A 230,686-nucleotide genomic window follows, 5' to 3' on the forward strand; every position below is an offset into this window, starting at 1 on the left:
AGCAGACCAAATTGTGCAATTTGCCAGACAGCATGGATTGGAAATCCGTTTCCATACCTTAGTGTGGCATAACCAGACCGGAGATTGGATGTTTAAGGACAAAAATGGACAGCCGATGACGCCGACTGCTGAGAATAAAAAGCTTTTGCTGGACCGCCTGGAGACGCATATTCGCGCCGTTGCGGCCCGGTATAAAAATGTCATTACCGATTGGGATGTGGTAAATGAGGTCATTGATCCTGATCAGCCAGACGGCATGCGCCGTAGCAAGTGGTATCAGATTACAGGAACCGATTATATTGAAAAAGCGTTCCGTGTCACGAGGGAAGTGGCGGGGCCAAACGCGCGGTTGTTCATTAACGATTACAATACCCATGAACCGAAGAAACGGGATTTTCTGTACAATCTGGTGCGTGATTTGCTTGCCAAAGGTGTACCGATTGATGGCGTAGGTCACCAATCGCATATCCGCCTGGAGTTCCCTACTATTGCCGAAATCGAGCAATCCATCGAAAAGTTTGCTTCACTCGGGCTGGATAATCAGATCACAGAGCTGGATATGGGCCTCTACTCTAATGATACGGATCGCTACGAAACGATCCCGGACGTCCTGCTGATCCGGCAGGCTCATCGTTATCAGGCGCTGTTCGATATGTTTACAAGACAGCAGGAGCATCTCAGCAATGTGACCATTTGGGGAACAGATGATGGCAATACGTGGCTCAGTACATTCCCGATTGCCCGGCTGGATAAGCCGCTGCTGTTTGATGAACGGTTAAAGGCCAAATATGCATATTGGGCGCTGGTTGATCCATCCAAAGTGCCGTCGCTGCCAGTAGGGAGTAATGAATAAATGATTTGAGACAGAGGAGTAGAAGACTAAGATTTTACTTCATTTAAACACAATAGGCAGGCTGTCTTTACATGCTCGGACATGTAGGGACAGCCTGCTTTGTATCGTAAAGGAAAAAGCAGTTTTATTCCAAATTGGCGTGTTGACCATACATGGATTCGGAAGTCAGCTTGCGCAGCTTCATCGTTCTGAGTACCAACGCATCGCCATACAGCAGCAGGGTTTGTTCAAACAGTGAGCCCATGGGCTGAATGGTTTGGTAATTCTTGTTGGATGGGTCCTTGGGTGCGCCGGGCAGCTTAACGATGATATCGGCCAGTTTGCCGATGGTGGACTCGGGGGAGGTGGTAAGGAGCGCCAGTGAGGCCCCGAGTTTTTTCGCTTTGTCTGCCATGGAGGCTAGGCTTTTAGTTTCACCAGAGCCTGAACCGATAATCAGCAGATCTCCCTCGCTTAAACCAGGGGTTACGGTTTCCCCAACGACGTAAGCTTGAATTCCCATATGCATCAGCCGCATGGCCAGCGAGCGAATCATGAACCCTGAGCGCCCCGCTCCTGCTACGAATACCTTATTCGCAGCAGCGATGGAGTGGATCAGCTGTTCCGATTCGGTATCGCTGATTAGCTGTGGAACGAATTGCAGCTCCTTGATTACCTCGGATAAATATTGAGAGGTCTCCATTAGGATTAACCTTGTTTAATGAGCTGCTGCATTTGCGAGGCTACAGCCTTTTTGTCGTCTTCGCCAGTGATACCGCCGCCTACGATAACCAGATCCGGTTGAGCTTTTACCACTTCAGCCAATGTACTCAGCTTGATGCCGCCAGCTACGGCTGTTTTGGAGTTTTTTACGACTTTTTTGACGGTTTGCAATGCTTCGAACGGACTTTGTCCTTCCGCTTGCAGATCGTAGCCTGTGTGCACACAGATGTAGTCAACGCCTAAAGCATCAATTTCTTTCGCACGTTGCTCCAGGTTTTTAACACCGATCATGTCCACCAGGATTTTTTTGCCGCCTTGTTTCTTAGCTTCTTCTACAGCACCTTTGATCGTTGCATCTTCAGCTACAGCCAAAATCGTCACAATATCGGCACCAGCCTCGGAAGCTTTCAGCACTTCATATCCCCCTGCGTCCATAACTTTCAGGTCAGCCAGCACTTTTAGATTGGGAAATGCTTCTTTCATTGCTTTTACAGCGTGAAGTCCTTCATTGATGACAATCGGCGTACCGATTTCTACGATATCAATATACGATTCCACTTCTTTTACCAATGCAATACCTTGTGGGATATCTACCAAGTCTAAAGCCAATTGAAGTTCCATGTTATTAACTTCACTCCTTAAGTGAATTGTATTTGGATGAACAGGTACATGCTTTGTTGAGTCGTACTCTATACTTTGCTTTCGTGCACAGGTTTGATTGTAAGGCCCCGGTATTCGGTTGAAAAGTACGCACTAATTCGTAACGTAGTTACCCTGACGATACTATAGATCATAAAAACCACCCATAAGAGAGCCCACCTTTTGTCTTCTTTAGCATTATTTCAATAATGAAAATCCTCTATTCGTGACTCGTAAATATACATATCCATGTCAGATTGCAAAAATATGAATGTACCGATGATTAAATTGACTTCAAGTTAGGCTTTGACTATATTTGTAATATACTGGCATGTAAAAATGGGGCTAATAGCATAACTACCCTGAAGAATAGCCACAAGGCTAGGGGTGACCGTAATTTTCAGGATAGGGAGGCGGGGTTTAGTGGAAGAGGTCCTGAATCAAAGGGGAGCTATTTATTTGTTGTCGGACAGCCACGCGCTTGATAAAGCTTGCGAGTTATTTAGAATCAGCTACACGCATAATGATTGGGATGAAGCGAACAAGGTTGCGGATTATTTGCATTCGTTGGCTGAAAGCCTGTATCACACCCAACTGAGAAATGCTGCGGACGGCAAGTATGAGACATTGGACACCAAACACCCGCTGGTGTTTTATTATGCTTACAGTTATCTAGCGAAATCGATTTATTATCAGAATATAGGCCAGTATGAGGAAGCCAGAGATTATATTATGAAGTATAGCGAAATGGGCTGGTTTATGGGGCTGGATCAAAGCGGTCACGAAGAAGTAGAGAGATTCCGTTTTCTCGCCAAGGCCAATTTATATATGATTGATTTACTTTTGGGGAAGAAGGAACTTTTACCGGAATATGTTCAGTTTCTTCACAACAATGACGAGGAGCTACTACCAGGATTGGTTGGTATTACTGAAGCAGCTAACTTGAACGATTGGGAGATTGATGAACTGCTGAACGAGTTTGCCGATGATATTGAGATATTTGAAGGTTATGAAGATAGAGCCAACCGCGTATATTATTTGAAACTGGTCAACCAATTAGCTATTTACTATTTGAAAAAGAAGCAGTATATCGTTGCATTGAATTATATCCTTGTTTCTCTGCAATTCTCTATTGGGGTAGAAGCCGATGCCGATTTTAGAACACTGGTTGCACTATTCGAAACTTACCGAGATTTGGCAACACCGTCCCAGCAAGAGCAATACCAAACCATTTTATTAAGGGGGCTTCATAATGAAAAAGGCATTAAGCTCGATAACTATGGTCTTAGCGTTTCTTAGTGTTGCTCTTCCGATAGGAAATACATTGGGAGATTTAGACTCCGTGCATCCTTCGAATCATGGTGTTTTTTCTTTTACAGCTTGATTTCAGACTTCGATCGTCATACCCAGTAGGGATTGTGTAAATAAGGGGAGCGCACTTTTTCGCCATTTGCGGATCAGTGCGCTCCCCTTTCTCATGCAAAGTAACGATGTTATTTATTTTACAATATAGGAAGTCAGGTTATCGGCCAGATGTTGCATCGTTTCGCTCGCCTTTTGCATACGCTCCATGACTTCGGTGAAAGAGCCTACCAGAGTCGCCTGCTCTTGAGAAGAAGAAACAATTTGCTCTATTTCCTGCTCCATCTGACGAATGGAGTTCTGTACATCCTTAAGGGCTCCCTCGATATCGACCGTCGCTTTTTTGGACTCTACGGACAGCTTGCGTACTTCTTGAGCAACGATACCGAAGCCTGCTCCTGCTTCTCCGACACGTGCGGCTTCGATCGCAGCATTCAATCCAAGCAGGTTGGTTTGATCGGAAATTTCTTTGATAAATACAGCAACCTGATTAATTTTACCCGAGTTTTGTACAGCAATTTGGGTGTTCTTCAAAATGTGTTCACTGGTAGCCTGTAGCTCCTCCGAATGCGCTGTTACATGCTGCACCATCTCAATGAGTTGCTCGGTAATGGAGAGGTTTTCGGATACGATTTGATCCAGTTGATTTTTGTTGGTCAAATTATAGGAGGCGGCAAACGCTGCGATGACGTCCCCTTTATCGTCAAACACAGGAATACTGATCATATCAAGAGGATATCCCAGGACTTCAGCCGGAATGTGGGTCAAGCTGGCCTCATGTCCATTTTTAAGCATGGCAAAATTTTTGTAGTCCTCCAGCAGCTCCGAGCCTGTTTCAAAGCCGAGGTCCATACCCTCTGATTGGGTGTAAGCAAGAACGTGAGTGCGGTCGAAGAGAGCAAGGGTTACTTTCTCACGCATAACCTGTTGTATGTAGGGAATGGCTACAATTAATGCATCTATTGTATTCAAGTGGACTGCCTACCTTTCTTTACTAAATATATTTTTTATAGTCTTATATAATTGTCGGTCTGAAGACGGATAAAAGTTATAAAGGTATCGAAAATTTAAAGGGGATATGAGAGCTTCAATAAAAAAGGCATATCGTTTCCATTACGAAACGATATGCCTTCATATTTAATCTAAACGTGTCAGTGTGTGTAAAAGTGGTTCACTTGCCGCGTTGCTCGAACAATTGTGCGATTTCCACAATAACCTTGGTGGCAAGCACCATGTTGTCCACTGACACATACTCATACTTACCGTGATAGTTCTCCCCACCTGTGAAAATATTCGGTGTAGGCAGTCCCATGTAAGACAGCTGTGAACCGTCTGTGCCTCCACGAATCGGCTTGATAATGGGTTCAATATTCAGCTTCGTCATTGCTTCATGAGCGATATCGACGATATGCTTGACAGGCTCAATTTTCTCTTTCATGTTGTAATACTGGTCTCTCAGCTCCAGCGTAATACGGTTGTCTCCATAGGCAGCCTGGAGCTCTTTTACGATATTTGTCAAATAAGCTTTCCGGTTCTCAAAGCTCTCACGATCAAAATCGCGGATAATATAGTATAGTTTGGCTTGTTCTGCTGTGCCAGTAGACTCCAACAGATGATAGAAGCCATCGTACCCGTCTGTATATTCCGGGGCTTCATTCACAGGTAATCTACTGTGCAGTTCCATAGCGATTTTGGCAGCGTGGATCATTTTGTTTTTAGCCGTACCGGGATGTACATTTACACCATGAATGGTAATATGAGCAGCCGCGGCGTTGAAGCTCTCATACTCCAGCTCTCCGAGCGGTCCGCCGTCTACCGTATAAGCATATTCAGCGCCAAAAGCGGCTACATCAAAGCGTTCAGGTCCTCTTCCAATCTCTTCATCCGGTGTAAAAGCAACGCGAATTTTGCCATGTTGAATTTCGGGATGATCAATCAGATAGTGGATTGCTGTCATGATCTCTGCGATGCCGGCTTTGTTGTCTGCACCGAGCAGGGTGGTGCCATCTGTTGTGATCAGGGTGTGGCCTTTATATTGAGTCAATTCGGGAAACTCACGTGGAGAAAGGACTACACCAAGTGAGGCATTCAGCGTGATATCGCCCCCATCATAGTTCTCCGTCAACTGTGGCTTTACTCCTGCGCCAGTTAGTTCAGTAGCCGTATCGAGGTGTGCCAGAAAACCAATGACGGGCACTTCTTTATCCGTATTGGAGGGAAGGGTTGCCATCACATAACCATGATCATCAATGGTTACGTCTGTCATACCGATGGCTTTCAGTTCGTCTACCAGGAGGTTGCCCAATGTGAGCTGTCCGGGTGTGGTGGGGCATGTGTGGCTGCTTTCGTCGGATTGGGTATCTACCTGTACATATGTAGTCAGGCGGTCAATCAGTTCCTGTTTCATGTGGTTATCCTCCTTGGGTCATTTCCATTATGGTACGTATTTTATCATGATTAGGCTTATGATATGAAAAAAATGGTTTAACCTTTCAGAATGAAAGGTTGTTTGTAGCACATATAGAGAGATGTTAATCTATGAGTCTTTTAAATTGTGTCTTATTACTGAGTCACTTAACGTTACGTTCATAGATTGGAAGCATAGAATACATTATCAAACGCAAGGGAGGTGAAGACTATGGCGATCCTTTTACCTTCGCAATTCTACAATCTTGCTGCTGGTGTGGGTAAGTCCTTCTTTGAAAATCTGAGAGGCGGTAATAATGCTACGATTACTGTGAATAATACAGGTGCCAATCCGGTTGATCTTGTGGTTACCCGTGTCAATGCTCCTGTGATCACTTATGTAATCCCAGCGGGCAACAGCCTTACGTTAGAAGTTGCTTTGCTGCTGGTAGCTGCTCTTCAGGCGACTCCAGTTGGAGCAGTAACAGGTACTATCCAAATTGCTACCGCTGATTTTTAATCTGTAACGACTTGACCCTCTAACTCTAGCTTTGCCGAAAGGCAAGGTTAGAGTTTTTTTATTGTTTGAAATTTTCTGAAACTTTTTTCAGGTTGTGCCGATATATACATATGACATCGCAAATAACACATCGAAAAGGAGTACCCTGTATGAGCTTTAGCAATCCGGTTTTACGTGATGACATCTTTTTACGTGAAGATGAAAGAGAAGCTAGCGAACAACGTATGACCATCGGAGGAACGGTGAACAAAACGTTACTTCTGCTGGTCCTACTTATCGTTTCTAGCAGTATTACCTGGTATATGACCTACCAAGGAACCGTAGAGGTGCTATCGTTGCTGACGGCAGGCTTTATTGGGATGGCAGGCGTAGCACTTGCGATATCCTTTTTTCCAAAAACGGCTCCATTGCTTTCTCCTGTATATGCGATTCTGAGTGGCTTTGCTTTGGGTGGCGTTTCCGCTTTTATGGAGTATGAGTACCCTGGAATTGTAGTTAATGCCATTTTGCTGACTGTGGGTATCTTATTCTTGATGCTCTTTATGTATACACAACGAATCATCAAGGTGACACGTGGCTTTATCTCATTTGTTGTCCTCTGTACGATGGCTATTTTTCTGGTGACGTTGGTTGATTTTATTTTGAATTTTTTCGGTATGAATGTTCCGTATATCCATGAAACGGGCTGGGTGGGTATTGGCATTAGTTTATTTATCGTCATCATTGCCGCTTTGAATCTGCTCGTAGATTTTAATTTCATTGAGGAACAAGCTGATCAAGGCGCACCCAAATATATGGAATGGTATGGTGCTTTTGCATTGCTGGTAACGTTAGTGTGGCTATATGTACGAATATTGGATCTGTTAGCTAAGCTTAGCAATAGGGACTAAGGTCTGCGACTATTGCATATGGTTTAAGTAGGATGAGAAGAGAAGGGCGGCTGAATGTCGTCCTTTTTTGTATGAAAAAGGCGGTTTAAAAAATGCATTTTACGTTAAATACATAGAAGTTGGGTAAAACATAGAGGATAGATAGGTGAGGAGTGAGGTATATGTATCAAGTGGTGCTGGTGAGGCATGGAGAAAGCGTGTATAACCGACAAAACTTGTTCACAGGCTGGACGGATGTTGATCTGACTGAACAGGGAACTCATGAGGCCATCGAGGCAGGACGTATCCTCAAGGAGGCTGGGTATACGTTTGATTTGGCATTTGCTTCTGTGCTAAAACGTTCTATCCGCACGTTGTATCATATCTTGGATGAGCTGGATCATCTGTGGATACCCGTGCAGAAGTCATGGAAGCTGAATGAACGCCACTATGGTGCTCTTCAGGGGCTCAGCAAGCTGGATTCCGCCGTGCAATACGGCGAGGAGCAGGTTCATATTTGGCGGCGTAGTTTGACGGTGCGACCACCCATGTTGGATGAGCAGGATGAACGGAGTCCACATCGGGAAGAGCGTTATCGCCATATTAAGCCGGAGGAGCTGCCGCTCGGGGAAAGCCTAGAAGACACTGTGCATCGGGTTGGTGAGTTTTGGAAGCAACGGATCGTGCCGTTGATTCTCAAAAAGGACCGGGTTATCATTTCCGCACACGGTAATACTTTACGAGCCTTGATCAAGTACATGGAGAATTTGGACGAAACTGCACTGCTGGATTTGAACATCCCGACAGGTATCCCACTGGTGTATGAGCTGGATGAGCATATCGATCCTATACGGCGCTTCTATCTTGGGGATCCGAGTCATGTAGAGGCAAAAAAACAGGCTGTGGCCAACCAGAGCAAGGTGACGGAGTGATTATTCATATACAAAGAGGACAGGGCGCTTCCTTGCATCCTGTCCTCTTTGAGTTGATATACATTAAGCGTTCGCGGTATCCTCTGTTTCCAGGCTGTCTTCCTCGGTAGGAAGTGCCCATACCGATACACTGCCGGCACGAACCGGAAATACGCCGTAGCCGTCCTGTTCGATCTTCACGTCATGATTGTGATGCCCAGTCAAATCGGTCCATTTTTCTCCTGCATGTTGTTTACCCACGAACATGCGCTTTTCCCCGTCATTTGCGTTGGTGATCACCACAGCACATCCAGAGCCGTGCAGCTCAGGAATGCCCTGACGAACCCATCCAATCGTATGGGGATCATCAAAATAATCTTTTTGCTCACCATAAGCTTTGTGGTACCGAGCATATAGGAGCGGGTCTAGCTCAGCTTGCTTGCCTTTCACAGGCGTTTGTCCCTGGATACCGTAGTAATCCCCGTAGAATACGCAGGGATAACCATCTTTGCGCAGTAGGATGAGTGCATAGGCACTGGGCTTAAACCAGTCCTCCACCCAGGATTCGAGCGCTTCATGCGGCTGGGAATCATGATTATCGACAAAAGTAACCGAGTTCAGGGGATGGGTATGAACCAGCGTATCCTCGAAAATGGTGCTTAAATCGAAATCCTTACCACCCAAGGAAGCGCTATGTAGTTTGTAGTGGAGGGATACGTCAAACAGGTCGATTTTATAATCGATGGTATCCAGAAACTTTTGACACGATTCCAGATCCGGTTTCCAGAACTCGCCTACCATATAAAAATCCTGCCCACGCTTTTTAATCATTTCTGTAGCAAACTCTCGTACAAATTCATGATTAATATGCTTGATTGCATCCAGACGGAATCCGTTGCATTGTAGAGTATCCACCAGCCACTTGCCCCAGCGGATCATTTCCTTACGCACATCCTGATGATTATAGTCAATATTGGCGAACATTAAATAATCATAATTGCCGAATTCATCATCTACATTATCACTCCAGTTTTTATTTTTACCTAAAATACGATAGATTCCTGTCCGGTCCTGACTTGCATCGTAATCCGTTCCGTTAAAATGTTCGAAGTTCCATTGAAATGTGGAATACTTCCCTTGCCGGCCGGGGAATGTAAATTTAGTCCAGCCTTCGATATCAAAGGGCTCGGAAATGACCTCATTACGATTATCCGGGTTGACCTCGACGACCTTGAATACTTCGGTTTCATCTGCACCTGCCTTATGGTTCATGACCAGATCGACATAGACGGCTACGCCGTGGCGAACGCAGGATGCGACAGCTTCCAGCAGATCTTCCCTGGTTCCGTATTTGGTGCGTACTGCACCTTTTTGGTCAAATTCGCCCAGATCGTAAAGGTCATAGACGCCGTAACCCGTATCCTCAGGAGATTGGCCTTTGGTGACAGGTGGAATCCATATCGCGTCAATTCCTTTGGCTTTTAGTTCCGGTGCCAGGCGGGCAAGCTTTTTCCAGTGAGAACCGTCAGCTGCGACATTCCACTCGAAAAATTGCATCATCGTATGGTTCCTTTTCATGTGCGTCCCTCCTTCATATATAACAAGTTACCCACCAAGTGAGGGGGGCTAAACGTCTGATGGTCAATATGATGTTGATGAAGAACATGGATCGCTATATAACGTATGCTAAATCATTAAAATTTGTTATACCTTGAGTGATGACAACGACTCGATGGCTAGAAAAGGAAACGTGAAAACGGTAAAATGAATCTAACTTAGCTATAGTTCGGATTTCGGGCAAACCATAAGCTCGAACAAGAAAGGGAAGGAGGGATGAACGTGACAGATCCGCAGCAGAATAAGGATGAAGCGAGAGAACCGCTGATGAAAAAATGTACGTATTGTCAGGAGATAAAACCATTAACAGACTTTCAGCGCAGAACCGGTCGCCGGGCGGGGCCTTATTCCCGGCGTGGTCCTTGTCGTTCCTGTCGGGGGTTAGTCCCGCAAGAACGGGCGGTTACGTCCGCTCCTTCCCATGAGGAAATGAAGCCCTTGGCTGCTCCTGTGGAGCGGCATAGCTCCGAAGCAGGTACGACTGCGTACGGTCTGGAAGCGTCCGCACAGCCTTCTAATGATTCTCAACGCCCCCGTAGGAAGCCCGTCACGGACAAAGCGCGTGAGCGCCATCGGCAACGGGTTCGTCATTTGCTTAGCAGGCTGAAGCCTGCGGATACCCGTGCGTTGCGGCTTAATCGCAATGGCATGATTCGACTAAGAGGCAAAACCGACCAAGGGAGACGCTGGCATCAGGAGATTGAGCTTGATTTGGCGATGACTCTGGTCAGAGAACGCATGGCGGTGATTGTAAATCCGTACACGGTCCGCAGACTTTATAGCAACAAGGAATTCCGCCAATATGTGCTTAAACGTGACCGTTATACGTGCTTTTTTTGCGGTGGCTATGGCGACACGATTGATCATTTACTTCCACGGGCTAAAGGTGGACACACCACGCCAGTAAATTGCGTATGCGCCTGCAACGAGTGCAATCAAGTTAAAGCAGCCCGTGATGTAGAGGAATTTATCGAGTCTGGCGTGTCACTGCCGATTCCGGATGATTTTGAACCTTCTGGTGCTTCCGATGCTTCTGAGGACACCTTACGCACCTAGGACGATTTGCTGGGGAATCGGCTACATTCCCTTAATACAGCTCTACTTCAAAGCCAGATTCCTTCCAGGCTGTTGTTCCGCCTTCAATAAAGGCCACATTGGTAAAGCCCATCTGTTGCAGTATATAAGCTGCCAATGCAGCTTGTCCGCCTGCCCCACAGGTGGTGATAATTGGGCGGTTGCGGTCACGTAAGCGTTCATCACGCAAATCTTGTGGAACGTCCAGGTCAGCGCGGATGGGTAGCATACCCAGTGAAATATTGGCGCTACCGCGAATTAGGCCGCAAGCACCTGCATCATGAGAATCCTGTACGTCGATAACGAATGTATCTGGATTGGATTCAATTCGCTGACGTGCCTCCTGTGAAGTAATGCCCTGAACGTGCTGCCTCGCTTCTTGAACCATATCTGCAAATGTTTTAGCCATCGTTCAACCCTCCGTAGGAATATGTTTTGTATTGGTTTTCATATTAATGAACAGAAACTCACTCTCTCTATTACCCAGCTCTAGTATAAAATGCCCCTTTTTTTAAGGTAAACTTAGACAAAAATCGTGCTTATTCTAATTTTTATCTAAAATAACAATAAAAAATTTGCAGAAATTTGTGCAAATTTAAAATTTCTTCGACGATTGGGTTGTGAAAGGTGTAATATAGAGGTATAGGGTTCCGTTTCGGCCTGTTGTAGTCACGAGGGAGCGCTTCGTGAGATATTCCGCAGCAGTAACAACAACAGAATAACGTCCAAGCAATATACAATTGGCATCTGCGATCATCAGTCTTGCCCTTTAGGGTATAGGCCGGTTTAAGCTGTGCTTCTTGCATGTTTAAGGGCGAATTCATTGAACGTTTTATTGCTAGAGTTTATGATGCAGGTTACGAGAAAGGAATGGACTTCTATTTTCACAGTAAAGGAGGACGTTCACGCATGTCTGAAAACCAACAAGAGGTGGCCGTAACACAAGAAGCTACCAAAGAGTCTCGGGATGTATTGGACCAATTGATGAAACCGGAGGTTCAGCAATCGCTGACCGTACTGGTAGAGAATCTGCCAAAGTTGACTGAGATGGTTACTTTGATGACCGATGCTTATGATGTAGCCCGCAGTCTGGCAACTGACCCTGTCTTTATCGGAGATATGAAAAACTCCATGGGAGAGTTTGTGAAGCCTGTTACAGATTCGGCTAAAGGATTGGCTTCTGCTGCAATTGAAGCAAATGACCGTGTACAAACTACGGACGGCAGTGTAGGTCTGTTTGGCCTGCTCAAAATGCTTAAAGATCCTAATGTACAAAAAACGCTGCGTTTCAGCCAGGCTTTCCTGGATATTCTGAATGAGCGCCAACGCGAAAGCAAATAATTACCTGATCGAGAACGGAGGATGGACATGTCGAAGCAAATTTTGATCTTGGGCGGCGGATACGGCGGATTGCTGGCCGCTCTTACAGCACGCCAGCATATGGACGCTAGCCAAGCAACCATTACAGTGGTAAACCGCTTTGCGTCGCACCAAATTATTACGGAACTGCACCGTTTGGCGGCAGGTACGATTGCCGAAAAAGCTGTGGCGCTTCCTTTGGAAAAACTGCTGCGTAACAAAGATATTATCCTGAAAGTGGATACTGTTTCCGAAATCAAACCGGACGATAAGAAAGTAACTCTGGCCAGTGGTGCTACGTTGAGCTATGACGCTCTCGTTATTTCCCTGGGCAGTGAAACGGCATACTTCGGTATTCCGGGGCTGCAAGAGCATAGCTTCACACTGAAATCAGTGGCAGAAGCTAATCGCATCCGTGCACATGTGGAAGCTCGTCTGGATGCTTACAAGCAATCCGGTAACAAAGCGGACGCTACCATTGTTATCGGTGGCGGCGGTCTGACTGGCGTTGAGCTGGTGGGCGAATATGCTGACAAACTGCCTGCAGTTTGCCGTGAAAAAGGCATCAACTACGAAGATATCAACTTGTATTGCGTAGAAGCTGGACCATCTATTTTGGCAGGCTTCCCTCAACCACTGGTTGATCGTGCAGTAACAAGCCTTGAAAAACGTGGCGTTCAAATCGTAGCAGGTGTTCCGATTACAGAAATGAAAGCTGACGAAGTTCTCTTGAAAGACGGACGTTCGATCAAAACGAACACACTGATCTGGACAGGCGGCGTACAAGGTAATGCACTGGTTGGCGCATCCGGTATCGAAGTAAACCGTGGTCGTGCAACTGTGAATGGCGCACTGCAATCGACTTCCCACGAAGACATCTTCCTCGCTGGCGACAGCGCAGTAGTGTTCCCAGGTGAAGGCGAGCGTCCGTACCCTCCAACTGCACAGTTGGCTTGGCAAATGGGTGAATTAGTTGGTTACAACATCTTCGCTTATTTCAACGGAGCGAAAATGGAACGCTTTACGCCAGTGTTCTCCGGTACACTGGGCAGCTTGGGAAGAACAGACGCGATCGGTACTGTAGGCGCGAATGGCACCCAACTGAAAGGCGCTGTAGCTACTTTGATGAAAGAAGGCAGTAACATCCGTTACTTGTCCCACATCAAAGGACTTTTTGCATTGGCCTATTAATATTTATATGGTTTATTAAAAGAGAGCGCTGTTCAGCGCTCTCTTTTTTTCATTCTTCGACACTAGCAATGCTTACGCATTTCACAAATAGTCTTAATTCACTTCATCTGGGCTAACTCTTCCACCTGTGCAGGAGGGAGCGCGCCTTCAAATATACTCAGCTCATCTATAGATCCTTTGAACGCAGGGTCCCACCAATTGACCCCTAGGCTGAATGTTCCAGATTTAGAGGTAAAGACATCCGGGAACTTTGAGCCGGTAAATTGAATTTTGCCATTCACATACACCTCTAATACCCCACGATCTACAGTGAAGGCCAGATGTGTCCATTCATTGGCTTTGATCTTCAGGCCCGTACTGCCAGTATACCAAGTTGAGCTGCCGGACCAGACCATCGTATTATCCTTCTCGGGTCCTCTGGGCAGAAGGCTAACCCAGTGGTTGTTATCCATAGCTCCAAAAAAAGTTGGTGTATGCACAGTCAATTCGCTGGGCTTCACCCACAGTGACACAGAATAGGCTGAGCTGGATATGAGTCCTTCAGGCAGAGCAATACCTGACTGTCCATCAAGGACTACAGCTTGGCCCCTTACGCCTTCAGCGTAGGATACACTTCCTCCCTGACGATCGATCCGGTCACCAATAACCTTACCATTGGCAAAAGCATCATTCTGATCCTTTAGGTTATTTTCAAATGGGTATGAAGCGGTCAATGTTGCCTTCTCATAAGGAGCTACCGTAATGTTAAAAGTTTTGTCCCGACTGCTGTCTCCTTTGGTGATGGAAGCCGTCAAAGCAGCGGATACAGCCTTTTCACCGATCCCGGGGCGCTTGACTTCACCAGTATCAGAAATGACGCTTGGGTTTGAAGTTTTCCAGGTAATCGCGGATTGCCGACTGCCTTCCTTCGGAAGCGTCAGATTAGCCGTCACCCGGCTCGTATCGCCAAGATCTAATTCACGATACACACTGTCAACGACTGTCATATCCGGCATATCAGGGAACTTACTGCCCCAGGCCATTTCGCCTTTATTCGATAGAACTGTAAACGCCAAAATATATTGATTCGTTACTTGGTCCCATTGTCTCAGGAATACTCCATCAAACACAGTGCCATCCAGTGTTAGTCGGATATTCGCATCCCCCGACTTGTGCCATGTTCCTTGCACATCGCCTTTAATCGTATGATCTGCTTTCAGCTGAATGAACTGCGTATTTTTGATTGTCGCCGAAGAATCACTACCATGGTTAATATATTGATAATCGCCAATGAATTGTTTCTCATCCAGCTTTGTAAGCGTCTCGCCACCGTAACGGTAAGGAGCTACCACAGGCCAGTCATCCTGATTCATGAACATTTGATGTACACGCAGCTCGTGAGTCTCCCCCTGCTGAGGGAATCGGGTATGAAAGACAACAAACATTTGTCCGGTAGCAGGATCGGTGTACACCGAGTTATGCCCAGGAGATACATAGCCGTAGCCCACACCTGTACCTGGATCGCCTATTTGGCTATCGAACAAGAAGTTACCCATTAATTTGTTGCCATAGGCTGCATTTTTGGTGTTTGCTGGCAGAACAGCATTCTGCCCTTTGGCATCCTTATAAGGTCCCGTCGGACTCTTGGAACGGAATAATCTCATGTTATATCCACCGTCAGCTGCAAGTCCGCCATAGGTTACATACAGATAGTAGTAACCCGTTTTTGAGTTGTATTCAATATACGGACCTTCTCCGGACTCACCGTATCCACCTGCAATCTTGGTGCCAAAATAACGATCAATCAACCGGCCATCCTCCGTCGTTCCATCTTGGCCTGGATAGATCGGTTTGCCAGTTGCTTTATCCAGCTCCAGCAAAAAAATGCCTCCAGACCATGACCCATACGTCATCCATAAGCGCCCGTCTGTATCATAAAAGACTGCTGCATCGATTGCATTCGGGAACACCCGATTCGCATAAGAACCGTCGGCATTAAACCATCCTGCTCTGGGCCCCTTCAGCTTGCCTTCATTAATGAGTTGTGGAATCGGCGTATTTGTCCACTTTTTATCTACTTTGCTATTTTTATCGAATGCAGTCTCCTTCGTAAAACCAGTGTTCACAATGGTATCCACATATTGATAGGGTCCCTCAATGTTGGGGGCAACGGCAATGCCGATCGCGGAGCGTATATAGGTGGAGGAGGCACTATAATAAATCATGTAGGCCCCTTTTGTGCCATCCTTATTGACATAATGCTCATTCCAAAATACATCGGGCGCCCATACCGAGAATCCTCCTTTGCTGTCCGCATCATTCTCACCCGCCCAAGCGAAAGATCCGGCCAGATTCTTCGATAAATCCCCGTAAAGGGTATTCCCAGGCGTAGTGTAACCGTTTGCAAAAGAAGTCCAGTTTGTGAGATCTTTTGATTTCGCTGCGGCGATATGCGACCCAAACACATAATAAGTGTCACCGTCTTTGACAATCGAAGGATCGTGAACCGATACATTAGAGAAGGTCGGCACATCCTGCTTCTTGTTTTGGTTCGGCTCCGCTGCTGCGGCGTCCAGTGTACCTAATGGTACGGCTGCAATTGCCAATAATAAAGTCATTGTTAATGCAATGCTCGACCTGGCTCTACGTTTAAGCAATCTTCTCATCGTATACATTTACCCCTTTCTAAAGTGGAATACAGTGATATATTCTGCTTTCATTGCTAAAATTCCTTTATATTTATAAATATAATTAATGTATTTATGAATTACATAGTTGTAGGGAAGATGGCATAATCTATAATTAGGTATATATTATAAATTATGGTTGACGGTATGCATTTGTGGAGGTACGTTATATATGAATAAAACAGTTATGTTTGTTGTGAGCTGTTTATGAAAAAGGAGGGTATTATGAAAATCAGGTTGCTTGTATGCCTTGTGATTTTATTTAGCGTTGCTACTGTACACTCGAATTCGACATCAGCCCAAGCTCAGACCCCTATACACCTGAAGGTAAATGATCATTACATTTTATACACCTATCCTGCCTCACCTTTTGTGGATGCGAAGGGCAGACTGCTTATACCGCTCCAAGCGGCTGAAGATATACTGGGCGGCAAAGTAACTTATAATGCAGCGAACAAAACGGCTTCTGTTGATTTGCTAGGCCGTAATGTAACGACTACGATCGGATCACCCGAAATATCGGTTAACGGTGAGCCGGTGACAATGGACACAGTCCCCATCATGAAAAGCAACGCGATGTTTTTACCAGTTTCCATTTTGTTGAAAGATACAGATGCGCAGATGGAGTGGGATTCGAAGCGCGGTTTATTGAAGCTAAGACATGATAGCTTTACGGAAAGTCCAATTCTTATGAGGTTCAAGGGACAAGACTTGGCCCAAGTCATTGATGCAAATGCATTTGATCTTACTTCCTTTGACTGGGATCAAAAGCAGGGCGTATTGAATATTCATGCTACGTATAAGAGTGACTTATCGCCCGTTTTCAAGAAAATTGACTTCAATCCTATGATTGTGTATAGCAAAGGGACCTATAGTGTAGATCCTTATTCTAAACCCGGTTCATTTCACAAAGTCAAAATAACCAGCGCAGGTCATTTGGTTTATACAAAAAATATCGGTACAACTAATGCGGATAGTGATTATATAAAATATATTACTTCTGTAGGCAGGCTGATTAACTAACTGCTCAGATTTCTAAAAAATAAAGTTATGAAAAATAAGACAGGGGAGCTATTTCCCCTGTCTTATTTTTCTAACGAGAAGGTCTATTTTTTTAAAGCTCTCTTATTTATAGTAGTTACTCAACTTAGTAGTTGAATGTTGCCAGTGTGCTATTGTTTTCGTTCGAATGAACAACACCTTTTACACGTGATACATTTTTATTTCTAATGTCTGAAATAATATCTTCTTGGATTCTATTCTTTTGGTAGTAGGTTAGACTGTTCCAATCATCTGTTTTAACATAAGCATCCACTGTGACTTCACTAGAGTCGCCCTTTACGCTAAAGTCTATGGAAACATTGTTATATTTACGATCAAAGTCGTTGAGCAAGACCCTTTTGATCTCGCTCAGATCAATTTTGGAGGATAGTTTTTCTATATCCACATTCCCTTTACTATCGGAGTCAAAGGTTGCAAGTTTGTTTCCGTTACTTGAGTTTTTAACGGTTCCTTCAATATCAGCATCTTTAAAGGTCTTTAAAATATCCTCCGAAATATCTTCTAGGTAAGATTTTTGTCTGCTACTCGAAATATCGTTCCATCTACTTTCTGTCAACTCAATAGTCACAGTAATATCGTTTTTATCACCTTTCAGAGTAATATCTGCATTGGCGTTATTTGTGTCGCGATAGTCTCTGTTCAATTGACGTTCAAGATCTTTCAAAGTATCGGTGCTACTTTTGCTAGCTGTATCTTTCAGCGTCTGATTGTCTTTTTGCAACTGAGCAATGGTAGCGTCTTTCGTCGTGTTCGCTGCTTTGGCTGTGTTCAGTTCCTGAGTCAGCGTCGTAATCTGGTTGTTCAGTGCTGTAACCGTAGACTGATCAATAGGAACGCCGTTATCAGCAATGACTACGCGTTTGTTTGTGCCATCCCATGTTACTTTTTTATCCAAAGCTGTACCTGCCAGCTTCAGCGGGATATACGTCACGCCATCCAGCAGAAATGGTTCTGTTTTAGCATCCGAGGCAACCTCGGTTCCGTTATAGATAATTTTAATATTGTTATATACTGCTTGGATCGGCTTAGTTACTTGTGCAGCATATGTAGATTGGCTGAACAGAGCCCCGGAGATGGCCAAGGCCGACACGGCAGTGATGATGACAGGTTTCTTCATGGACTTCAATGATTTCATTCGTTGGTCTACCCCTTTATTTAAGAATTATAGCTTGATACATAGACTAGAGTAACATTAATACATACAAAATCCAACAGGTTGGAAGGGTTGTTATTGGTTGTGCTTATATTAGTTAGACGCAAAAGCGACTGTAAAAGTTGCCCTGTTTGCGTAAATATTTTTCCAAAAGTAACCGAACAAAATAAAACAAGTCCGCTGTACAAGACAGCGAGACTTGTTTGGAGTACAGTGCGTTAGGGTATCAAAAGTTGGATTACTTGTGGTCCTTCAGTTTGCCTGCTGTTTCCTGAAGATGACCTTTGGCTTTATCCAATTTACCTTCAGCTTGAAGGGACTTATTATCCGTGGCGTTCCCGATTTGGTCCTTGATTTCGCCTTTAGCTTTATTGACATTACCTTTGATTTTATCGCTAATTCCGTTATCCTTCATGGTATAGCCCTCCTCATATAATCAAACTTTCATTCAGCATGCTGTAGTTAGTCATTACCCGAGCGGGGGTAATACGAAACGTGAGGCTGTAGATCACAGACAGGGGCATAATGTTGGAGACAGGGTCAATTAGATCGTGAAATAAGGGGTGAGCGTGTGCTCAAAATTTTATTGTTTATTCTCGTTATTCAACTTATTTATGTATCGGCCTACACACTGCGCATGATTTTGACGCTGAAAGGACAGAAGTACATTGCTGCACTCATCAGCACCGTGGAAGTTACAGTTTATGTGTTGGGCTTGAATGTCGTGCTTAAGTATCTGGATCAAGTGGCAAGTCTTGCGGTATACGCTATAGGCTACGCAGTGGGGATTCTTATTGGAGCGTGGATTGAGGAAAAAATAGCGCTCGGTTATGTCACCGTGAAGGTGATCAGCAATGAGATCAATGGAGGAATTGCCAATGCGCTGCGAGACAAAGGGTACGGCGTTACAGCCTGGCTGGGCAGTGGACGTGATGGAGAACGCCTCGTAATGGAGATTTTGGCCAAGCGTAAAAACCAGAATAAGCTGTATCAGTCTATCCTGGAGCTGGATCCCAAGGCTTTTGTCATTACGGTGGAGCCAAAGCAATTTCATGGTGGTTTCTGGACCAAGGCTATCCGCAAATAAGAATTTTGGTAAAATACGCATATTTTCCGTAGGTTGGAGCATATTAATACCCGCACAGGACGGAATTAACAGTATGCCGACAGGGGATGTTCCCCTATAACAACCAAGGGGGGATATAGATGTACAGACGCCAGGCCCCGGAAATCATTCCAGAGGAAAATACGGCTATTTGGTCGTGTACCAACGAGGGTTGCAACGGATGGATGAGAACGGATTTTACCTTTTTGAGCGAGCCGGCTTGTCCACTTTGCCAAGCCACGATGGGACAGGAAATGCGAATGCTGCCGATTCTCAATCGGACGGGCAATTCCTTTGTCGCCCAGCGCTCTTAATTGAGGGGTAAGCCCGTGATTACGCTGCAAAGTTTATAAACGTCAAAAGCCGCTCAAGCGACATGCTGAGCGGCTTTTGGTTGTGGAATATTCACGGATCATGACCTCTCAAGGGGCTGCACGGAATCACGATATACAATATGACCCTGTACGAGGACTCGACCAAAACGACTGCCGGGATGGCTTATTTTTTTCATTATTGAATCCACCGCCGTACGTGCCATTTGCTCAATGTCTACTCCGACCGTGGTCAGTTGCGGAACAATAAGCGTGGCGTATACATCGTTATCAAAGCCGACCACAGAGCAGTCCTCGGGTACGCGGTATCCCAGACCAATCAGCTGGTGCACCAGATTGTGAGCGACCTGATCGCAGTTGCATACAAAGGCGGTCGGTAGTAGCTGAGGCAGAGCCATTTCAACATAGGACCCTTCGTCGTCCCGGTCGCTGAGTACCCACTCGTTACGGAGGGGCAACCTGTGCTCCAGCAAGGATTTATAGTAGCCGAGGAAACGGTCCTGAATACTGCTGGTGGAATAGATATTTCCCACATAAGCAATATCCCGGTGTCCCTGGGCGATCAAATAATTGGTTAGCTCGTAGGCTCCGTAAAAATTATCCGTCACCACAGAATCGATATCGGCATGCTCATCATAAAAGTCGAGAAACATTTTAGGTTGGTCCATGGTTTGTACCAGCTCAATATATGGCTTGCTCACTTGTCCCAGAAGAATGAAGCCGTCCACCTTACGGTCGTAATAGATACGTGGCAGATTAAGCTGCTCTTCGTCCTCGCGATGGAGGATGTGAAGGATACCGTAGTAGCCGTATGGCTCCAGTGCCCGTGAAATTTGCTGGTAAATATGCAAATAAAACGATTGGCCAGGACCAGTAAAACGTTCAGGGATAACAACACCAATGTTATAGGTGAGCCCCTCTTTCATGGACTTGGCAACGGTATTAAAACGATAACCCATTTCGCCCGCGAGTGTTTTAATACGTTCTTTGAGTTCCTCGCTAACCCCATCCTTGTCATTGAGCGCCTTCGACACGGTCACGCTGCTTATTCCCAGCTTATCTGCAATATCCCGCATCGTTACGTTGCTCTTCATTCCTGTTCCGCCTTCCAATTTTAAAAAGATAAGCATTTTGCCTACATTCAGATAACGATTGCAAAATGCTGGGGTGAATATGAATAGCTTATCCGCTTGTAGAAATTCAATTAGCTTAGCGGTGCAGCTGCTCTGTAAAGATACAAGGATTGGCAGCATAGCTGCCCATAGAACAACGATTAGCCTGCGGGTAACAGTTGTTCTATGGATAGTATACATGGTTCCGCAAGCATGATAAAGCTTACGGCTTAGATCCGCTGGGAAGGACGGTTGCTTGCTTGCAATAGCGCTTCATTGCGATGGATCAGCTCACGGCGGACAGCGGCGCTGCCAAGAGAACGCAATGGGTCGGATGGTGTATTGAAAGTATAGTCCTCCAGACGGGCAATCGTGGTCGTCGCCACGTGGATACGGGTATCACTGGACGCATAGTATATGAAGACTTCATCCCGTTCATTAACGACTGCTCCATTGCAGAAAATAACATTCGAAACATCACCCACGCGTTCCTCATCATAAGGAGCCAGAAAATGCCCGCCAGGCTTGGCAATGACGCGCGTAGGGTCTTCCAGACTGGTGGCAAAGGTATACAGCACATATCGCAGCCCGGCGGCTGTATTGCGTACCCCGTGAGCGATATGAATCCAGCCGCGACTCGTTTTGATCGGAGCAGGACCTTGCCCGTTCTTGACTTCGTATACCGTATGATAGTAGCGCTCGTCAATGACAGTCTCATGTTCAATCACGGGCTGTGTAATATCTTTGCAGAGACCGAACGCGATGCCTCCGCCTGAACCGGTGGAAATAAACCCATCTTGGGGACGAGTATAGAAGGCATATTGACCGTCCACAAATTCGGGGTGCAGGACAACGTTGCGTTGCTGCGGAGACTGGGTAGTGATGTTGGGAAGCCGGGTCCATGTGCGGAGATCACGAGTGCGGACCAGTCCAGCCTGAGCGACAGCGCTGGAGGTATCGTGGGCTGGCGCGTCAGGGTCCTTTTTCTCCGAGCAATAAATACCGTAAATCCAGCCGTCCTCATGCTTCACCAGCCGCATATCGTACATATTGGTTTCATCCGGGTCGATATCATCCCATACTAAGGGAGCGTCAATGAACCGAAACTGATCAATGCCGTTATCGCTCTCTGCCAAGGCAAAAAACGACTTTCGATCCAGTCCCTCGGTGCGTGAAACAAGAATGTATTTTCCTTCATGATAGATCGCTCCAGGATTCAATGCCGCATTCACACCCAGTCGTTCCATGAAAAAGGGGTTGGTTTGTGCATCCAGGTCAAACCGCCAGTGAATGGGAACATGATGGCGTGTGAGCACCGGATAGAGGTAGCGTTCATAGATACCATTGTAAAAGGAGGTTTTAACCTCATTGGGGCGCGTAATCAGTTCTTCTTGCTGCAACAGCAGCTCATTGTATTTGCTATGAATCATTGTTTTTCCATCCTTTCCAGCATTTCAATGCAAAATCGGCTGTTATGATATGGGCACTTCCAAGGACCTGCAATCTCTCTCGCATCAGGCTTACCATCGGCTTGAACTGACCAGAACCATTCGCCTCCGGCGCGCGGATCGATGATATATTGCCGGGTATAGGTCCATAGATTTCGCACAATGTGCAAAAATCGTTCATCCTGTGTCCGCTGAAACGCATTGTAAAAACCAACCATTGCTTCGGCCTGTACCCACCAGATACGTGAAGTGTCTACCCGCTCTCCCTCCCGCTCGTTGATGAGCGATCCGTCTGGCTGAATAGCCCGCTCAGCTACCGCGCCGGCAATATCCAACACCATGTTCACATACTCGGATGGATGATAACCCAGTACATTCATTGCGTCCTCCATCAACCAGCTGGCTTCGATGTCGTGACCATATGAGGTCAGATCGATCAGTGAGCGCCATTCGCGATCGAAGAACACTCCCAAGCGCCGGGCGGAAGCATCGTAAACACGATGGTATAAAATGTCCAGCACGTTCTTCAGTGCATCCCGAACCTCTTCGTTTGGGTAGGCACGTAGCAATTGGGTATACGCTTCCAAAACATGAATATGCGTATTCATGGTAATATGCGCGGTAACTCCATTTTCGCTGAGTAGCTCATTAGGCTGCGCGTTCCACGAACGATCATATTGTTCACCGTATGCCTGTAGAGCAGGATCATACCCCTTTTGTTCCACCAGATGAAACAGTTCCATTGCCAGTGGCAATGCATTCAGGTCATCCGTAGCTCGTGCATATTCTGCCAGCGCATAGATGGCAAATGCCTGCGCATATACATGCTTGCACGTATCCACCGGCTGCCCCGTGTAGTTCACCATCCAGTACATTCCTCCATGTAACGGGTCAAGCAGGTGATCTTGCAGAAATGTAAAGGCATGTCGTGCCGCGTCTGCATAGGCGCGTTCCCCAGTTACACGGGCTGCTGCTGAGAAAGACCAAAGTAGTCGCGCAGTGGCGATGCCACCTTTGTCCGCTTGTTTATGGATGTGCAGATCCACGTCTACCTCTCCATAAAATCCGCCATGCGCTTCATCTTTCAAGCCTAACCAGAATGGGAGTATGTGTTCCTTCCATTCCTGTCTAATTTCGTGTACTAGTGTTTCCAAGAGACAAAGCCTCCTTCGGAAAATTATTTATTAGTTTATCGTTAACCTTACAGAAGTATCATATCTAGGTGTTTATAAACTGTCAACCATGCTAGATTCGTGTTTTTTACAAGAAGAGGACCACGATATTTTACAAAAAAATATTGTAATTGACACAGTAAGCGCTAACATAATAAAATGATTTTGTTAGTTTAACGATAACCTTATTAAAAACAACAGGAGGGGTCGTCTCATGAAGTTGTCCAAGGTTTTGATGTCATTACTATCCGTGCTTTTGATAGCGGGGCTGTTTACTGGCTGTAGCTCAAAGAGGGATACGCCAGCTGTCGGTTCTGATCCGAAGGGTCCGGAAGGGGAAATTACGGTGATCACACAGCGGACAGATATTGTGGATACCGTATTTCAGGATTACGCCAAGGAATTTAACAAACTTTATCCGAACGTGAAGGTCAATTTTCAGGCATTGGCCGATTATGATGGTCAAATTAAAATTCGGATGGGAACCCGGGATTACGGAGATGTGTTGCTGATTCCTGGCAGCATTCCGATTGAGGAGCTTCCTAATTTTTTTGAGCCACTAGGTACTTATGACGAGATGAGAAACAAGTATACCGGCATTGAAGAACGTACAGTGGATGGTAACAGCTACGGTATTCCGATTGCGATGGTTTACTCTGGCGTGATTTATAACAAAAAAGTGTTCAAGGAAGCAGGAATCACACAAATTCCTAAAACACCGGATCAATTCCTGAAAGCGTTACAGCAAATTAAGGACAAAACCAAGGCAGTACCGCTGTTTACGAACTATGCCTCTGGTTGGGCACTGACCCAGTGGGAGTCTAGCCTGGCGACAGTAGCGGGTACGAAGGAATACGTGAATGTGACACAACCGAATTCGGATGATAATTTCACGAAGGGTCAGCCCCACTATGAGCTGTACAAGGTCCTGTACGATGCGGCTAAAAATGGTCTGATTGAAAAAGATCCAACGACTACGGATTGGGAGACCTCCAAGGCGGATCTTGCACAAGGCAAAATCGGTACGATGGTGCTTGGCTCTTGGGCGATTGATCAGATCAAAAGCGTAGCTTCTAACAAGGATGATATCGGTTTTATGCCTTTCCCGACGAATGCCTCCAAGGTACTTGTACCGCTGGCAGGTGACTTTAACCTCGCTATTAACGTAAACAGTGAAAATAAAGAGGCGGCCCGTGCCTGGGTGGATTGGTTTACCGAAAAGTCCAACTATGCCGTAGAGCAGGCAGGCAGCATTAGTCCGCTGAAGGGTGCCGCAATGCCTGCCATTTTGAAGCAGTACGAGAATGAGGGCGTTGCTTTTGAAGCGCTGACTCCGTCTCCGAAGGGGCAGGAAGGAATTGTCGATAAAATCGATAAAATGGGAGAAATCGGCTTGTGGCAGCCTGATTTCAAGAAACGCATTATTGAGGCAGCGGTGGGTAATCGCCCGGAATCGTACGACACCATTATGAAGGATCTCAACGATGCATGGGTGAAGGCGCGTGCTGAAGTGGCAGCCAAGGAAGCAAAATAGCCATCTGAACTGACCATAAGAAGAGATTGACGTGGCAGTTGATGGACGGATAGCCAGGAGGTGCAGCATGTTTAAATTTTCGAATCTCAGCTACTCCAAACAAAGATTAGCGATTATTGTTGCCTTTTCATTTATTCCGCTGGCGCTGCTGGTCACTTTTGCGTACTTGCCGGTGATCAATATGTTTAAATACAGCTTTTCGGACTGGAATGGTTATAGTAAGCGTCTGGAATATGTGGGCTTTGAAAACTATATCAAAATCTTTACCGACCCCGAGTATTTCTCGGTGTTTAAGGTCAGTTTGTATTACTTTGTAGCTACGTTTGTACAGATGGGTTTGGCCCTTTATTTTGCAACCATTCTCAGCTTTCAAACCTGGTTTAAAAATTTCTTTAAAGGCATTTTGTTCTTTCCCTCCCTGATGAACGGGGTGGCGATTGGTTTTATTTTTCTATTCTTTTTTAAGCCAGACGGTACCCTTGATACACTGCTTCAGGCAGTGGGGTTGGGTTCGTATGTCAAGCTGTGGCTGGGTAACCCGGAGATTATTAATATTTCGCTGGCTGGTACGTCGATCTGGAGATACATGGGCTTTAACTTTATTGTGTTTCTAGGTGCGATTTCTTCCATATCCAGTGATCTGTACGAAGCAGCCGATATTGATGGAGCCAACCGCTGGCATCAGTTCCGCTCTATCATTTTGCCGACCATCAAGCGAATTTTGCAGCTGAACCTGATCTTGGCGATTAGTGGCGCGATCAGTGCATTCGATATTCCTTACATTATGACTGGTGGCTCCAACGGCAGTAAGACGTTCGTCATTCAAACGATTGATGTCGCATTCAAATACAGCAAGGTTGGTTTAGCCTCAGCGATGGCGGTTGTTTTGCTGCTGATCGTAATTGCTGTTACGCTGCTTCAGCGGTTGCTGATTCGGGGGGAGGAGGACTAACTATGTATAAGCTGAAAAGAATACTGGCAAACAGCATCAAATACGCCGCGCTATTGCTAGGTGCGTTCATTGCTCTACTGCCCATTGTTGTGATTTTGTTTGCATCTTTGAAGACGAAGGCTGAATATGCGGCAACCAGTCCTCTGACTCCCCCCGTGAACTGGCTGAACTGGGCAAACTACGCCAAGGCCTTTGTGGATGGAAATATGCTAACCGGATTTTTGAACACAGCCTTTATTTTGCTGATTTCCATCATCGGGGCTACGTTGACCGGTTCCATGATCGCGTATATTTTGAATCGCTTTAAATTTAAAGGTAAAAGTCTCATGCTGGGTGCGTTCTTGCTCGCCACGCTTATTCCGGGGGTGACGACACAGGTATCGACATTCCAGATCATTAACAAGCTAGAACTATTTAACACACCTTGGGCAGCCATTTTACTGTATTTGGGAACCGATATAATCGCGGTGTATATTTTCCTTCAGTTTCTGGATTCCATCGCGGTGGCGCTGGATGAGTCAGCCATGCTGGATGGGGCATCCTATCTAACCATCTACTGGCGCATTATTTTGCCGCTGCTGAAGCCTGCCATTGTGACGGTAATCATCATCAAGGGTGTTAATATTTACAATGATTTTTACACTCCGTTCCTGTATATGCCCAAAACAAGCCTTCAGGTGATATCGACGGCACTGTTTAAGTTTAAAGGGCCATACGGTTCGCAATGGGAAGTCATTAGCGCAGGCATCATCATTGCGATTATTCCGACGCTGGTTGCATTTTTATCATTACAAAAGTATATCTATAACGGGTTTGCACAGGGTTCAGTCAAATAGAAAGATCAAAAAAATAAAGTGTTTAGGTGAGAGGAGAGTCAAGTATGAGTAAATTGAATGTGGATTTGGATGTAGGTAACGTACGAATTGTAGGAGACAGCTTGTCGAAAATGCCTTGGCAGGATAAGCCGGAAGGCAGTGAGGCTCCAGTATGGAGGCATACTGAGAATCCGGTCATTGGACGAAATCCGGTGCCTGGCATTGCCCGTATTTTCAACAGTGCCGTAGCTCCGTATGAAGGACGGTTTGTAGGGATATTCCGTGCTGAAACGATTAATGGACGCCCGCATTTGCATCTCGGCTGGAGTGAAGACGGGCTGGCTTGGGACATTGAGACAGAGCGTCTGCATATGGTCGATGAGGAAGGAAATGAATATCAGCCTAATTATGCTTACGATCCGCGTCTGGTTCGAGTGGAAGACACGTATTATATCATCTGGTGTACAGATTTCTATGGTGCAGCGCTGGGAATCGCACAAACGAAGGATTTCAAAAGCTTTGTGCGCTTGGAAAATCCGTTCTTGCCGTTTAATCGCAATGGAGTGCTTTTGCCTCGCAAGCTAAATGGAAACTTTATGTTGCTATCCCGTCCGAGCGACAGTGGTCATACGCCGTTTGGTGATATTTTCCTGAGTGAAAGCCCTGACTTGGTATATTGGGGTAAGCACCGTCATGTAATGAGCAAGGGTGGTCAGGGCTGGTGGCAATCGGTGAAGATTGGTGGCGGACCAGCACCGATTGAGACGACAGAGGGCTGGCTGATGTTCTATCACGGGGTGACAGGCACATGCAATGGACTGGTATACAGCATGGGAGTAGCTGTTCTTGATCTGGATGATCCTTCCAAAGTTAAATATCGTTCCTCCAACTTCGTGTTGACCCCAGAGGAATGGTACGAAGAGCGGGGATTTGTGCCAAATGTGGTGTTCCCGTGTGCTACACTGCATGATGCGGACACCGGAAGAATTGCGATTTATTATGGAGCTGCTGATACGTATGTAGGTATCGCATACACGACAGTATCTGACATTATAAAGTATGTCATCGCAACGGATGAAGTAGTTGCAGATGACCGTGAGTCAGGCCGGATGTAGGAGGAATTTTACATGCCGGAGGATATGTCTTTACAGCAGCTACAGTCATACATGGGAAGTAATCCAAAGCCGCAGGATTTTGACATATACTGGGAACGGGCGCTACAGGAGCTGGAACGACAGTCGCTAGAATATACACTGGAGCCTGCCGATTTTGTCTCTCCGCTGGTGGAGTGTTACCATCTGTATTTTACTGGAGTGGGCGGAGCGAGGGTTCATGGGAAGCTGGCTCGTCCCAAGCATCTTACGGAACAAGGTCCAGCCCTGGCTATGTTTCATGGGTATTCCTGCGACAGTGGCGACTGGTTCGACAAGGTGAGTTATGCAGCACACGGATTCACTGTGCTAGCTATGGACTGCCGAGGGCAAGGTGGGCTGTCTGAGGACAATTTGCAGGTTCAGGGAACGACGGTTCGCGGCCATATTATTCGCGGAATTGACGACCCGGACCCGGATCGGTTGTATTACCGCAACGTATTTTTGGATACGGTACAGACGGTGCGCATTCTAATGTCTATGGAGCAGGTTGACCCTGAACGGATCGGTGCATTTGGCTGCTCCCAAGGCGGGGCGCTGACGGTTGCTTGCGCTGCATTGGAGCCTCGTGTCCGTGTGGCGGTACCGGTATATCCGTTCCTGTCAGATTATAAAAGAGCCTGGGCGTTGGATGCAACGACATCGGCCTATGAGGAACTGGTTTATTATTTTCGCTGGTTTGATCCCAATCATGTACGTGAGAGCGAAGTGTTTCACCGCTTAGGCTACATCGACATTCAACATTTAGCAGACCGTATTCGAGGACGGGTGCTATTCGTGACAGGGCTATCGGATGTGATTTGCCCACCTTCCACACAGTTTGCGGTGTACAATAAAATCGTATCGGACAAGGAATTGCTTGTGTATCACGAATACGGTCATGAGTATTTACCCTATCTGTCAGATCGTGCCATGAGCGAATTTTTGCGGCTGTAGGGGTTGAACTTAACCAGAGGCTCCTTTATAGTAATAGCTATAACCTTCGCGAAGCGTAATAAATGAATGCCCCATTTGTATAACCTCAATAATATGGTTTGAGGGTCTCTACCAGGAACCGATAAATCCTGATTACAAAAAGTGTACGTCTTGTACATTTCTTGTGGTCAGGATTTTTTTGCGTGATGCGAGGGATTTACATGATAGCAAAGGAGCTAATGTAATGAACTTCAAAGTAGTTATTTTAACCATTGCGACCTTTACGGTAGGTCTGGTGGAGTTGATTATCGGTGGCGTGCTGCCCCAGATTGCACAGGATTTGAATGTCTCTGTAAGCACGGCAGGACAGCTTATCATGATCTATGCGCTTGTGTACGCTATTGCCGGGCCGACTTTGTTGGCGTTGACCGCCAAAATCGAACGAAAGCGACTGTATTTGTGGTCGATGTTTATCTTTATTCTGGGAAGTCTGCTGGCTTTCTGGAGTCCGAACTATGCTGTGTTGTTTATATCTCGTATCATTACTGCAGCCAGTGGATCATTGATCGTGACATTGTCACTAACCATTGCGGTTAAAGTGGTGTCCAAAGCTTATCAAGCCCGCGTTCTCGGTGTAATCTCCATGGGGGTCAGTTCCTCCATTGTGCTAGGCATTCCAGCCGGGGTGCTGATTGGAAATGCGCTTGGCTGGCGGGTGCTATTCCTGATCATTGCCTTGTTGACCGTAGTTTCTATGATCATTATGCACTTGTTTATGGAGCGGATTCCAACAGAGCATGTTGTGCCTATGCGTGAGCAGTTGAAGTCCTTGAAAAATGTTAAAGTAATCAGCGCCCATCTGGTAACAACGCTGACACTGGCGGGACACTACACGTTATATGCTTATTTCACTCCGTTTTTGGAAAACCTGATGGGCTTGAACGCCTCGTGGGTGAGTGTGGCCTATTTTGTCTTTGGGCTGGCGGCAGTGAGTGGAGGTTTTATTGGCGGCTCTTTGGCAGACCGATTCGGCACAGCGAAAAGCATTCTCATCGTCGTGGGTGTGTTTATTGCCGTGATGTTCCTGCTGCCGTTCTCGATTCACTCGGTGTATATGTTTGCGCCGCTTCTGATCATCTGGGGGATTCTGAGTTGGGCCTTGTCGCCCCCGATGCAAAGTTATCTTATTGAAAATGCACCCGAATCGGGTAGTATTCAGCAAAGCTTTAATTTCTCCGCACTCCAGGTCGGGATCGCTCTCGGTTCTGCCTTGGGAGGGGTAGTGATTGAGAATAGCGAGTCTGTTGCCACAAACGCTTGGGTAGGCGGGACATTTGTGATTGTTGCTTTTGTCTGCGGCGTTTTTTCGATTACCAGAGCGGGGACATCGCAGACAGTCAGAGGACACCACTCTGTTTCTTAGGTGGGAGGTCATTGTCCTCTTTTATAAAACGAGAAAACATGTTATACTACTTCCAATTATGAAGAAGGGGGTGAGGTAGGTGAATCACGAGATGCTGAACAACCGTATTAGCCAGCTGCCGATTGCTATGGCTGGCATTGTTCATGCTTTTCCATACAACGGGAGAAGTCTGTCCAATTTTAATCATACGGTTGTAAACATCGCGAGAAGACGCCTACCTTAACTCCAACGGATTGCTATATCTTCCGAAGAGTCGCGGGGTTGCTCCTGCGGCTCTTTTTGTGTTACCTGGGTAAGGGTCTTCCTAAATAAAGGAGAGCCTGAACATGTATATTGTAAACGGTCAACAATTGAAAAAATACCACGCTGCCAATCTGATTTTAGATGGAGCAACGTTTGATATCCATAAGGGAGAAAAGGTGGGGCTTATCGGTCGCAACGGAAGCGGCAAAACCACCCTATTACGCCTAATTGCGCGTTTGTCCCGCCCAGATGAAGGGCAGCTCGTCATCGCCAAGGATACGAAAATCGGCTATTTGCCGCAAATCCCGGCAGAGTTTGAAAGCTTCACCGTATACGAAACGCTGGCTTACGCCTATCGTGAACTGAAGGATTGCCGCAATCAGATGACCACACTGGAACGGGAAATGTCAGATCCGGTTGTGGCAGCGAATCCCGAGCTGTTAGAGAAGCTGTTGCAAACGTATGCTTCTCTACAGGAGCGGTTTGAGCGTAACGGCGGCTATGAAATGGATGCCAGTATGGATCAGATAGCGGATGGGCTAGGTATTCCCAAAGCTATGTATACGCGCAACTTCGGGTCACTTTCAGGCGGAGAAAAAACCAAAATAGCGCTGGCATCACAGCTCATTGGACGACCAGATCTACTGTTGCTGGATGAGCCGACCAACCATTTGGATTTGAAAGGATTGGAATGGCTGGAGCAATTTTTGCAGGGCTACGCAGGTGCGTGTGTGGTTATATCCCATGATCGCTATTTTCTGGATCGAGTTGCCGGCAAGATGATCGAACTGGAGGATGGCGAGGCCTTTACGTACTATACGAATTACAGCGGCTACGTTAAGGAGAAGGAAGAACGTCTGCTGCTGCAATTTGAGGATTATAAGGAGCAGCAAAAGCGGATCAAAAAGATGAGAGAGACCATTCGCCGTTTGGAAGAGTGGGGACGCAATGGCGATAATGAAAAGTTTTTCAAAAAGGCAGCCTCAATCCGCAAGGCGCTGGAACGAATGGAGCTGGTGAAGCGACCTGTACTGGACCCTCAAGGTGCGGAGTTTCACCTAAAGTTGGAGGATCGTTCCGGTCGCAGGGTGCTTCAATTCGAGGACATCACCAAAGCCTATGGAGAACGTCAAATATTAAACGGGGCAACAGGCAGCCTGGAATTTGGTGAAAAGGTAGCCTTGCTAGGCGATAACGGTGCAGGCAAAACGACGCTGCTCAAGCTGTTGCTTGGTCAGGAAAGCGCAGATACAGGCACGGTCCAATGGGGCGCGCGCGTCGAGTACGGATATTTGGCGCAACAAGAGAGAGAACGGGATAGCCGGGCAACGGTGCTTGCTTATTTCAAGGAGGAAGCAGGACTGGAAGAAGGCGAGGCGCGCGGGCAGCTGGCGAAGTATTTATTTTACGGCGCCGATGTGTTTAAGCCTGTGAGCATGCTGTCCGGTGGAGAGTGGTCCCGCTTAAGGCTGGCGCTGCTGGTCATGAAAAAGCCGAATTTGCTGGTGCTGGATGAGCCGACTAACCATTTGGACATCGACTCTCGCGAGGCCTTGGAGGAAGCGCTGGACACCTACACGGGAACGGTGCTGGCAATTTCCCATGACCGCTACTTTGTGAACAAGCTGGCTGGGCGCGTGTGGGAGCTGGAGAACGGGAAGCTGTCCTTTTATCTGGGCGGCTTCGATGAATACCGCGCGAAGAAGCGGGAGCTGGAAAACGCTCGCTTGCAACGTGGGACGGATGCAGGGGGACGATCGGCATCTGCAAGTAGAGCCGCATCTGGTGGCGGCTCAGGCTCGGCTCTAGCTACGCATGCTGGCGCAGCGAGCAATGATGCGGGAATGGCTTCGCGGACAGGAGCGACCACCGGAGCCGATGCGAGCCGTGCTCGCTCCGGGTCGGCAGGTCGCTTGGGGGCGCCCGATGCCCGGGGTGGGGCACACGGAGCGAAGCCATCCCACTCGCCCGCTGCGTCCAGCGAGCGCTTGGAGCGGGCGATTGCCGCCAAGGAAGCAGAATTGGCGGCGACAGATGCCGAGCTGGAGCTGCTCGGTACTGGTAGTGACACGGCACGCATGGCGGAGCTGTGGGACGTGCGTGAGCAGCTGCAAGCGGAGCTGGACACGTTGCTCGGCGAGTGGATTGAACTAGAGTAAGTGATAGGCTGGTTGCTGAAGATAGGCAAACGTATATTTTATAAAGGATAGCCCTGAGGTAGTACGCCTACTGAGGGGCTATTTTTGTATGGTAAAGAGAATGAGAGATTGGAAAAAGAATAACCATATATTAAAATAAATTGGTATTAATGATTTTTTATATTTTTATTTTACATATAAAGTAATTCGTTTACATTTCGCAACATATGATACTTTCTAATTTGTGCACGCGATGTTAACCAATATTAAATGGGCTTATCCATATTAATATCATGCCTATCAATTATACGATGGAGGGAACGATATGTCGGACTTCTTGCTGGAGGTCAATCAGGTAACAAAAAAAATGGGGAAAAGAAATTTATTAAATAATATTTCATTCAAGCTTCAGAAAGGGAAGATTTATGGATTCATCGGACCCAATGGAGCGGGCAAAACAACAATGATGCGTATTATGACTGGATTAATGAAGCCAACCAGCGGCTCTGTACAGATAGCTTCATATAATGTACATACGGACCGGGAAAAAGCGCTGTCCAAGGTGGGGGCCATTATTGAATCTCCAGTCTTTTTTGATTATATGACAGGCAGGCAGGTTTTACGTAATTTATCACGGCTGCACTCTGAAATTGCATCCTCAGATCGGGAGGCACATATCGAAGAGTTGCTTACAAAGGTGAGATTAGAAACGCGGGGCGACGACAAGGTAAAAACCTATTCGCTTGGAATGAAGCAAAGACTAGGTATTGCACAGTCCATGCTGGGTACTCCGGAGCTTTTGTTGTTGGATGAACCGTCTAATGGTCTTGATCCCATGGGGATGAGAGAACTGCGTGATATTGTGCTTGGTTTGCGTAACTCGGCCAATTATGCCTTTTTTATCTCCAGTCATCTGCTGGACGAATTGCAACAGATGTGCGATGAACTTATCGTAATTAAAGAGGGCAGGCTAGTTTGGCAGGGGCCTACTGATCAGCTGATAAAGGAAGGCCAACGTCTGGAGGATGCCTTTATGGGGTTAATGGGATTATGAAGCGATTGATACACAGTGAATTCGAACGATTGTGGAAGCGAAAGTGGTTCTGGCTTATGGTTTTATGCACACCTGTGCTAGCCTATTCGACAGGATTATACTATTTGCGTACTCGGAATGTTCCAATAGAGGTGCTACACCAGAATTTTATCGTCACCAGTCTGCAGGAGAATTTATATTTATTTTGCAACAGTGCTGTGGCTGCTTTAGCTGCTGCTGTGTTTACTGAGGAATTTCAAAGTGGACGGCTGCGGCTATTATTCATGCGTCGATTTACCCGTGGTCAGATTTTTTGGAGCAAGCTGCTGGTTTTGAATGTTTCTATCTTACTTCTTCTCATTATATATGCCTTATCCTCACAGGTGATCGCTGAAGTATGGAAATTTTCATATGATTTAAGTGATATAGGTCTGTCTGGAGTTCGATTGCTGCGCATCCTTGAATACTATGGCTGGGCATTTGCTTCTCTATTAGCTATAAGTTCCTTGTATTGCTTTTTTGCTATGTATAGCAAGAGTGTTACATATGCTATTGGTATTTGCATGGTATACAATTTGGCTTCTCTGTTATTTGATCCGCTGTATCTAAAATTGGCATCCTTTGTTTCTCATGTTCCATACCTATATGATGTGGTCACATTTATGATTATTCCATATCTGCAGCATACGGGATTGAATAATTCTTTAATCGGAAGTTTATCTGTGAACGGGGCCATCATTACCGTTGTAAGTGTATATCTTGTCTTGTTTACATGGGGGGCATATCGCCGCTTTGTAGCCGATGATTATTTGTGTTAGGGGGATTGCTTGATGCTGGGAATTTGGCACAGTGAAATGGAACGAATTTGGAAGCGGAAGTCCACTTATTCGTTGTACGTAGCCTATATATTAATAATTGTAGCGATTATATGGAGTTATAAAATGACGGGAACAAAGATCTTCCGTTTTGGTGAAGGAACCATGCTCGTCAACAATTTAAACCTGCCATGGCTGATGATGAGTGAGGTTGCTTTATTTCTAACTCTGGCGATGTTGCCTATCCTGTATGTAGATCAGTTAAGTGGTGATCTTTATTCAGGGGCGTATAGGCTCTACATGTTGCGCCCGTACCGTCGTTTGCAGTTTTGGCTTGCCAAGATGCTCGCACTATCGGTCACGACGGTCATTTTCGTTGGGACAGGTTTGTTTATAAGCGTGATTGCAGGATGGTTTCTTTTCCCGCATAGCTCTACTTTCTTAAAATATGGTGCATCAACACCTTCTACCTCATCTGATGCCATAACCTACATACTCGCATTTTATCTCATACTGTTTATCGTTTGTTTGGTGAAGCTCATGTTGAGCAGTGCCGTATGCTTATTTATATCTCGACCCCTGTTTGCTTATTTATCAATTCTGGTTTTATCTGCATTTCTCTTTAAATTGTCTAGACCGCTCATTATGTTAATGGACCCGTTTCGGGAAATATTACTTGCTCTAAGGGTCCAAAATTCATTTGAATTTTGGGTGTGTACAGGGGGAATGTCGGTGGTGTGCATTATTATTAGTTGTGTACGGTGGCAAAAACGAATTTTTTAACATAGATTTTGCAGTTGACACTATACAATTAGAAAAGATCCAAGCGACCGTTTGAAGGTTAGCTGGATCTTTTTTTATACGAACGGTGTTGGACTTCGTGGCGGTAATTGCTTCCACTGTATCGTTTCTTTTCTGCAAGGGACGGGTATTAATTGTCTAGTCCCGCATAGATTGACATAGGGGAAAAGGAGGTATGAGCATGTGGAATGGGGTCAAAAGACTGTCTGCACTAGCGTCGATTCTGCTGCTAGCGATCATTGTAAGCGCATGCAGTAAGGGCGATGCTTCAGGCAAGGTGCAAATTGAGTTTTTCCAAAACAAGCCGGAGGCCAAGGATTCGTTCGATAAGCTGATCGCTCAATTCAATCAGGAACATCCCGGTATTGAAGTGACACAGGTCAATCCGCCAGAGGCAGAAACGGTGTTATTGACCCGGGTTGTCAAAAACGATGTACCTGACATTGTGGGACTTGGGGCCACGGATACCTACTCCATTTTGGCACAGAGCGGTATTTTTACGGATCTCGCGAATACAGAATTGCCACGTACGGTGGACCCGATTTACCTCAAAATGCTTAAGGATGTGACTGGGGTCGATCCCGTGTATGGAATTCCTTATGCTGCGAATGCGAATGGTGTGATGTATAACAAGACACTTTTTAAGGAAATGGGATTACAGGTGCCCAAAACGTGGGATGAACTGATTGCAACGGCGCAAAAGATCAAGGCTGCTGGTAAAATCCCATTTTATTTTACATATAAAGATGATTGGCAAACGAACCTTCCTTTTAATGCATTGGGTCCGAATTTGGTGGGCATTGATTTTTTTTTGCAACGGCGTGAGAATCAGGTCACCTTTCAGGACAAGTACCGCGAGGTTGCGGAAAAGCAGCTGGAGCTGCTGAAATACGGACATAGTGATAACTTCGGCAAAAACTATGCTGACGGGAACCGTGCTTTCGCTAACGGGCAGGGACTGATGTACATTCAGGGCTCGTGGGCTATATCTGAAATTCGCAAAGCCAACCCGAAAGTGGAACTCGGATTTTTCCCGTTCCCTACAGGGAATGACGCAAAGGCGGTCAAGCTAGTGTCTGGAATAGATACGCTATTAGCTGTTTCGGAAAGCACCCCGCATAAAAAGGAAGCTGAAGAGTTCATTGCCTTCCTATTGAAGCCAGAGAACAGCAAGCAATACATTACGGAACAAACGTTGTTTTCAGCGGTGAAGGGAGTCACACAGGATGACCCGAGTGTGGCAGAGTTGTTGCCGTATTTTAAATCAGGCCGTGTCATTGATTTTGCCGATCATTATATTCCCAAAGCAGTCCAATTGAATTCTATTGTGCAGGCTTTCCTGCAAAATGGAGATATCGACGCCTATCTAGCCAAGCTCGACCGTGAGTGGAATAAGGTAGCTAACCGCCGATAGGGGAGGAGGATGAGACATGAATAAGCGACTGACGACTTTTTACTGGATGACGGTGCCGGCGGTGCTATTGTTTTTTGTATTTTTGACCTTACCTGCCTTGCAGGGTTTTTATTATTCGCTTACCAATTGGAACGGATTCGGGCATCAGTATCACTTTGTCGGATTTAAGAACTATATTAATTTGTTTCAGGACGACAATGTGGGCAATGCTTACTGGTTTACTTTCAAATTTGCGATTGTGGTTACCATTGCGATTAATATTCTCAGCTTGTTGATTGCCATGGGGCTGAACGCTAAAATACGTTTCCGTAATTTCTTTCGAGGAATTTATTTTTTGCCTAATATTTTGAGCGTATTAATTGTAGGTTACATATTTAATTACCTGTTCTCGAACGTGTTTACGATTTGGGGACAAAATCTGGGCATCAGTTCACTATCGACCAACATCTTGGGTAGCGAGCAGTTGGCTTGGGTGGGGGTGGTCATTGTAGCCGTATGGCAGGGCATTGCCTTTAATACGATCCTCTATCTGGCAGGGCTGCAAACAATTCCGACCAGTCTGTATGAGGCATCCAACCTGGACGGTGCAGGTAAATGGCGTGAATTCTGGAGCATTACCTTTCCGTTGATTGCTCCATTTTTTACGATCAATATGGTATTGGCGATGAAAAATTCCCTAATGGTATTCGATCAGATCGTGGCCTTGACGAACGGCGGACCGGGACGGGCCACGCAGTCGATTTCTCATCTGATATACACCGGAGGCTTTAGAGGAGGAGAATTTGCCTATCAGTCAGCTAACTCTGTGATTTACTTTATTGTGATCGCGATCATTTCCATCTTACAGCTGCGATTCCTCCAAAGAAGGGAGATGGATAACTGATGAAAACAAGCAGACGTACCAACTGGCCTGTGCTGATTCTGGTAGCGTTGGGGACAATATTTATCCTGTTTCCCCTCTATATGACGGTGACGATTGCACTCAAAAATCCCGAGCAGATGGCGCATTCCGCCTTTGCCTTTCCGACCGAGCTGCATTGGGAAAATTTTAGTCGTGCAGTGGAAATGACCCATTTTTTCAGTGCTTTTCAGAATAGTGTGATGGTGACAACATCGACGGTCATACTCACTTTGCTCACCAACTCGATGGTTGCTTATGCCATTGCTCGCAATATGCAGCGGCGTTTTTTCAAAGGATTATATTTTTACTTTGTCAGCGCCATGTTTATTCCGTTCCCGATCATCATGCTGCCGATTGTAAAGCTGGCCTCGGGGCTGCATATGACCAATCTGTTGGGCCTCATTGTGCTGCATACGGTGTATGGATTGGCGTTTAATGTCTTCGTGTATGTCGGTTATATTCGGTCGATTCCAGTGGCATTGGAAGAGGCAGCCACGGTAGATGGTGCGACGACATGGGGGACATTTTGGCGTATTATATTTCCGCTGATGGCGCCGATTAGTGCTACAGTGGGGATTCTCACTTGTTTGTCCACATATAATGACTTTTTGCTGCCGCTCATTATTATCAGCGATGCGGAGCAATATACATTGCCGCTCGTCCAGTATGTGTTCCAGGGACAGTTCAATACTGACTTTAATCTGGCCTTTGCCTCGTACTTGATGGCCTTGCTGCCGATGATTATTGTCTATCTGATTGCACAAAAATGGATTATTAATGGTGTTACGCAAGGTTCTGTAAAATAAGATGAGAATACAACAGCTTCAAGCAGCAGGCTGTGCCTTACTAGGCGAATAAAAAGGGGGTTCCTATACTGTGAATCACACAGGTATAGAGAACCCTCCTTTTATAGCATGGTTATTTAGATGCTTGGCTGTTGCTAGTCAGTGGCTGCAAGGGTACGCTCGTCTCTGCTTCAGGTTCGTCCGTTGTATAGTAGAACATATAAATAGAAGCTTCCTTTCCCTTGAAGTTCTTGTAGACATCGACTGCCTTATTATTGCCGTCTCCGGCGAAGTTGGCTGTGATCGGCTTGCCAATCATCCGTTCTTTCCCCAGACCAATATGCGTCTGGTTGATCCCTCCAAAGTGAGTATCCTCACTTTCGGTTTCTACGAATAAATCTGCTCCTTGTTTGTAGTAGGTCCACTTCACAGGATAGCCGCCGATTTGCGTCGTTATCGTCTGCTTTTGCTCAGAAATATCAGTCAAATGCTGCGGCGTTTTGTCATCCGAATGAGTCGTAACCTTGTATTTGCCTGTAAAAGTAATGGGAGTATCTCGGGTAATCGCAAGATGGGCCGGCCGTTCAAAACGGATCGTATTCAGATCGTGGTCCTGATCTGGTGAAGACCAACGATTACCCTCTAACGTTGTGCCGTTCACAGAAAGAAAATATTTTTGATAAGGCAACATGGCGAATTTCTTTTCGCTTCTGATCGTGACACGGATTTGTGTCGGTGTGACAATCATTTGTTCCAGCATGAAATTCGGATTACCGTTCTCCAAGGGGGTATTCAGCACACTTTTAATCGTCCCGCTCTCCATTTTCTTCTTGCTTAGCTGCAGGTCAAAGTTTAGGGGTTCATGTATACTTTTCTCCGTTTGTGCATATTGCAGTTTAAAAGTAGTCTGCCCTTCTGGTATATCCCCTTTAGTAAAATACTGCTGGGCTGTGTATTCTCCGTCCTCACCGGGTGTACCAAATGTCCCTCCAGATTGGGGGTTCACAGGCTTCCCATCTTTGTAGGCAATAATTTGCGGATTGTCCCATTCTTTTGGTATGGAGGAATCGAAGGTAATTGCTGATGACAGCATCAGCTTGTCCTTACCTTGTTCGAATACCTGTACCTTCATATCTTGTAGACCGTTACGATCTAGCCTGAAAGTCTGTTTCTGAGGCGATGTGATATCGAGCGGCAAATCCAATTCCTGAACGCTGGTAAGCTCAATATGATCCACGGTCAGCCGCACGTTTTCTGTTTCTTGCTGCGGTGTCCAATCGCTTTCAAAGTAGCCGTTATAGCGTTGGTTTTTCTCATCCCATTGTTGGAAGCTATACTCCCCTTCACTACTTTTTCCCACAGCATTTTTAAGCGATACCCCTTTGACATTCCAAAACTCGTTGTCTGCGCGTTTTCCAACCTCCAGGCTGTACAGAATTACAGTCCGGTTCTCATCGACAATAGCGGTATGCAACGTCAGCTTTATTCCGTCTTTGGTGACAGACTGTTCTAATGGCTGTCCCAGGTCTTGAGCTAATGCTGTCTCAATTCCACTTCTTCCGTGCAGCAGATTGCCCCAATTATAATGAATGGCAGCATAGACGGGAACGGCAACGAGAAGTGCGCTCAGGGAGGCAGCGATGGCTATTTTGCGCCAATTTCTATGTTGGTGTGGAGTGAATGAATCCGAAACGCCGGTTGGCGTAAGGGCAGTATGGCCTGCCTGTTCCATCCGATTCCACATCTCATCGAAGTTAGGATGCGCCAATTCCGAATCTTCATTTAACTTGCGCTTCAATGCCTTTTCTACGTTGTTCATAGTTCTCTCCTTCCAGCTTGGGAATCTGTGCATCAGCCCCCCGCAGTATTTGCTCCATTAACTTTAGTCCTTTGTGTGTCCTGGATTTGACGGTTCCCAGCGGGATTTCCAGCAGTTTCGATATTTCCGCTAGCGTGAAATCATGCATATAGCGAAGTGTCAGCACAGCACGGATTTTGGCCGGAAGGCGGTTCATGTAAATGGCCCATTCCTCAGCCGACTCGCGTTCCTCCACCTGCCTGTCCACAGGCTTGCCTTCTGTTCCAGTAAAGAGATGGGGATTAGCCGCTACCTTTAAATGCAGGCTTTTTCGGCGTTTAAGATGGTTCAGACAATGATTGACCGTAACTTTCATGATCCAGGCTTTTAGTTGCTCGATATGCTCGCGATTGCTGTGAAACAGAGTAATAAACACTTCCTGCGTTAAATCCTCTGCATCCGAGGCATTATGGACCATGTAATAGCAGGTTCGGTATACATCCCGTTGATATAGATCAAACAACTCTCGATTACTTTGCAATGATGGCTCTCCTTTCTCGTGCAGTTTACCTATATAACAACTGGAGTCCTCAAAAGGTTCATTTGGTTGTGAAAAATAGATCGTCCGCTTCGAATGTGTCCACTTTTTCTCCAATGTACCACACAAAAAAAGAAGCCTGTAAATCTCAAAACTGCAGATTTACAGGCTTCTTATATGTTTCATTGCTAGCCCCTACGGGATGAGCACTCCTTCGGGGCAAAAACACGCTAACGGATAGCTTGCGGGCATAATCCCGCTTAATCAGCTAGCCGTACAATCGTTCTACCCTGTGAGCGGGCTGCCAGGATGTCTTCGAGCGCGCTTGGCAGGTCAGCCAAGCCAATTTCGCGCTCAACGAGCTGCTCCAGCTGCTCCGGCTTCCAGTCACTGCTGAGCTGCTTCCAGATCGCTACGCGGGTGTCATAGGGGCAAAAGACAGAGTCTATGCCTAGCAGATTTACACCGCGCAAAATAAACGGCAGCACCGTCGTAGGCAGCTTGGTGCCTGCTGTCAGGCCGCTCACGGCAACAGAGCCGTTGTAGGCGATCTGGCTAAGCAGCGAAGCGAGCGGCTTTCCGCCTACAGGGTCTACAGCCGCTTGCCAAAGCTGCTTGCCTAGCGGTCGGATGCTCTCGGCACCGTCGTAGACCTCCTCACGCGAAATAACCTCGGCTGCTCCGAGCGTCTTGAGGTAATCATGCGATTCGGCTTTGCCACTGCTGGCTACGACATGGTAGCCCCTCTTGTGCAGCAAGGCAATGGCTGCACCGCCTACGCCACCCGTTGCTCCGGTGACGAGTACCTTGCCCTTCTCCGGTGCAACGCCGTTTTGCTCTAGCCGATATAACGACAGGGCTGCGGTAAATCCGGCTGTCCCGAAAATCATCGCCTCTCTCAGCGTGAGTCCGTCTGGAAGCGGAACTACCCAGTCCGCAGGCACACGCGCGTATTGGCTGAATCCTCCGAATTGAGACACACCCAGCCCGTAGCCTGTAACGAGTACCGCTTGTCCCTCGCTAAAGCGGCTATCCTCCGAGGAGACGACAGTTCCCGAGCAATCTATGCCGGGTACGAATGGATAGGCTTTGACAATATTGCCATCCTTGCGGGCGGCAAGCCCGTCTTTATAGTTGATACTGGAATAAGCGACACGAATCAATACCTCTCCAGCAGGTAAACTGCCAGTTTCCAAAGAACGAACCTCTGCTTGAACTTCACCGTCCTGCGTCTGATCGACGACAAGGGCATGAAATGACTGAGTCATCTGTAAAAGCCTCCTTTATTACCGTTTAAGCTTATGAATGGTCTATATATTCCATCTCTAATATACAAATTATGCTTATGCAGCATACAACAATCTGCACAGCCTGTCAGCGGCAATGCTCACAAGCTCTTAATCTATTATACCCTTTAGCTTAGAATTACGTCGAAAATACCGGATTATGGATATATTCTTGCAACAATCTATTTCAATAAAGTTCGATAATCAATTATAAAGAGAGTGATAAATGAATTCTTACGCATTTTTCAAATCATTTTACGTAAACGGGATGTATTTTCAGAATGACTGTGCTAACATACCCTTTGATCGTTAAATATTCTATGAAGAAAGGTGAATGAATGACAACCAGAGCACTAAAAAATGGTTCGGTATTGTCCGAAGCCAAGGAACTGAATTTGTTCCGTTTGACATGGCCTATTTTCCTTGAATTGTTCCTGTTTATGCTAATGGGAAGCGTCGATACATTCATGCTCAGCTCTGTATCTGATAATGCAGTGTCGGGTGTGGGCGCATCCAATCAAATTATTTCAATCGCTATCCTTGTACTGGAGGTTATCGGCAACGGCGCTGCTATCGTCGTAGCTCAATATATCGGTTCTAAGAAACTAGTCGAAGCGGCCCAGGTGACGGGTACGGCCATTACTCTGAATTTAATGGTAGGTCTTTTGCTAAGCGTCATTTTTCTTGTGTTTGGTACTCATATGTTGCAATGGCTGAATGTCCAGGGTGATATTCTGACTTACGCGGAATCCTATATGAGTATCGTCGGGGGGGCCATTTTCCTTCAGGCATTGATTAACTCGCTGGCGGCGACCATTCGTACGCACGGTTTTACCAAAGAAACGATGTATGTATCGGTTTTTATGAACGTGATCCACGTGGTCGGCAACTATGTTTTGATTTTGGGACATTGGGGAATGCCTGCACTCGGTGTAGAGGGTGCTGCTATTTCTACAGTAGGTAGCCGCTTTATTTGTCTCTTGATCTTCTTCTGGCTGATGTACCGGGTAACTGAGGTCCGTGTCGAGTGGAAATATTACGTCCATTTATCCAAAAAATTTATCTCAAAAATATTGCGTATTGGTGTACCATCCGCGCTGGAGTCCATCATGTATCAGTCGTGTCAGCTCATATTCACACTGTACGTGACCTATCTGGGCGCAGAAGCAATGGCGACACGTCAATATGCCAATAATATTTCGAGCTATATTTATTTGTTCAGTATGGCAGTTGGTATGGGAACAGCTATCGTAGTGGGAAGACTCGTGGGAGCCAGAGAGAAGGATACGGCTTATAAACGTGTATTGAGCAGTGTGAAATGGGCGCTGCTCGTGACTGTGATCATTGATGCGATAGTTATCTTTTTCCGTGTACCCCTGCTCGGTTTGTTTACGGAAAACCCTGAGATTATTCGTTTGGGTGCACAGGTTATTTTACTTAGCATTCTGCTGGAAACTGGCCGGACGACGAATATCGTCATTATTAACTCGTTGCGTGCTGCTGGAGATGCCAAGTTCCCGGTCTTTATGGGCCTGATCTCCATGGTCTGCATGAGCTTGCCGCTGGGTTATCTGCTGGTATTCAAGCTGGATATGGGACTGGCTGGTGTATGGCTGGCGATTGCTGCTGATGAATGGACTCGTGCTGTCATCATGTATGCCCGCTGGAGAAGCCGGTTATGGGAGAAGCATTCGCTGGTCGAGCACGATACACCAGATCAGCCTGCAACGCCTGTTCCGGCGCTCTAATCCAAGTAATAATTCGGGTTAGCTAGAATCTAGCTTTTCGATAGAGTTGTATACGTGGAGGTAGTTCAAGAGAACATCTTGAGCTGCCTCTTTTTGCTGCATAGAGAGGAAATAGCAGAGAACCAGAAACTGTATATGAAAAAAACGCGCAGTGGCGCCACAGGTAAGTTTTAAGCTCAGAATATATCATAATAGTATTTATAAATAGAAGTATGGTAAATTTACTAAAAGAAAGATATACTTTTGTTGCACTAACGCAGTACATGAAAGACAAGGAGTGTACCGATGAAGAAGCCGACGATTGAAGATGTTGCCCAGAAGGCGGGAGTGTCTAAAAGCACAGTCTCGCAATTTCTGAACAAACGATATAAATATATGAGCGACCAAACCAAAGACCGGATCGCTGAGGTTATTCAAGAGCTGAACTATCAGCCTAACGGGCTAGCCCGCAGCTTGAAGCAAAACCGGACGTTTATGGTGGGAGTCATTGTAGCCAACATTGATTATACGCTGTCGATTCAGTCTATCCGTGCGATTGAGGAGGAATTGCAGCGCTTTGGCATTCAGGTGATCATTTGCAACGCCGATGAAAACCCTGACAAGGAAAGTCAGTATATTGAGATGCTCAAGGCCCGTCAAGTGGACGGCCTAATCATCTTCCCGACAGGAAAGCATGCAGACATTTACAACCAGCTCATTCGTGAAAAATATCCATTGGTGTTTTTGGACCGCTTGGTGGACGGTGTCAATACACGTAGCCTGCTGTTGGATAACGAAATGGCGATTAAGCTGGCGATTCAGGAACTTGTGGCTCACAAGCATGAACGAATTGCACTGATTACCTTGCCCCTTGGCTTGAATCGGATTACTCCACGAGTGGAGCGGCTCAGCGGATATAAGAAGGCGCTGGAGGAGCATGGCTTGCCATTTCGTGAAGAATATATGCACAGCGTGCCGAGAGAAGAAATCCAGCAGACGCTGAAGGAGCTGTTCCAACTGCCGGAGCCGCCGACTGCACTGTTGGCCGGGAATGATATCGTGTTGGCTGAGGTGTTAAAGTATGTGAATGCTCGCCGTATACGTATTCCGGCAGAGCTATCCATTATCGGGATTGACGATGCGGAGTTTGCTCATATTTACAATCCGCCGATTACGACCATTACACAACCGATTGCGGATATGGGGAAACAGGCCGCAAAAACGTTGCTGTCCAGCATTGAGGAAGGCGGCGAGTCGGTACCGATTATTTACCGATTTGTGCCGGATATCAATCGAGGAGAATCTGTCAAAACGCTGTAGATGAGCACCATGCCACATATTATAAAAATAGCCCGTATTCCTTTGTGTGACCTGAGTATGCGCATGCTGCTCAGGTCACACAAATGTGAATACGGGCTATTGGAAGTTAAGGCTGACTTGGATGCGGCCTTGTTGAGCTTGCGCTCGTAGCGGTGAAGGTTATGCGGGGAATGAGCCCAGACTAATTCGTGCTGGCGCTGAGCAAAAAAGCTTCCAATTCGGCTCGTGTCGGATAGCCGTCCATGTCTCCAGCGGACATGACAGCCAGCGCACCAAGTGCATTACCACGCTTGACCGCTTCAGCCAGGGGTAATCCCTCCAGCAGCGCGCTGATCACACCTGCGGCAAAGCCGTCACCTGCGCCGACAGTATCCACGACATGATCTACGCGGAAACGCTTGACATATCCCTCTGCATCTGCGGATTTGTAATAGGCGCCTTCGGTTCCCAGCTTGATGATCACCAGCGAGGTGCCGCGATCGAGGTAGAACGAAGCGATATCTTCAGGCGAAGTATAGCCTGTTAGTATTTTACCCTCATGGATGCCTGGCAGCAGCCAATCGCAACCCTCGGATGCTTCGTTAATCGCCTCCACCATCGTTTGTGTGTCAGGCCATAACTTGGGTCTGAGGTTAGGATCGAAGGATACGGTTTTGCCTGCCTTTTTCATAAACTGCTTCGCATGTCGGGCGAAGTCGCGGCATTCAGGGGAAAGTGCGACAGAAATACCTGTAAAGTGTAGGTGGCGAGCCCCGGCAAAATAAGCTTCGTTAAAATCAGCAATGCTTAGTGTGGAAGCGGCGGAATGCCTGCGAAAATATTCGACCTCAGGGTCGCCGCTGGTAACTTTGGATTTAATCAGCATCCCGGTAGAGTGGTCTTTGGTAAACATGACATTTTGGGTGTCAATCTTCTCCTGACGCAGTGCATCGGCAATGAACTTGCCGAACGCATCCTCGCCGAGCTTGGTCACGAGTCCAGCTCGTAGCCCCAAACGCGACAAACCGGCCGAAACATTCGTCTCCGCCCCGGCCAGCGCTTTGGTAAATGAACGCACCTCATCCAGAGAGCCTGCTTCATTGGCGTAAAACATAGCCATGGGTTCTCCAAAGGTAACAGCATCCAATGTTGCGGTCATTTGAATTCCTCCTTATGTTTAGTAAACTAAATCTGTAAGCGTATGCACCGCTTGAATAAAATGAAATTATCACATAAATCGGTTTTTCACAATGAGTAAGTTGATATATTTGCTAAAAACTTTTTGGGCAATGTAGATAAAAAAATATGATTTTGTTTATCAAAAGGTAAAAATCGTGTAAAAATCCGCGAATATTAAGGATTTTTCTAGGGATGATGAAGTTTTGGGTTGACACACTCTTAGATAATAATTACAATTCTAGCTAAGAAGTAGAGTTAGAAACCGCTTTTATAACAATTCCGTTGATAAAAAAGTTTATCTAAACAGGAGGAATGTTTTTATGGAAATGCGTTATTCAACTCATCCCGAACATGCCAAGCATTTTACGACTGAAGAGTTGCGTCAGCACTATCTGATCCAGGAGCTTTTTGTACCTGAGGAAGTAAAGCTGGTCTATACGCATGAAGATCGTGTCATTATCGGGGGCATTCATCCCGTGAATAAATCTGTTGCACTGGAAGGTAGCGATCAAATCAAAGCGGAAACTTTCCTGGAACGCCGTGAACTGGGTGTTTTTAATGTCGGCGGTAGCGGTACGGTCAAGGTGGATGGTGAAACTTACGAGCTGGCCACAAAAGACTGTCTCTACGTAGGTAAAGGTGCTAAGAAGTTGATCTTTGAAAGCGATTCCAGCGAAAAGCCTGCGAAGTTTTATATCGTTTCAGCCTTGGCTCATACCACGTATCCAACGACGAAGCAGTCTTTTGCCGATGTGCCGTCTGAAAGTCTGGGTTCGCAAGAAACAGCCAATAACCGTACGTTACGTCGCTTTATCCATGACGAAGGCATTCAAAGCTGCCAGCTGGTTATGGGGATGACCACGTTGGAGAACGGCAGTGTGTGGAACTCCATGCCGACACATGTTCATGACCGTCGCATGGAAGTGTATTTCTATTTTGAACTGGACGAAAACGCCAGAATGTTCCACCTGATGGGTGAGCCGAACGAAACACGCCATCTGGTCATGAAAAATGATGAAGCCGTTATTTCTCCGCCTTGGTCTATCCATTGCGGTGCAGCTACAGGCAGCTATACCTTCATTTGGGGCATGGCCGGTGAAAATAAAACATACAAGGACATGGATCAGGTAGCCATGAGCGAGTTGCGTTAATCAGTGCATTGGAACGTAGACCTGCAAGCGGCTGAGGAACCATGGTCATCCCATTCGTGGAAAGGATCAGGAACATGACGAAAAAGAAAGTTTTGGAACATATTACTTCGGTTGGTGTTGTCGCAGTCATTCGGGGAAACACAGCGGAGGAAGCGTATCAAATGTCCAAAGCCTGTATTGAAGGCGGCTTGGATAATATTGAGCTTACGTTTACCACGCCAGATGCGGATCAGGTCATTCGAAGATTGAGAGACGAATTTAAGGATCGGGCCGTTATTGGTGCAGGAACTGTACTGGAGTCACTGACGGCAAGAATTGCTATTCTGGCCGGAGCAGAATTTGTCGTAAGTCCTTCTTTTGAAGAAGAAACAGCGAAGCTATGCAATTTGTATGCGATTCCTTATATGCCTGGCTGCATGACGCTGAATGAGATCAAGGAAGCCATGAAATTGGGTAGTGATGTTGTGAAGTTGTTCCCGGGCAATACGATGGGGGCGGACTTTGTTAAGGCCGTGAGAGGGCCAATGCCTCACGTGCAGATTATGCCAACGGGTGGCGTTGACCTGGATAATATGGAAACCTGGCTGCGTAACGGCTGTGTGGCCGTGGGAATTGGAGGCAATTTGACGGCTCCAGCCAAGGAAGGTCGCTACGACTTGATCACCGAAAATGCAGCACGTTATGTGGCTAAATACAAAGAAGTACGTGCAGCGTTGTAGGCTTCAGAAAATATAGGTATTTATACTAATTTGTGATGGAGGCGTAGGCATGGGTCTGAACGATTTTTCATTGGATTTTTTCAGTCTAAAAGGTAAAACAGCGATTGTAACAGGGGGCAACAGTGGATTAGGTCAAGGATATTCCGTAGCTTTGGCCAAGGCAGGCGCAAACCTGTTCATTGTAGCTAACAATGATGATTATGAAGAAACAAGACGTCTGCTGGAGCCAACGGGTGTGAAGTTTGCTTTTCACCAGGCTGACCTGACTGAAAAAGCATCCATTAAAAAACTTGTAGAAGAGTGTGTCAAGGAATTTGGCAAAATTGATATCCTTGTCAATAACGCGGGTACGATCCGCCGCGCTCCTTTGCTGGAGTATAAAGATGAAGATTGGGACGCTGTTATGGAAATCAACCTGAATGCTGTATACCATTTGAGCCAGGAAGTGGCGAAGATAATGGTAGAGCAAAAAAGCGGGAAGATTATTAATGTCGCTTCTATGCTTGCTTTCCAGGGCGGCAAGTTCGTTCCGCCATATACAGCAAGCAAGCACGCAGTAGCTGGCATAACCAAGGCATTTGCGAACGAACTGGCGGTTCATAACGTTCAGATTAATGCGATTGCCCCTGGTTATATTGCTACAGCGAACACAGCTCCAATTCGTGCGGATGAAGGTCGCAATCAAGAAATCTTATCGCGTATTCCTGCGGGTCGTTGGGGTGATCCGTCTGACCTGATGGGGGTTGTTGTTTTCCTCGCCAGTCAGGGTTCGGACTACATGAATGGTCATATCTTGGCGGTGGATGGCGGCTGGCTGGTACGTTAATCAGCGCCAATCACATCGAAGCTATGAACTGAAAGCTGCCTCAAAAGGAACTTGTCCTTTCAGGCAGCTTTTATTTGTTTGATGAACCTGTAAGCTGAATATGAAGATTTGGGGCGTTGTGTCGATCCGTCCTATGCATATGGCACGAATGCCTTTATAATTTAATGAGATAAAAATTGCCTAGGCTCCAGCCGTTACACTTGGTTGGAGCCTTTGAGCATAATACAGAATGGATTGGAGAATGGAGAGATGAGTTCACAGCAACACCAACGAGCTTTGGTATACAAATCGTTGTGGCATGCAGGTCCTTGGGTGCTTGTCGCAGGGATCATCCTGGTAGGTGCCAATCTGCGCGCCTCGATTACTTCGGTAGGACCTCTTATCGGTTTGATTAAGGATTCTTTGCATATTTCAAATACACTAAGTGGTCTGTTAACGACGTTCCCGCTGCTTGCTTTTGCACTGTTGTCGCCTTTTGTAGCCAAACTGTCGCGGCGCTTCGGGTCTTCCCTTATTATTTTTGCGGCCTTGCTGCTGTTGACCGCAGGTATTGTAGTGCGCTCGACGCTGGGGGTGACTGCATTATTTGTCGGGACTGCGATGCTGGGACTGGCTATTGCTGTGTGCAATGTTTTGCTGCCCAGTTTGATCAAAGAGGAATTTCCACGCAACAGCGGACTAATGACCGGCGTATATTCCGTATCCATGAATGTGGTCGCTGCAACAGCATCCGGTCTGAGTATACCGCTGGCTCTGAACGGAGGAATGGGCTGGCGCGGTGCTTTGGGGATTTGGGCGATTGTCGGTGTCCTAGGTATTTTACTCTGGGTGCCGCAGCTCCTTAAGGCGCGCCGAACGGCTAGTCAAGCGGTAGTATCTGCCCGAACGGTGAATGTGTATAAATCGTCTTTGGCTTGGAAGGTAACGCTGTTTATGGGGCTGCAATCTGCCCTGTTCTATGTTCCTGCTGCCTGGTTTCCCGAAATGATGAGCGGACAGGGAATGGATTCAGAGACTGCGGGATGGATGCTGTCTGTGATGCAATTCTCGCAAATGCCATTTACTTTTATTGTGCCTATTTGGGCGGCGCGAGTGAAGGATCAGCGGATATTGGTTCTGATTATGGCTGCGCTCTATTTTATAGGTCTGGGTGGATTTCTGCTCGGGGCTACACAGTGGAGTGTGATTTGGGTCATTTGTATGGGTATAGCGGGTGGTTTTGCTTTTCCGCTAGTTATGATGTTCTTTAATTTGCGGACGCGAACACCGCAGCAGGCAGCAGAGCTGTCAGGTATGGCGCAATCCTTTGGTTATTTGCTAGCAGCGACTGGGCCGACGTTGTTCGGCTATTTGCATGATGCGACACAAGGCTGGACAATTCCGCTGCTTTTACTCTTGTGCCTGAGTGTTCTGCTTATGTTTACAGGGCTGGGTGCAGCCAAGAAACGATATGTCGGAGGCGAGGTGGATGATCAGGCTGCAATTTGATGCAGATGGCTACAGTGTGGTCTATAATGCAGATCGTGTTATGTTGTTGGCTAAAGAGTTTGCGTTGTTGCGCTTTTTATACGATAACCGGAATCAGGTGTTCACCCGGGAACAACTGCTGGATCGTGTATGGCCAATGGAATATCCAGTGGAGCGTACAGTGGATGACCATATCTATAGATTGCGCAAAAAACTTAAGTCATGGAATGGGCTCCGTATCCATACGGTCAGAGGATATGGCTACAGCTTGACCCTGACTGGCATACAACCACGAAATCATCCTTCTTTGCACGATCAGGAAGTACAGGACGCCGTTCATGGACTTTTTCGAAAGTATCACCTGCTGGGGCAAGGCGATTCCATCGTAGCGCTGGCTGAACAGCAGGAGCAGATGGGTTTCCAAATGTCTGCCTATTATCAAATGTATACCCGTTTTGTACAGGCGGATGTAGCTTGGTTTTTGAAGCAAGAGGATTTTGCACCCGCAGACCGTTTGTATTGGATGTTGCTGCTTTATACGTGCACCGCAGGGGTAACGGATCAAGGGCTTGCCCTATGTGAACGTGCGCTTGCCAGCGGATTGCTGTCCAGTGATCAGGAGCGGGAATTACGTATCCTCAATATTCTGGAGGCTTATGTGGAGAATGGACAACCTGAACGCGCACAGGAAGGTCTACCACTGACCTTCAAGGTTATGGAGCGGGATGATCTTGATAAATTTGAGATGCCGGTTGCGCTCATGGAGATGTACATGCATTTGGTCGCCAATCATATGGAAAAGGCTGCCGAACTGTCTGATCGTCTGGAAGGCATGCTGGCAGAGGCTCCGTATTTGCGCGAACTGGGCCGTTATCGCTTGCTGCGCGGACTTATGCTGTTGCGTACTGGAGATGTAGACCAGGCCGAGCGGCTCATGGATGAGGGGCTGGTCACCCTTGATATGGCGAAACAGGAGCTATTAAAAATCAAAGCAATAAGTCAAATTCGTAGTTTTTTAAAGCTTTGCAGCCCGTATCCAAGGCTGGAAGAGAAGTATGCGACTCAGTATGATCAGCTTGACCGGGACAATAGTTTAACACTGCATCGTTCAGTGCTAAGGCACTGGCTGGAGCAGATCCTTTCTTAGACCTGACTTTCTTAGCTGTCTGATTTTCCTCTGATATAGGCCCGCTAGAATGTTCTTATTGCTAAAGAAGCAGATAATGAGAGCAGGGTGAGTAGAAATGAAGGAAATGAAAGAATTGCAGTCCACGCCTAGCATTTGGCGTAATGGCCATTTTCGGCGGATGTTTGCGGCACATACGGCTGCTTCCTTTGGTGATTGGTTTGATGCTATCGCCATTCAGGTGCTTGTTGCTTACCGCTGGGAAGCTGACCCGATGCTGATTGCGCTGATTCCGGTAGTTATGGCGCTACCGGGTCTGCTGTTCGGTTCCATTGCAGGCACGTTAGCCGACCGGGTACATAAGGCCCGACTGATGATCGGCTGCGATGTAGCTGTCGCCTTATTGACGCTGACGATTCTCGCCGTCCCTGGTCCGGTGTGGCTGTTGCCTTTGCTCGGCTTGCGCGCGGCGGCTGGCGTATTCCAAATGCCGTCACAGCAAGGTTTGACTCGTACAGTAGTCGCCAGTGGCGACCTATTCCGTGCAACCTCACTGAATGGCCTGGTCAATCAGGCCTCCAAAGTGGCGGGACCATTGCTGGGCGCCATGACCTTGACTGTGCTGTCCCCGCAAGCATGCATTATCCTGAATGCACTGCTGCGCCTCTGCTCCGGCCTCTTGCTATGGCCGCTGCGCGGAATCGGTCCGGCGCTGGCCAGCACAGACCAGCAAGCGGTTGCTGGTGCTGACGAGCAGCTCGGAAAGTCGACATCGGTTACAGCGCATGGGGCTGATGATGCCAAGATGCAGGGAGAGCCTGCTCACGTAGCCCGTTTTTTCAGCCAGTGGCGGGAGGGTTGGGCGTTCCTTTGGCGCAGTCGAATGCTTTTGCATACGCTCATATTCGGGCTGTTCGGCTTGATCGCCATTCTTATGATCGACTACCAGTTCCCTACGTTGCTGAGAGTGCTCGCTCCGGGCAACGAATCGCTGCTTGGCTGGTTGGTTTCCGCCATAGGTGCTGGCGCTGTTGGTTGTATGCTTGTGCTTAATCGCTTGAATCGTATAAGCGCAGGCTGGGGACTCGGTGGAGGCTATGTGCTGATTGGCGGAGCGATTGCCGCTTTAGGCTGGGCGCAGCCCGGGACAGGACTACCCGTACTGCTTACGATCGGGGCTATGCTAGGTGTGGGGAATGGTCTGTACATTATCACCCAGAATTACATATTACAAGCCAAAACCCCTGCTGATATGGTGGGGCGTGTCTTCGGTATTCAAAGTACCGTGATTGGAGCGATCATGGTCATTTCGCCGCTTACCGGGGGAGTATTGATCCGAATAGCAGGGGCAGGAACGGCTTTTGTCTGGATCGGGATGTCTGTTGGAATCCTGGGTTTGGCAGGACTTCTGCTTCAATCTGTAATTTGGCGCGAGTCTCTTGCTGATCCTCCCCCTTCGACTGAACAAAATGTCGATCTAGCGTAATCGTTTGCTTCCATTTAAGAAATTTATATTATTGTAGCATCAATATTTTTAGCATAGGAGAGATCGAGTTGACTCAAAATTATTCGTCCGCAACGCCAGTGGCACGACTGCTTGAAGGATCACGAGTGTACTTGCGTCCCATTAACGTGGAGGACACCGAGCTGTATTATAATACGTTGTTTCATCAGGAAGTGCGGAGGCTGACGGGCACACAGCGAAGCTTTACCAAAGACCAAATTGCTCGTTATATAGAAGCCAAAGGGCAGGATTCCTCAAGCCTGCTGCTGCTCATTGCACTTCAGGAAGATGATCGTGTCATCGGGGATATTGCGCTACAGGATATGGATAGCCTGAATCACAGCGCCAATATCCGTATTGCGATCAATGAGCATGGGGATCAAGGCAAAGGCTACGGCACCGAAGCGCTTGTGCTCATGCTAGGCTATGGATTCGGTATTTGTAACCTGCATCGGATTGAGCTGAATGTATTTGATTTTAATGAAAAGGCCATCCGCTGCTATGAAAAAGTAGGCTTTAAGCGTGAAGGTGTGCAGCGGGATGCTTTATTTTACAATCACCAATACCACGATTCGATTTTGATGAGTATGCTGCAGCATGAATATCGCGACAGATATGTGAAACAAGCAGAAAGTTGAATCAATACGTTTACACGGGTTTGCAGAAGAGATATAATTAAAAGATAAAGTTACTTGTTTGCGCAAGGATAACCGACAACATCAAATGAATATATGAATTACCGGAGGAGCCTGTCACCAAGGCTCCTTTATGTCTTTTTAGGGGAACCTGTGCTGTATGTCGGGTTTCCCTTTTTATTTTGCGAGTTGTTGGTCTGTTTAAGGTCAGACACATATTTTGGACGATTGTTCTGCATTTTATGATTATCCGTTTTCTTTAATGTTGTAGATGATGCGCAAATGAGGTCAAGGATTAAATAAAAGGAGGTTATTAACCTATGCAATTTATATTGTATCTTCTGTTGATTCTGTTGTTTACAAAAGTAGCCGGTCATCTATCGGTTAAGCTCGGTCAACCAGCGGTATTGGGGAAGCTGATCGCTGGTATCGTACTGGGCCCGGCAGTTTTGGGATGGGTGCAAAATGATTCGCTGATTCATGATATGTCTGAAATCGGCGTGTTGCTGTTGATGTTCATTGCCGGGCTGGAGACGGATCTGGATCAGCTTCGGCGCAACTGGAAGCCTGCGGTAGCAGTGGCGGTCGGGGGGATTATTTTGCCGTTGCTCTGTGGGTTTGCAGTCGGTGAAGCCTTTGGATTTTCAGTACATGAAGGATGGTTTTTGGGGATTGTCTTGAGCGCTACTTCCGTAAGCATTACAGTGCAGGTGCTCAAGGATATGAACAAGCTGAATACTCGAGAAGGCTCGACCATTTTAGGTGCAGCCGTACTGGATGATGTGCTTGTCGTAGTGCTGCTTGCGGTAGTGATGAGTATATTCGGCATGGGTGGGCAAACCTCGCTGGGACTTCTTGTTGGCAAGAAGCTGATCTTCTTCGTAGGGGCTATTCTGGGTGGCTGGTTTGTTGTTCCATGGATTATGAAAATACTTGCCCCCCTCAAAGTGACCGAAGCTGTGATTACTTCTGCGTTGGTCATTTGCTTCGGTTTTGCATATTTTGCAGATTTGATGGGTATGGCGGGTATTATCGGAGCTTTTGCTGCCGGGATTGCCATTTCGCAAACAAGCTTTAAGGCTGTCGTAGAAGAAAAGGTGGAGCCCATCGCTTATTCCATCTTTGTGCCAGTATTTTTTGTCAGCATTGGCTTAAATGTATCTTTTGAGGGAGTGGGGCAGCAGCTTGGGTTTGTTGTTGTTTTGACCCTGATAGCACTGGTGACGAAGTTGGTCGGAGGAGGCATCGGCGCGCGGCTGACAGGTTTTAATACCCGTTCCTCGCTTGCGATTGGTTCTGGCATGATATCTCGCGGAGAAGTTGCGCTTATTATCGCAGCCACCGGGCTGCAAACAGGTCTGCTGGCACAACAGTATTTTACATCAGTCATCATTGCCGTTATTTTGACGACTTTGGCTGCACCTCCAATTCTTAAGCTAAGTTTTAGTGACAGGAAGACTGTAAGCCGAGTTAAACAGTAGAAGATTGGACGAACCAGACATACAGTAAGACCCTTCTGATTCATTTTCCAAGCAGGATGGAAAGTGATCGAAGGGTCTTTTTATGTTGGAATGTTCGGTTCGGTCGTAGAATTAGGACTCGGATACGACGGTGAAACGTTGATTCAAATGTTGTGGTTTTTCAATTTCGTCTACTACGGCAACTGCATAATCTTCATAGCTGACATAGCTTGCACCTTTGGAATTAACCAGTAGTGTGTCTTTGCCCACTTGGTAAGAGCCTGTACGTTGGCCGAGAGCAAATTCCGCGGAAGGACTAATAAACGTCCAGTTCAGGTCGCTGGTACCGCGTAGAATTTCCAGGTTCTTTCCTTGGTTATGAGCTGTTGGATATACAAAATCAGGGAAGTCGGGAGTATCCTTGACCAAGAGTGTCTGAGATTCATCCGTAAACAAGCTGCCTGCACCACCTACGACAATCAGGCGAGTACCGGATACATTGCGGAGAGCCTCAATTAGCACGTTACCTGCATCTACATGCAGATGCTCTTGTCCGAACGGAGCGGCAAAAGCATTAACAACGGCGTCAAAACCTTTCAGATCATCTGTTTTCAGGTCAAAAACGTCTTTTTGTACTACAGCTGCACGATTATCCGTTACTTTAGCTGGGTCACGGACGATGGCGGTTACTTCATGCCCTCTGTCTAATGCTTCTTTTACGATATTACTTCCTGCTTTACCGCCTGCACCAATAACTGCAATTTTCATAATAGAATAGCCTCCTAAAAAATAATTTGGATGATTTATTGGCTTAATTCATGCGTTGTATGATGTTCATACTTGAACTTTAATATGTAACTATTATAGTTACAACATAAAATAAAAGTCAAGCTCTTCTTTGGGCAAAATAGAGTCCTCCGATTGGAAAGAGAGGAACTCGTTTAAATATAAGGTGATACTGAATGAATAAATGTAAACCATATTGAATACATGTAGACCGCAAATAAGAAAGGAAGAGTGAAACGATATGAGTAAAAAAGTACAGCTGGAGCCCGCAGCGCAAAAATTCGCAGACGATAATGCCAAGCCTCCGTTTCTGTATGATTTGGGTCCTGAAAAAGGACGTGAAACGGTCAATGAGGTTCAATCCGGTCCAGCAGATAAACCTGCCGCAGATCTGGAGGATCTGTCGATTCCAGGTGGCCCTGGCGGTGAGGTGAAGGTCAGAATTGTTCGTCCACAACAGGTGACAGGTGATCTCCCGGTCATTGTATATATCCACGGAGCAGGCTGGGTATTCGGTAATGCTCATACGCATGACCGTCTGATTCGTGAATTGGCAGTAGGCTCACAGGCAGCTGTTGTATTCCCTGAATACAGCTTGTCACCTGAAGCTAAATATCCGACGGCGATTGAGGAAATTTACGCGGTCGTTCAATGGGTGGCACAGCATGGGCGCGAGCATGGGCTGAAGCTCGATACGCTGACGATCGCCGGAGATAGTGTCGGTGGTAACATGACTGCAGCTGTAACTCTGCTGGCCAAAGAACGCAGTGGCCCTGCCATTCGGCAACAGTTGCTGTTCTATCCGGTGACGGACGCTTCTTTTGATACGGAATCGTACCATGAGTTCGCCACAGGGTATTTCCTGAGCCGTGAAGGGATGCAATGGTTCTGGGATCAATATACGACAGATCCTAACGAACGAGCGCAGATCACGGCGTCCCCGTTACGTGCCACCACGGACCAGCTCAAAGGGCTACCGCGTGCGCTGGTTATTACAGGCGAGGCCGATGTGTTGCGTGATGAAGGGGAGGCCTATGCGAACAAGCTGCGTGAAGCTGGGGTAGATGTAACCGCTGTACGCTTTCAGGGCATCATACACGATTTTGTGATGTTGAACCCATTGTCGGAAACCGCGGCTAAGCGCGGTGCGATCACGCTTGCTACCTCGTGGCTGCGCCAAGGGTTTGGGGGCTAATTGTATAGACGAGTGAAGGAATACACAGTTAGTATGTAAGGAAGCGCCTCCCAGCTCATAGCGGGAGGTGCTTCTTTTGGTTCTGTTTATATAATTCTATTTGCGTTTACCATATAGCGGTTTTCTATTCTTGCCTAACTTACCTAATTTTCCAGGTGATTTTATAAAGCTGAACTTCCCTAATTTAAAATTGGTTTTTCTTTTTTTCGCCACTAGAGTACGTCTTGACTTAGATGCACTTTGGGTACTATCTACAAGGTTTAGAGTGTAGTTTTCAAAATTGCCAACATTGATCTCCTCGAACCCCACGCTTCTACAGCCCTGGCCCTGGCAACTTGCTATCCAGCATCTTGTGAAAGCCTCTCTAGGAACATCTGTGTAGAAATCACCGCCCCACGAATTACCAAAACTGTCATGTCCGTAGACATAAAACGTTTGGTTTGCGGCTGATCCAGCTACAAGAAATGCGCGTCTACCGGGTTCTATACGGTACCACCCTCTCTTAGCATAGGTGATAGGACTACAACCAGAATCATAGTATCCAACGGCAACTGAAATAGGGTTAGACGTACTGTTACGAACATAAAAACCCATTCTATTCACTCCATTCTTTGAAAGATTAATATCAATCTATGTGAATTCTCTGAAAAAGTAATAGACATACGGACAACCAAAAAGTACAAAAAAAGAACATGAGATGATCCATGGATGTGGTTTATAAATAAAGGAATATATGGAGTGTAAAGGGATATTCTTATGGAACCGCTTCACGTTCGTCGACCAGAGTGATAATATAAAATTTGAACGAATTTGACCGCCATTCGGCCTAAGGAGGATATCCATGCCATTTCAGGGACAACGCATTTTACCTGCAGCTAAGCACATGAAGCAGTTGGAGGATATTTTGGACAGCTCTTATGAGTATGCTGTTTTTCTGGATACGCATGTAGCGCAGTTGCGCAACTTGTACCAGATGGCAAGGAGCCGCAACAAGCAGATGCTTCTGCATGCCGACCTGGTGCAGGGTTTGAAGAATGACGAGTATGCCGCTGAGTATTTGTGTCAGGAGATTAAGCCATTTGGGATTATCTCGACCCGTTCCGGGGTGATTGCAACCGCCAAAAAAAAGGGAATTCTTGCTGTACAGCGAGTGTTCCTGCTGGATACGATTGCGCTGGAAAAAAGCTACGCACTGGTGGAAAAAACGCGTCCCGATTATATTGAGGTGCTGCCTGGTGTTGTGCCACCGATGATTGCGGAGGTCAGTGAACGTACAGGGATTCCCATTTTGGCTGGCGGACTTATTCGTACCCCTGAGGATGTGGAGGCGGCGTTGGCAGCGGGAGCTACAGCAGTTACCACCTCCAATAAACAACTGTTTGAGCACTATAAGCGATAGCTTCTATTTGAATCAAGTAGGCAACATACATAAAGCAAGGAGACTGAAAAATGATGGAACAGTACATTCTTGCCTTGGATCAGGGCACAACTAGTTCGCGGGCCATCTTGTTTGATTGGCAGGGGAAAGTGGTGTACAAGGCACAACGGGAGTTTCCGCAGTATTTTCCCCAGCCGGGATGGGTAGAGCACAATGCGAATGAAATATGGAGCTCTATTTTGGCCGTCATCGCCTCTTGTCTGTCGGAATCAGGTGTGAAAGCCGGTCAAATTGCTGGAATTGGCATTACCAATCAACGGGAAACTGTGGTGGTGTGGGATAAACATACAGGCCTGCCGATATATCATGCGCTGGTATGGCAGTCACGGCAAACGGCCGGGATTTGCGAGGACTTGAAAGGCCGTGGACTTGATCAAACTTTTCATAGCAAAACAGGGCTGCTCATTGATCCCTACTTTTCGGGTACCAAAGTCAAATGGATACTCGACAACGTTGAAGGAGCGCGAGCCCAGGCGGAACGCGGAGAGCTGTTGTTCGGTACAATCGATACCTGGCTGATCTGGAGACTGTCTGGCGGTAAAGCGCATGTAACGGACTATTCCAACGCTGCTCGTACGCTAATGTACAACATTTATGAGCTGAAATGGGATGAGGAGCTGCTGGATATTCTCGGCGTTCCTGCGTCTATGCTGCCGGAGGTGAGGTCATCCTCCGAAATATATGCGAATACGGTGGATTATCATTTTTTTGGACAGGAAATTCCCATTGCCGGAGCGGCGGGCGATCAGCAAGCAGCTTTGTTCGGTCAGGGCTGCTTTGACAAAGGCATGATTAAAAATACATACGGTACGGGCTGCTTTATGCTGATGAATACCGGAGATGAACCCTGTGAATCAAAGCATGGACTGATTACGACCATTGCATGGGGGTTGAACGGTCAGGTGAAGTATGCGTTGGAGGGCAGCATTTTTGTAGCCGGGTCTGCTATTCAGTGGCTGCGTGACGGGCTGCGTATGTTCCGCGAGGCCAAGGACAGTGAAGCGTATGCGGCGCGGGTGACCTCAACGGAGGGTGTATATTTTGTCCCAGCCTTTGTAGGTCTTGGCAGCCCGTATTGGGACAGTGATGTGCGCGGCGCGACCTTTGGCTTAACACGGGGAACATCCAAGGAGCATTTTATACGAGCGGTACTGGAATCGCTGGCCTACCAGACCAAAGATGTTCTAACCGCCATGGCGAGCGACTCGGGTGTACCTGTGCGCTCATTGCGTGTAGATGGGGGCGCAGTGATGAACGAGTTCCTGATGCAGTTCCAGAGCGATATTCTCGATCTGCCTGTGGAACGACCTGCTGTGAACGAGACAACGGCACTGGGGGCGGCGTATTTGGCAGGGCTGGCAGTCGGCTTCTGGGACAGTTTGGATGAAGTCCGGGGATATGCTCAGAGTGACCGAACCTTCACTCCGACCATGAGTGAAGAAGTGCGGGCTGAACGATATGGCGGCTGGAAAAAGGCAGTCCATGCCGCGATGGCGTTCAAGTAAAGGTGGTTTTACGACAGTAGGCAGTCAGCTGACAACAGGCAGATTCCCCTTTTCATCGTGTACTGTGTATGCTACGATATAGATAAGTTAATACTCGTCAGGAGACTTGGAGAGACCATGAACCGCTCGGCATCCGCCGCAGCGATGTTCGTGGTCTTTTTTTGTATCTTTTGGTGATTCGGTGTCAGATGGCAAAGCAGACATGTACGAAATTGGAGGGATAGATGATGGGAGAACAGGGATTTGCTGCACAGGAGAGAACGGCTGTTTTGGAACGTATGGGACGTGAGCATTTTGATATTTTAATTATTGGTGGCGGCATTACAGGGGCGGGAATTGCGCTGGACGCTGCGGATCGTGGTTTGAAGACAGCTCTGGTGGAAATGCAGGATTTTGCAGCAGGCACATCCAGTCGTTCTACCAAGCTGGTGCATGGCGGTCTTCGTTATTTGAAGCAATTTGAGGTTAAGATGGTAGCCGAGGTCGGGAAGGAACGAGCTATTGTATTTGAAAATGGTCCTCACGTGACCATTCCGGAGCGTATGTTGCTTCCTTTTCACCAGGGCGGCACATTTAATGCGTTCACCACCTCGATTGGTCTGCTGGTGTATGACTTCCTCGCTGGCGTGAAGCGTAGTGAGCGCCGCCGCATGCTGGACATCCAGGCTACGCTGGAGCGCGAGCCTTTGCTGAAGAGAGAGGGACTGAAGGGAAGCGGTAGTTATGTGGAGTACCGCACAGATGATGCTCGCCTAACGATTGAGGTGATGAAGGAAGCCGTTACACGAGGGGCGCTGGCCGTGAACTATGCCAAGGCTGACAAGCTGCTGTATGACAGCGGACGAATAAGCGGCGCCAGTGTAACCGATCGGATCACGGGAAAGCCATACGAGATCAGGGCTTCGCTGGTCATTAACGCTGCCGGGCCATGGGTAGATACATTGCGGGAAATGGATCGCTCCAAAGAGGGCAAGGTGCTTCGCCTGACGAAGGGTATCCACCTGGTATTCGATGCTGGGCGCTTCCCGCTTCAACAGGCAGTGTACTTCGATACACCGGATGGACGCATGGTATTCGCGATCCCGCGTGATGGCAAAACCTATGCAGGTACGACCGATACGGTATATGAGGGGGATACGTCGCATCCCCGGATGACCGCCGAAGACCGGGCGTATGTGCTTCAAGCGATCAACGGGATGTTCCCGGATGTGAAGCTGACGGTTGCAGATGTGGAATCCAGTTGGGCAGGAGTACGCCCGCTCATTTATGAAGACGGTAAAAGCCCTTCGGAAATTTCACGTAAGGACGAAATTTGGGAATCCCGTTCAGGTCTGATCACGATTGCAGGCGGCAAGCTGACAGGCTACCGGAAAATGTCCGAACTCGTCGTGGATCGCGCGGTGCGGGGGCTGGGCCGCTTGCATGGGCAAAGCTTTCGGGCATGCCGCACGAGGCATATCCCGATTTCGGGCGGCAATGTAGGCGGTTCGGCGGGTTGGGACGCTTTCGTGAGCAAGCAAGCCGCAGCGGGTGCCGCGCTCGGTCTGTCGCCAGAAACCGCCAGAGCATGGGCTGCTCGCTATGGCTCAAATGTGGAGCGACTGTTCGCCATAGCGACACGGAGCATGAAGAACGCCACCGAGACGGAAGCGGCGTTGCCTATAGAAGTGCGTGTTCCGCTATTGTACGCGATGGAACAGGAAATGACGGTGACACCGTCTGACTTTTTCATACGTCGCACTGGAGCACTGTTCTTTCAGATTGACGAGGTGAAGCGCTGGAAGCAGGCTGTCATTGCATGGATGTCCGAGTACGCAGGCTGGAGCGCCGAGCAAGAACGCCAATATACGACTGAGCTGGATGCTTATCTGTATGAAGCTGTGACACCTGTAGAGGTAGAGGCGGAACCCAGCGCTGTTAAAGCCATCTGATACAGCGTGAGGGATGCGTATCCTTTACCGCTCCGCTTCTCTACAATCGTTTCGTTTCTCACCACTGCTTTAAGCGAAAAAGGGTCCTACAAAACAAAAGCAGCGATTCTCTATTCATAAGAGAATCGCTGCTTCATTGTATACAGATGGCTTACAGCATCAGGTGGAACAGGAATGGGGCAGCCGCCAAGGTAAAGAGAGCGGCGAGCACCATCGAGATGCTGGAAATCGTACCTGTCAACGAACTGAACTCGAACGCTTTGGAAGTACCCGTACCATGAGCACCGGTACCAAGCAATACCCCGCGTGAAACCTCATTTTCAATCCGAAACAGTTTGACAATCATCGGGCCGATAATAAGACCGCTCAATCCGGTCAGAATAACGAATACAGCCGTGACCGTCGGATTACCGCCAATCGTTTGCGATACATTCATCGCAATAGGTGTCGTAATGGAGCGAGGAATCAGGCTGCTCAGCAGCGAGGAGTCCAGGTGCATCCACTTGGCGAGCGCCATGGAGGACAGCACGGCTACGACAGATCCAGATAACACGCTAAGCACGATTTGAGCCGCGTGTTTCTTTAACACAGGGAAATATCGGTACAAAGGGACAGCAAATGCAATCGTAGCTGGCTGTAGCAGCATGGATAGAAAATGAGCGCCTGAATTATAAGAACGGTAGTTCACACCCGTCAGCGTCAAAATCAAAATGATAACCACAGGTGTAATGAGCAATGGGGACAAATACACCTTGGGCAATGTGCGGTACATGCGTTTGGCCATCCAGTAAATAGCAAGTGTTAATATAATACATAGAAGACCGGTCATGATGATTTATGCTCCTTTCGTTTGCCAAGCAGACTGGCGATCATACCTGTGCAGGCCATCACCAGGAAGGTGCCGAGCAGCACGACCAGCATAATGCTCATGCCGTCGTGTTCCAGCATCGGCCAATAATTCATAACACCAACAGCGGAGGGAATAAAGAATAATAGCAGCTCGGCCAGCAACCAGTTAGCGCCAACCTCGATCCAGCTTAGTCGAACCACGCCCGTTTGCAGCAGAATAAAGAGAATCAGCATACCGATGATACTACCGGGTACAGGCAGGTGGAGCCAGGAGACCACCGCGTTCAGGATGAGCGAAAAGGCCATCAGGACGGCGATCTGAAGGACACCGCGTATGAAGCTTTTCATATATAAAGTCTCCTATCTTCGAGATCCGTTATTTTCAAACTGTAATGAAATTTTACATCACAAGCTTTCATGAGTAAAATGCATATAAAGAATGAAGTCTATTCCGTTTGTCTATGGAAGAAGGTGTAGCTTTGGATATCCGACATTTGCAATATTTTCTGGAAGTCGCGCGGTTGCGCAGCTTTACGAAGGCAGCCCAGAGCATGTTTATTACCCAGCCGACGATCAGTAAGACGATTAAAAGCCTGGAAGAAGAATTGGGAGTTACTCTGTTCGATCGGATTGGCAAAAAAATCGAACTGACGGATGCGGGCAAGGTCATTGAGCTTCAGGCCCAAGCGATTGTGAAGTCCTTTCAGAGCCTGTCCTCGGAACTGAGTGATTTGATGAACCTGAAAAAAGGACATATCCGCATTGGTCTGCCTCCTATGGTCGGATCGAGCTTTTTTCCGCGTGTCATTGGTGAATTTCACAAGGCCTTTCCCGATGTGACGATTCAATTGTTCGAGGATGGAGCGAAGAAAGTGGAGCAGGACGTAGAAGCTGGCGCGCTGGATATCGGGGTGATTGTGCTGCCACCGGTTGGAGATATGTTCGAGACATTCCTATTTGTGGAGGAAAAGTTGAATCTGCTCGTTCATCCTACACATGCATTGGCTGAGTGCAAGGAGGTGCCGCTATCTGCGTTAGCAGAGGAGGCGTTTGTGCTGTTCCGTGAGGATTTTACGCTGCATGACCGTATCATTGCCGAATGTGTTCGTGCCGGCTTTCAGCCGCGTGTAGTCTACGAAAGCTCTCAATGGGATTTGATTAGCGAAATGGTTGCTGCCAACCTGGGAGTAGCGTTATTGCCGGAGGCGATATGCCGGGATTTGGATTCCGAACGTTTGCGTGTTCTTCCGCTGGTGGACCCTGTCATTCCTTGGCATTTGGGGATGATTTGGCGGAACGATCGGTATCTGTCCTTTGCTGCCAGAGAGTGGATATCCTTCACACAGCGATTGTTGCGGACAGAATATGGCGGAAGTCGTCGGTGAGAAGGACGGAAGTGGCTTACATCATAAAAAAGCTGCCCTGAGGGGCAGCGAAGTAGCTTGCTTTTATGAGTGTGTTTGGTTGATTGCGCGCTTGGTGTGAAGGTACTTGTCCATAATACGGTCAAGCCTGGAGGATTTGTCCAATACACGTTCATCTCTTAATCCGTGTAAGTCAGCCATGCGATTCAGTTCACGGCGTTCTTTTTCCATGAGTTTTTCCAATTGTTCGAGGTTCACAAAGCCCACCCCCCATGTCGATTGTAAGGCATGTCTCCACTAGCGGCAGAAGTTTTTTTGATAACGATGTTATTTCCATTTTACCACTTTTTATTAACATTAATCCAGCTTTCCTGACATTTAGCGACTAATAATTATGGTTTTGCCAACTTTACCCGATTGCGTCCTGACCGTTTAGCTTCATATAATGCTTCGTCTGCTTTTTCGAGTAAGTGCCTTGATGCAATGACAGGAGAACTGCCTGCTCCGATGGATACGGTTAAAGAGATTATGGTTCCGTCATTCAAGAGAAAACATTCATTTTCCACAGCTTTCCGAATCTTCTCAGCAAAGCTTGCCGCCTTTTCGGTATCACAATCTCCGAGTAAAATTGCAAATTCCTCTCCGCCCTTACGGGAGGGATATGCTCTTGTTGTAGATTCCCGGTTTAACAGAATTCCCAGTTGGCTTAAGACGGTGTCTCCGTTCAAATGGCCATACGTATCATTAATTTTTTTAAAGTGGTCAATATCTAGCATCACGAGTCCAAAGGGTTTTTTTGTAGTCTTGGAAGCATGAAGTACCTCTTCGAACAGCGCATCAAAAGCACGCGGACTGTATAACCCGGTTAAATGATCCCGGTTTGCAGCTTCTTCCAGCAGATGAATAGCCCGTTCTGTTTTTTTGATATGGGACATCATAAAATAAGTGAACAAGCCGCCAAGCATCTTAACGGTTGTGATTATTATAATAGTTTCCGAATTCGGAGGATTAGCCACAAAGAAAGTAGATAACAGCGACACAACAACAGCTCCAAGCACGGCTGACATCCATTTGCCGAGTGTTAGCTTTTTTTCTCGAATAAAGATAAGTGAAACGACTAATGTCATGAAGCAATTGACAGTAGCAGTCAAAGAAATATCCGTCCAACCTCCAGTGATGTAAATACGGTACAGGCTTATGATCAGAGTGGTCAGTAGTCCGGATACTGATCCTCCCATATAAACAGATATGATAATCGCCAATTGGCGCAGATCAACCACAAAGTGCCCACGAATCCATAAACCGGTCATCATTAACAGAATGCCAAACAGACCCAGCATTAAACCATTCATTACCCGGTGAATAAGTGCGTGGTTTTTCAGGTAACGTTCATATTTCCGGGAAAATAAATTTCCAAAGAATAAGAAGCTCGTTAATAACGCAAAATTGTTAATTAATTCTTTTAACATGTTCCTGTCCTTTTTGCTGTAATGTGAGTTGTAGTATCGTTGGGAATAAAGTAAAAGGCCTCGTTTCTATATTTCGGTAAAAAGTAGATATGAATGAATACCAATCGACCACAAACGATTCTTATGTCCCTTACGTTTCGTTGATCTACGTGGTACAGTGTAAGGACTATGACCGGAACGGGTGATCGTATGAAGGAACCAATTCACATTTCGGTGCGTCCACTTGTGGAATATGTGCATCGAAGTGGCAGCATTCAGAGCGGCTTTCGTTCGAATAGCAGTATGCAGGAAGGAACTCGCGTGCATCAGGTTATTCAGAAAGGTTACAAGGAGCATGACCGCAAAGAGGTGCATTTACGTACAGAAATTTTGTATGAGGGCGAATTGTTTATCATTGAAGGCCGCTGTGACGGATTGATTGAGCTGGATGGCGTATGGACGGTTGATGAAATTAAATCAATCTCTCAGCCCCTCGAAGATATTCAGGGGGACGGCCAGCCGGTGCACTGGGCACAAGCATTTCTGTATGCCTATATGATTGCTCGTGAGGAACAGCATCATTCCATGCAAGTTCAACTTACTTATGTACAAGCACACAGTGAAAATATTCGCCGCTTCAGACTGATGCTAGCTTTTGCAGAGCTGGAGGCTTTCGCTCAGGAAATGATTGCTGGTTATGCACCGTATGCATTCCTGCTGAGAGCACATGCGGAGAAGAGGGATACCAGTATTGCTATGTTGGAGTTTCCTTTTGACACGTATCGCTCAGGTCAACGAACTCTAGCGGGTTCGGTGTATAAGACGATTGCCGAAGGGGTTAACCTGTTTGCCAAAGCACCCACAGGTATTGGTAAAACGGTATCCACTTTGTATCCTGCGATTAAGGCGATTGGCGAAGGACTGGCTAGGCGAGTATATTATGTAACGGCTCGTACCACCACTCGGGCAGCAGCTGAAGAGGCATATGCCCGAATGCAGGCCCAAGGGCTACACATGCATGTGGTAACGTTGACGGCGAAGGATAAAATTTGCTTCAAGGATGAAAACGATTGCGATGCAGGAGCATGCAGCATGTGCGAGGGCTATTACGACCGGATTAACGGTGCGGTGTCCGATATTTTGGCGAATGAGACGTTAATGACGCGGGCGGTGATTGAGCATTATGCGCGCAAGCATAAGGTATGTCCCTTTGAATTTTCGCTAGATGTGGCGTATGCCTCAGATGGTATAATCAGTGATTATAATTATGTTTTTGATCCACGGATTTCTCTGAAAAGATTGCTGGAGGAGCACAAGCGAAAAGGTGTTGTGCTGGTGGATGAGGCGCATAATCTGGTGGAACGCGGTCGGGACATGTTTTCGGCGGAAATCCTTAAATCTCCTTTTTTGGAACTGAAGAGAGAATTTAAGTTGCTTAGCCCTGAGATTGCTGCGGCTGCGAGTGCAGTGAACGCACATATGATTACGCTGCGCAAGCTGCATGCAGATACAGGAAAAGCAGTGGAAACATCAGCACCGCAAGGGGTGCTAGAGCTGTTAGTGCCTTTTGTGGAAGCTGCTGAACGTGAACTGGTGACGGGGAGCAGTACAAGCCGCGCAAGCAGTGAGGGGACGGCCTACGCATTGCTTCTGGATACGTATTTTACCGCTCAAAATATGCTGCGAATCGCTGCTCTATACGATGAACGTTACGTTACTTATATTGAAGCGGGGCGCAGTGAGGTGAGGATCAAGCTGTTCTGCCTCGATCCTTCGCATTTGCTGGGACAGGCTGTAAAGAACTACCGCTCAACTATATATTTTTCGGCGACATTGACACCGCTTGCTTATTACCGGGACATGCTCGGAGCAAGCGAGGAAGACTATACGTTACAGGTCCCTTCCCCTTTCCATCAGGAGCAATGGGATGTACGCCTGCTGCCGCTCTCCATCCGTTATCGGGATCGTGAGCGTTCCAAAGGGGCGATTGCCGATATGCTGGCTGGATTGGTTGCTGAGCGGAAAGGGAACGTCCTTGTGTTTTTCCCGTCTTATCCGTATCTGCGTGAGGTATATGAGGAGTTCATGCTTCGGGACGTGTCTGCAGATACGTTGGTACAAAGTCCAGGTATGACCGAACCGGAGCGTGATCGGTTCCTGGACACCTTCCAGCCTGGGCAAGAGCGTACCCTGCTTGGGTTTGCCGTACTAGGGGGTGTGTTTGCTGAAGGCGTCGATTTACCGGGTGATCGCTTAAACGGGGTAGTGGTCGTCGGCGTCGGCTTGCCGCAAATTGGAGCGGAGCGGGATGTGCTGCGGGATTATTTTTCGGAACAGGGACGAAATGGTTTCAACTATGCGTATGTATATCCAGGGATGAACAAGGTTCTTCAGGCAGGTGGCAGACTTATTCGCACAGAGCATGACGAAGGGCTGCTGGTCCTGGTAGATGATCGTTTTGCCAAGGAGCCATATGCTTCTTTGCTGCCAGACGAATGGAAAAGCTACCGTTTGACGGAACAAGCAGATTTAAGGAAGGAATGGATGGACTATGAATTTTAATTTTCATAATGACTCCATACGCGGGGTGCTGCGTAGCTTTGGACATGAGGATGCCGAAGTAGATAATATAGAGACTTTTGTGACATTTGCGCGCTTGGCTAACGGTATTTTCAGGGAAATGGATACAGATTTGACCAAGTTGGGGGCTTCTCAGGGCCGGATTATTGTTCTTAGTCTGTTGCATTGCCATGCGCCGCATCGCATGACACCATCGGAGTTAGCGGAAAAAGCGGATGTCACGCGTGGAACCATGACGGGGTTGATCGACGGATTAGAGCGAGATGGCATGATTGAACGTGTGGCTCATGAGAGTGACGGACGGATGGTGACTGTCGGCTTAAAAGAGGCAGGACGAGAGCTATTAAGTAAGATAGTCCCTTATTATACGAAGCTGATTCGGTCATGCATGTCTGAGTTTACGCCACAGGATCATAAGATGATGAAGGGTTTGCTTGGAAAAATGAAAAACGGTTTTGAGCGGTCGTTGCCGAAAAGCTGAATTCCTGATGTCGGGGATAAGGAATAGGAGAGGGAAATATGTTCTTTTATACAGATGAGGTCTATGAAGGCCGTGATTTTGGCTCAATGGATGCCAGAGAAGGCGAGTGGAGAAATTGCGAGTTTACCCGTTGTCGCTTTCGGGGTGTAGAGATGAATGAGTCTCTTGTAGAAGGTTGTACCTTTGTGGACTGTGATTTTACCGGAGCCATCCTGAATGCATCTCACTACAAGGAGTCCGCTTTTACCAATTGTCTATTCACCAGCGCGAATCTGTTTGTAGTCCGGTTTGATAACTGTAAGCTGGTAGGTTCAGACTTTGCAGGGGCAAATATGGATGGGATCACGATTACGGGCGGAGACTGGTCCTATACGAACTTACGTCATGCAGATTTAAGAAAACAGGATTTGCGAAAAATACGCTTCAAGGAAGCTGATTTATCCGAATGCCATCTGGAAAAGGCAGATTTGCGGGAGGCGGATCTTACTCGGGTAAGGCTGCACAAAGCCCACCTTCAAGGAACAGACCTGCGCGGTGCGAAGATGGATGGCGTGAATTTTAAAGATTTGGACATCACCGGAGCTAAGCTAGATATCGAGCAGGCCGTAGCAGTGGCCCGCTCCTATGGAGCCAAGATAGATGGTTAAAAGCACGGAGATACAAGGGCTGTCTCGACCTGTGTTACCCCGTGCTGGAGAATTGGAGAATACTAAGTCTGAAAAATTATTCTTTATGGGATGCCGGCAGTAGCGGAATCGCTGCTGCCGGATTTTGATTTGGCAACTGATCAACTCCCACGGGATCTAGAGGCTGCTGTGGTACTGTCCAGTTGCGTGCCGTATCTGCGGCAGTTTGCTGCTCCAGCAGGCGTTTGGCCACTTCGTAGCACTCATCAATATGCCGGTTGCCAATGGTCCGCATTGCAGTAAAGCCAATCGCTGCGGCTAGTCCTTGCCCCAGTAGAGGGACAAACTTGCTAACCTGCTTGGTGGCGATGCGAATGCCCATTTTCTGCAAAATCTTCACGATGGCTTCTCGGGTGATGAGTCGTCCGATTAGCTTGCTGCCAATTGAAGTGATAAAGCCATACACCATCGACTTTGTTTCTGCATCCAGACCCTCCAACTGCTGCTCAGATAATCCGAATTTTTCATTAATGGCAGGCAGTAGCTGCATCAAAATGCCGACATCAGCAAGAACGTCAGCCCCTGGAATGGGGACCAATACAGCTCCCCCTGAAGCTGCGGCCCTTTTCGTCACCATGGATTTACACTCTTTGCGGATCTGCTCCAACTCTTCTATTGTTCGGACTGTCATATGCATCTCTCCTTCCTACGCTTCCGATTAGGACCCATGCCTCTACCCTGTTATTACACACAATTCTACCTTTTTTAAGCATGGAGCAGATAAAAAAATCCCTGATGCACGTACTATCACACATTTACTCCTGTGTAGCGATCAGGCATAATGAAGGATGGTTGCCGATAAAAGAACAAGCCTGTTTTACGGGGATAAAGGAAGGAAGAGACAGATGAGTCAGACAAACGTTTATTTTAATCATGATGGTGGAGTGGATGATCTAGTATCCCTGTTTATGCTGCTTCAGATGGAACAGGTTCATTTGACCGGAGTATCGGTTATTCCAGCAGATGGTTACCTGGAGCCGGCGACGGATGCCAGCCGTAAAATTATTGATCGTTTTGGACAAAATAAAGGGCCTGTTGAAGTCGCCAAGTCTAATTCACGCGGTAAAAATCCGTTTCCTGCCGCTTGGCGTTTACATTCCTTCTATGTAGATGCATTACCTGTGCTGAATGAATCGGGGCGAATGGAAGCACCGCTTTCATCCCTGCCAGCTCATCAGCATCTAATTGAAAAGGTACGCGGAGCTGAAGGTAAAACGCTGTTGCTATTCACTGGACCGCTAACCGATCTGGCACGGGCGCTGGATGAAGCACCGGATATTGAAGCCAAGATTGAAAAGCTGGTATGGATGGGCGGCACCTTTGAAAAAGGGAATGTGGAGGAGCCGGAGCATGACGGTACCGCAGAGTGGAATGTATTCTGGGACCCGGAAGCGGCCTATCGAGTATGGCAAAGCGGCATCACAATTGATCTGGTAGCGCTGGAAAGCACAAGCAAAGTGCCTTTAACTCCAGCCGTACGCAATCGTTGGGCTGCCGAGCGCCGATATGAAGGCGTTGATTTCCTGGGCAATTGTTACGCAGGATGTCCTCCGCTCGTGTATAGCGAGACCAACTCAACATATTACCTGTGGGATGTACTGACCACTGCATCTGTAGGACGCCCGGATATTGTCAAGAAAAAGACGGTGCATTGCAGTGTTATCGCAGAAGGCCCAAGTCAGGGCAGAACGGTGGAACAGGCGGATGGACGCCCTGTGAACCTGGTATATGATACAGACCCGGAAGCCTTCTTTACGTATATGGCGGATTTGGCCAAGCAGGCTGCTCCCAAACGTTACTAAGTCCAACTGTCCACAAACGTGTGGCATACAGTGATCATACTACCTAGTGCGTATGCATAGCTAAAACCCGTGACGCTATCTGTCACGGGTTTTATTAATTGGCCCAATATGATCGCAAGCCTACCGTTTGTTCAGGCTGACTCCTGGTATATTTTCAGGGTAAACTGGAGCGTAATCTCCGTCCCTCTACCAGGTTCGCTAATCCCTGTCATTTTACCATTCATTCGTTTCAACAGCTGTTTGGTAATCTGCCAACCCAAGCCGGGATTGTCATATGAGGGAGGGTACCCATGGTCATGCTCAAGCCACAATTTCAGCTTATTCGGAGATATACCAATTCCGGTATCCTTCACCCGTACTTCCAATTCAACCTCAGGCGCATCGGTCACAGATTGAGTGGTTGCAGATAAGATGACTGATCCTGTGCTTGTAAACTTCACTGCATTATCCACCAAATTAATCAGCATACGCCGAATTTTAGCCTCATCCCCGATAAAAATAGGCGAACTGGCAAGATTCCAATCCAGCTTCAATTCTAAATTCCGTTGCACAGCTACTTCTGTGTACAAGCTCAACACATTTTCCATCATCGTTCTCAGGTCAAATGGGTCCTCAAGATCATCAATCTGTCTGGATTCAATATTGCTATAATCCAAAATATTATTCAGCAGCATCAAAAGTGAGCGACTGCTCGACTCCATGATACTCATATATTGCTGTTGTTCTTCTGTTAACTCCGTGGTCAGCATGAGATCCGTGGCTCCCCAAATTTCAGTGAGCGAAAACCGAATTTTATTACTCAGGGAAGAAATCAAATCCAGCTTGTTCATAGAAGAGACTTCAGCATCGAACTTGTCTTTTTCCAGTTCTACCACATAACCCAGAAATACAGCCATAGCCTGAAGAGCCTTTATTTCCGTTTCTGTCAAATGGGCAGATGGCGCATCCAAAACACAAATGGTTCCGTAAGCCTGACCATCTTTCATGCGAATAGGAATTCCTGTAAATGAGTGGTTCCCAATGGTTTTAGTCACATCTAAACCACATGTATACGGGTGAGTAGACGTTTCCGAAATGGTGAGATAATCGGCGGAATGGTTCAGCACCAGACTGCAATAGCTAAGCTCAAAAGGAAGCTCCTCACCATTGCGAACCAGTACCTCTTCCCGGTTAAATGAATCTAAAATCACATTGGTAACCCCATCATTAGCGGCAATAAAAATGGTATTTACATGTAAAATATCACTCAGCACATCAATGACGTGTGCGGTAGCTTCTTGAATACTATTATAAAAACCTGTAGGTGAAGTAGTCATGTGTCTCCAATCCTGATGCAAAGTGGTGGTTATCAAAACTCTAGTAGTTTGTGTACCCCATTCCTGGTTCTCTGAAAGTGTTGTTGGAGCGTATCGTTAATTATACATGATTATTTCATTATAAACCGAGCTTTCTACTTCGATTTACCTATTCATTTGCACAAACCTTCATCTCCTAGGTCTAGTCTACAGTTTTTCTAAGAGGTATGGGGTATGCGAGTACACATTTATGAAATCATAAAATGATTTTTTTGGGTTTTTATACATTCGTTTGCAATCTCATCATATGAAAAAAGTGTAATTAAATAGGAGAATAGAACCAGTAAAATCATGTAAATATTCTATATAATAGGTTCAGAGGTGGAATTATGAATAGACTGGAAGCCCTAGATCACTTCCATAAGACCTATGGGGAAGCTGTGTTGAATCAGAAATTACATCAGGTGGCGTCTTTGTATGAGCACAGAAAAGAAGAGCTCATCTTCTCTTTTATCCATTCCTTTCAATTGATCTGCCTGCAAGCGAATTCTGCAGAAATGGCCAAAATAAGAATCGGATATATTACCTATTCTATGCGGCGCACATATCTGATGGATCGCAATTATAACTATGTCATCGAGATGTATGGTAAGGATTGGTACTTTGACCCTCAACCTTGGCATGGAACCTATGATGCAGGCTGGGCGTTCAGCTTGTTGGCAGAAATGGAGGACGAACTGAATCAGCTTCGAAAACCTTATATGAATAAGGTTATTCAGCCTGATGTCGAGCGATATGTCCTTCAGGCTGCGTGGGAATTTCATCAATACATTTTGAAATTAGCTAAAGACGCTATACAGCAGGCTGTACAACTCCCTGAATTCCAAGCATTGAAATGCGAGAACGATTTGGAAATAAGAATAGGAGAGTATAAAGGAATCAGTGAGGTGGTGTATCCAACAGCTTATGGAGTACTACATGATTCAACAGGATAATCGTATTACAGAGTATATGTTTCCAGTAGAGACAAATCGTAGACAAATGTTGGAATGGGCAGAACGCTCATTGTGTACTGATGAAGAGTCTATTTTGCAATGTTATGTATCAGGCGATGCGGACTATATTGATTTTATAGAGCAACCAGTAGCCATTGTTTCTGAGCAACTAAAGGAAATCTTTGATATATACCAAGCCGGATTACGCTGGAAGCTGATTGTTTTTGCTGATATGCAGCGTATGCAGCAAACGAGGTATTGGCTGGCTCATCCGCCTAGCCTGATGTGTTTATCACCACTTAGCGAATGTCATAGGGACGGTACACTGAAGAAAATCATTTTAGATGAATATGCAGTCGAGAATCATAAGATATTCAGGGTTCAGCATGCCAATCAGCATATCATTGTGGACCTAGATGTAGCTGAATGTATTTTGAAGTTTAATCTGGCTGGCTTGAAATTACAAAAGGTTGATACGGAGAGGCCGTCTATATAAAGGAGAGTCCGATCATGAGTGAGAGCTATGTAGTGGACGGGGCACAGATACAGTGTACCTATGGAAGTCATTCGGGCAGGTTTAGTGTTTCAGCTAACAGGGGGATTAGTATTGGTGATAAATTGCAGGGGAATATTCAGGATTTTCACCCGCAGACGCATATCCCATCTTTCGGCATGTGCCGTAGTATGCACAATCCTACAGTTTCTTCTGCTAACAAGGGCAATTCTGGAAGAATCATTCCGCAACCCTGCATACCCAGCGTGTCTATGCCTTGGTTGAATGGAAAGAAGGATGTATACGTAGATCAATCTCCGGCTCTGATGAGCTGCTCCACGAACCTATGCATGTGGTGCGGGAAAATTTCATTCACGTCAGATGGGCAGGAATAGCTACTCATTGTAGAAACATCACATGTTAAGACAAATGGGGGGAGTAAGATGGGACTGGCAGGAACTGTGCTGACTTATGGAAATATTAGAGTGAATGCGCCGTATGAAATTGTCCGTCTACTGGATGTTCAATTGACACTGAAGGTAAATGAGCACGGCAAAGTGTACATCACTGCTCTCATACCGGATGAAGATCATGCGAAATATGATGGTTTAGCGCATGATGAGGATGTGCTAGAGGTATACGAGATGGATGAAGATCGAGGCACAGTAAGCATCTTTAAAGGAATCGTCACCCATATTAGAATTGGATTCACAAATGGTGTATATCACATGTACATAGAGGCAGCCTCTTTTACATATATGCTGGATCGACAACGGAAAAATCGTTCGTTTCAAAACAGCAGCTTGACGTATTATCAATTGTTTCGGGAGCTTATAGATAGCTATCCACACGGCGATTTTATTGACCTGACAGACAGCAACCAAAAGCTCGGCGGCTTTACTATTCAGTATGGGGAGAGTGATTGGGAGTTTCTGAAAAGGATGGCCTCTCATCTGCACACTGGACTGATTGCCGAGATTACATCCGTATTTCCGCGGCTATGGTTAGGTACCTCAAAAGAACAGGTGAAAGGTGAACTGAGCAGCATTAACTTTTCCCTCCAAAAAACAAAGTCAGGCCCCCAGTATACGTATGCTGAAGTGGAGGACACGAAACGTTTTGAACTTGGAGATGTGGTCTTGTTTCGACGAAAGCATTGGGTTATTGATCAGATTCATGCAGAGATGAAGCAGGGCATTATGACATATGACTACGTTCTCGTTCCAGAAGCGGGCATTCCGAGGGAGGTTATACATAATCAGTTTATCAAAGGTGCTTCTATTGAAGGGAAAGTTATTGAATTAAATAGCGAAAACGAATCCGTTAAACTTCACTTGTCCGTAGATTCCACGCAGTCCAAAGCTGAAGGGTGCTGGTTTGCTTACCCCACTATGTATACCGGTGATGGGATCGGCTGGCATTGCATGCCCGAGCTTGGGGATCATGTCCATTTGTATTTTCCATCCAACAAAGAAAAGGAAGCTCGTGTAGTTCAATCCCTGCGTAAGAGAGACTACACAGGAGATGAAATCAGCCAGCCATCCAGAAAGCTGCTTCATACCAAATCACAAAAAGTGGCGAGATTCGATGATAAGGAATTGGCCCTCTCCACCCAGAAAGACAAGATACTTGTACGCTTAAATCCTGCATCTGGTATTCACGTGTACAGTCATCACGATCTTACCTTTCACGCCGATACAGACCTGGTGCTGCATGGCAAAAAGGTACAGATGACCGCTACTCGCGAAATATCTCTGACGTGCAAAACCAGCTATATCCGAACCGATGGAACACTTCATATCAAGGCTAGTAAGTTCATGAAAAATCAGATGCCTGATGCCGAATTGAAAGCTTATCAATCCCTGATTCAAGAATTGAAGGGGAAGGGATATCCACAATGGGTACAGGATTTGCTGCTTCAGTACAAAGCCGACTACTACAAGGCCGTGGCAGCAGGGGACAAAAAGGGGGCCAAGGAAGCAGCGGCCAAGGCCAAGCAATTGCGTCAGCAGGTGGCAGAAATAGATCGTATGCCTGCCTGGGCCAGAGCGCAAATGCATGGATACACGTCCCAATGGTGGGAAGCGCATGGCGCAAACGACAAGGCCAAGCAAAAGCAGATGCATCTTCTCGCCAACCAACTGCGTGACAACGTGCTAATCAACGAGCTGATTCGTGGTCATTCAGCCAAATCCTATCTGGATGCGAATCGGCTGGAGGAACTGTCCGGGCAATACGCAGATGCGGCCCATAAGCTGACCGTTGCCGACCAAAAGGCTATTGCTAAGGAAGCGGCCGCTCTGCGGAGTAAGTACGGGGTGAACAGTCAGCTTGCCAGAGAGAATTTGAACAAGCTTGCCAAGAAGTATCCAGACAGCTTCTCGTACAAGCTACCAACTACAGGCGATTGGGATAAAGAGCTTAACGCCGCACTGCATGCTTTTGCGAAAAAATACGGCCTGGAGAATAAGGGCTACGGTCGGGATGTACTGGCCGTATACCTGCATCAAGTAGCCAATGGTATTCTTCCATGGCCTAAGGTTAATAAGGCTGCAACGCCAGCAGCTCCAACAACGAAAACGGAACCGGGCAAGAAGACGCCGACTACTCCTGATAAACCGTCGAAAGAGGAAACGAAGCCATTAGATCCTAAGGATTATAAAGATGGATTGGTAGCGGTGAAAAAGATTGAAAGCTATATAAGTAGTAAAGGCATAAAAGGTAATCAAGCCCGGGCTCTGTACAGAGTAAACGATTATACCAATAGTAGTATCATTCAAAAGAAGCTGTCCTCGAATCGTAAAGCACCGCTTGTGTTTTTCTTTGAAGGGGATGGTTCTTATAGTTATAAACAAGAAGACCACCCGGAAGGTCGATATGGAGCAATGGTAATTGTGGTGATAGACGGCGAGATTAAGTATACAAGCAAAAATGCCAGCACACTTCCTGATTATGAGAGCAAGTATAAAACGGTTAAAGATGGAGTATATGAGTTTGTAGGCGGGTTGCATTTGAGTACTTATCCTGCTTTGCGTATTCGGAATGGTGCACCAGTTCCAGCAACCAAAGGAAGTCAAAAAAAGGAGTGCACAGCAGAAGGTGTAAATATACACCAGGGCTATAATGCTGATAAAAAGCCTAAACCAACTTCGACAGCTTGTATAACGGTTCATAAAGACGAGTATGTCAGATTTCTGAGTTCAGTAGGCGTGGTGAAGAACTCATTAAATGAAAAAGCTAATCCTGTAGAAGGATTAGCTATTCTTGATCGGAAGGATAGAACAAAGTGAAGATAATCAGAAGCATATTAGTCATTCTTTTTTTAATTATGTTGTCAGCATGTAATGCTTCTCCAAAAGACCCCACTTCCTTTTCTTCGAAAACAGTAGGTGTGACTTCAGAAGCGATAGCATCATCTAATAAAGATAATAAAACGGAGCTTGTTAAGGAGAAAAATAAGAAAGAATGGGCTGTAACGATAGAAGAAGGCAGAGAAGATCCTGAAACCTATTTAGTTCAGCTGGAAGGGACAAAAGTCGAACGGTTCTTAAATGCCAAGAAACTGATTAGTCTCCTACAGCCGAAGGAGGATAAAGAGAAATATCGAGATTCCTATGTAGATGTAGGGAGAGTTCAAGAAGATGGGGGTCAAGTCGCATTCGTATTAGATTTATTTAATGAAGCGAAATTAATAATACAGATTTATGATTTGGATTCGGGTAACAAAGTCAATGAATTTAAACTACCTTATAACCGTCCGGTAATTTCTCCTGATTTAACCAAGTATTTATATGAGGATAAAGATAGAACGTATATATATGATACGGTAACAAAACAATCAACAGCTATTCATTTAGATGGAAGTTCTATAGATATAGATGACATTCATCTAGGACAATTTTCACCAGATAGTACCCAGTTTTGTTTTACCGACAGCCAGCAGAATCTTGTCATATTTGATGTATCGAATTATAGATTCATTAAGAAAATCCATATAGATTCTGGTATGGCGATAGTCAACCAATGGACTCAGAAGAATCAATTAATCTACTCTATTGATTCCATGTCTGTAAATAAAACGTACTTGTTAAATTTAAATAATGAAGAGCGGCGCCTTTTAGGCAAGGGGATGGAACAGCCCTTAATGTCTCGAGATGGTTCGGAGGTATGGTTTGAAAAGTTAGATTCGCCATCCAACTATAAACTGAATATAAATACAGGTTTAGAAAGTAAAGTCGCATCTATCACTATAATTAATGAAAATATGGCGACACCTGTGCAGTGGTTTTACACCGCTAATGACTTTTCTAAGTATGAAAGTGAGATAAAAGTGCATCAAATTAAAGCTTCATCGACTCTGCCAAGTAAAGGCACGCAAACTTATGACGCCAAAAATTTGGTAGATAGAGATTCATCTACTGCATGGTGTGAAGGCGTGAACGGCAACGGGGAAGGAGAAACAATAGTATTAGACCTAGGCTCTTTACAAAAGGTAAATGGCATCCAAATTATTAATGGATATGCTAAATCTGAAAAAAGTTATCGGGAGAATAATAGAGTTCAACAACTAAAACTGGAATTCTCGGATGGTTCCTCTCTAGAAATGAATGATTTTAACACACGTAAAAAATTTAAGGAGCCTATTCATACCTCATTTATCAAACTTACGATTTTATCAGTTGAACGTGGAACAAAATATCAGGATACATGCATTTCTGATATACGGCTTTTCTAGCATTCTTACAAAAGGGAGATAGCCTATGAAATGGAAAGAGCCAACGTTTGGTGCAACCCCTATGTTGAAAGCTTTAACAACCGCTAATGCACGCAGAAAAGCACAGGCTTTTGATCTGGTGGCAGAACAGAAGAAACAGAAACTGAATTACCCCGAATGGGCCCAGTCCTGGCTGCGTAAATACAAAGAGGACTGGTACATCGCTCAAGCCAACGGTGATGAGGTAGGCATGCGTAAAGCGCAAAAGCTAGCAGAGGGGCTGCGAAGCAAATTACGTGAAATGGCCACATTCCCCAAGTGGGCTCAAGAGGAAATGAAAAAAGAAACAATCCGCTGGATGACTGCAGAGGCAAGCGGGAATATCAGGGAAAAGTTAGCTGCTGAGAAGGCGGGACGAGCCATTCGAGAGAAGTTGGGGCTGATTGATACTAGTATTAAAGAGCCACCAAAAGAACCAGTTACCAATAAATCAAAGGATGGTTCTAAAACTGAACAAGCACCTCCTGATAAATCAGGAAATGATAGCTTTGAAGCTGAGCTTGCTAAATTTCCGGAATCATACAGGCCAGCTCTATTAAAATTACACAAGCAGCATCCTTCTTGGCGCTTTATAGCAGAAGAAACAAATGTAGATTTTAATAGTTTTCTCAAGGCAGAAATGAAAAATGGACTGGTGTGTACGGAAGTAGACAAATATGGATATTCACCGTCTTGGAGAGACCCTAAGTTCAAATATGATAGAGGATATAACGCTGCTTCTCCTAAGGCAGTTTCATATTTTTTAGACCCGCGTAATTTTTTGACTGAGTCTCGTGTATTTCAATTTTTGTCGGGAAAGTATGATAAGAACACCCAAAATAAAGAAGCTGTTAATAAAGTGCTAAGCAAGAGCTTGGCTAATAAAGGGGATGTATTCTTAAAGGCAGGTGGCAATGAAGCGAGTGCAGTATTTTTAGCAGCAAAAGCTATGGTTGAATCAGGAGGCGGAACTTCAACTTTAGGTAAGGGACAGGTTCCGGGATATATCGGATGGTACAATATGTATGGCATTGGCGCAAACGATGGGAGTGCGCTCAAAAATGGTGCAAAAAAAGCTAAGTCAGAGAATTGGAATTCTGTCGATAGTGCAATAATTGGCGGAGGTAAATGGATTTATAGGAATTATATTAAAACAGGGCAAGATACGCTTTATAGCTTAAAGTGGAATGTAAATTCCTTTAGGAGTAACGGAACTGTTAGTAAGCAGTATGCCACGAATATTATGGATGCTTATGTAAAATCGGATCGCTTTTCCAAGGGTCTTAAAACCGTAGATGCACCTCTTACTTTTAGAATACCCGTATATAAGAATATGCCTGCAACGGCTTGTCCTGAACCTACACAGGCTTCATCAAGGTAATCAAGCTAGTATAAAATAGGCATTTTGAAAGAAGGGAAAGTGTGATTAGTGATAAGTTATTTGCACTCGTTTTAGTTGTTTTAATTCTTAGTGGTTGTGGTGTGAATAAAGAGGCTGAGGTAAAAAATATCGCTCCTAAACCATCTACATCAACTGTTGTTAGTCCTGAGATAACGGAAGGTACTAGTAAAGTTACTGTGGAGGATACTAGGAAAACTAATGTGCAAGATTCTAACACCTTAGATCAGTTTATAAAAAAAATTCAACCCCCAAATGAGCAGCTTCAAAAAGTATTAAAAGAAGATTTGGACCGTGATGGAAAGCCGGAATATGTGCTTGCTTTTGGATTAGAAAAAGGGGGGATTGACAACATATTTGTAGTCCGGGAGGATGATGGCTATCACATCATTGGTAAATTAGAGGACCCAGTTATGGTTGCACATCTTAATACAGACATGAAAATTATGAAGCTGGATCAAACAGAACAAAAATTTATAGTTGTATATTCCACTAGCGAAGTGGATGAGGCCGAAGGATTCTCTATATTTACTGTAGACCATAACCGAATTAGCAACCTGAATTACAATTATCCAGAAGCAACAGGGCAAGGGAGCAGGAAGCTAGAGGACATTAATAAAGATGGTGTTTTTGAGGATGTGAGTTACTACCGTTTTCAGGATACTCAGAAACATACAATAATAACTTATCAAAAATTCGACAGTACCGGACCCGAAAAAACAAAAGTACTATATGAAAATAAGAATAAAAAATTTGTATATCCCACGGATCCCAAAGACATTATTCAAAATTATTTGGAGGATCATTATCTTAGGAATCGCTTCTTTATACACTTGCCTGAAATGGCGGAATTTATTGCTTTGTCAGCAAGTCCAAAAAATAATTTTGAAAGTATCATAGATTTTTCCGCTATGGACTATACAGGATTAGACTTGAATGTAAAAGAGATTGCTTATGAGGCTAATCAGCGGGTGTTTTTGGTAAAGAGTAGCTCAGAAGAAGAGGAATCAAACCAAGGACTTGTATTTACGTTAGAAAAGCAGTCAGGCATGTGGAAGATTATGAATATAGAGATGAACGATAAATTGTAGAAAGCGTGATCTCCAGCATGAGTTACTTGAAGTATGTGCGAATTTGTTACGTGCTGTTATTACTCATTTCCTGTGTAGTGCTGAATGGATGCATGAAGGGACAGGATTCTCCAGCAACAGAAACAAATCATACACTTTCTCTCCAAAATGACGTTAAAACGATTTCTTATTCAAAAATGTTGGATGTGTTAGTTCAAAAACTTCGTATAGTCAACGATGAGAATAAGGATTCTGATATCAGACAAAACAAGCTTGAGGAGTTCACACAGGAACTTAATTTGTTGTTAAACGAGCCAGAAAGTGTAGAGATGAAGGATGGAGAATTAGTAGAAAAATTCGATAACAATCTCACTATCTTAACAAAATCGTTTCAGTTAAAAAGTGGGCAGCTAAACGTTAGGGTTATGAATTATAGAGCACCTAAAACGCTGACAGGTACGATCGGAGATAAATACACATTTATTCAGTGGTGGAGTTCGAAGCAACTTGTACACGCCCAGATCATTGAGGATGGCGGGCCAGAATTGACTACAGACTTTGTGGTTCGAGATTCAGACCAAGGAATACAGTTGTGTTTAGGGGGACATGTTTCCATATATCATCCAGACCCCGTATTTATTGATTTGTGGGAGTTGTCTGGACAAAAGTGGACGCAGAAAAGTATAGATGTAGGTAAGATAAAGCTCCCGGATGCGTGGGAACTGAACAAGGATACGAATGAGCCTATTATTATCGAGAATCGACAACATGATAGCATGAGTATCGAGGTTTTAGACCACGGCGATGGTTTCTTAATAAACAGTGATGATTCTGAACAAAACCTTATCATTGAGTTCTCCAAAAGTGGAGAAGTCCGTATTGATTCCGAATATAGCATCGCCTCGAATACTCATGGTGAACCGCAAAGCTATGAGCTCACTCGAGAGAAGTATTCAAAAAATGGGATCGTGATTAAATACCCTCAAATTACAAAACTCAAGGATATTGCAAAGCAAAAATCTTTAAACCAAATTCTTAAGACTGATGCTTTAGAAGGGTTACAAAACTATGCGGATTCCAATTCTGGAGTTCATGTCGAAATTGATTATGAGATCAAACGACAAAGTGAACGATTCTTGAGCGTTCAATATAAGGGTATTCGTTATGTGAAGGACGCAGCCTATCCTACTCATATGTTTTATACGACGAACCTGGATATGAAGCAGGCTTCAAGGATAGGATTGAGGGATTTGGTAAAAGTCGAGAAACCTTTTGTTGAGCTTATAAAAAGCGGGAAGATTACAGCTGTTCAGCCGGAGCAACAAGGATTAATCGGTGATTTCACAAAAGATGATTTGGTGCAATTGTTAGCAAACGCAGATGTAACCAAAGGTTCGCTTGCGGAAGTAGAAATGGAATCGTTTAGTTATCTCACAAATGATTCGTTGGGGATGAGTGTACCTATGGCTCATGTAGTAGGGGACCATGCGGAGTATGAAATTCATTTTGCACAAATTCCAGAGAATATCAGGCAGAATAAAGAACTATGGAGTGAGCTAAGTTCTGTTGAGGATCAGTCTGTTTCCACAGTTGGCGGTGAAAAATTGGATACCGACCAATATGAAATTGAAGAGTCGCAGTCTTTTCAAACTACTCTCGAAGGCTTTGGAAAAGTACGTTTTGTATCCACATATGGGTATCCAGAAGGTTTTCGTAAATTCTTTTTCTTCCTACTGGATGACCAAGGACATATTCTATATCCATTCCCCAATTTCTACGGGAACCGTGAGTGGGTTGCACGTTACGGAGGAGTAGAAGCAGTGGCCTTCAAGGATGTGAATAAGGATGGATTGAAGGATGTTATCATCATTGCCGATGTTGACAACGGGATTCATGGGCCTGGTAGAGTTGATGAATTCCCTATAGCGGATATTTATTTTCAGAAAACAAATAAAACCTTTACCACGATCCCTGCATTAGATGAGACTCTTAACGATCAGGGACATAATCAAACCATTCAAGATGTCGTTCAATATGTAAGCAAACAACGGATAAACGTAAATTAACCGATAAAAGGGAGCGGTAACATGGGATATCCAATCATCAAGTATAACGGGACGGTTTTATCTCTTAAAAACCCGAAAGTTAAAGTTGTACAGAAAATGAATGAGCATGTGAAAGTCTTTTTGACAGGTGTGTTAACGGGTGCCCAAATGGAAGAATATACAGATCATATGGAAGCAGGGGCGAAGTTAGTTGTATCTTATGTGAATGATGATCATAAACAGATTGTATTATTTCGAGGATTAGTCGCGCAGTTTAGAATCAAGTTGGTGTCCAATGTAGCCCATTTGGTCGTCGAAGCTCTATCCTATACAAGCCATCTGGATGAAGTGCTTCATAGACAAACTTTTCAAAATGTAAAGATGAAGCTGCAAGTATTGCTCGAGCATGTGCTCAAATCCTATCCCAAATCCAATTGTACGAGCCGCTTAAAAGATCAGCTTTTACAGGAATTTACGATGCAATTCGACGAAACAGACTGGTCGTTTTTGAAGCGTATAGCGTCTCGACTCGGTTGGGGACTGATACCTGATCCGATTGGAGAAAAACCTCAGTTTTATTTTGGATTACCGGATGGTGCGAATCAAGGCGAGCTGAAACAGTATAACTACTCCATGACCAGAAAAACCAAACCAGGTTCCGGCAAGGACGACAACCTTTTGTATTATAAAGTGCAAACGACAGGAGCCAAAGATGTCCTACTGCAAATTGGGGCTGAGGTTAAATTTAAAGGGAAAACTTTATACGTCCTGCAGTCTGTGGCGTTTATACGTCATAGTGCTTTGTGGCATGAGTATGTGCTGACTACAGCGGATGGAATGAAGCAGGATTTGATTGTAAATGAGAGCATTCGTGGCATCTCGTTGAAGTCCAAGGTCATTGGAATCGAGCAGGATCATGTGAAGGTTTTCTTTTACGAAATGGACAAGGTCAAGCCGAACGTAAAGGAAACCTACGCGTTTCCAACGGCTACATTTTATACATCGGAAGGAAATACAGGATGGTACTGTATGCCGGAGTTGTTTGACTTTGTAGACATTTACTTTCCGACCGCTAAAGAAAAGGACGCCATCGTAACTCATTCAATCCGCAAGAGATCCAAAGGGGGCGACTTTATTAAGGACCCGTCCACGAAGATCTTTATGACCAAGTACCGCAAAGCCATTATATTTGAGAAAAATGAAATTTTAATCACGGGGAACGACGATGAAGTAGTGATTCGACTGCTAGATGACCACGGCATCGAATTGCGGAGTAAAAAGGACATCCGTGTTAAGGCTGATGGAAACCTAGTACTCAATGCGGGTAACACCATACAAGTCACAGCCAAAGATGCCATTGGTTTAAAATGTAAAACGAGTTTGGTCGAAATGGACGGAAACATCAAAATGACTGGAGAAAAGATAAAGACGCAGTAAATAAAACCACCAAGGGAGGGGGAAAAGCATGGCTAAAGTAACTACAGGAGCAATCGTGAATGAGAAAACGCCGACCCAGGAAGATATGGTTCAAGAATGGAAACGTAAAATAAGCAAAGGCGAATATCCTTTTATTTATATAAATCAGCCTCTCGCTCAAAGTGAAAAACGGTAAATGTGTCAGGCAACGAGTAAACAAGGCTCCTTAGGAGCCTTATTTCTATGTTCATCTGTGCAACTTTCACCTAACATACAGTTACAAAGACCTATTCCGCCCAAGCTATGTACTATGACCAGAAATACTGAATTCAATGACTTTATACTTATTTTTCCTCTCGACTATATCACTCGTAAATAGGATGCACTATAATTATACTACTTCTTAATTTGGGAAAAATTAGACGTTAACATTTATAATAGCCCTTCTCAGGAAGAAGGGGTCTTGTATTTGGGAACTTCGCTGTCGATAAACCAATCTGGCCCAGAGACGTCGATTACTTCTTTGGTTTTATAACTGTAATAAATAGTAATTTTGCTGTCTTCGTGACCTTTAATGTACCCATACAGATATATTCTTGAGTGGATAGCCGGATCGTCCACAACATAATCTTTTAGTATGAAATCAGCATTATAGTGTTCTTTAATAAATTCCACGCCGATCGGAGTGGCGACGTCTACTAATTCTTTTTTCTCTTTGTCGGACAAGCTGGAACAACCTCCTAAATACATAATAATTAAAATAAGTGCCAGAATCAGTTGGATTTTTCTGTTCAAGTTACAATTCTCCTTTTCTGGTAATCACCTTTTTTCATAACTCTATAATATATTTACACAATAGACAAGGTGGGAATAACTTGACCTACATTAACGACAAAACATATTGGACCATTGCAGATAGAGTGTATGACCGGGATTTGACTGCTAAAGATGCTAAGAGCAGAATTCTTCCTGACTGGAAGATTGTTGAACCTGAAGGTGCTATGCTGCATGACACAAACGGTTCTGGATTCGATGCGACGGTATTCCATAACGAAAAAACCAATCAGGTGATCATCGGTTATAGGGGGACAGAACCTCCAGATCGGCCCAAGTGGAGCGTGGCGATGGACTGGGGGACGGACATCAGCGATGTCGTCGGAGGACGCGCAAAAACGTTGGAAGAAGTCCATCATTATTATGAAAATAATAAGGAAGAGGTGGCTAAACTCCCACCACAAGTGCAAACTGCATTTCTTCAATATGAGGAAAAGTATCAGAATAATCAATTTACACAAGCTCAAAATCTATATGATGTTGTAAAAAAAGAGTATCCTTCTGCTGAGATAACGACCACAGGCCATTCTTTAGGAGGAGCGGAGGCAGAATATGTGGCGGTGCGGAATGGACTGACATCCGTCAGTTATAATCCACCAAGCATTGTACATCTATTACCGGATGATCTTCAAAAGAAGGTAGAAAATGGCGATTTTCGAAAGACGAATGTCGCTTATGTCAACCCGAAAGATACTATTGGTTCGGGAGTTAATGATGCACAGCCACATGTGGGTGCAACCTACTTTATAGACAATGATTATAAGACAGCTAATGCAGCCAAAATCACTGTTCCTGTTTCATTACCAGTCGAAAGAGAAAATAAATGGGCCAACTTTTTTTTGGGACCCAAATGGACTCCCATTGTTTATGTCCCAATTACGTTGCCCATGATGCAGCAAGATGCAATTACCAAGTTCTATAATTCGGTATTGGGTGAAGCAACGCATAGCATGGATCATTTCACATTTGATGAAAATGGCAATATTAGCAATCCGCTGTACACCATGGATGGACAATTGGTAGAAGGAAATCCGCGGGTCCAAGCGTACGAGCAAATGCTGGCTGCGCAGGCAGAGCTCAAGCAAGTCATGGGCGATTTGGTCGAACGCTACGGTGGACAACTGGGTGCCTTCGGTCAGTTTGCTGCTAATGCCCTAGGTGTGAATTTGATGGGAGCAGGCCAACAAAATGGCCGCGCTAATGGTGGAGCTTATTTTGTAGGCAACAAAAATGGGGGTACAATTCAATTAACACCTGAAGAGCTAAAGCATGCGGCTAATCAGATGCGCTCTAGCTTGCATGGATTTTCTAGTGATACCCGTGCGTCCATTCAGTTATTTCAGGCTCATATCGGAACAAGTGAAAGTCAGTCTTTGACCCCGCTTGCGCATAGTGCTACGGCGACACTGGATCGAATTAATCGCTGGTATCAGGAATCGATTACAGAGATAGCAGAGTACATCGATCGCAAGGGTCAGGAATTTACGATGGTGGATCAATAAGAAAGAGCAGCTGGAAGAACACAACGGGAGGCGAAAGAGATGAGCAGAATATCTTTGAGCCTGGGGGATCTGCGGAGGGCTGTACAGCAGTGCGAGCAGCTAAAGCAAAGACTTCAGCATCAGGAGCAACAGATGAAAACTATATATAGTCGTCTGCAAGACTGGCGGGGTGAATCAGCTGCTGAATTAACACGCAAAATGGAGGCGTTCCTCCAAGGAACCACATTACGGATACACGAGTTGGATGAGCATAAAGAGCAGTTGAAACGTTATATTCGCAAAATGGAAGAAGCTGATCGGCGGGAAGAAAAGCGCAAACGAGCAGCACAATGGTGATTAGGCGTATATCATAGCTAACTTTATGTTGTTGTGCCAGCTACATAACTTAAAAGAACCGTACTATCGCTAGGGGACTTCTGCGGGGTACGGTTTAATGGTGTGTACATAAAAAATACATATATAGTAGAAGAAAAAATATCTCCCGAAATGCGAAAATAGCATCTTTGGAGTCTGTAGCTTGAAGTTGCTATTATTATTGAAGCATTGTTATGCTCACTACAGTTAATGTAAGTTTCATATGATCAATGGAAATAGCTACTTATTTCCTTTCGTTGTTATCGGTCCTTTGGTAGGATGGATCTAAACCGAGATTTTTGAAATCGGTAAGTGTAAAAATGTTCTAAAGCTACAAAGTTCGACATATTGTTCGCTTTTTCGCGATGTATACTATTGAATCAGGGATTTTAGTTTGCTATTTATCGTATATTTATGTATAATCTATCGTGTTGAAAGATTGATTGTACGTAATATGCTGATGAGGGTGGGTTCATGACGCTGCTCGACAGTAACGAAAGCAAGAAGCGGATGTGCCAGATTTACAATGAAGTTTCAAAGGAACTGTTCGGCTTCGGGACCACGCTGTTGCGGGCCACCGTTGAGAACAACATTGTTACCTTTGTAGCGAAGCACCGGCGTTCTCCACGCTCGGCGGCATTGGAAGTGGAAGCCCCCGGCTTGAAGCTGGAAGTGGATTTCCGAATGTCCATGCTGTACAAGAAGAGACTTCGCGAGAAGCTGATTGAGGATATGGAGCTCGATATAGAAGCTTTACTGCGCGATTATGATTCAGCAACGCAGTGGGCCATTACGAACATCATACTGAAAGAATCCTAATAAAATTGGATATTCGGCTTTTCGCTTCGGATCTATCTGAGGGGAGAACCTGTTATAACGCGCAGCGGGATCAACTTATTCTTTGTTTACGAAGAAAAGTATTCTTGTTTTACAAGAGTACTTTTCTTTTTTGTGTCATAAGGTGTGCAGAATAAAAAACAGGGGGAGTTTCATATGAAAAAGTGGTTTAAAGGATTTATGGCTGTGACCTTGGCATCTGTGGTACTGGCAGGTTGCGGCAGCAATGCTACTGGTGGTCAGGCAGATGGAAAAGATGGCTCAGCTGATGGGAAAAAGAAACTAGTTATTTCCACATGGGGCTTCTCCGAGGACTTTTTTAATAAAGAAGTGTACGCGCCTTTTGAAAAGGAGCATAACGTTGATATTGTTGTAGAAATCGGAAATAATGCGGAGCGATTGAACAAAATCAGTCAAGGCAGCACGGATGTCGATCTGATTTATCTGTCTGATTATTATGCCCAACAGGGGATTCAACAAGGGCTATTCGAGAAGTTGGATCGCAGTAAAGTGCCGAACTTGAACCAAATTTATGATATTGCCAAAGCACCGCTGGGTGAGGAATATGGACCTGCTTATACAGTTGGACGCCTCGGTATTGCCTATAATCCGGAGCTGGTGAAAAAAGATGTGAATTCCTGGGCTGATCTGTGGGGCACTGAATTCAAAGGAAACGTGACTCTGCCGAATATTACGGCAACGGCTGGGCCGATGATGGTGGATGCGGCCTCCAAGGTAGCGGGCAGCAAGGAATTTAATGAAGACCAAGCCTTTGGGAAACTGAAAGAGCTGAGTCCGAATATTGTTAAGTTTTATAGTAAAACGTCTGAGTTCGTAAACATGTTTAGCCAGCAGGAAATTGCGGGCGGTCCGATTATGGAAATGTACTTCAAAGATTTGCAGGCAGCTGTGCCAGGGGCGAAATTTGTGGCTCCTAACGAGGGTGCCTACGCAGTAATGAACACAGTTAATGTAGTAAAAGGGTCTGACCAGAAGGAGCTGGCTGAGGAGTTCATCAACTGGCAGCTGAGCAAGGAAGTTCAAGAAAAATCCGCCAAAGCAAAGGTTGATTCTCCGGTGAACACACAGGTGGTACTGTCTGGTGCGGATACAGAGGGAATTACGTACGGTGCAGATGTAGTGAATAAGCTGACCAAGCTGGATATGAAATTCGTTAACGATCATATCAAGGCATGGACAGATCGCTGGAACCGGGAAGTTGCACAATAATGAAAAAGATCATATTAGATGTAGATACAGGCATTGATGATGCGTTGGGTATTTTACTTGCGGCCAAAAGTGGTCAGCTGGATATCCAAGCGATTACTACAGTATGCGGTAATGTTTCACTTAAACAAGCAACACTGAATACATGCAAAATCCTCAACCTGCTGGATAGACCGGATATTCCGGTCTATCGGGGGGCAGAGGCTCCATTAATACGCAAAGGTCTGCACGAGCACCGTGTTCATGGAGAAGACGGCATCGGAGGCGCATTGAGTGGAATAGTCCCAGCCATCTCTGCATCCGAAGGTTTCGCACCGGATATCATCATTGAGACTGTGATGGCTCACTCGGGGGAAGTAACGCTGGTTTGCACCGGACCGCTCACCAATCTGGCGTTGGCGCTGCTGAAGTGTCCCGATCTGACGGATCACGTCCATGAGGTCATTTTTATGGGCGGCGTTATTCACGGATGCGGTAATATCACACCTGTAGCGGAGTATAACATGTACGCTGATCCTGAAGCCGCACGGATCGTATTTCACGCAGGATTTGGTCGATTGATACAAGTGGGGCTGGATGTAACACGGAAGGCGCTGCTGACTGCCGATCATATTGCTCGTCTGACCCGTCCAGAGATTCGTAATTATGTAGCTGAAAGCACGGCCGTGTATACTAAGCGTTATGAAGAACGCAACGGCGTAAAAGCGTGTGCGCTTCATGACCCGCTTGCCGTAGGTGTGGCATTGAATTCGAGGATAGTTGATACGACGCTGTTATATGTCGACGTGGAAACCTCCAGTCGCATATGTGACGGACAGACGGTAGGCGATGTGCAGAACCGCCTCAATCATAGTCCCAATATGACTGTGTGCGAACAGGTGGACAGCGAAGCTTTTCTGGAACTGTTTATCCAGGTGCTGAACAAGGAATAACATTTTGATAACCGCAAGGAGCTACCCATGAAGAAAACATACTTGTATTGGCTGCTGCTGCCAGGTTTGCTCTTTCTGGCGGTGTTCATGGTCATTCCGATTGTGTTGACGATCGGTTCGACCTTCGTACAGAACAGCTCATTCACCTTAGAAGGCTATCTCCATTTCTTCAAGGACCCTTATTTTCTGAAAATATTGCTGACTACGCTGGAGGTCAGTGTCGTAACGACTCTCGTATGCGTATTGCTCGGTTTTCCGACGGCTTACTATATTTCACGAAAGGCCCCGCGTCGTAAAGGGATTTTGCTGGCGCTGGCTATCTTCCCCTTGTTGACTAGTCCGGTGGTGCGATCATTCAGCTGGATGGTCATTTTGGGTCGCAAGGGGTTATTAAACAACGTGCTAATGAGTTTAGGACTCGTGGATGAGCCGCTGAATATTTTATACACCCCGGCAGCGATGATTATTGGTCTGGTCCATTTGTTTTTGCCGCTGATGATTATTTCACTAATTGGTGTGCTTGAAAATATCGACGGTGATCTTGTCCATGCTGCTCAGAGTCTTGGAGCTTCCAGATTCAGCGCATTCTGTAAAATTGTATTCCCGCTGTCTGTTCCGGGTCTGATCATTGGAAGCATTCTTGTTTTCGTGGGCAGCCTGACCGCTTATACGACCCCAGCACTGCTGGGAGGAAAACAGCGGGTTATCGCTACATTTTTGTATCAAAATGCGATGACGCTTAACGACTGGTTTTTAGCCTCTGTTATCGCAACAATTATGATTGCTATTACATTTATCGTGGTCGGTCTCTTAAATAAGGCGGCCCATAAACTCAATCCGAAGGGGTAGGTGGATATGCGGGAGAAACATTACGGACTAGGCTTCTTTAGCCTGCTGGTCTTCATCTTTCTGCTCGGTCCGCTGTTGATCATATCGGTCACTTCTTTCGAGCCGGGCACGGTATTAAAATTTCCTCCGCAGGGCTTTTCCTTGCGCTGGTATGAAAATATTTTTGAAGTGGATTTGTTTATGTCTACGTTCAAAACGTCGATTGTCGTCTCTCTGCTGGGCAATATCTTGGCGTTGTTAATCGGTATGCCAGCCGCTTATGCACTTAGTCGGTTTTCCTTTCGCGGGAAGGATGCGCTGAATGCCTTGTTCCTTTCCCCGTTACTTATACCAGGTATTGTGCTTGGTTTTACACTGCTGCGTTATTTGATCATTGTGTACCATTTACCGGTATACGCTGGACTTTTGATCGGGCATACGGTGATTATGCTGCCGTTCATTATTAGAGTCATTGCATCCAGTTTGTCTAACTTTGATTTTGCGATTGAGGAAGCAGCGCTTAGTTTGGGAGCTGGACGGCTGGAAACCTTTTTCAAGGTGGTTCTACCCAACATCCGCTCAGGTATTATTGCGGCTATCCTGATTGCCTTTCTGGAATCATTCAACAATGTCGACATTTCCGTCTTTATGACAGGACCGGGCTTCAGCACCCTGCCTATTCAAATGCTGACTTACGTCGAGAATTACTTTGACCCGACGATTGCAGCGATCTCGGTTATGCTGATGATTTTAACGGGTATCCTGATGTTCTTGATTGAACGACTGATGGGATTGTCTTACTTCACTAAAAGGTAATGGAGGCTTCAACCTTATGGCACTGCTTACTCTGGATCGCGTTTCGGTCGCTTATGACAACCAACTGATCTTGCAGGATTTCGATTTGCAGCTCGAACGGGGGCAATTGCTCTCGTTGCTCGGACCGAGTGGTTGTGGCAAAACGACTACACTTCGTCTTATTGCAGGATTTCTCGAAGCTAAACAAGGAACATTTTTGTTTGGTGATAAGGATTATACCCGGGTTCCAGTGAATAAACGGAACTTCGGTTTTGTATTTCAAAGTTATGCGCTTTTCCCGCATTTGTCAGTTTTTGATAATGTAGCCTTTGGTTTACGCTTGCGTAAAGTAAAAGAAGATGATGTAAAACGACGCGTTATGACTATGCTGGATACGGTGAGCCTGGGGGGATTTGAAAAACGTTTCCCCGGCGAATTATCAGGCGGGCAGCGTCAACGTGTGGCGATTGCACGAGCGCTTGTAATTGAACCCGATCTGCTGTTGTTTGATGAACCTCTGAGTAACTTAGATGCTAACCTGCGTGTGAATATGCGCGTAGAAATCCGCCGTATTCAACAGGAACTGGGCATCACTACCGTATATGTATCGCACGATCAGGAGGAATGTTTTTCGATTTCTGACCAGGTTGCGATTATGAATAAGGGGAACATCGAGCAATTAGATGCTCCATCGACCATTTTTAAATATCCGACGACCGAATTTGTCGCCCGCTTTATTGGGTTTAATAATTTTCTAAGCTTTGACGAGCGCACTGAAGAAGGGGAACGTATTCGATTGAATACAAGCGACCTTTCGTTTAGCGTAGTGCGTAATCAGGGTACAGTCCAACCGGGTGCTCGCCAAGGCGCTATTCGCCCGGATGATTTGGTCATTCGAACTGAAGGCAACGAGACAGGAGAAAATGAGCTTCCCGGTGTCATTAAGGTAAGTACGTACCTAGGACGCAGCTATCAGTATGTGGTAGAGACAGCGAAAGGAAACTTTACGGCTAATCAGGAAATGGATACGCCTTACTTGAGTGGTCAACGGGTTACCCTGCATTTTCCGGCAGACAAAATGGTGCTGGTCCAATAATCAGCGGGTTCGATGAAGGAGATACATCATGCGTGCAGACAAAATGATTTTACAAGTTAAGGTGTATAACAGTTACTACAAGACGTTCGAGGAAGGCAATGTGGCTATACTTGACGGCAAGTTTATGTATATCGGTCAGCGCGGTCTGGAGTCTTTTGAGGCTGCTGAAATTGTGGAGGGGCACGGGAAATATATGATTCCCGGCCTAATCGACATCCATCTGCATATCGAAAGCACAATGGTGACACCAGCAACCTTTTCCTATGGACTCATTCGCAATGGGGTCACGACGATTGTACCAGAACCGCACGAAATGGCGAATGTTTTCGGACTGGAAGGCATTCAGGAAATGATGGAGGCCAGCAAAGATTGCGTGGCTGATATGTTTTACGGGATTCCTAGCTCTGTTCCAGCGACGCCTTTGGAAACCTCAGGGGGTGAAATTGACATCCCTGAAATTGATGCTTTGTTGCAAACAGGTGAGATGATCTGTCTGGGTGAAATTATGAATTATGTGGATGTCATTCGTGATCCGGAGAGCAAGACGAACCGCATCTTACGCCACGTTCGTGAGCACTACCCAGAGCTGATCATTGAAGGCCATACGCCGCAGTTGCTTGATCTGGATCTGCATCAGTTGATCTATGCAGGAATAGGCTCAGACCATACCCACCAAAGCATTGAGGGTATGAAGGCCAGAATGGCCGCCGGGATGTTTATTGAGATCCAGGAAAAATCCATGACCCCTGAGGTGATGGACTATCTCATTCAGGAAGACGTGGCACAACATTTTTGCTTCGTAACGGATGATGTGATGCCGGACTCTTTCGTAGAGCGAGGGCATCTGAACCACATCGTAAGTAAAGCGATCGGGATGGGAATGAAGCCTGAGGATGCGATTTATGCAGCGACGTATACTCCTGCTGCCCGGATGCGTATGCATGACCGCGGGACCATTGCGCCAGGGAAAATAGCCGACTTCGTGCTGCTATCGGATCTGGAGCAATTTGATGTAGAGCAAGTCTATAAGGACGGACTCAAGGTATTCGATAAATTCGAGGAATACCATCAGGCACCGGTAAAAAGTTGCTTTCCCGCCCACTTTTATCAAAGTGTGAAGCTCAATCCGCTTACGGAGCAGGACTTTACTGTAAAGTTGGATGTAGCTGATGGCGCACATCCATGCCGTATTATGATGGTCAAGGATGGATCTACTTTTACAAGCGAACGGATTGCACCTGCACAAGTAGAGCAGGGTGAACTGGTATGGGAACATGGTGAACATGGACTCATTGCTACGTTTGAGCGGTATGGCAAGAACGGCAACCGTGCTTACGGTTTGATCGGGGGAGATACGATTAAACGCGGGGCAGTGGCAACCACCTATTCGCACGATAACCATAACTTGTTGGTCGTGGGGCATAACAAGCAAGATATGATATTGGCCGCGAATACGGTTTTATCCAGCCAAGGGGGCTTTTGCGTAGTTGAAAATGGCAAGGTGCTGTCCCATTTACCGTTAACGGTGGGCGGAATTTTAACAGAAGGACCGCTAGAAATGGTTGCTGCCCATGTGAAGGAACTGCGTTCAGCCTTACTGTCGCTGGGCTATCGCCATTACAATCCAATCATGTCGCTCAGTACTCATTCTTTGCCAGTCAGCCCGGCTTTGAAAATTACCGATCACGGCTTGATTGATGTAAATGCAGGCAAAGTTGTATCCTTAATCGTGGAACCTTCTGAAATATAAGAATAAAAGTAGAGCTGATCCATTGCGGGTCGGCTCTTTTCATTATTCAGGCAGACAAAATTAACATCTTGTAGAGGCTTATTGTTGTAACCTATTTATGATGCGTTGGGAGTACTTGATGAATATTAATCAATTGGCAACTTCACATAATCTTCATGATTAAACTCTAATAAAGTGCTTGAAAAACACTAACATAGTGTTATAATTAAAACAGGATTTAGATTAAGTCTAAATTAATTGCTAATTATTTTTTAGTTTTACGCATGGGATTTAGAAGAAAATCAGACACTACTGCTAGCGAGTATCAAGCATCACTCAACTATACTATGAATCATAACGAGAGGGGATTTTACACATGAGTACATTAAATCATACGAACGCACCTACACAAGAGGCAATTCAAGAACTGCACAAGGCATTGAACCGACACGTGGCTACTTGGTCTGTATTGTACACAAAACTGCATTATTTCCACTGGTATGTAAAAGGACCTAAATTCTTCACACTGCATGCTAAATTCGAGGAGCTTTACAATGAAGCAACAGCTAATCTAGATACGATTGCTGAACGTTTGTTGGCTATTGGCGGCCGTCCTGCTGCGACCTTGAAGGAGCATTTGCAACTGTCAGCTATTCAGGAGTCCGCAGGCGAGCAGACAGCTGAAGATATGGTGAAGTCCGTTGTAGCCGATTTTAAAACGATTACTGTTGAACTGGCTAATGGTATGGAAGCAGCAGAAGCGGCACAGGACAAAGCGACAGAGGATCTTCTGAATGGCTTGAGAGAAGAAATGGATAAACATATCTGGATGCTTAGCGCATATCTGGGATAAGTTTCTGGGAGTGTTTTCCACGGATATGGAGATCAGGTGAACAAGATATACATCCCGTTGGTTCCGGCCTGCTACTGGAGTATAATGACAAAGAAGCATGGAAGACCACAGGCTCATAAGGAAGTGAGCTGCCGGGATGGGGTGTAGGTTATGGAAGTGAAACAACAGCTTTTGCATGAAGCGGAGCAGTTTATATATACATGTTATGAGGAGCTGGGTCGAAGCCGCGATGATGCGGAAGCCCGGCTTCTTCATATTCGTCACGACATAGAGACTACTGGAACATACGATCATACTTACGAAGAGCTGGAACACGGGGCACTTATGGCTTGGCGGAATAGCAATCGTTGTATCGGTCGATTGTTTTGGGACAAGCTATTGGTCAGGGATGCACGTGGAGCGTCAGATGCGACGCAAGTAGTTCACGAGCTACTGGAGCATATCCGTATAGGAACGAACGGCGGTAAAATTAAGCCAACGCTTACTGTATTTCGCGCCTCCCAGCCGGGACAGCCGAATATTCGTATTTGGAACCATCAACTCATTCGTTACGCTGGATATGAAACGGCTCAAGGGGTCATCGGGGATCCAATCTCGGTGGATTTCACCAATGCTTGTAGGGATATGGGGTGGCAAGGAGCGATGACTGCTTTTGATGTATTGCCGCTGGTTGTGGAAGCGGGGGGTCAGCCTCCCGAGCTCTTTGATATTCCTGAACATTTGGTGATGGAGGTGCCTATTGAGCATCCAGAACTCTCTTGTATAGCCACTCTTGGATTGCGCTGGTATGCTGTGCCTATGATTTCGGATATGACACTGGAGATTGGCGGTATCATCTATACAGCAGCTCCGTTTAACGGCTGGTATATGGGGACAGAAATCGGTGCCCGTAATTTTGCGGATACCTTCCGTTATAATATGTTGCCACAGGTGGCCAAACTGATGGGGCTGGATACGACGAGTGAAACAACGCTTTGGCGTGATCGGGCGCTAGTGGAGTTGAACATTGCTGTGCTGCATTCTTTTAAAAAAGCGGGGGTCAGCATTGTTGACCATCATACCGCAGCGGCCCAATTTAAGTTGTTTGAGGAACGGGAAGCCAAGGCTGGCCGCGCACTGACAGGTAATTGGACGTGGTTGATTCCACCATTATCCCCAGCAACCACACATATTTTTCATAGTTCTTACGATAATCGGCTTGTGAAGCCGAATTTTGGAGTTCAGGAAAAGCCGCAAGGTTGTCCTTTTCATTCTGGTTAACCTAACGGGAGACTAATTGCTGGATCAGGAATCCGGTTTATCCCCGACAACGATCAATAGGGTCGCGATCGGCCCTATAAGTAGTGAGAGCGCAAACCAGTTAAGTCTGCTCCGATTTTTGGACTGTGCCAAGCCGGCATTAATAAGGGCAAGTGTTCCCCAGCCTAAATAATAATCTTCTGGCATGGTATTCTCCTTTGTAAAAAGGTATAATATCGTACTGTGTATTGTATGAGTACATTTATAATTTCATAAGTTATATCGTAAATATAACTTTATATATCTTGGTTTGAGGAGCGAAGCTAAGTTGGAGAGAAATCAGGCAGAGCGCATTGTCGCTGAGCTTTTGGAACGGGCTGCTATAGGCGTAACAGTGAAGCTGGAGAAACGTTTTCCTGGTGGACGGCTGATTGGGGGCAAATATGCTATGCATGCTCACGCCATTACCATGTATACGGATGTTATTGAAACACAATGTTTACAGATGTTCGGCAGCGCGGATCGAGTTGAGGAGTATTTTACGGTTGTGCTTGCGCATGAGATCGGGCACGCCGCCGATACTGAATTAGAGGGTCTCTCCGATGCGATGGAGCAAGAGAACATGATCGGGACCCGGCAACGGCTTGCGCTGCAAATTGAGGAAAACGCATGGAACTATGCGCTTAGACTGGTGCCTGAAATAGAAGCATCGTTTATTTCTGCCGTAATAGACGAGTCCCTGCTTGCCTATCGAGTCCCGATTATGGAGCGGTCTGACATTGCGTAATAATGAATGATTCCAGAGCCGACAGGCTCTTTTTTTATTATTTTTAACAAACGAGGTGAACGGATAGATTCAAAGGAGCAGCTTTTTAAGCTGTGAGACGCGACCTTGAGACAATTCCAGCATTTCGGCTAATTCTTTTTGAGAGACATTAGGGTATTCCTCCATGAGCTGCTTAAGTTTATTCAGGAGCTCATTCTGATTTCTGTAGCTCCTTCTTTTCTTCGGCTGGACAGGACGTGCTTCACTCAAATGACTGGAGGGATTATCGCTCTTCAGGTTCTCAATACAACTCTTGCATATCAGATGATCTCTGAAATAGCTTAAATGATCAACGGCACCACAAAAATAACAAGAAACCCCCGTATACTTGCGAATCATCAGTCCCTCTGGTGTAATAAAAAAATCGAGAGCATCTCCAATATTAATATTCATAGAGGTGCGCAGTTCTTTGGGTAGCACAATGCGTCCCAAATGGTCTAGTGGTCGTGTCATTCCTGTATTCTTCATCATTTTTCCCCTTTCTTGGAATGCGCTTATGGTTGCTGGAATTGTATGTTATGTATGCTGGAAGTACAAAGCGCTTATATTACAGTTTGTTTTGGTATAGCTATCCTAAAAAAAGCTCCGGCATGACGAACAATTACGTCTGCCGGAGCTTGGTGCAGCCAATGAATCTAAGATGTCATGTCGAATTACTGTGGGTTGGTTGTCCAAATGCCGGCTACTTTTAATTGAACCCGTGGCGGCAGCTTCAATGCAGCTAATGTCAGATCGGCCAAATCCTGCGGCTGAAGCATGCGGTCCTCGTCACCAATATTCAATCCCGCATTTACCGCCAATTCTGTATTGACCGTGCTTGGAGTCAGCGCGGTTACCCGAATATTGGATTTGCGAACTTCCTGCATCAGTGCTTCCGTGAAGCCCATCAAAGCAAATTTGGATGCGCAATATGCCGAGCCTGTTGCAAAACCTCGTTCCCCTGCTGTGGAGGAAATGTTAATAATATTTCCGCTCTGTTGCGCCAGCATGCTTGGAAGAGCGGCGTGTGTAACATAATAGGTTCCCATCAGGTTTACGCGAATAATACGTTCCCACTCTTCGGGGTCCATATCTGCGACTGTGCCGAAGGTGGCGATGCCTGCATTGTTGATCAAAATATCGACGGCACCCAGCTCATGCTCCAGTGAAGCTACAGCAGCAGCGGCCTGTGTACGATCCGATATATCTGCAACAGCACTCACCACTTTCACACCGTATGTACTCCCCAGTGAATCCTGCAGCTTTTGTAGGTCGGTCAATGTGCGTGAGATTAACCCCAGATTAACGCCTTCCTTGGCCAAGGTCTCGGCAATTGCCTTACCAATTCCTTTGCTGGCTCCTGTAATAATGGCTGTTTTGTTTTTAAGTTCCATCCAGTCTCCTCCTTATCACTATATAACGTGGTTGTGCATCTGAGCACATGGTTACATTATACTAGGTTAAACCCCTTGAACCAAACTTCGCCTGATGAGACATTATGTAGTAGCCTCCTATTTGGAAATATCAATATCCCCTGAAGTGGTTTCGACCTTGATCACGCTCGCGGCGCCGGGAACAGATTCGGGAGTGTTTATGCTTCCAGAGTCAGAGTGGACATTATAGACACCTTTAAAATCGAGAGCCTGCTTAATATTTACATCACCGGAATCAGAATTCACTTCCAAGTTGGATACGGTGCGTTGCGTAATATTAGATTCCCCTGAGGTTAGGGATAGAAGGCCGTTACCGCTATAATCGCGGATGGTGACATCTCCTGAAGTAAGCTTTAGCTCCATATCTGCTGTAAGCTGATTGGCTATAAAGTTACCGGATGTTAGATTTGCGATCAGGTGGGTACTTCGGAGGTTTGTAATCTCGGCAGTGCCTGAGGTAGCAGTAATAGAAGTATTCTCCACGGAGGCATCTTGAAGTTTTACATTTCCTGAATGTGTATCTACCTGCAGATCAGCTAGTGTTTCCCCAGCAGGCATCTCTACAGTAATCGTTTGATCCAAATCAGGGGTAAACGAAAGGAATGACAAGGAAGGGGCCGGCTTCGATTGAATGGTAAGCTTACCGTTCTCAATTCGGGCATTATGAATCTGGTCGGCTACTTTTGTCTGAACTTCTCCGCTGATGCGTATCGTACCTTGGTCGCCAGAGCCAGGAGTGAACAAAATAGAAACATCATCAGAACTGTCCACTTTCAGGTTTTGAAGCTGACCACGTGTGAATGTCCATTTTTTATTTATAGCTGTTGTTTCTTTCATTACTTGTTGATTCCATGGAGCACCGTAGACCACCATTCCGGCTACACCGATGACAATGCACAATCCAGCTGCAATAAACCACATTTTATTCATGTTGTTAGTAAGCTCCCCTCAGGGTAGTCTGATTCCATTTCCAGTATCGCACTGTGCCCTTTACCATAAGGAGTAGGAGATAACGTACCCCAGGCAGCAGCAATAGCCCCATACCTGTTAACGTGATGGAGAAGAAGAATTTGGTCGGGTAAAAGGTGCTGTTGAGCGCATAATCAGTGACGGCGAGTAGAGGGGCTGCAACGAAACTGACCGCCACTGCGGTTAATGAAGCCCATACCGCCCATAGGGTAGCTAGAATCGGGATGGAGATCAACAAGTTGAGAAACAGCAGCCCTAAGAAAGTAAAAAGATTGCGTGCGAAGCTTCCTTGGCGAAGTGGAGGGGAAGCGTTCCAGCCTACATTGGGAACATCCAATGCTTCTCGGGCAATATCCTCTGGGTTCCCCAACTCATGGGCAATTTCAGTTTCGCTTTTTCCATTGGCCAAGCCGTAGTCAAAATGCTGGCTCAAATCACTAAGCAACTCATGGCGTACCTCTGCAGGGAGAGGAGATAGGCGCTGCTCCACCTCTGTAAGAAACTGTTTTCTATTCATCAGGATCTCCTTCCTTCAGTAGGCTTGCGACATGATGGACAAAATCATTCCATTCCCGTGTAAGTAATCTTGTATAATGGCTGCCGGTATCGGTCAGCCGGTAATATTTACGGGGCGGGCCCTCGGTCGATTCCTGTAAATACGTCGTGCAGTATCCCTCGGATACCAGACGGCGAAGCAGTGGATATAGGGCTCCCTCTGCTACTTCGATATGACGGGAGACGGCTTGAGCCAATTCGTAGCCATAGCGGTCTCTACGTCCAATTAGAACTAGAACGCATAGTTCCAGTACCCCTTTTTTGAATTGGATGTTCACATTCACGAGCGATGCTCCCTTCCTGATGTAATCATAATTCATAGGTGTCGTTCGGAATAAGGGGAAGAAACGTGTGTTTGTGCATAATTTGTCACGGGTACTAATTATAAATCAGTAGTCAGGTATAATTTAACATCATGTACTGATTAATGCAAGGTACTAAATTTTTAATAATAAAATCTTCGGGTCAAAATGGGCCGGTTTTCTTTCTTGAAGGCTTACACGAATAGCAAATCTTGTAGAATAAAGTAGTTTTATTTGGAAATTCCTCGATTTCTGGCTGGAAACACCCACAGAATGTTACTTTAATTTCATTCATTAAAATGATAGATTGTAAAGTGTTCAATAGAGCTAAAGATTACCTATTATAAAGAGGTGGATAAAGGATGGACTGGAAGCACTGGTATAGGGAATTGGAACAGGATGATGAGACTTGGGATGTGTCGGAGGAGGTTGTACTGCGTGGTGTGGTACATCTTGATTTTTGCGGGCATCCGTCGGAGGTAGAAGTCGAATTTATCGTGGGAGCCGACTCTGAAGAACAGGCACAGGCTATAGAAGAACCTACGGAACCTCAGAGAAAGACATGGGAGAAGTATATGGCATGTTCGTCAGCGATCCATCCTCAAGTATTGGAGTCCATATACCATCATTATGTAGACATCGTGGAAAAGTATCGGAAGGCATACAGCTTATGGGGAGAGGACCCTAATGAATATGCGCCTTATGTGGAGCGACCAGAGCAATTGCTGGATCGAATGCAGCTTATATCTATACTGATTTCCGACTCATCGGAAAAGGATGAACTATATTTGAATTTTAATTGTTCCTGGGATCGAGAGCATGGCTTAGGCGTACATCTGAAGCAGCTAAAAATCGAGCATATTCAAGGTTTATATACATTATATGACTTGGAATAAATAACTCCCTTCCGGTCTCTAATAGAAAGACCGAAAAGGGAATAGGATATGATGGATATAACAACGTGATTGGATACGATAAAAATATTAGTTGGATACAGACAGCACGGCTCGGGCTGCTTGAGCCGCCTGTACCATTTGCCGCAACGCGGCGACAGATTCCTCCTTGGTGCGGGTTTTCAGCCCACAGTCTGGATTAACCCAGAACAAATCTGCTGGCAGTACGCGCAAGGCACGCTGAATCATGCTTAGCATTTCTGATTCATCAGGAATGCGCGGGCTGTGGATATCGTACACGCCCAGACCGATGCCTTTGTCGTACACCTGATCCTCAAAGCTAACAATCAGTTCACCATGACTACGAGAGGTTTCAATAGAAATCACGTCGGCATCCATGTCTGAAATGGACTGGATCATATCTTGGAATTCGGAATAGCACATGTGTGTATGGATTTGGGTCGCAGGTTCAACAGTGGCCGTGGTCACAAGGAAGGCTTGAACCGCCCAATCCAGATAGGCCTGCTGTTGTTCTTTTTTCAACGGGAGCCCTTCGCGAATTGCGGGTTCATCCACCTGAATCATGCTAATACCCGCTTGTTCGAGTGCCTCTACCTCTGCCCGTAATGCCAGAGCTAATTGCAAAGCAACTTGCCTGCGTGGAATATCATTGCGTTCAAAGGACCAGTTCAAAATGGTCACAGGGCCTGTAAGCATTCCTTTAACTGGTTTGGAGGTTAACGATTGGGCAAATGCCGCCTCTTCCACAGTCATTGGTTGATCGAACGACACATCTCCGTAAATAATCGGCGGTTTAACACAGCGGGAACCGTAGGATTGCACCCATCCGTTTTGTGTAAAAGCAAAGCCTTTCAGCTTTTCGCCAAAAAACTCCACCATGTCGGTCCGTTCAAACTCCCCATGTACAAGCACATCTATGCCAATGTCCTCTTGAATATCAATCCATTCCTTGATCTGCTGCTGGATGAATGTCCGATATTGCTCGGCAGACCATTCTCCTTTGCGATAGTGCAGACGGGCCTTGCGAACCTCAGCAGTTTGCGGGAAGCTGCCGATGGTCGTCGTAGGCAGTGGGGGCAACTTCAGCCTATTTTGCTGAATTATACGGCGCTCGGCGAAAGGAACGCTGCGTGATAGTGGCTCCTTTGCCAACAGGTTGGCCAAATCGGCAGCTGTCTGTACCCTTGCCGCTGAGCTGTTGAAGCGGGCTACCGCTTCCGCACTTTGCTCAAGCTTGGCAAGTGCGGATGGATCATGCTTACCAAGTGCAGCCGTCAAGACTGCGATTTCATCCAGCTTTTCATCGGCAAAGGCTAGGGCATGCACCAGCTCTCGGTCCAGCTTGTGCTCTGCTTCCAGACTGACCGGCACATGCAGCAGACTGCACGATGGCTGCACGATAAGCTGTTCTGCATTGATTTGTTCTGCTAACTGGCCCAACAGCGCAGCCATGGCATTCAGGTCGCTGCGCCATATATTGCGCCCATCAATGACACCAGCACCCAGCGTTTTCCCTTTGGGGAAGCCATGTCGCGATATATGCTGGAGATTTTCGCCATCATCATAGACAAAATCAAGACCCAGTCCCTGGACTGGAAGTTCAGTCAGACGCTCATAATGATCTAGGCTACCAAAGTAGGTTTGCAGCATGATGTTTAAGGAGGGAGCAGCTTGGGTCAAAGCTTCATAGACCTCCTGAATAATATCCAGATCCTCTACTGGGAATGAGGTGGTCAGGACAGGTTCATCGATTTGGACCCATTGTACGCCTTCTGCTGCTAGTTCGGACAGGACTCGGGCGTATAAAGGCAGGAAGGTTCGTATAATAGAGGCCAGATCCTTACGATCATAGCCTTTGGATAAAACAACAAATGAGTAGGGACCGATGAGAACCGGTTTACCGTCAATACCTAGCTCCTGCTTTGCTTCACGATAAGCGAGTAAGGGCTTATTTTCAGTGAGCACTGGAGCCGCATTTTCCAATTCGGGAACGATGTAGTGGTAATTGGTATTCATCCATTTGGTCATTTCGCTGGCGGTAGCTCCCTTCTGCCCACGTGCCATCCCGAAATACACAGACAGAGGAACCGGACCTGTAGGACGATAGTTGAACCGTTCGGGTACGAGACCGAACATCACAGATGTATCCAGCACATGATCGTAATAGGAAAAGTCTCCGACAGGAATGCGATCAATCCCTTTGTCACGTTGCTTGCTCAGATGCTCCAGACGCAATCTTTTCATCTCACTATGCAGTTCACTTTCGTTAATACTACCCTGCCAGAAGCGCTCCAGTGCTTTCTTCCATTCCCGGTTCCCGCCGATACGCGGATATCCCAGATTACTGCTAGTCAAACCGGACAATGTAGATCGTTCGTTAATGGACATGTAGGTTTCCTCCTAAGTGGTAGCCAGTTTATTTTTACGTACCAAAAAAGGCATTCTGTCCCCAAGGCTAAAAATAAGTAGGGGAAAGAATGCCTCCGCGATTAAAATTCAAAAATACGGCGACTGCTCTTAACACCTCCCTATCTTCCGTAGGTACTGCGATGTTGTTAAAATAGGCAGGTCTCCTGACTTACGGATCATGACGTTCAGCATCCCTTCCCGGTCTGTGGACCAGTGGGTGTATGAGCAGCTGAACATTCCCCGTTTACAGTGGCGGGACCGTCCCGGATTTGCACCGGCTTCCCTTTTAAGTCTGATCTGAATAGAACAGACACCTATTTCCAAACTATGCGATTAAGGTATGACGAATAATTATGCACTCGTATACTTGTTCACCATCATAAGTGAAACTCACAGGATGTGCAATAGAAACAGTAATAGAAACTGGGGTGCAATCTGTTAGTTATATGCAAAAAAGACAAGCCCAACCCATCGTGGGGAACTTGTCTTTGGTATAGCATCTTGCTAAGTAGAACATCGCCTTTAAGCTAATGAAACGGTGTAACCTGCTTGAGTACTGGCTTTCACATCTACCAGGCGCTGATTACGGCTGCCCCGAAAGGGGAGGGTCAGATCTTTTTGCTGTTCAACAAAACGGCCATCTACAATCACGTCACACAATAGCGCCAGCTCCTGTCGCTCCTGATCCATGAGCAGATCTTCGTAAACAAAGCCTGTGTAGGCCCAGACGGTTCGGTCGGGACAAGCCGCACGGAAGTCACGTACAAATTGCGAGCATTCTGCTGCTGAGAAAAAAGGGTCTCCCCCGCAGAGAGTCAATCCGTCCAACAGCGGATTATCCATGATATCACGGATGACCTCCTGTTGACGCTCGGGCGTGAATGGCTCCCCTGCGCGAAAGTTCCACGAAGCTGGATTAAAGCAGCCGGGACAGGCATGGCGGCAACCGCTAATGAATACGACGGTGCGCAGGCCGTATCCTTCATTCAGAGATTCCGGAATATAGCCGCACAAATTCACTTATGCTTCACCCGGTCGCGAACTTCGGCTTGCTTGGCAGCATTAAAACGAACGGTATAATCACCTGTCAGATATCCGGTTACCCGACGTAAACGCTGAAAGTGCGTGTGTTCCTCATCCGTGCCGCATTGAGGACAGCTTGTCCCGATAATCCCTTCATAGCCGCATTCCGTACAACGATCCACCGGATGGTTGATGGAGAAGTAGCCAATGTTCTGATGCAGCGCGTATTGAACAATTTTAAGAAACGCCTCCGGGTTATTCCGCGCATTACCGTCCAGCTCGATGTATGAAATTGCACCCGCATTACATAGATTATGGAACGGAGCCTCCAAGCTGATTTTACGAGCAGCCGGGAGCTTGTAATACACCGGAATATGAAAGGAATTCGTGTAATATTCCCGGTCATTTACTTCAGGAATAACTCCGAAGTCACGTTGATCCAGCAATGTGAACTTGCCCGACAGCCCTTCGGCAGGTGTCGCGAACAGTGTAATATTTAGATTGTGATGTTCACTCATTCGATCACAATACACGCGCATGGAGGTGATGATTCGCTGTGCTTCACGGTATACAAAATCATCCTCTCCGTGGTGTTTTCCGTATAATGCTTTCATACACTCAGCCAGCCCGATAAATCCGATCGAAAGCGTACCGTGCTTTAGGACGCTTCCCACCTTCTCATCAGGTGCCAGTTCTTTTCCGCCTTCCCATACCCCTTCGCGCATCATAAAGTCCGAGGCTTTGGCTGGCTGGCTGGTCTGGATATGATAGCGATGGATTAGACCGTCTACTGCAATTCGCATAACCTCTTCCAGTCTCGCGTCAAAGCGGTCACGGTCAGGTGTCAGACGCTTGCCTGTGCAAATACCATATTCAATCCCGAGCCGTACCAGATTAATAGTATTAAATGAGAGATTACCCTTGCCGCTCTGGCGGTTTCTGCCGAAACGGTCAGAAATGGTACGGGTACGGCAGCCCATCGTGGCAATGATGGTATCCGGGTCATCTGCGCGGTAATAAGGCAGATTGAAGGTAGCATCCACATTCACAAAGTTGGGATACATCCGCTTGCTGGAGCATTCTACCGCTTTTATGAACAAATCGTAGTTGATATCGCCCTCTGCCTGGTTGACTCCTTTTTTACATTGGAAAATATGTTGTGGGAAAATAGGAGTTTCCCCGCTGCCCAGTCCACGAATCGTGGCTTCCAGCAACGATTGCGAAACAAGCCGACCTTCAGCAGACGTACACATCCCGTAATTCAGTGAAGTGAATGGAATTTGCCCCCCTGCCCGACTGCTCATCGTGTTCAGGTTATGAATGAGCGATTCCGCCGCCTGCCGGGTTTCTGTCTTTGTCTCTTCGCGTGCGAATGAGTATGAACGAGGGCAGACCTCTTGCAAGTGAGTATTGGCTAAATGCAGCTCGTCGTCAGACCAACGGGAGTCTAGCTCTTCCTCGAACAGCCGGAGTCCTTTGCGCAGATGCTTGCGGAAGGAACGAGCAACGTATGGAGCAAGATCCCAATCTATTTTATTGGCAGAGACACCACCAAATTGGCTATTTTGTTGAGACTGGAATATGATGGCGACCAGTGCCATAGCAGACATAATTGTTTGCGGTGTGCGTACAGAGCCATTGCCTGTATTGAAACCGTCTTGTAGCAAACGACCAAATGGGATAAAGATACAATTTGTAGTTCCGAGCGCATATTGGTCCAAATCGTGAACATATACATATCCATGGTCAATCGCGTCTGTTAATTCAGGCGGAAGCACACGCAGGCGCGCATACCATTTGGCATATTCCGAGCCAAGCTTGCTCATTTTGCCGCTGAACGATTCTCCATTTAAATTTGCATTCTCCCGCAGCATGTCCAGATCTTGTGCCCCAATGACTCGCTCACCGATGTCGTATAATTGATGTTCCTCCAGCACCTTCATCGTAAAACCCTCCATATAGTAAAAAATATATATTTTTCACAAAAACAACATATTGATGATATCTAGTGATAACCAATTGTTTCGATCTATATATTGTATATACGTAGACATTGAGAGTATGTGACTATTGTCACATTGATAGAGGCGAGAAGCAGGAAAAGGCCAGGTATAGAATAAGGGACACATCCACAGATATGCACCTTACTCTACACCTGGCCATTGTAGTTACAGTGAAATAAGTAGGTTTTCGAGTACATCGTATATGATATTGGGAAAAAAATTTTTAGAAGGTTTAGAGCAGCTTTTTCAGTTGGGACACACGGCCTTGGGAAATATCGAGCATTTCTGCATACACTTTTTGTGGCAGGTTCGGATGCTCCTGAATCAGCTTGCGGAGCTTTTTTACCATTTCACCTTGTTGCACTCTGGAATGCTTGGGCTGCCAGGTAGTGTTGGCTTGGTTCGATTTGGTATGTTCTTGAGCCTGGATGGCATCATTGCTTGTGGCATGTACATGTTCATCGTTCTTTAATAACTGGATGCAATCAGCGCAAATAAAGCTGTCCCGAAAATAAGTTAAATGATCCACTGCGCCGCAAAATTTGCAGGAGACACCCGTGTATTTCCTTAATACAAATCCTTCTTCATCTACGAAGAATTCAAGCGAATCACCGATATTGATATCCATAGTGGTGCGCATTTCCTTAGGGAGTACAATTCGCCCCAGCTGATCCAGAGGCCGTGTCATTCCGGTATTTTTCATCAGCGCTTCCTCCTTCAATGATATATCCTGATTATACCAAAAAATATCATTTTTAGCTTTATATAAGAAAAAGAAATTGTAACTTTTTTTCTCGTATGCCGCGGTTTGTATTTCATCCAATTTAGGATGTTTTCGGTATTGTTGCTGGTGTACTCCTTTTTCGTTATGATATATTAAAGCGCTTTCGTGCATAACTTTTTATCATCTTAATGAAGCTAAGGAGATGACGGATTTGAGTCATGAAACAACGGGTATCGAATATTTATTTCAAGATCCGAAGATTCAACTAGATGAGCGTGTACGGGATCTCGTGTCGCGACTAACCTTAGAGGAAAAGATCGAATCTATGCTGCAATACCAGCCGGCCATTGACCGTTTGGGAGTTGCAGCTTACAAGCACGGTACGGAAGCAGCACACGGGATAGCCTGGTTGGGGGAGGCCACTTCATTTCCTCAGCCTGTGGGTTTGGCCTGTACTTGGGATACGGAGTTAATGCGTCAGATCGGCTCTGTTATTGCAGATGAGGCGCGTGTCTACTATCGTCGTGATCCAAAATTGAACGGTCTTACCCTGTGGGCGCCTACAGTGGATATGGAGCGTGACCCAAGATGGGGAAGGAATGAGGAGGCCTACGGCGAAGACCCGTATTTGACGGGAGAATTGTCGAAGGAGTTAGTCAAAGGGATACAGGGTGATCATCCGGTATATTTGAAAGCGGTTGCGACGTTAAAACATTTTCTAGGTAACAATAATGAAGTGGACCGGGGTATTGGCTCCTCCAGCATAGACCCACGAAACCTGCGAGAATATTATCTAAGAGCATTTGAGAAGCCTTTTACGGAGGGCGGAGCCCAGTCGATGATGACTTCTTACAACTTGATTAACGGAACGCCTGCTACGTTATACCATGGTGTTAACGATATTGTCAGAGGCGAATGGGGAATGGACGGCTTTGTCGTAAGTGATGCGGGTGATGTGATGGGGATTGTAAACGACCATCAATATTACGATTCCCATACGCCGGGCGTGGCTGAATCTATTCGCGCTGGAATTGACAGCATTACCGATGATGCAGAGCTCTCCAAGCAGGCGATTCGAGAAGCTTTGGAGCAGGGCTCGCTACAAGAAGAGGACTTGGATCGGGCATTGTTCCATACGTTCCGTGTTCGTTTTCGTTTGGGGGAATTTGATCCGGCGGCAGACAATCCCTATGCCTCCATCGGGGAGGAGGCTTTAATGACAGAGCAAGCCCATGCATTGTCGTTGCGTGCGGCGAGGGAGCAGATCGTACTGCTCAAAAATGAGCAGGAACTTTTGCCATTGAACCCTGCCCAGTGTGGCAAAGTAGCGGTCATTGGTTTGCATGGCAATGAGGTGTTCCGCGACTGGTATTCCGGTACGCTACCTTACCGGGTTACACCGCTGGAGGCGATTCGTGCCAAGCTGGAAAGCGGGGGCGCGGAGGAACGTGTCGTGTACTCCAATGCCAAAGATCGTGTGACCTTGACGGCATCGACTGATGGCGCGAAGCTCATAGTTAATTCTTCTGGCGATATGCGCTTGTCCCAGGATGGAGAGCCAACGGTATTGACCATGACAGATTGGGGCTATGGCAGCGTGACGCTGCATGATGAACATCTGGGTACCTATGTGACGAGCGATGAGGAGACGCTTCGCGTGACAGCTGCTGAAGCGTATGGCTGGTATGTTAAAGAGGTCTTTGGACTGACTCCTGTAGAACAAGGAGAGCATCTGTGGACCACGTGGAATGGTAAGCCAGTGATCGCAGGAACGGAAGGCTCCTTAAAGGTGATGGAATCCGCAACTCCTGCATCTAATGTCACAGACTCCGACCGTACGACTTTCCGTATTGAGACGGTATCGGATGGCTTGGCGGAGGCGATAGCCGCTGCGCAAGCGGCAGATACAGCGATTGTATTCGTTGGAAATCACCCGCTCATTAACGGAAAGGAAGAGAATGATCGCCCAGGCCTGGAACTTGCTGCTTCCCAGCAACGACTTATCGAGGAAGTATATCGCGTCAATCCGAATACGATTGTGGTTCTGACGGGCAGCTATCCATTTGCGATTCCTTGGCTTCAAGAGCATATTCCAGCGATCGTATATACGTCTCATGCGGGACAAGAGCATGGTACAGCCATAGCGGATGTATTGTTTGGAGATTACGCACCCGCAGGGCGTCTGAACATGACCTGGGTTCAGAATGAGGATCAATTGGGTGATATCAGGGATTATGATATTATTCGTGGCGGTCGTACCTATCAATATTTTGAAGGTGAACCGTTATATCCATTTGGACACGGGCTAACGTATTCGCCATTTGAATATAGTGATCTGCATACAGACGCCCATAAGGATAACGTTAAATCTATGGCTACACTTGACGCCGCAGATACTATCCAGGTGTGGGTAGATGTGACGAATCGGGGGGAGGCTGCTGGCGAAGAGGTTGTACAACTGTATGTACGCTCTGAAGCCTCGCGCGTAAAGCGCCCGTTGAAGACACTGTGTGGATTTCAACGCATTCGCTTGGAGTCAGGTGAGACGCGAACGGTCTCTTTTACGGTTCGGGTAAAGGATTGGGCGATTTGGGATGTCACACGGGATTGTTATTGCGTTGAATCGGGTGAATATACACTGCTGGCAGGTGCCTCCTCAGCAGATATTCGATTGGAGCATCCTGTGTACGTTCGAGGTGAAGTTATTCCACCACGGCAAGCTGGACCAAGGATACGAGCTGAAAACTTTGATGATTGCTTCGACATCCTGCTGGATGAAAGCAAGGAGCAAAGGGAGGCCTGTGTACGTCCCCGTTCAGCGCAACGTTCTGGTTGGATTGCTTTTCATGGCGTAGACATGAATACGGTGAGTGTAGCCGAGTTTCAGTGCCGCGTGTCAGGCAACAGCAGTGATGCAGCCATTGAACTGCATTTGGATGGGCCAGACAGCCAAGCTGTGGCACGCATCAATGTGGGCAATACAGGAGGGGCACAAGCATGGGTGACACTCTCGGAAAAGGTACAGTCAACCTCCGGCATCCGGGATGTTTATCTGTCACTTAGTGGAGAAGTACGACTAGGTCATTTTACTTTGGGCGCTAGGGATCCAGAGGGTTCCGGCTTTCAGGCTTGAACTTACATCTGACATCACGTACAATGCATTCAACGAAGTTTCTACAGCTTAGGGGTGTCATCTCATTTGAATAGTGAAAAAAGACTACGCACCGCAACGCCCAAATGGCTTGGAATTGCGGTAAAGGCGCTTGTCTATTTGGAAAAACACGGGGAGCTTTGTGCCAGTGGCTCTATTGCCCGCTCCATTGATTGCGAAGTCACTTTGGTGCGCAGAGTGCTGACACGGCTTGTGCAGGCTGATTTGATTGCAGCACGTGAAGGGCGCGAGGGAGGTTATGTGCTTACCCGTTCGGCGGATCATATTACACTTGCTGATATATACCACGCCATTGAAATATGTGATCCCATTTTCCCGGGGATGATGCATGAACCGGAGACGAACCCTTTTTGCGGGGAGTTGGCGATCGCCGTATCTGAGATTTTAGCTGAGAGTGAACGTCGTATGCTGGAAGTATGGGAATCTCATACGCTTGCTTCGCTCGCCAAGCGTACATCACTTGTGGTGGGGAATTGCAATCATACTGAAGATAAGGATGCCAAGTCACCTTCCCCAAGGGATTAACATCTTTTGATTTAAAAGGATAATAGCCGATACGATCCTCAAGAGAGGGTTGTATCGGCTATTTCTGTGTAAAGGTCATGCCTCAAATTATATTTCATAGGAGCAAACCCGATTACGTCCTGCTTTTTTAGCTTCATATAGTGCTTTATCCGCCTGTTCCAGCAGGGCTGCTCCGGATATATCTTCTCCTGTACCAGGGAAGGTGGTCACGCCGATGGACACGGTAACTTTAAGAATAAGTCCGTCCGCTAAAACAAACTCATACTGATTTACTCCGCTAAGAATCTGATTAGCTATGCGTAGTGCTTGCCGAAAAGCACAATTCGGCAAGAGTACGGTGAATTCTTCTCCCCCGCTGCGAGTGACTACATCATTAGTACGGCACTTTTCCATTAAAATCTGTCCAAGCTGACGCAGCACTGCATCGCCTGCGGCATGTCCGTAGGTATCGTTGACTTCCTTGAAGTGATCAATATCCAACACCAGTACAGATAAGTGCTCATGACGTTGACGAGCTTGAGGGAGCTGTTCTTCCAATGAGAACTCAAGCTGTCTTCTATTGCTTAAATTAGTGAGATGGTCTGTGTAGGAGGTATGCTCCAGTCGAAGTAACAGCTCATTGGATGTGTTGATAGATTCAGCAATGAGGTACAGAAGACATCCGCCGACCATGGAAATGAAGAATTGGAGCGGATACACGTGCAGAACATCATCGAGATTTTTCAAATTTATCATAAGGGGACAGAATATAATGCCCAAAGCAAAAACATTCATCATAATCAGCTTGGGTAAACGCGACCAGGACAAATGTGACAGTACAGCACACCCCAGACCAGCGAGCAGTATAAAAATGGCGCCTACGATGGCTTGAGTGTTGATACCAAACAGCAATAGTCTGCCTAAACATATAAAAAGCGTTGCCATAAGCGCAGCTGGGGCGCCGATATAAGTTGCGGTAGCTACGATAGCCAGATGTCGAAGATCAGCGATGGTATTAAATCCTACTGGAATGGAGTAGTACATGATAACAATGCCATAGCACCCAAAAAGAGCGCCACCAATCCAATGTACCTTATGCGTTAAGGTGTGTAGACGGATTTTATACCTTTGTGAAACAAGACCGGTTATGTACAAAAAGGTGACAAGGATACAGGTATTTACAAAAAACGTACTAAACAAGATGTTAACCCTCCCGAGAGGCATATTCCTTCATTTTATCAAAAAGAACTGACATTAGGCTTAAAAAATTAAAAATTTATTCAAATTTATTACGCTGGGTTTGCTTAAAACGTTTCGATCGAGTGCTTGGTGCATAACTGGGAACAGATTGAGCATACTCCAAAGATACATTAATTAGGAAATAGGTAGTGTACTGTTGCCATTTGGAGAGGAGGTTTGCTCATGATTCGCTATCCCTATCGCAAACATAATAGAAAATCGGGTGTGGATAAGAAGAATGGAAATTCTCCGCGCTATTTAAAAATCGAGGCTTGTTTGGAAACCAACTTGCAGCAAGTTAAGGAGTTGACGTCAGATAGCCCAGACTTTCTGATTCGCCGCTTTAAAGTGGGCCTTAGGGCGGATGTCCCCGCCGCTATTGTGTTTCTAGATAGTATGGCCAAAACGGATACGGTGAATGAACTCATCATGAAATCCATGCTTAGCCGCCCATCTGCTGAGGTAGCTGTGGAGGTGGAGAGCGCAGAGGCGCTGTACACAAAAATACAGAGTCACGCGCTTGCACTTGGAGAAGTGAAGGACTGTGATGATTGGAATTCCATGATGAAGCAATTGTTAATGGGGGACACAATCATCTTATTGGAAGGCTGCGAAAAAGCCATTGCGTGCGGTACACGTGGGGGAGAGACACGCGCTGTCAGCGAGCCAACAACCCAGACAGTCGTCAGAGGACCAAAAGATGGATTTGTGGAATCTCTGTTCACGAATATTTCTCTGGTTCGGCGACGGATTAAAAGCTCTGATCTTACACTGGAAATGTTTCAAGTGGGAAGCACGTCTCTCACGAATGTGGCCATGCTATACATGAAGAATATTGCGAATCCACGTGTCGTAGAGGAGGTTCGTAAACGGATAGAAAGCATCAACATTGACGCTATATTTGAGTCCGGCATGGTTGAGGAGATGATACAAGAAAATCATTTCACACCCTTCCCAACGATCTTTAACACGGAAAGACCTGATACCATCAGCAGCAATATTATGGAGGGCCGAGTGGCGCTCATTATAGACGGAAATCCGTTTGTATTGGTGATGCCCACAGTGTTTGCTCAATTTTTCCAGAACTCTTCGGATTATGAAGAGCGTTACGATATGGCGACTGTTGTTCGGCTCATTAGATATATCAGCTTCATTATTCTTATTCTAGGGCCTTCTCTCTACATTGCTTTAACAACATATCATTATGAAATGATACCGACTCCATTGCTGATTAGCATATTAGCTCAGCGGGAATCCGTTCCTTTTCCGGCATTTCTAGAGGCGTTAATTCTGGAGATCACCTTTGAGATTTTGCGTGAGGCAGGTATCCGAATGCCGCGTGCGGGTGGCCAAACGGTATCCGTTATAGGAGCGCTTGTGCTGGGTCAAGCGGCTGTGGAAGCCGGAATTGTCACCCCGCTGCTCACGATTGTAGTAGCCCTGACGGGGATAGCCAGTTTCGCAATCCCAGCCTACAACATGGCAGTAGCCGGGAGACTGTGCCGATTTATTTTCATGATCCTGTCTGCGTTCATGGGCCTATACGGCATTACATTGGGGCTGATTGCGCTAATTGCTCATATGAACAGTCTGAGTTCCTTCGGGGTGCCCTACATGGCGCCTTTTAGTCCTTTTGTGCTGGAGAGTCAAAAGGATGCCGTATTGCGACTCCCATTCTGGATGATGAAGAAACGTCCTAAAAGCATTACGTCTAAGAACCAGAAACGAATGAAGGATGGAAGCGGAAATTCCCCTTCGGATAAAACCACGCCGATGCAGGAGGGGGGCAATCAGGGTGTATCAGGGGAAGAGGAATGAACAAAGTGCTGTAACCTTTAAGGGGAGAATAGGAGGACTGTGTTTGGTCTTGCTTCTGTTCGCTCCATTGTTATCCGGTTGCTGGGATTCTGTGGAGTTGAACCAGCGAGCCGTAGTAGCGGGAATAGGAATTGATATGGCGGGGGAGTCAGAATATGAGGTCTCCCTGCAGGTGATCGTGGCAGATGAAATCGCTGGAGCCAAAGCGAGAGGAGATACCCCTGTCGTTTTGTATCGGGAAAAGGGCAAAAGTCTGTTTCAAGCGATTCGCAAAGCTTCACAGAGGATCCCACGGACTATTTCTCTGGCGCATGCTAGATTGGTCGTCATCGGAGAAAAGCTGGCACGGCATGGAATTGGCGATACGCTGGATTTTCTGGAAAGGTATACGGAAACCCGTCTGACGATGAAAATGCTGATAGCACGCGGTGAAACTGGAAAGGATGTACTGGCAACCATGACTGCGATCGGCCGCATTCCCGCTAATGATATTTCAGGAAAGCTGGAATTATCTCAAAATTTGTACGCTGGAGATTACGCGGTGAGTGTCGATGATGTCATTCGCAGCATGTCCAGTAAAGGGAGTGGTCCTGTGCTTACGGGCGTAGAGGTGAGCGGCAATTTGGAGCAGGCCTCACGGAAGGACAATGTGGACAATGTCTTACCGGAAGCAGTTGTTCACATTAATGGGATGGGAGTATTCCAAAAAGATCGCCTTGTCCGCTGGTTGGACGATGGCCAAGCAGTTGGACTGTCTTTGATTAATAACAAAGTGAAAAGTGCGGAAACAACAATGAGTTGTGATAAGAAAGGGGAAACCGTTAGTATTGAAACCTTGTTCTCTAAAACCCATATAGACAGTCAGATGGAGCGAGGGGAGCCTGTTTTTGTAATTCATTTGAAGCAGACCGGAGCAATACAGGAAGCTGAATGTTCCATTAACCTGAAAAGTTCAGAGGTTATCAAACGATTGCAGGAGCAATGGGCAGAGGAAACGAAACGCGTCATTTTATCAACCGTCAAAGAGGTTCAGCGTACTGGCAGCGATGTGTTCGGCTTAGGTCTTGCACTTGAGAGGAGATACCCAAAACAATGGAAAAGGCTCTCTTCCGATTGGAGCCGTTATTTTGCAGAAAGCACCGTTCGTGTTCAGGTGACTTCGGTATTGAAGCATACACAGTCGCGAACCAACCCGTACTCAAGGGGAGAAGCCGACTAGTGAAATAAGGAAGGGGGGAAGGCGATGAAGAAGACACAGATAAGTTCAAAAGAAATGATCTCTCTCATGGTGCTGTTTGAATTGGGCACATCCATGATGTCTATTCCCGGAAGGGATGCGGGTAAGGATGCATGGATCGCCATCCTCATTTCCACGATTGTTGGGGCATTGCTTTTTGTATGCTATGGCAGCCTGCACCGACGTTTTCCTGATTTGCTTATGACACAATACTGCAGAGCTCTTTTGGGCAAGAAAGCAGGGAGCGCGCTTGCTTTTTTATATATCGTGTTTTTTCTCTACGGCGGAGCACGGGATCTTAGGGATACGGGGATCCTGATTGCTGACCGTACACTTCAGCATACGCCGTTGACAGTCATCTGTGGCTTAATGGTTGTACTTGTCATGTATGTGGTGTATTTGGGAATTGAGGTTGCAGGCCGGACGGCCATTATCATGTTGATTTTGCTACTGCTGCTGGGTCTCGCTACTAATATGTTGATTTTGTTGGCAGGCATTGTGGATGTGGGCAATATATTGCCCATAGCCGAGCATGGCTGGCAGCGGATATGGCAAGTAGTTTATTCGCAGGCCGTAATGCTACCGTACGGCGAGATGGTTACGTTTGCGATGATTCTTCCCACCTTAAAAAAAGGCTATCGTGCCAATGGGGTAGGGGTCTCTGCTATATTGTTTGGAGGGCTACTCCTGTCTGTTGTTACGCTGTCCAATGTGCTTGTACTAGGAGAGGACGTGTTCAAACGGGCGACTTATCCCCTGCTTACTATGATCAGCAAGGTCGAAATATCTGATTTTATCGACAGAGTCGATGTGATCGGCGTGATGAGCGTTATAATTTTTGATTTTTTCAAAATCTTCATCTTTTATTATGCCGCAGTTAAAGCGGCAGAGGATGTATTGAGAATATCCTACCATAAACTGATTCTGCCATTTGGGCTGATCATGTTAGTCTCTTGTGTATTAATGGCACTGGGTTATCAAGATCACCTTGAAACAGGCGAGTTTGTACTGAAATGGCTGTTTCCGATATTTGCCGTGTTTTTTCCACTCTTACTTCTAATTGTATCGTGGCTGAAAAAGACCCGGAATAAAAAAATAGAGGAGAATGCCCCATGAGTCATCGTCTTGCCAATAAAACATACATCAGTACCGGACAAATGCTCATTCTGATGTTCCATTTTATTCTAGGAAATGCAGTCATTATTAATATGGATAGTGAATATGAACGGAATACTTGGATTGCTCAGACTATTGCTATGCTGGTCGGAATGGTATTGTTCCGGATGTACACCTACACGGCAGAGAGATTCCCCGGCCAAATGTTGACTACCTATGCTCGTCAATTGGTAGGGAATAAGGGTGGAACGGCAATAGGGGTACTGTACATTCTGTTTTTTTTGTATTTGACCAGTAGAAATTTACGTGATGAGACTGAACTGGTTCGTGTGTCTGTACTGGAAAAAACACCGAGCCTAGTCGTGGCTTTTCTGATGATTCTCTGTGCAATCTATGTCCTCTGGCTTGGCTTTGAAGTACTGGCCCGTACGGGACAGGTGTTTTTTGTAGTAATCCTCATCGTTATGCTTTTGGGAAATACATTATTGCTTTTATCGGGCAGTGTTCATCTTGAAGAACTGATGCCCGTCATGAGTAAGGGTTTTAAACCTGTACTCATGTCAGCCCTAAGGGATCGTTTGGCTTTTCCTTTTGGTGAGCTGATTTGTTTTATGATGTTTGTCCCTTCTGTAAAAAGGCCTTTACAGATCACCAAAGCTGGATATATAAGTATTTTAGCTGGAGGCACTATTTTAGTTGAAGTCGCAATATTAAATGTAACTGTGCTGGGGACCGATATAACAGAGCGTTCTATTTTTCCATTATTAAGTACATTCCAGAACGTGCAGCTTTCGGAATATGTGCAGCGTCCAGATGTTATTGTACTGATGTCCATTATTATCGGAGACTTTTTTAAAGTGGCCTTGTTTTCTTATGCAGCAGTGTTGGGGATATCGGATATATTTGGTTTACCGTACCGAAAAGTGCTCTTACCTTGCGGTATTATTGTTTTACTATGGTCACAGATAGGGGCAACAAACCTGAGTGAGCACTTTGAATTTGGACGACTGTCCCTCATCTATGTTCATCCATTATTTGTTTACGTTTTCCCTTGTTTGTTCTTTCTGATGGCCCTCTTGCGGAGAAGCAGAGGAAGAAGTGGAAACTTTGAGGAAACGTGACCATTGTGAGAAAAGGAAGCGAAGTGCGTTTCCTAATGGCTTTTTGCTCACATTTATAAGGAGCACCATAAGCATTCCAGCCAGGACGATATATTCTGATGGTCGCATCGTGCGAAAAGCCAATGAAATAGGTTCCCAAGGATGATGAATACCGAAAAGCCATTTTATTGACACACTTGTCCCAAGCATTAGCAGCATAAAAAGTATGAATATCCAAAGTGTTTTCATCAAACATCCCTCCATGAGCTGAATGTATAGCATGTATACATTGTGTTGCAAAGCGGCACAATTTATCCGATCTCATTGACTTGAAATAAATTAAGATTTATACTTATTCTAAATTAATTTTTATTGTGATTATAAGTTTGTAATAAATATAATCTGCGTTGGTTAAGGGAGATGCGGTATGAGAACTTTAAATTTAACTTCGCAGCGCCAAGCGGTATATGATGTGGTCCGTGAGGCCCACGATCATCCTACCGCTGCCGATGTTATGAATCGGTTGATGGAGCGCGGATATAATCTGGCCTATGGAACGGTCTATAATTCATTGCGTTATTTAACGGATAAGGAATTAATCCGTGAGCTGAAACTAGGAGAAGCTGCTAGTCGTTATGATGGTCGGATGGACGATCATCAGCATATTATTTGTCAGGTATGCGGCCGAGTAGATGAAGTGATGAGTGAAGTCCCACACGATTGGATTGATACGGTTGCGCATGAAACGGGATATACGATTGCCCATGCCCATGTCGTATTCGGAGGAGTGTGTAAGGAATGTCAAAGCAAGCGAATCAAGTAACGAATCGTATTAAAGTAGCTGACATGCCTAGACGGGTGAAGGGCAGTTGGACATCGATGTTGTCTAACCCGTCTACACCTGCGGTGCAGACCGTTCCTTCTAATGAACCTTTGTATTGTCCGACCACGCGTCGCATCATCCTGATCAGTTCCGTACCGGGTGTAGTCCACGGTGTGGTGCGTACGTTGTCAGATGCGTGTTTTGACGTAATGGTCTTCCATCGCTGGGAGCCTGAAGTGCAGCGTCATTTGGGGAGCGACCTCTTGATTTACGATTTGACCGCCACTGATCCACGGCGTGAATTGCTGAGTATCCGCAATAACCTTGAACATGAATATATGAAAGATACACCAGTCATGTATGTGGTTCAGGATCGGATGTCTGTACGTGCGCATGAGCTGCTTCCTTCGGAAGAGGTACTGATATGGCCACTAGCATCCAACCAAATGGTGCATGACATTGAGCGGATGATTGTGCGTCATCCGGTGATTTCCCGCCAGGCAGCGCAAACCAGTCAGCGTACGGTGTTCAAGGATATCTGGATTGACCGTGATAAAATGTTGGTATATAAGGAAGAGAATCTATTGAATCTAACCAAAACGGAATACGATTTGCTATTGAAGCTGATAGATTCTCAAGGAAAAGTGATCTCGCGCGAGCAAATGATGCATGATATCTGGGAAACCGATTTTGTCGGCGGCAGCAATGTTGTAGATGTGCATGTCAAAAGTTTGCGCAAGAAGCTGGACGATCGACCTGCGGAGCCTGAATATATAGCAACCGTAAGAGGTGTAGGATACAGATTGGCAGATTAAACGGAAAGTTATGAATATCGATAAATTCCGCCGGATGAATACCATTCGGCGGTTTGTATACGGTGCCTGAAGCTGACACTAGGTGTGACAGTTGACTTTATCAGGATACATACACTACAATCGGTAGTGTGAGGTGCTTCTTATGAAACGACTGAATTTTAAAGCTGGCGAAACCGGGCTTAACCGATTTTTCGGGCCTCTGGAAGCCAAAATCATGGATATTTTATGGTCCACTTCGGATCGGAGTATCAAAGAAGTGCAGACCGCATTGGAGGGGGATCGGGACTTTAACTTCAATACGGTAATGACCGTGATGAACCGTTTAGTGGAAAAGGGGATTTTGAGCAAAAGTATACGCGGGAGAACGTCCTTATACCGTCCTGTTTTAAGCAGAGAAGAGTTTATGGATGAGCAATCCAAAGAGCTGAGTCACGAACTGGTGGATGAATTTGGTCCGCTTGCTGTTAACCATATGATTGATGCTCTGGAAGTAGCTGATCCGATTTTGATCGAACGTTTGGAACAAAAAATTAAACAATGGAAAAAGGATATGTAGACGATGTGGAAAACACGTTCTAAATTACTGTTTACAGCAGGCGCCTTGATTTCGGGTTTTGCCCTTATGCAGATGGGGATGTACGCCGGGCAGCATGTTTTCGGCTGGAAATTGAATTTTAACGTGTTTCAAATTTGCAGAAGTTTGTTGCAGCACTACGGAATCGGCTACATGGTGGATGCGCTCAGTGGACTGGTTTTTGTAACCTTCGGTATCGCCGGAGGAGAAGCAGTCAGACAGTGCATGGCTACCAGGGCAGCTTTCCGCAGACTGCATCGAATGCGCGACCTGCCGTTGACCGAAGCACTGGGTGAGCGATATCGCGAACTCGGGACCAATCGAATTTGGGTCATTGATTATGCCAAGCCTGCTGCCTTCACCATGGGTTTATGGAAGCCGCGAATTGTATTGTCCTCTGCACTGTTGTCCGTACTGGACAAGCATGAGGAAGAAGCGGTTATATACCATGAAGCCTATCATATGAAGCATTATGATCCATTGAAGACCTGGTTCCTGCAAATGTGCGCTACACAGCTGTTTTACTTGCCGGTGCTACGTCACATTACCAACCATTATAAGACGGCCCGTGAAATCTTGGCGGACAACGAAGCGATTCATCGAGCCGGTTCACCGGTTGGAATTGGGAGCGCATTGCTCAAGCTTCTGAGTATGACACCCGCTAATGCCCGTCTGGTAAACTCCGCCGCTTGTTCCTCTTTTGCAGAAACGTCCATTAATTATCGGATCTCACGTATTCTAGACCCTCAACAAAAGCCGACCATTCAGATGCCTTGGCGTTCGATTATGTTTTCAGGCTATGTACTCGTCATGCTAACGCTTATGTTTACACTGGCGTTAATCTAGTTTGGCAATATGTATTATAGAAGGTGGCGCCTTGTGCGCTACCAGTTCTTGATATGTATAACACTACATTTTGTAGTGTTAATTATCTAATCCGTATACAACTTAAAGGAGATGAGCTTATGAATCAAACGCTTGCGAATATTGGATTGTTATTGGTACGAATTTTTACAGGAGTTATTTTTATCGTTCACGGTGCACAAAAGTTTCAGGGACTAGACGGAACCTCCGGCTTCTTCCAGAGCCTCGGACTCCCAGGCTGGATGGCCCCTGTGGTCGCTACGGTTGAGTTGGTTGGAGGGATTGCACTGGTTCTGGGTATTGGAACACGACTGGCTGGAGCAGCATTGACCATCGTAATGATCGGAGTATTGCTGACTGCAAAAAAAGGACAACCTTTTGGCTCGATTGAATTTGATCTCCTGATTTTATTTACCAGTCTTCAGCAAGCCCTTGTCGGTGGACGCTTTCTGGCGGTTGATCAGTTGTTTGGCCGTAAAAAGGCTGAAAATAGTAACGTACAGGTCTAAATATTCATATAACCGCGTCCTTAGTCTCATAGGGCGCGGTTTTTGTTTTGCTCCTTTGTGAAATTTTCTTGTAAATCATTTGCTGCTTTCAACCGATATAACTAACATTGAATGTAATACAAATATATCGCTTTTTAAGCAAAGGGGAAGAAAGATACATGGGAACAAGGCGAAAGAGAAAGACAATTTGGACACTCAGGAACAAGTTAATTTTAGGTTTTTTGCTTGTTTTGCTGATTCCGAGTTTAAGTATTTCCATTGCAACCTATAAATCATCATATAATGCTATGGAGAAACAGCTTTACAGCAGTGCAAATCAGGGGGTAACGACAGCTAACTCCGTGATTGAATATGCAATCGCCAGTAAAATTGAAGATGTGCGATATTTGGCGGAACGCCTCGACGGTTCGATGATTGATGGTCGAAATAGCCCCTTGATTGAGCCCAAGTTGATCCAATACAAGGGCTTGCACGAAGATGCTACAGATATTTTTGTCGGTACACCAGAGGGCTTGATGATCCGGGGGGTGCCTAAGGAGGATGAAGGAACATTTGACCCTCGCACACGACCATGGTACATAGAAGCGATGAAGCAGCCCGGTAAGGTTGCAATTACGCCTGTTATCATCAATTCATCGGGTATTCCTGTTGTTGTAGTATCTCAGACGCTTTCCGACCAGTCTGGAGTTATCGGGATCTCTCTGAATCTGGAAAGTGTACGTAAACTGGCCTCCATCAAAGTGGGCCAAGAGGGGTATATCATCATTTTGGATCATTCGAAGAAATTCGTGGTCCATCCTACGGCTAAAGCGGGTTCATCTCCTCAGGAGAATTCGCTTGATAAGTTGTATACTGCGCCGAGCGGGAATTTTAAATATATGCATGAAGGTCGCGAAAAATATTTGACTTATGTAACGAATGAGGATACCGGCTGGAAAATTGCAGGTACCTTCTATCAATCCGAGATTAACGATGCCACCGCTGCCATGCGTTATGTAACTATTTTCGTGCTGGCTGCCTCGTTGGTAATTGCGCTTATCGCGATTTTCCTAATTACCCGTTCTGTTCTGGTACCGATTCGTAAGCTGCAAAAATCAGCAGAACGAATCAGCGAAGGAGATTTGACGGGTGATTTGGAAACTGGAAAAACAGATGAGGTAGGCGAGCTATCTGCTCACTTTCAAACCATGGTGGATAGTTTGCGCACGATGATTCGAAGCGTACGCGAAACGACAGATCGGGTAAGTTCTTCAGCGGAAGAACTGGCTGCTGGTGCCGATCAGACGACCCAAGCTATTGAGCATGTTACTATTGCTATTCAGGAAGTAGCTGTAGGCAGCGAACGTCAGCTGCAAAGCGTCAAGCATGGCTCTGTGAGTATGGAGGGACTGGCTCAGCAAGCAGCGGATGTATCCGAGCGTATGGTGGGTGTATCTGAACATGTGAAGATGAACGCCGAGTCAGCACAGGAAGGTAGCAAGGCTGCTACGCAGGCTGTACAGAAAATGCATGATATCGACGAGACTGTTCATGATCTTGGACAAGCTATGGACTCCCTGAGTGAGCGCTCCGGTGAAATCGTGAATATTATCAGTGTTATATCTGGTATTGCCAAACAGACTAACTTGTTGGCATTGAATGCATCCATTGAGGCCGCACGCGCTGGGGATCATGGCAAAGGATTTGCCGTGGTGGCTACAGAGGTACGCAAGCTGGCTGAGGAATCTGCCAAATCGGCTACCTTGATTTCGGAGCGCATTGAAGCGATGCAGGTGGATATGAACCATGCTTTGGGCGCGATGCAACAAGCGCGGGCGCGGGTGACGGAAGGTATTGATTCGGTAACCACATCCGAGCATTCCTTTGCGGAAATCAGTCAGGCTGTCGAACGCGCGATGGGGCATATCCATGATATTACCGGAGTGACTCAGGAAATGGCACGGGGGACTGTAGGCGTCGCAGATATTATGAGCGATATTTCCCACATCTCGGACGAGGCAGCGAGCAACACCGAGTCGATCTCAGCGGCGGCTGAGCAACAGCTGGCTTCCATCGAGGAAATTGCCTCATCCACAGCAGACCTGAGCCAAATGGCAGAGGAGCTGCGCGAACTGGTTGGACGTTTCCAGGTTGAAAAAAAATCCTGAAATGATAAAAAGCGCCCGGATACCGGAGGTTATATTCCGTATCCAGGCGCTTTTTTTGATGTTTTATCATAATTTTGGTTCGCAGGGTTAGAAGTCACCGTTGAACGACTTGCGGCGATTCAGACGGAAACGGGCACCCCGTGAGCTGTTGGACGGACGCAGAGAGCTTCTCTGAAACATATTGTTCAGAATCAGTGCGAAAATGACCAGTACAGTCCCGTACAGTTCAAAACGGCTAATGGCATAGCCTTGGAAATACATTAGTACCAGCGTGGTAATCGGTACAAAATTAATAAATAGAATACCGTTTAGCGGAGACAGCTTGCGGATTCCGGCATTCCAACTCAGCAAGGCCGCTAGCCCTGGAAGCAGGATCATAAAGCTCATTTCGTATTTGACTGACCATACGTGCTGCCAATCCGGCACTGCAATCCAGTTGAAAGCAGAGGCAAAGGTCACGACTACAAAAGAAACCAGAGTTCCAAGCAGGCAGGTCAAGGTTGAATATCGAAGAGTAGACCACCCTGCAAAATGACTGCCTCCCATGGAATATACGACCCAACCGACGACACCCACGAAAATAAGCAGCAGCGCCAATAGATGTTGTCCGGCAAGCGTGAAAAAGGTCCATTTGCCGTTCGTGATAACCAGTAATGCCCCAGCCAGCGCAATCAACATGCTGATTAATGTATATTTTGGAGGCATTTTACGGGTCATGATCCACACCATCGCAATGGAGATCATCGGCATTAGCACTTCCATAATAGCAGCTACAAGGGTACCTGCTGCCCCCATCGCGTGCTGTCCCTGGAAAACGGCCATATTATAAATGGTAAATCCCATAGTTCCGAAGAACAATAACACCTTGCCCTTGCCATCAAAGCGAAATGCAGTCCGTCCCTCTTTGAGCCACAATAGCACTATTAATATGAGTGTAACCGATAAATAGCGCAAAAATGAAAAGTACAGTGGATTAATATGCTGTAATGCAATGTGCGAAACCGGAAACATCGCCCCCCAGGACATACTGGCGATCAGGCATAGTAAAGATCCGGTCATGATCTGTTTGTTCATGGTGTACAAAAGCTCCTCCTTGCCGGTCTCAGCGGACATATCTTATGGACACATCATAAAGGATAGGAAGCTGTTGGTAAAATGATTGAAAATAAACATTATGATCATTTAAAATGATGATAAGTGACAAGGCGCGTCAATTTTGGTGGTCCTTGCCCTTCACAATAAGGGGGAACAGTAGTGGATCTGAACGATTTAAACATTTTCCAGACGGTGGCTGCACATGGCAGTGTCAGCAAGGCTGCAGCCGAGCTTAGCTACGTCCAGTCCAATGTAACGGCCAGAATCAAGCTGCTGGAAAAGGAACTGCAGACGCCTTTATTTTATAGACATAAGCGGGGGATGATCCTCAATGCTGAGGGCAAGCGTCTGCTGCAATATACGAAAAGCATTTTATCGCAATTTGAGGAAATGAAGCATGCGTTTCAGAACACCTCTACACCTTCAGGGGTGCTGGAGATTGGTATCGTGGAGACTGTCATTGCCCTTCCAGCCATTTTACATGCTTACTACAGTAAGTACCCGGATGTCGAATTGTCCCTCAAGGCCGGGGTTACGGAATCACTGGTGCAGGAGGTTGCAGAAATGCGACTGGATGGAGCCTTTGTAACCGGACCAGTCAAGCATCCGCTCATTGAACAGTTTGATGTATTTCAGGAAAAGCTGGTCCTCGTATCTCAAGGAAATGACTTTTCGGTTGACGATTTTACAACTCGTCCGCTCCTGGTATATAAAAAAGGCTGCGGATATCGGGGAAGACTGGAAACCTGGCTCAAAATGGAGGGGATTATCCCCAAGCGGATCATGGAGTTTGGGACATTTGAGACGATTATCGGCAGTGTAGCGGCAGGCATTGGAATGACCGTTTTCCCCGAATCCTCGATCAGCGGGCTGGTGGCTCAAGGTCTTGTGTGCGGTCATGCCATCCCTGAGCCTTACAATGAAGTGACAACGGTGTTTATCCGCCGTAAGGAGGCCTTCGTTACCAGTACCTTGCAGTCTTTTATAGATGAGATTACCACTCAGACAGAAGCGTAGCTTTATGGCTTGGGCTCGGGTACAATGAGAGGGATTTGATCTCATTGTTCATCCTTGAAGGAGGGCTATTATGTTTACAATATATCCGGCTGCTTCCCGATTCAGCTTCGATAAGGGATGGCTGCGGGGGAGCCACAGCTTTTCATTCGCGGAGTATCAGGATGAGAACAATACAGCGTTTGGTCCTATGCGTGTCTGTAATGACGATGTCATCGCACCAGGCCGGGGCTTTGGGGCGCATCCGCACAGCGATATGGAGATTGTCTCCATTGTGCTGTATGGGGAGCTGCGTCATGAAGACAACCGTGGACATGTGGCGGTGACCCGTTTTGGAGGCATTCAGCGAATGTCAGCGGGGCACGGCATCATTCATACGGAGCACAACGCTTCGCAAACCGAGGATGTCAGTCTGCTGCAATTGTGGTTCAGTCCGCACACAAGAGGATTGCAACCTTCCTATGAGACTACAACGTTCAATACGGAACGTCTGCAAGGTCAGCTCCTGCCTGTCGTTGCTGGAAAGCGTGTACCCGGCACGGAGGGTGAAATAGCTTCAATTAATCAGGATTTAACGATTTATTTAAGCAAGCTTCAGCCCGGGGAACAAGTAGAATTTACACAGGCCGAGGGTCGGCGCGTGTTCCTGTTCGTCATCGAGGGTTCACTGCGTGTCAACGGTGGACATCTTCTCCAAGGCCGAGACTCTGCTCGCATAGAGGAGGAGCCGAAGCTATCACTGAAGGCAGAGGATTCTGTTTTTTATATGTTGATTGATTTGCCCTAAAAGGAGGTGCGCACAATGGCGCAGCAGGAAACATGGCTGATCAAGCATGCCGTCACAGGGCGAAGCTTTGCTGACAGCCGCAAGCAGCGTTTCGATTGTCGTTTGGAATCGGCGGACGGCGTGTTTCGCTTCACGCTTCAAGAGTTGCCGAGTGAGGCAGCGGAGGCGATTGTGCGTTTCAGCAAGGAGCTGAACGTATTTCGTTTTGTAACACCCGCAGATGGCGGATTCGTGGTAAAGCATTGGTATTACGTCACCCCGGAAAGTGTACAATATCATGCTCAGATCGGCGAGCTTACGTTCGAAGCCGGTTCTGAGATTGAATACCATCCCGAGGAGTATTGGGGAGATTAAATCTTCTTGATCATAAATGTTCGGATGTATAATTGATTTTTGAAGGCTCTGCATCATTGCAGGGTCTTTTTGTTATGTGTTCAAGATGGTGAGTTCATTGGATACATAATCCTTTGCAGGCTGGTACATCCTATATGTCATATTAACTGATCGGTTTATTCGTAAAGGGGGGACTAACGATGAAGAAAGGGCGCTTTCCCAAGCTGCCAAAGCTACCGTGGAGCCGGAGAGCGGTTCCAGCCGCTGAACGCAAAACACGAAATGCTCGTGTGCCCAAAGGGCTGCCTGAGTCTTCATGGCTGGAAGAGCCACTGCGCAGCAGTCTGGAAGACAATAGGGTCGCAATGCGTGATATTTTCAAGGAATGCTCTGATATCGTCTACCGAGAGCTCATGATTTCCCCTGAACGAAAAGGGTTGCTGGCATATTTCGAAGGCACGGTAAAATCAGAGGATTTGCAGGATCATATTTTGCGGCCTGTCATCTTGGGTATGATGCTCAAGGACCCTGAAGTGAACGGCAAATTGGAGCCGCTGGATGAGACTCGTATCTCCATGTCCCAGACCAAAACGATGGACGAATGGAAGCAGGTATCGGCAGCGATACTGGACGGCAATGCCGCTCTGTTCGTAGATGGAACGGCTCGTGCTTATATTTTCAGCGCCAAGGGAGGCGTTCGCCGTGGCGTGGAGGAGCCGCAGACCGAGGCTGTTATTCGTGGGCCACGTGAGGGTTTCACAGAGACGCTTCGCGTGAATACGGCACTGCTACGATTCAAGCTGAAGACCTCCAAGCTCAAGATGCACAGCATGACCCTCGGAACAGAAACTCAAACGAGCGTCGTCCTTACCTATGTTGAAGGGATCATAGATCCGAAGCTGGTGGAGGATGTTAAAAAGCGCCTCAGCGATATTAAAATTGATGGTGTTCTGGAGACTGGATATATTGAGGAACTGATTGAGGATCACCCATATTCACCGTTTCCGCAAATGGAATACACCGAACGTCCCGATACCGTCACCGCGCAATTACTGGAAGGACGGTTTGCCATTTTTGTGGACGGCACGCCTTTTGCCCTGATTGGACCAGTCACGATGTGGCAAATGATGCAAGCGAGCGAAGATTATTACGAGCGCTTCTTCATCAGTAATATGGTGCGCTGGATTCGTTTTCTTTTTCTCATCATGGCTCTCTTTCTGCCAGCATTATATGTAGCGGTGACGACCTATCATCATGATATGCTGCCGACGACACTCATATTGAGTATTGCGGCGGCTCGGGAATCCATCCCTTTTCCAGCCCTGGTGGAAGCATTGATGATGGAAATTTCCTTTGAGGCGCTGCGAGAAGCTGGGATTCGTCTCCCCAAAACGGTTGGTCAGGCCGTCAGTATCCTTGGGGCGCTCGTTATTGGTCAGGCCGCAGTACAGGCAGGAATCGTATCGGCGCCAATAGTTATTGTTGTGTCGCTCACAGGTATTGCCTCGTTTACCATACCGCGTTTTAATTTTGCCATTACGGTTCGTCTGCTGCGATTTCCAATCATGCTGATGGCTGGTTTATTTGGCTTGTTTGGCATCATTATTGCGACAACGCTGATTGCTACGCACCTAACCAAGCTAACATCGTTTGGTGTCCCTTATATGAGTGGATATAGCCCGTACAACCATATGGATCAAAAGGATATTATCGTCCGTGCACCTTGGTGGAAAATGACCAAACGTCCTTCATGGATTGGTAAGGACAACAACAAACGAGCGAAGAAAGAGATGAACGGATCGCCTAAAACCGAGGAGGGATGGTGATGAAGCCCACATCAAATACACAGCAAATACGTAAAGCAGCTGTACTTTGTTGTCTACTGCTTTGTTCTATTCTTTTGGGAGGATGTTGGGATCGCCGTGAAGTGAATGATGTGGCCTTTGTGATGGGTACCGGACTGGATAAGGAAGGCGATCAATACCGGGTAACGATGCAAATTGCTCTGCCCGGACAGCTCGGATCTTCGGGCAGCACAGGAGGAGGGGGGGGTACCAGTGGTACGAAGTCCTACTACCTGGAGTCCAAAACAGGTCCAAGCTTCCGGGGAGCAAGTACTGAGGAACAGCGAGAGGTTTCGCGAACACTGAATTATTCTCATCGACGGGTGCTGCTGCTCGGGGAGACGCTGGCACGAGAAGGGATTAGCAAAATGATGGATGTCATTGCACGTATTCCGCAGAATCGTCTGTCTTCCCTAGTTGTTATCACAAAGGGGTCAGCGATGGAAATGCTTCAGGCAGATGCTCCGATTGAGCAATATCCAGCGGAAATGGTGCGTGAGCTCAACTTTTCCTATATGAAGAAACCTCGTTCCGTTAAGCTGCTGATGAATTCCGTCCTGCTGGAAGGCATTGACCCGATAGTTCCGGTAATGTCTCTGGTGAAGAATGGGCCTGATAGTCTTAAAGACAAGAAGACAAATATTCAGGTTGATGGACTGGCTGTCTTTCGCCAAGACAGATTAACAGGGATTATTGATAACCACCTCAGTCGGTTTCTGCTGTTGGGTATGGAGCAAGCCAAAGAAACAGAAATTTTTATCCCCCCTCCCAAAGGTAGAGGCTATATATCTGTGCATCTCATCGAAAATAAAGTTCATATCGAGCCTTTTATTCGGGGGGACGAAATTCGAATGACGGTTCATATGAACTGCAATGGGAATGTGAAGGAAAATGAGACGAGCTTCGATATTTCCAGGGAGGAGAATTTGAAGTGGTTGGAGCAGCAAACGGTCGAGGAAATTAAGAGGGAGCTGGGAGAGGCTGTTCATGTGATTCAGCAAAAGTATCATTCAGACGTGCTTGGCCTGGGCCGGGCTATTATTACGAATCACCCGGATGAGTGGAAACGGATTAAACCTCAGTGGGAGCAATTGTATCCCAAGGTGGAGGTCACCATAGATCCGGTCGTGCATATTGAGAATATCGGGGCGGTCACCAAGCCATTTGGGGTCAAAAAGGAGCAAATCCAGAATGAATAAAGTTTTTCTATTACCTTTATTGCTGGCTATGATCTTCATGTATCTGATTGACCGTAAACGTATTAGCAATGCACCTGCCGTCAATCGCTGGGTCTCCCGCGTATTGTATGTCATTAGCATTGGCATCTGGATTTATGGCACATCGACGAAGAGCACTGTTTATGTGGCTACTTGGCTGACCCGCTTTATTGACATGTGGCTCCCCCCTACGTTGTAAATCGTGTAATGGATGCCTGCGGGCAAAAGGAGGATGTACCTGCATGAAACAGTTCACAACCAGACAAATTGTGCTGCTTAGTGTATTGATGGAGGTCGGTATTACCCTTATACATGCTCCGGCGCAGGCAGCAGATCACGCGAATCAGCATGCCTACTGGACCTGTGCAATTGCGGCCATCGTGCTATGCTTGCCGATCTGGGCGATGTTGAAACTCAAGCGGCGTTTCCCTGATCAGGATCTGATGGAGGCGATGGTAAGCTCTCACCCTGTGCTGGGACGTATGCTGCTTGCAGTCTATTTCATTTTATTCCTGATCATTTTTGCGCGGGATTTGAGGATTATTACCGATCTGGTGGAGGTGGTTCTTTTGCCGCTGACTCCGATTGTGATCGTATCTCTTATTGTGCTGTTGACTCTGGCATTTATGGTTAAAGGGGGGATAAGTACCCTCGTCAATATGACCGAGATTTTTGTACCGTTGTTGATTGTGACGTTGTTGACTATGCCGCTTTTTTTTGGACGTAATATGGATTTTTCGATGCTGAGACCCTATTTACATCCGGAAGTAGATGGAGTTATTAAAGGCAGTTGGCGGATGCTAGGTTATATGGCCGATATCATGATGGTTCCCTTTGTGATTTCTGGGAAGAGCTATAATGGACGTAGTGCGTGGTTGGGACATTTACTCGGAACCGCTATTCTGATCATGCTGGTGTTGCTGTCGGAGTTGGTGATTGGAGTTCCTATCTTGTCACGACTGTTTTATCCATCGTATGAACTGGTGCGTCAGTTGCAACTAACGGACTTCCTGGATCGGTTCGACTTGTTCGTGGCAGCACTGACCGTACCAGCCTTTCTTACGAAGATTGGAATTGATCTGTACGTTACCAGTTTGGCGGTAAAGCGCATGTTTGCCCATGTCTGGGGGAGTCTGATGGTTTGGCCCTTAGGTTTGTTAGGTTATGTCTGTTCGTTTATGCTGTTCTCCAACATCGTACAAATTTATGATTTCAGCCGGGAATGGACTGCGGTGATGGTCATCTTTTTTGTATTCATGCCCTTCTTGCTGTGGATGTTGCTCCGACCCAAATTTAAAGGGAGAGGTGATGATGATTCATCATCTGGCAGGGAGAGGGATAGAAGTGATCAGAAAGAAGGTCAGCAGGAAAGCCAGCAGGAAAGCGAAACAGGACACGCCCACTTATAAGATTACTGTATTTATCGAAAAAGTAATTCTTATTTGTCTTTTGCCTCTCTGATTGTATACTTGGTAGAAAGAAATACGACATCTACAAGGGAGGCAACAGCATGGCACAACGCATGGCAGGTAAGAGAGTCGCTCTTGCCGGTCCCCGTAAAGCAGAAGAAATGGCGTTGCTAGTTTTGAAGATGGGGGGCGAGCCAGTAGAACGCCCGGCCCAGGGGACTGTTTTTCTGGATGATATCGAGCTGCGCAACGCTGTTGTATCGTGGGTGAAGAACCCTCCGGACTGGTACATCTTCACGACAGGTATGGGACTGGATGCTCTGTTCGATATGGCAGAGGATATGGGCGTGGCCGAGCAGATTATAGAGTTGCTGCAATCCTCCAACATTGCAGCACGGGGCTACAAGACGGTCAATGGACTCAAAAAGCGTGGCTTTACGCCAGCAGTACGGGACGAGGACGGAAGTTTGATCGGATTGACACGGGCTTTTGCCCCATATGATCTGAAGGGGAAGGAAGTACTGTTGCAACTGCATGGAGACCCGGCCCCCCGGTTGGTAGAGTGGCTGGATGAGCAAGGCGCAGTGACCCGCCAAGTACTTCCTTATAAGCATATCCCACCTGAAGAAGCAAAATTGCAGGCGCTACTAGATGATGTTATAAACCGTACGATTGATGGCGTTACGTTCACGAGTGGTCCGCAAATTCGATTTTTGGCCCAATATGCCAGAGAGCAAAATCGACTGGAGGATTTACTGGAAGCTTTTCGTGAAGATGTCATTGCTGTATCGGTAGGCAAGGTGACTGCACAATCCATTTTGGAAGAAGGGATTGAACGAGTCGTATTTCCAACTGAAGAGCGCATGGGTGCGATGATGGTGGAGTTGGGCAAATATTTCGAACATAGCGATTCGGTGCATGGCTGTGGTCTGAAGAGCGTGAACGGTCATTTGAAATGAGCTAGAACTGATAAATGCAGTAAGCTAAAAATGAACTTATATTTACTAATACAGAGTAAAATAGAGATAAGGGCCTACGAGGTCTTTATCTTTTTTTGTTGGACATGCATCGACAAAGTTTTTTGTTATAGCGAAAATATTTATCTAATATAATGAATAAGTTTCGATGCATGATATTGAGGACAGGAGCTGAGACGTTTATGAATTCTATTTGTGTATTTGCAGGGTCCAGACCTGGACATTCATCGGTATATGTTGAGGCGGCAGGCAAGCTGGGTGAAGCTATGGCTCGCCAGCATATCCGTTTAATTTATGGAGGCTCCAGCAGAGGGCTGATGGGTAAGGTGGCGGATGGACTGTTGGCGGGTGACGGTCAGGTCACCGGCATTATGCCCACCCTGTTATTCGATGCAGAGATCATTCATCGGGGAGTTACCGAGTTTATTGAGGTAGCAAGCATGCATGAACGTAAAGCGGCGATGAGCGAGATGGCCGATGCGTTTATAGCCCTTCCGGGAGGCTTGGGAACCTTTGAGGAGCTGTTCGAGGTATTGTGCTGGGCGCAAATCGGTATACATCGCAAGCCCATTGGGCTGCTGAATGTGAATGGATATTTTGACCCGTTGGTAGAAATGGTACGTCATAGCGTGCAGGAAGGGTTTACCGGAGCTGATCATCCAGCGCTACTGAGTATATCTGCGGACCCGGATGAACTGCTGCATATGTTGAAAAATAAAGCAGATAACTTGAAATAAAGCTTTTTTCATGCTTGCACAACTGATTGAGGCAAGGTTATGATAAGACCCATAATCAAATAGCGGACAGACAAGGTGCCTTTGCGGTTGAGCAAAGGGTAACAGGGAATCGGGTGCAAGTCCCGAGCGGTCCCGCCACTGTAAGGAAGAGGGTTCTTTTAAATGGTCACTCGTACAAAACGGGGAAGACGAGAGAATCCGTTGATGCCAAGCCAGGAGACCTACCTTGATCTGTATGCACCGTTAACCTTCGCGGAGAGGATGGGTGTACGAAATCAGGAAATCAGGCACACGTTGCTTTTTCCATGTTGGTTACAGGTTTGCGTGGATATGAACGTGCAGCAGCGTTTGAAGCGTAAACAAAACAGATGGAAAACAACGGCAGATAGGAGGAAGACAAGAACTGTCTTCTTACGCTGTTTCGTCTGGTGAGAGAGATACGTACATAGGAACCCCATCCGGGCAGGATGGGGTTTTTTGAGTTAAAGGATGCCACAAATTATTGAAATAGATAGTATAGCTGCCCTGAAAAGGATGATAGGAGGAGCACGATGAGCCCATTAGGAAAATTGCTGGTGATTGGATTTGGACCAGGAGATATGGAACATATCACAAAACGGGCGTTGGATGCGCTGGCCGAAAGTGAGGTCATTATCGGCTACAATACCTACGTTGATTTGATCCGTCCGTTGTTGAACGGACAGGAGATTGTACGCACAGGGATGACAGAAGAAGTGAGCCGTGCGCAGGAGGCGGTTCGCCAAGCAGAGATGGGTAAGAAGGTAGCCGTCATTTCCAGTGGAGATGCTGGGGTCTATGGCATGGCAGGGCTGGTGTACGAAGTGCTGATGCAAAAAGGCTGGCGTCGCGAGGACGGGGTTGAGGTAGAAGTTGTGCCGGGGATCTCGGCTATTCAATCCTGTGCTTCGTTGTTGGGAGCGCCGGTTATGCATGATGCTTGCACAATCAGTCTGAGTGATCATCTGACCCCGTGGGAAACGATCGTGAAGCGTGTAGAAGCTGCGGCTTCGGCTGATTTTGTGATTGCCTTGTACAATCCGCGCAGTGGTCGGCGTACCCGCCAGATTGTGGAGACGCAGTCCATTTTGCTCCGTTACCGTGATCCGCAAACTCCAGTTGGACTGGTGAAGAGTGCTTATCGTGAACGTCAGCAGGTTATTGTAACGACGCTGGAAGATATGCTGAACCATGATATCGGGATGCTGACGACCGTAATCATCGGCAATTCCTCGACGACAGTGTATGACGGCTTAATCGTGACTCCGCGCGGCTATCAGCGTAAATACACGCTGGACGCGACCGAGCAAGTGCTCAAACCGCATCAGCGGCTTCGCACGGAAGCGGAGCCGTGGTCGCTGGGCGCGCAAGAGGATCGCGCGCTGGATACACCGCAGGGAGGCGGAGCTCTGACTGCGTCTCCCGAGCCTTCCGCGAGCAGCGCTGCGGTTGCCACGCAGGCACGCCCGCAAGCGATGGCTACCGTGCAGGCTGCGCCCGCGAAGCCAACCGGAGCGGCTCCAGCATCGCTGGCAGCAGAGGCACTAAGCCGCCTAGCTGTCGGCGGCAAGCTGCCGGGCGAAGCCAATGCTCGCTGGAGCGGGCAAGCGCCTACCGCCCAGAGCGCCGTCGGAACGGCAACGGTGGCTACGACTGGGAAGGCGTCAGGCGGCTTTGGCAAGCCTGCACTGTTTGAGGTGGGGGTTTCCCCTGGCGTGGGAAACAAGAAGTTCACTGCTCGGCAGATGGCACTGCTTGCCGAGGTAGCGGGTGATGATGGCGAGCTGGAATACACGCCAGATCATCAGATCGTGCTGCGCGTGCCGTGCGCAGACCCCGAGGAACTGGTCGGACGGCTTCGGGATGAACGATTCATTGTCATGCCGATCGGCGATGTGTTTAAGGTGAAGGCCTGCGACTTCTGCAATATGGAGAAAGATGATGCGGTGCCTGTGGCTGAGCATCTACAGGTTGTGCTTGGCGGATTACAGGCACCCAAGGAAACGAGTATTGCTTTGAATGGATGCGGCATGGCTTGCTATGGAGCGGTGCTGGAGGATATCGGCGTCGTCTATCGCAAGGGAGGATACGATCTGTTTCTCGGCGGCAAAAAATTTGGCCGTAATGCTCATGCCGCTCAGCCCGTAGCGGAAGGGATTCCGGGTGATCAGATTACAGATATCGTGGAGAACATTATTGCTGAATATAAGGAAAAGGGGCATCCGAACGAGCGTTTTCATAAATTCTTCAAACGTGTAGGCATCGTTGCGGGTTTCCGACATGAAGATGCACCAGCAACAGTAGAAGTGAACGCGGTTTGTGGTGATTAAGTGGGTTGGTAGGCTTGATGAACTGGATACAAGCATATATATAAAATAGGGCGTCATGTAGGCTATCCCTATCAATGAGGAGGAAAACACAGCAGTGGATGCAATATTGTTGGTTGGACATGGAAGTCGGGACCCAGAGGGTAATCAGGAACTACTGGAATTTGCGCAAGCGGTGGCAGATCGGGCGCCAGGTACGTGTGTAGAAACCTGTTTTCTGGAGTTGGCACGCCCAAGTATTGCCGAAGGAGTACAGGCGTGTGTGGACAAAGGGGCGACACGTGTCGTTTTTATTCCGATTATTTTGTTCGCAGCAGTGCATGCCAAAATTGATATTCCGAAGGCAATCGACCGGGCAAAGGCAAAATACCCGCAGGTGGAATTTGTATACGGACGTCCGATTGGCGTTCACGAAAAAATCGTTAGCATACTGCTAAACCGCTTGAAAGAGGCCCGCCCTGTTGCAGTTCCAGCAGGGATGAATAGCGCTGTAGAGGCATCTGCCCAGGTATCTGACGAAGAAACAGCGGTACTTGTATTAGGACGCGGAAGTAGCGATCCAGATGCGAACAGTGACTTTTTCAAAATCACCCGTATGCTGTGGGAGAAGCTTTCTTATACGTGGGTAGAAAGCAGCTTTATCGGCGTGACGCAACCCTCTTTTCCAGACGGTCTGGAGCGTTGCGTACGACTGGGTGCCAAAAAGATTATCGTGCTTCCGTATTTTCTGTTCACAGGTGTGCTGATTAAGCGCATTGGAGAAATGACTCAGGAATTCGCCGAGGCTCACCCTGCATTACAAGTGGAAATGGGCGGATATTTTGGCTTCCATCCGCAATTAGTTGAGCTGGTGCTGGAGCGAGCTAACGAAGGCTTGTTCGGCAAGGTTACGGCTAATTGCGATAACTGCCAGTTCCGTCTGGAAGCGCAGGAGCATCATCACCACGACCATGACCATGACCATGACCATGACCACGACCACGATCACCATCACGACCATGACCATCACCACCATCATGCACATGAGCATCATCATGATCACCATGAACACAGCCACGATCATACTCATGAGCATGTCCATGCTCACAGCCATAATGACCATGATCACGATCATTCACATGCGCCGTCTGTAGTGAATGTAACCGGGCAGGTGAATGGCTCATGATTTTTATGCTATGCGGAACGAGCGATGCAAGGGAATTGGCGCTGCAAATCCGTGACACCGGCTTTAACGTATTAACTTCGGTCGTAACCGAAAGCGCGGCGGCCAGCTTGTCCGAAGCAGGGCTGGACGTACGTACAGGCCGAATGACAGCCAATGAAATGGGTGCAATGATTCGGGAGAAGGGGATACAGGCCGTTGTTGATGCCAGTCATCCTTTTGCAGAGGAAGCACATGCGAATGCGATGACAGCTGCTCGCGAGTCTGGAGTTCCTTATATTCGCTACGAGCGGACGGGACTGGTGTATGACAATCATCCATTGCTCCATATTGTGTCTTCTTATGAAGAGGCCGCATTAATTACTAAGCAACTCAAGGGCTCTGTCATGCTTACGACGGGCAGTAAGACGCTCGGCACATTCACCAAGCATTTACTCGGAGACCCGGAGATTCGTCTGGTTGCACGTATGCTTCCGCGTCTGGACAATATGGAGAAGTGCGGCGAACTGGGCATGGAGCAAAAAAATATTATTGCCATGCAGGGGCCCTTTTCCCGTGAGATGAACGAAGCATTGTACAAGCACTTTGGTACGACCGTGATGGTCACCAAGGAAAGCGGACGCACGGGAGCAGTGGATGAGAAGGTTCAATCTGCTTTGGACCTGGGTATTCATGTCATTTTGATTTCCAGACCGGAAGTAGAGTTTGGTACGGTATTTGATCATTTCGACGGAGTAATTGATACATTGCGCACAGCAACAGGGAAGATTTCCATTTGAGTTGGTTCAAGTCCCTACGGGTTCAGTTAATCCATAACGACTGCTGGCATGTATCTAAAATATAGTCATCTTAAAATGCGTGTTTTAATAGAAATATCTGTTGTTTTAATACACGAGCAGTTATTTTTCCTAAACTAATTTTCAATAAGGGAGTGGGTCGATACCATGGACTTTAAAACAGACTTTAAACCGCTAACGGTACAGCCGCAGGAGATTGAGGGTAAAAGCTTCGCAATGATCACAGAAGAATTGGGAGAGCATCCATTTACAGCTGAACAATATCCTGTCGTACAGCGTGTCATTCATGCATCTGCTGATTTTGAGTTGGGCCGCAGCATGGTATTTCATCCAAAAGCCATTGAAGCCGGAATTGCAGCTATTCGCGCAGGACAGCCGGTGGTGGCAGATGTGCAGATGATTCAGGCGGGGTTGAGCAAGGATCGCATCCGTCAATTTGGCGGGGATGTTCATGTGTACATATCTGACCCGGACGTGATGGAAGAAGCCAAAAGGCTGAACACGACACGTGCCATTATTTCGATGCGCAAAGCGATTCAGGCGGGCGAAGGTGGAATCTATGCGATTGGTAATGCGCCGACAGCGTTGCTGGAGCTGATTCGTCTGGTGAAAGAAGGAGCGGCTAAGCCTGGACTGGTGATTGGTATGCCCGTAGGTTTTGTATCGGCGGCAGAATCCAAGGACGAGCTACGCAAGCTGGACATTCCGTTCATTACGAATATTGGACGCAAGGGCGGCAGCACGATTGTCGTAGCAGCATTGAATGCAATCTCCTTAATGGCTGTCCGCTAGATGCGGTTGTCCGTTTGCTGTATCATGAAATGAATTAGAGCATGATCAGCAGAAGAGGTTAAGGAGGAATTGGCATGGAAAAGGAAGCGGCGTCCGCCGACAGGCCCAAACGGATGAAAAGTGGTGAAGCTCCCGCGCCGGACAAGCCGATGCGGTCAGGCTTTACGACGGGGGCCTGTGCGGCTGCAGTAGCCAAAGGAGCGGTACAACTGCTCATTACGGGCATAGCGCCGAAGGAAGCGGTGATATCGCTGCCCGCGGGCTTCGATCATGCATTTGAACTGATCGAGCCTGTGTTGGATGCGGACGAAGCTTCCTGCACGACGATCAAGGACGGAGGCGATGACCCGGATGCCACGCATCAGGCGAGAATTAGCGCCTCTGTTAGCTGGCGCGAGGAGCCGGGCATTGAGCTGGACGGCGGCGTCGGCGTCGGGCGGGTAACGAAGCCCGGTCTGCCTGTGCCTGTCGGGCAAGCCGCGATCAATCCGGTGCCGCGCCGGATGATTACGGAGGCCGTATCTGGCGTGCTTGAGGAGCACGGATCGGCCAAGGGTGTCCGTGTCGTCATCAGTGTGCCGGACGGCGAGGAAATCGCCAAGAAAACGCTGAACGGGCGACTTGGCATTCTTGGCGGTATTTCCATACTGGGCACACGCGGTGTAGTCGTTCCGTTCTCCACGTCTGCTTATAAAGCCAGCGTGGTGCAGGCTATATCGGTCGCACAAGCGATGAACTGCGAGGAAATTGTCCTGACCACAGGCGGCAGCAGTGAAAAATATGCAATGCAAATGTATGATCAGCTGACGGAAGAAGCCTTTATTCAGATGGGCGACTTTGTCGGCTTTGCAGTCAAGCATGGCAAACGATTGGGAATGAAAAAGATTATTCTCGTCGGTATGCCCGGCAAGCTGTCGAAGGTTGCTCAGGGCGTCATGATGGTTCATTCCAAGAGCGCTCCGGTGGATTTTGGATTTTTGGCCCAGGTTGCGCGTGAGGCAGGTGTGGATGAGTCGCTTGCAACAGCAGTAGCTGAGGCGAATACAGCTACGCAGGTGGCGGATATGATGACCGAAGCGAATGCGCTGAGCTTTTTTGAAAAGTTATGTACCTATGGGTGTCAGCATTGTCTGGAGCATGCAGGTGGTGGAATCACCGTGGAAATGGTACTGGTAACGCTGAAAGGGAACGTGCTGGGGAGGGCGAGAGTCGGTGAGTAGAGTAATTCGTGTCATTGGTATCGGTGAAAATGGAGCGGCAGGTCTGTCGCAGGAGACGCTGGAACAAATCGAGCGTGCCGACCTGCTGGTTGGTGGTGAGCGCCAGCTAGCCTTTTTCGAGGCAGCCGCAGGAGAAAAACGAACATTAAAGAGCGGCTTATCCGCCGTGGTGGAAGAATTGGGACGGTTGCGTGAGCACAAGGATATTGTCGTGCTTGCGTCAGGCGATCCGCTTTTTTTTGGAATTGCAGGCTATTTGTCTGCCAAGCTGGGGGCTGAGCACCTGGATATTTTACCCCATCTCAGCTCGGTTCAACTGGCATTTGCGCGTCTTGGTGAAAGCTGGCAGGATGCGGTGCTGGAAAGTGTACATGGTCGTCCGATGACCGGACTGGCGCAGCGGATCGATGGACAGAACAAGATCGCGCTGCTGACGGATGACCGCAATCATCCCGCCGCGGTTGCCGCTTATCTGTTGCATTTTGGCATGACGGAATATGATGCCTTTGTCGGCGAGCATTTGGGAGGACCAGATGAGACGTATCGGCATTATACGCTGGAAGAGATGGCGCAGGGAACCTTCCAACCCCTGAACGTGGTTGTTTTGCGCCGCCGTAAGGGAGAAGACGTGCCGGCAATTCGCCGGGGATTTGGCTTCGAGGATGCGGAATTTCACCAGCGCAAGCCGGAAAAAGGGCTGATCACGAAGCGTGAAGTGCGCGTATTTAGCTTGTCCGAGCTGCGATTGACCGAGCGAAGCATCGTATGGGACATCGGCGCAGGCTCCGGTTCTGTAGCTGTGGAATGTGCGCGGCTGGCCAAGTACGGGCAAGTGTTTGCCATTGAGAAGAATGAAGGCGATCTGGCCAATGTGGAAGCGAACAAGGTCAAATTCCGCACTGATTTTCCAGTGATCCATGCCAAAGCGCCTGCCGGATTGGACGAGCTGCCAGACCCGGATGCCGTGTTTATCGGCGGGAGTGGAGGAGAACTGGTAGAACTGATTCGTCTGTGCGCTTCCCGTCTGCGTAAGGATGGGCGAATTGTAGTGAATGCTGCAACCATTGAGACGCTGCATGACGGTATGAAGGCGATGCAAGCCGTAGGACTCGAAACCTCGGTGACGTTACTGCAAACAGCGCGTAGCAAGCCGATTTTGAATATGACTCGTTTTGACGGACTCAATCCGATATATGTTATTACAGGGCAGCCGCCGGTAGACGTGGCTGACGGAGCAGCAGGGGAGTAGCTGGTAAATCAAGAGGGGGAGAGACAGCATGAATACGGCGGCAGTAGGAACACTTTATGGCGTAGGCGTGGGGCCGGGTGATCCCGAGCTGATCACGGTCAAGGCGTACCGGATGATTCAGGAATGTGAAGTTGTGGCATATCCGAAGAAGCGCCGGGGAGGCAAATCGTATGCTCACGAGATTGTGGAATTATACGTTAACCCGGAGGAAAAGGAGATGTTGGGACTCATTTTTCCAATGACCAAAGACCCGGTTGTACTGGAGCGGGAGTGGAACAAAACGGTAGTTGCTTGCTGGGAAGCTCTGAGTCAAGGAAAGGATGTAGCCTTTGTCACAGAGGGAGACCCTAATCTGTACAGTACCTTTATTCACTTGGCGCGTCTGATGAAGGATCTTCATCCCGAGGTGCCGATTGTATCTATTCCAGGCATCTCTTCTGTATTGGGAGCAGCGGCAGCGCTGGAATTGCCTTTGGCAGACGGAGACCAACAGGTAGGTATTATTCCGGCTACGGAGGATCGGGCAGCGATGAAGCGGGCGATTGAGAATCACGATACAGTCGTATTTATCAAGGTTGCCAAGGTACTGGATTTGATTTTGGATGTGCTGGACGAGCTCAATCTTGGCGATCGTGCCTCTGTCATTACCAAAGTCACGTCTCCTTATGAAATGGTATGGCACAACGCCCGTGAGCTGCGCGGACAGGAGCTTGAATATTTGAGTTTAATGGTGGTGAGCAAATGACGTTGGAGCCAAAGGTATATATCGTAGGAGCAGGCCCTGGTGACCCGGAGTTGATTACGGTCAAAGGCTCCCGGATTCTACGTACGGCAGATGTGGTGTTGTACACGGATTCACTAGTGAACGATGAGCTGATTGCTACGGCTAAGCCCGAGGCGCAAGTGCTTCAAAGCTCAGGCATGGATTTGGAGCGGCAGGTCGAGATTATGAGCGAGGCTGTGCAGGCTGGGCGCAGTGTAGCCCGTGTACATACAGGTGATCCGGCAGTATACGGTGCGATTTTGGAGCAAATGGTGCTGCTGAAGCAGCGCGGCGTAGCCTACGAAATCGTACCGGGCGTCAGCTCGGTCTTTGCTTCTGCGGCCGTGCTGGGTGCAGAGCTAACCGTGCCTGACTTGACGCAGACGGTCATTCTGACGCGTGCCGAAGGCCGTACACCTGTACCGGATCGTGAAAAGCTGCGTGATCTGGCATCCCATCACTGTACAGTGGCGCTGTTCCTCAGTGCAACGCTGGCGAAGAAGGTAGTCGTTGAATTTTTGGCGGCTGGCTGGAGCGAAGACACGCCTGTAGCCGTTGTGCAGCGCGCAACTTGGCCAGACCAAAAAATCGTGCGCACGACGCTTGCCCAATTGCCAGCCGATCTGCGTGCAGCAGGCATTACGATGCATGCCATGATTTTGGCAGGCTGGGCGCTCGACCCGGGGCTGGTGGACAAGGACGCACATCGTTCCAAGTTATATGACAAGTCGTTCACCCACGGCTACCGAAAGGGAGTGAAGCCTGGTGAGTAATCCATTTGCCGCTGTGGCGATCACGAAGCATGGAGTCGAGATGGTCCGCAATTTGGGAGCCAGCTTTCCGGGTACGGATGTGTATTACATGTCCAAGTTTGAGCGTGGAGACGAGCAGGAGCGTGGCATTCAATTGTTCGAAGGTTCGGTCAAACTGATTTTGCCGGATTTATTCAAACAATATAACGGTATTATTTTATTTATTTCCCTCGGTGCGGTGGTTCGTATGATTGCACCGATTTTGGTGGATAAAAAGGTAGACCCAGCCGTGGTCGTCATTGATGATCGCGGAGAACATGTCATTAGCGTACTGTCTGGGCATTTGGGCGGCGCAAATGAATTGACCCGTCATGTAGCCGCTGTACTGGGGGCACGTGCGGTAATCACGACTGCATCGGACGTGCAGGGCACGATTCCAGTGGATATGTTGGGTCGGGAATTGGGTTGGGTGGTCGATAGCTTCGACAAGGCCACGCCTGTGAGCGCCGCTGTTGTGAACGAGGAGCCCGTTGTACTCATACAAGAGACAGGCGAACGGAACTGGTGGCGTTATGACAAGCCAGTACCTGCACATATCAAGGTATATGCCTCAATGGCGGAAGCGGCACAAGAACCGTTCAACGCCGCGTTGGTCGTAAGTGACCGTTTGTTGGAGCCTGAGGAAGAGGAGAGGTTTCTTTCTAATGGCGTGCTGTATCGTCCTAAAAGCTTGGTGCTTGGCATTGGCTGCAATCGGGGAACTGCATTGGAGGAGCTGGAAGCTGGGGTGCTGAACACCTTGCAAGAGCTGCGTTTGTCTGTAAAAAGCGTACGGAATATTGCTACGATTGATCTGAAAAAGGATGAAGAGGGCTTGCTCGCCCTCTGCGCCAAATACGGCTGGGAGCTGGTGACGTACACTCCGTCAGAGCTGAACACGGTGCAGCTTCCCAATCCATCGGAAACTGTCTTCAAATACACTGGCGCCTATGGGGTCAGCGAACCATCAGCCCTGTTGTCTTCCGGTGCGGACCAATGGCTGCTGGAGAAGAAAAAAAGCGGAAATATGACGTTGTCTGTAGCGCGGGTTTCCTATGACTGACGATATGAAGCAGGCTATACAGCCAGACTCGTCTGCCACGGCACGCAGAAGTCGTATCGTTGTCGCCGGTACGGGCAGCGGCGCGGGCAAAACGACTGTGACTCTCGGGCTGATGAAGGCGTTCGCCGACAGCGGCCTGCGAGTGCAGGGATTTAAGTGCGGTCCGGATTATATTGATCCGACCTATCATACGGCCGCGACCGGAACGCCTTCCCGTAATCTCGATTCCTGGATGACCTCGCCGGATACGGTGCGTGAAACTTTTATCCGCGCATCCGAAGGCGCAGATATCTCCGTGATCGAAGGCGTCATGGGGCTATATGACGGCAAGGACCCGCTCAGCAATATTGGCTCGACCGCCGAAATCGCCATGCTGACGGATAGCCCGGTATTGCTGGTCGTCGATGTACGCAGCATGGCACGCAGTGCGGCCGCTATTGTGCTCGGCTTTCAGCGCTTGGAGCCCAAGCTGCGCATTGCGGGCGTAATCGTGAATCGCTGCGGTAGCCAAGGGCATTACGGCATTGTCAAAAGGGCAATCGAGCAGGAATGCGGCATCCCTGTGCTCGGCTGGTTAAAGCGCGATGACGGATTGGATATTCCCGAGCGTCATCTGGGCCTGGTGCCTGCTGTAGAACGCGGCGAGCTGGAGCCGCTCTTCCAACGGGCGGCAGAGCTGATTCGCGCGGGTACGGATCTGGATGCACTCCGGGCATTGGCGGATTCGGCTTCGCCGCTCAGTCTGCCCGAGCACCCATTATTTCCTCCAGATCAGCCTCCCACAGCAGGACATGAAGTCGAGACTGGGGAACGTCCCATCATTGCTGTCGCCAGAGATGCGGCGTTCAATTTCTATTACCCCGAAAATATGGATTTGCTGCGCCTTGCGGGAGCAGAGATTGTCTATTTTAGTCCGCTGGCGGGAGAACGCGTCCCTGAGCACGCCAACGGCCTATATCTGGGCGGCGGCTTTCCCGAGGAGTTTGCGGCAGATATCGCTGCCAATACGGGCTTTCTGGAAGATATCCGCACCGCCGTGAGCCGGGATATGCCTGTATTCGCCGAGTGCGGTGGTTATATGGTACTGGCCCGGACACTTACGGATTGGGCGGGTCACGCCTATCGCATGGCCGGGGTGATCCCTTCGGATGTTCGCATGCAGGAGAAGCGGGCTGCATTGGGATACCGGGAAGCAACCGCATTGCATGATTGCTTGCTGCTGGAGGCTGGAGAGACGATTCGGGGACATGAATTTCATTATTCGGTCATGAGCTATGATGAATCTGCCGCCCCCTATCCCTTTGCCTATCAAACCAAGGGGATGCGCGGACTCCAGAGTGAAGGTTATGCCAAAGGGAACCTCTTGGCAGCCTACACACACATCCATCTCGCTTCTCTACCCAAGGCAGCAGCACGCTGGGTTGAAAAATGCCGAGCTTACGACTAAAACACAAAAAAGCCGGGTCCCTATAAGGATCCGGCTGTTCTAAATATAAAGAAAATTAAATCTTACATAACATGGAAGCGTATACATTGTTTTTTTGGGCGATTCGCCTACATGAGCTTTTTCAGTTGGGAAATCCTTCCCTGACTCACGCCAAGCATGGAAGCGAGTTGTTTTTGTGAAGATGCCGGATGTTCTTCCATAAGCTCTCTCATTTTCTCCAAAATAACATCCGTGCGCTGATAAATCTTTTTCATATGCATGTTTTGCTTCAGTGGAGGTGACTGGGTTTCAGTCGCTGTGACCGGAAGCAAATCTTCCGTTTTCATCGAGGTGGTACATGCATCGCAGATAAACTGATCTTTAAAATAGGTGTTGGTATCAACCGAACCGCAAAATATACAATTAGTTGATTTGTACTTACGGAGCATGAGTGTTTGGCCTTCAATAAAAAACTCTAATGGATCGCCGATGTCAATCTCCATCGTCATGCGCAACTCTTTAGGAAGCACAATTCGTCCCAAGCTGTCCAAGGGCCGGGTCATTCCAGTCCTTTTCATTCATGCAACCTCCCCGTGTTTTAAGATTTATAGAATGTATAAGCTTTGAGGCAATTCTTATCAATTCTATAACCGCAAGCATAGATTTCTTACGAAAAGCGGCCCCTCATTGCTAATAGAGCATGGACGCACTTTTTTTCTTACGAGTATACCATAAACGGGCGGAATCGCCAGCGTTCATGTTTATAAATTTATAATTAGTTTATTCCGAGCGAACATATATGCTATAATCTTCTGCTAAAGGATTTAATAGGCCGTCTGTAGAATTATTTATATATGCCGTAGCTTGGACAACGATGGCGGTGTTATGGGAAAAAGATGAGGGCCAAAGGAATTTTTTAGAGCTTTTTGACCCCACAAACAAGAGACCGTTGGCACGGGACCCGCCTTTAAAGTCCTTATATACAAGTCAGGCAAGGAGGATTTATGATGGAAAAAAGAAAAGCATTGCTGCTAGGAGATTATTCATATCCGGAGTTTCACCCGCTACAAGGGGTGGACGAAGAGATTAGTCATATTTTACAAGATTGGATGACGGTTCAATGCAGTGAGAATCGTAAAATGCTGCTCAAGGAAAATCTAGCCTCATTCGATCTATGCATCTCGTATTGTGATAGCCGTAAGGAGGTTCTGTCTCCTCAACAAACAGCAGGACTGCTGTCCTACGTCAGCGGCGGAGGTGGACTGCTTGTGCTGCATAACGGAATCACATTGCAAGGACGTTATGAAATTGCACAGCTCATGGGAGCGCGTTTCCTGCGGCATCCGTCAGCGGAGCAGCTTTCCTTCAAGGTAACAGAGCCGGATCATCCGATTATGGAAGGGATCGAGCCGTTTGAGATTCAGGAGGAGCCGTATCGTTTTGATTTTGATCCATTCACTGAAAAAACACTGTTGATGGAATACGAGTATGAAGGTCAGTGGTGGCCAGCTGCATGGTCATTGTCCTATGGCTTGGGCAGAGTCGTCTACCTGATGCCTGGACATAATCAGCCAAGTTTCCAGCACGAGGGATACCGTAAGCTACTGCTTCAGGCTGCTAAGTGGGCCGGACGCTTTCCAGGTTAAGTATAATCATTCATTCCAACCATTGTGGGGGGAGCTGCGAACTTTATGCGGCTCCCCTTTTCAGGTTATACTATAGGTAATCACAGGTAGGGGAGGATATATTATGAGCGATTTGTTCAAAAAAGCCATCTCATTGGGGTGGGGCCTCACCGTTGTCAGCAAAGAAAAGGTGGAGAAAGCCGTCGAGGATCTTGTAAACCGTGGAGAACTTGCGCCCTCGGAATCCAAAGCGCTGGTCGATCGTCTGATCGAACGGGGAGCAGAGGAGCAGGGACAATTCAAAACCATGATCCGCGAGCAGGTTAGCCGCATTTTGCAGGAGCTGGAAGTACCTACCGAAAATGATGTCACAAGTTTGGAGCAGCGTGTGGCATTGTTGGAAAAAAAGGTAGCGGAGCTGGAAAAAGAAAAGGCGGCGCTTACGGGTTCGAGTGACGCTGAAGAAGCGAACCGGTTGGATTAAAATGGCCGTTCGCATGAAGCACGCCGGTCGTTACCGGGAAATTGCCATGGCGCTGGCGCGTCATGGCTTTGGCTATATGGTGGAAGAAATGGGACTGTTCCAGCTGCTATCCCTGCCCCGCAAGTGGCTAACGAGAGAAACCCCCGAGTCCAAAACCTTAGGTGAACGGATTCGGCTTGTGCTGGAGGACCTGGGGCCTGCATTCATCAAGCTTGGACAGTTGGCAAGTACACGTGCTGACCTGCTGCCAGAGCCTATTATTCGCGAACTGGTTAAGCTCCAGGATCAGGTACCGCCTTTTTCGCCTGACACGGCGCGTGGCATTCTGGAACAGGAGCTGGATACGTCATTAGAGGACATACTGGTTCGTTTTGACGATGATCCGCTGGCGGCTGCTTCGATCGGGCAAGTGCATCTGGGCAAGCTGCACAGCGGCGAGATGGTCGCGATTAAAATCCAGCGTCCAGGCGTTAATCGCATCATTCGGCGGGATTTGGACATTTTACGGGAACTGACCGCAATGGCAGCCAAGCGCTGGGAATGGGTGGAGCGTTATCAGCTTCGCCAGATGGTGGAAGAGCTGGGGAGATCGCTCATTCAGGAGCTGGATTACAACCATGAAGCTCGTAACACGGAAAAGATTGCGCTCCAGTTTGAGCAGGACCCACATATCTATATTCCGAGAATATACTGGGACCATACTTCCTCACGTATATTGACCATGGAGTTTCTGGACGGAACTCACTTAGGGAGTCGTGAAGAGTTATTGCGCCGTGGTTATAACTTGAAAGAACTGGCGCAGCGGCTGGTCAACAGCATGCTGCATCAAATTTTTATAGAGGGCTTTTTTCATGCCGATCCCCATCCGGGGAATTTGCTCATCCTGAATAATGGAAGCCTCGCTTATCTGGACTTTGGCATGGCGGGAAGGCTAAGCGAAGAAATGAAGAATCATCTCGCTTCTCTCATGATCGCCCTGATGCGCAAAAATACCGATGCTATGGTTCGCGCCATCGAACGACTAGGGCTGGTCGAACCGGATACTGACCTGAATGCACTGCGAGCCGATCTGGACAAAATACGCGAAGATTACGCGGACGTTCCTTTCTCACAGGTCAGCATTGGCGATGCCTTGAACGACCTGTTTGGCGCAGCACAGCGCCATCGGATTGGTTTGCCGTCAGACGTTCTGCTGCTGGGCAAGGCGCTGCTGACACTGGAAGGGGTCGTAGAGCATCTGGACCCTGATCTCAGCATTATTGCTTTGGCCGAGCCTTTTGGCAATAAGCTGCTGAAGGAACGCTTCAGCGGCCGCCGTATTCGGGGCAAGCTGTTGGGGAGTGCAACCGAGCTGATGGAGACGCTGATGGAATTGCCGAGACAGACGAGGCATCTGGCCTCAATTATCAGCAAGGGTAAGCTTAAACTGGAAGTTACTGTACCAGAGCTGGAACAGCTTTTGCGCAAGCTGGATCAGATCAGCAATCGCCTGTCATTCAGTATTGTGCTGTTAGCATTCAGCATTATTATGGTCGGGCTGATTATCGGTTCATCACTAAATCATCAGGCGACCATGCTGTGGAACGTACCTGCGATTGAAATTGGTTTTGTTGTAGCGCTCTTGATGGTTGCCTTTTTACTATATTCTATTTTTAAATCAGGAAGATTCTAGATATCGACAACAAAGGAGGCGTCATGGACACTCATAAGATAAACACTGTCTCAATGAATACTCTTCAAATTACAGATGTACCGTGGCTTCGCCTGACTACTCCTTATGGTAGGGGCACGGAATTGCCGCATTTGATATCCAATAGGGAGTATGCAGCCATCGCTGATCTGATAGAGCATCAAGGTACATTGTGGCAGGTTACCCCATGGGCGCTACTATTCTTATTGCGGAATATGCATGCCAGAAGCCCGGAGGATATCACGCTGAGTGAGTTGGATTTGTACCATACGGTTGTTCAAGCATTGGACATGGAAAATCTACAAGCAGACTCACAGAAGTCTGTAGAATCCTTGACTATGCTGCTAGAAGAAAAATATTTATGGCCGGTAGACAGCGCTCCAGAAGATGATGAAGTGGAGTGGGAAGAGGAAGAAGCACGTGGCTATGATCCGGTAGCTTTTTGGAGCTATTATGTCTATAGCTGTCGGTTACTAAAGCAAGCGCTGCCTGATTTTGAGAGTTTGCTCCAGCGCTATGCGGACTCAGAGATTGCTGAATCCCTATCAGAGCTTGTGCAGCAATTACGAAAATTTTAAATATAAGAAAACGAATCAAACAAGCTATGATCGGAAACTAATCTTTTGCTAAGGAGTGATTTTAGTGGCAAAAAAATTAACGGATATACATCGAATACGTCTCCTAAGTCTCCTTCGTGATATTGGGTTTGAACCATCAAAAGTTACTATTGAGAACAAACAAGGGGAAATGGAGGTCATTGATTTAGAGTCTCCGTTACCCAAAGGGTTGCAAGCTGTTCTGAATTCCCGAGGTAGCCTGAGCAAGGAACAGTTGCTTGAGATCGAGGAGAGTGTTAAGCAATCCAGGGAGGATTGGGATTAGATGGGGTATTTATTTGATACGAATGCAGCTATTGCCCTTCATAGACTTGATACATCCTTGGATAAAGTAATACAACAAGCAGAGAAAGATAAAGAGAATATTTTCTTTTCTGTTATAACTCAGTCCGAGTTTATAGCTGGATTGTCCACTGAAACAGACTTAGGCTCGATACCTTTTCTTGGCGGGGAATTTATTGAAGTTAATTCAGAGATCGCAATTAAAGCGGGTCGTATCAGAAGAGAGCAAAAGGATAAGTTTGCAAGAAGGCTTAAGACCCCAGATGCTCTGATTCTTGCGACAGCTATTATAAACCAATTGGTATTGGTTACGGCGGATCAGGATCTACAGTTCGCAGAATCAGAGTATGAAGTTAAGGTGATAAACTTTAGTAGGTTGGAATCTTAGAATTACGAAAATTTTAAATATAAGAAAACGAATTAGATAAAGAAAACGGGCGATATTTCAAGTAAATAGACGTTTTCATTCTGTAAACAGCCTTTTAACTCATTCGTCTCTGCGAATCCCTTGCGTTATAATGATGGACTGGATGTAACGGAAGGGGTTCGTTTGAGAGAGACGAGCTGAATGATAGGAGAGCCTTAGTGTTTGACCGCTGGACGGATGCCCAAAGCAAGATCGGGTTGCGGGTCAAAATGCTGTTCTCTGTGAATATAGGAGGCTGGAACGAAACAGTATGAATCTTAGACAACAATGGTTCGGTAATATCCGGGCTGATATACTTGCGGGCATGACCGTGGCGCTGGCATTGATACCAGAGGCGATTGCCTTCTCCATCATTGCAGGTGTCAACCCTATGGTCGGACTGTATGCCTCCATCTCGATGGCGATTGTCATTTCTTTTGCAGGTGGACGTCCGGCGATGATCTCGGCAGCAACCGGGGCTGTAGCTGTAGTGGTTGTTGGTTTGGTCAAAGATTATGGCGTGGAGTATTTGTTTGCAGCTACTATTTTGGCTGGGATCATTCAGGTACTGCTGGGTGTTTTGAGAATTGGTCGCTTTATTAGCTTTATTTCACAGCCGGTCATGACCGGGTTTGTGAATGCGCTGGCGATCCTCGTCTTTATGGCACAGCTAACCCACTTTCATGGAGCCAATTGGATCATGTACGCGATGGTAGCGGGGACATTGCTCATTGTGTATATTTTACCGAGATTTGTGAAAAGCATTCCCGCCCCGTTGACAGCAATCATCATCATGACGATCATTACGTATGTTTTTGGATTGAATGTCAAAACGGTAGGGGATATCGGTACGCTGACCAGCTCGCTGCCTTCATTCCATTTGCCGCAAATTGAGTGGTCGTGGCACACGTTGCGGATATTGCTGCCATATTCCTTTACGATGGCGCTGGTTGGACTGCTGGAATCACTGCTGACAGCCAGTATTTTGGATGAAATGACCGAAACGAAAAGCAATAAAAACCGGGAAGCCCGTGGGCAAGGGATTGCCAACTTTGTAAATGGCTTTTTTGGGGGTATGGGTGGCTGTGCCATGATCGGACAATCCGTCATTAATGTAAGCTCAGGCGGAAGAGGACGACTGTCCACTTTCACGGCGGGGGTGTTCTTGGCTTTTCTGCTGCTTGTGCTTGGCGGTGTTGTAAAGGAAGTACCTATGGGCGCATTGGTGGGAGTCATGTTCATGGTGTGTATCGGAACCGTGGATTGGAAGTCGCTCCGAAACATCGCCAAGGTTCCCAAAGCAGATACGTTTATTATGGTGGTCACGGTCATCATCGTGGTGGCCACGAACGATTTGTCCAAGGGCGTGATCGTAGGCGTACTGTTGAGTGCCCTGCATTTTGGCTGGAAAATGGCTAAAATCCGTATCAGTGCGACTGAGGATCAGGAAGCAAAGGTGTACCATGTCAGAGGGCCGATGTTTTTCGCCTCAACGACTCATTTTGTCGATCATTTTGAACCTTCGGATGATCCGGAGCGCGTTGTAGTGGACTTTAGCCATTCACATGTGTGGGATCACTCGGCGGTTACTGCCATTGGCAAGGTGCTGCAAAAATACAGAAACGCAGGTAAATCTATTACCTTACAAGGGTTAAATGAGGAAAGTCGTTTAATTGTAGAAAAGCTCGGTGGTCCTGTAGTTACAGAGCCGATCGTGTGATGAATCGTATAGCATAAAGCAAAGCCTAAAATGGAATTCATCCATTTTGGGCTTTTTTTATTTATTTCTGAAATGAAATAACAGTTTTCTTTCTTAATCATAGATAAATATGACAAATTTTCAGCAAAGTATTGACGTAATAAATGGGCAGGAATACAATCATTGTTATTAAGCATAGCAAATACATAGGAATAATTGAAAATTGAAAGGTATGTACATATGAACTTAGACTGGGAGTTTATTGTAGAAAGCTTGCCGCTATATGGAGAAGCCATGTGGCTGACGTTGAAGATTGCCTTTTTTGCTATTCTGTTTTCATTAGTCGTCGGTTTGCTGTGTAGCATAGTGCTGTATTACAGGGTGAGAGGAATTAGTGGAATTATTGTAGCCTATATCGAGCTTTCCCGAAATACGCCGCTGCTTGTACAGTTATATTTTCTGTACTACGGGTTTACCAAAATAGGTCTGCATATGAGCGAAATGACATGTGCCATTGTGGGCATGACCTTTTTGGGCGGGGGCTATATGGCTGAGGCGTTCCGTGGTGGAATCGAAGCCGTGAGTAAAACCCAAACGGAATCCGGGCTGAGTCTCGGACTGTCCAAGATACAACTGGCGAGATATGTTATTTTGCCGCAGGCATTTGCCATCAGTATTCCGTCTTTGGGAGCCAATGCAATTTTTCTTCTCAAGGAGACTTCCATTGTGGGTGCCATTGCTTTACTAGATCTGATGAATGTGGCAAAGGACCTGATCGGTATGTACTACAAAACGACAGAATCGTTGATTCTGCTGGTATTGGCATATCTCGTTCTGCTTTTACCTTTGTCGATGCTGCTGACGTGGGTGGAAAGGAAGGTGCGATATGCTGAGTTCGGGGATTAATGTGCTTTTTGAGGGTTCGAATTTTGAGCGTCTGTTAGGGGGATTGCTCGTTACGCTGGAAATTGCATTACTCTCCATTATTATCGGTACGCTGCTAGGCATTTTGATGGGTCTGCTCCGCACTTTACAATCAAGACCGATTCGATTTGTGCTGAGATTTTATTTGGAGACATTTCGCATTATTCCGATTTTAGTGTGGTTGTATGTCGTGTATTTTGGATTTACGCCTTTGCTGAATGTGAATATCAGCGGGGAACTAACGGCCGTTATCGTATTCAGTCTGTGGGGAGCAGCCGAGATTGGTGACATCGTACGTGGTGCGCTGGAATCACTGCCTAAGCATCAGGTGGAATCCGGGCAGGCATTAGGGCTAACCTATTGGCAATTATACCGTCATGTGCTCATTCCCCAAGCGGTGCGCCGAATGCTTCCGGGTTCTATTAATCTGGCGACACGGATGATCAAAACCACGTCACTCGTGGTACTGATCGGTGTAGTGGAAGTGGTCAAGGTTGGGCAGCAGATTATTGAGCTTGGTGTAATCAAAGCGCCTTCGGCATCCTTTTGGGTGTATGGCTTTATTTTTATATTGTATTTTCTCGTATGTTATCCGTTATCCAGACTTTCCAAAAGATTTGAACGCAGATGGCAAAATTAGCAGGATGGGGTGGTGTCATGGAAGAGGCTGTGGAGGTTTTATTGGAAATTCGAGGGCTGGACAAAAGCTTCGGCGACCGAAAAGTGCTGCAGCAGATTAGTCTGGACGTAAGGAAAGGGGAAGTCGTGGTCATTCTCGGTCCTTCGGGATGTGGAAAAAGCACGCTTCTTCGGTGCCTCAATGGTCTGGAGCCAGTCCAGGGCGGAGATATCCGTTATAGAGGACAGGATTTGACAGATACAAAAGTGAATTGGCGTGAGGTGCGGCAGCATATCGGAATGGTGTTCCAAAACTATGAGCTGTTTCCGCATATGACCGTCTTGGAAAATATATTGCTTGGCCCGCTTAAAGTTCAGCGGCGAAACAAGCAGGAGGCGCTTGCGCAAGCGGAGCAGCTCTTGGAGCGAGTCGGTCTGCTGGATCGCAAGGATGCGTATCCGCGACAATTATCAGGCGGGCAAAAGCAACGGATTGCGATTGTGCGCGCCCTGTGTATGAATCCTGAAATTATGCTTTTTGATGAGGTCACCGCATCCTTGGACCCGGAAATGGTCAGAGAGGTGCTGGATGTCATGCGTGAGCTGGCCCAACAGGGCATGACGATGATTATCGTGACGCATGAGATGGGGTTTGCCAAGTCGGTAGGAGATCGTATCGTTTTTATGGATCAAGGACAGATATGTGAAATGACTACACCACAGCAATTTTTTACCCAACCGGAAACAGAGCGTGCCCAGCACTTTCTGGATATATTTCAGTACGAAACGATATGAGCATTTTGCATCAATCCCATGAGCGACTTCCAATCACAATATAGAGATTGAAATGTTTCTATTGGTCTCTATATTGCACCCAGAAGCGAAAGAAACCGAATGATGCAAAATGCTGACAAATAAGGGGATGAATACAGATGAGAAAAGGAATGAAGTTCACAACGTTATTACTGGCTTTGAGCTTGCTGATTGTCGGCTTGGCAGGATGTGCAGGGGCTGGCAATACCAACGGTAGTTCAGGCTCGGCTAAATTTGCTTCAATTGAGGACATTAAAAAGAATGGCAAGATTCGAATCGGTGTATTTGCGGATAAGCCGCCTTTTGGCTACGTAGATTCAGAAGGGAAAAATCAAGGCTTTGATGTGTATATTGCGAAACGGTTTGCCAAAGACCTCTTGGGCGACGAGTCGAAGGTGGAGTTCGTTCTGGTGGATGCCGCCAGCCGGGTTGCCTATTTGGAATCCAACAAGGTAGATATCATCATGGCTAACTTTACTGTGACCGATGAACGTAAAGAAAAAGTCGATTTTGCTAACCCGTACATGAAATTATCCTTTGGCATTGTGTCACCCGACAGTGCTCCCATCACCACGATTGACCAATTGAAGGGCTCGGATCAAAAGCTGATTGTTGCCAAGGGAACGACAGCAGAGACCTATTTTACGAAAAATTATCCTGACATCAAGCTGCTCAAATTCGATCAATACACCGAAATCTTCTCGGCTCTCAAAGACAAACGCGGTGCCGCCATTGCGAACGATAATACAGAGCTGATCGCTTGGGCCAAGGCCAATCCCGGCTTTACCGTAAGCATTCCAGCCTTCGGTGGTCAAGATACGATTGCCCCTGCAGTAGCGAAGGGAAATAAGGAACTGTTGGATTGGATCAACAACGAACTGGCTACGTTGGGTAAAGAAAATTTTGTCCATCAAGCCTATAAGGACACACTGACCTCCGTTTACGGAGAAGGCTTTACGGATCAATTGGTTGTGGAGGGCGGCAAGGTTAATTAATCATCGTATAAATTGCTATTAAGTATAAAAAAGCGTTGGGCTTGCTGTCCCGACGCTTCTTTCATATGGGCAAAGGGAGATTCGCAAGTTTTTAATCGAGATAATACTTCCCCAAAATCTCTTGCATGCTCGTATATTTCATTATATAATTTTAAATGATTATGATTCTCATTATCATTATCATTTAAGTCTTTAGGCGCAGACTCCCAATGAGCCTAAGTGAATAGGATGGTGCTTTACACATGGCTAAAACGGATGTGGCTACTGCCAGAAGACAGCTCAGCAGTCCGAACAAGGTAACGCGCAGACGGGCTTTGAGAACGATCAAAGCTGCGAAGCGCGCGAAGTAACAAGCTTCAAGTTAACTGCAAATGCAATACCAGTGTCAAAATTTTTAGTCTCCTCATTTTGATATTGCACCTGCCTTCCTGATGGTGGTATACAGGAAGGCAGTTGCCTTTTTTTATTTCTTTTGTGCAAACAGCCATTCAATCATATCCTGATTTTGTAAAGCCGGAACCCAGGAGAAGTGTCCTGTAGGTTTGATAATCCCTGCTTCGTATTCAGTGAAATGAATGAGGTTTCCGTTCTGTGCTTTAATGGCAGCGACCATTTCTTGCGAGTTCTTAGGACTTACTGTCGTATCGTCTGCAGCATGGAAAGCCCAAATCGGAACGTTTTTCAACACTTCAACGTGTGCAGGGTCAACAGGGGCATACATGTTAACAGCTTTTTCATAGTTGGTCAGACCGGCAATCGGCACGCCCGCAGCGAACAGATCAAGATTTTTTTCTAACAATCTCCATGTCCCCATGGCTCCTTGAGAAATACCTACGATATAGATGCGGTTGGTGTCGATCGGATATTTTAGGGCCGTTTCACGTACCAAATCGGCAACAGCACTGTTGCGCGGTTCATCTGCCCAAATAAATTTATGCTCTAGGTCAATCGGGCTTTGAGGAGCGATGACGAAGGATGGGTGCTTGGCTTGCTGCTCAGGAGAAGCCCAAGTAACGGCCCCGGCATTCGCTAACAGGTTAACCCCGTTTCCGTCACCACGTTCGCCGTTGCCATGTAGAAACACAACCAGCGGATAGGTTTTGCCAGGTTCTACTTTAGGCTCAAACGTAAAGTAGTTCAGTTTGAAGCCGGCTTTATTTTCAAAAGTGTTTTTTTGAAAATCATCTACGATGGGTGTCACTTTATCGGTTGCTTTAACAGGCTGTGCAGTCGCTGGAACGACTGTTTTCTTCGAAGTTGCAATATCTTTCTTTTGGCTAATGTAATAGTTCAGCGGATTAATACGATTGACTGCGCTTGTCGAATCGTAAGTAAGGGTGCTTGCATTTTTATCCTGTGTATCCAGCTCGATCACGACATATTTGCCATAAGTGCTGCGGTTGGTGATGGCACCAGTATCATTGGTGTATACACCAGTCACAGTTCTGTCTGCGTATACATCATTAAGCACAGATTGAACCTGAAAACTGGAAGTGGACAGGGATGATCCGTCAATATTGGTGCTGTACTTCAGTACAACGGCAGTAACAACCTCACCCAGAGGCTGTACCTCAGTAAGCACGGTTGCCTGTGGTGCTGGAACATCGGCTGCTGCGGCAGAGCTGGAGGATGGATAAAAGATCGTAAGCAGGAGCACGAAAGATAGTAGAACAAGGGCGAAACGTCTTCTTTGCATAAGATAATCTCCTTTGGCGTTTTTATAAAGCGCTTACTATATGCTCAGGATGCTTGACTGTATGCTGTGGAACTCATACAAATCAAAAAAAGGCAAACTCCGGGTACACAAGTGTACTCGGGTTTTGCCTTTTCAGTAACAATCCCAATTGAAGGATAGCATCCTCATTGGAATCTGACAAGTGAAAGCGCTACAATTTTGGATGTTTTTATAAAAAATTTTCCTTCTCAACCGGGATACGATGGTATATAATCTCCTTAACTTAACACCGTTAACTTATATAACGACGTTAACAAGGGAGATGAAATCATGAACCAATATGATGTTATTGTCATTGGTGCTGGGCTGGGTGGTTTGTCTTGTGCAGCCAGACTTTCTGCGTTGGGTTACCGGACAGCTGTGTTTGAAAGTCATACTTTGGCTGGCGGCTTTGCTACTGAATTCACACGAAAGGGATATACCTTTGATGTCTCCTTGCACGGCGTCGGCGGACTCGAAGAAGGCAGCTTCGGTCAGATGTTAAAGGACTGCCATGTGGACCAGCAAATCGTTCCTCTCCGTAAAAAGCACCCTTACTCCATTCGCTGGGAAGGGCAGATCATTGATATCCCATCTGATGTGCAGGAGTATGTGCAACTCCTCAAAGGCATGTTTCCTGCTGAGGTAGCAGCCATTGACAAGCTATTCGCGGGCATTCGCCGTTTTGAGACAGGCTTTACCGCTTTTTCTTCCCTTACTTCCTGGCGTAAGCTGGCGGGTCTGTTCAAAGCAGGCACCTTCTTCCGCTGGACGAAAATGACCACCTGGGAGGCTGTAAGTCAGTTTGGCTTGTCTGACCGATTCACGGAGTTCTTCACTGCACTCTGGCCCTATTATGGGCTGCCCCCGAAGCGGTTGGCGGCTTTGTACTTTTTTATTCCCTGGATCGGCTATCATCTCGAGGGGACGTACTACATTCAGGGAGGTGCACAGGCCTTGTCCAATGCGCTGGTCGAAGCTATTCAATCAGCTGAAGGAGAAGTTCACCTGCGCAGTCAGGTATCTGAAATTATACTTGAACGCGGTAAAGCAGCTGGTGTACGTCTGAAAAAAGGGGATGTATATAAAGCCAACTGGGTTGTGTCTGGGATCAGTCCCCATCATACCTATGGCCGTCTGCTGGAGAGTCACAATGCCGCCCGTCGCGAGCTGGAGGCTGTAACCAGACTGGAAACTGGCACGTCTCTCACTCAACTGTACCTAGGGCTATCATGCGAGCCTCATGAGCTTGGGATCAGCGAAGAAGACTTAATCCTGTGTAACGAGCCGGATTCGGAGACGGATTATGAAGTCATGATGAGCGGCGAGTATATGAAAGGCAACTGGATGCTCACAAATTATAACGCCATGGACCCTACACTCAATGAAGCGGGAAAGGGTGTCATCGCTGTTACATTTTTGGACAGATTGGAGAACTGGCCTAGTGCACGTCCCGAATATAAAGTCAAAAAGAAAGCAGTAACACAGCAGATACTGGAATGTCTTGAACAGCTATATCCTGGTTTTAGCAGCAAAGTCGTGGTGGCAGAGTTGGGCACACCACGCACCATGCAGCGGTATACTGCTAATCCCGGCGGAGCCGTTTATGGCTATGCACAAACGGTCCGGCAGTCCGGCATAAACAGACTGAAGCGCAAATCAGCAGTGAACCGCCTGTCATTGGTAGGAGCCTGGACACAGCCTGGGGGCGGGTTTCAAGGAGCTATGAACTCGGGTATAATGGAAGCTGATCGTATCGCCGCCAAATTGAGATAGGCAGAAAGGGCAAGTATATCTACTCATGAAACATATCAAACGCCGAGAACGTGAAAGCAGTGAGATCCGCCGCAAAATCATTGAGGCCGCCCGCTCCCTCTTTTTGAACCAAGGGTATGCTGAAGTCTCCATGCGTAAAATTGCGGATCAGATCGAATATTCACCAACGACTATTTATCATTATTTCTCCAATAAGGAAGCGGTTGTTCGTGAACTGCTGTTAGAAGGGAATGCTTTGTTCCTGAAGGCTCTCCAGCAGCGCGTGGATGAAGCACAGGCAGCCGGACTGAACGCTCTGGACACACTGAAAACAGTGTCCGATGCTTATGTCCGTTTTGGCATGGCTAATCCCGAATACTACAACATCCTGTTTATCAGCAACCTTGAATCTGTAAGCTCGGTTACCCTTATAGACAGTGGGAGTTTTAAAGGGTTTGAGTTGCTTGAGGGCGGACTCAAAGCCGCTATGGAGGAAGGCTGCATCATTCAAGGAGATGAGCGCCTGATGGCTAGATCCGTATGGAGTATGCTGCACGGATTGACTTCTTTGCTCCTGAATTTTGAACTTCCTATGGCAAAATCAAATGATGAATTGATTTCATTTACTATAGATACTTTTATTCGGGGAATAAGCCGCTGATGAAACGGCTTATTTTTTTTATCCTTCTCCCCCTGTGCATGCAAGTCTGCATACGTCGATTCCAGTGTTAACGAAGTTCCAGATGTGAAAGCTGCTCAAGCACGGCTTCAATGCGACGTTTATCTTTTTTGAGCATCACGAGCTGTAAAGAAGCATGAAGCAGATTTGAGATGCTAACCCAAGCGTCTGCTTCTAGAGTGGGCAGAAGATCGCGCTGAATCATGATATCCAGCGCCTCGGTTGCAATTTTCTGATGAAGCTCGCTACCGGATAGCCATTCAATCACCTGCTCATCTGTAGGACGTGAGTAGGCGAAAAGTACTGCCCAGCCATCAACCGGATGATTGACCTTATCCCGCATCCAGTCGATGACCTGGGGGGAATGAAAATGCTGTAACTGCCCGTTAACGGTGTATCCTTCTAATTTGCCATCCTTCGCCCTATGCTGTATCAGATCATTGTAAACTTTTGTAAGCCCTTCCTGCTCGGGTAGGCAGCGGGCGGATAGATAGGCACGTGTCGAGATAAATGCGGCCCTAGCATGTGTGTTATTTGAAGCGGGAGGTCTCCATGCTTGCGCGGTATCCGTGTCCGGCTCCCATAAGGAGCGAACCCAATCAGCAGCCCCAATACCTGCGGTCTCCCCAACGAAAAATGCCCATGTAGCGAATTGGGCCGGGTTACACTGAATGCGCTGCTCCCAGGCAAGAAAAATATCCTTTGGATCATAGGCCTGGAAAGCCTGCAGTACAGCAGGATGATCTACGCCATGCATGGTGGTGTAGTGGATCAGTGTATCCAACGACCGGGCATCCTCCAGTTTCATCGTGCAGAACATATCCAACCAGCGTTGCCACAGCTGCAGCGACGGGCTATTTAGCTGAATACCATGCTCGTCTAACACGTTAGACCAGTCCCACAGCCATAGTCCGTGCAAGGTAAGCATGGTTTCTATATAGGTAGGTAGACTTTCTGCAAGCAGCGTGAACTGGTCCAACTCATGCTCATAACAGAACACTGCTGGCTCTGTTGCGGATGTCGCTCTATCAAGCAGGATCGGATCACCAGCACCGTTATAGTTCAAAATAAGATATCGTTGTTCGTCCGCTGCTGAGTCGGTATCTTCTCCATAGGATGTAAAATAGCCAATATCCTCATAATTCCAGCCAAATTCTCCTGTAATATCGTCAAGGTTAGTCGGTTCTTGTTCAAGGTCATGGCTGCCTTCATATGAATACTCTGATTCATCGACTACAACACAGTGTTGAGGGAGGCACCATAGCAGATGTAAGCTGCCACACCGCTTTAATAATTCAGACAGGGAGGCAGGCAAAGTGATCTGGAGCCGTTCCTCCAGCTCAGTCAGTTCCTCTTCGGAAATCCCCTTCGTGCATTGGTATGCCACGTCAGGCATTCCACCTTGTCTCAGACGATCAGCGATTTCCCCCAGCTTTTCTAAGGTATATGCAAAATGTACTGTCATTCGTATTCGTCCTCCTCTTACTCTACAACTCGGCAATGCTCTTTTTGCAAGAATGATAGAATTTCATCATGAAGTGCTATCGCCTTGGGTTCATAAATGATCGCCACTTCGCGTCCATATGCATAGTTGAAGCGCACATATCCGCCAAGAAGCTGGAAAAAAGCCATGCAGGTATGCTCGTTTTCGATCCATAGGTTTGTGTCAAAATGCTGTTTAAACCGCTGAGCCAACACTTGTATAGATGCTGGAGCTATATTTGGGATTGGATCGTTCGGATTGGCTGGATCGTAAGCTTCGGCCGTATCCGGGGGATTAAATAGTAGGAATGTCGCGGTTCTGTCCAGACTGACAGGTTCGAAATAACGGGGGAATGGCTCTATTTTTCTGAATTCATCCCGTAGTATATGCTCCAGCGTATCTGTAAATGGGGTTTGAACATCTAATGGCCTCATAGTAATGATTTCCGAATGTCGCGGTAGCCAAAGCAAGCCTTCGACCTGAGGGTGCACCGCTAGAAAATCACCATCTATGGAGCTGCCGATGACCACGCACTCGCTCAGCTGTTGCGCGGTGATCGGACAGTTATCATCATGCGTCCACAGTTCGTAATCTGCATAGGATTGCAAAAGTTGAGGATCAGGCGGTTCAATCACCAGCAGGCCGCAATAGGTGCCTGGCCCGTATTGGGTGAGAAATGAAGCATAGGGAGTTGGTAAAGTTATGCCATGGGTATGTTCGAAATTTGTCATTTCATCGGCAGCCACTGGCGTGTGTCGTGTGGAAACCCAATACATGAAGAATACACCTGCTTTCCGGCACTCTATCTATAGGGATGGAGCCCAAATGTAAATGAGAGATATGCTATAATCAGGAAATAAAATAGTTAAATATTAGTCTATCTCAATTATGTAAGAACTACAATTTGTGAGGGTACGAAAGGGGAACACATCGTATGACATCGGGGGTACAGGCCTACATAGATCCAATTTTTGAAGAGATTGACCAGAGATACGCTTCTGAGCAAAAGCGCATCGCGGAATTCAAGAACAAAAGCGTCCTTCACGAAGGGATTCATGAATACTTAAAAGTTACCTGTAAGAGAGATGGGGTATGGGTGGATACCTACGAACCGTTTGATTGGGATCATCGTAGACCAGACACAAAAATTCCTGGTTTTACGGAGGAAGTGACGCTCCAGCAGGTGCAGGATGAATGGATGCCAGTGTTCAAAGAACGGATAGCGGCTCTGTATAATTCGGAAGAATTTGGTCCTATGTTTTTTCGTTATCGGCTGGAATTTCATCTGGAGGTGGTCTTGGAGAATAAGGCCAGTCATTTTACATTCTCGCTGCTGAACGAAGATAAGCGGCAGCACCTGTTAGCCTCTATTGAACAGTTTCTGGAGCAGAAGCTCAATCCTGCCAGTAGAGCTATGCCAAAGGAAGAGGACGATTTTTTCTTAGTAAGGCACTTGCTTGATCCTCATTTGTACCCTGTAGACGCCCAGCGGGTGAATGAACTGCTGAATCGAATGGATGCAAAAGTGCAGGTCAGCCGCAAGCGAGAAGAAGCATGGAGGCATCAGCTGAGCAGAGGCTTAATGCATTGGGCTGAAGATGAATTTTTGGCTAAGTATACAGATCAGGAAAAAAGTTACGGGCTTGATTATACGGTGAGACCCGATATTCTTCCTTCAGATATTCCCGCCCCGGTTATGGAGATGTTCCTGCTGACCGCGATGCGAGTGGGTCTGACCGATGCCGATGCACGGCAGAAGTATTTGGAGATTGCTGCACAACTGGGCTCAGAGCAGGCTGTTCAGTGGCTTAAGAGCGGATCAGGCAGCATTCCAGCGTCATATACAAGCGAGCGTGTCACCTGCCAAGCGAATGATATTTTGCAAACACTAGAGGTTCAGATTCGTTCTGAGGAAGAAGAGAGCTACAGAGAAGCACTCGTATATCTATGTGATATATTACGGAAAGGCTTTACTAAGGAATATGGGATGAAGTTTAAAAGCAAAGTGAAAAACTATCTACCCGTACCCAAGTTGGCCAAATCTGCATTACATCGTTTCTTTGCTAATGCACTTGAATACCCTTCGCTGCTTCCGTTGCTGGCGGAATATGCCGAGACCGTGATGGAAGAATTCAAGTGGTACAACGATGTAGAGCCGGGGGAGAAGTCGGCGATGCCAGGAACCTATGCGGTGATGGGATTAGGACTTAAAGGAACGGAGTATTTTTCGCTGGTGAATCGTTATATGAAGCTGGTAGACAGTGAGCATCAGTCGGTACAGGACGGTTACGCTGCTGTATTTGCTGAGGCGCATGGACTGACACCGGATACGATCCCCGTTTGGGCGAGGATTCTTTTGGCAGGTAATGATTCCGCCAAACCACTAAAATCGGCTGGCATTGAAAGTGTAGAGCAGGCACAGGCGTTAGTAGATGTGCTTCTACAACTGGAAGACTACGAACAAGAGATGCTCGTTTATCGTATATGGGGTGGCGCGAAGAAACTAAAAAACAGCCTGAAGCAGGCTGTCCCTGAGGTAAAAGAGTTACTGGAGCCGCTTATTCCATAAAAGCATCGTATTCTTGATCATATCGCAGTCCCTGCGCAATGTGTTGAATATCTGGCTCGCTTCCACTGCGGCGTAGCACTTCAATAACATCCTGTACAGTCGATATTTCCAGCCAAGATTGCACGTGATGGTCTGGGAAACGGCCTGGATCAGTGCTTCTAGGCTGTCAAAAGTTTGTATACTCATGTTTGGTAATGCTCTCCCTTAGACGCTTGTTTATGCTGTAGCTTTTGTAATATTTTTAAAATGGCCTGGCGATTTTTAGCATCCTTAATGTATTTGGGAATGGAATGGGAAGCCGTACGCATCATACCGGATGAGGGTTTTTCTCGCAACTCGGCAGAGATATAGGAGAGCAGGTAATTCAGGTGTATCCGGTTAAGAGCCCAGACTGGTTTCCCCCGATAGTAATCAAGGAAGTACAGCTGGAGCTGGAAAATAGGATCTTTTCCATTTTGGATCACGTCCGTATGCCATTCACGTGACTGCATACGATGCACCGGAACCTGATTACGTGTCTCGCAATGCGGACAGTGTATATTCGTATTTTTATGAGCAACCGTTCGGTCATCATGGATTTCAATATTAAAATATCGCTCGCAATGGCTGCATACACCGCGTGCATAGAATTTATACGATTCTGGCTGCTGAAATGTGTAGTAACAATGAGAGCAGCGAACAACGTAATAACAGTCTTCCTTTGATTTGGAAATAGAAGCTTGACCCTGACAGCGAGGGCAGTGGACAGCTACCTGTTCTCCCCTCCAGATCACGGCGGCAAAGTCATATTTATATCCATATTCATCTTTGAAGCGTTTTTGCTCCATGTTCGTTCCTCCTTTTCGGAAAGAGCGTAAAAACGTACTTTTTATATATCATATGTTATAATATTCCTTAACAACAGAATGGCTTAGATGGGCGGTCGGCTAGTCTCCTGTAAAGGAGGTGAGGCCTGTGGAGGTTAAAGACACCTTAATGTTGATGATTCAATTTGCAACGTTGGTGATTCTGATTCTTTCCTTCCATAAAAAGAAATAGACCGCCCTCGACAAAGGCAAACGGTCTATTTCAATGATCATCCTTTGACACGGCTACCGCCCTTAAAAGCGGCTGTTGCCAAAGAGTGAGGATGTTGACGCATCTTCACTCTTTTTTAGAATATACATCTTATTCCCATTTTAACACTTGAAAAAGGCCTTTTCAATGTGCCGAAGCGTGGAAATAGGATTACGTAGTGCAAAGGAGAATGGGTATATGAGCATTTTTACAGGTTTGCAGCGTCCGCAATTCCAGGCCTACTATGATAAGGAATTTCTTATAGAGCATCGTTTTGAAAACGGTCGAGGGTTTCCGCCTTCCTATATAGATTACGTCAAAACTCTCGGCTACGGGCGGTTATGCGGCCTATGGAACATCCATATTCCTCTCGGTGATCACCCGGATTCATGGCTCCATCGTTATTATGACTGGCGTGCTTGGTTTGATGATGTACTGGAATCGGAAGAGGTTTTACAAGAAGCGGCGCTGGAGCCAGATGGTTTCCCGGAACTATTGGAGCATGCAGTTCCCTTCGCTTCCAGTGAAGGAAATGACCTGCTGGTCTGGGATGATCAATCGCCTGATGAACGGGGGGAATTCCCAATTTATGCTTTGAATCTGCGCACATGGGGCAACTTTCGGTATGCAGCCCCTGATTTGTATAGCTTCGTCGAAGCGCTGCTGGATGGGGAGCGTGTAAAGTCGGTTTTGGGAACACATCGTACACCATTCCCTTATACATTTGAACCCTTTTAGATCGTTAAAGAGCCACCCTAGTTTTCGAAGTCTAAGGTGGCTCTTTGCGTTGCTATTCTTCTAGCTTTTATGTTTGGGCTAAATATTGCTGTACCAGTTCATATCCAGCCACGCCCATTACAGCATATTGAGTATATTCTTTTAGTTCCAGGTTGCGTACATATTCATCCCCGTAATACAGATGGCCCGCGCAGTTAAAATACTTTAGCTGCTGTTGCTCCTCGGATAGAGGGCGATGATCGATAATGGGCCATACTCCCTTCGTCAGATTTTGGGTAGCGGTGAATATAACCTCAAATCGACCCCGGTAATCTGTGAAGGAGAGATAGGTGGTTTCATCCTCGTACGTTTGATTCTGACCTATGGATAGTACACCAAAGGAGAACGCCTTTTTGAATCGACCATACAGCGCGCAGATCACCTGACATACCGCAAAGCGACCGTCATGCATGGGGATAACAAAAATATCGCCTTCCTGATGTTTGATTCTTTTGAATATCATCGTCAGGCCAGCTCTTCCTGAATGATCTCTGTTTTTAGACCTTTAGCGCTGGTAATCGTAATGCTGATCGCATCGAAACCGTTTCGCTTGGCCTCTTCAAAATCACACCGTTCGCCGCTGATCAACTCCAGCTGCCCGTTCTCATCCACATCATCCGCAAACTCGTCATCCCAATCAACATTATAAAAAGCAGTCACGGTCACCTCAAAGGTATCTTCACCATCATCGTCCAGATAAGGTAGCAGGGGAGTGCGATTGTTCTGCTGTTTTTCCGTATATACTTCACACAGCAGTGCATCGTAACCATGGCGGGTTCCATCAAAAATCACGATCTGCTCACCTGTGACTGCATCTTCTGCAATAATGAGCTGGGGTGCAAACTCCGTTACAGCGATCAGCTCGTCCATGAACTCTCCATAATAAAAAATGTGGAATTTCGTATTTCCGGCCTGTGAACGGAGCTTACCTGTCCATTCCTGCTCGACCCATGCCTCCGGGTTTTCGGGTACAACCCAACCATCCAAATAAGCGGGTCCTAATTTAACATGATGTGTTTCTGTCATCCGTAGCGCCTTCCTTTCTTTTCGTTCATTATGACATGGACAGGGTCACGATTTTGTTGTCCTCGTCAACATCTACCTTCACGTTCACTCCCAGCTTGTCCTTAAACAGCTTACTGATATTGATATAGTTATCCTTTACCGCACGGCTTGAATTACCAGTGGTGCGAGTCATCCCAGCGGTGATGATGGAGCGAACATAGGTTTTGTCGAGCTTGGCTTCAGGATTGTAAGTATAAATAACCTGCTCTTGTTGATTGTAATAATGGGTTAACTCCGTATAGTCATTGGCGTTCTCATACTGTTTTTCCTCACGCACATAATCGGGATGGTCCATGGTGTAGTGGATTCCCCCGTCCAGAAAAGGATTATCCTTGGAGGGTCTGAGTTCATATTGTCCATATGCGAGTTGAAACAGGTATTCTATGCCTGAGCCCTCTGCTTGATAGTAGAGCTGACGATGATCCCCTTTTTTATCGATCGCGGTATAGCTACTGATTAAAGGCCAGGCATCATACTTTTTACCCTTTACCTCAACGGCAACCTTATAATGTACGAGCACCTTTTCATTTTGGAATAACCCAAAGCTGCTCATAATGAAATACGCAGGCACACATATAATTCCGATAATCAATATGAATATAAATATTCTTACACGCATGAGTAGAGTAATTCTCCTTTGGTTGTCGATTATGTGGACAGCTCTCGTTGGGCAGATGCGCCGAATTCCTCATGTTGCAATAATTGCTTCAGCGCATGTTGTGCAAAAGGGTGGGCTTTATGTGCGCGGAGCAGTGCAAAAGCGGCCCCCTTGACTAAGATATATGTATCACTGCAGATTATGTCCAAAGCTAAACGTAGCTCTGCTTCTGAACAAGGCATCCATGCCAAAGTTTGTAAAGCTGCGTTTTGCACATCATCATCTTCATCAGGCTTGCACAGCAGCTCGCGAATTCCTCGCATGATCATCGGCTGCTGGTTCTGATCTGCATATAGTCCGATGACCTTCAGCGCTTCTATACGAAGCAGATCCTCCTCGGATGATTGCTGCGCAAGCTGCAAAAGTAATGCGGTGGTGTCCTCTACAGGCTGGGGGATCGCTGTTAATTCGCGTAGTGATACCAACCGATCTTCATACGATAGTGTAGGGAAAATAGATAAAAATGTCTTTCCCTCATCATCGGTTTGTATGGACATATACCCTCCTTATTTCTTAGCCAGATTACTTTTGGCATTGTGTATTACCTACTCTTATGTCTGTAGTTCGATAAAGCTTCTTCCGTTCCGCCCCCCTCCAGCAGCACCATAATTGCATAGGAGATTGTATCAATCCAATCGCCAAGGGTACTAATCTGCTCTACGGTCAGCAGGTTGTTTCGCTGCAGCATACCATCAGGATACAACGCCCATGCCCGTGTATATTGGCAAATTCCCCACAGAGCGGATATAAGCTCCCGTTCTACGGACGGTTTCTCCAACTCATCTGCCAGAACCTCAATGATAGTCATGAGCTCATGAAAATTATCCTCGATCAGTTCGCCTTGAAAGGGACGAAGCATCCCTAGAAATCCGCTTTGCATTTTGGGATGCTCCAAATCAACATGAATAAAAGAATGACAGCGCAACAGCTCACGGGCTTCTTGTTTATTCATGAAGTTCCGTAATCTCTGCACGGATACCTCTGCACAGAAAGCTACCTGACAGTCCCGACAAGGCATCAATGTCAACGACCATGTCTGCTTCTTCATAGCGGAAATCAAGCTGCAAGATAATATTTTCTGTTTCTACAGGGGTTAATACATGCTCTTTGGTTTCCAGAAATGTAAACGTCACTGCATAGCGTGGAATATCTTTGACTGGAGTTTCAGGAATCACAGGTGCCTCAGCCGAAGGCTCCAGATCCGGTGATTTAGGAACCAGCACACTAGCGGGGGATAGCTCAATCGTCAGTGTAATCTGGTCTTTGGTCATATTGGCAGCCGTGATTCGGTCATAGTGAAAAGGTGGAAAATAGCCGAGCTTTTCGACAATGCTGTCTGCACCTTGAATAGAAACGGTTGGAGAGAAAGCCAGTTCCAGTCCGATGGCCCCTGTCAGTTGGTCTTCATATTCTGGATTGATACGGATAAGGACTTGTTCCGATTCTACTTTCAAAATCGTACCTATAAAATACTGTTTGCCATGGATCAGGACAACATCATGCGGAACGAACGGCAGTGCTCCTCCGGCTTGATAATGAATGAGATATTCGTTTCCTTTTTTTTCAATGTTGTGAACTTGAATTTGCATAAATTGCAGCCTCCTAGGGTTAATGGGATGACGGATTGTTTAAGTGTGACGTAAAGGGTACGGAGTCCACGATTGAAAAACATACTTCATATCCGGGGTATCCTTTTCGAGCATAAATGGGAGAATATCCATAATAGCCCTTGCTTTACTGCCAGCATAAAAGTTACGCGAGCTGTGTAACAACTTGTCTGCCTTCAACCACTGGCTCAGCTTCATCATAACGTCTTCGACGATTGTTTGGTCGATATGTTCATAAACGTCCTGACGGATCGAAACAAGCATCCCGCAATTGTTGGAAGATTGACCCATATGGTCATTGGACAAAAGAATGTACACTTCCGGCGTCGTCCCTTTGTTATAGGACGATTTGATACTAGGAGCCTCTATAACCAGCATCAAAGGAGTCATTTCATCATCGGTTACAATGCGGAGCAGCTCCTGCTTGTCCCAGCGGATCTTGCCGTGTTTGGCTTTCTTGGATTGATAGATAGACACACGGGTGTTACGGATTCCTGATATGTTCAGGAGCGTTTCAAAACAATCGAACAGGTTAGTAAAGCAGTCTTCGGCAAACAAAGTGTGTTTCTCCGATAAGGAGCCTGTCATTATGAAATTATAATGCAGGTTGTTAACCACAAGCATCCACCCTTTATTCATGAATTACCAATTATCCTACCATAATATATGACATGGTGATTGAATTCACCTTTTGCGGGATTCGTTAAAATCGTTTGGAAACCAGTTCAACTTCGCGTATACTAGGAAAGTCATATATGGAACGGCCTGAGCCGCCTTGCGGCCGTATGTTGAGTTACATGAACAGATTCAACGATAACGGATATGCTCCCTTCCTGAAAAGGGGAGAATGAGAACCGATACAAAAATGGGAATTCTGAACTATGGAACGATAGATGTCATATGGCACATGAACCTATTTTACGTGACACATATTGAATACAGATAAGGGAAGTGAATACAACTTGAAGAATTTTACAGCATTAGGCGTGGAGCAACATTGGGTAGAAGCCTTGAAAGAGCAAGGCATCTCAGCGCCAACACCTGTACAACAGGAGTCCATTCCACTGTTGATGGAAGGTCAGGATGTGATTGCCGAGGCACATACGGGCACGGGGAAGACGCTTGCGTTTTTACTGCCGATTCTACAAAAGCTGAATTTGGACAAGCGGCATCCGCAGGCGCTCGTGATTGCACCTACGCGTGAATTGGCGCTCCAGATTACAGAGGAAGCAAAATGCTTGGCTGCTGCGGAACCGAGTTTATCTCTGCTAGCTGTTTACGGAGGACAGGACGTGGAGCGTCAGCTTCGTAAACTAAAAGGTGGCGCACAACTGATTATTGGTACACCTGGGCGACTGTTGGATCATCTGAGACGTGGCACGCTTGATTTAGGCGGCATTAAAATGCTGGTTCTGGATGAGGCTGACCAAATGTTACACATGGGCTTCTTGAACGATGTGGAAACGATTCTTCAGGAGGTTCCTTACCGGAGACAAACCATGCTGTTTTCCGCTACGATGCCAGCTGGTATTCGCAAGCTGGCTCGTGTCTATATGAACGAACCCGTTGATGTCAAAGTGAAATCGGCTTCTTCCGTTCCCGTGAGCCAAATCCGTCAGGTCGTTGTGCAAACAACAGACCGTGGTAAGCAACAGGCATTGGTAGATATGCTGAATACGGATCGTCCGTATCTGGCTGTTATTTTCTGCCGTACCAAGCGCCGGGCTTCCAAACTGAATGAAGAACTCCAGGAGATGGGGTTCGAGAGCGGTGAGCTGCATGGGGACTTGTCCCAGAACAAGCGGGAGCAAGTGATGAAGGCGTTCCGTGAAGCGAAACTTCAATTGCTCGTAGCGACAGATGTAGCCGCACGCGGCCTCGATGTAGAAGGCGTCACGCATGTCTTCAACTATGACATGCCGCAGGATGCCGAAAGCTACATCCACCGCATCGGACGTACCGGTCGTGCCGGAGGCAAAGGCGTTGCGGTGACGCTCGCCACGCCAAGGGATGTTCCTGAGCTTCGGAACATCCAAAGAGTTGCTGGTGTCACATTCACCAGCAGTGAGGGCGGCGGGCAGCGTAGACCTGCTCCCGATACGCCTGAGCGGCAGGGTAGAAATGACCGCTCAGGCAGAAACGACCGCCGTTCCTTTGGCGGCAACGATGCTGGCGGCGGACGCCGCAGCGGCCGCGAACAGGCGGGTCGTCGTGACGGTGCAAGCGGCGAGCGTCGCTCCAACCGCAGTAGCAGTGAACGTGGCGGATATGACCGCAGTAGCGGCCGTTCTGTACGCGAAGGTCAAGGCCGCTCGGCGGGCCAAAGCAGCGGACGTGGCGGATATGACCGCAGCAGCGGCGGATCTGCACGCGGAGGTCAAGGCCGCTCCGCAGAGCAAAGCAGCGGACGTGGCGGATATGACCGCGACAGCGGCGGTTCTGCACGCGGAGGTCAAGGTCGTTCGGCAGGCCAAAGCAGCGGACGTAGCGGATATGACCGTAGCAGCGGCGGTTCCGCACGCGGAGGCCAAGGTGGACGCGGTGGACAAGCCAAAGGCAGTCCGCGTGGTGGTCAAGGTCAAGGAGGCCGACGCGGTCGGTCCAGATAGATAAAATGGGGGTATTCTCATAGAATGCTCCACTATGGTTATCATAATAGCCCCGGGGAGGCTCATCTTCCGGGGCTATTATAATCTTCATATATGCCGCTGTAAGAACAGCATCATAAGATAAAGAGCAACCAAAGATGCCCTGAGATAACCGAATAGCGGTCAGGACATTTTTTAAAAGATAATTTGGAGGGGTTATACATCATGCAGGAACAGGATATGGGCAAGCGTGCCATGGTCTCAGCATGGATCAGCCTGATCAGCAACATCCTCTTAACCGGCATCAAAATAATCGCAGGACTCATGTTCAACAGTAAGGTGCTGGTGGCCGATGGTGTGCATAACGCCGGGGACGTCATTGCTTCTGCAACGGCACTGGGAGCGATGAGAATATCCAGCCAGCCGCCGGATGAGGATCATCCTTATGGTCATGGCAAGGCAGAAGTAATTGGTGCTAGTGTAGTGGCGGTCATACTGTTCGGGGCAGGCATATTTATCGGCTATCATTCCATTGCCGCACTGTTCGAACCGATGCCACAGGAGCATATACTGGCATTGGTGGCCGCCATTATTTCCTTGCTCTGGAAACAGTGGCTGTATATCTACACGATTCGTATTGGCAGAGCGGCCAATAGTCAGGGTCTCATTGCGACGGCAAAAGATCACCTGGCTGATGTGTATGCCTCGGGAGCGGCTGTCTTGGGGATCGGATTAGGACTGATCGGGGAACATTGGGATATTCCGATTTTATCTTACGGCGACCCCATTGCGGGGTTCGTAGTGGCGTTGCTGGTTCTGAAATTGGCGTGGGAAATGGGTCGCGAATCCATAGATGTGCTCATGGAGAAGGCCATTGCAACCGAGGAAATCGAAAGCTACGCAGCAGCGGCACTGAGTGTAGTCGAGGTTCAGCGTATTGATCGTATCCGTGCCCGTGAGCATGGTCATTATATTATCGTTGATATCCGAGCTTCAGTGGATGCCTCTTTGACGATTCAGCAGGGACACGATATTATCCGGCTGATCAAGAGGGCCGTCATGAAGCAGGAGCCGCGGGTTTATGAGGTGCTTGTCCATTTGAATCCGTGGTATGCAGACGACCTCCATGCTGTAAAATCAACACAAAAAGACCCTGAAGATAAGGTATAACCGATACGAATAACGCCCCTAGAACATACGACGCGAATTGACAGATAACTTGCCGGAAGGGTATGCTTTTAAAAGCCGAACGATGATGAATAAAAGCGAGGTTACCCGAAAATATGCGAAAATTTTTAAAATGGCTAGGTATTTCTGTGACTGCTGCAGTCCTTTTAGTGGGCGGATATTATGCTTATTCTATATATCATTTTACGAACCAAATTTCGGTTGCTTCCGGACAGGATTCGAAATTTAAACCGCAAACCCAAACTTCAACCAATGTACAACCTGTAGAGGTATCACTCCCACCGGAATGGGATGGAACAGAAAGAGTAAATATTCTGCTGCTTGGCGGAGATTCCCGTGGAGAAGATTCAGGGCGTTCTGACTCGGTTATGGTTGCTTCTGTTGATCCGGTTACGAAAAAGGCCACCCTTATGTCGATTCTTCGTGATACGTATGTCAAGATCCCGGGTCATGGGCAAAGTCGATTGAATGCTGCCTTTTCCTACGGTGGGCCGGATTTGACCAGACAGACTGTGAGCGACCTTCTGGGCATACCGATTCAATATTATGTATATACTGATTTTAATGGTTTCATTGCACTGGTTGACTCTGTAGGTGGTATTGACCTGGATGTCGAAAAAGATATGCATTACACGTCCAAGGCAGACAAACACCAGTTTGATATTGACTTGAAAAAGGGAATGCAGCACATGGACGGTAAAACAGCCTTGCAATATGTACGTTTCCGTCATGATGCGACTTCGGATTTTACACGTACGGAGCGACAGCGCAAATTCATTACCGAACTGGGCAGTAAAATACAATCGACCTCGTCGCTCATTAAACTGCCAAGTATTTTAAATAGCATTTCTCCTTATATTGAAACGAATCTGAGTACAACGGAAATGCTGCAGTTGGCTTCATTGGGTTTTAATATCGATGCTAAAACAGTAGCGAAGCAGCAAATCCCGCCAAATGAACTGGTGCGCGGGGAAACCATCAAGGGTGCACAGGTGTTGGGTGTGGATGAGCGGAAGCTCAAGCGGTTCATACAGAATCTTTTTGATCAAGAAAACAAACCTGTGACTACGACAGTGGAGGCTGCCACCACGACAAATGATACTCCATAACCATTCAAAGCAAGCGAAGTTCGTACAATAACGTACAACTTTGTTTGCTTTTGTGTTTATTTGGGTATAACCTTGTATATTTTGTTCCAAAAATATATCGTAATTATGAAGAACGTATACTCATCTGTCTAAAGAGAAGGGGAATGTCATGTGGAAATAACTCCGGCATGGAAAGACCGGTTTAAGAAGTTTTTTCTGAACAACAAGTTTGTGTTATTCCTGTTGGTACTGCTGCTGATCGGCTTGAATATCTTAGTGCTTACCAAAATTTCATACATATTTACCCCTGTCATCGTGCTGCTGAAAACGATTATTCTCCCTGTCATTTTGTCCGGTGTATTGTACTATCTGCTCAATCCGTTGGTAGATGTACTGGAGCGGAATAAGGTAAAGCGAGTATACTCCATTGTTGTTCTGTTTTTGCTCATTATAGGGATTATCGCTATTGTGGTTACGTCGGTGGTACCTGTGATCCGTGATCAGATACAGGGCCTTATCCAAAATGTCCCTGCTTATACCGAGCAAGTCAAACAACAGTTTGAGCGACTGATTGGCAGTAACTTTGTGAACCAGTTCCAGAACACCATTCAAATAGATCCATCTGAACTGGCCTCCAAAGCTTCTGAAAAGTTATCTGGCTTTATCAATAATGCATGGACGGGGGTGGGAAGCTTTTTGGGTGTGATTACGGAAACTGTGCTTGCGATCGCTACGGTTCCGTTCATTCTGTTCTATTTGCTGAAAGATGGACACAAGCTGCCGCAGTGGATTCTAAAAATGCTTCCACCTATGTTTCGTAAAGAGACAGATCGTATCATGACCGAAATGAATCATCAGGTCAGCTCGTACATTCGTGGACAAATTATTGTTAGCTTCTGTATTGGAGTGCTGCTATATATAGGTTATCTGATTATTGGATTGGACTACTCTTTGACGCTTGCGGTCATTGCGTCTTTTACGAGCGTGGTTCCCTACTTAGGTCCTGTAATTGCCATTACACCCGCGTTAATCGTAGCTATAGTTACCTCACCGATCATGCTGCTCAAAATGGTTATCGTATGGACAGTTGTCCAGCTTATTGAGGGTAAATTTATTTCACCACAAATTATGGGCAAATCGCTTCGAGTACATCCGATTACGATTATCTTTGTTATTTTGACAGCAGGCAATTTGTTTGGTGTGGTGGGGATTGTACTGGCTGTTCCAGGTTATGCCGTCTTGAAAGTCATCGTGACCCATCTGTTTAGTTTCTTTCAAAAGCGTTCACATCTTTATGAAGCAGATAAAGTAAAGTAAAAAGCAGTCTCTATGAAAAGTAAACATGACTAATGGGCGCGTTAAATCTACTATTTTGCCCCTCTTGGTTAACTGTGGCTTTACGTGCTATACTTAATGCCTATTCTTATTCCAAAATAGAAAGGTCAGACTTTTTATGATAAAACTCAGCATTCTTGACCAATCTCCGGTATCGGAAGGCATGACGCATGCACAAGCATTACAAAAGACTGCTGAGCTTGCTATAGAGGCGGAACGTCTGGGTTATCATCGCTTCTGGGTATCCGAGCATCATGCAGCTTCTAACCTTGCAGGCTCCAGCCCCGAGGTATTGATTTCACACCTGGCTGCTCGTACCCAGACGATTCGGGTAGGGTCGGGCGGTGTGATGCTGCCCCATTACAGCGCTTATAAAGTAGCGGAAAACTTCCGGGTACTGGAGGGATTGTATCCGGGGCGCATTGATCTGGGTCTGGGGCGAGCGCCCGGAGGAATGCCGATTGCTACCAGAGCTTTGCAGGAGGGGAAAATGCGGGGCGGCATTGATCTGTACCCCGAGCAGCTGGATGATCTGCTAGCCTACTTGCACGATAGCACAGGCAGCCAGCATCGCTTCGGTTCGCTACAGGCGATGCCGCTCGTAGAGACTGTGCCGGAAATGTGGCTGCTTGGCTCCAGCGGTGATAGCGCGGGTCTGGCCGCCGAGCGTGGCGTAGGCTTTGCGTTCGCGCAGTTTATTAATGGTGAAGGCGGCACAGGTGCTATGAAGGGATATCAGGAAAACTTCCAGCCTTCCCAGCATAGTGACCAACCGCGTTCGCTTGTCTCCGTATTTGCGATCTGTGCGGATACTGAAGAGGAGGCCAATCGTTTGGCATCCAGCATGGACTTGTCCCTGGTGCTTTTGGAACAGGGAACGCGTTCCGCAGGAACACCTTCCGTCGAAAAGGCGCTTGCGTATCCGTATACGCCATATGACCGGATGCGCATTCGTGAGAATCGCAAGCGTATGGTGGTTGGTTCACCCGCACAGGTCAAGCGTCAGCTTGAGCAATTATGCAAGGACTATAATGCACAGGAGATCATGGTTGCGAGCATTATTCACGACTTCGATGCCAAAATGAAATCTATACGTCTCATGGCTGAAGCATTTGGACTGTCCTCTGTACAGGCTTAATGCGAATGGCCAGAATCAGAAGATCACAGCTTGAGGGCTGTGATCTTTTTTTGTGAGTTAACACTTGATAATGATTATCAATATCTTTATTATATAAAGATAGAATGAAGTTTTGATGAATGTCGTGCGTTAAGCCCGTGATTATATATATTGGATTAGGGAAAGGGATGATTCCAAATGTTTCGTCTGAAAACGGCAAATCTGGATATTGCTTATGAAGATCGATTGATAGTAGAAGATCTGAATGTAGAAATACCGCAAGGGAAAATTACAGCGTTGGTGGGTGCAAATGGCTCCGGTAAGTCGACCATTTTGAAAACGATGGCTCGCATCATGAATCCTAAAGGCGGTAGCGTTCTGTTGGATGGTAAATCCATTCATAAGCAATCCACCCGGGAGGTAGCCAAGCAGTTGGCTATTTTGCCGCAGAATCCGACGGCACCGGAAGGATTGACCGTGACGGAACTGGTATCATACGGACGTTTTCCCTATCAAAAAGGTTTTGGTTCCATGAAAGCGGACGATCGCAAAATGGTAGAGTGGGCCATCCAAGTAACAGGAATGAGCGAATTTCACGATCGTCCGATTGATCAGCTTTCTGGGGGGCAGCGTCAGCGTGCCTGGATTGCTATGGCGCTTGCACAAGATACGGATATATTGTTTTTGGATGAGCCGACTACATTTTTGGATATGGCGCATCAACTGGAAGTGCTGCATCTGCTAGAGTATCTGAATACTTCGGCAGAACGCACCATTGTTATGGTCGTGCACGACTTGAACCACGCAGCCCGCTATGCTCAGCATATGATTGCGATCAAAAAAGGGAAAGCGAAGGCGGTAGGAGCCCCGACGGAGGTTATGACCCCAGATGTGCTGCGTGAGGTGTTCGGGATTGAGGCGGATATTGTTACTGATCCTCGTACGGGGGTACCACTCTGTCTTCCGTATGCTTTGGCTGGTCAGCCTGCGGTAAGCCAAGCAGTAAAGGGAATGAATGTAGAAGAGAAACAAACGGTGGGTTCTGTTGCCGAGCGGCGTGATGCTAGACCACAAGTAGCAGCAAGAGGTTAGAGGGTGCGCCAAGTGGCAGCATCACGGTAAGGTTTTGTGAATATTGGCATGTCCGTCACGTTTTGGGTAAAATAGGTTGAGAACCTAAACCAAGCGACACGAAGGAGGATGCTATATGTCTGTCTATTCATATAATGCCGTAACACCAGCTAATCAGGAGGTTTCTCTGGAAACTTACACAGGTAAAGTGCTGGTTATTGCGAATACCGCTAGTAAGTGCGGACTTACCCCGCAATATGGGGATTTGCAAAAGCTTTATGACGAATATAAGGATCGGGGACTCGTTGTTTTAGGCTTCCCTTGCAACCAGTTTGGCGGTCAGGAGCCGGGCAGCAGCGAGGAAGCGGCTGAATTTTGCCAATTGAATTACGGGGTTAATTTCCCGGTATTCGCTAAAGTGGATGTGAACGGACCAGATACAGCCCCTCTGTTTGAATATCTGAAGAAGCAACAGCCTGGAGAACAGGAAGATGGTACAATTCAGTGGAATTTTACAAAATTCATTGTGAATCGGGAAGGTGTGCCTGTGGGACGCTTTGAGCCCAAGGAGTCACCGGAAGCGATGAAAACGGCCATTGAGCAGTTATTATAATAGCTTCGTGTAATTTCAAAGTATATGTGTAAACAAGGTCTGATTTCCGCTTGTCTTAGGGGAAACGGACCTTTTTTTATTCCCTACATACGCATTTGCCTAAAGATTGACGTATCGTGGGAAAGTCTGTTCCAGGAGCATAATCAAGAGGCAGGTAGGGAAAACTGAATGGAGCAAAAAAAGATTTCAGCAAACGGCTGAGTTCAGATATCCTTGCCTTTTAAAATGTGGACAAATTGTGAATATCATAAAAAGCTATTGTAATGTGAAAAATATCACACTATAATAAGCGCATGAAGTGAAATAAATCACAAGAAGTAATGAGTTATCTAAGTGAAAGTATTCACAATTATTATACATTTTATGCCCACACACCAAGGAGGAATTCAACATGAAAGTAGCAGTTATCGGATGTACACACGCAGGTACGGCAGCCATAGTCAACACAGCTAAATGTTATCCAGATGCCGAAATTACGGTCTATGAGCGTAATGACAATATTTCATTTTTATCTTGTGGTATTGCACTGTATGTAGGTGGTGTCGTCAAAGATCCGCACGGATTGTTTTATTCGTCCCCAGATCAACTGGCTGATATGGGTGTAGTGACCAAGATGCTTCATGAGGTAACGAGTGTAGATACAGCGGGCAAGACGCTGCATGCACGTAATCTCCAAACCGGTGAGGAATTTACGGATACATTTGATAAATTGATTGTGACTACTGGATCGTGGCCAATTATTCCGAAGCTGGAAGGCATTGAACTGGATCATATTTTGCTCTGCAAAAACTATAATCATTCGAATGAAATCATTGAGAAAGCCCAACATGTACAGAACATTACTGTCGTGGGAGCTGGATACATTGGTGTTGAGCTGGTAGAAGCTTTTCAAATGAACGGTAAGAACGTAACGCTGATCGACAGTGCTGATCGTATATTGAATAAGTATTTAGACCATGAGTATACAGACCGGATTGAGAATTCCCTGAGAGAACATGGCATTAAGCTGGTACTTGGCGAGACAGTAAGTCGTTTTGAGGGGACTAACGGTAAAGTAAGTAAGGTCGTGACCTCCAAAGGAGAATATGAAACAGAGCTTGTTATACTCTGTATCGGTTTCCGACCTCAAACGGATCTGCTCAAAGGTCAGGTAGATATGTTGCCTAACGGTGCGATCATTGTGGACAATTATATGCAAAGTAGCTGCCCAGACGTGTTTGCAGCAGGCGACAGTTGTGCAATTCGTTATAATCCGACTGGCAAAACAGCTTATATCCCATTGGCGACCAATGCGGTTCGTATGGGTACGCTGGTGGCGCGTAATCTGGTACAACCTACCATTGCCTACATGGGAACACAAGGAACCTCGGGTATCAAAATTTACGAAGATAATATTGCGGGAACAGGAATGACGGAAGCCGCAGCAACGGACGAGGGGATGACTGTAGAAGCTGTAACCATTGAGGACAGCTACCGTCCTGAGTTTATGCCGACTTCTGAAAAGGTGTTGCTGAAGGTTGTATATGAGCAGGAGACACGGAGAATTGTTGGGGCACAAATTATGTCGAAGGTCGATTTGACACAATCCATTAACACCCTGTCTGTAGCCATTCAAAATCATATGACCATTGATCAGTTGGCCTTTGTCGATTTCTTCTTCCAGCCGCACTATAACAAGCCTTGGAATTTCCTGAACGCGGCAGGTTTGCAGGCATTGCCTACAATATCCGAACGGAACCCAGTTACTGTATAATCCGATTTGTCTGTGACATTGTTCATAAGTTTGTCAACAATCTGAAAGCGTACGGATGAATCCTTATAGTACAATATAGAGAGCATAAGGATTAGGGGGAGAAGTAGATAATGGGTTTGTTTTATATCCTTTTTCTTGTAGTTGTCGCAGCCATCGGTCTGGGCGGAGTACTTTGGTTCTTGAAAGCCGTTGAAAAGGAAGAATATAATTAAATGTAAAGCGCATAGCAGCTCAGTAGCAGTAGATGTAATAATATAGAAAGACAGTCCTTTTTCGAGGGCTGTTTTTTTTATAGTTGAGAAAGTGATTTTTTTCACAAACAAAATCACTGATTTTAAATAAAATATGAAAGAAGAATATTTTGTTTAAAAGATATTAAAGGAGCGGGGGCAGATGGCAAGCTATAAACCGGGGCAAATTGCCGAAAAGACGGTGGAAACAGGAGTGGCCAAGGCGAACAACCCGTGGACTGTGGCGGTGGTATTGGGATTTTTGGCAGGTGCATTTATTGCACTCGGGTTTTTGCTGGATATACGCGTTATTGCAAGTGCACCTAAAGAATGGGGAAGCATTGCTACCTTTATTGGAGCTGCGGTGTTCCCTGTAGGTCTGGTGTTAGTTTTGATAGCTGGTGGGGAATTGCTGACCGGCAATATGATGGCAGTCCCTTTGGCAAGATGGGCAGGACGAATTAAGACAGGAGCCATGCTTCGTAATTTGGCAATTATTACGCTCAGTAATTTTGCAGGTGCATTATTTGTTGCATTTTTCTTTGGGCATGTTCTAGGCTTGACCGAAACGGGTCCTTACCTGGATAAAGTGGTGGATATGGCAGGACATAAGCTGCATGAAAGCTTTTTGCAGTCTTTTATATCAGGTATAGGATGTAACTGGCTCGTAGCACTTGCTGTATGGTTAGCGTACAGCACAGACTCCGTTGGTGGAAAAATTATGGGAATTTGGTTCCCGACCATGGCCTTTGTTGCTATTGGATTCCAGCACGTTGTTGCCAATATGTTTCTCATTCCGGCGGCTATATTTGCAGGTCATTTTTCGTGGGCAGAGTATGTTATGAATTTCATTCCGGTCTGGTTGGGGAATTTGGTAGGAGGCAGTCTGTTTGTGGCTGGAGCCTACTGGCTGGCCTATCTGAAAAAAACTCAAGCCAACACACATTCCGTGAATGAACCTCAAACTACTTCTTCAGTTACATCCAAGCCGTTGAGTGATCATGCATAATCACGTTACTTTATGAAGCAATAAACAAAGCAAATCCGCCATGACAGGCCCGGGGGAACGAAACCTGTCATGGCGGATTTTTTTGGGAGTGGTCCATGATTTGGCATGGAGGATGAGTGTGCTCTCGTCCATAATGCCTTGATCTCTTTTACCCTGGGTATGTAATGATGAAACAGAATGATAAAAAAATAATTATACTTTTTAAAATCCGTTTTGCTCTATGCAGCAGACGGATTTTTTTTTATATTTTGGAGAGCTACTGTGTGGTAAAATCCTTCTCTTGCCATAGGCCAAAGCTGTAGATATGATAAGAACAGTGTAATTTTTGGAAACGGTAACGGAAAGGAGCATTTAACCATGGATCATCGCAATAGCGCGCCTCTTGAGGCCACACTTCAACAAAATCTACAAAGAGGACAGCGGATGACGGAGCAGCAGAATGGTATTTTTCCGGCTGTATGCCCGTTGGATTGCCCGGATACGTGTGGGCTCCTGCTTCACAAGGAAGATGGAAAGATAGTCAAGGTGACTGGTAATCCGGATCATCCCATTACCAAAGGGGCTATATGCAACAAAGTCCGCAATATGACCGAGCGCGTATATGATCCGGATCGGGTGCTTTATCCGTTGAAGCGTGTAGGTGCCAAAGGGGAAGGGAAATTTGAACGAATTAGCTGGGAGGAAGCGGTCGATACCATTACAGGTCGGTTCAAGGAGCTGATACGTACGGATGGACCGGAATCCATACTCCCCTACAGCTTTTATGGCAATATGGGCGTATTGAGTGTGGATGGAATGGATCGTCGCTTTTTCAATGCACTGGGTTCAAGCCAGCTGGATCAGACGATTTGTAGCGTGGCTGGGAATGAAGGCTGGGCATCCGTTATGGGGTTTAAGGGCGGCACGAGCCCGGAGGATACAGAAGATGCAGAGCTCATTATTGTATGGGGTGGAAATGTCATAAGCACCAACATGCATCAGGTCGTATTGGCTGAGAAAGCACGTAAAAAAGGTGCTAAGGTGGTCGTAATTGATGTTCATCGCAACCGGACGGCGCAATGGGCGGATTGGTTCATTCCATTATATCCGGGTACGGATACGGCGCTTGCGCTGGGGGTTATGCATGTACTGTTTGATCAGGGACTGACAGACGACGAATTTTTACATCGCTATACTGTAGGTCACGAGGAACTGCGCGAGCATGTTAAGACCTATACACCAGAGCGGGTTTCGCGGATTACCGGCGTGCCGAAAGAGGATATTATCCGTTTGGCGGAAATGTACGGAAAGGCGCGAGCGGCCTATATCAATATTGGAAATGGGCTTCAGCACCATGATAATGGCGGTATGAACGTACGCGCAGTTACATGCTTGCCTGCACTCACTGGACAATGGTTGAAGCACGGCGGAGGAGCGTCGCGCTCCAATGGCGCTTATGCCAAGATTAACAGCGCCCATCTGGAGCGTCCTGATCTGCGACAGAACCCGGATGCCCGGGTGATCAACATGAACCGGATTGGAGAGGCGCTGCTACAAAAGGAACAGCCGATTAAGGCGTTATTCGTATATTGTAGTAATCCGGTAGTTGTAGCACCCGATTCGCAACGGGTAACGGAGGGATTTGAACGAGAGGATCTGTTTACGGTTGTTCATGACCTGTTCCTTACTGATACGGCCTGCTATGCAGATATTGTGCTGCCTGCTGCGTCTTCTTTTGAAGGAACAGATCTATACAAATCGTATTGGCACCACTATATCCAGATGCAGAAGCCTGTTATTGATCCGTTAGGTGAAAGCAAAAGCAATTATGAGCTATTTAGCCTGCTCGGACAGGCAATGGGCTTTGATGAAGCTGCCTTTACGGAAAGTGAAGAGGATATGATCGCAGGCGCGCTTGATAATCCAACGAACCCTTATCTCAATGGTGTAACCTTGGATGCCTTAACAAAGTTGCCTTTTGTAAAGCTCGATATGACGCCAAAGGCTACTTATTTGGAGCGTTTAACTACTCCTTCAGGCAAGATCGAGTTGTATTCGGAAAAGATGAAACAAGCAGGTCTGCCTGCATTGCCCTCCTATGTACCGCTGGTCGAAGGGTATGACGGAGAGCATCGGCCGCAAGCGGATGACCGTTTTCCATTGATGTTTGTTTCACCGCCAAACCATAATTTTTTGAATTCTACATTTGCTAATTTGCCCAAACATCAGCGCTTGGAACGGGAGCCCTTGCTGCAAATTCACCCGGAGGATGCTCAGGCAAGAGACATCGCAGATGGTGATCCGGTTACCGTCTGGAATGACAGGGGAATGTATGAATTGAAAGCCAAGGTCACCGATCTGATGCTGCCCGGCACGGTGATTAGCCAAGGATTATGGTGGAAAGGCAAAGGACGCAGACAGCGCGCCAATGCGTTAACCTCTGACCGGCTGTCGGATATGGGGCAGGGGGCTACTTTTTTCTCAACGGTGGTGAATGTGAAGCGCCAATGAGAAACTGCCTTTCATGGCGCCAGGTGCAAAAGGAGAAGTAAAACATATGAAATGGTTGGAGTCTTATCCGAAAGAAGTAAAAGTATTTCTCATTGCCAGCCTGATTAATTCCGCCGGAAGTTCCCTCATGTGGCCGCTCGTTAGCATGTATGTATTTGACGAACTGAACCGTAGTATGGAAGATGCGGGGATTGCAATTTTAGTGCAGTCTTTAGGCGGAATTTTCGGTCAAGTGCTGGGCGGAGCCCTTTATCATCGTATTGGAGCCAAGCAACTGATTGTCGGCTCACTGGCCATGAATGCGTTGGGACTTCTCTCGCTTCCATTTACCAGTGGTCATTGGGTAGCTTTTGTCATCATGATGGGCATTATCGGCTTTTTTAATGTAGTATCCGTGCCTGCGATTCAGGCTTTTGTAGGTTTTCGTTTTGCTGACCGACGTGGAGAGCTGTTTAATATCATTTATGTCGCGAACAATATTGGGGTGGCACTCGGAACGGGACTGAGCGGCGTTCTGGCCGACCTTTCCTATCAGCTCAGCTTTGTGATGAACGGGGTGACTTCTGCGGTATTTGCTGGATTCTTCTGGTCTTATCTAAGCAGGGTAGATCGGGAAGAGGGAGAAGTCCAGCTCAGCAAGTCTGTGATGAAAAAAGAAGAAATACCCGCTCGGTTGCTGTTTCGTGATACCAGGCTGTATCTCTTTGTGGGGTTAGGCTCGCTTTTTTTATGGTTCGGCAATTCGATCTGGAATACGGGAGTCTCTCCCCATATTATTGAACAGGGCTTGCCTAAAACGATGTATGGATTATTATGGACGTTGAATGGTATTCTCATTTTTGCCGCACAACCTATTATTTTCTGGATCAAACGGCTGTACGCTCATCACGCTTCTGCGCAAATGACATGGGCTGGAGGATTTTATTTGGCAGCTTATATTGTCATACTGGGCACACAGAACTATACTGGGATGATATTCGCTATGGTACTGGCGACTCTGGGAGAAATGCTGATTGCACCTGCGGTTCCAGCATTCCTGTCTGATCATGGAGGTCGGGGCGCCCCCTTTTACATTGGACTTGTGGGGGGCATTGGTGCAGCCGGACGGGTGATGGGACCTTATTTTATGGGAAAGTTGTATGATGGCGGTGGGTTACCTCCTACACTTTGGCTGGCAGCGGGCGTAGCGGTGTTGTCGATTCTATTTTTCGTCCTGCATAGCTGGTTGAATCGTTACCGTCACAATATGGGTGATTTTGACACTTCTTCCAAGATGGACGTTCCCAGTCCTTAAGTCCTAATAAAAGTTCAGTAATGAGCTGCGATTATGGTACAATAAGTGACGAATGGTTGCAGTTATTGCTTCAGGAAAGCCTTCACAGGAAGGATTGAAAGGAATTGTTTACAAGTCAACCCTTGACGATACGTCATTCGGAGATGAAGGATGCTCCTGATCTGATTGCGCTGGATGAATTGGTATGGAATGAACGCACGGCTCCTGCTTCGCTGTCATGGAAGTCGCGCGGAGAGTTTCTGCGCAATACGCCTCCAGGCTCTCAACTGGTTGCCATCGAACAGGAAGTGCTCTGCGGGTATATTGGATTTCGTCCTCCAACGCTGTTGGCTAGTAATTGTCATGTGCTCGAAATAAATATAGCTGTGCGTCCAGACTATCATCGCAAAGGTATTGGGACGGCGCTCATGAACTCCATGAAGGAGATTGCAGCTGCGGAGGGCATCCGCAAGTTAAGTTTGCGTGTACTGTCCTGTAACACGGAAGCCCTTATGTTTTATGAAAAATGCGGTTTTGCAATTGAAGGGCGGCTGCATGAGGAGTTTTATATCGCAGGCCAATTTGTGGATGATGTTCTAATGGCCTATTTCTTAAAATAGACCGGATGATACAGACAGGCAGCAACATTCGGTTGTGATGTCCAGTTCATAATCAACAACGCCGCAGACCTGATCAGGCCTGCGGCGTTGTTGTGCAGTACAAGGCTATCGAAGTTGCTTCCATTCATTCTGGAGCATACCATACACTGCGTGGTTCATATAGCCATCTGGCAGCAACTCTGCTTCGCGTACAATGCCTTCGAGCACAAAGCCCAGGCGTTCTGGAATACCGCGGCTGCGGCGGTTTGTCGTTGCACAACGGATTTCGACCCGATGCAAGTCCAACTCCATCAACGCATATTCGACGAATACGCGGCAGGCACTGGTCATGAGACCCTGTCCTTCGTAACCGTGCCCAAGCCAGTATCCGATGCTAACCGAACGGTGAGCCCAATTGATCTCATGGTAGCTGATGATGCCAGCAAGCTCGTTGTCTATCCAAATTCCAGCGGTCAGGCTACCGTTCTCTGCGGCTTGTTTCAAGGCGCCTTGCACGAACTGCTCTGTATGGCTGATTTCCGTGGTGGAGTCTACCCATGGAAGCCATTGACGCAGACGGTCACGGGACATTTCGATCAGCTCAAACAGAGGCTGCACATGCTCCTTGGTGAGCGGCCGAAGGACTGTGCGTTCGTCCAACGCATATGTAAACATGATTAATCCCCTCTTTCACTCGGAAAATCGCTAAACCAGCCAGTCTAGCATTTAATCCCATGCTACCTTATTCTGCGAGAGTCGTCAAAAGGGAGAGGAAGCTTCAAACTTTATAGGTCCCACCCGGAACCGCCCCTGCTCGTATACATATTTCAGATCCAAATCCCCTACAAATTCGCTTGGCGATACGCTACCGGATACAGTGGCATGGAGTGGGAATTGTTCGGCGTCATACATTACAACAGAGCTAAAATCGAGATGCTTTGTAAACTGGGCTGGATCATCGTAAAATACAGACGCTTTGGGGTCCATCGTGTGTGTAGTACCGTCAATCATAACAGCGATATGTACCTGGCGGTTGTGGTCACGTAGCTCCACGGAGCTGTGTACTCGCTGGGATACAGCATTTTCCGCTGATTCAACGGCATATTCCTCCATTGTCTGTACGTTAACAATATGCAACTCCTGCAATTCCACACCCGTTCCCGAGGCACGCGTGAGAATGACAACGGCTTCACGGATCCCGTCTTCGTTTACATCTCTGTAAAATAACTGTGGTGCGGTGGAAATATCCGCCGAGCCCGACCACTGGAATGTTCGGCGCTGCTGGCCGATTTCCAGTACGGCTGAATGAAAGAGCCCCTGAGACGGGCTCACGGCATATAAGCGGACAGATGAGTCTTCTGGCGCGCTGGCCAGCGGATGAGATAATGCAGTTTCGGTCACCATGCTTGAAGAAGGATGATCGGTAGTCATAACGGAAGAGGACAGTAGCATAGACAGCAGGATGACGATCAACAGCTTAAACACGGGTGGGTCTCCTTTTCCGGTAAAATAAAAGATATATACACTATAACGAATTTATTTGCCGAAAATGTTAACTCTTTTTCATAACTTGCATCTTTTTTTGCTGAAGAGAGCATCCCGATTTTCATTTTATTGAGTTATGCGGTGTGAAAGGGTATATTTAAGGGAACAGGTTGTATACAGATTATACGGAAGAAAGGTTGATTAGTGTGGAGAAGCCGATTACTCCCCCCAATTTTATTAAAAATGTTATTGAAGAGGATTTACGTACGGGTAAGGTCAAGGAGGTTGTTACACGCTTTCCACCTGAACCCAACGGATATTTGCATATTGGACATGCTAAAGCCATCTGGATCAATTTCTCGTTGGGAGATGAATTCGGAGGACGCACGAACCTGCGCTTTGATGACACCAATCCGGCGAAGGAAGACACGGAATATGTGAACTCCATTCAGGAGGACGTAAAGTGGCTTGGCTATGAATGGGAGGAGAAACATTTTGCCTCCAATTACTTTGAAGAGATGTACAAGCGTGCTATCCTGCTGATCCAAAAGGGGAAAGCCTACGTAGATGACCAAAGTGCGGACCAAATCCGTGAAACGCGCGGAACACTGACAGAACCGGGACAAAACAGCCCCTATCGGGATCGCAGTGTGGAAGACAATCTGAAGCTGTTTGAAGAGATGCGTGCAGGCAAATACCAGAATGGTGAAAAGGTGTTGCGTGCCAAGATTGATATGGCTTCGCCAAACATCAATTTGCGTGACCCGGTTATTTACCGTATTTCACACACGGCCCATCACAATACAGGCGATACCTGGTGCATCTATCCGATGTATTCCTATGCTCATCCGCTGGAAGATGCAATTGAGGGCGTAACCCATTCGCTTTGTTCGCTTGAGTTCGAAGATCAACGACCACTGTACGATTGGGTTGTAGCTGAATGCGAGATGGAAAACGTACCTCATCAATACGAATTTGGACGGCTAAATCTAGCTCAAACGGTAACCAGCAAACGTAAGCTCAAGCTTCTGGTTGATGAAAAACACGTAGACGGCTGGGATGACCCGCGGATGCCAACCATTTCCGGTTTGCGTCGTCGCGGCTATACGCCAGAGGCCATTCGCAGCTTCGTATATGAGACAGGCATTTCCAAAGCCTACGGAGTCATTGATTTGCAGGTGCTGGAGCATTTTGCACGTGAGGATTTGAAGCTTAAGGCTCCTCGTACGATGGCAGTTATAGATCCGTTGAAGGTGGTCATTACGAACTATCCTGAAGGACAAGTGGAAATGCTGGAGGCGGAGAACAATACAGAAAATCCGGAGCTTGGAACACGCCAAATTCCGTTTTCTCGTGAGATTTATATTGAGCGTGAGGATTTCATGGAGAATCCGCCGAGCAAATACTTCCGTTTGTTCCCTGGTAATGAGGTGCGTCTCAAACATGCTTACTTCATTAAATGCAACGATGTCATTAAGGATGCGGACGGTCGTGTAACGGAGATCCACTGTACCTATGATATAGAAACCAAGAGTGGATCGGGCTTTACGGGACGTAAAGTGAAAGGTACAATCCATTGGGTTGAGGCTACTCAGGCTGTTCCGGCTGAATTCCGTTTGTATGAGCCATTGATTAACGCAGAGGAACCAGAGGTGCTGGAAGAGGATGGATCGGAAAAAACATTCCTTGATCAATTAAATCCGAACTCTTTGGAAATTGCTCATGGCTATGTGGAGCGGAATATGAAAGAAGCACAATCGCAGGACAAGTTCCAATTTTTCCGTCATGGTTATTTCAGTGTAGATCCGAAGCTTTCCAAACCGGGTGAGCCTGTATTTAACCGTGTGGTATCATTGAAAAGCTCTTTCCAATTGCCTAAGCAATAAGACGTTGGAAACAGTGGGACGGATGGTTGCTTCGTGCGACCAAGTGAAAAGGAGTCTGCCAACGGCAGACTCCTTTATTTTACGCACAACCGTTCTTCAGAGCATGACCATTGACTTGGAGACACTCTATTGTCGTTGTGGTGCTTCTTCTATTGGTTTATGCTCGCCTGGTTTGTGCTCGCCGCCATGCCCTGGCTGGTAGCCGTTCTTGTACAGCATATACCACATGATAGCGAATCCCGCAGAGCCCAGCAGGGCGAAGAAGACACCTGCATGGTACATCATTTCACCGCCGAAGTTCTGGAATAGCCAACCGCCAGCAAAACCTGCTACGATACCGGATATACCACTCCAGGTCAAGGTATATACGGCCTGTCCGGATGATCGGTATGCTGCAGGAGTGAACAGGACGGTCAACTGGGTGCCTACATAGAAATATCCACCGAAGGTGACACAATGAAGTGCCTGAATGAACACGATCTGGATCGGGTCTGTAGCCAGCGCCATGAGTTCCCAACGTAAGGCAAATAGCAAACTGACGAGTGCCAAACAGCCGACCATCACGGTCATTTTTTTCCTCAAGAAGCGATCAAACAGTAAAAAGACAATAATTTCGAATACCGATGACATAAAAACGGCAAAACCAAGCATCAGCTTGGACCCACCCAGTTCGGTGATGTACAAGGACATAAAGGCGCCGTTGATTGAATTAGGAATTGATACAAGGATGCCTAACAAAATGAAGGATATGAAATATCCGTTTAATATAATACTGCCAAAGCCACGCAAATGAATGGTTGCCGTCTCCACAGTGCTTTTCAGTGGTGGAATTGCCAAAGTGCAGATCAATGCAGCTAGAAGAAGTATCGTAAAGATAGTCGATATACTGGATACTCCTGTGTGGTCAACAACGATGCCGGCAACTGCCGCAGTCACAGCCCAACCGAAGGAACCCCATATGCGAAATGAACCAAATTTCCGGTCTGTGCCCTCAATATAACTGAGAATCAGGGTATTGCTTTGGGCAAATAACGGGCTTTGAAAAAAGTAAAAGCCAATCATCGACACATAAATCATGACATACGTGTGAACATGAAATAAAGCTTGGAGCAGTAACAGTGTACCTATAATCATAAATAGTAGGATACGTCGGAGATTTCGGCTGCGGTCGCTTGTATATCCCCAGAAAGGATTCGCGAATACAGATACAAAAGGTCCGATGGCCATCAGACTCCCGATTTCCAGCTTGTCCATGCCGATATCTTGTAGATACAACGGAAAGAAGCTGGAGAAAATGACCATAGCTCCATATAGAAAAAAGTTATATAGCTTTAGGGAATATAGGGGAGTCTCTTGAATTTCTCTCTTTTGCAAGACAAGCCATTCCTTTCTTAGCCCGATAGAGAACTACGCACCGATGTCGATCTGTGGGAATGTTCTTTATTCCAATGTATCATGTGTTGAAAGGGTTAACAAACCAATAAAATTACAATTATGTAAATTTCAATTTTGTCCAAAATTCCATATGCATATTTGTGATTGTTTTTAGAAAAAAAGGAGGAGTTTTCCGTGGAAGTGACTGGTATTATCATCGCAGGAGGACGTTCCAGCCGAATGGGACAGGATAAGGCCCTGCTTGAGATTGAGGGAGCTACTATGCTTGAACGGACATTTATTACCTTACAGCAGGCGGTCCAACGGGTGGTAGTAGTCACTCGTGACGATCAAGAATATGGACTGAGCGGTATTGAGACTATATCTGATATCTATCCGGGTATGGGACCCTTGAGTGGTATTCATGCAGGCTTATCTGCATCTACTACCGAATGGGGAATAGTCGTGGCCTGTGATATGCCTTTTGTACAGCTGGAAGTGCTGCAAGCCTTGCTCGTTTTAACTGAAAAGTGGGCGGCACCCAAAGAAGTAGCGGAATCACCACTGCAAGCGGTAATTGCTTCTGTGGCTGGACGTATGCATCCTTTGCTGGGAGTGTATCATCGGAGCATACTGCCATCTGCTGAGGAACGTTTGCGGAATAAACGGCTCCGTCTCACCGAATGGTTGGAAACGTTGAATGTTCGTTATGCCACTATAGAGGACATGCCGGGAGTGACAGAGAATATGTGGCACAATGCCGTGTTCAACATGAACAAACCTCAGGATTACAAGCTTGTGTTAGAGCAGTTCCGGAAGGATTAGAAGCATTTAGAGAATATTAGGCAATGAATTTGGGGGAGTACATAACATGCTGGAAGCTATTATTCATGCCGTTTTATTGGCATTGGGATTGATTTTGCCTTTAGGGGTACAAAATGTATTTGTGTTTAATCAGGGGGCGTCCCAGTCGCGGTTTCGCAATGCCTTGCCTGCGGTCATTACAGCGGGTGTCTGTGACACCATTCTGATCACGCTTGCAGTTGGGGGAGTATCCCTCATTTTGCAGCAATTTCTATGGCTCACGAATGTGCTTTATGCGGCGGGCTGTTTTTTTTTGCTGTATATGGCTTGGACTCTTTGGAGGTCCAAGGCTGCTTCCTCGGGAGAAAGTCAGCCGATGCTGCCGAAACGCCAGATGATCTTTGCCGCTTCGGTATCGCTACTGAATCCACATGCCATACTTGACACGGTTGGTGTAATTGGAACCAGCTCCCTTCAATATAACGGCGGGGAACGTTGGGCCTTCGGTCTGGCTGCCGTGTCAGTATCGTGGATATGGTTTGTGGGTCTGGCAACGGCGGGGCGGCTTGTAGGACGTATGGATTCAGAAGGAAAGTTTGGTACTATGCTCAACAAAATATCGGCACTGATTATTTTGGGTCTGGCCATTTATATGGCGATAACTTTTATGACTAGTATGTGACCCAAGCCTTGTTAGAAGAAAAATTTCAATAAAGCGAATACCCCGCTCAAAGCAAAGGGGACACCGATCAAAAACAACATAAAGGCCAGACAGCCTGCACCATTTACACCGCCAGCAATTCGGGCGTCCCGAGGGTTGGCCGGATTGTATAATACCTTAATCTTGCTGCCAACCCGGTTGAGGCTGAGATTGGTACTATAAGGATTCCAGAATTCCACGACTTCACCTGAAGCGGTATAGAAGCGTACCTTTAATCGGCGGGTGTAGCTGGTATCTACCGGATCATCACGGTCAAAAGGAACGACATCTATGTCTACTTCGATATGCGCGTCAACGATTTGCCCTTTGGTACGGACCCAGTGGCGTTTACGATAACGGTGGCGACGGATCGTTCTGAATCCGAAATAGATGAGCAGCAGACCGATCAAGCTGAACAACGGCATGAGCAGATCGGAGCTAAAATGAAACCAGTACACATTGAAGTCAATTGAAATGATAATCTACTCCTTTAAACAAGCGATAAACAATATATCGGAAATACTTAGGAATAGTTTAATTTTTCCATAGAGAATAGGGTGGAGATGAATGGAGTATAAAAAAAAGATCCGCTTCCCCGGGAAGTGGATCTTTTTAATAGCTGTGCGGACTACTTCTTGCTCGTTTGGGACATGTCAAAATCAACATCCTCGATAAATTCGATAACCTCACCATTAGGGCTGTGGACTAATGCATTGGTGACTAGTAGAGGAGGTTCGCCAAGTGTAAGCTGATTGGGTTCCACAAAGGTTCTTGCTCCGTGGACAAGGGCTTTTTGGTATATTTCATCCACATTGTCTACGTAAAATGCGAGGTGTAATAAAGCCCCATGAGCAATATCCTGCTCGGATGCAGCCTTTTTCCCTTGGGCAGGAATGACGGCATCGTTATCAAAGATCTCGAGACAGGTTCTTTGGTCAGGTGAGATCAGCATGGAAGCTTCTTGAATCCGAAAGGATGGAAGACTCCAGTGATGTCCTCTTTTAAATCCCAGTACTTCGGTATAAAATGCAATGGTTGCTTGATAATCACGGGCTTGGATGGCCACATGAGCTAGTCCCTTCACACTCATTTCAGATCCTCCTTATATGTAAGTAAACCTTATTATATGAATAATTATGTGCTACATATATATTTAAAATAAGCTTTTTATACTATATTGGTTATGAAACCGAAGATATTTTAGATGAAAAACGTTACTTTTTAAATTCGAATCAGGAGGTACTTGATATGCAGCATCACATAGACGAGATAGACTACAAAATCATGAAATTGTTACAGCATGATGCGCGAATAACGATTTCCCAAATCAGCAAAGAAATTTCGATGTCACAACCGTCCGTTAAAGAAAGAATGACCAAGCTCGAAGAACGAGGGATTATTTCTGGATATAATGCTGTATTTAATTTACGGGAACTGAATCGAGGGACAACTACGTTTATTCTGATAAAGACAGAACATTGCCAAGAGCTGATTGATTTTTGTAAGGAGGCGAAGGAGGTTACCGATTTGTTTCGCATCAGCGGGGAATTTAATTATCTCATTAAGGTACAAAGCGCGTCTGTAGAGGAAATTGCAGAGTTTCAGGATTCACTAGTCAAGCTGGGGCCTTCCAAATCGCATATTTGTATGAAAAATATACTGGAAAACAGGGTTTTGTTGTAAGTCATCCGGCAACGCATATTTGGAACATAAATCATTCAGAAAGCTATTATTCGTAACATTAAATTAAGCAAATAATTTGGATGAAATAAAAAAAAGTGACGCTGAATTACACCAGCGTCACCGTAATTCCTTGCTTCAGACGTTCCACGTCCTGAAGCTCGATCTTGCCGGCCATGGCGTGCAGAGCTGCCGCCGTGCCGCAGGCCGCTCCCTGTCGTAGCATGGCAGGGAGCTCCAGCCCCGCCACCGCGCCGCTAACCAGCCCGGCGACCATGGCGTCACCGCTGCCGAGCGCGCTGACAATGTCCGCGTCCGGCAGGCTTACGCGGTAGCGTGCATCGCGCGTTACCGCTAGCGCCCCGCGTGCGCCGAGCGAGATGACTGCCAACTGAGCTCCGGCTTCCAGCAGCTGTGATGCCGCCGCTTCAGCGGCATCTGGGCGCGTGGCGTCGATCCCCGCGAAGCGGGCGGCCTCTTCCTCGTTAGGCTTTACGAGGTCGGGCTTCCCGCGCAGCCCCAAGCGCAGCGCTTCGCCGCTCGCGTCCAGCGCCACGCGCGCGCCGCGTTCCTTTGCCAGCGTGCACAGCTCGGCATACAGATCGGACGGGCAGCCGGGTGGCAGGCTGCCGGAGAGAACGACCCAAGCCGAATCCTCGGCAAGGGTCGCGATTTTGCGCCGCAGTGCGGCTAGTTCAAGCGGCCCAACGGTCGGGCCGCTCTCAATCAGCTCGGTCTGCGTGCGGGCAGCCGGGTCGAGCACGGTTATGGCGAGACGGGTTTCCCCGTATGCCGTTTCGATGAAATCGGCGCTTACGCCCTCCGCGCTCAACCCGTCGATGAGCAGCCGTCCGGTATGTCCAGCTACAAACCCGGTCGCCCGTACAGGCTGACCTAGCGTGCGAATGACACGAGCGGCATTCACGCCCTTGCCGCCTGGTACCGTTAAGCCCCCTTCAATGCGGTGGACGGCATTCAGTCCAAAGCCTGCAACCGTGTAGATTTTATCCACTGCTGCGTTAAGCGTTACGGTGGTAATCACAAGGCATCACTCCTTTAAGAAATCAGCTTTAAGCCCAATGCTGCGGCAAGAATCATGGCGATGAATAAAACACGCAGTACGCTTTTTTGCTCACCATACAAGAACATGCCTGTAATCGTACTGCCGACGGTTCCAATGCCTGTCCATACGGCATAAGAAGTTCCCATCGGCAAACTTTTCATGGCGAAGCTGAGCAGAGAGAAGCTAAGAATAAAGGATAAAATCATAAGTGCTAAAGCCTTCCACCCTTTACCGACCGTAACTCCCTTCATGCCGATGACTCCAAGCACTTCCGAGCAGCCCGCGATAACCAATGCAATCCAAGCCATTATGCACCACTCCCTTCCTGAGCATCACGATCGGTAACTAACTTCAAGCCGATCACACCTGCTAGCAAAAGGGCGATTAGCAGCGTTTTGGACCATTGAAACGGTTCCCCGAAAAGCAGCATTTCGCCTACGACGGTTCCCCCTGTCCCCAGTCCGGTAAATACAGCATACACCGTGCCTACAGGCAGACGCTTTGCAGCCTTCATGATTAAATAAAAGCTGGCCACCACAGCCAGCACAGTTACAGCCCAGGTGAGTTCAGAATCTGCATGCTTCAAGCCTGATACCCATACGACCTCAATCAGGCCTCCAACAAAAACGTAAATCCAACTGCGATTCATGATGAATTTCTCCTCAATTCAGTATAATTTTCAATTACGACTGCTTCACCCTTCATGAGATGAAGTTAACGTAATCCCACGCCAAAAAATAGGCCATGCAGCGTTCAGCCTTCGGTGGTAGTTGGTGCTTCCGCTGTACAGCAGCTCTACCATGATTCCATCCACCAGCGTCATGTAGGCTAAGGCCACATCCGCTGGCTTCATATGTCCAAAGGGTTCCCGATCCCGTACATTTCGGAGGCGACGAGTTAATTTTCGCTCCATTTGTTCCAGGAAAGGATTCACAATATTCAGTACCTCGTTATATAAAGATACAGGCGGAAAAAAGGAAAAACGAAGCATAAACTTGGCTGAGTTGTTGCCCTCATATTCCTGTTCCATCCAGAACAAGAAATTATGCAGTGTATGCTCCAGCGACTGTTCTTTGCGTTCCGTAAAGTATTCAAAAATACGTAAATTCTGCTCTTGAAACGCGTAACTTGCCACCTGCAAAAACAAATCCTCCTTACCCTGAAAATGCGCATATATAGACGGTTTTCGGATTCCAACCTCGGCGGCAATACTGCTCAAGGATGCTCCCTCATACCCATTGGCGGCAAATTGGAAAAGAGCGGCCTTTCGAATCTCTTCCATTCCCATTATCATCACCTACCTAACGTTCGTTAGTTTATTTTCACATGAAAAAAAGTAAGTGTCAACCCATCGACATTTCATTATGTACTCTGGATTTTTTTATTCAACATTTAAATAAAAAAGTGGGAAGAAATAAGGGGCTCATGTACAATATAATGAGGAATACCTGTTCAAATGCAGTCCATTGGAAGTGAGGTTAGTTATGAGGCGAAGCTTACTGGCCGTATTGATCGCGGCTATGGTGTTTATTATTTATTATTTTGGCTTGTTTAATTACATCGGTAAAAATGAAGGAACTGTCATCAGTATTTTCTCTACCTTGACGGTTATTTCCATAAGTCTGATTATTTTCACGGAGAATCGTAATCCTTCCACCACCATGTCATGGATTTTGCTGCTGGCGTTGTTGCCAGTCGTTGGACTTCCTCTTTATTTTTTATTTGGGCAAAATGTATTCAAGCGCCGTAAGTATGACAAAAAGGCATTGCGTGACCAACAGGCGTATGAGCGTATCGAAAAGGATGCTTTGCGGGTCAAACGAGATCTGACCTGCTTTACAGATGAGCAGCAGCAGTTAATGCGCCTGGCCCGGAGATTGGCCCGCTCCCCGATTTATTTTGCGACAGAAACCCAGATTCTGAATAATGGAGATGAAACCTTCTCCACGCTGCTCGAAGAACTGCGCAAGGCGCAGCATCATATCCATATGGAATATTACATTTTCCGCTCGGATGATATCGGTACCAGCATTCAGAAAATTTTGATTGAAAAGGCTAAAGCGGGTGTTAAGGTTCGGTTTATGTACGATGCGGTCGGTAGTATTCAGTTATCGAAGGCATTTTTGAAGGAAATGAAAGATGCAGGAGTCGAGGTTGTTGCATACGGCGGCGCTCGGATTTTGTTCTTCTCCAGCCGGGTAAACTACCGTAATCACCGTAAAATTGTAGTTATCGACGGTAATATTGGATTAATCGGTGGCCTAAATGTGGGAGATGAGTATCTCAGCCGCAATAAAGCCTACGGCTTTTGGCGTGACACACATATGATTGTGAAAGGCGAAGCTGTGCGGACGCTGCAACTTATATTTTTACAGGATTGGCTTCATATGACGGGCGAATCGGTGCTGGATAGCGAATATCTGTCTCCCGATATTGAACCGATCACGGACGGCGGCGTACAGATTATTGCCAGCGGTCCAGATAACGAGCGGAGAGTGCTTAAAAATCTGTTTTTCTCCATGATTACATCCGCTCGAAAATCCGTCTGGATTGCCACTCCTTATTTTATCCCGGATGAAGATATCCTGACTGCTTTGCGGATGGCTGCTCTATCCGGGTTGGATGTGCGTATTCTGTTCCCCGCGAAACCGGATAAATGGCTGCCTTTTCTCGCATCCCATTCGTACTTCCAATCGTTGCTAGAGGTGGGAGTCAAGGTATATGAATATGAAAAAGGGTTCCTTCACTCCAAGCTTCTCATTATTGACGGGGAAGTTGCGACTATTGGGACAGCCAATATGGATATGCGCAGCTTCCATTTGAATTTTGAAGTGAACGCTCTGTTGATTCAAACACACAGTGTGCAGCAGATGGTGAACGACTATGAGCGAGATTTGCACAATGCCAGCTTGATCGTACGTGAGGAATTCATGAAAAAGCGTCTGTTCAAACGTTTGATGGAATCGCTCGCTCGGCTGCTTTCACCACTGCTGTAATGTACAAACGATGAGCTGTGGATATGGAAGCAGATCTTAGAGTCAAAATGTAGTAAAGCCCAAAATATCCTGGAGACGGTATACAATATCTTTCCAAAATGTTGAATGATCCTCGTAGGCCGCCAGCTCCAGGCTGTATTCAGCTCCCCGGTTATTCCACAGCTTATCAAAATAGGCCGCCACCTGTCGGGTCAGCTTGCTGTCCGCCGGAGCGGCCACCCACAGTTCATTCTCCAGATTCAAATCATCCAAATTACGGGGGGTCAAATTGGTAGAGCCACCCCAAATCAAATGCTCTCCTTGTGCCTTGGCAATATAAATCAGCTTCGTATGGAATTGCTCATGGGTAGTATGATACCAACGAATTTGAATGTTTCCATCCGATTTATCGGACAACTCTTGGGCAACCGGACGATTAGGGATGCCTATTTTTTCCTGACCGAACGCGTTTTCATTGGGGTCCAGCAGCAATTGGATGTTTACGCCGCGTGCCGAGGCATCCAGCAGGCTATTCAATATTTTGCGATCAGCCAAATAAAACATGCCCATATGAATGCTGTCACCTTGCTTCGTCTGCTTAATGCCATTCAGAACGGAGGCATACACTTTGCCTTCAGTGAGATATTTGATCCGGTAGCTGTCCTTACCTGATGGGACTAGGGGCTCTGCTTGAGGTGTGTAGACAGGAAGTTGCCCTCCGCCCGAGAAGTCCAATACCGCCTGCTCTGTTTGTAAAATATCTCCGATGATCGGTCCCTTCACTTCTAGGGCAACATTGGAATGATAGGCACTTGCATCGTGAACATTACCTGTAGAAATGAGAGCAGTTTGCTCGTTGGTAACCAATTTTCGGTGATTGGCTTTGACGTTTAACAGCTTTAAATAGGAGCGAGCCGTAACGTCAGGTCCGTCACTGGCCATCAGATTGGGAATCCAGCCTGTGCCTTGCTGCCCGAACCACTGGAAAAAGGTACGCCACACCGCTGAATAGATGGGCGTGGAGTCCCGCAATGGATCTACATCGGTCTGCACGACCTGAATTCCTACTTCCTTCATATTCTCCAACAAAGGATTGGGAGCAGAATTATAGTTGGTATTGACTTCATCTGTAATGAAAAAGATAGGCATCTCAGGATGGGCTTTCTTTTTGGCGATAAGATGCTGGGCCATTTGTGCGCTGACTTCGGGGAAGTGCTGCCCTTTATGTTTATAATCGTTGAACAGAAACAGGTCAATGACGATAAATTGCTGGGCTTCATCAATGATTCCGAGCATACGATTCAAAATTTGCCCTTCATGTTGTACAGTGCTTCCATCCCCAGTAGGGTAGGTCAAATCCGTCCAAAAGTTTACCTCGTTCGTTGAATACTCCTGACTCTCATAAGAGACGAACGGAGGCAATGGTTTATGGGTTTGATACAGCATAACGGCAATCAGCCACAGGATAAGCACCAAAATGGCGATTTTAAGAGCACGGCCCTTGTACATGAATTTTCTTTGGGATTCCGGCGCAGAATGCAGCGGATTTTGTTTAGTCATACGACGATCAGCTCCTCCATTGAATGCTGCATTCCATTTTATCGTGACCGAACATGCAGATTATGATATAGATACTGTCTAATTATTACCGCAAGTCCACAGGATTGAAGCGGAATGCTGAACAGAATGAAATGAAGAACGTTTTATTAATTGAGGACATATGTCCTTTATAGGCAGGCTGACCTATACTTAAATAGATACAAAAGTCATTTATATGGGGAGAATAACGATTTATGAGAGGAATCTTGTTTGCTTTTCTGGGAGGCGCTTGTATTACGTTACAGGGGGTAGCGAATACACGGATTAGCCAGGATATCGGGACATGGCAGGCGGCTACCGTTACTCAGCTAATAGGTTTTATTTTGGCAGCATCAGTTTGGATGTTTACAAAGGATGGCCGTGTGTCTGAAATGAAACAGGTAAAGCCGATGTATCTTTGGGGTGGTGCTTTTGCGGCTATCATTATATTTAGTGAAGTCACAGCCATTCAACATATTGGGGTTACGTTCACAATCTCGGCGCTGTTGATTGCTCAGTTATGTTTAACCTTCCTGGTAGACATCAAAGGATGGTTCGGCATAGTGAAGCAGAAGATGAAGCTGCCACAATTTATAGGTATTGGTATGATGATCGCGGGTGTCATTATATTAAAACTCTAAAATAAAACTTTATTTATAGAAAAAGCTTAGAACGTAGAAAATGAAGGTGAGCTAAGCAATGAGAGAAATTCAGGATCAAGAGCAGCTAAAGTATTTTTTGCATCTGCATCAGTTAGAATCCATACTCTACGAGCCACTACATCCCTATTTGTCGCTGCATCGTTTGGAGCAAGGGGAAAAGCTCTGTTCGCAGGGGGACGCCATTGAGCATCTGTATATTCTGGTGCAGGGCAAGGTCAAAATTTTTACCAGCTCTACAGAAGGAAAGACTCTGATCCTTTGCTTCAAAACCCCGATCGAGGTCATAGGAGATGTTGAATATATTCGTAATAGTCACGTCATCAATACAGTAGAGGCAGTGTCGCCGATCTATGTGATTGGTGTTCATCATCAATGGATGAATAAGTACGGCAGAGATTATGCTCCTTTGCTGCAATTTCTATTGGATATTGTCACGCGGAAGTTTTGCCTGGACTCTGATTTCTCCAATTTCAACCTGATGTATCCGGTGGAAGTTAGGCTTGCGAGCTACCTGCTATCTGTTTCTTTTGACGAATCCAATTCTGCCTTTCATGAGGAACTACGGGCATCCAGTCTGGTGGATGTGGCGAATTTGATCGGAACCAGCTACAGACACCTCAACCGTGTCATTCGCAAGCTGATCGAAGAGGGATTGGTTGAACGGGCAAAAGGCTATATTGTCATTAAGGACAGAAAAGGTTTGAGTGAACTGGCTGGCCATAATATTTATGAATCGTTGTAATCATAGTGCTTTGAATAAGTGCAGCACAATAAAGGGACTATCAAGGGAGAGTTAAATATGTTATTAGGGCTTATATTGGCAGTTATCGCAGGTGCTTTGGTCAGTCTGCAAACGATATTCAATAATAAGGTGAATGAGCGGACAGGTTCATGGGCCACAACGACATTGGTACTGGGAACAGGGTTCTTGGCTTCCTTGCTCGGAAGTCTTATTTTTGAAGGGAAAAATACATTTGCTTTACAGCATATGCAGCTGTGGTACTGGTTCAGTGGCATGATTGGTGTCGGCGTTGTGTTCTGTCTGGTCCAAGGAATGAAGCGACTTGGCCCTACCTATGCGATCTCCATCGTATTGACGGCACAATTAGGTACAGCCTTGTTGTGGGATTCATTAGGATGGCTTGGACTAGAGAAGATTCCGTTTACCTTCAATAAGTTGATTGGTGTATTGGTCATTATCGGTGGTATTCTCGTTTTCAAATTTGGACATGGGCGTACAAAGGAACCACAAGAAAATATTACAACTATACCTGATTCGATGAAGAGCTAAAGAAGGTTGTGATGACCTTAATCCTGCTTGATTGGGGTCCCACTTTCGGAGGGGTATTTTGCATTTTGCAGAGAAGCTGCATCTTAAGCAGGTGCTGCTTTTCGATCCCATAGGCAAAGAAAAATGTTCACGGTCATGTATATATTTTTCCATCCATGATACAATGAAAATATCTTAAAATAGTGCTTTAAGGGCCTGGATATTTGATATATGAGATGATAAATAGATCGGTTACCGTGTTCGGGAACGGTCTTATTTGTGCTTCACGAACCTGATGGAATGCACAGATTGACTTTGGATGAGGTGGAACATAGATGAGTAATACAGAAAATAAAAATGGATCACCTGACGGCTCAGACAGATCCGGCTCTTTGTTGCCTGCCACGCAGACAGGTGAACGGAAAATTGAGCATGTCCGCCTTTGTCTGCAGGAAGATGTGGCTGGACACGGCATTACCAGCGGGCTGGAGCGTTATGCCTTTAAGCACTGCGCTTTGCCGGAGCTACATTTTGACGAGGTGCGTCTGGATACAACTTTTATGGGGCGCACTGTACGGACACCGCTGCTCATCAGTTCGATGACAGGCGGTAGCGCCGAGACAGGAGCGATTAATGAGCGGTTGGCAGAGACAGCAGAGAGACGTGGCTGGGCGCTCGGTGTCGGCTCCGTACGAGCTGCGGTGGAAAAAGAAGAGTTGGCTTCAACCTTTGCAGTTCGCCGTCTAGCACCTAGCATCCCGATCCTTGCCAATCTGGGCGCAGTACAGCTGAACTACGGGTTTGGTGTGGACGATTGCCAACGTGCAGTGGAAATTGCCGGAGCGGATATGTTGGTGCTGCATTTAAACGGCTTGCAGGAGATATTCCAACCTGAAGGGAATTTGGATTTTAGCAGGCTGCTTGAGCGCATTGAGGAGTTGTGTCGTCGTCTTTCGGTGCCTGTAGGCGTGAAGGAAGTAGGCTGGGGCATAGATGGTGAGACGGCATCGAGATTATATGATGCAGGCGCTGCTTTTATTGATGTCGCTGGTGCGGGCGGGACAAGCTGGAGCCAAGTGGAGAAATTTCGCAATCCTGATCCTGTGCGCCGTGCAGCGGCAGAGGCGTTCGCCGATTGGGGCAATTCGACCGCTGATTGTATCGTGGAGGTTAGAGCAGCCCAGCCTAATGGCGCTCTGATCGGTAGTGGTGGACTGAAAAACGGTGTCGATGCTGCGAAGGCACTTGCTTTGGGCGCTGACATGGCAGGCTTCGGTCGCTCTTTGCTTGGCTCGGCGGTTACCTCCAGCGAGGCGCTGGAAGCGCGATTGGAGCAAGTGGAGCTGGAATTGCGTACAGTCATGTTTGGCATCGGAGTAGCTAGGATCGAAGGTCTTAAAGAAACGACCAGACTAAGAAAGAAGGCGAACGGATGAGCGGATTCATTAAGTTGGTTCCGATGAACGCAGAGCAGTATGATCGCTTTGAGCAACGCTCGCTCGCAGATTACGCGGAAGAGAAAATCCAGGCAGGCACGTGGACGGTGGAAGAGGCACCAGAACGGGCAAAGGAGAGCTTTGCAACATATTTGCCGCAAAGGCTAGACACGCCCCATGCTCACCTGTACATGCTTGAGTATTCAGGTAGTGTGGGTCAAGGCTCCGAGGAAGCGGGATATATCTGGTTCAACATTACAGAAGGTACGCAAGGCAAAGAGGCCTTTTTGCTGGATATTCTCGTTTACGATTCATATCAGGGGCGAGGCCTGGGTACGTTGACGATGCAGGCGTTGGAACAAGAAGCTCGGAGGCTGGGTGCGGTTCGCATCGGTCTGCATGTATTTGGGCATAATGAGCGGGCTTTACATGTATATCGCAAGTCTGGTTATCGGGTTACGGATATCCAGATGAGCAAGGAAATTTAAATAAAGCTATCTAAATAGGGATGCAGCAAAATCCTAAATTCACAGCCGTATGCTTGCCGCATGTATAGGTTCTCCTATATAATGTGGGTTGGTAAACTAACAGAGGGTATAGCGCATATTTTATATAAACGGGAGTTGTTCTGATTATGGCTTTAAAAGCGGGGATCGTGGGTCTGCCGAACGTGGGCAAATCAACACTGTTTAACGCAATAACGCAGGCGGGGGCTGAATCCGCAAACTATCCATTTTGTACAATTGACCCTAATGTAGGGGTCGTTGAAGTACCGGACGAGCGACTGGATAAGCTGACTGAACTGGTAGTACCGAACAAAACGGTACCAACGGCTTTTGAATTTGTTGATATTGCAGGACTTGTACGAGGTGCCAGCAAAGGCGAGGGTTTGGGTAACAAGTTTTTGGCTCATATTCGTGAAGTAGATGCCATTGTTCATGTGGTACGCTGCTTTGAAGATGAGAATATTACTCATGTGGACGGCAAAATTGATCCGATCAGCGATATTCAGACGATTAATCTGGAATTGATTCTGGCGGATATCGAAAGTGTAGACAAGCGTATTGATCGTTCCCGTAAGAACATGAAGGGCGGCAACAAGCAGTATGCCCAAGAGGTTGAAGTACTGGAACGGATCAAGGAATCGCTGTATGCCGATAAACCTGCACGTAGCGTAGAATTGTCAGAAGACGAAAAGCTGATTATACGCGACCTTCATTTGCTCACGATGAAGCCTGTATTGTACGCGGCTAATGTCAGTGAAGATGGTGTAACGGAAGCTGACAGCAATCCATATGTGCAAAAGGTACGTGAATTTGCAGTAGCGGAAAATGCTGAAGTGGTACCGATCAGTGCCAAAGTAGAGGCTGAAATTGCTGAGCTGGAAGGCGAAGACAAGGCAATGTTCCTTGAGGAGCTAGGGCTGGCTGAGTCTGGTCTGAACCGTCTAATCAAAGCAGCTTACCGCTTGCTGGGACTGTATACGTATTTCACAGCAGGTGTGCAGGAAGTACGCGCATGGACTATTCACAAAGGAACAAAAGCACCTGGCGCTGCGGGCGTAATCCACTCGGATTTTGAACGCGGATTTATTCGCGCTGAGGTTGTATCCTACGATGACTTGGTCGCTGCTGGATCTATGAACGGGGCCAAAGAACGTGGTCAGCTTCGTTTGGAAGGCAAGGAATATGTGGTGCAGGACGGAGACGTTATGCATTTCCGTTTTAATGTTTAGGATGCATCTCGGCGTATAGCAAACAGAGTTTATATACAAACATATTAAGTAATGATATATGTTGCCTGCATGTACCAATTACGTAGTCGCTGCCTGTCCCGGGCGGCGGCTTTTTATATTTGATTCGCATTTCTTTTATTAGTTGAGAGTTTGTTATTCAACTCTTTAGCGAGATTTTGTTTATTCGACTTCAATTGATTTGCGGATTTTTGCAAAATCCTAAATTAGCAAGTATTTTATGTAGCTAATTAATCGAATAGTTGTTATAATAAAGAGCTGTAGCCAGTGAATTTAAAGCTGGTTTCATATTAATTTAACTGAAGAGGTGAATCGCTTGTTGGACCGATTGCAATCATTGGCGGACCGCTACGATAAACTGAGCGAACTGCTCTGCGATCCGGATGTGGCGAACGATAGCAAAAAACTTAGAGATTATTCCAAAGAACAGTCTGATTTACAGCCTGCTTATGAAGCATATACCGAATATAAAACTGTCGTTGAGGAGCTGGACGCTGCTAAAGCCATGCAGGCAGAAAAGCTGGACGACGAGATGCGTGAAATGGTCAAAATGGAGATTGAAGAGCTGAGTGCCCGTAAGCGGGAGCTGGACGAGAAAATTCGTATTTTGCTGCTGCCGAAGGACCCGAACGATGATAAGAACGTTATTATCGAAATTCGTGGTGCTGCCGGTGGGGACGAGGCCGCGCTGTTTGCAGCGGACTTGTACCGGATGTACACGCGTTATGCAGATACCCAAGGCTGGCGTGTAGAGCTGATGGATGCAAACATGAATGACCTTGGAGGCTTTAAAGAGGTTATTTTCATGATTAACGGACGCGGTGCATACAGCAAAATGAAATTCGAAAGTGGCGCACACCGTGTACAGCGGATTCCGACAACAGAATCTGGCGGACGTATTCATACATCTACCTCCACGGTGTCTGTGATGCCTGAGGCAGAGGAAGTGGATATCGAAATTTTAGACAAGGATATCCGCGTGGATACTTTCTGCTCCAGCGGTGCGGGCGGTCAGTCCGTTAATACAACCAAGTCGGCGGTGCGTGTAACGCATATGCCAACAGGTATTGTGGCAACCTGCCAGGACGGCAAGTCCCAAAACTCCAACAAGGAGAAGGCGCTGCAAGTTTTGCGTGCCCGTATTTCGGATATGATGCGCCAGGAAGAGGAAGCCAAATATGCAGGCGAGCGTAAGAGCAAAGTAGGTACTGGAGACCGCAGTGAGCGTATACGTACTTACAACTTCCCGCAAAGCCGTGTAACGGATCATCGCATTGGTTTAACCATGCACAAGCTGGACCAGGTGATGAACGGAGAGATCGAAGAAATCGTATCAGCGCTCACGATTGCAGAGCAGGCTGATTTGATGGAACAAGAGGTTTAAGTTTTGGGGAACGAACGCGATTGTGTGTATCGGATGCCGCCGGAACGGAACATGAGTGTCAGAGAAGCCTTAGTTGAGGCTTCTTCTTTTTTAGGAAGTTGCGGCGTGTTGGAGCCGCAGCATAATGCCCGCTTGCTGCTGGAACATGTGCTTGGGCTGGAAGGTACGAGGTTTTACGCCGCTCTGGGCGATCCGTTCCCTTCCTCCGTTAAGGAGACGTGGGAACGGTTCATCGCCCGCAAAGCTGCGGGTGAACCGGCGCAGTATATTATCGGACGGCAGGAATTTTATGGCCGCCCGTTCGCGGTTTCACCGTCGGTGCTGATTCCGCGCCCCGAGACAGAGCTGCTCGTCGAGGCGATACTCCAGCACGGCGACCGGTTGTGGCCGAGCAGTGCTCCGCATGCGCTCGATATCGGCACGGGTAGCGGCGCGATTGCCGTGACGCTGGCAGCTGAGCGGCCGCGCTGGCACGTAGCAGCGGGGGATATTTCTGCTGCTGCGCTCGAAAGGGCGTCCCAGAACGCCGCCGCAAACGGCGCAACCGTAGAATTCCGCGAGGGCGATCTACTGGTGCCGTTTGCGGGAACAGCGGTGGACATCCTCGTGTCCAACCCGCCATATATCCCGGCTGCTGACATCGCTGGCTTGCAGCCAGAGGTGCGCGACCATGAGCCGCGAATGGCGCTGGATGGCGGTCCTGACGGGCTTGGCCCGTATCGGGCAATGCTGGAGCAGCTGGGGCTCCTTCAGGCCCCACCCCGGCTAATCGGGTTTGAGCTGGGGATGGGACAGGCCAGAGACGTGGCTGGCCTGCTGGAACAGGCAGGTCATTGGAAGAACATTCTAATCATTCCTGACCTTGCGGGGATCGAGCGACATGTCCTAGGCGTCTCGGAGTAATGCTGCATTTTCTTTTTGCGAGTCTTTCCTTTAGAATAAGAGGAGTATGACCGAGAAACGGCTCAGGGGGAAATCATGCTTCAGAAATTGAAAAAAATTGATGGTCCGGTTATTTTTATTCTGGTTTTGCTCATGGCGATTAGTATCATAACGGTATACAGTGCTGGTAGGGGTCCTACGAACTTGGCAGAGCACGGCAACGATTACCAGAAGATGATCGGGTATTATATATTGGGCTTTGTAGCGATCTTGGGTTTAGCGATAGTTGATTTTCGGATATTCATTAAAAAAGCCTTGTATGTATACGGAGGCGGGATATTTCTGCTGATTCTCGGCTTTTTTGGCGGGACGGTTAATAACTCTCAAGGCTTTTTGAAAATTGGTGGCTTAAATCTCCAGCCTGCTGAGGTATTCAAGCTGGTTCTTATCATTTTTTTGGCGTATATGCTGATTAAAAAGCGCAAGAGCAAGCTGTATTTTATTCAGGATGTCCTTCCAGTTGCTCTGGTGAGCTTTGTCCCATTTGCCATGGTCATGGCACAAAATGACTTGGGTAATGCGCTCGGTTACATTGTCATCGTCATTGGTATGCTATGGATTGGTAATGTGAAGGCATCCCATGCGCTAATCGGATTTATCGTATTTGCAGTCGCCGTTGGTGGCGGGATCAAAGCGTATATTTCGTTTCATGATGAGATTGATTCCTTTATGAAAGGCATTGGACGTAGTCACTGGGTAGAGCGTTTAGACCCTTGGCTGGTACCAGAAGAAGCGACTGCGAAGGCATCTTATCATACGAAAAATGCCAAACTGGCCATAGCTTCTGGCGGGATGATGGGCAAGGGCTTTTTGCAAGGAACCTCGGTACAGTCCGGACGTGTTCCCTATACCTATGCGGATTCTATTTTTGTAGTTGTAGCAGAGGAGTTTGGGTTTGTAGGCTCATCCATTCTGCTATTGCTATATTTTATTTTGATTCATCGAATGATCCTGATTTCGCTGGAATGCCGGGATCGAGCTGGACCATATATTATTGTCGGGATTGTGTCCATGTTGCTATATCAGATTTTTGAGAACATTGGTGCGTTTCTGGGCATTATGCCACTTACGGGGATTACGCTCCCGTTCATAAGCTATGGCGGTACCTCGTTGCTTATTAACATGGCTAGTATTGGCTTAGTTATGAGCATTAAGGTGCATGGTCAGGAGCTAGAGGATGACCTGCCGCAGCCTTCCAGAGTAAGCTTGACGAAGGCGAAAAAAGCCTAGTACAGGTGGGTTGTGGCTTAATATTGATAGTTATTTGTACGAGTTGAAACGGTGCAACAAAAGAGTCCAGATTGTGAAATCTGGGCTTTTTTATATTCCTAGGTGACGATCTAGCTTGCAATAGCTTGAATTATTTTACGAGATTCATAGGTTTAGACTCTCCCAAACCGGACAGACTGATAGACATGATAGAGTTTGGGTTTGGGGGGACGAAGATGAGAAGTTGGATAAAGCAAGCTGCAATGATACTCTTTTGTATTTCAATATTAATGATGTCTTGGGAAGGTCAAAAAACAGATGCTGCGATGACCACGGGAGCAAGAGGAACTTTAGCGTCTGGAGTAACCACCACAGGGTTGAAGGTAATTCCGCACGATTCCATTCGACTGCGAATTTTAGCTAATTCAGATCGTCCAGAGGATCAGTTGGTTAAGCGCGAAATACGGGATGCCATCGTGCAGCAGATGAATGCGTGGGTGGGTGAGCTGGACAATCCACAAAGCCTAAGTCAAGCCAGAGTGTTGATTGATGCACATTTACCTGAAATTGATCGCTTGGTAGGTGAAGAACTGGCTCTTCGCGGTATAGCGTATGATCATCAGGTGGAGCTGGCAAGTGTACCTTTTCCGACGAAAATGTACGGTGGCCTTGTGTACCCAGCAGGGAATTATGAAGCACTTCGGGTTACACTGGGGCAAGGGAAAGGACAAAATTGGTGGTGTGTGCTGTTCCCGCCGTTGTGCTTTATTGATGCAGGCAGCGGTGAAGCAGCAGCACAAACTGTATCGGCAAAAACAAGTCATGAAGACAATCGAACGAACGCCGCTGACAAGGAGCCGGAAGTACGTTTTTTCCTGTGGGATGCCCTTACGGGTCTGTTGAACTGGGTGAGTGGCTTGTTTGCCTAAATGTTTCGTCAGTGCTATGGAAAAGAGAACAACGAGTGTAAGTTTCCCCATATGTTATAATGGAACTTACGATAGATATACAGAGGACAGAGCCAATTCGAACTGATTTGTTAAAGTAGGTTTTTTGGGGATCAGGGCCATGAAATGGCCTGTATGACAATAAGATATGGGATGATCTGATATGAGTGATAAAGTGAATCAAATGCATGACATGCACGTAGGTTTTGTGAAAAAAGAGAGCGTAGGGCAGGAGCAGGCGCCACAGTCTTCTCATACACACTGGTGGGATGTAAGATGTCTGGTTCCTATAGAGAGCACGACTGTATCTGCTACCTCGTCTTTTGAGGTGGAAAAAGTGGATTCTGTTGGTTCTGTGAACAACACTGACGGGGATGGTTCTGACGAACTTTCAGCTGGACAGGCTCTGATCGCAGCGGAAAAGGGCATACGCGAGGCCGCCGTACTTCTCCAGGCTGGAGAGACGGTAGCCTTCCCTACGGAAACCGTGTACGGACTGGGGGCCGATGCACGCAGCACTAAAGCGGTGGAGGCGGTATTTGCTGCCAAAGGTCGTCCTTCCGATAACCCGCTCATTGTACATATTTCCGATGCTGCTCAATTAAAAGGTATGGTAGCGGAAATTAACGATACAGCCCGAGCGCTGATGAATGCATTTTGGCCAGGACCGCTGACCCTCGTATTGCCGGTAGTGCCGCAGGCACTGTCATCGCGTGTGACAGCAGGCTTGGACACGGTCGGTGTGCGCATGCCGGATCATCCGATCGCGCTGCGCTTGATCACGGAAGCCGGTTGTCCGCTGGCTGCACCAAGCGCCAACCGCTCGGGAAGACCCAGTCCGACTCTAGCACAGCATGTGCTGGAGGACCTGAAGGGTCGCATCGGCGGTATTTTGGACGGAGGTCCCACGGGGGTGGGACTGGAGTCCACGGTAGTGCAAGTGGGTGACGACGGAACCGTCACCATTCTGCGCCCTGGCGGCGTGACGGCTGAACAGCTCGCTGCGGTTGCTCGCGCCGTCGTATTGGACCCGGCGTTGGCTGCCACACCGGGGCAGGATGTCGACAGCCTGGCGCCACGCTCGCCGGGCATGAAGTATACGCACTACGCGCCGCGAGGCCGCTTGAGCGTGGTACAAGGCCCGTCGCCTGTTGAAGTTACGGGCTGGATTCGCGACGCGCTGGCGGAGGCTGCCGCGCGCGGGGAGCGCACGGCGGTGCTCGCGTTCGACGACCATGCCGCCGGCTACGCCGGAGAACGGGTCTACACGCTGGGCAAGCTGGACGCGCTTCATGAGGCAGCGCAGCGTCTATATGGCGTGCTCCGACGCTGCGATGAAGACGGCGTCACCTACATTTTGGCGGAAGCCTGCCCGCCGAAGGGATTGGGAGACGCCGTCATGAATCGACTGCTTAAAGCGGCAGGTCATCGAATTATCCGATTGTAGCTTCTGTAAAGAATGGAGTCTCTTATTTTAATTCCTCCTCTCTCCTCGTCTCTGTTTTGGGTATTTTCAGTACCTGCTTGTACTGATTTACCCCTTGTCCGCATAACGTGTACAAGAACAGACGGATAATGGAGGGATGGAGTATGCTGGCAGCCTCTGCCGATGCTGGGCAGGTTGTAACGATTCTGATCATGGCGGTAGCGCTAGGGATGGATGCGCTGTCGCTGGGCGTAGGGATCGGTATGAAGGGGATACGCCTGCGAGACGTGCTGCGCATCAGCATTGTGATTGGTTTTTTTCACATCCTGATGCCGTTGCTGGGAATGTTCACAGGCCATTATATGAGTTCTTTATTAGGCCATGTGACGACCTATTTCGCAGGGGGATTACTCATCCTTTTGGGCGGGCATATGGTGTACAATTCCTTCAAGGGAGACGGCGTACACGTATTGGATCATCGGTCGCCTTTGGGTCTTTTGCTATTTGCACTTGGGGTGAGCATTGACTCATTTTCTGTGGGAGTGTCCCTGGGGATGTTCCAGAGTGACCTGGTGCTGACTGTTCTGGCCTTTGGTTTTTGCGGGGGAGCGATGGCGATGCTGGGGCTGTTACTGGGGCGCAAGGTCAGCCGCAATCTGGGGGATTATGGAGAGGCGGTGGGCGGTGCCGTTTTGCTGGCATTTGGCTTTATGTTTATGTTTTGATTTTAACGTAGACAGTGTAAAATAAATACAGGATTTGAGTAATCCTCTGTTTATATATTTTTTCAACATACGGGGGGTGAAGACGTTGAAGAATATCTTATTTGTATGCACAGGGAACACCTGTCGCAGTCCAATGGCTGAGGGGATGCTGCGTAAGTTGGCTGCTGAGCATGGACTGGAACTGGAAGTGCGTTCCGCTGGAGTAGCTGCGATGGACGGGGCGTCGATATCCCGGCATGCAGAGGCGGTTCTACGTGATCACGATATATCCGATCAGATCACTTCAACCCCTTTAAGCGACGGGCTTGCCGAGTGGGCACATCTGATCTTAACCTTGACGCAAGGACATAAACAGCATGTCATTCAACGGTTTCCACAAACGGCGGGCAAAGTATTTACGCTGAAGGAATATGTGGAGGACCGGGACGCAGTGCTGAATGACGTACAGGAGTTAGATGGTTTGTATGCATCACAGCAGTTGATGGCTTCACTTGGACAAGAGCTATCAGCGCAGGAACGTGAGCGAATGATTGAATTACATCAACGGATTCCGGGCTTCGATATCTCAGATCCGTTTGGCGGTTCGCGGGAGGACTACGATGTCACAGCTGCGGAAATCCGTGTAGCTTTGCATAAGTTGCTGGACAAGCTAAAGGGATCTTCCGAATAAAGTCGGTACCATTCCTCTATTTTGTACGGAATCTGTTGATTTTCGAAAGTTAATCCGTTAAGATAAGGTGGAAAAATGAGAATCCGATGTAACTGGCGACAAAAGTGGGATTAACCACGATGGAGCATCGGATATACGGCCGGTCGCCTGGGCAAAAGAGCAATTCCACATAGGTGTGGACTGCTCTTTTTTCGTATACGAGCTACAGCAGATCTTCTGTTGCCTTCTTGTTCTTCCATTTTTTCTGCTCGAAATCTGAAACATCGGCTATAATATAGTCAGATTGTGATCAGGAGAGAGTGTGTTGAACTTGGGGCATGGGACCATGCCTAGTCTCTGAGAGGCTGTTCAACCAAAGGAGGTTCCAATGGTAGAACAATTGGATCATGAGATTTCACTCGAAGCACAGACCGCTTCTGTCGTGCGGGAAATTGCAGAAGTGGCCAGTCTTAAAGCTGGTCGCCTGCTGGTTATTGGCGCAAGCACGAGTGAAGTGGCTGGAAGTCGGATCGGCACAGCAGGAGCGCTGGATGTGGCTCAGCAAGTGTTGTCTGGAGTAGAATCCGTTCGCAGAGAGTATGGCTTTGATGTGGCGTTTCAATGCTGTGAGCACTTGAACCGAGCACTGGTCGTTGAACGTTCTCTACTGGAGCGATTAGGCCTGATGGAGGTTGCGGCTGTTCCTGTTCGTACAGCAGGGGGCTCTATGGCTACCGTTGCCTATCGCTCTATGGACGATGCGTGTCTGGCGGCGAATGTGCAGGCTCATGCCGGGATAGACATCGGCGAAACGCTGATTGGCATGCATTTGCGCCCGATTGCCGTTCCGTTTCGCCCAAGCCTTCGCTGGATTGGTGAAGCACGTGTGACGGTTGCGTTCACTCGTCCTCCACTTATTGGCGGACAACGGGCAGTGTACAGTCTGGAACAAGAAGCCGGTGGAAACTGCGATTAGCATTTGGCATGACGGCATGTTTGTACTGACCTTTTTTGCATTGATGATGAGGTACCCAACAGAGGAGCAGGCATTTGCTTGTATACCCAACAATTTGACCATGGAGAGGGAGTAATCAATCATGATGGAACATCTGCGTAAAAGTGACCCGGCAGTGATGGAAGCAATGGGGCTTGAACTGAAACGGCAACGCCACAATATCGAGCTGATCGCATCTGAGAATATCGTCAGTGAAGCAGTAATGGAAGCCATGGGCTCCGTGCTTACCAATAAATATGCTGAAGGTTATCCGAACAAACGCTACTATGGTGGCTGTGAGCATGTAGATATCGTCGAAGATATTGCACGTGACCGTGCGAAAGAACTATTTGGCGCCGAGCATGCGAACGTGCAGCCTCACTCTGGAGCGCAGGCTAACATGGCGGTATATCTGGCAGCTCTTCAACCTGGAGATACTGTACTGGGTATGAATCTGGCGCATGGCGGCCACTTAACACACGGAAGCCCGGTTAATGCCTCTGGTTTGTTGTATAACTTTGCTGCTTACGGTGTACGTGAAGACAACTTCCGCATCGACTACGATGAAGTGCGCAAAGCAGCCTTTAAGCACCGCCCTCGTCTGATCGTAGCTGGTGCAAGTGCATATCCGCGTACTATCGATTTTGAAGCCTTTGCTTCCATTGCTAATGATGTAGGTGCTTTATTCATGGTGGATATGGCACATATCGCAGGTCTCGTGGCAGCAGGGATTCATCCTAGTCCGGTTCCTCATGCTCAATTTGTGACAACAACGACGCACAAAACGCTGCGTGGTCCGCGTGGGGGGCTAATTCTGACTCGCAAAGCGTGGGCGCAAGCGATTGATAAAGCTATCTTCCCTGGTACTCAAGGAGGACCACTGATGCACGTGATCGCGTCCAAAGCAGTTGCTTTGGGTGAAGCGCTCCAGCCATCATTCAAAACCTATGCGCAAAACGTAGTTCGCAACGCACAGGTGCTGGCTGAAACACTGCTGGCAGAGGGAATCAACATTGTATCCGGCGGTACGGATAATCACCTGATGCTGTTGGATACCCGCAATTTGAATATTACAGGTAAAGAAGCGGAGCATGTATTGGATTCCGTGGGTATCACGGTCAACAAAAATGCCATTCCTTTCGACCCAACGAGTCCGTTCGTTACCAGCGGCATCCGTATTGGTACACCTGCTGCAACTTCTCGTGGTATGGATGAAGAAGCTATGGTTAAAATTGGTAAAATTATTGCTGATACTCTTAAAAATCCAAAAGATGATACTGTATTGTCCAAAGCAAGCCAATCGGTGGGCGAGTTGACAGACAAGTTCCCGATCTATCCAGGAACACAATACTAATTCATCGCCATTCCTTTTAATCTTTATATGATAAGGCTGTTTTCCTTTCGTTAGCGAAGGGAGAACAGCCTTTTTTTGATTCCAGACGACTCGAAACTTACGTTTTTGGGTAATAAGCGATTAAAGTAAGGATTTATGCGCATTTTCCTTCATGATCTACGACAAAGGAGTGATTGCATTGAGCCAAAGAAAATCCGCGCAATTATTGCAGCAGCTCATATTTGTAGGACCGATGGCGTTGTTTTTCGTCTTAATTATGGTCATTCCGTTCCTGTTGGGGCTGTATTATTCCATGACGAACTGGGATGGCGTATCTGAACATGTCCGATGGCTCGGACTAGGGAATTACATTCATATTTTTAAAGATGATCCGGACTTCCGTAATGCATTTTGGTTTACGGTCCGCTTTACCGTATGTGGTGTCATTCTAACTAACCTGGTGGGCTTTTTCCTGGCCTATGCGCTTACAAAGCCGTTGCGTACCCGCAATGCACTGCGAACTGTATTTTTTATGCCTAATATGATCGGCGGCTTGCTGCTCGGCTTCATCTGGCAATTTATATTTGTACGCGGCTTTTCGGCGGTGGGAGAGGCCACAGGGCTTTCTTTTTTCAAACTGCCGTGGTTAGGTGATGGGCCGACTGCATTTTGGGGAACTGTCATTGTGTTTGTTTGGCAATACGCAGGTTATCTCATGGTTATTTACATATCCTCTCTAAATAATGTCCCGCATGCTCTTATTGAATCAGCCCAAATTGATGGTGCGAGCCGAAGACAGGTTTTGCGTCATATCGTGGTGCCGCTTATTATGCCAGCAGTGACCGTCTGCTTGTTCCTGGCGATATCCTGGTCCTTTAAAGTATTTGAGCTGAATTTGGCTTTGACAAAGGGTGGACCATTCAAGGCGACAGAGTCTGTAGCGTTGGACATATATAATGAAGCGTTTACAAATAATCGACTTGGATTGGGAACTGCTAAGGCTATGATTTTCTTCGTGGTCGTTGCGATCATTACCAGCATTCAGGTGCGCCTCACGAAGAAAAAGGAGGTCGAAATGTAATGGAAAAAACATCGAACTATCGTTTAAGCACATGGGTAGCTGAAATATTGCTTATTGTGATTGGGTTGATCTTTCTAATTCCGTTCTATTTTTTGCTCGTGAACTCGGTTAAATCTTTTGGAGACATTTTGGCTTATTCCGCTTCGTGGCCGACAACCTTCCGTTTTGAAAACTATGCTAACGCCTGGAATAAAATAAACTTTCCCACAGCACTGGGGAATTCACTGATCGTCACCATCGTCAGCAATGCGCTTTTGCTGCTGATCAGCTCGATGGCCGCCTACCAAATGGTTCGGCATGATACTCTTTTTAATCGGTTCCTGTTCGGGCTGCTTGTGGCTGCGATGGTCGTACCTTTTCAATCGATTATGTTGCCGCTTATGGAAGTGTCCAACGTATTGAGCCTGAACAACAGCATACCAGGACTGATTTTGTGCTATCTGGGTTTTGGAGCGCCTTTATCAGTTTTTCTGTTTCATGGTTTTATTAAAACGGTGCCTATTGAGGTTGAGCAAGCGGCGAGAGTAGATGGTTCCTCTCGCTACGGGGTGTTCTTTCGCATCGTTTGTCCACTGTTGCTCCCTATGTTCGTGACCGTACTTATTTTGAATACGTTATGGATCTGGAATGATTATCTGCTGCCTTCGCTCATTTTGAATGATCCTGAGCTGCGTACGATTCCGATTGCGACCTATATGCTGTTTGGTCAATATACCAAGCAATGGGACTTGGCGTTGCCCGCACTGGTGCTCGGAATCACGCCAATCGTTGTGTTTTTTCTGGTGATGCAAAAATACATCGTTTCTGGCATTGCGGCCGGAGCGGTTAAAGGCTGATGGGAGGGTTATCGGATGAAAAAGACAGTGCTGCTTGTCATCTCCCTGATGTTGCTGCTTACGTGTATGCTTGCAGGTTGTGGTAATACAAAGGCTCAACAGAGTGGGACCAAAACGATACACATTTATCAATTCAAAGTGGAGATTTCGGAACCGTTGAACAAACTGAAGGCTGAGTATGAAAGAACGCACCCTGGTATCAAGCTGGATATTCAATCTGTCGGTGGGGGTACGGACTACGGTGCTTCGTTGAAGGCTAAATTCGCCTCAGGCGACCAGCCGGACATTTTCACGAATGAGGGTTACCAGGATCGCGATACGTGGTTTGAGTATCTGGAGGATTTGTCGGATCAGCCATGGGTGAAGGACCTGGACGATTTCGCCCGTAAGCCGATGACGGTTAACGGTAAGATTTATGGACAGCCTATGAACCTGGAGGGATTTGGTTTTGTTTATAATAAGGATTTGTTCAAAAAAGCGGGTATAACCAAATTGCCTCAGACGTTAGATGAATTGGAGGAAGCAGCCAAGCGACTGAAAGCAGCAGGGATTATCCCTTTTGCTAACGGCTATGCAGAATGGTGGGTTCTGGGAAACCATTTTATCAATATCCCCTTTGCCAGACAGCCGAACCCGGAGAGTTACGTTGCGGATTTAAACCAAGGAACTGCTCGCATTCCTGGTAACCCCGTGTTCCATCAGTGGGTGAAGTTGCTTGACCTGACTTTAAAATATGGAAACCCCAATCCGCTCACGACGGACTACAATACACAAGTGACACTGTTTTCAACAGGTAAGGCCGCTATGATGCACCAGGGGAACTGGACGCAGCCGCAAATAGATGGAATTAATCCTAACTTGAATTTGGGTATTCTTCCTACGCCTATAGACAATAATTCTTCCACTGGAGACAAACTGGCTGTGGGAGTGGCCTCGAACTGGGTTGTCAACAAAAACTCGCCTGTGAAGCAGGAGGCAAAGGAATTTCTCAACTGGCTGGTCACATCAGAAACAGGTAAGCATTATATTACCAAGGAGTTTAAGTTCGTTCCTGCCTTCAAAAGTATCATGTCCAGTGACGAGACCACAGGTGATTTGGGTGCGGAAATATCACGGCACGTGAAGGAAGGCAAGATATGGAGCTGGAACTTCCAACGCTTTCCAAAGGGGCTAAATCAGGATTTAAGCAGTAGTATGCAAGCCTATATCGCAGGCGTTATTACGAAGGACGAAATGCTTCAGCAATTTCAGGGAGCGTGGGACAATCTGAAGTATAGATAAAGAATATATGCGTGGGATAGCAGAGGCTATATCTCAGGCAGGAAGTTTAGAACTGGTAGGCTTTGACGGTCAAGGACCGTCAGAGCCTTTTTAGTATGATTTCATATGACAAAAGTCACACGTAAATGGGCCTTGCCAAGTATTTTGCCTGTCATATCTTTCCCTTGACAAAAGGTTGCAGTGGCAGGTGTTAAATCAATCAAGGGAATGTTATAATAAACAGGATTTACAGGCACGCATTGCATCTGTGCTTATTTGGTTTGTACAAATAGGTTACATAGATCCTTTCGAATCAGGATGTTCGATATGCTGGTGCGGAAGAACGTGACGATAATACCGGAGGGAATATATTATGGCAAAACTGGTGGTTTGCGATCACCCTTTGATCCAACACAAACTTACATTTATCCGCGATGTACGGACCAACACGAAAGATTTCCGTGAACTGGTTGATGAAGTAGCAACTTTGATGGCTTATGAAATTACAAGAGATATTCCGCTGGAGAGCATTACGGTACAGACTCCAGTTGCTGAAACTGAAGGTAAAGTGATTTCTGGTCGTATGTTGGGCCTTATCCCGATTTTGCGTGCAGGCCTGGGTATGCTGGATGGTGTCGTAAAGCTTTTGCCTGCTGCAAAAGTAGGACATGTGGGGTTGTTCCGTGATCCTGAGACATTGCAACCCGTAGAATATTATACGAAGCTGCCTACGGATGTAACTGAACGTGAATTGATCGTAATTGATCCGATGCTTGCAACAGGCGGGTCGGCGATCGCAGCGATTGATGTGTTGAAAAAAAGAGGCTGTACTCAAATTAAAATGATGAATCTGATTGCCGCTCCTGAAGGAGTGAAAGCTGTGCAGGATGCGCATCCTGATGTAGACATTTATGTCGCTGCACTGGACGAGCGTTTGGATGATCATGGTTACATCATTCCGGGTCTTGGGGATGCGGGAGACCGCTTGTACGGGACTAAGTAGACTGCTTTTAGCGGTTCGGCACAATCTATGGACGCTAAGACAGATCATCTATCTGAATCACGGAAGATCTGGGAAGCAGACGTTTATTATGAAAAGGGGTTCAACGGAAAATGTCTAAAATTAAAGTAATGACCATTTTCGGTGTGCGTCCGGAAGCGATTAAGATGGCTCCTCTCATTTTGGAGCTTCAGCGCCATCCGGAGCATATCGAGTCCGTAGTATGCGTAACAGCTCAACATCGCCAGATGCTTGATCAGGTTCTGGAAGTTTTTAATATCCACCCTGACTATGATCTGGATGTAATGAAGGATCGCCAGACACTCAATGAAATCTCCATACGTGTACTTCAAGGTCTGGAACCCGTATTGCGTGAAGCCAAGCCTGATATCGTGTTGGTTCACGGCGATACGCTGACGACTTTCTTGGCTAGCTATGCAGCCTTTATGCAGCAAATTGAAGTAGGGCATGTGGAAGCAGGTTTGCGGACATGGAACAAGCTTTCTCCATATCCTGAAGAAATGAATCGTCAGCTCACAGGTGTGCTGTCCGATCTGCATTTTTCGCCTACTTCTTTATCTGCTGGAAATTTGCGGAAGGAAAATAAACCTGAATCGCGAATATATGTAACAGGCAATACAGTAACTGACGTGTTTCAGTATACAGTTCGCCAGGACTACGAGCATCCGGTACTGGACTGGGCTCAGGGCAAACGCCTGATTCTCATGACAGCACATCGCCGGGAATCCCAAGGGGAACCGCATCGTCAGATTTTTACTGCGGTTAAGCGGATCGCAGATGAGTTTGAGGATATTGCAATTGTTTACCCGGTTCATCCGAGTCCGGCTGTGAAGGAACCTGCATTTGAAATTTTGGGCAACCATCCGCGTATTAAGCTGATTGATCCGCTGGATGTAGTGGACCTGCACAATTTTTATCCACACACGCATCTGATTCTTACCGATTCCGGTGGTCTTCAGGAAGAAGCGCCTTCGTTCGGAGTACCTGTCCTGGTGCTGCGTGATACGACCGAAAGACCGGAAGGGATTGAAGCGGGTACCTTGGAACTGGTGGGTACAAGTGAAGAGAACGTGTACAATCGGACCAAGGCTCTTTTGACAGATTCCGCGTTGTATGAGTCTATGAGTCAGGCAGCGAATCCTTACGGTGATGGACAGGCATCTGTAAGAATTGTCAATGCGATTTTGCACCATTATGGTGTTCAAACAGAACGTCCTGAAGAATTTCACACAATGTTCACAAAAGGCGTCCGTTCGTAATAATTAATCTTTACAAGGTAAGCATACAGTTAAACTGTACGGTTACCAAGGGATACAGCATTTTTAGATGCTTTGTCGACTGATTTTTATACTTTAGGGCGCTAAAATATCTCAATTGACAAAGCATCTTATATTTAAGTAAAATGGACTGGAATTGCAGGGGTGACATGAGAAAAGTGGTCAAACCTTCCAAGCAAAACAACAACCGAAACAACACCGGAAATGCCTTTAAGGCTATAGGAATGGTGAGCGCGATCGGCATTGATTTGACGATATGCACACTGGGTGGTTTCTATGCCGGAAAATGGCTTGATACCAAACTTGGTGGCTCCGGAATTTGGATTGGCGTAAGCGTTCTCGCAGGCTTGGTTGTAGGCGCATTAAGTATTGCCCTTGTGATCGGAAAGGTATTGAGGGATAACCATGAATGAGATGACCCGTATGCAAAAAATGTTATGGATCGTGGCGCTTGGTATTATGGCTCTGTGTTTCCTGGTCTCCGCCTTCATGCCCCAACATCGTGACATTGCTCACGGAATCATTCTGGGAACGGGAGTAAGCTGTCTAAATGTGCTGTATATGGCCTACAAAATTCGACAGGTTGCGAGTGCGGCCGCCGGTGAAAGAAAGAAGAGAGTGTTTGGTATTGGCTTTGGCGTTCGATTAGGGACCTCAATTTTGGCAGTGGTGCTGGCTATAGAATTCCCGGCCTATTTCCATGAGATCGCTGTAATGGCAAGCTTGGTGACCGGACAATTCCTTCTGTTAATTATAGGCATCATATTCGCGCTTCAGGAAAAATGATAGCTCAACTGAGAAAGGGGTGAGAAAACATGTTGCATGAATCACCGATTATCCAATTGGGCGGGTTTAACATTGACTTGTCCGTCATTATTATGCTGGTTGTGACCTGCGCGATTGTATTTGGACTGGCATTTGCTGCAACGCGCAATTTGTCTGTGGACAATCCGAGCAAGTTGCAAAATTTTATGGAATGGGTCGTAGAATTCGTTCAAGGACTGATTTCCAGCACGATGGATTTGAAAAAAGGGAAGCCATTCCTCTCCTTGGGGATGACGCTGATCATGTTCATTTTCGTGGGCAATATGCTGGGTTTACCGTTCGGCATTGTGACTGAATTCGATAATGTGCAAAGTGCCCAAGTATTTGGACATGAAATCATTCCAGTCAAAGAAGCATTAGAACAAGCACAGGCGTCTCACCCGGGCGAAGCTGCCCATGTAGGTATCAGCTGGTGGAAATCACCTACCGCAGATGCAGGGGTATCCATTGGACTGGCATTGATGATCTTTGTCCTGGTTCATTTCCTGGGGATCTTCCGTAATACCAAAGCTTACTTCAAGCATTACGTTCAGCCATTTCCGTTCTTTTTGCCAATTAACTTGATTGAGCAGTTCTCAAAACTATTGACACACGGTATGCGTCTATTCGGTAATATTTTTGCCGGCGAAGTTTTGATTAGTGTTCTGCTGAAAATGACAGCACTTGGTGTGGGAGGTATGGTTGCTTCCGTATTGGGACTCGTAGTCTGGCAGGGATTCAGTATTTTTGTCGGCAGTATCCAAGCGTTCGTCTTTACGATTCTAACGTTTGTATATATTTCGCAGTCCATTGACACGCATGAAGAAGAGCATTAGACAAGCACGTTTTCCGGTTTTTAGTTAAGTTCAGGAGTACGCTTCGCGCTTAACTGCAAATACATGTAAAACACAAATACACATCACTAAGGAGGATTTTTTAAAATGGGAGTTTGGGCATATATCGCAGCTGCAATCGCAGTAGGTTTGGGCGCTTTGGGCGCAGGTATTGGTAACGGTCTGATCGTAAGTAAAACAGTTGAAGGTATTGCTCGTCAGCCTGAAGCTAAAGCAACATTGCAAACGGTAATGTTTATCGGTGTAGGTCTGGTCGAAGCCCTGCCAATCATCGGGGTCGTTCTGGCATTCATTTTCTACGCAGGTGCTTAATTGAATGGAAGCAAGGTTTGGCGGGGAAGGCACAGCCATCCGCGCCTTCTTTGTTCGTTTGAACATGAAAGACCCAGAACCGACGTTCACCGGAAAGGAGTGACTTCAATTGAGTTTAAATTGGACAAGTATCGTTTTCACTATCATTGCATTTTTGATCTTGTACTGGTTACTGACGCGCTATGCATTTGGCCCTCTCTTTTCCGTTATGGAAAAGCGGCGTCAACTCGTGTTACAGCAAATGAATGAGGCGGCACAAACACGTGAACAGGCTGTTGCTTATGTTGAGGAGCAAAAGCAGGCTCTCCAGCAGGCGCGTAAGGAAGCCTACGATATTATAGAGCAGTCAAAACAAACAGGTAACAAGCAAGCGGAACAAATTATTATTCAGGCCAAAGACGAAGCTGTCCGCCTGAAAGACGAAGCTGTTCGTGAAATCACAAGCGAGCGTAATAAGGCAGTTGCCGAATTGCGCAGCGAAGTGGGTAAAGCTTCGGTACAAATTGCTTCCAAACTGATTCAAAAGGAAATTAAGGAAGATCAAGTCCAGGGAGAGCTTGTCGACCAATACCTTAAAGAGGTAGGAGGCAAAGCATGAGCCGAGATACGGTAGTTGCCAAACGGTATGCGAAAGCTTTGTATGAAGTAGCAGAGCAGGAGCAAACCATTATGGAAACCGAACAGGAGCTACGTGCTTTTGTAGAAGCTGTATCGGGGGATGCTGAAATCCGTAAATTCATTAATTCTCCTAACATTACGGAAGCAGTCAAGCTTCAGGTTCTGGCTAGCAATTTTGAAGGCAAGTTGTCTGCGTCGCTGATTAACACGATTAAGCTGCTGATTCAGCGCAGTAGAGCAGATTTGTTCGAATCTCTCCTGGCCGGATATCTCGATATTCAGGAATACAAGCTGGGGATTGCCCATGCTAAGGTGTATTCGACTTATGCTTTAAGTGATCAGGAAAAAACAGCGGTAGCCGAGGAATTCGGAACCCGTGAACATAAAACAATCCGTGTGGAAAATATAGTGGACCCGAGTCTGCTGGGCGGATTGAAAGTGGTTATCGGCGATACACTGTACGACGGCAGTCTGGCCGGCAAGCTGGATCGTCTCGAGAAATCCTTTAACAGACGAGTATAGAAGATAGGGGTGAACACACTTGAGTATCAAACCTGAGGAAATCAGTTCATTGATTAAAAGTCAGATTGAACAATATAAAAATGATATCGAGGTCGTTGAAGTCGGCACTGTTGTTGAAGTCGGCGACGGTATTGCCCGCGTCTACGGACTGGAAAAAGTTATGGCCGGTGAATTGGTCGAATTCGACACTGGCGTATTGGGCTTGGCGCTCAATGTGGAAGAGAGCAATGTCGGTGTTGTTATTTTGGGTCAATTCTCCGACATTCGCGAAGGTGGTCAAGTAAAACGTACAGGTCAGATCATGCAAGTCCCTGTAGGCGAAGCAATGATCGGACGTGTAGTTAACCCGCTGGGACAACCGGTAGACGGTAAAGGACCGATTGCTACAACAGAATTCCGTCCGGTTGAAAGTCAGGCTCCAGGCGTTATGGCCCGTAAATCGGTACATGAGCCTATGCAGACAGGGATTAAAGCTATTGATGCGATGGTTCCGATTGGTCGTGGTCAACGTGAGCTGATTATCGGTGACCGTCAAACAGGTAAAACTTCTATCGCAATCGATGCTATTTTGAACCAAAAAGGCAACGGCATGAAATGTATTTATGTTGCTATTGGTCAAAAACAATCCACGGTTGCTCAAGTTGTTGAAACATTGCGTCGTCATGGTGCGCTGGAATACACGATTGTCGTTACGGCATCTGCTTCCGAACCATCACCATTGCTGTACATTGCTCCTTACTCTGGCTGTGCCATGGGTGAGTACTTTATGTACAAAGGCGAGCACGTCCTCGTTGTTTATGATGACTTGACTAAACAAGCGTCTGCTTACCGGGAACTTTCCCTGTTGCTGCGTCGTCCACCGGGTCGTGAAGCATATCCGGGTGACGTTTTCTACCTGCACTCTCGCTTGCTGGAACGTGCAGCGAAGCTGAATGATGAGCTCGGTGGCGGATCACTTACCGCATTGCCGTTCATCGAGACACAGGCTTCCGACGTTTCTGCGTATATTCCAACTAACGTTATTTCCATCACGGATGGACAGATCTTCCTGGAAGCTGACTTGTTCTATGCAGGGCAACGTCCGGCGATCAACGTAGGTATTTCCGTATCTCGTGTAGGTGGCTCCGCTCAGATTAAAGCGATGAAAAAGGTTGCAGGTTCCCTGCGTCTGGATCTCGCTCAATATCGTGAGCTTCAAGCGTTCTCCCAATTCGGGTCCGACTTGGATAAATCCACCAAAGCCCGTCTCGATCGCGGTGCACGCATGATGGAAATTTTGAAACAAGGTGTTAACCAACCGCTTGCTGTAGAGCAACAAGTAGTGAGCTTGTATACTGCTGTAAAAGGCTTCCTCGATGATATTCCTGTAGCGGATGTAAAACGTTTTGAAAAAGACTTCCTGTCTTTCATGGAGTCCGATCATCAGGATGTGCTTCAATCTATCCGCGACACGAAAGACTTGGTTGCTGATAATGAAGCAGCTTTGAAGGCAGCTATAGAGAAATTCAAAAAATCATTCGCCACGTCGGTTTAATACATTGGAATTTGCCTGTTTATGATGAAAGATGTCCTAAGGAAGCGTACCCTCTGGGTTGTGGCTTCCTTGGCATGTTTTACCCTCACTAACAGGCCCTTTAACATATGTCCGGCTGGATTTGAATCTTACGAAGTTAGCTTTGGCTTTGTCAAAGCTTGAAGGTGGTGAAATCATGGCAAAAGGTATGCGCGAGATTAAACGTCAGATTAAAAGTGTGCAGAGTACGAAGCAGATCACGAAAGCAATGGAAATGGTCGCTGCATCCAAGCTGAGAAAAGCTCAGGAAAAAGCGGAATCGGCTCGTCCTTACTCGGAAAAGCTTAAAGAAGTTGTGAGTAGCATTGCTTCTGGAGCGAATAACATCAAGCATCCAATGCTAGAGACGCGTCCAGTTAAAAAGACGGCTTATCTCATCATTACATCTGATCGTGGTCTGGCTGGTGGTTATAACGCCAATATTTTGCGACAGGTTACGCAGACGATTGCTGAACGTCACCGTTCACAGGATGAATTTATGATTTTCATCATTGGGCGAAAAGGACGGGATTATTTCAGACGTCGTGAATTTCCTATCGCTGAATCGGTAACAGATCTGTCAGATACACCTGCATTTGCAGATATCAAAACGATTGCTAGCAAGGCAGTACAAGGCTTTGAACTTAAAGAATTTGATGAGCTTTATCTATGCTATAACCGCTTTGTCAACGCATTGACTCAAATTCCAACAGTTGATCGTTTGTTACCTATGGCAACACCGGATTCTGCTACGACTTCATCCTCAATTAACTATGAGTATGAACCTTCACCAGAAGGTGTGCTTGAAGTATTGCTGCCGCGTTACGCAGAAACGCTCATTTACGGGGCTTTGCTGGATGGTAAAGCAAGTGAGCTGGGAGCGAAGATGACGGCAATGGGATCAGCTACGAAGAATGCTACCAAGTTGATTGGAGAGCTTTCCTTAACCTATAACCGTGCTCGTCAAGCGGCTATTACCCAGGAAATTACGGAAATTGTCGCAGGGGCTAACGCTCAGTCTTAATGCGACTTCTTGTGACTGTTTTATAACAGGGTCTACACTATTATGATAAATTGCGGGCGCAAAACAAATCAGAATGGTTCGGATTTGCGGCTGTGCAAGCTTGTAGGAGGGAAACCAAAAGATGAACAAAGGACGCGTAGTGAGCATCATGGGTCCGGTTGTCGACGTTGAGTTTGAACGTGGGCAGCTTCCGGAAATTCTGAATGCCATTCATATTGGGACTGTGCTGGAGAGCGGAGTCAAAATTGATCTGACGCTCGAAGCTTCAAAACATCTAGGTGACAACCGTGTGCGTTGTATTGCCATGTCTTCCACAGATGGTTTGGTTCGTGGAGCTGAAGCAATAGATCTGGGAGCGCCTATCTCGGTACCTGTCGGCGAAGCTACTCTTGGACGTGTATTTAACGTGCTTGGAACGCCAATTGATAATGGTGCTGATATGAGTGAAACGGCTAGAAATCCGATTCACCGTCAAGCGCCTTCTTTCGAAGAATTGACAACTCAAGCAGAGATGCTCGAAACTGGTATTAAGGTTATCGACTTGCTGGCTCCTTATGCCAAAGGTGGTAAAGTCGGATTGTTTGGTGGTGCTGGTGTAGGTAAAACAGTAACCATTCAAGAATTGATTAACAATATCGCTCAGGAGCATGGTGGTATTTCTGTATTCGCAGGTGTAGGTGAACGTACACGTGAAGGAAATGACTTGTACCATGAAATGAGAGATTCCGGCGTTATCAACAAAACAGCGATGGTGTTTGGACAAATGAACGAGCCTCCGGGTGCGCGTTTGCGTGTTGCCCTCACAGGTCTGACGATGGCTGAGTATTTCCGTGATCAAGAAGGCCGTGACGTGTTGCTCTTTATTGATAACATTTTCCGCTTTACCCAAGCAGGTTCTGAGGTTTCTGCCCTGTTGGGACGTATGCCTTCCGCAGTAGGTTACCAGCCTACGCTGGCAACTGAGATGGGTCAATTGCAAGAACGGATTACTTCTACTAAAAAAGGTTCGGTTACTTCCATTCAGGCAATCTACGTGCCTGCGGATGACTACACTGACCCGGCTCCTGCTACTACGTTTGCCCATTTGGATGCTACAACGAACCTGGAACGTAAAATTTCCGAAATGGGTATTTACCCAGCGGTTGATCCACTCGCATCAAGCTCCCGTATTTTGGCTCCAGACGTTGTGGGTGAAGAGCATTATAATGTAGCGCAAGGGGTAAAACAAATTTTGGCCCGCTACAATGAGCTTCAGGATATTATTGCGATCCTGGGTATGGACGAGTTGAGTGAAGAAGATAAAATGCTGGTAGCACGTGCCCGTAAAATCCAGCGTTTCCTTTCACAACCTTTCCATGTTGCCGAAGCATTTAACGGCTTCCCGGGTAAATATGTGCCGGTTAAAGAAACTGTACGAAGCTTCAAAGAAATTTTGGAGGGCAAGTATGACCACCTTCCAGAAGCGGCCTTCCTTTTTGTAGGAGCCATCGAAGAAGCAGTTGAAAAAGCTAAAACGTTGTAAACATACAGGCAGAGAATAGCCGAGCCTTACGAAGTGAGCTGTCTGTGGACAGCTTCCAGGAGGGATTCAAGTGAGCACGTATTTACTAGAGATTGTGACGCCGGAGCGCCTGGTCTATACGGAACAGGTAAACAGCATCAGTGTTCGCGGCTCGGAAGGCGATCTTGGGATTTTACCAGGACACCTTCCCTTGGTCACTCCCTTGAAGATTGCACCGATACGTATTAAAATCGGTGGTCAAACTGAAGTGATCGCGGTCAATGGGGGCTTTGTTGAAGTCCGCAAAGATAAAGTGGTCATTTTGGCTGAGAGTGCGGAACGTTCCGAAGATATTGATGTGGAGCGTGCCCGTGCGGCAAGGGAGCGGGCAGAACTGCGGCTCCAGAGCAAGCAGGAACAGATAGATCATCATCGGGCAGAAGTCGCTCTGCAACGGGCGCTTAACCGATTGAATGCTACAAGTATCAGAACCAATAAGAATTAATATTGGATTTTGAGTGGAATTTTAAAAGGGTTCGGCATAGTATACGGATGGAATGACAAAGAGACCACTTCATAACTTCTGCCCAAGAATGCCTGCAGAAGGTAAGTGACGCCTTTGCTTCCTTCGATCACTGTGATCGAGCCCTTTTTTAGCTGTCTTTTCCAAAAATATAGTCCTATTTCTTGTTTGATGGCTAGGTATTTAGTACCTTTTAAATTCGCGAAACAGAAGTGATTATTCACATTTTGTCGAAATAAATGTACTGGAAACAGAAATAGCACTGGCATATTAGGCGCTCGCCGAGTATTATAAAGAAGTCTGTGACGCAGATGGGAGGAATTACGGATGAACGGGAAGCAGCAGTTGGCTGAACAGTTAAGTCAATCGGCGAGTATGACCGCGCTGATCTCCATGATCGTATCGCTCGTCTGTATAGCGTTAGCTTGGTGGGCTTTGCAAAGCTTAAAGCTGGATTTGTTAATCCGGCAACCCAAAGGACCGCAGGGCAGATTGCTGCACTTGTTTCTTGCTATAATTTTGGGACAGTTGGTTTCTGGTTTCTTGTTGAACTACATCTCTTGGAGCCAGATGCTCTAGAATTTGTTTTAACATGAAGTAGGCGGGTTATATGATTTTATGACTGTGGATGTTGCAGGAATTGTCGAATAACATCGTGCCATATTGTTAACAATGGTAAACAAAAGAACCATACATGTATAACTGGCTCAATCAGTTAGAACGCAATGGTCGTCAAGTACAAAAAAACGCTTGTATACTTGTTTTAATCAGTGGTATGATGGCAGTTAGGGTATTAGTAAAATCTTGTTTTTTTATGTAATGAAAAAGCAAGGCATGAAAATAGCGGAATATGTTCTTTTTTTCAAAAATGGAAAAGAGAAATGACGCGCGGAGGGAACCATAGATGAGCAAATTTATCGTCCGCGGTGGCAACAGATTGACCGGGAGTGTCAAAGTCAGCGGAGCCAAAAACTCAGTTCTGCCGATCATCGCCGCTTCTCTGTTAGGAGAAGAAGGAGAAAGTGTTATTATGGATGCACCTCCTCTAGACGATGTGATGACCATTAACAAAGTGCTGGAGTCCTTAGGAGCAGGCGTTACATACCAAGACGAGGTCATTCGTGTTGACGCGCGGAAGATAATTTCCTGTGAAGCCCCTTACGAGTGGGTTAGGAAAATGCGCGCATCATTTTTGGTTATGGGGCCATTGCTTACACGTTTGGGACGTACAAGAATCTCGCTTCCAGGCGGATGCGCAATTGGAACAAGACCTATTGATCAGCATTTGAAGGGGTTCGAAGCGTTGGGCGCCGAGATAAGCTTGGGCCAGGGCTTTATTGAAGCTAAAAGTAACGGTCGCCTGCGCGGAGCTAAAGTTTATTTGGATGTAGCCAGCGTAGGAGCAACCGAGAATATTATGATGGCCGCTACTCTTGCTGAGGGCGTAACTACCATTGAGAATGCTGCTAAGGAACCTGAGATCGTTGATCTCGCCAACTTCCTGAATGGCATGGGAGCCAAAGTACGCGGTGCAGGCACAGGCGTAATTCGTATAGAAGGCGTCGAGAAGCTGCATGGTGTAAAACATACGGTCATTCCCGACCGGGTAGAAGCAGGTACTTATATGGTTGCTGCTGCGATCACAGGCGGGAACGTATATGTAGAAGGCGCGATATCCGATCATTTGGGACCGGTTATATCCAAGATGGAAGAAATGGGTGTAACGATTCAACCCGATGAAAATGGTATTCGTGTCATTGCGGATAAGCCGCTAAAGGCCGTTGATGTTAAAACGCTGCCTTATCCTGGGTTTCCGACCGATATGCAGTCTCAAATGATGGCACTTCAACTTGCCGCTGAAGGAACGAGCATCATTACGGAAACTGTGTTTGAAAATCGTTTCATGCATGTGGATGAATTTCATCTCATGAATGCGGAAATTAAGGTCGAAGGTCGTTCGGCGATTGTAACTGGCAATGCTAAGCTGACGGGTGCGAAAGTAACCTCGACAGATTTGCGTGCAGGTGCTGCGTTAATTCTGACTGGACTTATTGCGGAAGGTACAACGGAGGTATCTGGCGTTCATCACATCGATCGTGGTTACGTTCATTTGGCTGAGAAACTGACTGGATTGGGAGCGGATATTTACAGAGTGACTGTAGATGAATCCAAACTGGATCATTCGGCCAGCACAGAGCGCGTTGTGGCAGAAGAAACGTCAGGGAATCTGTTCAAGAAGATTCAACCTTCCCTCGCCTAACCTTTAACGTATTGGCATAAGTATTAACTTGAACCATTAGAACCAAGTCCGAAAGGACTTGGTTTTTTTGTGTTTTTGCTGCCTGTCTTTTTCATTCTTTCAGTTCTCTCAAAACGGTTCTATCAAAGTGGACGACCTCATATGATTGAGAATATCTGCTGGAGTATATGTGTACTTTAGCCGGACACTTAACCCTTTGATGGAGGTTTCAGCTTATGAAAGATTCACAGGTTCGCATCCGTATACCAATACATCATCCTAAGGAACATCGCCAGGCCTCACTTGCGAAGGAAAGCTCTGGCTCTATAGCAACTTCGTTGCAGAAAAATAAACTTATGCAACAGCAACCAGGCACAACAGGCGCATTGCCGCCTATCGCTAAGACCCATCGGCGTAACACAGCGTTGACTTCCACTATACACACTGTCGGTGCGATGCTTCCTGATGCTGAAACAGCGACCAGTAACACAGGCGACGCAAGCAGGATACAGGGAGCGCAGCCGCATCTGCGGCCTGTAGCCGGTCGAGCCCCACGTTGGGGGAGCCGCCGCCCATGGCTGCCCTTTGCCGCCATGGCAGGGGTGCTGGTGCTTGCCATGGCTGTGCCCGCACTAATGGCATGGCCTCGACAGGCAGTGCAGCCTTTGCCGTCTGGGAGCCGCACAGCCGCACCCGCGCAGCCTAATACGGCGGCAAAGAGCGAGGCGCCCGTTACGCGCCTGCCGGGTGTCCCGCCGATGCCAGCCGTACCGGCTGCTCCAGCGCGCAGCGTGCCGGCTGCGGCAGAGCCGGACGTGCGGGTGTACGTCACGTCTACTGGCCGGACGGAGACACTGCCTTTGGAGCAATACATTGTCGGCGTAGTAGCAGCTGAAATGCCGCCCAGCTTTGAGGAAGAGGCATTGAAGGCACAGGCCATTGCCGCGCGTACCTTCATTACCCGGCGTTTGTTGGCTGATGATACCAGTGGTGCCCCGGCGGGCGCAGATGTGACAGATACCGTTAAACACCAGGCTTACATCTCCAAAGCTAAACTTACTAGAGAATGGGAGCATTCTGGTAAATCCGCAGATCTGACTAAAATTCGTCAGGCTGTACGCGACACCAAGGATACAATCATGGTATATGATGGCAAACCCATTACAGCTTCTTTTTTTTCTACCAGCAACGGCTATACCGAAAATTCAGAGGATGTATGGGCGAAGGCCGTGCCCTATTTACGAAGTGTGTCCAGTCCATGGGACAAGCAGTGGGCTCCTCGTTTTACAGAAACCGTTACACTGAGTCGTCAGAGCGTGTTCGATAGATTAGGATTGAGTCGTGCTGCGGTCACTGCTTCTACTGGAGGGGGGAGTATGCCAGAGATTCGTATACTCTCCAAAACAGAAGGGCATCGCATCAAAAAGATTGAGGTGGGAGGTTCGGTCTTTACGGGACCGGAGATTCGTAACAAACTAGGGCTACGATCGGCTGAATTTACGTGGAAGACCGAAGGGGATCGGATTGCTATAACGACCTACGGTTATGGCCATGGCGTCGGTATGAGTCAGTGGGGAGCCAATGGAATGGCCAAGGAAGGACATACGGCCACTCAGATTCTTCTTCACTATTATACTGGCATTTCTTTTGCGAATGCCTCTCGTATTCTAAGTTAGTAAATTTTTCGTAACTTTGAAGTATAAAAGAGTTGCGCCCGGTAACACTGGTTACTGAGGTGATGAGCAAATGAGTGAACAAAATAAAAACCAGAACCAAAATCATGAAGATACACCCAAAACCTTTCAGGGTGGAAGTGCTTCACGGCCGTCTTCGTGGAAAAAGCTGTTGTCCAAAAGGTGGGCATACCCGGCAGCCTACATTGCCGCAGCAGCCATTATACTAACCTTAGTGTGGGTCTATCAGGATGCTAGCCATAAGTCTTTCAAACCTGACCCAGCTAGTCCATCGGTACAAAGCACAAGCGCAGTGAGTACCGATGTTAACGAACAACAACCAGAAAGTGTGGAGGTTGTTGCTCAGTCGGAAAATATAGCATGGCCGGTGGCAGATGCTAGCGCAGTGCAGGTCGTTAAGCC

The 230,686-nt window shown here is 46.9% G+C and carries 226 protein-coding genes and 4 riboswitches (2 of these 230 only partly in view); of the genes, 166 read left to right on the forward strand and 60 right to left on the reverse strand.

Annotated elements, in window-relative coordinates:
- Positions 1-853, forward strand: partial view of an endo-1,4-beta-xylanase gene (locus tag G9G57_RS01315; protein WP_113050064.1) — the 3' portion only. The gene continues 1,271 nt to the left of window position 1, outside the view; 853 of the gene's 2,124 nt are visible here — the last part of the coding sequence; the start codon falls outside the window, past its left edge; it ends in the stop codon at positions 851-853.
- A gap of 124 nt (positions 854-977) precedes the next feature.
- Here the strand turns inward: G9G57_RS01315 and hxlB are convergent, their stop codons facing one another.
- On the reverse strand, positions 978-1,535 hold the full coding sequence (hxlB, locus tag G9G57_RS01320) for a 6-phospho-3-hexuloisomerase (protein ID WP_016822682.1): 558 nt from the start codon (positions 1,533-1,535) through the stop codon (positions 978-980).
- A gap of 5 nt (positions 1,536-1,540) precedes the next feature.
- The gene (gene hxlA / locus G9G57_RS01325; protein WP_013312540.1) at positions 1,541-2,176 is read right to left on the reverse strand and encodes a 3-hexulose-6-phosphate synthase; all 636 of its coding nucleotides are present in this window, start codon (positions 2,174-2,176) and stop codon (positions 1,541-1,543) included.
- A gap of 441 nt (positions 2,177-2,617) precedes the next feature.
- Between hxlA and G9G57_RS01330 the strand changes: the two genes are divergently transcribed.
- Positions 2,618-3,493 (forward strand): hypothetical protein, encoded by an 876-nt coding sequence (locus tag G9G57_RS01330; RefSeq protein ID WP_017426141.1) that lies wholly within the window; start codon positions 2,618-2,620, stop codon positions 3,491-3,493.
- Positions 3,494-3,691: 198 nt separating this feature from the next.
- On the opposite strand, the gene G9G57_RS26145 is transcribed toward G9G57_RS01330, so the two are convergent.
- A complete protein-coding gene (locus tag G9G57_RS26145; protein ID WP_016822685.1) occupies positions 3,692-4,528 on the reverse strand; it encodes a methyl-accepting chemotaxis protein in 837 nt (278 codons plus the stop codon).
- A 199-nt stretch (positions 4,529-4,727) separates the two neighbouring features.
- On the reverse strand, positions 4,728-5,963 hold the full coding sequence (pepT, locus tag G9G57_RS01340) for a peptidase T (RefSeq protein WP_126666351.1): 1,236 nt from the start codon (positions 5,961-5,963) through the stop codon (positions 4,728-4,730).
- A 231-nt stretch (positions 5,964-6,194) separates the two neighbouring features.
- Between pepT and G9G57_RS01345 the strand changes: the two genes are divergently transcribed.
- From G9G57_RS01345 to gpmA, 3 genes are all read left to right on the forward strand, one after another.
- A complete protein-coding gene (locus tag G9G57_RS01345) occupies positions 6,195-6,482 on the forward strand; it encodes a hypothetical protein (RefSeq protein ID WP_013312533.1) in 288 nt (95 codons plus the stop codon).
- Between the two features lie 149 nt (positions 6,483-6,631).
- Entirely contained in the window at positions 6,632-7,372 is a 741-nt protein-coding gene (locus G9G57_RS01350; RefSeq protein WP_019688938.1) for a Bax inhibitor-1/YccA family protein, read from the forward strand.
- A gap of 161 nt (positions 7,373-7,533) precedes the next feature.
- Positions 7,534-8,283, forward strand: a complete 750-nt coding sequence (gpmA, locus tag G9G57_RS01355; RefSeq protein WP_016822688.1) for a 2,3-diphosphoglycerate-dependent phosphoglycerate mutase — start codon at positions 7,534-7,536, stop codon at positions 8,281-8,283.
- A gap of 63 nt (positions 8,284-8,346) precedes the next feature.
- Here the strand turns inward: gpmA and G9G57_RS01360 are convergent, their stop codons facing one another.
- Positions 8,347-9,840, reverse strand: coding sequence for an alpha-amylase (locus tag G9G57_RS01360; RefSeq protein WP_164964392.1), 1,494 nt, complete (start codon positions 9,838-9,840; stop codon positions 8,347-8,349).
- Positions 9,841-10,101: 261 nt separating this feature from the next.
- Here G9G57_RS01360 and G9G57_RS01365 point away from each other — a divergent pair, with 261 nt between their 5' ends.
- Positions 10,102-10,935 (forward strand): HNH endonuclease, encoded by an 834-nt coding sequence (locus tag G9G57_RS01365; RefSeq protein WP_164964393.1) that lies wholly within the window; start codon positions 10,102-10,104, stop codon positions 10,933-10,935.
- A gap of 31 nt (positions 10,936-10,966) precedes the next feature.
- On the opposite strand, the gene G9G57_RS01370 is transcribed toward G9G57_RS01365, so the two are convergent.
- Positions 10,967-11,362: a rhodanese-like domain-containing protein gene (locus tag G9G57_RS01370; RefSeq protein ID WP_017426145.1), complete on the reverse strand. Its 396-nt coding sequence runs from the start codon at positions 11,360-11,362 to the stop codon at positions 10,967-10,969.
- A 500-nt stretch (positions 11,363-11,862) separates the two neighbouring features.
- On the opposite strand from G9G57_RS01370, the gene G9G57_RS01375 reads away from it, so the two are divergent.
- Positions 11,863-12,294: a DUF1641 domain-containing protein gene (locus G9G57_RS01375; RefSeq protein ID WP_017426146.1), complete on the forward strand. Its 432-nt coding sequence runs from the start codon at positions 11,863-11,865 to the stop codon at positions 12,292-12,294.
- Between the two features lie 27 nt (positions 12,295-12,321).
- Positions 12,322-13,503 (forward strand): NAD(P)/FAD-dependent oxidoreductase, encoded by a 1,182-nt coding sequence (locus tag G9G57_RS01380; protein WP_013373647.1) that lies wholly within the window; start codon positions 12,322-12,324, stop codon positions 13,501-13,503.
- Positions 13,504-13,601: 98 nt separating this feature from the next.
- Here the strand turns inward: G9G57_RS01380 and G9G57_RS01385 are convergent, their stop codons facing one another.
- Entirely contained in the window at positions 13,602-16,148 is a 2,547-nt protein-coding gene (locus G9G57_RS01385; RefSeq protein ID WP_164964394.1) for a LamG-like jellyroll fold domain-containing protein, read from the reverse strand.
- A 246-nt stretch (positions 16,149-16,394) separates the two neighbouring features.
- Between G9G57_RS01385 and G9G57_RS01390 the strand changes: the two genes are divergently transcribed.
- Positions 16,395-17,192 (forward strand): copper amine oxidase N-terminal domain-containing protein, encoded by a 798-nt coding sequence (locus G9G57_RS01390; protein WP_164964395.1) that lies wholly within the window; start codon positions 16,395-16,397, stop codon positions 17,190-17,192.
- A 124-nt stretch (positions 17,193-17,316) separates the two neighbouring features.
- Here G9G57_RS01390 and G9G57_RS01395 read toward each other — a convergent pair whose 3' ends face one another.
- The gene (locus G9G57_RS01395; RefSeq protein WP_025676705.1) at positions 17,317-18,366 is read right to left on the reverse strand and encodes a stalk domain-containing protein; all 1,050 of its coding nucleotides are present in this window, start codon (positions 18,364-18,366) and stop codon (positions 17,317-17,319) included.
- A 256-nt stretch (positions 18,367-18,622) separates the two neighbouring features.
- Positions 18,623-18,799 carry a CsbD family protein gene (locus G9G57_RS01400; protein ID WP_013373642.1) on the reverse strand — a complete coding sequence of 59 codons (177 nt, stop codon included), beginning with the start codon at positions 18,797-18,799 and terminating at the stop codon, positions 18,623-18,625.
- A gap of 156 nt (positions 18,800-18,955) precedes the next feature.
- Here G9G57_RS01400 and G9G57_RS01405 point away from each other — a divergent pair, with 156 nt between their 5' ends.
- The gene (locus G9G57_RS01405; RefSeq protein ID WP_013373641.1) at positions 18,956-19,471 is read left to right on the forward strand and encodes a DUF2179 domain-containing protein; all 516 of its coding nucleotides are present in this window, start codon (positions 18,956-18,958) and stop codon (positions 19,469-19,471) included.
- Between the two features lie 119 nt (positions 19,472-19,590).
- The gene (locus tag G9G57_RS01410; protein WP_016822696.1) at positions 19,591-19,803 is read left to right on the forward strand and encodes a cold-shock protein; all 213 of its coding nucleotides are present in this window, start codon (positions 19,591-19,593) and stop codon (positions 19,801-19,803) included.
- 98 nt (positions 19,804-19,901) lie between these two features.
- Here G9G57_RS01410 and G9G57_RS01415 read toward each other — a convergent pair whose 3' ends face one another.
- From G9G57_RS01415 to G9G57_RS01425, 3 genes are all read right to left on the reverse strand, one after another.
- Complete coding sequence (locus G9G57_RS01415; protein WP_026065364.1) at positions 19,902-20,915, reverse strand: substrate-binding domain-containing protein; 1,014 nt, start codon at positions 20,913-20,915, stop codon at positions 19,902-19,904.
- A gap of 248 nt (positions 20,916-21,163) precedes the next feature.
- On the reverse strand, positions 21,164-22,363 hold the full coding sequence (locus tag G9G57_RS01420; RefSeq protein WP_164964396.1) for a glycoside hydrolase family 130 protein: 1,200 nt from the start codon (positions 22,361-22,363) through the stop codon (positions 21,164-21,166).
- Positions 22,360-23,535 (reverse strand): AGE family epimerase/isomerase, encoded by a 1,176-nt coding sequence (locus G9G57_RS01425; protein WP_113050058.1) that lies wholly within the window; start codon positions 23,533-23,535, stop codon positions 22,360-22,362. The genes G9G57_RS01420 and G9G57_RS01425 overlap by 4 nt, the downstream gene beginning before the upstream one ends.
- Before the next feature lie 232 nt (positions 23,536-23,767).
- Here G9G57_RS01425 and G9G57_RS01430 point away from each other — a divergent pair, with 232 nt between their 5' ends.
- The 14 genes from G9G57_RS01430 to G9G57_RS01495 all read left to right on the forward strand — a co-directional run bounded on the left by G9G57_RS01430 (position 23,768) and on the right by G9G57_RS01495 (position 38,494).
- Entirely contained in the window at positions 23,768-25,087 is a 1,320-nt protein-coding gene (locus G9G57_RS01430) for an ABC transporter substrate-binding protein (protein ID WP_113050057.1), read from the forward strand.
- Positions 25,088-25,154: 67 nt separating this feature from the next.
- On the forward strand, positions 25,155-26,039 hold the full coding sequence (locus tag G9G57_RS01435) for a carbohydrate ABC transporter permease (protein WP_013373635.1): 885 nt from the start codon (positions 25,155-25,157) through the stop codon (positions 26,037-26,039).
- 2 nt (positions 26,040-26,041) lie between these two features.
- Positions 26,042-26,875 (forward strand): carbohydrate ABC transporter permease, encoded by an 834-nt coding sequence (locus tag G9G57_RS01440; protein ID WP_164964397.1) that lies wholly within the window; start codon positions 26,042-26,044, stop codon positions 26,873-26,875.
- 44 nt (positions 26,876-26,919) lie between these two features.
- Positions 26,920-27,969 (forward strand): glycoside hydrolase family 130 protein, encoded by a 1,050-nt coding sequence (locus tag G9G57_RS01445; protein WP_164964398.1) that lies wholly within the window; start codon positions 26,920-26,922, stop codon positions 27,967-27,969.
- Between the two features lie 12 nt (positions 27,970-27,981).
- Positions 27,982-28,941: an acetylxylan esterase gene (locus tag G9G57_RS01450; protein WP_025366119.1), complete on the forward strand. Its 960-nt coding sequence runs from the start codon at positions 27,982-27,984 to the stop codon at positions 28,939-28,941.
- A gap of 55 nt (positions 28,942-28,996) precedes the next feature.
- Positions 28,997-29,096: riboswitch (purine riboswitch) on the forward strand.
- 68 nt (positions 29,097-29,164) lie between these two features.
- Positions 29,165-30,343: an MFS transporter gene (locus G9G57_RS01455; protein WP_025366118.1), complete on the forward strand. Its 1,179-nt coding sequence runs from the start codon at positions 29,165-29,167 to the stop codon at positions 30,341-30,343.
- A 79-nt stretch (positions 30,344-30,422) separates the two neighbouring features.
- On the forward strand, positions 30,423-30,566 hold the full coding sequence (locus G9G57_RS01460; RefSeq protein ID WP_016822706.1) for an RAxF-45 family protein: 144 nt from the start codon (positions 30,423-30,425) through the stop codon (positions 30,564-30,566).
- A 103-nt stretch (positions 30,567-30,669) separates the two neighbouring features.
- The gene (gene abc-f / locus G9G57_RS01465) at positions 30,670-32,745 is read left to right on the forward strand and encodes a ribosomal protection-like ABC-F family protein (RefSeq protein WP_164964399.1); all 2,076 of its coding nucleotides are present in this window, start codon (positions 30,670-30,672) and stop codon (positions 32,743-32,745) included.
- Positions 32,746-33,049: 304 nt separating this feature from the next.
- Entirely contained in the window at positions 33,050-33,778 is a 729-nt protein-coding gene (locus G9G57_RS01470) for an ABC transporter ATP-binding protein (protein ID WP_013373628.1), read from the forward strand.
- On the forward strand, positions 33,775-34,575 hold the full coding sequence (locus G9G57_RS01475; protein WP_016822708.1) for an ABC transporter permease: 801 nt from the start codon (positions 33,775-33,777) through the stop codon (positions 34,573-34,575). Before G9G57_RS01470 ends, G9G57_RS01475 begins: the two co-directional genes overlap by 4 nt.
- A gap of 12 nt (positions 34,576-34,587) precedes the next feature.
- Positions 34,588-35,355 (forward strand): hypothetical protein, encoded by a 768-nt coding sequence (locus G9G57_RS01480; protein WP_064961576.1) that lies wholly within the window; start codon positions 34,588-34,590, stop codon positions 35,353-35,355.
- Positions 35,356-35,554: 199 nt separating this feature from the next.
- Positions 35,555-36,787 carry an ABC transporter substrate-binding protein gene (locus G9G57_RS01485; RefSeq protein ID WP_164964470.1) on the forward strand — a complete coding sequence of 411 codons (1,233 nt, stop codon included), beginning with the start codon at positions 35,555-35,557 and terminating at the stop codon, positions 36,785-36,787.
- A gap of 16 nt (positions 36,788-36,803) precedes the next feature.
- Positions 36,804-37,670 carry a carbohydrate ABC transporter permease gene (locus G9G57_RS01490; RefSeq protein WP_016822711.1) on the forward strand — a complete coding sequence of 289 codons (867 nt, stop codon included), beginning with the start codon at positions 36,804-36,806 and terminating at the stop codon, positions 37,668-37,670.
- Complete coding sequence (locus G9G57_RS01495) at positions 37,670-38,494, forward strand: carbohydrate ABC transporter permease (RefSeq protein WP_016822712.1); 825 nt, start codon at positions 37,670-37,672, stop codon at positions 38,492-38,494. The genes G9G57_RS01490 and G9G57_RS01495 overlap by 1 nt, the downstream gene beginning before the upstream one ends.
- 112 nt (positions 38,495-38,606) lie before the next feature.
- Here G9G57_RS01495 and G9G57_RS01500 read toward each other — a convergent pair whose 3' ends face one another.
- The 3 genes from G9G57_RS01500 to G9G57_RS01510 all read right to left on the reverse strand — a co-directional run bounded on the left by G9G57_RS01500 (position 38,607) and on the right by G9G57_RS01510 (position 42,077).
- Positions 38,607-40,292, reverse strand: coding sequence for a DUF4179 domain-containing protein (locus tag G9G57_RS01500; RefSeq protein WP_045244709.1), 1,686 nt, complete (start codon positions 40,290-40,292; stop codon positions 38,607-38,609).
- Positions 40,252-40,812, reverse strand: a complete 561-nt coding sequence (locus G9G57_RS01505; protein WP_045244708.1) for an RNA polymerase sigma factor — start codon at positions 40,810-40,812, stop codon at positions 40,252-40,254. The genes G9G57_RS01500 and G9G57_RS01505 overlap by 41 nt, the downstream gene beginning before the upstream one ends.
- 257 nt (positions 40,813-41,069) lie before the next feature.
- Positions 41,070-42,077 carry an acrylyl-CoA reductase family protein gene (locus tag G9G57_RS01510; protein ID WP_017428649.1) on the reverse strand — a complete coding sequence of 336 codons (1,008 nt, stop codon included), beginning with the start codon at positions 42,075-42,077 and terminating at the stop codon, positions 41,070-41,072.
- Between the two features lie 356 nt (positions 42,078-42,433).
- Here G9G57_RS01510 and G9G57_RS01515 point away from each other — a divergent pair, with 356 nt between their 5' ends.
- On the forward strand, positions 42,434-43,843 hold the full coding sequence (locus G9G57_RS01515) for an MATE family efflux transporter (protein WP_102997468.1): 1,410 nt from the start codon (positions 42,434-42,436) through the stop codon (positions 43,841-43,843).
- A 285-nt stretch (positions 43,844-44,128) separates the two neighbouring features.
- On the forward strand, positions 44,129-45,142 hold the full coding sequence (locus tag G9G57_RS01520) for a LacI family DNA-binding transcriptional regulator (RefSeq protein WP_016822717.1): 1,014 nt from the start codon (positions 44,129-44,131) through the stop codon (positions 45,140-45,142).
- Positions 45,143-45,323: 181 nt separating this feature from the next.
- Here the strand turns inward: G9G57_RS01520 and G9G57_RS01525 are convergent, their stop codons facing one another.
- Positions 45,324-46,280, reverse strand: coding sequence for a sugar kinase (locus G9G57_RS01525; protein ID WP_102997469.1), 957 nt, complete (start codon positions 46,278-46,280; stop codon positions 45,324-45,326).
- Between the two features lie 340 nt (positions 46,281-46,620).
- Here G9G57_RS01525 and kduI point away from each other — a divergent pair, with 340 nt between their 5' ends.
- From kduI to G9G57_RS01565, 8 genes are all read left to right on the forward strand, one after another.
- Positions 46,621-47,451 carry a 5-dehydro-4-deoxy-D-glucuronate isomerase gene (gene kduI, locus G9G57_RS01530; RefSeq protein WP_017428648.1) on the forward strand — a complete coding sequence of 277 codons (831 nt, stop codon included), beginning with the start codon at positions 46,621-46,623 and terminating at the stop codon, positions 47,449-47,451.
- Positions 47,452-47,525: 74 nt separating this feature from the next.
- Positions 47,526-48,170, forward strand: coding sequence for a bifunctional 2-keto-4-hydroxyglutarate aldolase/2-keto-3-deoxy-6-phosphogluconate aldolase (locus G9G57_RS01535; protein ID WP_013373614.1), 645 nt, complete (start codon positions 47,526-47,528; stop codon positions 48,168-48,170).
- A 49-nt stretch (positions 48,171-48,219) separates the two neighbouring features.
- Positions 48,220-48,996, forward strand: a complete 777-nt coding sequence (gene kduD / locus G9G57_RS01540) for a 2-dehydro-3-deoxy-D-gluconate 5-dehydrogenase KduD (protein WP_117288802.1) — start codon at positions 48,220-48,222, stop codon at positions 48,994-48,996.
- Between the two features lie 249 nt (positions 48,997-49,245).
- A complete protein-coding gene (locus G9G57_RS01545) occupies positions 49,246-50,484 on the forward strand; it encodes a CynX/NimT family MFS transporter (protein WP_113050048.1) in 1,239 nt (412 codons plus the stop codon).
- Entirely contained in the window at positions 50,465-51,610 is a 1,146-nt protein-coding gene (locus tag G9G57_RS01550; RefSeq protein ID WP_113050047.1) for a winged helix-turn-helix domain-containing protein, read from the forward strand. The genes G9G57_RS01545 and G9G57_RS01550 overlap by 20 nt, the downstream gene beginning before the upstream one ends.
- Positions 51,611-51,707: 97 nt before the next feature.
- The gene (locus G9G57_RS01555) at positions 51,708-53,075 is read left to right on the forward strand and encodes an MFS transporter (RefSeq protein ID WP_113050046.1); all 1,368 of its coding nucleotides are present in this window, start codon (positions 51,708-51,710) and stop codon (positions 53,073-53,075) included.
- A gap of 68 nt (positions 53,076-53,143) precedes the next feature.
- The gene (locus G9G57_RS01560; RefSeq protein WP_113050045.1) at positions 53,144-53,731 is read left to right on the forward strand and encodes a GNAT family N-acetyltransferase; all 588 of its coding nucleotides are present in this window, start codon (positions 53,144-53,146) and stop codon (positions 53,729-53,731) included.
- Between the two features lie 317 nt (positions 53,732-54,048).
- Entirely contained in the window at positions 54,049-55,209 is a 1,161-nt protein-coding gene (locus G9G57_RS01565) for a cation:proton antiporter (protein WP_113050044.1), read from the forward strand.
- Positions 55,210-55,320: 111 nt separating this feature from the next.
- Here G9G57_RS01565 and G9G57_RS01570 read toward each other — a convergent pair whose 3' ends face one another.
- A complete protein-coding gene (locus G9G57_RS01570) occupies positions 55,321-55,956 on the reverse strand; it encodes an NAD(P)-dependent oxidoreductase (protein ID WP_113050043.1) in 636 nt (211 codons plus the stop codon).
- 259 nt (positions 55,957-56,215) lie between these two features.
- On the opposite strand from G9G57_RS01570, the gene G9G57_RS01575 reads away from it, so the two are divergent.
- The gene (locus tag G9G57_RS01575) at positions 56,216-57,169 is read left to right on the forward strand and encodes an alpha/beta hydrolase (RefSeq protein ID WP_117288800.1); all 954 of its coding nucleotides are present in this window, start codon (positions 56,216-56,218) and stop codon (positions 57,167-57,169) included.
- Positions 57,170-57,265: 96 nt separating this feature from the next.
- Here G9G57_RS01575 and G9G57_RS01580 read toward each other — a convergent pair whose 3' ends face one another.
- Positions 57,266-57,763 carry a DUF1036 domain-containing protein gene (locus G9G57_RS01580; RefSeq protein ID WP_016822728.1) on the reverse strand — a complete coding sequence of 166 codons (498 nt, stop codon included), beginning with the start codon at positions 57,761-57,763 and terminating at the stop codon, positions 57,266-57,268.
- A gap of 247 nt (positions 57,764-58,010) precedes the next feature.
- Here G9G57_RS01580 and G9G57_RS01585 point away from each other — a divergent pair, with 247 nt between their 5' ends.
- The 3 genes from G9G57_RS01585 (at position 58,011) to G9G57_RS01595 (ending at position 62,043) form a co-directional block, all read left to right on the forward strand.
- On the forward strand, positions 58,011-58,568 hold the full coding sequence (locus G9G57_RS01585; RefSeq protein ID WP_031462425.1) for a glycerol-3-phosphate responsive antiterminator: 558 nt from the start codon (positions 58,011-58,013) through the stop codon (positions 58,566-58,568).
- Between the two features lie 53 nt (positions 58,569-58,621).
- Complete coding sequence (glpK, locus tag G9G57_RS01590; protein ID WP_117288930.1) at positions 58,622-60,112, forward strand: glycerol kinase GlpK; 1,491 nt, start codon at positions 58,622-58,624, stop codon at positions 60,110-60,112.
- Between the two features lie 227 nt (positions 60,113-60,339).
- Positions 60,340-62,043: a glycerol-3-phosphate dehydrogenase/oxidase gene (locus G9G57_RS01595; RefSeq protein WP_049828225.1), complete on the forward strand. Its 1,704-nt coding sequence runs from the start codon at positions 60,340-60,342 to the stop codon at positions 62,041-62,043.
- A 151-nt stretch (positions 62,044-62,194) separates the two neighbouring features.
- Here G9G57_RS01595 and G9G57_RS01600 read toward each other — a convergent pair whose 3' ends face one another.
- Positions 62,195-62,872 (reverse strand): CidB/LrgB family autolysis modulator, encoded by a 678-nt coding sequence (locus tag G9G57_RS01600; RefSeq protein WP_016822732.1) that lies wholly within the window; start codon positions 62,870-62,872, stop codon positions 62,195-62,197.
- Positions 62,869-63,240 carry a CidA/LrgA family protein gene (locus G9G57_RS01605; RefSeq protein ID WP_016822733.1) on the reverse strand — a complete coding sequence of 124 codons (372 nt, stop codon included), beginning with the start codon at positions 63,238-63,240 and terminating at the stop codon, positions 62,869-62,871. The genes G9G57_RS01600 and G9G57_RS01605 overlap by 4 nt, the downstream gene beginning before the upstream one ends.
- Positions 63,241-63,371: 131 nt before the next feature.
- On the opposite strand from G9G57_RS01605, the gene cidR reads away from it, so the two are divergent.
- Positions 63,372-64,277 (forward strand): cidABC operon transcriptional activator CidR, encoded by a 906-nt coding sequence (cidR, locus tag G9G57_RS01610; RefSeq protein ID WP_025366094.1) that lies wholly within the window; start codon positions 63,372-63,374, stop codon positions 64,275-64,277.
- Between the two features lie 63 nt (positions 64,278-64,340).
- On the opposite strand, the gene G9G57_RS01615 is transcribed toward cidR, so the two are convergent.
- Positions 64,341-64,514 carry an aspartyl-phosphate phosphatase Spo0E family protein gene (locus G9G57_RS01615; protein WP_013373596.1) on the reverse strand — a complete coding sequence of 58 codons (174 nt, stop codon included), beginning with the start codon at positions 64,512-64,514 and terminating at the stop codon, positions 64,341-64,343.
- A 134-nt stretch (positions 64,515-64,648) separates the two neighbouring features.
- Positions 64,649-65,725, reverse strand: coding sequence for a diguanylate cyclase (locus tag G9G57_RS01620; protein ID WP_164964400.1), 1,077 nt, complete (start codon positions 65,723-65,725; stop codon positions 64,649-64,651).
- Positions 65,726-65,893: 168 nt separating this feature from the next.
- Here G9G57_RS01620 and G9G57_RS01625 point away from each other — a divergent pair, with 168 nt between their 5' ends.
- The 3 genes from G9G57_RS01625 to G9G57_RS01635 are packed head-to-tail and all read left to right on the forward strand — an operon-like array spanning position 65,894 to position 69,412.
- A complete protein-coding gene (locus G9G57_RS01625; RefSeq protein ID WP_164964401.1) occupies positions 65,894-68,266 on the forward strand; it encodes an ATP-dependent DNA helicase in 2,373 nt (790 codons plus the stop codon).
- Positions 68,256-68,765, forward strand: coding sequence for a MarR family winged helix-turn-helix transcriptional regulator (locus tag G9G57_RS01630; protein ID WP_016822737.1), 510 nt, complete (start codon positions 68,256-68,258; stop codon positions 68,763-68,765). Before G9G57_RS01625 ends, G9G57_RS01630 begins: the two co-directional genes overlap by 11 nt.
- A 38-nt stretch (positions 68,766-68,803) precedes the next feature.
- Complete coding sequence (locus tag G9G57_RS01635; RefSeq protein WP_019688903.1) at positions 68,804-69,412, forward strand: pentapeptide repeat-containing protein; 609 nt, start codon at positions 68,804-68,806, stop codon at positions 69,410-69,412.
- 76 nt (positions 69,413-69,488) lie between these two features.
- Here the strand turns inward: G9G57_RS01635 and G9G57_RS01640 are convergent, their stop codons facing one another.
- Positions 69,489-70,082: a hypothetical protein gene (locus tag G9G57_RS01640; protein ID WP_017428635.1), complete on the reverse strand. Its 594-nt coding sequence runs from the start codon at positions 70,080-70,082 to the stop codon at positions 69,489-69,491.
- A 214-nt stretch (positions 70,083-70,296) separates the two neighbouring features.
- On the opposite strand from G9G57_RS01640, the gene G9G57_RS01645 reads away from it, so the two are divergent.
- Positions 70,297-71,253 carry a nucleoside hydrolase gene (locus tag G9G57_RS01645; RefSeq protein WP_013373589.1) on the forward strand — a complete coding sequence of 319 codons (957 nt, stop codon included), beginning with the start codon at positions 70,297-70,299 and terminating at the stop codon, positions 71,251-71,253.
- A gap of 131 nt (positions 71,254-71,384) precedes the next feature.
- Here G9G57_RS01645 and G9G57_RS01650 read toward each other — a convergent pair whose 3' ends face one another.
- Positions 71,385-72,569, reverse strand: a complete 1,185-nt coding sequence (locus G9G57_RS01650; protein ID WP_126666462.1) for a GAF domain-containing sensor histidine kinase — start codon at positions 72,567-72,569, stop codon at positions 71,385-71,387.
- Positions 72,570-72,937: 368 nt separating this feature from the next.
- Here G9G57_RS01650 and G9G57_RS01655 point away from each other — a divergent pair, with 368 nt between their 5' ends.
- From G9G57_RS01655 to G9G57_RS01700, 10 genes are read left to right on the forward strand one after another with little or no spacing between them, the layout of a single operon-like run.
- A complete protein-coding gene (locus G9G57_RS01655) occupies positions 72,938-73,543 on the forward strand; it encodes a hypothetical protein (protein WP_126666461.1) in 606 nt (201 codons plus the stop codon).
- Positions 73,527-74,039 carry a hypothetical protein gene (locus tag G9G57_RS01660; RefSeq protein ID WP_016822743.1) on the forward strand — a complete coding sequence of 171 codons (513 nt, stop codon included), beginning with the start codon at positions 73,527-73,529 and terminating at the stop codon, positions 74,037-74,039. Before G9G57_RS01655 ends, G9G57_RS01660 begins: the two co-directional genes overlap by 17 nt.
- Before the next feature lie 14 nt (positions 74,040-74,053).
- Positions 74,054-74,431, forward strand: a complete 378-nt coding sequence (locus G9G57_RS01665) for a DUF4280 domain-containing protein (RefSeq protein WP_017428631.1) — start codon at positions 74,054-74,056, stop codon at positions 74,429-74,431.
- Between the two features lie 48 nt (positions 74,432-74,479).
- Positions 74,480-77,326, forward strand: coding sequence for a contractile injection system protein, VgrG/Pvc8 family (locus tag G9G57_RS01670; RefSeq protein WP_164964402.1), 2,847 nt, complete (start codon positions 74,480-74,482; stop codon positions 77,324-77,326).
- Positions 77,323-78,771 carry a discoidin domain-containing protein gene (locus tag G9G57_RS01675; protein ID WP_019688899.1) on the forward strand — a complete coding sequence of 483 codons (1,449 nt, stop codon included), beginning with the start codon at positions 77,323-77,325 and terminating at the stop codon, positions 78,769-78,771. Before G9G57_RS01670 ends, G9G57_RS01675 begins: the two co-directional genes overlap by 4 nt.
- Before the next feature lie 25 nt (positions 78,772-78,796).
- Complete coding sequence (locus tag G9G57_RS01680; RefSeq protein WP_019688898.1) at positions 78,797-80,170, forward strand: N-acetylglucosaminidase; 1,374 nt, start codon at positions 78,797-78,799, stop codon at positions 80,168-80,170.
- 41 nt (positions 80,171-80,211) lie between these two features.
- Positions 80,212-81,279 (forward strand): hypothetical protein, encoded by a 1,068-nt coding sequence (locus G9G57_RS01685; protein WP_019688897.1) that lies wholly within the window; start codon positions 80,212-80,214, stop codon positions 81,277-81,279.
- Between the two features lie 17 nt (positions 81,280-81,296).
- Positions 81,297-83,324: a hypothetical protein gene (locus G9G57_RS01690; RefSeq protein ID WP_019688896.1), complete on the forward strand. Its 2,028-nt coding sequence runs from the start codon at positions 81,297-81,299 to the stop codon at positions 83,322-83,324.
- A 21-nt stretch (positions 83,325-83,345) separates the two neighbouring features.
- Entirely contained in the window at positions 83,346-84,740 is a 1,395-nt protein-coding gene (locus tag G9G57_RS01695; protein WP_019688895.1) for a hypothetical protein, read from the forward strand.
- A 28-nt stretch (positions 84,741-84,768) separates the two neighbouring features.
- Positions 84,769-84,915 (forward strand): hypothetical protein, encoded by a 147-nt coding sequence (locus G9G57_RS01700; RefSeq protein ID WP_016822753.1) that lies wholly within the window; start codon positions 84,769-84,771, stop codon positions 84,913-84,915.
- Between the two features lie 251 nt (positions 84,916-85,166).
- Here the strand turns inward: G9G57_RS01700 and G9G57_RS01705 are convergent, their stop codons facing one another.
- A complete protein-coding gene (locus tag G9G57_RS01705; RefSeq protein ID WP_016822754.1) occupies positions 85,167-85,514 on the reverse strand; it encodes a hypothetical protein in 348 nt (115 codons plus the stop codon).
- An 80-nt stretch (positions 85,515-85,594) separates the two neighbouring features.
- On the opposite strand from G9G57_RS01705, the gene G9G57_RS01710 reads away from it, so the two are divergent.
- The 11 genes from G9G57_RS01710 (at position 85,595) to G9G57_RS01760 (ending at position 96,966) form a co-directional block, all read left to right on the forward strand.
- The gene (locus tag G9G57_RS01710) at positions 85,595-87,055 is read left to right on the forward strand and encodes a lipase family protein (RefSeq protein ID WP_038978173.1); all 1,461 of its coding nucleotides are present in this window, start codon (positions 85,595-85,597) and stop codon (positions 87,053-87,055) included.
- Between the two features lie 39 nt (positions 87,056-87,094).
- Positions 87,095-87,391, forward strand: coding sequence for a WXG100 family type VII secretion target (locus tag G9G57_RS01715; RefSeq protein WP_017428620.1), 297 nt, complete (start codon positions 87,095-87,097; stop codon positions 87,389-87,391).
- 492 nt (positions 87,392-87,883) lie between these two features.
- Entirely contained in the window at positions 87,884-88,228 is a 345-nt protein-coding gene (locus G9G57_RS01720) for a hypothetical protein (protein WP_013373571.1), read from the forward strand.
- Between the two features lie 174 nt (positions 88,229-88,402).
- Positions 88,403-89,476 (forward strand): ABC transporter substrate-binding protein, encoded by a 1,074-nt coding sequence (locus G9G57_RS01725; protein ID WP_016822757.1) that lies wholly within the window; start codon positions 88,403-88,405, stop codon positions 89,474-89,476.
- Positions 89,476-90,405, forward strand: a complete 930-nt coding sequence (locus tag G9G57_RS01730; protein WP_019688893.1) for a nucleoside hydrolase — start codon at positions 89,476-89,478, stop codon at positions 90,403-90,405. Before G9G57_RS01725 ends, G9G57_RS01730 begins: the two co-directional genes overlap by 1 nt.
- 27 nt (positions 90,406-90,432) lie before the next feature.
- Positions 90,433-91,254 carry an ABC transporter permease gene (locus G9G57_RS01735; RefSeq protein ID WP_019688892.1) on the forward strand — a complete coding sequence of 274 codons (822 nt, stop codon included), beginning with the start codon at positions 90,433-90,435 and terminating at the stop codon, positions 91,252-91,254.
- Between the two features lie 6 nt (positions 91,255-91,260).
- Positions 91,261-92,049, forward strand: coding sequence for an ABC transporter permease (locus tag G9G57_RS01740; protein WP_013312456.1), 789 nt, complete (start codon positions 91,261-91,263; stop codon positions 92,047-92,049).
- 16 nt (positions 92,050-92,065) lie between these two features.
- Complete coding sequence (locus G9G57_RS01745) at positions 92,066-93,124, forward strand: ABC transporter ATP-binding protein (protein WP_016822760.1); 1,059 nt, start codon at positions 92,066-92,068, stop codon at positions 93,122-93,124.
- Between the two features lie 28 nt (positions 93,125-93,152).
- Entirely contained in the window at positions 93,153-94,874 is a 1,722-nt protein-coding gene (locus G9G57_RS01750; RefSeq protein ID WP_017428615.1) for an adenine deaminase C-terminal domain-containing protein, read from the forward strand.
- Positions 94,875-95,229: 355 nt separating this feature from the next.
- The gene (locus G9G57_RS01755; protein ID WP_017428614.1) at positions 95,230-95,706 is read left to right on the forward strand and encodes a Dps family protein; all 477 of its coding nucleotides are present in this window, start codon (positions 95,230-95,232) and stop codon (positions 95,704-95,706) included.
- 150 nt (positions 95,707-95,856) lie between these two features.
- Positions 95,857-96,966 (forward strand): nitric oxide synthase oxygenase, encoded by a 1,110-nt coding sequence (locus tag G9G57_RS01760; protein ID WP_164964403.1) that lies wholly within the window; start codon positions 95,857-95,859, stop codon positions 96,964-96,966.
- Positions 96,967-96,990: 24 nt separating this feature from the next.
- On the opposite strand, the gene G9G57_RS01765 is transcribed toward G9G57_RS01760, so the two are convergent.
- Positions 96,991-97,152, reverse strand: coding sequence for a hypothetical protein (locus G9G57_RS01765; protein ID WP_017428612.1), 162 nt, complete (start codon positions 97,150-97,152; stop codon positions 96,991-96,993).
- 121 nt (positions 97,153-97,273) lie between these two features.
- Here G9G57_RS01765 and G9G57_RS01770 point away from each other — a divergent pair, with 121 nt between their 5' ends.
- Positions 97,274-97,732 carry a hypothetical protein gene (locus G9G57_RS01770; protein ID WP_017428611.1) on the forward strand — a complete coding sequence of 153 codons (459 nt, stop codon included), beginning with the start codon at positions 97,274-97,276 and terminating at the stop codon, positions 97,730-97,732.
- Between the two features lie 69 nt (positions 97,733-97,801).
- On the opposite strand, the gene G9G57_RS01775 is transcribed toward G9G57_RS01770, so the two are convergent.
- The 5 genes from G9G57_RS01775 to G9G57_RS01795 form a co-directional block, all read right to left on the reverse strand.
- Positions 97,802-98,239 carry an AbrB/MazE/SpoVT family DNA-binding domain-containing protein gene (locus tag G9G57_RS01775; protein WP_013373561.1) on the reverse strand — a complete coding sequence of 146 codons (438 nt, stop codon included), beginning with the start codon at positions 98,237-98,239 and terminating at the stop codon, positions 97,802-97,804.
- A 185-nt stretch (positions 98,240-98,424) separates the two neighbouring features.
- Positions 98,425-99,144: a 3-ketoacyl-ACP reductase gene (locus G9G57_RS01780; protein ID WP_016822765.1), complete on the reverse strand. Its 720-nt coding sequence runs from the start codon at positions 99,142-99,144 to the stop codon at positions 98,425-98,427.
- 117 nt (positions 99,145-99,261) lie between these two features.
- Positions 99,262-100,113, reverse strand: a complete 852-nt coding sequence (locus tag G9G57_RS01785; RefSeq protein ID WP_017428576.1) for a DUF4097 family beta strand repeat-containing protein — start codon at positions 100,111-100,113, stop codon at positions 99,262-99,264.
- 4 nt (positions 100,114-100,117) lie between these two features.
- On the reverse strand, positions 100,118-100,669 hold the full coding sequence (locus G9G57_RS01790) for a DUF1700 domain-containing protein (protein WP_017428577.1): 552 nt from the start codon (positions 100,667-100,669) through the stop codon (positions 100,118-100,120).
- Complete coding sequence (locus G9G57_RS01795; RefSeq protein ID WP_016822768.1) at positions 100,662-100,991, reverse strand: PadR family transcriptional regulator; 330 nt, start codon at positions 100,989-100,991, stop codon at positions 100,662-100,664. Before G9G57_RS01795 ends, G9G57_RS01790 begins: the two co-directional genes overlap by 8 nt.
- Positions 100,992-101,371: 380 nt before the next feature.
- Between G9G57_RS01795 and G9G57_RS01800 the strand changes: the two genes are divergently transcribed.
- Positions 101,372-101,905 carry a DUF6985 domain-containing protein gene (locus G9G57_RS01800; protein WP_016822769.1) on the forward strand — a complete coding sequence of 178 codons (534 nt, stop codon included), beginning with the start codon at positions 101,372-101,374 and terminating at the stop codon, positions 101,903-101,905.
- 87 nt (positions 101,906-101,992) lie between these two features.
- On the opposite strand, the gene metE is transcribed toward G9G57_RS01800, so the two are convergent.
- From metE to G9G57_RS01820, 4 genes are all read right to left on the reverse strand, one after another.
- Positions 101,993-104,311, reverse strand: a complete 2,319-nt coding sequence (gene metE / locus G9G57_RS01805; RefSeq protein WP_017428578.1) for a 5-methyltetrahydropteroyltriglutamate--homocysteine S-methyltransferase — start codon at positions 104,309-104,311, stop codon at positions 101,993-101,995.
- A gap of 158 nt (positions 104,312-104,469) precedes the next feature.
- Positions 104,470-104,665: riboswitch (cobalamin riboswitch) on the reverse strand.
- Positions 104,666-104,854: 189 nt separating this feature from the next.
- Positions 104,855-105,352 (reverse strand): anaerobic ribonucleoside-triphosphate reductase activating protein, encoded by a 498-nt coding sequence (nrdG, locus tag G9G57_RS01810; protein ID WP_016822771.1) that lies wholly within the window; start codon positions 105,350-105,352, stop codon positions 104,855-104,857.
- Positions 105,349-107,298 carry an anaerobic ribonucleoside triphosphate reductase gene (locus G9G57_RS01815; protein ID WP_040102654.1) on the reverse strand — a complete coding sequence of 650 codons (1,950 nt, stop codon included), beginning with the start codon at positions 107,296-107,298 and terminating at the stop codon, positions 105,349-105,351. The genes nrdG and G9G57_RS01815 overlap by 4 nt, the downstream gene beginning before the upstream one ends.
- A 292-nt stretch (positions 107,299-107,590) precedes the next feature.
- Positions 107,591-108,061 (reverse strand): AbrB/MazE/SpoVT family DNA-binding domain-containing protein, encoded by a 471-nt coding sequence (locus G9G57_RS01820; protein WP_017428580.1) that lies wholly within the window; start codon positions 108,059-108,061, stop codon positions 107,591-107,593.
- A gap of 232 nt (positions 108,062-108,293) precedes the next feature.
- On the opposite strand from G9G57_RS01820, the gene G9G57_RS01825 reads away from it, so the two are divergent.
- Together G9G57_RS01825 and G9G57_RS01830 are read left to right on the forward strand one after the other, a co-directional pair.
- Positions 108,294-111,215, forward strand: coding sequence for a glycoside hydrolase family 3 protein (locus tag G9G57_RS01825; RefSeq protein WP_164964404.1), 2,922 nt, complete (start codon positions 108,294-108,296; stop codon positions 111,213-111,215).
- 66 nt (positions 111,216-111,281) lie between these two features.
- Positions 111,282-111,779: an Rrf2 family transcriptional regulator gene (locus G9G57_RS01830; RefSeq protein WP_016822775.1), complete on the forward strand. Its 498-nt coding sequence runs from the start codon at positions 111,282-111,284 to the stop codon at positions 111,777-111,779.
- An 87-nt stretch (positions 111,780-111,866) separates the two neighbouring features.
- Here G9G57_RS01830 and G9G57_RS01835 read toward each other — a convergent pair whose 3' ends face one another.
- Positions 111,867-112,958, reverse strand: coding sequence for a diguanylate cyclase (locus G9G57_RS01835; protein WP_164964405.1), 1,092 nt, complete (start codon positions 112,956-112,958; stop codon positions 111,867-111,869).
- Positions 112,959-113,180: 222 nt separating this feature from the next.
- On the opposite strand from G9G57_RS01835, the gene G9G57_RS01840 reads away from it, so the two are divergent.
- The 10 genes from G9G57_RS01840 to G9G57_RS01885 all read left to right on the forward strand — a co-directional run bounded on the left by G9G57_RS01840 (position 113,181) and on the right by G9G57_RS01885 (position 124,000).
- Entirely contained in the window at positions 113,181-114,815 is a 1,635-nt protein-coding gene (locus G9G57_RS01840; RefSeq protein ID WP_016822777.1) for a spore germination protein, read from the forward strand.
- Positions 114,816-114,858: 43 nt separating this feature from the next.
- Positions 114,859-116,034, forward strand: a complete 1,176-nt coding sequence (locus tag G9G57_RS01845) for a Ger(x)C family spore germination protein (RefSeq protein ID WP_031462397.1) — start codon at positions 114,859-114,861, stop codon at positions 116,032-116,034.
- Positions 116,035-116,058: 24 nt separating this feature from the next.
- Positions 116,059-117,168, forward strand: coding sequence for a GerAB/ArcD/ProY family transporter (locus G9G57_RS01850; protein WP_017428585.1), 1,110 nt, complete (start codon positions 116,059-116,061; stop codon positions 117,166-117,168).
- Positions 117,165-118,289 carry a GerAB/ArcD/ProY family transporter gene (locus tag G9G57_RS01855; protein ID WP_164964406.1) on the forward strand — a complete coding sequence of 375 codons (1,125 nt, stop codon included), beginning with the start codon at positions 117,165-117,167 and terminating at the stop codon, positions 118,287-118,289. Before G9G57_RS01850 ends, G9G57_RS01855 begins: the two co-directional genes overlap by 4 nt.
- 406 nt (positions 118,290-118,695) lie before the next feature.
- Positions 118,696-119,091 (forward strand): Fur family transcriptional regulator, encoded by a 396-nt coding sequence (locus G9G57_RS01860; RefSeq protein WP_013373543.1) that lies wholly within the window; start codon positions 118,696-118,698, stop codon positions 119,089-119,091.
- Positions 119,067-119,906: a winged helix-turn-helix transcriptional regulator gene (locus G9G57_RS01865; RefSeq protein ID WP_117288769.1), complete on the forward strand. Its 840-nt coding sequence runs from the start codon at positions 119,067-119,069 to the stop codon at positions 119,904-119,906. The genes G9G57_RS01860 and G9G57_RS01865 overlap by 25 nt, the downstream gene beginning before the upstream one ends.
- A 142-nt stretch (positions 119,907-120,048) precedes the next feature.
- Positions 120,049-120,462, forward strand: coding sequence for a BlaI/MecI/CopY family transcriptional regulator (locus G9G57_RS01870; protein ID WP_016324858.1), 414 nt, complete (start codon positions 120,049-120,051; stop codon positions 120,460-120,462).
- 3 nt (positions 120,463-120,465) lie between these two features.
- Complete coding sequence (locus tag G9G57_RS01875) at positions 120,466-121,326, forward strand: M56 family metallopeptidase (protein WP_164964407.1); 861 nt, start codon at positions 120,466-120,468, stop codon at positions 121,324-121,326.
- Between the two features lie 119 nt (positions 121,327-121,445).
- Complete coding sequence (locus G9G57_RS01880; protein ID WP_013373539.1) at positions 121,446-121,853, forward strand: DoxX family protein; 408 nt, start codon at positions 121,446-121,448, stop codon at positions 121,851-121,853.
- A 158-nt stretch (positions 121,854-122,011) separates the two neighbouring features.
- Positions 122,012-124,000: a methyl-accepting chemotaxis protein gene (locus G9G57_RS01885; RefSeq protein ID WP_117288765.1), complete on the forward strand. Its 1,989-nt coding sequence runs from the start codon at positions 122,012-122,014 to the stop codon at positions 123,998-124,000.
- 87 nt (positions 124,001-124,087) lie between these two features.
- On the opposite strand, the gene G9G57_RS01890 is transcribed toward G9G57_RS01885, so the two are convergent.
- Positions 124,088-125,074, reverse strand: a complete 987-nt coding sequence (locus G9G57_RS01890) for a DMT family transporter (protein ID WP_017428589.1) — start codon at positions 125,072-125,074, stop codon at positions 124,088-124,090.
- 180 nt (positions 125,075-125,254) lie between these two features.
- Between G9G57_RS01890 and G9G57_RS01895 the strand changes: the two genes are divergently transcribed.
- The 19 genes from G9G57_RS01895 to G9G57_RS01985 all read left to right on the forward strand — a co-directional run bounded on the left by G9G57_RS01895 (position 125,255) and on the right by G9G57_RS01985 (position 145,042).
- Entirely contained in the window at positions 125,255-126,112 is an 858-nt protein-coding gene (locus G9G57_RS01895) for a LysR family transcriptional regulator (RefSeq protein WP_016822786.1), read from the forward strand.
- A 70-nt stretch (positions 126,113-126,182) separates the two neighbouring features.
- Positions 126,183-126,896, forward strand: a complete 714-nt coding sequence (locus G9G57_RS01900; RefSeq protein WP_017428590.1) for a pirin family protein — start codon at positions 126,183-126,185, stop codon at positions 126,894-126,896.
- Positions 126,897-126,911: 15 nt separating this feature from the next.
- The gene (locus tag G9G57_RS01905; protein ID WP_017428591.1) at positions 126,912-127,250 is read left to right on the forward strand and encodes a hypothetical protein; all 339 of its coding nucleotides are present in this window, start codon (positions 126,912-126,914) and stop codon (positions 127,248-127,250) included.
- Positions 127,251-127,429: 179 nt separating this feature from the next.
- A complete protein-coding gene (locus tag G9G57_RS01910) occupies positions 127,430-129,055 on the forward strand; it encodes a spore germination protein (protein WP_016822789.1) in 1,626 nt (541 codons plus the stop codon).
- Positions 129,055-130,272, forward strand: coding sequence for a Ger(x)C family spore germination protein (locus G9G57_RS01915; RefSeq protein WP_017428592.1), 1,218 nt, complete (start codon positions 129,055-129,057; stop codon positions 130,270-130,272). The genes G9G57_RS01910 and G9G57_RS01915 overlap by 1 nt, the downstream gene beginning before the upstream one ends.
- Positions 130,265-130,489, forward strand: coding sequence for a hypothetical protein (locus tag G9G57_RS01920; RefSeq protein WP_016822791.1), 225 nt, complete (start codon positions 130,265-130,267; stop codon positions 130,487-130,489). The genes G9G57_RS01915 and G9G57_RS01920 overlap by 8 nt, the downstream gene beginning before the upstream one ends.
- Before the next feature lie 43 nt (positions 130,490-130,532).
- Complete coding sequence (locus G9G57_RS01925) at positions 130,533-131,699, forward strand: GerAB/ArcD/ProY family transporter (RefSeq protein WP_016822792.1); 1,167 nt, start codon at positions 130,533-130,535, stop codon at positions 131,697-131,699.
- 101 nt (positions 131,700-131,800) lie between these two features.
- Positions 131,801-132,658, forward strand: coding sequence for a uroporphyrinogen-III synthase (locus tag G9G57_RS01930; RefSeq protein WP_044786215.1), 858 nt, complete (start codon positions 131,801-131,803; stop codon positions 132,656-132,658).
- Between the two features lie 200 nt (positions 132,659-132,858).
- Complete coding sequence (locus tag G9G57_RS01935) at positions 132,859-133,413, forward strand: LOG family protein (protein ID WP_044786214.1); 555 nt, start codon at positions 132,859-132,861, stop codon at positions 133,411-133,413.
- A 57-nt stretch (positions 133,414-133,470) separates the two neighbouring features.
- Positions 133,471-133,656, forward strand: a riboswitch (cobalamin riboswitch).
- Positions 133,657-133,964: 308 nt separating this feature from the next.
- A complete protein-coding gene (cobJ, locus tag G9G57_RS01940) occupies positions 133,965-135,761 on the forward strand; it encodes a precorrin-3B C(17)-methyltransferase (protein WP_044786213.1) in 1,797 nt (598 codons plus the stop codon).
- A 94-nt stretch (positions 135,762-135,855) separates the two neighbouring features.
- A complete protein-coding gene (locus G9G57_RS01945) occupies positions 135,856-136,923 on the forward strand; it encodes a sirohydrochlorin chelatase (protein ID WP_164964408.1) in 1,068 nt (355 codons plus the stop codon).
- Positions 136,920-137,699: a precorrin-6A reductase gene (gene cobK, locus G9G57_RS01950; RefSeq protein WP_117288759.1), complete on the forward strand. Its 780-nt coding sequence runs from the start codon at positions 136,920-136,922 to the stop codon at positions 137,697-137,699. The genes G9G57_RS01945 and cobK overlap by 4 nt, the downstream gene beginning before the upstream one ends.
- 165 nt (positions 137,700-137,864) lie before the next feature.
- Positions 137,865-138,509 (forward strand): precorrin-8X methylmutase, encoded by a 645-nt coding sequence (locus tag G9G57_RS01955; RefSeq protein WP_013373522.1) that lies wholly within the window; start codon positions 137,865-137,867, stop codon positions 138,507-138,509.
- Positions 138,510-138,583: 74 nt separating this feature from the next.
- Complete coding sequence (locus G9G57_RS01960; RefSeq protein ID WP_090888849.1) at positions 138,584-139,729, forward strand: cobalt-precorrin-5B (C(1))-methyltransferase; 1,146 nt, start codon at positions 138,584-138,586, stop codon at positions 139,727-139,729.
- Entirely contained in the window at positions 139,722-140,978 is a 1,257-nt protein-coding gene (gene cbiE, locus G9G57_RS01965; protein WP_164964409.1) for a precorrin-6y C5,15-methyltransferase (decarboxylating) subunit CbiE, read from the forward strand. Before G9G57_RS01960 ends, cbiE begins: the two co-directional genes overlap by 8 nt.
- A gap of 28 nt (positions 140,979-141,006) precedes the next feature.
- Positions 141,007-141,723 carry a precorrin-2 C(20)-methyltransferase gene (cobI, locus tag G9G57_RS01970; RefSeq protein ID WP_019688869.1) on the forward strand — a complete coding sequence of 239 codons (717 nt, stop codon included), beginning with the start codon at positions 141,007-141,009 and terminating at the stop codon, positions 141,721-141,723.
- On the forward strand, positions 141,720-142,514 hold the full coding sequence (gene cobM, locus G9G57_RS01975) for a precorrin-4 C(11)-methyltransferase (RefSeq protein ID WP_013373518.1): 795 nt from the start codon (positions 141,720-141,722) through the stop codon (positions 142,512-142,514). Before cobI ends, cobM begins: the two co-directional genes overlap by 4 nt.
- Entirely contained in the window at positions 142,507-143,595 is a 1,089-nt protein-coding gene (locus tag G9G57_RS01980) for a cobalt-precorrin 5A hydrolase (RefSeq protein WP_107733785.1), read from the forward strand. Before cobM ends, G9G57_RS01980 begins: the two co-directional genes overlap by 8 nt.
- A complete protein-coding gene (locus G9G57_RS01985; RefSeq protein WP_164964410.1) occupies positions 143,588-145,042 on the forward strand; it encodes a cobyrinate a,c-diamide synthase in 1,455 nt (484 codons plus the stop codon). The genes G9G57_RS01980 and G9G57_RS01985 overlap by 8 nt, the downstream gene beginning before the upstream one ends.
- Positions 145,043-145,149: 107 nt before the next feature.
- Here G9G57_RS01985 and G9G57_RS01990 read toward each other — a convergent pair whose 3' ends face one another.
- Positions 145,150-145,599 (reverse strand): AbrB/MazE/SpoVT family DNA-binding domain-containing protein, encoded by a 450-nt coding sequence (locus G9G57_RS01990; RefSeq protein WP_044786202.1) that lies wholly within the window; start codon positions 145,597-145,599, stop codon positions 145,150-145,152.
- A gap of 429 nt (positions 145,600-146,028) precedes the next feature.
- On the opposite strand from G9G57_RS01990, the gene G9G57_RS01995 reads away from it, so the two are divergent.
- The 12 genes from G9G57_RS01995 to G9G57_RS02050 all read left to right on the forward strand — a co-directional run bounded on the left by G9G57_RS01995 (position 146,029) and on the right by G9G57_RS02050 (position 155,524).
- Positions 146,029-146,667 (forward strand): ThuA domain-containing protein, encoded by a 639-nt coding sequence (locus G9G57_RS01995; RefSeq protein ID WP_016822807.1) that lies wholly within the window; start codon positions 146,029-146,031, stop codon positions 146,665-146,667.
- Positions 146,668-146,770: 103 nt separating this feature from the next.
- Positions 146,771-147,130 (forward strand): phasin family protein, encoded by a 360-nt coding sequence (locus tag G9G57_RS02000; protein ID WP_016822808.1) that lies wholly within the window; start codon positions 146,771-146,773, stop codon positions 147,128-147,130.
- 1 nt (position 147,131) lies between these two features.
- On the forward strand, positions 147,132-148,802 hold the full coding sequence (locus G9G57_RS02005; protein WP_164964411.1) for an ABC1 kinase family protein: 1,671 nt from the start codon (positions 147,132-147,134) through the stop codon (positions 148,800-148,802).
- Positions 148,803-148,825: 23 nt separating this feature from the next.
- Positions 148,826-149,398 (forward strand): hypothetical protein, encoded by a 573-nt coding sequence (locus G9G57_RS02010; RefSeq protein WP_164964412.1) that lies wholly within the window; start codon positions 148,826-148,828, stop codon positions 149,396-149,398.
- A 64-nt stretch (positions 149,399-149,462) separates the two neighbouring features.
- On the forward strand, positions 149,463-149,702 hold the full coding sequence (locus G9G57_RS02015) for a hypothetical protein (protein WP_164964413.1): 240 nt from the start codon (positions 149,463-149,465) through the stop codon (positions 149,700-149,702).
- Positions 149,703-150,107 (forward strand): PIN domain-containing protein, encoded by a 405-nt coding sequence (locus G9G57_RS02020; RefSeq protein ID WP_019688862.1) that lies wholly within the window; start codon positions 149,703-149,705, stop codon positions 150,105-150,107.
- 289 nt (positions 150,108-150,396) lie between these two features.
- Positions 150,397-151,845, forward strand: a complete 1,449-nt coding sequence (locus tag G9G57_RS02025; RefSeq protein ID WP_016822814.1) for a SulP family inorganic anion transporter — start codon at positions 150,397-150,399, stop codon at positions 151,843-151,845.
- 219 nt (positions 151,846-152,064) lie between these two features.
- A complete protein-coding gene (locus G9G57_RS02030) occupies positions 152,065-152,730 on the forward strand; it encodes an amino acid ABC transporter permease (protein WP_016822815.1) in 666 nt (221 codons plus the stop codon).
- On the forward strand, positions 152,711-153,388 hold the full coding sequence (locus tag G9G57_RS02035) for an amino acid ABC transporter permease (RefSeq protein WP_016822816.1): 678 nt from the start codon (positions 152,711-152,713) through the stop codon (positions 153,386-153,388). Before G9G57_RS02030 ends, G9G57_RS02035 begins: the two co-directional genes overlap by 20 nt.
- A 17-nt stretch (positions 153,389-153,405) precedes the next feature.
- The gene (locus G9G57_RS02040; RefSeq protein ID WP_107733789.1) at positions 153,406-154,161 is read left to right on the forward strand and encodes an amino acid ABC transporter ATP-binding protein; all 756 of its coding nucleotides are present in this window, start codon (positions 153,406-153,408) and stop codon (positions 154,159-154,161) included.
- 137 nt (positions 154,162-154,298) lie between these two features.
- Positions 154,299-155,174, forward strand: coding sequence for a cysteine ABC transporter substrate-binding protein (locus G9G57_RS02045; RefSeq protein ID WP_017428606.1), 876 nt, complete (start codon positions 154,299-154,301; stop codon positions 155,172-155,174).
- A gap of 242 nt (positions 155,175-155,416) precedes the next feature.
- Complete coding sequence (locus tag G9G57_RS02050; RefSeq protein ID WP_016822819.1) at positions 155,417-155,524, forward strand: putative metal homeostasis protein; 108 nt, start codon at positions 155,417-155,419, stop codon at positions 155,522-155,524.
- Between the two features lie 113 nt (positions 155,525-155,637).
- Here G9G57_RS02050 and G9G57_RS02055 read toward each other — a convergent pair whose 3' ends face one another.
- Entirely contained in the window at positions 155,638-156,870 is a 1,233-nt protein-coding gene (locus G9G57_RS02055) for a PHB depolymerase family esterase (RefSeq protein ID WP_164964414.1), read from the reverse strand.
- Between the two features lie 309 nt (positions 156,871-157,179).
- Here G9G57_RS02055 and G9G57_RS02060 point away from each other — a divergent pair, with 309 nt between their 5' ends.
- Positions 157,180-158,664 (forward strand): phytoene desaturase family protein, encoded by a 1,485-nt coding sequence (locus G9G57_RS02060; protein WP_164964415.1) that lies wholly within the window; start codon positions 157,180-157,182, stop codon positions 158,662-158,664.
- Positions 158,665-158,689: 25 nt separating this feature from the next.
- A complete protein-coding gene (locus tag G9G57_RS02065; protein WP_016822822.1) occupies positions 158,690-159,304 on the forward strand; it encodes a TetR/AcrR family transcriptional regulator in 615 nt (204 codons plus the stop codon).
- Between the two features lie 67 nt (positions 159,305-159,371).
- Here G9G57_RS02065 and G9G57_RS02070 read toward each other — a convergent pair whose 3' ends face one another.
- The gene (locus G9G57_RS02070) at positions 159,372-160,787 is read right to left on the reverse strand and encodes an SMI1/KNR4 family protein (protein ID WP_107733793.1); all 1,416 of its coding nucleotides are present in this window, start codon (positions 160,785-160,787) and stop codon (positions 159,372-159,374) included.
- Positions 160,788-160,804: 17 nt separating this feature from the next.
- Positions 160,805-161,581: an SMI1/KNR4 family protein gene (locus tag G9G57_RS02075; protein WP_107733794.1), complete on the reverse strand. Its 777-nt coding sequence runs from the start codon at positions 161,579-161,581 to the stop codon at positions 160,805-160,807.
- A 158-nt stretch (positions 161,582-161,739) separates the two neighbouring features.
- Between G9G57_RS02075 and G9G57_RS02080 the strand changes: the two genes are divergently transcribed.
- Positions 161,740-163,374 carry a DUF6138 family protein gene (locus tag G9G57_RS02080; RefSeq protein ID WP_107733795.1) on the forward strand — a complete coding sequence of 545 codons (1,635 nt, stop codon included), beginning with the start codon at positions 161,740-161,742 and terminating at the stop codon, positions 163,372-163,374.
- Here the strand turns inward: G9G57_RS02080 and G9G57_RS02085 are convergent.
- Together G9G57_RS02085 and G9G57_RS02090 are read right to left on the reverse strand one after the other, a co-directional pair.
- Positions 163,351-163,560, reverse strand: a complete 210-nt coding sequence (locus tag G9G57_RS02085) for a hypothetical protein (RefSeq protein ID WP_238799215.1) — start codon at positions 163,558-163,560, stop codon at positions 163,351-163,353. The two genes, G9G57_RS02080 and G9G57_RS02085, sit on opposite strands and share 24 nt — an antisense overlap.
- Complete coding sequence (locus G9G57_RS02090) at positions 163,557-164,201, reverse strand: hypothetical protein (RefSeq protein ID WP_164964416.1); 645 nt, start codon at positions 164,199-164,201, stop codon at positions 163,557-163,559. Before G9G57_RS02090 ends, G9G57_RS02085 begins: the two co-directional genes overlap by 4 nt.
- Positions 164,202-164,328: 127 nt before the next feature.
- Between G9G57_RS02090 and G9G57_RS26325 the strand changes: the two genes are divergently transcribed.
- Both G9G57_RS26325 and G9G57_RS02095 read left to right on the forward strand, forming a co-directional pair.
- On the forward strand, positions 164,329-164,412 hold the full coding sequence (locus G9G57_RS26325; protein WP_223822146.1) for a putative holin-like toxin: 84 nt from the start codon (positions 164,329-164,331) through the stop codon (positions 164,410-164,412).
- A gap of 216 nt (positions 164,413-164,628) precedes the next feature.
- Positions 164,629-165,168, forward strand: coding sequence for an SMI1/KNR4 family protein (locus G9G57_RS02095; RefSeq protein ID WP_126666440.1), 540 nt, complete (start codon positions 164,629-164,631; stop codon positions 165,166-165,168).
- A gap of 67 nt (positions 165,169-165,235) precedes the next feature.
- Here G9G57_RS02095 and G9G57_RS02100 read toward each other — a convergent pair whose 3' ends face one another.
- Genes G9G57_RS02100 through G9G57_RS02130 form a run of 7 tightly spaced genes read right to left on the reverse strand, consistent with a single transcriptional unit; the run spans position 165,236 to position 169,176 of the window.
- Positions 165,236-165,670 carry an immunity 26/phosphotriesterase HocA family protein gene (locus G9G57_RS02100; protein WP_126666439.1) on the reverse strand — a complete coding sequence of 145 codons (435 nt, stop codon included), beginning with the start codon at positions 165,668-165,670 and terminating at the stop codon, positions 165,236-165,238.
- Positions 165,671-165,672: 2 nt separating this feature from the next.
- A complete protein-coding gene (locus G9G57_RS02105; protein WP_164964417.1) occupies positions 165,673-166,233 on the reverse strand; it encodes a hypothetical protein in 561 nt (186 codons plus the stop codon).
- 28 nt (positions 166,234-166,261) lie between these two features.
- Positions 166,262-166,891, reverse strand: a complete 630-nt coding sequence (locus G9G57_RS02110) for a hypothetical protein (protein WP_025366042.1) — start codon at positions 166,889-166,891, stop codon at positions 166,262-166,264.
- A gap of 29 nt (positions 166,892-166,920) precedes the next feature.
- Positions 166,921-167,427, reverse strand: a complete 507-nt coding sequence (locus G9G57_RS02115; protein ID WP_164964418.1) for a HEAT repeat domain-containing protein — start codon at positions 167,425-167,427, stop codon at positions 166,921-166,923.
- Between the two features lie 44 nt (positions 167,428-167,471).
- On the reverse strand, positions 167,472-167,882 hold the full coding sequence (locus tag G9G57_RS02120) for a hypothetical protein (RefSeq protein ID WP_044786184.1): 411 nt from the start codon (positions 167,880-167,882) through the stop codon (positions 167,472-167,474).
- Positions 167,875-168,519 carry an immunity 50 family protein gene (locus tag G9G57_RS02125; RefSeq protein ID WP_044786183.1) on the reverse strand — a complete coding sequence of 215 codons (645 nt, stop codon included), beginning with the start codon at positions 168,517-168,519 and terminating at the stop codon, positions 167,875-167,877. Before G9G57_RS02125 ends, G9G57_RS02120 begins: the two co-directional genes overlap by 8 nt.
- 39 nt (positions 168,520-168,558) lie before the next feature.
- Positions 168,559-169,176, reverse strand: a complete 618-nt coding sequence (locus G9G57_RS02130; protein ID WP_044786182.1) for a hypothetical protein — start codon at positions 169,174-169,176, stop codon at positions 168,559-168,561.
- 323 nt (positions 169,177-169,499) lie between these two features.
- Here G9G57_RS02130 and G9G57_RS02135 point away from each other — a divergent pair, with 323 nt between their 5' ends.
- The 12 genes from G9G57_RS02135 (at position 169,500) to G9G57_RS02190 (ending at position 184,912) form a co-directional block, all read left to right on the forward strand.
- Positions 169,500-171,146: a DEAD/DEAH box helicase gene (locus G9G57_RS02135; protein ID WP_107733801.1), complete on the forward strand. Its 1,647-nt coding sequence runs from the start codon at positions 169,500-169,502 to the stop codon at positions 171,144-171,146.
- 204 nt (positions 171,147-171,350) lie between these two features.
- Positions 171,351-172,295 (forward strand): cation diffusion facilitator family transporter, encoded by a 945-nt coding sequence (locus G9G57_RS02140; protein ID WP_019688844.1) that lies wholly within the window; start codon positions 171,351-171,353, stop codon positions 172,293-172,295.
- A 113-nt stretch (positions 172,296-172,408) separates the two neighbouring features.
- Positions 172,409-173,422, forward strand: a complete 1,014-nt coding sequence (locus tag G9G57_RS02145; RefSeq protein ID WP_016822838.1) for an LCP family protein — start codon at positions 172,409-172,411, stop codon at positions 173,420-173,422.
- 150 nt (positions 173,423-173,572) lie between these two features.
- A complete protein-coding gene (locus G9G57_RS02150; RefSeq protein WP_016822839.1) occupies positions 173,573-174,718 on the forward strand; it encodes an AI-2E family transporter in 1,146 nt (381 codons plus the stop codon).
- Between the two features lie 136 nt (positions 174,719-174,854).
- On the forward strand, positions 174,855-175,874 hold the full coding sequence (locus tag G9G57_RS02155) for an LLM class flavin-dependent oxidoreductase (RefSeq protein WP_164964419.1): 1,020 nt from the start codon (positions 174,855-174,857) through the stop codon (positions 175,872-175,874).
- Between the two features lie 177 nt (positions 175,875-176,051).
- Positions 176,052-176,945, forward strand: a complete 894-nt coding sequence (locus G9G57_RS02160) for an ABC transporter ATP-binding protein (protein WP_016822843.1) — start codon at positions 176,052-176,054, stop codon at positions 176,943-176,945.
- Between the two features lie 115 nt (positions 176,946-177,060).
- Positions 177,061-177,537 (forward strand): glutathione peroxidase, encoded by a 477-nt coding sequence (locus G9G57_RS02165; RefSeq protein ID WP_016822844.1) that lies wholly within the window; start codon positions 177,061-177,063, stop codon positions 177,535-177,537.
- Between the two features lie 391 nt (positions 177,538-177,928).
- Positions 177,929-179,290, forward strand: a complete 1,362-nt coding sequence (locus G9G57_RS02170; protein WP_016822845.1) for an FAD-dependent oxidoreductase — start codon at positions 177,929-177,931, stop codon at positions 179,288-179,290.
- 393 nt (positions 179,291-179,683) lie between these two features.
- Positions 179,684-180,529, forward strand: coding sequence for a formate/nitrite transporter family protein (locus G9G57_RS02175; protein ID WP_017427158.1), 846 nt, complete (start codon positions 179,684-179,686; stop codon positions 180,527-180,529).
- 357 nt (positions 180,530-180,886) lie between these two features.
- Complete coding sequence (locus tag G9G57_RS02180; protein WP_017427157.1) at positions 180,887-183,019, forward strand: molybdopterin-containing oxidoreductase family protein; 2,133 nt, start codon at positions 180,887-180,889, stop codon at positions 183,017-183,019.
- Positions 183,020-183,065: 46 nt separating this feature from the next.
- Complete coding sequence (locus G9G57_RS02185) at positions 183,066-184,313, forward strand: MFS transporter (protein ID WP_038978175.1); 1,248 nt, start codon at positions 183,066-183,068, stop codon at positions 184,311-184,313.
- Positions 184,314-184,417: 104 nt separating this feature from the next.
- Complete coding sequence (locus G9G57_RS02190; protein WP_016822850.1) at positions 184,418-184,912, forward strand: GNAT family N-acetyltransferase; 495 nt, start codon at positions 184,418-184,420, stop codon at positions 184,910-184,912.
- Between the two features lie 105 nt (positions 184,913-185,017).
- On the opposite strand, the gene G9G57_RS02195 is transcribed toward G9G57_RS02190, so the two are convergent.
- On the reverse strand, positions 185,018-185,566 hold the full coding sequence (locus tag G9G57_RS02195) for a GNAT family N-acetyltransferase (protein ID WP_013373475.1): 549 nt from the start codon (positions 185,564-185,566) through the stop codon (positions 185,018-185,020).
- Between the two features lie 84 nt (positions 185,567-185,650).
- Complete coding sequence (locus G9G57_RS02200; protein ID WP_017427156.1) at positions 185,651-186,376, reverse strand: hypothetical protein; 726 nt, start codon at positions 186,374-186,376, stop codon at positions 185,651-185,653.
- Positions 186,377-186,582: 206 nt separating this feature from the next.
- Here G9G57_RS02200 and G9G57_RS02205 point away from each other — a divergent pair, with 206 nt between their 5' ends.
- Positions 186,583-188,262: a glutamine--tRNA ligase/YqeY domain fusion protein gene (locus G9G57_RS02205; RefSeq protein WP_038978192.1), complete on the forward strand. Its 1,680-nt coding sequence runs from the start codon at positions 186,583-186,585 to the stop codon at positions 188,260-188,262.
- Positions 188,263-188,388: 126 nt separating this feature from the next.
- Here the strand turns inward: G9G57_RS02205 and G9G57_RS02210 are convergent, their stop codons facing one another.
- Positions 188,389-189,636, reverse strand: a complete 1,248-nt coding sequence (locus G9G57_RS02210; protein ID WP_016822853.1) for an MFS transporter — start codon at positions 189,634-189,636, stop codon at positions 188,389-188,391.
- 195 nt (positions 189,637-189,831) lie between these two features.
- Here G9G57_RS02210 and mobA point away from each other — a divergent pair, with 195 nt between their 5' ends.
- Positions 189,832-190,461 (forward strand): molybdenum cofactor guanylyltransferase, encoded by a 630-nt coding sequence (gene mobA / locus G9G57_RS02215; RefSeq protein ID WP_017427154.1) that lies wholly within the window; start codon positions 189,832-189,834, stop codon positions 190,459-190,461.
- 46 nt (positions 190,462-190,507) lie between these two features.
- Positions 190,508-191,122, forward strand: coding sequence for a LysE/ArgO family amino acid transporter (locus tag G9G57_RS02220; RefSeq protein ID WP_017427153.1), 615 nt, complete (start codon positions 190,508-190,510; stop codon positions 191,120-191,122).
- A gap of 11 nt (positions 191,123-191,133) precedes the next feature.
- Here G9G57_RS02220 and G9G57_RS02225 read toward each other — a convergent pair whose 3' ends face one another.
- Both G9G57_RS02225 and G9G57_RS02230 read right to left on the reverse strand, forming a co-directional pair.
- On the reverse strand, positions 191,134-191,598 hold the full coding sequence (locus G9G57_RS02225; RefSeq protein ID WP_016822856.1) for a DUF3592 domain-containing protein: 465 nt from the start codon (positions 191,596-191,598) through the stop codon (positions 191,134-191,136).
- Positions 191,599-191,768: 170 nt separating this feature from the next.
- The gene (locus G9G57_RS02230; RefSeq protein WP_017427152.1) at positions 191,769-192,230 is read right to left on the reverse strand and encodes a VOC family protein; all 462 of its coding nucleotides are present in this window, start codon (positions 192,228-192,230) and stop codon (positions 191,769-191,771) included.
- A 158-nt stretch (positions 192,231-192,388) separates the two neighbouring features.
- On the opposite strand from G9G57_RS02230, the gene G9G57_RS02235 reads away from it, so the two are divergent.
- Positions 192,389-192,823, forward strand: coding sequence for an Lrp/AsnC family transcriptional regulator (locus G9G57_RS02235; RefSeq protein WP_017427151.1), 435 nt, complete (start codon positions 192,389-192,391; stop codon positions 192,821-192,823).
- Positions 192,824-192,929: 106 nt separating this feature from the next.
- Here the strand turns inward: G9G57_RS02235 and G9G57_RS02240 are convergent, their stop codons facing one another.
- From G9G57_RS02240 to G9G57_RS02255, 4 genes are read right to left on the reverse strand one after another with little or no spacing between them, the layout of a single operon-like run.
- Positions 192,930-193,862 (reverse strand): 1-phosphofructokinase family hexose kinase, encoded by a 933-nt coding sequence (locus G9G57_RS02240; protein WP_017427150.1) that lies wholly within the window; start codon positions 193,860-193,862, stop codon positions 192,930-192,932.
- Between the two features lie 14 nt (positions 193,863-193,876).
- Complete coding sequence (locus tag G9G57_RS02245) at positions 193,877-194,191, reverse strand: DMT family transporter (protein WP_016822860.1); 315 nt, start codon at positions 194,189-194,191, stop codon at positions 193,877-193,879.
- A complete protein-coding gene (locus tag G9G57_RS02250) occupies positions 194,191-194,532 on the reverse strand; it encodes a DMT family transporter (RefSeq protein WP_017427149.1) in 342 nt (113 codons plus the stop codon). Before G9G57_RS02250 ends, G9G57_RS02245 begins: the two co-directional genes overlap by 1 nt.
- A 45-nt stretch (positions 194,533-194,577) precedes the next feature.
- A complete protein-coding gene (locus G9G57_RS02255) occupies positions 194,578-195,171 on the reverse strand; it encodes a TetR/AcrR family transcriptional regulator (protein WP_017427148.1) in 594 nt (197 codons plus the stop codon).
- 196 nt (positions 195,172-195,367) lie between these two features.
- Between G9G57_RS02255 and cls the strand changes: the two genes are divergently transcribed.
- Positions 195,368-196,879, forward strand: coding sequence for a cardiolipin synthase (gene cls, locus G9G57_RS02260; RefSeq protein WP_017427147.1), 1,512 nt, complete (start codon positions 195,368-195,370; stop codon positions 196,877-196,879).
- 42 nt (positions 196,880-196,921) lie between these two features.
- Here cls and G9G57_RS02265 read toward each other — a convergent pair whose 3' ends face one another.
- Positions 196,922-198,418 (reverse strand): phospholipase D family protein, encoded by a 1,497-nt coding sequence (locus tag G9G57_RS02265; RefSeq protein ID WP_017427146.1) that lies wholly within the window; start codon positions 198,416-198,418, stop codon positions 196,922-196,924.
- Between the two features lie 233 nt (positions 198,419-198,651).
- Here G9G57_RS02265 and G9G57_RS02270 point away from each other — a divergent pair, with 233 nt between their 5' ends.
- From G9G57_RS02270 to G9G57_RS02440, 34 genes are all read left to right on the forward strand, one after another.
- Positions 198,652-199,077 carry a DMT family transporter gene (locus tag G9G57_RS02270; protein WP_016822864.1) on the forward strand — a complete coding sequence of 142 codons (426 nt, stop codon included), beginning with the start codon at positions 198,652-198,654 and terminating at the stop codon, positions 199,075-199,077.
- A 58-nt stretch (positions 199,078-199,135) separates the two neighbouring features.
- Positions 199,136-199,840 carry a Crp/Fnr family transcriptional regulator gene (locus G9G57_RS02275; protein ID WP_016822865.1) on the forward strand — a complete coding sequence of 235 codons (705 nt, stop codon included), beginning with the start codon at positions 199,136-199,138 and terminating at the stop codon, positions 199,838-199,840.
- Between the two features lie 57 nt (positions 199,841-199,897).
- Positions 199,898-200,389: a DMT family transporter gene (locus tag G9G57_RS02280; RefSeq protein WP_016822866.1), complete on the forward strand. Its 492-nt coding sequence runs from the start codon at positions 199,898-199,900 to the stop codon at positions 200,387-200,389.
- A 314-nt stretch (positions 200,390-200,703) separates the two neighbouring features.
- On the forward strand, positions 200,704-201,804 hold the full coding sequence (gene fni, locus G9G57_RS02285) for a type 2 isopentenyl-diphosphate Delta-isomerase (protein ID WP_017427145.1): 1,101 nt from the start codon (positions 200,704-200,706) through the stop codon (positions 201,802-201,804).
- A complete protein-coding gene (locus G9G57_RS02290) occupies positions 201,801-202,292 on the forward strand; it encodes a GNAT family N-acetyltransferase (protein WP_017427144.1) in 492 nt (163 codons plus the stop codon). Before fni ends, G9G57_RS02290 begins: the two co-directional genes overlap by 4 nt.
- Before the next feature lie 146 nt (positions 202,293-202,438).
- Entirely contained in the window at positions 202,439-203,539 is a 1,101-nt protein-coding gene (gene ychF / locus G9G57_RS02295; RefSeq protein WP_016822869.1) for a redox-regulated ATPase YchF, read from the forward strand.
- A 334-nt stretch (positions 203,540-203,873) separates the two neighbouring features.
- Positions 203,874-204,941, forward strand: a complete 1,068-nt coding sequence (gene prfA / locus G9G57_RS02300) for a peptide chain release factor 1 (protein ID WP_013373454.1) — start codon at positions 203,874-203,876, stop codon at positions 204,939-204,941.
- A 3-nt stretch (positions 204,942-204,944) separates the two neighbouring features.
- Positions 204,945-205,844 (forward strand): peptide chain release factor N(5)-glutamine methyltransferase, encoded by a 900-nt coding sequence (gene prmC / locus G9G57_RS02305; RefSeq protein WP_126666421.1) that lies wholly within the window; start codon positions 204,945-204,947, stop codon positions 205,842-205,844.
- A gap of 75 nt (positions 205,845-205,919) precedes the next feature.
- Positions 205,920-207,113 (forward strand): FtsW/RodA/SpoVE family cell cycle protein, encoded by a 1,194-nt coding sequence (locus G9G57_RS02310; protein WP_013373452.1) that lies wholly within the window; start codon positions 205,920-205,922, stop codon positions 207,111-207,113.
- Positions 207,114-207,328: 215 nt separating this feature from the next.
- Positions 207,329-208,021, forward strand: a complete 693-nt coding sequence (gene spoIIR / locus G9G57_RS02315) for a stage II sporulation protein R (RefSeq protein WP_017427142.1) — start codon at positions 207,329-207,331, stop codon at positions 208,019-208,021.
- 181 nt (positions 208,022-208,202) lie between these two features.
- Positions 208,203-209,486 carry an L-threonylcarbamoyladenylate synthase gene (locus G9G57_RS02320; RefSeq protein WP_164964420.1) on the forward strand — a complete coding sequence of 428 codons (1,284 nt, stop codon included), beginning with the start codon at positions 208,203-208,205 and terminating at the stop codon, positions 209,484-209,486.
- A 143-nt stretch (positions 209,487-209,629) separates the two neighbouring features.
- Positions 209,630-210,190, forward strand: coding sequence for a manganese efflux pump MntP (locus G9G57_RS02325; protein ID WP_016822873.1), 561 nt, complete (start codon positions 209,630-209,632; stop codon positions 210,188-210,190).
- 85 nt (positions 210,191-210,275) lie between these two features.
- Positions 210,276-210,860, forward strand: coding sequence for a low molecular weight protein arginine phosphatase (locus tag G9G57_RS02330; RefSeq protein ID WP_019688822.1), 585 nt, complete (start codon positions 210,276-210,278; stop codon positions 210,858-210,860).
- A 78-nt stretch (positions 210,861-210,938) separates the two neighbouring features.
- A riboswitch (ZMP/ZTP riboswitch) is annotated at positions 210,939-211,020 on the forward strand.
- A gap of 207 nt (positions 211,021-211,227) precedes the next feature.
- The gene (locus tag G9G57_RS02335; protein WP_164964421.1) at positions 211,228-211,815 is read left to right on the forward strand and encodes a TIGR01440 family protein; all 588 of its coding nucleotides are present in this window, start codon (positions 211,228-211,230) and stop codon (positions 211,813-211,815) included.
- Between the two features lie 121 nt (positions 211,816-211,936).
- On the forward strand, positions 211,937-213,187 hold the full coding sequence (locus G9G57_RS02340) for a serine hydroxymethyltransferase (RefSeq protein ID WP_016822876.1): 1,251 nt from the start codon (positions 211,937-211,939) through the stop codon (positions 213,185-213,187).
- Positions 213,188-213,338: 151 nt separating this feature from the next.
- Positions 213,339-214,247, forward strand: coding sequence for a carbohydrate ABC transporter permease (locus tag G9G57_RS02345; RefSeq protein ID WP_373456493.1), 909 nt, complete (start codon positions 213,339-213,341; stop codon positions 214,245-214,247).
- Positions 214,247-215,083 (forward strand): carbohydrate ABC transporter permease, encoded by an 837-nt coding sequence (locus G9G57_RS02350; protein ID WP_019688820.1) that lies wholly within the window; start codon positions 214,247-214,249, stop codon positions 215,081-215,083. Before G9G57_RS02345 ends, G9G57_RS02350 begins: the two co-directional genes overlap by 1 nt.
- Positions 215,084-215,098: 15 nt before the next feature.
- Complete coding sequence (locus G9G57_RS02355; protein ID WP_164964422.1) at positions 215,099-216,364, forward strand: ABC transporter substrate-binding protein; 1,266 nt, start codon at positions 215,099-215,101, stop codon at positions 216,362-216,364.
- Positions 216,365-216,716: 352 nt separating this feature from the next.
- On the forward strand, positions 216,717-217,346 hold the full coding sequence (upp, locus tag G9G57_RS02360; protein ID WP_013312332.1) for a uracil phosphoribosyltransferase: 630 nt from the start codon (positions 216,717-216,719) through the stop codon (positions 217,344-217,346).
- A 110-nt stretch (positions 217,347-217,456) separates the two neighbouring features.
- Positions 217,457-218,623, forward strand: coding sequence for a non-hydrolyzing UDP-N-acetylglucosamine 2-epimerase (gene wecB, locus G9G57_RS02365; protein WP_019688818.1), 1,167 nt, complete (start codon positions 217,457-217,459; stop codon positions 218,621-218,623).
- Between the two features lie 167 nt (positions 218,624-218,790).
- A complete protein-coding gene (locus G9G57_RS02370; RefSeq protein WP_019688817.1) occupies positions 218,791-219,054 on the forward strand; it encodes an AtpZ/AtpI family protein in 264 nt (87 codons plus the stop codon).
- Entirely contained in the window at positions 219,047-219,427 is a 381-nt protein-coding gene (locus G9G57_RS02375) for an ATP synthase subunit I (RefSeq protein WP_013312329.1), read from the forward strand. The genes G9G57_RS02370 and G9G57_RS02375 overlap by 8 nt, the downstream gene beginning before the upstream one ends.
- 29 nt (positions 219,428-219,456) lie before the next feature.
- Entirely contained in the window at positions 219,457-220,281 is an 825-nt protein-coding gene (atpB, locus tag G9G57_RS02380) for a F0F1 ATP synthase subunit A (protein ID WP_016822883.1), read from the forward strand.
- Positions 220,282-220,386: 105 nt separating this feature from the next.
- Positions 220,387-220,611 (forward strand): F0F1 ATP synthase subunit C, encoded by a 225-nt coding sequence (gene atpE, locus G9G57_RS02385; protein ID WP_007432750.1) that lies wholly within the window; start codon positions 220,387-220,389, stop codon positions 220,609-220,611.
- 109 nt (positions 220,612-220,720) lie between these two features.
- Entirely contained in the window at positions 220,721-221,209 is a 489-nt protein-coding gene (gene atpF / locus G9G57_RS02390; protein WP_013373436.1) for a F0F1 ATP synthase subunit B, read from the forward strand.
- Positions 221,206-221,751, forward strand: a complete 546-nt coding sequence (locus G9G57_RS02395) for a F0F1 ATP synthase subunit delta (protein ID WP_016822885.1) — start codon at positions 221,206-221,208, stop codon at positions 221,749-221,751. The genes atpF and G9G57_RS02395 overlap by 4 nt, the downstream gene beginning before the upstream one ends.
- A gap of 19 nt (positions 221,752-221,770) precedes the next feature.
- The gene (gene atpA, locus G9G57_RS02400; protein ID WP_016822886.1) at positions 221,771-223,285 is read left to right on the forward strand and encodes a F0F1 ATP synthase subunit alpha; all 1,515 of its coding nucleotides are present in this window, start codon (positions 221,771-221,773) and stop codon (positions 223,283-223,285) included.
- 175 nt (positions 223,286-223,460) lie between these two features.
- Positions 223,461-224,327, forward strand: a complete 867-nt coding sequence (atpG, locus tag G9G57_RS02405; protein ID WP_025366011.1) for an ATP synthase F1 subunit gamma — start codon at positions 223,461-223,463, stop codon at positions 224,325-224,327.
- Between the two features lie 121 nt (positions 224,328-224,448).
- Entirely contained in the window at positions 224,449-225,849 is a 1,401-nt protein-coding gene (gene atpD / locus G9G57_RS02410; RefSeq protein ID WP_016822888.1) for a F0F1 ATP synthase subunit beta, read from the forward strand.
- A 70-nt stretch (positions 225,850-225,919) separates the two neighbouring features.
- Positions 225,920-226,333, forward strand: a complete 414-nt coding sequence (locus tag G9G57_RS02415; protein WP_016822889.1) for a F0F1 ATP synthase subunit epsilon — start codon at positions 225,920-225,922, stop codon at positions 226,331-226,333.
- A 345-nt stretch (positions 226,334-226,678) separates the two neighbouring features.
- Positions 226,679-226,930, forward strand: coding sequence for a DUF1146 family protein (locus tag G9G57_RS02425; RefSeq protein WP_016822891.1), 252 nt, complete (start codon positions 226,679-226,681; stop codon positions 226,928-226,930).
- 325 nt (positions 226,931-227,255) lie between these two features.
- Positions 227,256-228,611: a UDP-N-acetylglucosamine 1-carboxyvinyltransferase gene (gene murA, locus G9G57_RS02430; protein WP_017427134.1), complete on the forward strand. Its 1,356-nt coding sequence runs from the start codon at positions 227,256-227,258 to the stop codon at positions 228,609-228,611.
- Positions 228,612-228,826: 215 nt separating this feature from the next.
- Complete coding sequence (gene spoIID, locus G9G57_RS02435) at positions 228,827-230,266, forward strand: stage II sporulation protein D (protein WP_113051041.1); 1,440 nt, start codon at positions 228,827-228,829, stop codon at positions 230,264-230,266.
- A 70-nt stretch (positions 230,267-230,336) separates the two neighbouring features.
- Positions 230,337-230,686, forward strand: partial view of a M23 family metallopeptidase gene (locus tag G9G57_RS02440; RefSeq protein WP_113051040.1) — the start only. 391 nt of this gene lie beyond the right edge of the window; the window shows 350 of its 741 coding nt (coding positions 1-350); the start codon lies at positions 230,337-230,339; its stop codon lies beyond the right edge, outside the window.

It is taken from the genome of Paenibacillus sp. EKM211P, from assembly GCF_011066175.1.
Classification (GTDB): Bacteria; Bacillota; Bacilli; order Paenibacillales; family Paenibacillaceae; genus Paenibacillus; species Paenibacillus polymyxa.

Bases quoted from the DNA above. Each gene is read 5' to 3' on its own strand.
- hxlB (WP_016822682.1), bottom strand. From the start codon at position 1,535: ATGGAGACCTCTCAATATTTATCCGAGGTAATCAAGGAGCTGCAATTC.
- hxlA (WP_013312540.1), bottom strand. From the start codon at position 2,176: ATGGAACTTCAATTGGCTTTAGACTTGGTAGATATCCCACAAGGTATT.
- pepT (WP_126666351.1), bottom strand. From the start codon at position 5,963: ATGAAACAGGAACTGATTGACCGCCTGACTACATATGTACAGGTAGAT.
- G9G57_RS01345 (WP_013312533.1), top strand. From the start codon at position 6,195: ATGGCGATCCTTTTACCTTCGCAATTCTACAATCTTGCTGCTGGTGTG.
- G9G57_RS01350 (WP_019688938.1), top strand. From the start codon at position 6,632: ATGAGCTTTAGCAATCCGGTTTTACGTGATGACATCTTTTTACGTGAA.
- gpmA (WP_016822688.1), top strand. From the start codon at position 7,534: ATGTATCAAGTGGTGCTGGTGAGGCATGGAGAAAGCGTGTATAACCGA.
- G9G57_RS01360 (WP_164964392.1), bottom strand. From the start codon at position 9,840: ATGAAAAGGAACCATACGATGATGCAATTTTTCGAGTGGAATGTCGCA.
- G9G57_RS01370 (WP_017426145.1), bottom strand. From the start codon at position 11,362: ATGGCTAAAACATTTGCAGATATGGTTCAAGAAGCGAGGCAGCACGTT.
- G9G57_RS01375 (WP_017426146.1), top strand. From the start codon at position 11,863: ATGTCTGAAAACCAACAAGAGGTGGCCGTAACACAAGAAGCTACCAAA.
- G9G57_RS01380 (WP_013373647.1), top strand. From the start codon at position 12,322: ATGTCGAAGCAAATTTTGATCTTGGGCGGCGGATACGGCGGATTGCTG.
- G9G57_RS01385 (WP_164964394.1), bottom strand. From the start codon at position 16,148: ATGAGAAGATTGCTTAAACGTAGAGCCAGGTCGAGCATTGCATTAACA.
- G9G57_RS01390 (WP_164964395.1), top strand. From the start codon at position 16,395: ATGAAAATCAGGTTGCTTGTATGCCTTGTGATTTTATTTAGCGTTGCT.
- G9G57_RS01395 (WP_025676705.1), bottom strand. From the start codon at position 18,366: ATGAAATCATTGAAGTCCATGAAGAAACCTGTCATCATCACTGCCGTG.
- G9G57_RS01400 (WP_013373642.1), bottom strand. From the start codon at position 18,799: ATGAAGGATAACGGAATTAGCGATAAAATCAAAGGTAATGTCAATAAA.
- G9G57_RS01410 (WP_016822696.1), top strand. From the start codon at position 19,591: ATGTACAGACGCCAGGCCCCGGAAATCATTCCAGAGGAAAATACGGCT.
- G9G57_RS01415 (WP_026065364.1), bottom strand. From the start codon at position 20,915: ATGAAGAGCAACGTAACGATGCGGGATATTGCAGATAAGCTGGGAATA.
- G9G57_RS01420 (WP_164964396.1), bottom strand. From the start codon at position 22,363: ATGATTCATAGCAAATACAATGAGCTGCTGTTGCAGCAAGAAGAACTG.
- G9G57_RS01430 (WP_113050057.1), top strand. From the start codon at position 23,768: ATGAAGTTGTCCAAGGTTTTGATGTCATTACTATCCGTGCTTTTGATA.
- G9G57_RS01435 (WP_013373635.1), top strand. From the start codon at position 25,155: ATGTTTAAATTTTCGAATCTCAGCTACTCCAAACAAAGATTAGCGATT.
- G9G57_RS01440 (WP_164964397.1), top strand. From the start codon at position 26,042: ATGTATAAGCTGAAAAGAATACTGGCAAACAGCATCAAATACGCCGCG.
- G9G57_RS01445 (WP_164964398.1), top strand. From the start codon at position 26,920: ATGAGTAAATTGAATGTGGATTTGGATGTAGGTAACGTACGAATTGTA.
- G9G57_RS01450 (WP_025366119.1), top strand. From the start codon at position 27,982: ATGCCGGAGGATATGTCTTTACAGCAGCTACAGTCATACATGGGAAGT.
- G9G57_RS01455 (WP_025366118.1), top strand. From the start codon at position 29,165: ATGAACTTCAAAGTAGTTATTTTAACCATTGCGACCTTTACGGTAGGT.
- abc-f (WP_164964399.1), top strand. From the start codon at position 30,670: ATGTATATTGTAAACGGTCAACAATTGAAAAAATACCACGCTGCCAAT.
- G9G57_RS01470 (WP_013373628.1), top strand. From the start codon at position 33,050: ATGTCGGACTTCTTGCTGGAGGTCAATCAGGTAACAAAAAAAATGGGG.
- G9G57_RS01475 (WP_016822708.1), top strand. From the start codon at position 33,775: ATGAAGCGATTGATACACAGTGAATTCGAACGATTGTGGAAGCGAAAG.
- G9G57_RS01480 (WP_064961576.1), top strand. From the start codon at position 34,588: ATGCTGGGAATTTGGCACAGTGAAATGGAACGAATTTGGAAGCGGAAG.
- G9G57_RS01485 (WP_164964470.1), top strand. From the start codon at position 35,555: ATGTGGAATGGGGTCAAAAGACTGTCTGCACTAGCGTCGATTCTGCTG.
- G9G57_RS01490 (WP_016822711.1), top strand. From the start codon at position 36,804: ATGAATAAGCGACTGACGACTTTTTACTGGATGACGGTGCCGGCGGTG.
- G9G57_RS01495 (WP_016822712.1), top strand. From the start codon at position 37,670: ATGAAAACAAGCAGACGTACCAACTGGCCTGTGCTGATTCTGGTAGCG.
- G9G57_RS01500 (WP_045244709.1), bottom strand. From the start codon at position 40,292: ATGAACAACGTAGAAAAGGCATTGAAGCGCAAGTTAAATGAAGATTCG.
- G9G57_RS01510 (WP_017428649.1), bottom strand. From the start codon at position 42,077: ATGACTCAGTCATTTCATGCCCTTGTCGTCGATCAGACGCAGGACGGT.
- G9G57_RS01515 (WP_102997468.1), top strand. From the start codon at position 42,434: ATGACAACCAGAGCACTAAAAAATGGTTCGGTATTGTCCGAAGCCAAG.
- G9G57_RS01520 (WP_016822717.1), top strand. From the start codon at position 44,129: ATGAAGAAGCCGACGATTGAAGATGTTGCCCAGAAGGCGGGAGTGTCT.
- G9G57_RS01525 (WP_102997469.1), bottom strand. From the start codon at position 46,280: ATGACCGCAACATTGGATGCTGTTACCTTTGGAGAACCCATGGCTATG.
- kduI (WP_017428648.1), top strand. From the start codon at position 46,621: ATGGAAATGCGTTATTCAACTCATCCCGAACATGCCAAGCATTTTACG.
- G9G57_RS01535 (WP_013373614.1), top strand. From the start codon at position 47,526: ATGACGAAAAAGAAAGTTTTGGAACATATTACTTCGGTTGGTGTTGTC.
- kduD (WP_117288802.1), top strand. From the start codon at position 48,220: ATGGGTCTGAACGATTTTTCATTGGATTTTTTCAGTCTAAAAGGTAAA.
- G9G57_RS01545 (WP_113050048.1), top strand. From the start codon at position 49,246: ATGAGTTCACAGCAACACCAACGAGCTTTGGTATACAAATCGTTGTGG.
- G9G57_RS01550 (WP_113050047.1), top strand. From the start codon at position 50,465: ATGATCAGGCTGCAATTTGATGCAGATGGCTACAGTGTGGTCTATAAT.
- G9G57_RS01555 (WP_113050046.1), top strand. From the start codon at position 51,708: ATGAAGGAAATGAAAGAATTGCAGTCCACGCCTAGCATTTGGCGTAAT.
- G9G57_RS01565 (WP_113050044.1), top strand. From the start codon at position 54,049: ATGCAATTTATATTGTATCTTCTGTTGATTCTGTTGTTTACAAAAGTA.
- G9G57_RS01570 (WP_113050043.1), bottom strand. From the start codon at position 55,956: ATGAAAATTGCAGTTATTGGTGCAGGCGGTAAAGCAGGAAGTAATATC.
- G9G57_RS01575 (WP_117288800.1), top strand. From the start codon at position 56,216: ATGAGTAAAAAAGTACAGCTGGAGCCCGCAGCGCAAAAATTCGCAGAC.
- G9G57_RS01580 (WP_016822728.1), bottom strand. From the start codon at position 57,763: ATGGGTTTTTATGTTCGTAACAGTACGTCTAACCCTATTTCAGTTGCC.
- G9G57_RS01585 (WP_031462425.1), top strand. From the start codon at position 58,011: ATGCCATTTCAGGGACAACGCATTTTACCTGCAGCTAAGCACATGAAG.
- glpK (WP_117288930.1), top strand. From the start codon at position 58,622: ATGGAACAGTACATTCTTGCCTTGGATCAGGGCACAACTAGTTCGCGG.
- G9G57_RS01595 (WP_049828225.1), top strand. From the start codon at position 60,340: ATGGGAGAACAGGGATTTGCTGCACAGGAGAGAACGGCTGTTTTGGAA.
- G9G57_RS01600 (WP_016822732.1), bottom strand. From the start codon at position 62,872: ATGACCGGTCTTCTATGTATTATATTAACACTTGCTATTTACTGGATG.
- G9G57_RS01605 (WP_016822733.1), bottom strand. From the start codon at position 63,240: ATGAAAAGCTTCATACGCGGTGTCCTTCAGATCGCCGTCCTGATGGCC.
- G9G57_RS01620 (WP_164964400.1), bottom strand. From the start codon at position 65,725: ATGTTAAAAGAATTAATTAACAATTTTGCGTTATTAACGAGCTTCTTA.
- G9G57_RS01625 (WP_164964401.1), top strand. From the start codon at position 65,894: ATGACCGGAACGGGTGATCGTATGAAGGAACCAATTCACATTTCGGTG.
- G9G57_RS01630 (WP_016822737.1), top strand. From the start codon at position 68,256: ATGAATTTTAATTTTCATAATGACTCCATACGCGGGGTGCTGCGTAGC.
- G9G57_RS01635 (WP_019688903.1), top strand. From the start codon at position 68,804: ATGTTCTTTTATACAGATGAGGTCTATGAAGGCCGTGATTTTGGCTCA.
- G9G57_RS01640 (WP_017428635.1), bottom strand. From the start codon at position 70,082: ATGACAGTCCGAACAATAGAAGAGTTGGAGCAGATCCGCAAAGAGTGT.
- G9G57_RS01645 (WP_013373589.1), top strand. From the start codon at position 70,297: ATGAGTCAGACAAACGTTTATTTTAATCATGATGGTGGAGTGGATGAT.
- G9G57_RS01650 (WP_126666462.1), bottom strand. From the start codon at position 72,569: ATGACTACTTCACCTACAGGTTTTTATAATAGTATTCAAGAAGCTACC.
- G9G57_RS01655 (WP_126666461.1), top strand. From the start codon at position 72,938: ATGAATAGACTGGAAGCCCTAGATCACTTCCATAAGACCTATGGGGAA.
- G9G57_RS01660 (WP_016822743.1), top strand. From the start codon at position 73,527: ATGATTCAACAGGATAATCGTATTACAGAGTATATGTTTCCAGTAGAG.
- G9G57_RS01665 (WP_017428631.1), top strand. From the start codon at position 74,054: ATGAGTGAGAGCTATGTAGTGGACGGGGCACAGATACAGTGTACCTAT.
- G9G57_RS01670 (WP_164964402.1), top strand. From the start codon at position 74,480: ATGGGACTGGCAGGAACTGTGCTGACTTATGGAAATATTAGAGTGAAT.
- G9G57_RS01680 (WP_019688898.1), top strand. From the start codon at position 78,797: ATGAAATGGAAAGAGCCAACGTTTGGTGCAACCCCTATGTTGAAAGCT.
- G9G57_RS01690 (WP_019688896.1), top strand. From the start codon at position 81,297: ATGAGTTACTTGAAGTATGTGCGAATTTGTTACGTGCTGTTATTACTC.
- G9G57_RS01695 (WP_019688895.1), top strand. From the start codon at position 83,346: ATGGGATATCCAATCATCAAGTATAACGGGACGGTTTTATCTCTTAAA.
- G9G57_RS01700 (WP_016822753.1), top strand. From the start codon at position 84,769: ATGGCTAAAGTAACTACAGGAGCAATCGTGAATGAGAAAACGCCGACC.
- G9G57_RS01715 (WP_017428620.1), top strand. From the start codon at position 87,095: ATGAGCAGAATATCTTTGAGCCTGGGGGATCTGCGGAGGGCTGTACAG.
- G9G57_RS01720 (WP_013373571.1), top strand. From the start codon at position 87,884: ATGACGCTGCTCGACAGTAACGAAAGCAAGAAGCGGATGTGCCAGATT.
- G9G57_RS01725 (WP_016822757.1), top strand. From the start codon at position 88,403: ATGAAAAAGTGGTTTAAAGGATTTATGGCTGTGACCTTGGCATCTGTG.
- G9G57_RS01730 (WP_019688893.1), top strand. From the start codon at position 89,476: ATGAAAAAGATCATATTAGATGTAGATACAGGCATTGATGATGCGTTG.
- G9G57_RS01735 (WP_019688892.1), top strand. From the start codon at position 90,433: ATGAAGAAAACATACTTGTATTGGCTGCTGCTGCCAGGTTTGCTCTTT.
- G9G57_RS01740 (WP_013312456.1), top strand. From the start codon at position 91,261: ATGCGGGAGAAACATTACGGACTAGGCTTCTTTAGCCTGCTGGTCTTC.
- G9G57_RS01745 (WP_016822760.1), top strand. From the start codon at position 92,066: ATGGCACTGCTTACTCTGGATCGCGTTTCGGTCGCTTATGACAACCAA.
- G9G57_RS01750 (WP_017428615.1), top strand. From the start codon at position 93,153: ATGCGTGCAGACAAAATGATTTTACAAGTTAAGGTGTATAACAGTTAC.
- G9G57_RS01755 (WP_017428614.1), top strand. From the start codon at position 95,230: ATGAGTACATTAAATCATACGAACGCACCTACACAAGAGGCAATTCAA.
- G9G57_RS01760 (WP_164964403.1), top strand. From the start codon at position 95,857: ATGGAAGTGAAACAACAGCTTTTGCATGAAGCGGAGCAGTTTATATAT.
- G9G57_RS01765 (WP_017428612.1), bottom strand. From the start codon at position 97,152: ATGCCAGAAGATTATTATTTAGGCTGGGGAACACTTGCCCTTATTAAT.
- G9G57_RS01775 (WP_013373561.1), bottom strand. From the start codon at position 98,239: ATGAAGAATACAGGAATGACACGACCACTAGACCATTTGGGACGCATT.
- G9G57_RS01780 (WP_016822765.1), bottom strand. From the start codon at position 99,144: ATGGAACTTAAAAACAAAACAGCCATTATTACAGGAGCCAGCAAAGGA.
- G9G57_RS01785 (WP_017428576.1), bottom strand. From the start codon at position 100,113: ATGAATAAAATGTGGTTTATTGCAGCTGGATTGTGCATTGTCATCGGT.
- G9G57_RS01790 (WP_017428577.1), bottom strand. From the start codon at position 100,669: ATGAATAGAAAACAGTTTCTTACAGAGGTGGAGCAGCGCCTATCTCCT.
- G9G57_RS01800 (WP_016822769.1), top strand. From the start codon at position 101,372: ATGGACTGGAAGCACTGGTATAGGGAATTGGAACAGGATGATGAGACT.
- metE (WP_017428578.1), bottom strand. From the start codon at position 104,311: ATGTCCATTAACGAACGATCTACATTGTCCGGTTTGACTAGCAGTAAT.
- G9G57_RS01815 (WP_040102654.1), bottom strand. From the start codon at position 107,298: ATGAAGGTGCTGGAGGAACATCAATTATACGACATCGGTGAGCGAGTC.
- G9G57_RS01820 (WP_017428580.1), bottom strand. From the start codon at position 108,061: ATGAAAAATACCGGAATGACACGGCCTCTGGATCAGCTGGGGCGAATT.
- G9G57_RS01840 (WP_016822777.1), top strand. From the start codon at position 113,181: ATGATTCGCTATCCCTATCGCAAACATAATAGAAAATCGGGTGTGGAT.
- G9G57_RS01850 (WP_017428585.1), top strand. From the start codon at position 116,059: ATGAAGAAGACACAGATAAGTTCAAAAGAAATGATCTCTCTCATGGTG.
- G9G57_RS01855 (WP_164964406.1), top strand. From the start codon at position 117,165: ATGAGTCATCGTCTTGCCAATAAAACATACATCAGTACCGGACAAATG.
- G9G57_RS01860 (WP_013373543.1), top strand. From the start codon at position 118,696: ATGAGAACTTTAAATTTAACTTCGCAGCGCCAAGCGGTATATGATGTG.
- G9G57_RS01865 (WP_117288769.1), top strand. From the start codon at position 119,067: ATGTCAAAGCAAGCGAATCAAGTAACGAATCGTATTAAAGTAGCTGAC.
- G9G57_RS01870 (WP_016324858.1), top strand. From the start codon at position 120,049: ATGAAACGACTGAATTTTAAAGCTGGCGAAACCGGGCTTAACCGATTT.
- G9G57_RS01875 (WP_164964407.1), top strand. From the start codon at position 120,466: ATGTGGAAAACACGTTCTAAATTACTGTTTACAGCAGGCGCCTTGATT.
- G9G57_RS01880 (WP_013373539.1), top strand. From the start codon at position 121,446: ATGAATCAAACGCTTGCGAATATTGGATTGTTATTGGTACGAATTTTT.
- G9G57_RS01885 (WP_117288765.1), top strand. From the start codon at position 122,012: ATGGGAACAAGGCGAAAGAGAAAGACAATTTGGACACTCAGGAACAAG.
- G9G57_RS01890 (WP_017428589.1), bottom strand. From the start codon at position 125,074: ATGAACAAACAGATCATGACCGGATCTTTACTATGCCTGATCGCCAGT.
- G9G57_RS01900 (WP_017428590.1), top strand. From the start codon at position 126,183: ATGTTTACAATATATCCGGCTGCTTCCCGATTCAGCTTCGATAAGGGA.
- G9G57_RS01905 (WP_017428591.1), top strand. From the start codon at position 126,912: ATGGCGCAGCAGGAAACATGGCTGATCAAGCATGCCGTCACAGGGCGA.
- G9G57_RS01910 (WP_016822789.1), top strand. From the start codon at position 127,430: ATGAAGAAAGGGCGCTTTCCCAAGCTGCCAAAGCTACCGTGGAGCCGG.
- G9G57_RS01915 (WP_017428592.1), top strand. From the start codon at position 129,055: ATGAAGCCCACATCAAATACACAGCAAATACGTAAAGCAGCTGTACTT.
- G9G57_RS01920 (WP_016822791.1), top strand. From the start codon at position 130,265: ATGAATAAAGTTTTTCTATTACCTTTATTGCTGGCTATGATCTTCATG.
- G9G57_RS01925 (WP_016822792.1), top strand. From the start codon at position 130,533: ATGAAACAGTTCACAACCAGACAAATTGTGCTGCTTAGTGTATTGATG.
- G9G57_RS01930 (WP_044786215.1), top strand. From the start codon at position 131,801: ATGGCACAACGCATGGCAGGTAAGAGAGTCGCTCTTGCCGGTCCCCGT.
- G9G57_RS01935 (WP_044786214.1), top strand. From the start codon at position 132,859: ATGAATTCTATTTGTGTATTTGCAGGGTCCAGACCTGGACATTCATCG.
- cobJ (WP_044786213.1), top strand. From the start codon at position 133,965: ATGAGCCCATTAGGAAAATTGCTGGTGATTGGATTTGGACCAGGAGAT.
- cobK (WP_117288759.1), top strand. From the start codon at position 136,920: ATGATTTTTATGCTATGCGGAACGAGCGATGCAAGGGAATTGGCGCTG.
- G9G57_RS01955 (WP_013373522.1), top strand. From the start codon at position 137,865: ATGGACTTTAAAACAGACTTTAAACCGCTAACGGTACAGCCGCAGGAG.
- G9G57_RS01960 (WP_090888849.1), top strand. From the start codon at position 138,584: ATGGAAAAGGAAGCGGCGTCCGCCGACAGGCCCAAACGGATGAAAAGT.
- cobI (WP_019688869.1), top strand. From the start codon at position 141,007: ATGAATACGGCGGCAGTAGGAACACTTTATGGCGTAGGCGTGGGGCCG.
- cobM (WP_013373518.1), top strand. From the start codon at position 141,720: ATGACGTTGGAGCCAAAGGTATATATCGTAGGAGCAGGCCCTGGTGAC.
- G9G57_RS01985 (WP_164964410.1), top strand. From the start codon at position 143,588: ATGACTGACGATATGAAGCAGGCTATACAGCCAGACTCGTCTGCCACG.
- G9G57_RS01990 (WP_044786202.1), bottom strand. From the start codon at position 145,599: ATGAAAAGGACTGGAATGACCCGGCCCTTGGACAGCTTGGGACGAATT.
- G9G57_RS01995 (WP_016822807.1), top strand. From the start codon at position 146,029: ATGGAAAAAAGAAAAGCATTGCTGCTAGGAGATTATTCATATCCGGAG.
- G9G57_RS02000 (WP_016822808.1), top strand. From the start codon at position 146,771: ATGAGCGATTTGTTCAAAAAAGCCATCTCATTGGGGTGGGGCCTCACC.
- G9G57_RS02005 (WP_164964411.1), top strand. From the start codon at position 147,132: ATGGCCGTTCGCATGAAGCACGCCGGTCGTTACCGGGAAATTGCCATG.
- G9G57_RS02010 (WP_164964412.1), top strand. From the start codon at position 148,826: ATGGACACTCATAAGATAAACACTGTCTCAATGAATACTCTTCAAATT.
- G9G57_RS02020 (WP_019688862.1), top strand. From the start codon at position 149,703: ATGGGGTATTTATTTGATACGAATGCAGCTATTGCCCTTCATAGACTT.
- G9G57_RS02025 (WP_016822814.1), top strand. From the start codon at position 150,397: ATGAATCTTAGACAACAATGGTTCGGTAATATCCGGGCTGATATACTT.
- G9G57_RS02030 (WP_016822815.1), top strand. From the start codon at position 152,065: ATGAACTTAGACTGGGAGTTTATTGTAGAAAGCTTGCCGCTATATGGA.
- G9G57_RS02035 (WP_016822816.1), top strand. From the start codon at position 152,711: ATGCTGAGTTCGGGGATTAATGTGCTTTTTGAGGGTTCGAATTTTGAG.
- G9G57_RS02040 (WP_107733789.1), top strand. From the start codon at position 153,406: ATGGAAGAGGCTGTGGAGGTTTTATTGGAAATTCGAGGGCTGGACAAA.
- G9G57_RS02045 (WP_017428606.1), top strand. From the start codon at position 154,299: ATGAGAAAAGGAATGAAGTTCACAACGTTATTACTGGCTTTGAGCTTG.
- G9G57_RS02050 (WP_016822819.1), top strand. From the start codon at position 155,417: ATGGCTAAAACGGATGTGGCTACTGCCAGAAGACAGCTCAGCAGTCCG.
- G9G57_RS02055 (WP_164964414.1), bottom strand. From the start codon at position 156,870: ATGCAAAGAAGACGTTTCGCCCTTGTTCTACTATCTTTCGTGCTCCTG.
- G9G57_RS02060 (WP_164964415.1), top strand. From the start codon at position 157,180: ATGAACCAATATGATGTTATTGTCATTGGTGCTGGGCTGGGTGGTTTG.
- G9G57_RS02065 (WP_016822822.1), top strand. From the start codon at position 158,690: ATGAAACATATCAAACGCCGAGAACGTGAAAGCAGTGAGATCCGCCGC.
- G9G57_RS02070 (WP_107733793.1), bottom strand. From the start codon at position 160,787: ATGACAGTACATTTTGCATATACCTTAGAAAAGCTGGGGGAAATCGCT.
- G9G57_RS02075 (WP_107733794.1), bottom strand. From the start codon at position 161,581: ATGTATTGGGTTTCCACACGACACACGCCAGTGGCTGCCGATGAAATG.
- G9G57_RS02080 (WP_107733795.1), top strand. From the start codon at position 161,740: ATGACATCGGGGGTACAGGCCTACATAGATCCAATTTTTGAAGAGATT.
- G9G57_RS02085 (WP_238799215.1), bottom strand. From the start codon at position 163,560: ATGAGTATACAAACTTTTGACAGCCTAGAAGCACTGATCCAGGCCGTT.
- G9G57_RS02090 (WP_164964416.1), bottom strand. From the start codon at position 164,201: ATGGAGCAAAAACGCTTCAAAGATGAATATGGATATAAATATGACTTT.
- G9G57_RS02095 (WP_126666440.1), top strand. From the start codon at position 164,629: ATGAGCATTTTTACAGGTTTGCAGCGTCCGCAATTCCAGGCCTACTAT.
- G9G57_RS02100 (WP_126666439.1), bottom strand. From the start codon at position 165,670: ATGATATTCAAAAGAATCAAACATCAGGAAGGCGATATTTTTGTTATC.
- G9G57_RS02105 (WP_164964417.1), bottom strand. From the start codon at position 166,233: ATGACAGAAACACATCATGTTAAATTAGGACCCGCTTATTTGGATGGT.
- G9G57_RS02110 (WP_025366042.1), bottom strand. From the start codon at position 166,891: ATGCGTGTAAGAATATTTATATTCATATTGATTATCGGAATTATATGT.
- G9G57_RS02115 (WP_164964418.1), bottom strand. From the start codon at position 167,427: ATGTCCATACAAACCGATGATGAGGGAAAGACATTTTTATCTATTTTC.
- G9G57_RS02120 (WP_044786184.1), bottom strand. From the start codon at position 167,882: ATGAATAAACAAGAAGCCCGTGAGCTGTTGCGCTGTCATTCTTTTATT.
- G9G57_RS02125 (WP_044786183.1), bottom strand. From the start codon at position 168,519: ATGCAAATTCAAGTTCACAACATTGAAAAAAAAGGAAACGAATATCTC.
- G9G57_RS02130 (WP_044786182.1), bottom strand. From the start codon at position 169,176: ATGAATAAAGGGTGGATGCTTGTGGTTAACAACCTGCATTATAATTTC.
- G9G57_RS02140 (WP_019688844.1), top strand. From the start codon at position 171,351: ATGCAGGAACAGGATATGGGCAAGCGTGCCATGGTCTCAGCATGGATC.
- G9G57_RS02145 (WP_016822838.1), top strand. From the start codon at position 172,409: ATGCGAAAATTTTTAAAATGGCTAGGTATTTCTGTGACTGCTGCAGTC.
- G9G57_RS02155 (WP_164964419.1), top strand. From the start codon at position 174,855: ATGATAAAACTCAGCATTCTTGACCAATCTCCGGTATCGGAAGGCATG.
- G9G57_RS02160 (WP_016822843.1), top strand. From the start codon at position 176,052: ATGTTTCGTCTGAAAACGGCAAATCTGGATATTGCTTATGAAGATCGA.
- G9G57_RS02165 (WP_016822844.1), top strand. From the start codon at position 177,061: ATGTCTGTCTATTCATATAATGCCGTAACACCAGCTAATCAGGAGGTT.
- G9G57_RS02170 (WP_016822845.1), top strand. From the start codon at position 177,929: ATGAAAGTAGCAGTTATCGGATGTACACACGCAGGTACGGCAGCCATA.
- G9G57_RS02175 (WP_017427158.1), top strand. From the start codon at position 179,684: ATGGCAAGCTATAAACCGGGGCAAATTGCCGAAAAGACGGTGGAAACA.
- G9G57_RS02180 (WP_017427157.1), top strand. From the start codon at position 180,887: ATGGATCATCGCAATAGCGCGCCTCTTGAGGCCACACTTCAACAAAAT.
- G9G57_RS02185 (WP_038978175.1), top strand. From the start codon at position 183,066: ATGAAATGGTTGGAGTCTTATCCGAAAGAAGTAAAAGTATTTCTCATT.
- G9G57_RS02195 (WP_013373475.1), bottom strand. From the start codon at position 185,566: ATGTTTACATATGCGTTGGACGAACGCACAGTCCTTCGGCCGCTCACC.
- G9G57_RS02220 (WP_017427153.1), top strand. From the start codon at position 190,508: ATGCTGGAAGCTATTATTCATGCCGTTTTATTGGCATTGGGATTGATT.
- G9G57_RS02230 (WP_017427152.1), bottom strand. From the start codon at position 192,230: ATGAGTGTGAAGGGACTAGCTCATGTGGCCATCCAAGCCCGTGATTAT.
- G9G57_RS02235 (WP_017427151.1), top strand. From the start codon at position 192,389: ATGCAGCATCACATAGACGAGATAGACTACAAAATCATGAAATTGTTA.
- G9G57_RS02245 (WP_016822860.1), bottom strand. From the start codon at position 194,191: ATGGCTTGGATTGCATTGGTTATCGCGGGCTGCTCGGAAGTGCTTGGA.
- G9G57_RS02250 (WP_017427149.1), bottom strand. From the start codon at position 194,532: ATGAATCGCAGTTGGATTTACGTTTTTGTTGGAGGCCTGATTGAGGTC.
- G9G57_RS02255 (WP_017427148.1), bottom strand. From the start codon at position 195,171: ATGGGAATGGAAGAGATTCGAAAGGCCGCTCTTTTCCAATTTGCCGCC.
- cls (WP_017427147.1), top strand. From the start codon at position 195,368: ATGAGGCGAAGCTTACTGGCCGTATTGATCGCGGCTATGGTGTTTATT.
- G9G57_RS02265 (WP_017427146.1), bottom strand. From the start codon at position 198,418: ATGACTAAACAAAATCCGCTGCATTCTGCGCCGGAATCCCAAAGAAAA.
- G9G57_RS02270 (WP_016822864.1), top strand. From the start codon at position 198,652: ATGAGAGGAATCTTGTTTGCTTTTCTGGGAGGCGCTTGTATTACGTTA.
- G9G57_RS02275 (WP_016822865.1), top strand. From the start codon at position 199,136: ATGAGAGAAATTCAGGATCAAGAGCAGCTAAAGTATTTTTTGCATCTG.
- G9G57_RS02280 (WP_016822866.1), top strand. From the start codon at position 199,898: ATGTTATTAGGGCTTATATTGGCAGTTATCGCAGGTGCTTTGGTCAGT.
- fni (WP_017427145.1), top strand. From the start codon at position 200,704: ATGAGTAATACAGAAAATAAAAATGGATCACCTGACGGCTCAGACAGA.
- G9G57_RS02290 (WP_017427144.1), top strand. From the start codon at position 201,801: ATGAGCGGATTCATTAAGTTGGTTCCGATGAACGCAGAGCAGTATGAT.
- ychF (WP_016822869.1), top strand. From the start codon at position 202,439: ATGGCTTTAAAAGCGGGGATCGTGGGTCTGCCGAACGTGGGCAAATCA.
- G9G57_RS02310 (WP_013373452.1), top strand. From the start codon at position 205,920: ATGCTTCAGAAATTGAAAAAAATTGATGGTCCGGTTATTTTTATTCTG.
- spoIIR (WP_017427142.1), top strand. From the start codon at position 207,329: ATGAGAAGTTGGATAAAGCAAGCTGCAATGATACTCTTTTGTATTTCA.
- G9G57_RS02320 (WP_164964420.1), top strand. From the start codon at position 208,203: ATGAGTGATAAAGTGAATCAAATGCATGACATGCACGTAGGTTTTGTG.
- G9G57_RS02325 (WP_016822873.1), top strand. From the start codon at position 209,630: ATGCTGGCAGCCTCTGCCGATGCTGGGCAGGTTGTAACGATTCTGATC.
- G9G57_RS02335 (WP_164964421.1), top strand. From the start codon at position 211,228: ATGGTAGAACAATTGGATCATGAGATTTCACTCGAAGCACAGACCGCT.
- G9G57_RS02340 (WP_016822876.1), top strand. From the start codon at position 211,937: ATGATGGAACATCTGCGTAAAAGTGACCCGGCAGTGATGGAAGCAATG.
- G9G57_RS02345 (WP_373456493.1), top strand. From the start codon at position 213,339: ATGATCTACGACAAAGGAGTGATTGCATTGAGCCAAAGAAAATCCGCG.
- G9G57_RS02350 (WP_019688820.1), top strand. From the start codon at position 214,247: ATGGAAAAAACATCGAACTATCGTTTAAGCACATGGGTAGCTGAAATA.
- G9G57_RS02355 (WP_164964422.1), top strand. From the start codon at position 215,099: ATGAAAAAGACAGTGCTGCTTGTCATCTCCCTGATGTTGCTGCTTACG.
- upp (WP_013312332.1), top strand. From the start codon at position 216,717: ATGGCAAAACTGGTGGTTTGCGATCACCCTTTGATCCAACACAAACTT.
- wecB (WP_019688818.1), top strand. From the start codon at position 217,457: ATGTCTAAAATTAAAGTAATGACCATTTTCGGTGTGCGTCCGGAAGCG.
- G9G57_RS02370 (WP_019688817.1), top strand. From the start codon at position 218,791: ATGAGAAAAGTGGTCAAACCTTCCAAGCAAAACAACAACCGAAACAAC.
- G9G57_RS02375 (WP_013312329.1), top strand. From the start codon at position 219,047: ATGAATGAGATGACCCGTATGCAAAAAATGTTATGGATCGTGGCGCTT.
- atpB (WP_016822883.1), top strand. From the start codon at position 219,457: ATGTTGCATGAATCACCGATTATCCAATTGGGCGGGTTTAACATTGAC.
- atpE (WP_007432750.1), top strand. From the start codon at position 220,387: ATGGGAGTTTGGGCATATATCGCAGCTGCAATCGCAGTAGGTTTGGGC.
- G9G57_RS02395 (WP_016822885.1), top strand. From the start codon at position 221,206: ATGAGCCGAGATACGGTAGTTGCCAAACGGTATGCGAAAGCTTTGTAT.
- atpG (WP_025366011.1), top strand. From the start codon at position 223,461: ATGGCAAAAGGTATGCGCGAGATTAAACGTCAGATTAAAAGTGTGCAG.
- atpD (WP_016822888.1), top strand. From the start codon at position 224,449: ATGAACAAAGGACGCGTAGTGAGCATCATGGGTCCGGTTGTCGACGTT.
- G9G57_RS02425 (WP_016822891.1), top strand. From the start codon at position 226,679: ATGAACGGGAAGCAGCAGTTGGCTGAACAGTTAAGTCAATCGGCGAGT.
- murA (WP_017427134.1), top strand. From the start codon at position 227,256: ATGAGCAAATTTATCGTCCGCGGTGGCAACAGATTGACCGGGAGTGTC.
- spoIID (WP_113051041.1), top strand. From the start codon at position 228,827: ATGAAAGATTCACAGGTTCGCATCCGTATACCAATACATCATCCTAAG.